This window comes from Sanguibacter biliveldensis (genome assembly GCF_033798665.1).
GTDB classification, from domain to species: domain Bacteria; phylum Actinomycetota; class Actinomycetes; order Actinomycetales; family Cellulomonadaceae; genus Sanguibacter; species Sanguibacter inulinus.
The window spans coordinates 4,072,973-4,302,614 of the sequence record NZ_CP138359.1 but is presented as its reverse complement, the minus strand read 5'-3'; the positions used below and the strand labels follow the sequence as shown (position 1 = coordinate 4,302,614).

General features: G+C 71.2%; 199 protein-coding genes and 3 rRNA genes (2 of these 202 cut by a window edge). 127 read left to right on the top strand and 75 right to left on the bottom strand.

Annotated elements, in window-relative coordinates; all coding sequences use genetic code 11:
- From SANBI_RS18715 to SANBI_RS18700, 4 genes are all read right to left on the bottom strand, one after another.
- Positions 1 to 1,041 carry the 5' portion of a protein kinase family protein gene (locus SANBI_RS18715; RefSeq protein WP_319157748.1) on the bottom strand. Its footprint begins 894 nt before the window's first position, so the window shows 1,041 of its 1,935 coding nt (coding positions 1-1,041); it begins with the start codon at positions 1,039 to 1,041; its stop codon lies beyond the left edge, outside the window.
- 71 nt (positions 1,042 to 1,112) lie between these two features.
- A complete protein-coding gene (gene murJ / locus SANBI_RS18710; RefSeq protein ID WP_319157746.1) occupies positions 1,113 to 2,807 on the bottom strand; it encodes a murein biosynthesis integral membrane protein MurJ in 1,695 nt (564 codons plus the stop codon).
- Complete coding sequence (locus tag SANBI_RS18705; protein WP_319157744.1) at positions 2,804 to 4,945, bottom strand: DUF6049 family protein; 2,142 nt, start codon at positions 4,943 to 4,945, stop codon at positions 2,804 to 2,806. Before SANBI_RS18705 ends, murJ begins: the two co-directional genes overlap by 4 nt.
- The gene (locus SANBI_RS18700; protein WP_319157742.1) at positions 4,933 to 5,553 is read right to left on the bottom strand and encodes an NUDIX hydrolase; all 621 of its coding nucleotides are present in this window, start codon (positions 5,551 to 5,553) and stop codon (positions 4,933 to 4,935) included. The genes SANBI_RS18705 and SANBI_RS18700 overlap by 13 nt, the downstream gene beginning before the upstream one ends.
- Before the next feature lie 170 nt (positions 5,554 to 5,723).
- Between SANBI_RS18700 and SANBI_RS18695 the strand changes: the two genes are divergently transcribed.
- The gene (locus tag SANBI_RS18695) at positions 5,724 to 7,139 is read left to right on the top strand and encodes a CCA tRNA nucleotidyltransferase (protein WP_319157740.1); all 1,416 of its coding nucleotides are present in this window, start codon (positions 5,724 to 5,726) and stop codon (positions 7,137 to 7,139) included.
- 64 nt (positions 7,140 to 7,203) lie between these two features.
- Here SANBI_RS18695 and SANBI_RS18690 read toward each other — a convergent pair whose 3' ends face one another.
- On the bottom strand, positions 7,204 to 8,229 hold the full coding sequence (locus tag SANBI_RS18690; RefSeq protein ID WP_319157738.1) for an alpha/beta fold hydrolase: 1,026 nt from the start codon (positions 8,227 to 8,229) through the stop codon (positions 7,204 to 7,206).
- Between the two features lie 166 nt (positions 8,230 to 8,395).
- Between SANBI_RS18690 and SANBI_RS18685 the strand changes: the two genes are divergently transcribed.
- Both SANBI_RS18685 and SANBI_RS18680 read left to right on the top strand, forming a co-directional pair.
- Positions 8,396 to 9,592: a sensor histidine kinase gene (locus SANBI_RS18685; RefSeq protein WP_319157736.1), complete on the top strand. Its 1,197-nt coding sequence runs from the start codon at positions 8,396 to 8,398 to the stop codon at positions 9,590 to 9,592.
- The gene (locus SANBI_RS18680; RefSeq protein ID WP_319157734.1) at positions 9,589 to 10,257 is read left to right on the top strand and encodes a response regulator transcription factor; all 669 of its coding nucleotides are present in this window, start codon (positions 9,589 to 9,591) and stop codon (positions 10,255 to 10,257) included. The genes SANBI_RS18685 and SANBI_RS18680 overlap by 4 nt, the downstream gene beginning before the upstream one ends.
- Before the next feature lie 225 nt (positions 10,258 to 10,482).
- Here the strand turns inward: SANBI_RS18680 and SANBI_RS18675 are convergent, their stop codons facing one another.
- From SANBI_RS18675 to SANBI_RS18665, 3 genes are all read right to left on the bottom strand, one after another.
- A complete protein-coding gene (locus SANBI_RS18675; RefSeq protein WP_319157732.1) occupies positions 10,483 to 11,784 on the bottom strand; it encodes an MFS transporter in 1,302 nt (433 codons plus the stop codon).
- A 217-nt stretch (positions 11,785 to 12,001) separates the two neighbouring features.
- Complete coding sequence (locus SANBI_RS18670; protein WP_056134570.1) at positions 12,002 to 13,093, bottom strand: inositol-3-phosphate synthase; 1,092 nt, start codon at positions 13,091 to 13,093, stop codon at positions 12,002 to 12,004.
- Positions 13,090 to 13,773: a PadR family transcriptional regulator gene (locus SANBI_RS18665; protein ID WP_056136301.1), complete on the bottom strand. Its 684-nt coding sequence runs from the start codon at positions 13,771 to 13,773 to the stop codon at positions 13,090 to 13,092. Before SANBI_RS18665 ends, SANBI_RS18670 begins: the two co-directional genes overlap by 4 nt.
- 418 nt (positions 13,774 to 14,191) lie before the next feature.
- On the opposite strand from SANBI_RS18665, the gene SANBI_RS18660 reads away from it, so the two are divergent.
- The 5 genes from SANBI_RS18660 to rplI all read left to right on the top strand — a co-directional run bounded on the left by SANBI_RS18660 (position 14,192) and on the right by rplI (position 18,790).
- Positions 14,192 to 16,879 (top strand): transglycosylase domain-containing protein, encoded by a 2,688-nt coding sequence (locus SANBI_RS18660; RefSeq protein WP_319157729.1) that lies wholly within the window; start codon positions 14,192 to 14,194, stop codon positions 16,877 to 16,879.
- Between the two features lie 273 nt (positions 16,880 to 17,152).
- Entirely contained in the window at positions 17,153 to 17,440 is a 288-nt protein-coding gene (rpsF, locus tag SANBI_RS18655; protein ID WP_056134550.1) for a 30S ribosomal protein S6, read from the top strand.
- 62 nt (positions 17,441 to 17,502) lie between these two features.
- A complete protein-coding gene (locus tag SANBI_RS18650) occupies positions 17,503 to 18,000 on the top strand; it encodes a single-stranded DNA-binding protein (protein ID WP_056134547.1) in 498 nt (165 codons plus the stop codon).
- 86 nt (positions 18,001 to 18,086) lie between these two features.
- On the top strand, positions 18,087 to 18,323 hold the full coding sequence (rpsR, locus tag SANBI_RS18645; protein WP_012868730.1) for a 30S ribosomal protein S18: 237 nt from the start codon (positions 18,087 to 18,089) through the stop codon (positions 18,321 to 18,323).
- Between the two features lie 17 nt (positions 18,324 to 18,340).
- Positions 18,341 to 18,790 (top strand): 50S ribosomal protein L9, encoded by a 450-nt coding sequence (gene rplI, locus SANBI_RS18640; RefSeq protein ID WP_056134544.1) that lies wholly within the window; start codon positions 18,341 to 18,343, stop codon positions 18,788 to 18,790.
- A gap of 109 nt (positions 18,791 to 18,899) precedes the next feature.
- Here rplI and SANBI_RS18635 read toward each other — a convergent pair whose 3' ends face one another.
- Together SANBI_RS18635 and SANBI_RS18630 are read right to left on the bottom strand one after the other, a co-directional pair.
- Positions 18,900 to 19,049 (bottom strand): hypothetical protein, encoded by a 150-nt coding sequence (locus SANBI_RS18635; protein WP_319157724.1) that lies wholly within the window; start codon positions 19,047 to 19,049, stop codon positions 18,900 to 18,902.
- A 150-nt stretch (positions 19,050 to 19,199) separates the two neighbouring features.
- Positions 19,200 to 20,537, bottom strand: a complete 1,338-nt coding sequence (locus SANBI_RS18630; protein WP_319157722.1) for an MATE family efflux transporter — start codon at positions 20,535 to 20,537, stop codon at positions 19,200 to 19,202.
- A 344-nt stretch (positions 20,538 to 20,881) separates the two neighbouring features.
- On the opposite strand from SANBI_RS18630, the gene dnaB reads away from it, so the two are divergent.
- From dnaB to glsA, 3 genes are read left to right on the top strand one after another with little or no spacing between them, the layout of a single operon-like run.
- On the top strand, positions 20,882 to 22,267 hold the full coding sequence (dnaB, locus tag SANBI_RS18625) for a replicative DNA helicase (RefSeq protein WP_319157720.1): 1,386 nt from the start codon (positions 20,882 to 20,884) through the stop codon (positions 22,265 to 22,267).
- A 30-nt stretch (positions 22,268 to 22,297) separates the two neighbouring features.
- The gene (locus tag SANBI_RS18620; RefSeq protein WP_319157718.1) at positions 22,298 to 22,966 is read left to right on the top strand and encodes a hypothetical protein; all 669 of its coding nucleotides are present in this window, start codon (positions 22,298 to 22,300) and stop codon (positions 22,964 to 22,966) included.
- A 52-nt stretch (positions 22,967 to 23,018) separates the two neighbouring features.
- Positions 23,019 to 24,020: a glutaminase A gene (glsA, locus tag SANBI_RS18615; protein WP_319157716.1), complete on the top strand. Its 1,002-nt coding sequence runs from the start codon at positions 23,019 to 23,021 to the stop codon at positions 24,018 to 24,020.
- 22 nt (positions 24,021 to 24,042) lie between these two features.
- On the opposite strand, the gene SANBI_RS18610 is transcribed toward glsA, so the two are convergent.
- From SANBI_RS18610 to SANBI_RS18585, 6 genes are read right to left on the bottom strand one after another with little or no spacing between them, the layout of a single operon-like run.
- Positions 24,043 to 24,594, bottom strand: a complete 552-nt coding sequence (locus tag SANBI_RS18610) for a hypothetical protein (protein WP_319157715.1) — start codon at positions 24,592 to 24,594, stop codon at positions 24,043 to 24,045.
- Positions 24,591 to 28,520 (bottom strand): type VII secretion protein EccCa, encoded by a 3,930-nt coding sequence (eccCa, locus tag SANBI_RS18605; protein ID WP_319157713.1) that lies wholly within the window; start codon positions 28,518 to 28,520, stop codon positions 24,591 to 24,593. The genes SANBI_RS18610 and eccCa overlap by 4 nt, the downstream gene beginning before the upstream one ends.
- Positions 28,517 to 29,413 carry a hypothetical protein gene (locus tag SANBI_RS18600; RefSeq protein WP_319157711.1) on the bottom strand — a complete coding sequence of 299 codons (897 nt, stop codon included), beginning with the start codon at positions 29,411 to 29,413 and terminating at the stop codon, positions 28,517 to 28,519. Before SANBI_RS18600 ends, eccCa begins: the two co-directional genes overlap by 4 nt.
- The gene (locus SANBI_RS18595; protein ID WP_319157709.1) at positions 29,413 to 30,726 is read right to left on the bottom strand and encodes an EsaB/YukD family protein; all 1,314 of its coding nucleotides are present in this window, start codon (positions 30,724 to 30,726) and stop codon (positions 29,413 to 29,415) included. Before SANBI_RS18595 ends, SANBI_RS18600 begins: the two co-directional genes overlap by 1 nt.
- Entirely contained in the window at positions 30,723 to 31,235 is a 513-nt protein-coding gene (locus tag SANBI_RS18590) for an OCRE domain-containing protein (RefSeq protein ID WP_319157707.1), read from the bottom strand. Before SANBI_RS18590 ends, SANBI_RS18595 begins: the two co-directional genes overlap by 4 nt.
- Entirely contained in the window at positions 31,232 to 32,047 is an 816-nt protein-coding gene (locus tag SANBI_RS18585; protein WP_319157705.1) for an FHA domain-containing protein, read from the bottom strand. Before SANBI_RS18585 ends, SANBI_RS18590 begins: the two co-directional genes overlap by 4 nt.
- Positions 32,048 to 32,294: 247 nt before the next feature.
- Here SANBI_RS18585 and SANBI_RS18580 point away from each other — a divergent pair, with 247 nt between their 5' ends.
- The 21 genes from SANBI_RS18580 to SANBI_RS18480 all read left to right on the top strand — a co-directional run bounded on the left by SANBI_RS18580 (position 32,295) and on the right by SANBI_RS18480 (position 52,596).
- Positions 32,295 to 32,639, top strand: a complete 345-nt coding sequence (locus tag SANBI_RS18580) for a hypothetical protein (protein ID WP_056134513.1) — start codon at positions 32,295 to 32,297, stop codon at positions 32,637 to 32,639.
- A 12-nt stretch (positions 32,640 to 32,651) separates the two neighbouring features.
- Positions 32,652 to 32,960: a hypothetical protein gene (locus SANBI_RS18575; RefSeq protein ID WP_319157692.1), complete on the top strand. Its 309-nt coding sequence runs from the start codon at positions 32,652 to 32,654 to the stop codon at positions 32,958 to 32,960.
- Positions 32,961 to 32,963: 3 nt separating this feature from the next.
- Positions 32,964 to 33,998 (top strand): DUF6177 family protein, encoded by a 1,035-nt coding sequence (locus SANBI_RS18570; RefSeq protein ID WP_319157703.1) that lies wholly within the window; start codon positions 32,964 to 32,966, stop codon positions 33,996 to 33,998.
- 1 nt (position 33,999) lies between these two features.
- Positions 34,000 to 34,335, top strand: coding sequence for a hypothetical protein (locus SANBI_RS18565; RefSeq protein ID WP_319157701.1), 336 nt, complete (start codon positions 34,000 to 34,002; stop codon positions 34,333 to 34,335).
- A 15-nt stretch (positions 34,336 to 34,350) separates the two neighbouring features.
- Positions 34,351 to 34,716, top strand: a complete 366-nt coding sequence (locus SANBI_RS18560; protein WP_056134501.1) for a DUF6507 family protein — start codon at positions 34,351 to 34,353, stop codon at positions 34,714 to 34,716.
- Between the two features lie 10 nt (positions 34,717 to 34,726).
- Positions 34,727 to 37,417 (top strand): GH-E family nuclease, encoded by a 2,691-nt coding sequence (locus tag SANBI_RS18555; RefSeq protein ID WP_319157698.1) that lies wholly within the window; start codon positions 34,727 to 34,729, stop codon positions 37,415 to 37,417.
- Between the two features lie 42 nt (positions 37,418 to 37,459).
- Positions 37,460 to 38,020, top strand: coding sequence for a hypothetical protein (locus tag SANBI_RS18550; RefSeq protein WP_319157696.1), 561 nt, complete (start codon positions 37,460 to 37,462; stop codon positions 38,018 to 38,020).
- A 2-nt stretch (positions 38,021 to 38,022) separates the two neighbouring features.
- Positions 38,023 to 38,385, top strand: a complete 363-nt coding sequence (locus tag SANBI_RS18545; RefSeq protein ID WP_319157694.1) for a DUF2185 domain-containing protein — start codon at positions 38,023 to 38,025, stop codon at positions 38,383 to 38,385.
- Between the two features lie 147 nt (positions 38,386 to 38,532).
- The gene (locus SANBI_RS18540) at positions 38,533 to 38,877 is read left to right on the top strand and encodes a hypothetical protein (protein WP_056134513.1); all 345 of its coding nucleotides are present in this window, start codon (positions 38,533 to 38,535) and stop codon (positions 38,875 to 38,877) included.
- Positions 38,878 to 38,889: 12 nt separating this feature from the next.
- On the top strand, positions 38,890 to 39,198 hold the full coding sequence (locus SANBI_RS18535) for a hypothetical protein (RefSeq protein ID WP_319157692.1): 309 nt from the start codon (positions 38,890 to 38,892) through the stop codon (positions 39,196 to 39,198).
- 34 nt (positions 39,199 to 39,232) lie between these two features.
- Positions 39,233 to 41,323 (top strand): GH-E family nuclease, encoded by a 2,091-nt coding sequence (locus tag SANBI_RS18530; protein ID WP_319157690.1) that lies wholly within the window; start codon positions 39,233 to 39,235, stop codon positions 41,321 to 41,323.
- Between the two features lie 39 nt (positions 41,324 to 41,362).
- On the top strand, positions 41,363 to 41,908 hold the full coding sequence (locus SANBI_RS18525; protein ID WP_319157688.1) for a hypothetical protein: 546 nt from the start codon (positions 41,363 to 41,365) through the stop codon (positions 41,906 to 41,908).
- Between the two features lie 3 nt (positions 41,909 to 41,911).
- Entirely contained in the window at positions 41,912 to 43,789 is a 1,878-nt protein-coding gene (locus SANBI_RS18520; protein ID WP_319157686.1) for a DUF2185 domain-containing protein, read from the top strand.
- 114 nt (positions 43,790 to 43,903) lie between these two features.
- Positions 43,904 to 46,114, top strand: coding sequence for an NADP-dependent isocitrate dehydrogenase (locus tag SANBI_RS18515; protein ID WP_319157684.1), 2,211 nt, complete (start codon positions 43,904 to 43,906; stop codon positions 46,112 to 46,114).
- A 226-nt stretch (positions 46,115 to 46,340) separates the two neighbouring features.
- A complete protein-coding gene (locus SANBI_RS18510) occupies positions 46,341 to 46,979 on the top strand; it encodes a Type 1 glutamine amidotransferase-like domain-containing protein (RefSeq protein ID WP_319157682.1) in 639 nt (212 codons plus the stop codon).
- Between the two features lie 487 nt (positions 46,980 to 47,466).
- On the top strand, positions 47,467 to 47,733 hold the full coding sequence (locus SANBI_RS18505) for a GlsB/YeaQ/YmgE family stress response membrane protein (RefSeq protein ID WP_056134489.1): 267 nt from the start codon (positions 47,467 to 47,469) through the stop codon (positions 47,731 to 47,733).
- 154 nt (positions 47,734 to 47,887) lie between these two features.
- Entirely contained in the window at positions 47,888 to 49,162 is a 1,275-nt protein-coding gene (locus SANBI_RS18500; protein WP_319157679.1) for a M18 family aminopeptidase, read from the top strand.
- Positions 49,163 to 49,260: 98 nt separating this feature from the next.
- A complete protein-coding gene (gene pdxY, locus SANBI_RS18495) occupies positions 49,261 to 50,103 on the top strand; it encodes a pyridoxal kinase (protein ID WP_319157677.1) in 843 nt (280 codons plus the stop codon).
- Between the two features lie 57 nt (positions 50,104 to 50,160).
- The gene (locus tag SANBI_RS18490) at positions 50,161 to 50,937 is read left to right on the top strand and encodes an alpha/beta hydrolase (protein WP_319157675.1); all 777 of its coding nucleotides are present in this window, start codon (positions 50,161 to 50,163) and stop codon (positions 50,935 to 50,937) included.
- A gap of 194 nt (positions 50,938 to 51,131) precedes the next feature.
- On the top strand, positions 51,132 to 52,007 hold the full coding sequence (locus tag SANBI_RS18485) for a tetratricopeptide repeat protein (RefSeq protein WP_319157673.1): 876 nt from the start codon (positions 51,132 to 51,134) through the stop codon (positions 52,005 to 52,007).
- Positions 52,008 to 52,011: 4 nt separating this feature from the next.
- Entirely contained in the window at positions 52,012 to 52,596 is a 585-nt protein-coding gene (locus SANBI_RS18480) for a 1-acyl-sn-glycerol-3-phosphate acyltransferase (protein WP_408669725.1), read from the top strand.
- A 97-nt stretch (positions 52,597 to 52,693) separates the two neighbouring features.
- Here the strand turns inward: SANBI_RS18480 and SANBI_RS18475 are convergent, their stop codons facing one another.
- Positions 52,694 to 53,758, bottom strand: a complete 1,065-nt coding sequence (locus SANBI_RS18475; RefSeq protein WP_319157671.1) for an ABC transporter ATP-binding protein — start codon at positions 53,756 to 53,758, stop codon at positions 52,694 to 52,696.
- 113 nt (positions 53,759 to 53,871) lie between these two features.
- Between SANBI_RS18475 and SANBI_RS18470 the strand changes: the two genes are divergently transcribed.
- The 3 genes from SANBI_RS18470 to SANBI_RS18460 all read left to right on the top strand — a co-directional run bounded on the left by SANBI_RS18470 (position 53,872) and on the right by SANBI_RS18460 (position 56,362).
- Entirely contained in the window at positions 53,872 to 54,546 is a 675-nt protein-coding gene (locus SANBI_RS18470; RefSeq protein WP_056136295.1) for an ABC transporter permease, read from the top strand.
- On the top strand, positions 54,543 to 55,229 hold the full coding sequence (locus tag SANBI_RS18465) for an ABC transporter permease (protein WP_319157667.1): 687 nt from the start codon (positions 54,543 to 54,545) through the stop codon (positions 55,227 to 55,229). Before SANBI_RS18470 ends, SANBI_RS18465 begins: the two co-directional genes overlap by 4 nt.
- A gap of 110 nt (positions 55,230 to 55,339) precedes the next feature.
- Entirely contained in the window at positions 55,340 to 56,362 is a 1,023-nt protein-coding gene (locus SANBI_RS18460) for a glycine betaine ABC transporter substrate-binding protein (protein WP_056134464.1), read from the top strand.
- A 328-nt stretch (positions 56,363 to 56,690) separates the two neighbouring features.
- Here SANBI_RS18460 and SANBI_RS18455 read toward each other — a convergent pair whose 3' ends face one another.
- From SANBI_RS18455 to SANBI_RS18420, 8 genes are all read right to left on the bottom strand, one after another.
- The gene (locus SANBI_RS18455) at positions 56,691 to 57,287 is read right to left on the bottom strand and encodes a hypothetical protein (protein ID WP_179913320.1); all 597 of its coding nucleotides are present in this window, start codon (positions 57,285 to 57,287) and stop codon (positions 56,691 to 56,693) included.
- Positions 57,284 to 57,856 carry a TerD family protein gene (locus SANBI_RS18450; RefSeq protein ID WP_056134457.1) on the bottom strand — a complete coding sequence of 191 codons (573 nt, stop codon included), beginning with the start codon at positions 57,854 to 57,856 and terminating at the stop codon, positions 57,284 to 57,286. The genes SANBI_RS18455 and SANBI_RS18450 overlap by 4 nt, the downstream gene beginning before the upstream one ends.
- Before the next feature lie 9 nt (positions 57,857 to 57,865).
- On the bottom strand, positions 57,866 to 58,324 hold the full coding sequence (locus SANBI_RS18445; RefSeq protein ID WP_056134454.1) for a hypothetical protein: 459 nt from the start codon (positions 58,322 to 58,324) through the stop codon (positions 57,866 to 57,868).
- A gap of 73 nt (positions 58,325 to 58,397) precedes the next feature.
- Positions 58,398 to 59,597 carry a toxic anion resistance protein gene (locus tag SANBI_RS18440; protein ID WP_319157660.1) on the bottom strand — a complete coding sequence of 400 codons (1,200 nt, stop codon included), beginning with the start codon at positions 59,595 to 59,597 and terminating at the stop codon, positions 58,398 to 58,400.
- Positions 59,598 to 59,733: 136 nt separating this feature from the next.
- Positions 59,734 to 61,209, bottom strand: a complete 1,476-nt coding sequence (locus SANBI_RS18435) for a dihydrolipoyl dehydrogenase family protein (protein WP_319157658.1) — start codon at positions 61,207 to 61,209, stop codon at positions 59,734 to 59,736.
- Positions 61,210 to 61,314: 105 nt separating this feature from the next.
- Positions 61,315 to 62,013, bottom strand: coding sequence for a response regulator transcription factor (locus tag SANBI_RS18430; protein ID WP_319157656.1), 699 nt, complete (start codon positions 62,011 to 62,013; stop codon positions 61,315 to 61,317).
- Positions 62,010 to 63,203, bottom strand: coding sequence for a sensor histidine kinase (locus tag SANBI_RS18425; protein ID WP_319157654.1), 1,194 nt, complete (start codon positions 63,201 to 63,203; stop codon positions 62,010 to 62,012). Before SANBI_RS18425 ends, SANBI_RS18430 begins: the two co-directional genes overlap by 4 nt.
- A 5-nt stretch (positions 63,204 to 63,208) precedes the next feature.
- On the bottom strand, positions 63,209 to 65,431 hold the full coding sequence (locus SANBI_RS18420; RefSeq protein WP_319157652.1) for an MMPL family transporter: 2,223 nt from the start codon (positions 65,429 to 65,431) through the stop codon (positions 63,209 to 63,211).
- A 251-nt stretch (positions 65,432 to 65,682) separates the two neighbouring features.
- Here SANBI_RS18420 and SANBI_RS18415 point away from each other — a divergent pair, with 251 nt between their 5' ends.
- The 4 genes from SANBI_RS18415 (at position 65,683) to SANBI_RS18400 (ending at position 69,071) form a co-directional block, all read left to right on the top strand.
- On the top strand, positions 65,683 to 66,354 hold the full coding sequence (locus SANBI_RS18415) for a response regulator transcription factor (protein WP_319157650.1): 672 nt from the start codon (positions 65,683 to 65,685) through the stop codon (positions 66,352 to 66,354).
- Positions 66,347 to 67,702 carry a sensor histidine kinase gene (locus SANBI_RS18410; RefSeq protein WP_319157649.1) on the top strand — a complete coding sequence of 452 codons (1,356 nt, stop codon included), beginning with the start codon at positions 66,347 to 66,349 and terminating at the stop codon, positions 67,700 to 67,702. Before SANBI_RS18415 ends, SANBI_RS18410 begins: the two co-directional genes overlap by 8 nt.
- A 9-nt stretch (positions 67,703 to 67,711) precedes the next feature.
- A complete protein-coding gene (locus SANBI_RS18405) occupies positions 67,712 to 68,251 on the top strand; it encodes a hypothetical protein (protein ID WP_319157647.1) in 540 nt (179 codons plus the stop codon).
- Positions 68,252 to 68,321: 70 nt separating this feature from the next.
- Positions 68,322 to 69,071 carry a hypothetical protein gene (locus SANBI_RS18400; protein WP_319157645.1) on the top strand — a complete coding sequence of 250 codons (750 nt, stop codon included), beginning with the start codon at positions 68,322 to 68,324 and terminating at the stop codon, positions 69,069 to 69,071.
- 39 nt (positions 69,072 to 69,110) lie between these two features.
- Here SANBI_RS18400 and SANBI_RS18395 read toward each other — a convergent pair whose 3' ends face one another.
- Together SANBI_RS18395 and SANBI_RS18390 are read right to left on the bottom strand one after the other, a co-directional pair.
- Positions 69,111 to 69,893 (bottom strand): VOC family protein, encoded by a 783-nt coding sequence (locus tag SANBI_RS18395; protein ID WP_319157644.1) that lies wholly within the window; start codon positions 69,891 to 69,893, stop codon positions 69,111 to 69,113.
- 268 nt (positions 69,894 to 70,161) lie between these two features.
- Positions 70,162 to 71,799 (bottom strand): MFS transporter, encoded by a 1,638-nt coding sequence (locus SANBI_RS18390; RefSeq protein WP_319157642.1) that lies wholly within the window; start codon positions 71,797 to 71,799, stop codon positions 70,162 to 70,164.
- A 74-nt stretch (positions 71,800 to 71,873) separates the two neighbouring features.
- Here SANBI_RS18390 and SANBI_RS18385 point away from each other — a divergent pair, with 74 nt between their 5' ends.
- Positions 71,874 to 72,428, top strand: a complete 555-nt coding sequence (locus SANBI_RS18385) for a TetR family transcriptional regulator (protein ID WP_319157640.1) — start codon at positions 71,874 to 71,876, stop codon at positions 72,426 to 72,428.
- Positions 72,429 to 72,501: 73 nt separating this feature from the next.
- On the opposite strand, the gene SANBI_RS18380 is transcribed toward SANBI_RS18385, so the two are convergent.
- On the bottom strand, positions 72,502 to 74,229 hold the full coding sequence (locus SANBI_RS18380) for a sensor histidine kinase (protein WP_319157638.1): 1,728 nt from the start codon (positions 74,227 to 74,229) through the stop codon (positions 72,502 to 72,504).
- 278 nt (positions 74,230 to 74,507) lie between these two features.
- On the opposite strand from SANBI_RS18380, the gene pcp reads away from it, so the two are divergent.
- Both pcp and SANBI_RS18370 read left to right on the top strand, forming a co-directional pair.
- Positions 74,508 to 75,161 carry a pyroglutamyl-peptidase I gene (pcp, locus tag SANBI_RS18375; protein WP_319157636.1) on the top strand — a complete coding sequence of 218 codons (654 nt, stop codon included), beginning with the start codon at positions 74,508 to 74,510 and terminating at the stop codon, positions 75,159 to 75,161.
- 168 nt (positions 75,162 to 75,329) lie between these two features.
- The gene (locus tag SANBI_RS18370) at positions 75,330 to 75,503 is read left to right on the top strand and encodes a CsbD family protein (RefSeq protein ID WP_012868691.1); all 174 of its coding nucleotides are present in this window, start codon (positions 75,330 to 75,332) and stop codon (positions 75,501 to 75,503) included.
- A gap of 68 nt (positions 75,504 to 75,571) precedes the next feature.
- On the opposite strand, the gene SANBI_RS18365 is transcribed toward SANBI_RS18370, so the two are convergent.
- From SANBI_RS18365 to SANBI_RS18350, 4 genes are all read right to left on the bottom strand, one after another.
- Positions 75,572 to 77,107, bottom strand: a complete 1,536-nt coding sequence (locus tag SANBI_RS18365; RefSeq protein ID WP_319157633.1) for a hypothetical protein — start codon at positions 77,105 to 77,107, stop codon at positions 75,572 to 75,574.
- Between the two features lie 170 nt (positions 77,108 to 77,277).
- Positions 77,278 to 77,790 carry a MarR family winged helix-turn-helix transcriptional regulator gene (locus SANBI_RS18360; protein WP_319157631.1) on the bottom strand — a complete coding sequence of 171 codons (513 nt, stop codon included), beginning with the start codon at positions 77,788 to 77,790 and terminating at the stop codon, positions 77,278 to 77,280.
- Positions 77,787 to 79,670 carry an ABC transporter ATP-binding protein gene (locus tag SANBI_RS18355; protein ID WP_319157629.1) on the bottom strand — a complete coding sequence of 628 codons (1,884 nt, stop codon included), beginning with the start codon at positions 79,668 to 79,670 and terminating at the stop codon, positions 77,787 to 77,789. The genes SANBI_RS18360 and SANBI_RS18355 overlap by 4 nt, the downstream gene beginning before the upstream one ends.
- Complete coding sequence (locus tag SANBI_RS18350; protein ID WP_319157627.1) at positions 79,667 to 81,442, bottom strand: ABC transporter ATP-binding protein; 1,776 nt, start codon at positions 81,440 to 81,442, stop codon at positions 79,667 to 79,669. Before SANBI_RS18350 ends, SANBI_RS18355 begins: the two co-directional genes overlap by 4 nt.
- A gap of 55 nt (positions 81,443 to 81,497) precedes the next feature.
- Between SANBI_RS18350 and SANBI_RS18345 the strand changes: the two genes are divergently transcribed.
- The 7 genes from SANBI_RS18345 (at position 81,498) to SANBI_RS18315 (ending at position 88,404) form a co-directional block, all read left to right on the top strand.
- On the top strand, positions 81,498 to 82,391 hold the full coding sequence (locus SANBI_RS18345) for a helix-turn-helix domain-containing protein (RefSeq protein WP_319157625.1): 894 nt from the start codon (positions 81,498 to 81,500) through the stop codon (positions 82,389 to 82,391).
- 129 nt (positions 82,392 to 82,520) lie between these two features.
- On the top strand, positions 82,521 to 83,498 hold the full coding sequence (locus SANBI_RS18340) for an ABC transporter substrate-binding protein (RefSeq protein ID WP_319157623.1): 978 nt from the start codon (positions 82,521 to 82,523) through the stop codon (positions 83,496 to 83,498).
- On the top strand, positions 83,495 to 84,370 hold the full coding sequence (locus tag SANBI_RS18335) for a siderophore-interacting protein (protein WP_319157621.1): 876 nt from the start codon (positions 83,495 to 83,497) through the stop codon (positions 84,368 to 84,370). Before SANBI_RS18340 ends, SANBI_RS18335 begins: the two co-directional genes overlap by 4 nt.
- Before the next feature lie 120 nt (positions 84,371 to 84,490).
- Positions 84,491 to 85,570: a Fe(3+)-siderophore ABC transporter permease gene (gene fepD / locus SANBI_RS18330; protein WP_408669768.1), complete on the top strand. Its 1,080-nt coding sequence runs from the start codon at positions 84,491 to 84,493 to the stop codon at positions 85,568 to 85,570.
- A gap of 113 nt (positions 85,571 to 85,683) precedes the next feature.
- Positions 85,684 to 86,727 (top strand): iron-enterobactin ABC transporter permease, encoded by a 1,044-nt coding sequence (fepG, locus tag SANBI_RS18325; RefSeq protein WP_319161365.1) that lies wholly within the window; start codon positions 85,684 to 85,686, stop codon positions 86,725 to 86,727.
- A gap of 68 nt (positions 86,728 to 86,795) precedes the next feature.
- Positions 86,796 to 87,665, top strand: a complete 870-nt coding sequence (locus SANBI_RS18320; protein ID WP_319157617.1) for an ABC transporter ATP-binding protein — start codon at positions 86,796 to 86,798, stop codon at positions 87,663 to 87,665.
- A gap of 94 nt (positions 87,666 to 87,759) precedes the next feature.
- On the top strand, positions 87,760 to 88,404 hold the full coding sequence (locus tag SANBI_RS18315) for a DUF998 domain-containing protein (protein ID WP_319157615.1): 645 nt from the start codon (positions 87,760 to 87,762) through the stop codon (positions 88,402 to 88,404).
- A 162-nt stretch (positions 88,405 to 88,566) separates the two neighbouring features.
- Here SANBI_RS18315 and SANBI_RS18310 read toward each other — a convergent pair whose 3' ends face one another.
- The gene (locus SANBI_RS18310) at positions 88,567 to 88,989 is read right to left on the bottom strand and encodes a GNAT family N-acetyltransferase (RefSeq protein ID WP_319157613.1); all 423 of its coding nucleotides are present in this window, start codon (positions 88,987 to 88,989) and stop codon (positions 88,567 to 88,569) included.
- 90 nt (positions 88,990 to 89,079) lie between these two features.
- A complete protein-coding gene (locus SANBI_RS18305; protein WP_319157612.1) occupies positions 89,080 to 89,310 on the bottom strand; it encodes a hypothetical protein in 231 nt (76 codons plus the stop codon).
- 174 nt (positions 89,311 to 89,484) lie between these two features.
- Between SANBI_RS18305 and SANBI_RS18300 the strand changes: the two genes are divergently transcribed.
- Entirely contained in the window at positions 89,485 to 89,865 is a 381-nt protein-coding gene (locus SANBI_RS18300) for a DUF3817 domain-containing protein (RefSeq protein WP_319157609.1), read from the top strand.
- A 257-nt stretch (positions 89,866 to 90,122) separates the two neighbouring features.
- Positions 90,123 to 91,979: a glycoside hydrolase family 15 protein gene (locus tag SANBI_RS18295; RefSeq protein WP_319157607.1), complete on the top strand. Its 1,857-nt coding sequence runs from the start codon at positions 90,123 to 90,125 to the stop codon at positions 91,977 to 91,979.
- A gap of 122 nt (positions 91,980 to 92,101) precedes the next feature.
- Here SANBI_RS18295 and SANBI_RS18290 read toward each other — a convergent pair whose 3' ends face one another.
- Positions 92,102 to 93,484: a GntP family permease gene (locus tag SANBI_RS18290; protein ID WP_319157605.1), complete on the bottom strand. Its 1,383-nt coding sequence runs from the start codon at positions 93,482 to 93,484 to the stop codon at positions 92,102 to 92,104.
- A 76-nt stretch (positions 93,485 to 93,560) separates the two neighbouring features.
- Positions 93,561 to 94,037 carry a gluconokinase gene (locus tag SANBI_RS18285; RefSeq protein WP_408669767.1) on the bottom strand — a complete coding sequence of 159 codons (477 nt, stop codon included), beginning with the start codon at positions 94,035 to 94,037 and terminating at the stop codon, positions 93,561 to 93,563.
- A 206-nt stretch (positions 94,038 to 94,243) separates the two neighbouring features.
- Between SANBI_RS18285 and SANBI_RS18280 the strand changes: the two genes are divergently transcribed.
- Positions 94,244 to 94,978 (top strand): FadR/GntR family transcriptional regulator, encoded by a 735-nt coding sequence (locus SANBI_RS18280; protein WP_319157602.1) that lies wholly within the window; start codon positions 94,244 to 94,246, stop codon positions 94,976 to 94,978.
- A 151-nt stretch (positions 94,979 to 95,129) separates the two neighbouring features.
- Here the strand turns inward: SANBI_RS18280 and SANBI_RS18275 are convergent, their stop codons facing one another.
- Positions 95,130 to 96,803 (bottom strand): AAA family ATPase, encoded by a 1,674-nt coding sequence (locus SANBI_RS18275; protein ID WP_319157600.1) that lies wholly within the window; start codon positions 96,801 to 96,803, stop codon positions 95,130 to 95,132.
- 410 nt (positions 96,804 to 97,213) lie between these two features.
- Here SANBI_RS18275 and SANBI_RS18270 point away from each other — a divergent pair, with 410 nt between their 5' ends.
- Positions 97,214 to 97,537: a carboxymuconolactone decarboxylase family protein gene (locus SANBI_RS18270; protein ID WP_319157598.1), complete on the top strand. Its 324-nt coding sequence runs from the start codon at positions 97,214 to 97,216 to the stop codon at positions 97,535 to 97,537.
- Between the two features lie 38 nt (positions 97,538 to 97,575).
- Positions 97,576 to 98,001 (top strand): (R)-mandelonitrile lyase, encoded by a 426-nt coding sequence (locus tag SANBI_RS18265; RefSeq protein ID WP_319157596.1) that lies wholly within the window; start codon positions 97,576 to 97,578, stop codon positions 97,999 to 98,001.
- A 134-nt stretch (positions 98,002 to 98,135) separates the two neighbouring features.
- Here SANBI_RS18265 and SANBI_RS18260 read toward each other — a convergent pair whose 3' ends face one another.
- Positions 98,136 to 99,362 (bottom strand): cobalamin-independent methionine synthase II family protein, encoded by a 1,227-nt coding sequence (locus tag SANBI_RS18260; protein WP_319157594.1) that lies wholly within the window; start codon positions 99,360 to 99,362, stop codon positions 98,136 to 98,138.
- 324 nt (positions 99,363 to 99,686) lie between these two features.
- Here SANBI_RS18260 and SANBI_RS18255 point away from each other — a divergent pair, with 324 nt between their 5' ends.
- The 4 genes from SANBI_RS18255 (at position 99,687) to SANBI_RS18240 (ending at position 107,265) form a co-directional block, all read left to right on the top strand.
- The gene (locus SANBI_RS18255; RefSeq protein ID WP_319157593.1) at positions 99,687 to 101,114 is read left to right on the top strand and encodes an MFS transporter; all 1,428 of its coding nucleotides are present in this window, start codon (positions 99,687 to 99,689) and stop codon (positions 101,112 to 101,114) included.
- 415 nt (positions 101,115 to 101,529) lie between these two features.
- On the top strand, positions 101,530 to 102,852 hold the full coding sequence (locus SANBI_RS18250) for a hypothetical protein (protein ID WP_319157591.1): 1,323 nt from the start codon (positions 101,530 to 101,532) through the stop codon (positions 102,850 to 102,852).
- Positions 102,853 to 103,170: 318 nt separating this feature from the next.
- Positions 103,171 to 106,203, top strand: a complete 3,033-nt coding sequence (locus SANBI_RS18245; RefSeq protein WP_319157589.1) for a hypothetical protein — start codon at positions 103,171 to 103,173, stop codon at positions 106,201 to 106,203.
- Between the two features lie 75 nt (positions 106,204 to 106,278).
- A complete protein-coding gene (locus tag SANBI_RS18240) occupies positions 106,279 to 107,265 on the top strand; it encodes an asparaginase (RefSeq protein WP_319157587.1) in 987 nt (328 codons plus the stop codon).
- Between the two features lie 120 nt (positions 107,266 to 107,385).
- Here SANBI_RS18240 and SANBI_RS18235 read toward each other — a convergent pair whose 3' ends face one another.
- Positions 107,386 to 108,309 carry a helix-turn-helix domain-containing protein gene (locus SANBI_RS18235; RefSeq protein ID WP_319157585.1) on the bottom strand — a complete coding sequence of 308 codons (924 nt, stop codon included), beginning with the start codon at positions 108,307 to 108,309 and terminating at the stop codon, positions 107,386 to 107,388.
- Positions 108,310 to 108,364: 55 nt separating this feature from the next.
- On the opposite strand from SANBI_RS18235, the gene SANBI_RS18230 reads away from it, so the two are divergent.
- From SANBI_RS18230 to SANBI_RS18205, 6 genes are all read left to right on the top strand, one after another.
- Positions 108,365 to 112,138: a DUF5107 domain-containing protein gene (locus SANBI_RS18230; protein ID WP_319157583.1), complete on the top strand. Its 3,774-nt coding sequence runs from the start codon at positions 108,365 to 108,367 to the stop codon at positions 112,136 to 112,138.
- On the top strand, positions 112,135 to 114,660 hold the full coding sequence (locus SANBI_RS18225; RefSeq protein WP_319157581.1) for a beta-galactosidase: 2,526 nt from the start codon (positions 112,135 to 112,137) through the stop codon (positions 114,658 to 114,660). Before SANBI_RS18230 ends, SANBI_RS18225 begins: the two co-directional genes overlap by 4 nt.
- A gap of 682 nt (positions 114,661 to 115,342) precedes the next feature.
- Positions 115,343 to 116,866, top strand: a 16S ribosomal RNA gene (locus tag SANBI_RS18220).
- Positions 116,867 to 117,321: 455 nt separating this feature from the next.
- Positions 117,322 to 120,433: ribosomal RNA gene (locus SANBI_RS18215) — 23S ribosomal RNA — on the top strand.
- Positions 120,434 to 120,512: 79 nt separating this feature from the next.
- Positions 120,513 to 120,629, top strand: a 5S ribosomal RNA gene (gene rrf, locus SANBI_RS18210).
- The 16S, 23S and 5S rRNA genes sit together here, the layout of an rRNA operon.
- Before the next feature lie 281 nt (positions 120,630 to 120,910).
- A complete protein-coding gene (locus tag SANBI_RS18205) occupies positions 120,911 to 121,732 on the top strand; it encodes an alpha/beta fold hydrolase (protein ID WP_319157579.1) in 822 nt (273 codons plus the stop codon).
- A gap of 173 nt (positions 121,733 to 121,905) precedes the next feature.
- On the opposite strand, the gene SANBI_RS18200 is transcribed toward SANBI_RS18205, so the two are convergent.
- Positions 121,906 to 122,259: a TraR/DksA family transcriptional regulator gene (locus SANBI_RS18200; protein ID WP_319157577.1), complete on the bottom strand. Its 354-nt coding sequence runs from the start codon at positions 122,257 to 122,259 to the stop codon at positions 121,906 to 121,908.
- A 291-nt stretch (positions 122,260 to 122,550) separates the two neighbouring features.
- Positions 122,551 to 122,841: a F0F1 ATP synthase subunit epsilon gene (locus tag SANBI_RS18195; protein WP_319157575.1), complete on the bottom strand. Its 291-nt coding sequence runs from the start codon at positions 122,839 to 122,841 to the stop codon at positions 122,551 to 122,553.
- A gap of 697 nt (positions 122,842 to 123,538) precedes the next feature.
- Here SANBI_RS18195 and SANBI_RS18840 point away from each other — a divergent pair.
- Genes SANBI_RS18840 through SANBI_RS18180 form a run of 3 tightly spaced genes read left to right on the top strand, consistent with a single transcriptional unit; the run spans position 123,539 to position 125,659 of the window.
- Positions 123,539 to 123,862 (top strand): alpha/beta fold hydrolase, encoded by a 324-nt coding sequence (locus SANBI_RS18840; RefSeq protein WP_408669724.1) that lies wholly within the window; start codon positions 123,539 to 123,541, stop codon positions 123,860 to 123,862.
- A complete protein-coding gene (locus SANBI_RS18185; protein WP_319157571.1) occupies positions 123,783 to 124,805 on the top strand; it encodes an NADP-dependent oxidoreductase in 1,023 nt (340 codons plus the stop codon). The genes SANBI_RS18840 and SANBI_RS18185 overlap by 80 nt, the downstream gene beginning before the upstream one ends.
- On the top strand, positions 124,802 to 125,659 hold the full coding sequence (locus tag SANBI_RS18180; RefSeq protein ID WP_319157569.1) for an alpha/beta fold hydrolase: 858 nt from the start codon (positions 124,802 to 124,804) through the stop codon (positions 125,657 to 125,659). The genes SANBI_RS18185 and SANBI_RS18180 overlap by 4 nt, the downstream gene beginning before the upstream one ends.
- A gap of 244 nt (positions 125,660 to 125,903) precedes the next feature.
- Here SANBI_RS18180 and SANBI_RS18175 read toward each other — a convergent pair whose 3' ends face one another.
- Positions 125,904 to 126,638: an SDR family oxidoreductase gene (locus tag SANBI_RS18175; RefSeq protein WP_319157567.1), complete on the bottom strand. Its 735-nt coding sequence runs from the start codon at positions 126,636 to 126,638 to the stop codon at positions 125,904 to 125,906.
- A 188-nt stretch (positions 126,639 to 126,826) separates the two neighbouring features.
- Here SANBI_RS18175 and SANBI_RS18170 point away from each other — a divergent pair, with 188 nt between their 5' ends.
- Positions 126,827 to 127,426, top strand: a complete 600-nt coding sequence (locus tag SANBI_RS18170; RefSeq protein ID WP_319157565.1) for a TetR/AcrR family transcriptional regulator — start codon at positions 126,827 to 126,829, stop codon at positions 127,424 to 127,426.
- 15 nt (positions 127,427 to 127,441) lie between these two features.
- On the opposite strand, the gene SANBI_RS18165 is transcribed toward SANBI_RS18170, so the two are convergent.
- Genes SANBI_RS18165 through SANBI_RS18155 form a run of 3 tightly spaced genes read right to left on the bottom strand, consistent with a single transcriptional unit; the run spans position 127,442 to position 129,684 of the window.
- On the bottom strand, positions 127,442 to 127,996 hold the full coding sequence (locus SANBI_RS18165; RefSeq protein WP_319157563.1) for a HEAT repeat domain-containing protein: 555 nt from the start codon (positions 127,994 to 127,996) through the stop codon (positions 127,442 to 127,444).
- 45 nt (positions 127,997 to 128,041) lie between these two features.
- Positions 128,042 to 129,001, bottom strand: coding sequence for a hypothetical protein (locus SANBI_RS18160; RefSeq protein ID WP_319157561.1), 960 nt, complete (start codon positions 128,999 to 129,001; stop codon positions 128,042 to 128,044).
- Positions 128,998 to 129,684 carry a DedA family protein gene (locus SANBI_RS18155; protein ID WP_319157559.1) on the bottom strand — a complete coding sequence of 229 codons (687 nt, stop codon included), beginning with the start codon at positions 129,682 to 129,684 and terminating at the stop codon, positions 128,998 to 129,000. Before SANBI_RS18155 ends, SANBI_RS18160 begins: the two co-directional genes overlap by 4 nt.
- Before the next feature lie 435 nt (positions 129,685 to 130,119).
- On the opposite strand from SANBI_RS18155, the gene SANBI_RS18150 reads away from it, so the two are divergent.
- The gene (locus SANBI_RS18150) at positions 130,120 to 131,463 is read left to right on the top strand and encodes a sensor histidine kinase (protein ID WP_319157558.1); all 1,344 of its coding nucleotides are present in this window, start codon (positions 130,120 to 130,122) and stop codon (positions 131,461 to 131,463) included.
- The gene (locus SANBI_RS18145) at positions 131,460 to 132,128 is read left to right on the top strand and encodes a response regulator transcription factor (protein ID WP_319157556.1); all 669 of its coding nucleotides are present in this window, start codon (positions 131,460 to 131,462) and stop codon (positions 132,126 to 132,128) included. The genes SANBI_RS18150 and SANBI_RS18145 overlap by 4 nt, the downstream gene beginning before the upstream one ends.
- Before the next feature lie 21 nt (positions 132,129 to 132,149).
- Here the strand turns inward: SANBI_RS18145 and SANBI_RS18140 are convergent, their stop codons facing one another.
- The 4 genes from SANBI_RS18140 to SANBI_RS18125 form a co-directional block, all read right to left on the bottom strand.
- Entirely contained in the window at positions 132,150 to 132,692 is a 543-nt protein-coding gene (locus tag SANBI_RS18140; protein WP_319157554.1) for an AMP-binding protein, read from the bottom strand.
- Between the two features lie 260 nt (positions 132,693 to 132,952).
- Positions 132,953 to 133,429 (bottom strand): pyridoxamine 5'-phosphate oxidase family protein, encoded by a 477-nt coding sequence (locus tag SANBI_RS18135; protein ID WP_056126934.1) that lies wholly within the window; start codon positions 133,427 to 133,429, stop codon positions 132,953 to 132,955.
- Between the two features lie 91 nt (positions 133,430 to 133,520).
- Positions 133,521 to 134,363, bottom strand: a complete 843-nt coding sequence (locus SANBI_RS18130) for an SMP-30/gluconolactonase/LRE family protein (protein ID WP_319157551.1) — start codon at positions 134,361 to 134,363, stop codon at positions 133,521 to 133,523.
- Positions 134,364 to 134,445: 82 nt separating this feature from the next.
- Positions 134,446 to 134,934 (bottom strand): hypothetical protein, encoded by a 489-nt coding sequence (locus SANBI_RS18125; protein ID WP_319157549.1) that lies wholly within the window; start codon positions 134,932 to 134,934, stop codon positions 134,446 to 134,448.
- Positions 134,935 to 135,204: 270 nt separating this feature from the next.
- On the opposite strand from SANBI_RS18125, the gene SANBI_RS18120 reads away from it, so the two are divergent.
- From SANBI_RS18120 to SANBI_RS18100, 5 genes are all read left to right on the top strand, one after another.
- Complete coding sequence (locus SANBI_RS18120; protein WP_319157547.1) at positions 135,205 to 136,086, top strand: NAD-dependent epimerase/dehydratase family protein; 882 nt, start codon at positions 135,205 to 135,207, stop codon at positions 136,084 to 136,086.
- 92 nt (positions 136,087 to 136,178) lie between these two features.
- Complete coding sequence (locus tag SANBI_RS18115) at positions 136,179 to 136,952, top strand: amino acid ABC transporter ATP-binding protein (protein ID WP_408669723.1); 774 nt, start codon at positions 136,179 to 136,181, stop codon at positions 136,950 to 136,952.
- Positions 136,953 to 137,089: 137 nt separating this feature from the next.
- Entirely contained in the window at positions 137,090 to 137,962 is an 873-nt protein-coding gene (locus tag SANBI_RS18110; RefSeq protein ID WP_319157545.1) for a glutamate ABC transporter substrate-binding protein, read from the top strand.
- Positions 137,963 to 138,119: 157 nt separating this feature from the next.
- Positions 138,120 to 138,770, top strand: a complete 651-nt coding sequence (locus SANBI_RS18105; protein WP_056126945.1) for an amino acid ABC transporter permease — start codon at positions 138,120 to 138,122, stop codon at positions 138,768 to 138,770.
- Positions 138,767 to 139,633: an amino acid ABC transporter permease gene (locus SANBI_RS18100; protein WP_319157543.1), complete on the top strand. Its 867-nt coding sequence runs from the start codon at positions 138,767 to 138,769 to the stop codon at positions 139,631 to 139,633. The genes SANBI_RS18105 and SANBI_RS18100 overlap by 4 nt, the downstream gene beginning before the upstream one ends.
- Before the next feature lie 228 nt (positions 139,634 to 139,861).
- On the opposite strand, the gene pip is transcribed toward SANBI_RS18100, so the two are convergent.
- The 3 genes from pip to SANBI_RS18085 are packed head-to-tail and all read right to left on the bottom strand — an operon-like array spanning position 139,862 to position 142,451.
- Positions 139,862 to 140,800: a prolyl aminopeptidase gene (gene pip, locus SANBI_RS18095; RefSeq protein WP_319157541.1), complete on the bottom strand. Its 939-nt coding sequence runs from the start codon at positions 140,798 to 140,800 to the stop codon at positions 139,862 to 139,864.
- Entirely contained in the window at positions 140,797 to 141,291 is a 495-nt protein-coding gene (locus SANBI_RS18090) for a DUF4411 family protein (protein WP_319157539.1), read from the bottom strand. Before SANBI_RS18090 ends, pip begins: the two co-directional genes overlap by 4 nt.
- On the bottom strand, positions 141,291 to 142,451 hold the full coding sequence (locus tag SANBI_RS18085; RefSeq protein ID WP_319157537.1) for an ImmA/IrrE family metallo-endopeptidase: 1,161 nt from the start codon (positions 142,449 to 142,451) through the stop codon (positions 141,291 to 141,293). The genes SANBI_RS18090 and SANBI_RS18085 overlap by 1 nt, the downstream gene beginning before the upstream one ends.
- 176 nt (positions 142,452 to 142,627) lie before the next feature.
- Here SANBI_RS18085 and SANBI_RS18080 point away from each other — a divergent pair, with 176 nt between their 5' ends.
- Complete coding sequence (locus SANBI_RS18080; protein ID WP_319157535.1) at positions 142,628 to 144,571, top strand: penicillin-binding transpeptidase domain-containing protein; 1,944 nt, start codon at positions 142,628 to 142,630, stop codon at positions 144,569 to 144,571.
- 135 nt (positions 144,572 to 144,706) lie between these two features.
- Entirely contained in the window at positions 144,707 to 145,348 is a 642-nt protein-coding gene (locus tag SANBI_RS18075; RefSeq protein WP_319157533.1) for a copper resistance CopC family protein, read from the top strand.
- Between the two features lie 255 nt (positions 145,349 to 145,603).
- On the opposite strand, the gene SANBI_RS18070 is transcribed toward SANBI_RS18075, so the two are convergent.
- Together SANBI_RS18070 and aztD are read right to left on the bottom strand one after the other, a co-directional pair.
- Entirely contained in the window at positions 145,604 to 146,482 is an 879-nt protein-coding gene (locus SANBI_RS18070; RefSeq protein ID WP_319157531.1) for a metal ABC transporter substrate-binding protein, read from the bottom strand.
- Between the two features lie 229 nt (positions 146,483 to 146,711).
- Positions 146,712 to 148,190 (bottom strand): zinc metallochaperone AztD, encoded by a 1,479-nt coding sequence (aztD, locus tag SANBI_RS18065; RefSeq protein ID WP_319157529.1) that lies wholly within the window; start codon positions 148,188 to 148,190, stop codon positions 146,712 to 146,714.
- Positions 148,191 to 148,393: 203 nt separating this feature from the next.
- Here aztD and SANBI_RS18060 point away from each other — a divergent pair, with 203 nt between their 5' ends.
- Positions 148,394 to 148,912 carry a hypothetical protein gene (locus SANBI_RS18060; protein ID WP_319157527.1) on the top strand — a complete coding sequence of 173 codons (519 nt, stop codon included), beginning with the start codon at positions 148,394 to 148,396 and terminating at the stop codon, positions 148,910 to 148,912.
- A 161-nt stretch (positions 148,913 to 149,073) separates the two neighbouring features.
- Here the strand turns inward: SANBI_RS18060 and soxR are convergent, their stop codons facing one another.
- A complete protein-coding gene (soxR, locus tag SANBI_RS18055; protein ID WP_319161361.1) occupies positions 149,074 to 149,568 on the bottom strand; it encodes a redox-sensitive transcriptional activator SoxR in 495 nt (164 codons plus the stop codon).
- 214 nt (positions 149,569 to 149,782) lie between these two features.
- Complete coding sequence (locus SANBI_RS18050) at positions 149,783 to 150,562, bottom strand: alpha/beta hydrolase (protein WP_319157525.1); 780 nt, start codon at positions 150,560 to 150,562, stop codon at positions 149,783 to 149,785.
- 63 nt (positions 150,563 to 150,625) lie between these two features.
- On the opposite strand from SANBI_RS18050, the gene SANBI_RS18045 reads away from it, so the two are divergent.
- From SANBI_RS18045 to SANBI_RS18025, 5 genes are all read left to right on the top strand, one after another.
- Positions 150,626 to 151,087: a MarR family winged helix-turn-helix transcriptional regulator gene (locus SANBI_RS18045; protein WP_319157522.1), complete on the top strand. Its 462-nt coding sequence runs from the start codon at positions 150,626 to 150,628 to the stop codon at positions 151,085 to 151,087.
- A 71-nt stretch (positions 151,088 to 151,158) separates the two neighbouring features.
- The gene (locus tag SANBI_RS18040) at positions 151,159 to 151,767 is read left to right on the top strand and encodes a winged helix-turn-helix domain-containing protein (RefSeq protein ID WP_319157520.1); all 609 of its coding nucleotides are present in this window, start codon (positions 151,159 to 151,161) and stop codon (positions 151,765 to 151,767) included.
- Positions 151,764 to 153,050, top strand: a complete 1,287-nt coding sequence (locus tag SANBI_RS18035; RefSeq protein WP_319157518.1) for an MFS transporter — start codon at positions 151,764 to 151,766, stop codon at positions 153,048 to 153,050. The genes SANBI_RS18040 and SANBI_RS18035 overlap by 4 nt, the downstream gene beginning before the upstream one ends.
- A gap of 42 nt (positions 153,051 to 153,092) precedes the next feature.
- Entirely contained in the window at positions 153,093 to 153,779 is a 687-nt protein-coding gene (locus SANBI_RS18835) for an ArsR/SmtB family transcription factor (protein WP_408669722.1), read from the top strand.
- Positions 153,776 to 154,714: a cation diffusion facilitator family transporter gene (locus tag SANBI_RS18025; RefSeq protein ID WP_179914084.1), complete on the top strand. Its 939-nt coding sequence runs from the start codon at positions 153,776 to 153,778 to the stop codon at positions 154,712 to 154,714. The genes SANBI_RS18835 and SANBI_RS18025 overlap by 4 nt, the downstream gene beginning before the upstream one ends.
- 64 nt (positions 154,715 to 154,778) lie before the next feature.
- Here SANBI_RS18025 and SANBI_RS18020 read toward each other — a convergent pair whose 3' ends face one another.
- The gene (locus SANBI_RS18020; RefSeq protein ID WP_319157516.1) at positions 154,779 to 157,694 is read right to left on the bottom strand and encodes a helix-turn-helix transcriptional regulator; all 2,916 of its coding nucleotides are present in this window, start codon (positions 157,692 to 157,694) and stop codon (positions 154,779 to 154,781) included.
- Positions 157,695 to 158,184: 490 nt separating this feature from the next.
- Here SANBI_RS18020 and rsgA point away from each other — a divergent pair, with 490 nt between their 5' ends.
- Complete coding sequence (rsgA, locus tag SANBI_RS18015) at positions 158,185 to 159,219, top strand: ribosome small subunit-dependent GTPase A (protein ID WP_319157513.1); 1,035 nt, start codon at positions 158,185 to 158,187, stop codon at positions 159,217 to 159,219.
- Positions 159,220 to 159,343: 124 nt separating this feature from the next.
- Here rsgA and SANBI_RS18010 read toward each other — a convergent pair whose 3' ends face one another.
- The 5 genes from SANBI_RS18010 to SANBI_RS17990 form a co-directional block, all read right to left on the bottom strand.
- Positions 159,344 to 159,832: a hypothetical protein gene (locus SANBI_RS18010; protein WP_319157511.1), complete on the bottom strand. Its 489-nt coding sequence runs from the start codon at positions 159,830 to 159,832 to the stop codon at positions 159,344 to 159,346.
- A 63-nt stretch (positions 159,833 to 159,895) separates the two neighbouring features.
- Positions 159,896 to 160,162 carry a helix-turn-helix transcriptional regulator gene (locus SANBI_RS18005; RefSeq protein WP_056126976.1) on the bottom strand — a complete coding sequence of 89 codons (267 nt, stop codon included), beginning with the start codon at positions 160,160 to 160,162 and terminating at the stop codon, positions 159,896 to 159,898.
- A 139-nt stretch (positions 160,163 to 160,301) separates the two neighbouring features.
- A complete protein-coding gene (locus SANBI_RS18000; protein ID WP_319157510.1) occupies positions 160,302 to 161,060 on the bottom strand; it encodes an SDR family NAD(P)-dependent oxidoreductase in 759 nt (252 codons plus the stop codon).
- Between the two features lie 116 nt (positions 161,061 to 161,176).
- On the bottom strand, positions 161,177 to 161,935 hold the full coding sequence (locus tag SANBI_RS17995) for a MarR family winged helix-turn-helix transcriptional regulator (RefSeq protein ID WP_319157509.1): 759 nt from the start codon (positions 161,933 to 161,935) through the stop codon (positions 161,177 to 161,179).
- Positions 161,936 to 162,068: 133 nt separating this feature from the next.
- Positions 162,069 to 163,709, bottom strand: a complete 1,641-nt coding sequence (locus SANBI_RS17990) for a methyl-accepting chemotaxis protein (protein WP_319157507.1) — start codon at positions 163,707 to 163,709, stop codon at positions 162,069 to 162,071.
- A gap of 467 nt (positions 163,710 to 164,176) precedes the next feature.
- On the opposite strand from SANBI_RS17990, the gene SANBI_RS17985 reads away from it, so the two are divergent.
- From SANBI_RS17985 to SANBI_RS17975, 3 genes are read left to right on the top strand one after another with little or no spacing between them, the layout of a single operon-like run.
- A complete protein-coding gene (locus SANBI_RS17985; RefSeq protein ID WP_056126981.1) occupies positions 164,177 to 165,199 on the top strand; it encodes a 3-oxoacyl-ACP synthase III in 1,023 nt (340 codons plus the stop codon).
- On the top strand, positions 165,196 to 167,928 hold the full coding sequence (locus SANBI_RS17980; protein ID WP_319157504.1) for an alpha/beta fold hydrolase: 2,733 nt from the start codon (positions 165,196 to 165,198) through the stop codon (positions 167,926 to 167,928). The genes SANBI_RS17985 and SANBI_RS17980 overlap by 4 nt, the downstream gene beginning before the upstream one ends.
- Positions 167,925 to 168,962: an NAD-dependent epimerase/dehydratase family protein gene (locus SANBI_RS17975; RefSeq protein WP_319157502.1), complete on the top strand. Its 1,038-nt coding sequence runs from the start codon at positions 167,925 to 167,927 to the stop codon at positions 168,960 to 168,962. The genes SANBI_RS17980 and SANBI_RS17975 overlap by 4 nt, the downstream gene beginning before the upstream one ends.
- Positions 168,963 to 169,097: 135 nt before the next feature.
- Here SANBI_RS17975 and SANBI_RS17970 read toward each other — a convergent pair whose 3' ends face one another.
- Both SANBI_RS17970 and SANBI_RS17965 read right to left on the bottom strand, forming a co-directional pair.
- Positions 169,098 to 169,940 carry an SDR family oxidoreductase gene (locus SANBI_RS17970; RefSeq protein ID WP_319157500.1) on the bottom strand — a complete coding sequence of 281 codons (843 nt, stop codon included), beginning with the start codon at positions 169,938 to 169,940 and terminating at the stop codon, positions 169,098 to 169,100.
- Between the two features lie 147 nt (positions 169,941 to 170,087).
- Complete coding sequence (locus SANBI_RS17965; RefSeq protein ID WP_319157498.1) at positions 170,088 to 175,937, bottom strand: DUF5979 domain-containing protein; 5,850 nt, start codon at positions 175,935 to 175,937, stop codon at positions 170,088 to 170,090.
- Positions 175,938 to 176,146: 209 nt separating this feature from the next.
- Here SANBI_RS17965 and SANBI_RS17960 point away from each other — a divergent pair, with 209 nt between their 5' ends.
- Complete coding sequence (locus SANBI_RS17960; RefSeq protein ID WP_319157496.1) at positions 176,147 to 177,145, top strand: squalene cyclase; 999 nt, start codon at positions 176,147 to 176,149, stop codon at positions 177,143 to 177,145.
- A 107-nt stretch (positions 177,146 to 177,252) separates the two neighbouring features.
- On the opposite strand, the gene SANBI_RS17955 is transcribed toward SANBI_RS17960, so the two are convergent.
- A complete protein-coding gene (locus tag SANBI_RS17955) occupies positions 177,253 to 179,901 on the bottom strand; it encodes a LuxR C-terminal-related transcriptional regulator (protein WP_319157494.1) in 2,649 nt (882 codons plus the stop codon).
- 244 nt (positions 179,902 to 180,145) lie between these two features.
- On the bottom strand, positions 180,146 to 181,120 hold the full coding sequence (locus SANBI_RS17950) for a glycoside hydrolase family 43 protein (protein WP_319157492.1): 975 nt from the start codon (positions 181,118 to 181,120) through the stop codon (positions 180,146 to 180,148).
- A 218-nt stretch (positions 181,121 to 181,338) separates the two neighbouring features.
- Between SANBI_RS17950 and SANBI_RS17945 the strand changes: the two genes are divergently transcribed.
- Complete coding sequence (locus tag SANBI_RS17945; protein ID WP_319157490.1) at positions 181,339 to 183,123, top strand: glycoside hydrolase family 9 protein; 1,785 nt, start codon at positions 181,339 to 181,341, stop codon at positions 183,121 to 183,123.
- Positions 183,124 to 183,149: 26 nt separating this feature from the next.
- Positions 183,150 to 183,746 carry a GNAT family N-acetyltransferase gene (locus SANBI_RS17940; protein WP_319157488.1) on the top strand — a complete coding sequence of 199 codons (597 nt, stop codon included), beginning with the start codon at positions 183,150 to 183,152 and terminating at the stop codon, positions 183,744 to 183,746.
- Positions 183,747 to 183,866: 120 nt separating this feature from the next.
- Here SANBI_RS17940 and SANBI_RS17935 read toward each other — a convergent pair whose 3' ends face one another.
- Positions 183,867 to 185,501, bottom strand: a complete 1,635-nt coding sequence (locus SANBI_RS17935; protein ID WP_319157486.1) for a beta-N-acetylhexosaminidase — start codon at positions 185,499 to 185,501, stop codon at positions 183,867 to 183,869.
- Positions 185,502 to 185,681: 180 nt separating this feature from the next.
- Between SANBI_RS17935 and SANBI_RS17930 the strand changes: the two genes are divergently transcribed.
- The 10 genes from SANBI_RS17930 to SANBI_RS17885 all read left to right on the top strand — a co-directional run bounded on the left by SANBI_RS17930 (position 185,682) and on the right by SANBI_RS17885 (position 195,820).
- Positions 185,682 to 186,677: an ABC transporter permease gene (locus SANBI_RS17930; RefSeq protein ID WP_319157484.1), complete on the top strand. Its 996-nt coding sequence runs from the start codon at positions 185,682 to 185,684 to the stop codon at positions 186,675 to 186,677.
- The gene (locus SANBI_RS17925) at positions 186,674 to 187,567 is read left to right on the top strand and encodes a carbohydrate ABC transporter permease (protein ID WP_319157482.1); all 894 of its coding nucleotides are present in this window, start codon (positions 186,674 to 186,676) and stop codon (positions 187,565 to 187,567) included. The genes SANBI_RS17930 and SANBI_RS17925 overlap by 4 nt, the downstream gene beginning before the upstream one ends.
- Before the next feature lie 23 nt (positions 187,568 to 187,590).
- Positions 187,591 to 189,243 (top strand): type 2 periplasmic-binding domain-containing protein, encoded by a 1,653-nt coding sequence (locus SANBI_RS17920; protein ID WP_319157480.1) that lies wholly within the window; start codon positions 187,591 to 187,593, stop codon positions 189,241 to 189,243.
- Between the two features lie 77 nt (positions 189,244 to 189,320).
- Positions 189,321 to 190,073: a ThuA domain-containing protein gene (locus SANBI_RS17915; protein WP_319157478.1), complete on the top strand. Its 753-nt coding sequence runs from the start codon at positions 189,321 to 189,323 to the stop codon at positions 190,071 to 190,073.
- On the top strand, positions 190,070 to 190,888 hold the full coding sequence (locus SANBI_RS17910) for a sugar phosphate isomerase/epimerase family protein (protein ID WP_319157477.1): 819 nt from the start codon (positions 190,070 to 190,072) through the stop codon (positions 190,886 to 190,888). The genes SANBI_RS17915 and SANBI_RS17910 overlap by 4 nt, the downstream gene beginning before the upstream one ends.
- The gene (locus SANBI_RS17905) at positions 190,885 to 191,880 is read left to right on the top strand and encodes an NAD-dependent epimerase/dehydratase family protein (protein WP_319157475.1); all 996 of its coding nucleotides are present in this window, start codon (positions 190,885 to 190,887) and stop codon (positions 191,878 to 191,880) included. The genes SANBI_RS17910 and SANBI_RS17905 overlap by 4 nt, the downstream gene beginning before the upstream one ends.
- A gap of 133 nt (positions 191,881 to 192,013) precedes the next feature.
- Complete coding sequence (locus tag SANBI_RS17900) at positions 192,014 to 192,772, top strand: GntR family transcriptional regulator (RefSeq protein ID WP_319157472.1); 759 nt, start codon at positions 192,014 to 192,016, stop codon at positions 192,770 to 192,772.
- 131 nt (positions 192,773 to 192,903) lie between these two features.
- Entirely contained in the window at positions 192,904 to 193,962 is a 1,059-nt protein-coding gene (locus SANBI_RS17895; RefSeq protein WP_319157470.1) for an SIS domain-containing protein, read from the top strand.
- Positions 193,959 to 194,894 (top strand): N-acetylglucosamine kinase, encoded by a 936-nt coding sequence (locus SANBI_RS17890; protein WP_319157468.1) that lies wholly within the window; start codon positions 193,959 to 193,961, stop codon positions 194,892 to 194,894. The genes SANBI_RS17895 and SANBI_RS17890 overlap by 4 nt, the downstream gene beginning before the upstream one ends.
- Positions 194,891 to 195,820 (top strand): zinc-dependent alcohol dehydrogenase, encoded by a 930-nt coding sequence (locus tag SANBI_RS17885; protein ID WP_319157466.1) that lies wholly within the window; start codon positions 194,891 to 194,893, stop codon positions 195,818 to 195,820. Before SANBI_RS17890 ends, SANBI_RS17885 begins: the two co-directional genes overlap by 4 nt.
- Before the next feature lie 56 nt (positions 195,821 to 195,876).
- Here the strand turns inward: SANBI_RS17885 and SANBI_RS17880 are convergent, their stop codons facing one another.
- The gene (locus tag SANBI_RS17880; protein ID WP_319157464.1) at positions 195,877 to 198,663 is read right to left on the bottom strand and encodes a DUF7927 domain-containing protein; all 2,787 of its coding nucleotides are present in this window, start codon (positions 198,661 to 198,663) and stop codon (positions 195,877 to 195,879) included.
- A gap of 217 nt (positions 198,664 to 198,880) precedes the next feature.
- The gene (locus SANBI_RS17875; protein ID WP_319157462.1) at positions 198,881 to 199,990 is read right to left on the bottom strand and encodes a CobW family GTP-binding protein; all 1,110 of its coding nucleotides are present in this window, start codon (positions 199,988 to 199,990) and stop codon (positions 198,881 to 198,883) included.
- A gap of 199 nt (positions 199,991 to 200,189) precedes the next feature.
- On the opposite strand from SANBI_RS17875, the gene rpmB reads away from it, so the two are divergent.
- From rpmB to rpmF, 6 genes are all read left to right on the top strand, one after another.
- Positions 200,190 to 200,426 (top strand): 50S ribosomal protein L28, encoded by a 237-nt coding sequence (gene rpmB, locus SANBI_RS17870; protein WP_056127005.1) that lies wholly within the window; start codon positions 200,190 to 200,192, stop codon positions 200,424 to 200,426.
- A gap of 10 nt (positions 200,427 to 200,436) precedes the next feature.
- The gene (gene rpmG / locus SANBI_RS17865; RefSeq protein ID WP_319157459.1) at positions 200,437 to 200,607 is read left to right on the top strand and encodes a 50S ribosomal protein L33; all 171 of its coding nucleotides are present in this window, start codon (positions 200,437 to 200,439) and stop codon (positions 200,605 to 200,607) included.
- Between the two features lies 1 nt (position 200,608).
- A complete protein-coding gene (gene rpsN / locus SANBI_RS17860) occupies positions 200,609 to 200,914 on the top strand; it encodes a 30S ribosomal protein S14 (protein WP_319157457.1) in 306 nt (101 codons plus the stop codon).
- Between the two features lie 127 nt (positions 200,915 to 201,041).
- Positions 201,042 to 201,353: a type B 50S ribosomal protein L31 gene (locus SANBI_RS17855; RefSeq protein ID WP_319157455.1), complete on the top strand. Its 312-nt coding sequence runs from the start codon at positions 201,042 to 201,044 to the stop codon at positions 201,351 to 201,353.
- Positions 201,350 to 201,472, top strand: coding sequence for a type B 50S ribosomal protein L36 (ykgO, locus tag SANBI_RS17850; RefSeq protein WP_012868600.1), 123 nt, complete (start codon positions 201,350 to 201,352; stop codon positions 201,470 to 201,472). The genes SANBI_RS17855 and ykgO overlap by 4 nt, the downstream gene beginning before the upstream one ends.
- Positions 201,472 to 201,657, top strand: coding sequence for a 50S ribosomal protein L32 (rpmF, locus tag SANBI_RS17845; RefSeq protein ID WP_319157453.1), 186 nt, complete (start codon positions 201,472 to 201,474; stop codon positions 201,655 to 201,657). The genes ykgO and rpmF overlap by 1 nt, the downstream gene beginning before the upstream one ends.
- Before the next feature lie 96 nt (positions 201,658 to 201,753).
- On the opposite strand, the gene SANBI_RS17840 is transcribed toward rpmF, so the two are convergent.
- Complete coding sequence (locus SANBI_RS17840) at positions 201,754 to 202,068, bottom strand: helix-turn-helix domain-containing protein (protein WP_319157451.1); 315 nt, start codon at positions 202,066 to 202,068, stop codon at positions 201,754 to 201,756.
- A 79-nt stretch (positions 202,069 to 202,147) separates the two neighbouring features.
- Between SANBI_RS17840 and map the strand changes: the two genes are divergently transcribed.
- The 3 genes from map (at position 202,148) to SANBI_RS17825 (ending at position 204,424) form a co-directional block, all read left to right on the top strand.
- Positions 202,148 to 202,918 (top strand): type I methionyl aminopeptidase, encoded by a 771-nt coding sequence (gene map / locus SANBI_RS17835; RefSeq protein WP_319157449.1) that lies wholly within the window; start codon positions 202,148 to 202,150, stop codon positions 202,916 to 202,918.
- Positions 202,919 to 203,066: 148 nt separating this feature from the next.
- The gene (locus tag SANBI_RS17830) at positions 203,067 to 203,564 is read left to right on the top strand and encodes a DoxX family protein (protein ID WP_319157447.1); all 498 of its coding nucleotides are present in this window, start codon (positions 203,067 to 203,069) and stop codon (positions 203,562 to 203,564) included.
- Between the two features lie 122 nt (positions 203,565 to 203,686).
- Positions 203,687 to 204,424 (top strand): hypothetical protein, encoded by a 738-nt coding sequence (locus SANBI_RS17825; protein ID WP_319157445.1) that lies wholly within the window; start codon positions 203,687 to 203,689, stop codon positions 204,422 to 204,424.
- Between the two features lie 107 nt (positions 204,425 to 204,531).
- Here SANBI_RS17825 and SANBI_RS17820 read toward each other — a convergent pair whose 3' ends face one another.
- A complete protein-coding gene (locus SANBI_RS17820) occupies positions 204,532 to 205,569 on the bottom strand; it encodes a LacI family DNA-binding transcriptional regulator (protein ID WP_319157443.1) in 1,038 nt (345 codons plus the stop codon).
- Positions 205,570 to 205,597: 28 nt separating this feature from the next.
- Here SANBI_RS17820 and SANBI_RS17815 point away from each other — a divergent pair, with 28 nt between their 5' ends.
- From SANBI_RS17815 to SANBI_RS17800, 4 genes are all read left to right on the top strand, one after another.
- Positions 205,598 to 205,867 carry a LacI family DNA-binding transcriptional regulator gene (locus tag SANBI_RS17815; protein WP_319157441.1) on the top strand — a complete coding sequence of 90 codons (270 nt, stop codon included), beginning with the start codon at positions 205,598 to 205,600 and terminating at the stop codon, positions 205,865 to 205,867.
- Positions 205,864 to 207,177 carry an MFS transporter gene (locus tag SANBI_RS17810; protein ID WP_319157439.1) on the top strand — a complete coding sequence of 438 codons (1,314 nt, stop codon included), beginning with the start codon at positions 205,864 to 205,866 and terminating at the stop codon, positions 207,175 to 207,177. Before SANBI_RS17815 ends, SANBI_RS17810 begins: the two co-directional genes overlap by 4 nt.
- A gap of 79 nt (positions 207,178 to 207,256) precedes the next feature.
- Positions 207,257 to 207,724, top strand: a complete 468-nt coding sequence (locus SANBI_RS17805) for an ATP-binding protein (protein ID WP_319157437.1) — start codon at positions 207,257 to 207,259, stop codon at positions 207,722 to 207,724.
- Positions 207,725 to 207,863: 139 nt separating this feature from the next.
- A complete protein-coding gene (locus tag SANBI_RS17800) occupies positions 207,864 to 208,706 on the top strand; it encodes an AraC family transcriptional regulator (protein WP_319157435.1) in 843 nt (280 codons plus the stop codon).
- Between the two features lie 42 nt (positions 208,707 to 208,748).
- Here SANBI_RS17800 and SANBI_RS17795 read toward each other — a convergent pair whose 3' ends face one another.
- Positions 208,749 to 208,988 carry a hypothetical protein gene (locus SANBI_RS17795; RefSeq protein ID WP_319157433.1) on the bottom strand — a complete coding sequence of 80 codons (240 nt, stop codon included), beginning with the start codon at positions 208,986 to 208,988 and terminating at the stop codon, positions 208,749 to 208,751.
- A 188-nt stretch (positions 208,989 to 209,176) separates the two neighbouring features.
- Between SANBI_RS17795 and SANBI_RS17790 the strand changes: the two genes are divergently transcribed.
- Genes SANBI_RS17790 through SANBI_RS17770 form a run of 5 tightly spaced genes read left to right on the top strand, consistent with a single transcriptional unit; the run spans position 209,177 to position 216,473 of the window.
- Positions 209,177 to 210,277: an ABC transporter substrate-binding protein gene (locus SANBI_RS17790; RefSeq protein ID WP_319157431.1), complete on the top strand. Its 1,101-nt coding sequence runs from the start codon at positions 209,177 to 209,179 to the stop codon at positions 210,275 to 210,277.
- Positions 210,274 to 211,491: a FecCD family ABC transporter permease gene (locus tag SANBI_RS17785; protein ID WP_319157429.1), complete on the top strand. Its 1,218-nt coding sequence runs from the start codon at positions 210,274 to 210,276 to the stop codon at positions 211,489 to 211,491. The genes SANBI_RS17790 and SANBI_RS17785 overlap by 4 nt, the downstream gene beginning before the upstream one ends.
- The gene (locus SANBI_RS17780; protein WP_319157427.1) at positions 211,488 to 212,636 is read left to right on the top strand and encodes a FecCD family ABC transporter permease; all 1,149 of its coding nucleotides are present in this window, start codon (positions 211,488 to 211,490) and stop codon (positions 212,634 to 212,636) included. Before SANBI_RS17785 ends, SANBI_RS17780 begins: the two co-directional genes overlap by 4 nt.
- The gene (locus tag SANBI_RS17775; RefSeq protein WP_319157425.1) at positions 212,633 to 214,552 is read left to right on the top strand and encodes an ABC transporter ATP-binding protein; all 1,920 of its coding nucleotides are present in this window, start codon (positions 212,633 to 212,635) and stop codon (positions 214,550 to 214,552) included. Before SANBI_RS17780 ends, SANBI_RS17775 begins: the two co-directional genes overlap by 4 nt.
- Positions 214,545 to 216,473 carry an ABC transporter ATP-binding protein gene (locus tag SANBI_RS17770; RefSeq protein WP_319157423.1) on the top strand — a complete coding sequence of 643 codons (1,929 nt, stop codon included), beginning with the start codon at positions 214,545 to 214,547 and terminating at the stop codon, positions 216,471 to 216,473. The genes SANBI_RS17775 and SANBI_RS17770 overlap by 8 nt, the downstream gene beginning before the upstream one ends.
- A gap of 118 nt (positions 216,474 to 216,591) precedes the next feature.
- Here SANBI_RS17770 and SANBI_RS17765 read toward each other — a convergent pair whose 3' ends face one another.
- Entirely contained in the window at positions 216,592 to 217,248 is a 657-nt protein-coding gene (locus SANBI_RS17765) for an NADPH-dependent F420 reductase (RefSeq protein WP_319157421.1), read from the bottom strand.
- 279 nt (positions 217,249 to 217,527) lie between these two features.
- Between SANBI_RS17765 and SANBI_RS17760 the strand changes: the two genes are divergently transcribed.
- Genes SANBI_RS17760 through SANBI_RS17750 form a run of 3 tightly spaced genes read left to right on the top strand, consistent with a single transcriptional unit; the run spans position 217,528 to position 219,965 of the window.
- Entirely contained in the window at positions 217,528 to 218,052 is a 525-nt protein-coding gene (locus SANBI_RS17760; protein WP_319157419.1) for a helix-turn-helix domain-containing protein, read from the top strand.
- A 21-nt stretch (positions 218,053 to 218,073) separates the two neighbouring features.
- A complete protein-coding gene (locus tag SANBI_RS17755; RefSeq protein ID WP_319157418.1) occupies positions 218,074 to 218,649 on the top strand; it encodes a PIN domain-containing protein in 576 nt (191 codons plus the stop codon).
- A complete protein-coding gene (locus SANBI_RS17750; RefSeq protein ID WP_319157416.1) occupies positions 218,649 to 219,965 on the top strand; it encodes a heparan-alpha-glucosaminide N-acetyltransferase domain-containing protein in 1,317 nt (438 codons plus the stop codon). The genes SANBI_RS17755 and SANBI_RS17750 overlap by 1 nt, the downstream gene beginning before the upstream one ends.
- A 16-nt stretch (positions 219,966 to 219,981) precedes the next feature.
- Here the strand turns inward: SANBI_RS17750 and SANBI_RS17745 are convergent, their stop codons facing one another.
- Positions 219,982 to 221,196 carry a class I SAM-dependent methyltransferase gene (locus tag SANBI_RS17745; RefSeq protein WP_319157414.1) on the bottom strand — a complete coding sequence of 405 codons (1,215 nt, stop codon included), beginning with the start codon at positions 221,194 to 221,196 and terminating at the stop codon, positions 219,982 to 219,984.
- A 259-nt stretch (positions 221,197 to 221,455) separates the two neighbouring features.
- On the opposite strand from SANBI_RS17745, the gene SANBI_RS17740 reads away from it, so the two are divergent.
- From SANBI_RS17740 to SANBI_RS17715, 6 genes are all read left to right on the top strand, one after another.
- Complete coding sequence (locus tag SANBI_RS17740) at positions 221,456 to 221,740, top strand: HU family DNA-binding protein (RefSeq protein WP_012868583.1); 285 nt, start codon at positions 221,456 to 221,458, stop codon at positions 221,738 to 221,740.
- A gap of 180 nt (positions 221,741 to 221,920) precedes the next feature.
- Positions 221,921 to 223,267, top strand: a complete 1,347-nt coding sequence (locus SANBI_RS17735; RefSeq protein WP_408669721.1) for an anhydro-N-acetylmuramic acid kinase — start codon at positions 221,921 to 221,923, stop codon at positions 223,265 to 223,267.
- Positions 223,264 to 224,721: a sugar porter family MFS transporter gene (locus SANBI_RS17730; protein ID WP_319157408.1), complete on the top strand. Its 1,458-nt coding sequence runs from the start codon at positions 223,264 to 223,266 to the stop codon at positions 224,719 to 224,721. Before SANBI_RS17735 ends, SANBI_RS17730 begins: the two co-directional genes overlap by 4 nt.
- A gap of 136 nt (positions 224,722 to 224,857) precedes the next feature.
- On the top strand, positions 224,858 to 226,369 hold the full coding sequence (locus tag SANBI_RS17725; protein ID WP_319157406.1) for a YibE/F family protein: 1,512 nt from the start codon (positions 224,858 to 224,860) through the stop codon (positions 226,367 to 226,369).
- Positions 226,370 to 226,378: 9 nt separating this feature from the next.
- On the top strand, positions 226,379 to 226,612 hold the full coding sequence (locus tag SANBI_RS17720; RefSeq protein WP_319157404.1) for a CopG family transcriptional regulator: 234 nt from the start codon (positions 226,379 to 226,381) through the stop codon (positions 226,610 to 226,612).
- A 65-nt stretch (positions 226,613 to 226,677) separates the two neighbouring features.
- The gene (locus SANBI_RS17715) at positions 226,678 to 227,028 is read left to right on the top strand and encodes a PIN domain-containing protein (RefSeq protein ID WP_408669720.1); all 351 of its coding nucleotides are present in this window, start codon (positions 226,678 to 226,680) and stop codon (positions 227,026 to 227,028) included.
- 33 nt (positions 227,029 to 227,061) lie between these two features.
- Here SANBI_RS17715 and SANBI_RS17710 read toward each other — a convergent pair whose 3' ends face one another.
- Positions 227,062 to 229,642, bottom strand: partial view of a lysylphosphatidylglycerol synthase transmembrane domain-containing protein gene (locus SANBI_RS17710; RefSeq protein ID WP_056127046.1) — the 3' portion only. It continues 32 nt past the right edge of the window; the window shows 2,581 of its 2,613 coding nt (coding positions 33-2,613); the start codon falls outside the window, past its right edge — the gene reads right to left on this strand; its stop codon occupies positions 227,062 to 227,064.

Sequence of the window (229,642 nt, the reverse complement as noted above, 5' to 3'; positions counted from 1 at the left end):
CGCGGCCGGAGCCGTCGGTGCCGCTGCGTGCCCGAGGGTCAGCGACGTCGCACCGGCAGCTGCCGCCGCAGGGGCGACCCTGGGGATGCGTCCGGTCGAGGGACGGCGGACCGGGCCCGCGGGCGGCGGGGTGCCAGGCCTGGCAGCCCCGCGAGAGGCCCCACCCGCCGCGAGGGTACGGACAGACTGCCGGGTGACCTCGCGGGTCGCCGGGGGTTCGATCGGTTGGATGGCGACGGGGACCTCGCCGGTCACCGGGACGTGCTCCGAGTCCCAGGGCGCGAGCTCGGAGACGAGCTGCCCAGGAGTCACCGGTCCGTCGTCGTGGTCGCCGAGCGTGACCGAGCAGAGGGTGTCGAGGTCGCGCGGGACAGCCTGGTCGACGTCGCGGGGCGGGACCAGAGGAGCCCCGGGGGCCTGCAGGCGGGCCGGACCGGCAACCCCGGGGTCGAGCGCCTCGACGTCGTGCGCGACGCGGGGGAGGTCACCTGTCAGGGCGTAGTGCAGGAGCGCGACGAGCGCCACGGTGTCGGCGCGCGAGGCAGTGTCACCGTCGAGCCGCGCCTCGCCGTGCACGAGGTCGCCGTCGATCCCGAGGCCGGTGACCCGGACCCTGCCCTGGTGCACGCGGATCGCCGAGGGACGCAGCGCTCCGTGGTGGACGCCTCGGCGGCGCGCAGCCTCGAGGGCTGTGGCAGCGGCGCCGATGACAGCGCGGGCTGCGTGCGGGGACAGCGGCTTGGCCTCGACGAGGTCGGCGAGGGTCGAGCCCACGTACGGCTCGGTGACGACGATGCTGCGGGTCGCGTCGTGGAGGACGTCGATCACGCGGGTGACGTGCTCGTCGGAGACGAGGGCTGCGCGGCGGGCCGCGTCGAGCGTGAGGGGAGCGTCGGGGGAGGTGATGATGCTCAGACGGACGGGACGGTCGAGGATCTGGTCCGTCGCGTCCCAGGCCTCGATGCCCACGAGGTCGCTCGGGGCGCGTGCGTCGAGCCGGTAGCGGGCGACGACGAGCTCGCCACCTTGCAGGTCAGCCACCCCACGGACTCCCGTCAGTCGTCATCTGCGCGCGCCGGGACCGACGCCTGCCGCGCACCATCGTACGTGGCTCATGTGGAGAATCGGCGGGGGACGAAGCGGCGGAACGGTGCAGCCAGGCTCTTCAGCTCCGAGACCCCCATGATGCGCAGGGCGAGGACGTACACCGACGTCATGGTGGTCAGGACGAGGACCGTCACGCCCACCGCGCGGAGCCACGAGTCGCCCGGTGCGAAGCCCCACACGTGCAGGACGAGCCAGCCGAGCAGAGCCGCGATCAGGGCAGACACGACGAGCTGCACGTGCAGGCGCACGATGCGTGCGAGGTCGAGCCCTTCGAGCCTGTCGCGCATGCCACGTACCCGCAGCAGCACGGCGCAGAGGTTGGACGCCGACATCGCGAGCGCGGCGCCGACGGCCCACCACTGCCCGGGCGCGAAGAGCCAGACGGCGCCAGCGCCGACGACCAGCACGATGGTCACCGGGATCTGGATGAGGAAGACCGTGCGTCCGTCCTCGAAGGCGAAGTAGACCCACTTCATGAGGACCATCGCCCCGAGGGGAGCGAGACCGAGGGACATCGCCGCGAGGACGTTGCCGACGGCGGACAGCGAGTCGGCGTTGAGGGTCGGCACGATGATCTTGACGATCGGCCGTGACAGCACGAGGAACACTGCCGTCGCGAAGACCGTGAACACGCCGATGACCCGCATGCCCCGAGAGACGATCTCGCGGACCTTCGCGACGTCGCCCCCGGCGGCCGCCGCGCTCATGCCCGTGAAGAGGGCCGTGGCGATCGACACGGTGATGAGGGAGTGCGGCAGCAGGTAGATCATCAGCGCCTGCGAGTACGCACCCGGGCCGGCCACCGCGGCGTCGGCGATGCCAGCAGACGCCGCCTGCGGCGCCCCCGAGGTGATGTTCGCGGTGACGAGCACGGCGACCTGGTCGAGCAGGACCGCCGCGAAGGTCCACAGGCCGACGCGGCCGACCGAGCCCAGCCCGGCGCCCCGGAACCCGAAGCGCGGGCGGTACCTGAAGCCGGACCGCCAGAGCGGCACGACGAGGATGAGCGCCTGTCCGACGACACCGAGGGTGGTGACAGCACCGAGGACGGTGACCTGCGCCGTGGACCACGACGCGACGACCACGTCGGTCGGCAGGTGGGTCCCGGTGCTGGGGTCCACGAGCAGCACCCGGCCGAAGACGAGCAGGAAGACCGACAGCCCGACGATCGAGATGATGTTGTTGACGACAGGCGCCCACATGAACGGGCCGAACTGCCCGCGCGCGTTGAGCACCTGGCCGAGCAGCGTGTACATGCCGTAGAAGAACAGCTGTGGGATGCACCAGAACGCGAAGGACACGGCCAGCGCCACCTGCGCGGGTGTCCAGCTGGAGTCCGTGTAGAGCGCGACCGCGACGCTCGCACCGAGCGTGCAGACGACCGTGATGACCAGCAGCACCGACCCGGCGAGGGTGAGCAGCTTGTCGAGGTACTCCTGGCCGTCGGGCGACCTGTAGGCCCGGACCACCTGCGGCACGATCACCGCGTTGAGCATGCCTCCGGCGATGACCGCGAAGAGGATGTTCGGGATCTTGTTGGCGATGTCGAAGGCGTCGGCGATCGGGCCTGTGGCACCGCCGACGACGGCCACCAGGAGGATGTTGCGGACGAGCCCGAGACCGCGCGAGACGGCCGTGCCCGACGCCATGACGATCGAGCTGCGGCCCACCGACGAGGTCGAGGTGGCAGGCAGGGTCATCGGTCGTGTCCTTCGGCGTGCTGTGCGTCGTCTGCGGGCTCGACGAGCCCGACGGCGTCCGCGGACACCCGGCGGTCCGAGCGTCCACGATGGACGGTACGCCAGATGCCACCGCCGAGCAGCAGCACCAGGAGACCGGCGACGACGGCTGTGCCCATGTTCTCCCAGTCGGCGCGGACCCTGACCTCGAAGGGCTCGGCGCTGCCGAGCACGGTCCCGTCGAGCGCGAGTACCTGGGCGGTCACGCGGACGTCGCCGCTGCCGACGGCACGCACCGGGACCTGCTCGCGGACCTCTTGGCCTGGTCCGATCGTCACAGGATCTGTCGTCTCGGCGACGAGCCGGGGGTCGTCTGGGTCGAGCGAGACCCGCAGCGTCACCGGCTGGTCGAGGTCGTTGACCACCTGCACGGGGATCTGGCTCCCTGTGCTGATGATGTTGAAGTTCTTGGCCGTCACGACGGAGACGGAGGCCTCGATCCTGTCGACCTCTGCCACCATCCCGGCGACCGCCGTGCTGCGACCGGCCGGGTCGGTCCGCCAGGAGACCGAGGTCACCGCTCGCGCGGCCTCGTCCACGGGGGCGACGAGGCTGGCCGGGTCGGGGACGACCTGGGCGAAGGACCGCAGGTCGGCGACTGCCCTGTCGACCGTCGAGAGCTGGTCTCGGGTGATCGCACCCTCGGGCACGGCGGACTCGGCAGGCGCCGTCCGCGCCACGTCGGAGTCCTCGGCGCCGATGAGCGTCGACACCGGTCGCAGCCGGGTCCAGGGTGTCGACCCGAGGGACTCGAGCTGGGCACGCGCGACAGACGGGTCGGGCGCCCAGTCACGAGGGGCTGTCAGCAGGAGGTGGCGGCCTTCGGCGGGCCGCTCTCGGGAGACGATCGCGAGCTCGGCGAGCATCCGTTGACGGGCTGAGACGGCGGTCCCGGTCTGGGCCGAGGTCAGCTGGGCGCTGAGCGGGCCGTCGGGCACGAGGGCGGTGATCTCGCCGGAGGACGTCGAGACCGAGGCGCGGCTGCTCGGTGTGTAGCTGAGCGTCGCCGACGGGGGCAACGAGCCCGGTGCAGCGACCACGGTGCTGGCCCCGGCGGCGGCGACGGCCGACAGCGTCCGTGCGTCAGGGGTGTCTTCTGCGGGCCACGACAGGTCCGTGCGCCAGGTGGCGGAGTCGCCCGAGAGGGTCGGTGACGACGGGACCGGGAGGCCGGCGGCGGCGAGGGCCACGACGTCCTGGTCGTCCGCAGGCAGAGCGAAGACCTCGCGGTCTGCAGCCCCGTCGACGATCCTGCCGGAGGGCCCCGGGGAGGAGGTGCCCGCTGTGGCGGAGGCGTCGCCCTCTTCTGCAGGAGTCTGCTCCCGGACCAGGGACGGGTCGACGGCCCAGCCGACGTCGGCGAGGTCCTCGGTGCTCTCGAGCACCTTGGACAGCCGACCGTCGGCCGAGGACACGGCCGCCAAGGAGGCTTCTGCCGCCGTAGGGTCGAGAGGGTCGACCGCAGGCCCGACCACGGGGACCAGGACGCTCACGTCGACGGGGGTCACCTCGGTGTCCTCGACCGGGAACCACAGGACGAAGGTGCGCAGCGCGCCGACGGGGTCGAGGGAGGCAGGGGTCGTCCCGTCGCCGGCGAGCGTCACGGCCATGCCACGCGGACCCCAGCCGTCGAGGCTGGTGAGCAGCCCCATCGAGTCGGCCTCGACCGAGAAGTCGACCATCGCCGAGTCTCCCGGAGCGAGGTCGGCCGGGACCTCGACCGACTCGAGGACCGTCCCGAAGGCGTCCGACAGCGTGAGGTCGGTCCAGGCGGTCAGGCGCTCGCGGGTGAGGAAGCGGTACTTCGACACGCTCAAGGTCGCCACGGGCTGGACGAGGGTCTCGGTCGTGGTGTTCGTGACCTCGGCGCGGACTGTGAGCGTGTCACCGGGACGGACGACCTCGGGGTTCATCGAGACGAGCCGGACCGAGGTGGGGGTGGACGTGTCTGGCGTCGCCACGGCAGCGAGAGCCGTAGCCGACGAGGGTGCGGCGAGTCCGGCGACCAGGCACACGAGCAGGAGCGCGGCGAGGAGGAGTCCGGCGGCTCGCGCCGCGCGCGTCTGCGTGCCCCGCGCCCTGACGTCTAGGGCTGCCATGACGGAGCGTCGGGCGGTGCGGTCCAGCGGCGCTGTGGGTCCTGCAGGATCTCGAAGGCTGCGGCGGCGAGCCGGCGCTCGTTGGGGTAGCTGAGGGTCGTCGGGAGGGCTGTGAAGGCCACCCAGGCGACGTCTTCTGCCTCGGAGTCCGGGTCGCCCTCGACCGTCAGGTACCCGCCGACGGCCTCGAGCAGGAAGTGGTGGACCACCTTGTGCACCCGGCGGTCGTCACCGGTGAACCAGTAGTCGATCACACCGAGCCGGCGGTGGATCGTCCCGACGATCCCTGTCTCCTCGGTGATCTCGCGGATCGCGGCCTCTTCGGCTGTCTCGACCCCTTCGAGGTGACCCTTGGGCAGGCACCACTCCAGGCGGCCGGCGCGGTTGCGGCGCGCGATGACCGCAGCGTGCAGGTGACCGTCGATCTCGGCGACCACGAGACCGCCCGCTGACGTCTCCTCGACGACCGGAAGGTCGGAGGAGCCGTAGGACGAGGGCGCGCCAGATGACCCCGCTCGCCTGGCTGCCTGCGGGTCGATCCGCAGAGGATGGCCTCCCGGCGGCGCGGGGACCGGAGAGCGGCCCTCGGAGTGCGCTGCGCTGGACATGTCGGCCACTTTATCTTTGTCTGGCAGGCTTTGATGTTGTGTCGAAGTCCACGAGGTCTGCCAGCGGGTCCACCAGCCCTGAGAATCCGGCCCTAGCGAGCGGTCGGGAGATCGACGTGCCCGCGAATGTCGCCCTGCTCAGACGGCGTCTGTCGACCGTTCTGTCCCAGATGGCCCCCGAGGCCGTCGAGCTCGGTGAGATCTTCGCCGCAGCAGGTCACGAGCTCGCGCTCGTCGGCGGGCCCGTCCGGGACGCCTTCCTCGGGCGGTCGAGCGCCGACCTCGACTTCGCGACCTCAGCCCGGCCCGACGACACCCAGCGCCTGCTCGCAGCCTGGGGAGACGCACACTGGGACATCGGCAAGGAGTTCGGCACGATCGGTGCCAAGAAGTTCTCCCGCGGGGGTGCGCCCGAGGTGGTCGTCGAGGTCACCACGTACCGCACCGACGAGTACGACCCTGCCTCGCGCAAGCCTCTCGTCGTGTTCGGCGACACCCTCGACGGTGACCTGTCCAGGCGTGACTTCACGGTCAACGCGATGGCGGTCCGGCTGCCGGACCTCACCTTCGTCGACCCGCACGACGGTCTGACCGACCTGGCCCGCGAGGTGCTGCGCACCCCGATCGAGGCCGTGCGGTCCTTCGACGACGACCCGCTGCGCATGATGCGCGCGGCGCGTTTCGCCGCGCAGCTGGGCTTCACGGTCGACCCCTCGGCCGACTCTGCCGTCCGTGACATGGCCGAGCGCATCACCATCGTCTCGGCCGAGCGGGTCCGCGACGAGCTGTCGAAGCTGCTCGTGTCGAGGTTCCCGCGGCAGGGGCTGCACGTGCTCGTCGAGTCGGGGCTTGCGGACCACGTGCTGCCCGAGCTCGTCGGCATGAAAGAGGCCGTCGACGAGCACAACCGGCACAAGGACGTGTACGAGCACTCGCTGACGGTCCTCGACCAGGCGATCGACCTCGAGACCGGTCCTGACGGCCCGGTGCCCGGCCCGGACCTCGTGCTGCGGCTCGCCGCCCTGCTCCACGACATCGGCAAGCCGGCGACCCGCAAGTTCGAGAGCAACGGGACGGTGAGCTTCCACCACCACGAGATCGTCGGTGCCAAGCTCACCGCCAAGCGGCTGCGCGCGCTGCGGTTCGACAAGGAGACCGTCAACCAGGTGTCCAGGCTCGTCGAGCTGCACCTGCGGTTCCACGGCTACGGTGACGGCGCGTGGACGGACTCCGCGGTCCGCCGGTACGTGACCGACGCGGGTCCGCTGCTCGAGCGCCTGCACAGGCTCACCCGGGCCGACTGCACCACGCGCAACAAGCGCAAGGCGCAGCGCCTCTCGAGCGCCTACGACGACCTCGAGGCGCGCATCGAGGTGCTGCGCGGCGAAGAAGAGCTCGCGTCGATCCGCCCGGACCTCGACGGCCAGCAGATCATGGAGGCCCTCTCGCTCAAGCCCGGGCCGGAGGTGGGACAGGCGTACAAGTTCCTCATGGAGCTGCGCCTGGACCGCGGCCCGCTCGGCCCGGAGGCCGCCCGCGAGGAGCTCGTCCGCTGGTGGGCCGGGCGGAGCACAGAGCAGGCCTGACCTCGCTGGGGCCACCTGTCCCATCTCCTGCTGCCCTATCGGGAGCTGGTGGGGCTGGCTGGGGTCAGTCGGCTGCCAGGTGGCTCGCCTCCCAGGTACGGAATGCCTCGGCGATCTCGGGGGCGTGGGTGTGGTGCAGGTAGTGCTCGCCGTCGAGGGGGACCACGGTCCCGTCGTCGGCCTCGGCCGCCTGCTGCTCGTGGAGCGGGAGCCAGTCCGGGTTCTTCTCGTTGTGCGCCACCACGAAGAGCAGCAGCGGCAGGTCGGCCGGGAAGGTCGAGCCGAGAGCCCGCTCGAAGTTCGCGGGGATGTGCGCCATCTCGTCGCGGTAGGTCGGGGAGAGGGAGTTCTTGTTGCTGAGCATGCGCATCTGCTCGCGCACGTGGTCGCTGTAGACAGGGCCGTCCGTCGCGTCTGAGCCGCGCGAGCCAGCTGAGGCCGTGGTGCCGTCGCCGTCGCCGCCGTCGGTGCCCTGAGCACCGTCGAGACCGTCCCCCGCGATCGCCGACAGCACCCGCACCAGGCCGAGGGACTTCGCAGCGCCCATCAGCCCTGTCGGGAACTGCGTGTCCATGCCGGGCTGGCCCGGCACGCTCGAGTCGATGCCGACGAAGGCCGTCACCTCGTCCGGGTACCGCGTCGCGTACTCGATGCCGTAGAGCCCGGCGATCGAGTGGCCCATGAGCACGTAGCGGTCGACGTCGAGGGCCTGCAGCGCCTCGTGCACCTCCGACACGATGTTCTCCGTGGTGCGCGGCACGTCGGTGCCGTCGCTCAGGCCGTAGCCGAAGGGCTCGACGACGACCACCCGGTGGTCTTCGGCGAGGTCCGTGACGAGCGGGCCGAAGTCGAGCACCGGGGAGGCCGTGCCGAAGCCCGGCAGCAGGACCACGTCGAGCGGGCCGTCTCCGGTCACCTGGACGTTCATCTGCCGACCGTCGACGGTCACCGTCTGGCCGTAGGACTCGATGCGGTCCTTCTCCCGTCCCGTCGCGACAGCATTCACGACCGTCGTCGTGGCCAGACCGACCGCGAGCACGGCGCCCACGGCCGTCACCGACAGCAGCAGTCTCTTCACTGGCTTCTTCACACGCACCTCTCCCGGGGCGCACCCTGCGCCCCACGGAACAGCATCGGCCGCAAGCCTCCCCCGGCGCGTCAGTCCCACGTGGACACCTGACGTACCGCGCTCGTCGTACGCCGACGTCACTCCCGCGGGCGATCCGGTCCGAGGTGGAGGACGGGATACTGGGTGGGTGACCCAGACCCGAGCGCCCCGACAGTCCGGCTCGGCCTCCCGGGCGCGAGACGTCGCTGCGGTCCTCGTGGTCGTCGTCTTCGGTGTCCTGCCTTTCCCCGACGAGGCCTTCCGGGCGGGCTGGCCCGTGCTGACCGTCGCCCTGCTGCCCGTCCTGGTGCTCCCGTCCCGGCGCAGCCGACCCCTGCTCGCGCTCGCGGTGTCTGTCGCATGCGTCGTCGTCGTGGCTCTTGCCGGCACCTTCGCCCCGAGCGCCCTGCTGGCCGTCGCGATCACCGCCTTCTCGGCGGCTGACCGCACCCGCAGGCCAGTCGCGGTCGTGAGCGTCCTCTCGGCAGCGCTCGCCGTCTTCCTGGTCGCGGCGGTGCCTCTCGACGGCGACCTGCTCGACCCCCGGGTCCTGCAGTTCGTGCTCTTCGTCGTCCTCGGCGGTGCGCTCGGCGACGCCAGCAGGTCGCGGCGCGAGGCCGAGACGTCGCGCCAGCAGGTGCTCGACGCCGTGACAGAGCGTGCCGAGCGAGCCGAGCGCGACCTCGACGACGAGGCCCGCCGACGGGTGACGGAAGAGCGTGTGCGGATCGCGCGGGACCTGCACGACGTCGTCGCCCACCAGATCGCCGTCATCAGTCTGAGCGCCGGGGTCGCGTCGTCGTCGATGGAGACCCGACCCGAGCGGGCACGTGAAGCCCTCACGACGATCCGGAGCGCCTCCCGGACCGTGCTGACCGACATCGGCGGGCTGATGGCCCTGCTGCGAGCCGACGACGCCGACGACCTCCGCGACCTGCACCCTCAGGCCGGGCTGGCCCAGGTCGACGAGCTCGTGGCGCGCTTCGAAGGTGTAGGGCTGCGGGTCGACCTGGACCGTGCACCGGGCGTCGTCGAGACCGCCGCGCTCTCGCCCGCGAGCGACCACGTCGCGTACCTCGTCCTCCAGGAGGGGCTCACCAACGCGCACAAGCACGGGACGGGCGACTCGGCGGCCGTCGTGCTGAGGAGCGGGGGAGGGACTCTCGACCTCTCCGTCACCAACCCTGTGCGCCCCGGAGCCGGCACCGAGTGCCTCGACGGTCATGGTCTGCGCGGGCTGCGCGAGCGCGTCGCCTCGGTCCGGGGCCGCGTCGAGACCTCCCAGGCCGACGGCCTGTTCAGGCTCGACATCTCCGTCCCCGTCGAGAGCAGGGTGGCGCTGTGATCACCGTCCTCGTCGTCGACGACCAGCCCCTGGTGCGTCAGGCCGTGCGCGACATCCTGACCGACAGCGGCGACATCGAGGTGGTCGGGGAGGCCTCCGACGGCCATGAGGCCGTGCGCGCCGTCGTCGCGACCTCGCCCGACGTCGTCGTGATGGACATCCGCATGCCCCACCTCGACGGGATCGCTGCGACAGCGCAGATCTGCGCGGGCCCGTCGGCCGGCACCACCCGGGTGCTCGTCCTGACCACCTTCGAGGACGACGAGTACGTGGTCGCTGCGCTGCGGGCCGGTGCCAGCGGGTTCGTCGGCAAGGGGGCGGAGCCTGACGACATCGTCCGGGCCGTCCGCACGGTCCACCTGGGGGAGGCCCTGCTGTCCTCCGCCGCCACCACGGCGCTCGTGCGCAGGTTCGTGCAGCAGCACGTCCCACGAGACGACGCGTGGCAGGACCACGGGCTCGACCGCCTGACCGGGCGTGAGCGCGAGGTGCTCCTGCTCGTCGCCGCGGGGCAGACCAACCAGGAGATCGCGACAGGCCTCGTCATCTCGACGCACACCGCCAAGACCCACGTGAACCGCATCATGACCAAGCTGGACGTCCGCGACAGGGCGCACCTGGTGATCCTCGCCTACGAGTCAGGCCTGGTGGCACCCCAGAGGTGAGCCGGTGACCCGGTGCGCCGGCGGTGAGCCCACGGTGCATCGGCGGCACGGCGGCACGGCGGCTCGCGAGGTCGTCCCGGAGATCTCGACGTCGTCCCGACACGCCAGATCTGTCTGCCGCGTCCAGTCCCCGGCGTGTCTGCACGACCTCGTGGCAGGAGGGACGACCTCGTGGGGCACGGCAGGGCAGGGCACAGCAGGGCAGGACGGGTGGGTTGGTGCGGGTCAGGCGCCTGCGGGTGACGTCGGCCGGGGGGACCGCAGCCCACGAGCCCCGAAGACCGCGGCCGTCGTGAGGTACCCGACCGCCAGCACGGCGAACACCGGGCGCGAGTACCCCGAGTCCGGCAGCGTCACCGCCGCGATCGCCGCAGCGGCGATGAAGGCCGAGTTGTAGACGACGTCGTAGAGCGCGAAGGCCCGCCCCCGGAACTCGTCCGGGGTGTCCCGCTGCACGATCGTGTCGACAGCGATCTTCGCGCCCTGCGCCGCCAGACCTAGCAGCGCGGCGCAGACGAGCAGCACGGGCAGCCGCACGGATGACAGCAGCACCAGCTGCGCGACCCCCGCCAGCAGCAGGCACAGCACGACCCACAGCTGCGAGCCTGTCCGCCGGGCCAGCACAGGGGTCGTCAGGACAGCAGCACCAAAGCCCACTGCCGAGGCCGCCAGGACCGACGCGAAGACCGCCAGCCCGGCATCAGGGTCACCCGGGTCGGCCAGCAGGTTCCGCGACAGCAAGATGCTCGCCACGAAGGTGACCCCGTAGAAGAGCCTGTGCACGCCCATCACCGCGAGGGCCTGCGCCGGTGTGCCGATCTGCCCGAGCGCCCGCCCGCCCTCGACCAGACCACGACCCAGACGGGCCAGGCGCTCGCGGACCACGTCGGCGTCCGCGAGCTCGCCCGGGCCGAGGCTGTCGGGGCCGAAGCGGGCCGCGACAGCCGCGGCGCACGCGAAGAAGACTGCCGCCGCGCCGAGCGAGGCCGCGTCCTTCGACGGTCCCGCTGTCATCACGAGGCCCAGCAGGAGCCCGACCAGACCGCCGACTGCGGCAGCGCCCGCACCGAAGGTCGGCACCACGGAGTTGGCCGTGAGCAGCTGTTCCCGCGGCACGACCCGCGGCAGCGACGCCGCGAGGGCCGCCAGCACGAATCTGTTGAGCGACAGGTTCGCCAGGGCCAGGACGTAGACGACGGGACCGATGCCCCACAGCAGGACCCACGCGCCGATAAGCAGCGTGACGCCGACCCGTGCGACGTTGACGCGGACGAGCACCTGCCGGCGGCGCCACCGGTCCAGCAGCACGCCGGCCCAGGGGCCCACGAGCGTGAAGGGGGCGAGCAGCACGGCGAAGGCTACGGCGATCGACCCGGCCGTGCCCTGGCTCTCGGGGGAGAAGAAGAAGAGGGTCGCCAGGCCCACCTGGAACATGCCGTCACCCGCCTGGCCCACGAGGCGCACGGCGAAGAGCCGTCGGAAGTCGCGGCCACGGAGGAGGCCTGCGAGATCCTGGGGGACTGACATGCCGGCAAGCCTAGGGGAGACGAGAGAAGACCCGGGGCCTGCGGGAGGCTCGGGTCTTCGGGGAGGGCGGGTGCGGGGTGACGGGCGCGACAGGGCTTGGCCTGTCGGGTGCGGTCTCGCGCTGTCTCTTCGGTCGCGACAGCCCTGCGCTCCGCTACGGCCGGAGGCCCAGAGCGAAAAGCGTGCTCTGAGCCTCCAACCTGCGCTGCGCTACGGGCTATCGCTCGTTGGTACCAGCGATGAAGGCCTCGAGCTCGACGCGGCCCTTGGTGTCTTCCATCTGGACCGGCGGCGACTTCATGAAGTACGTCGACGCGGAGAGGATCGGGCCACCGACGCCGCGGTCCTTGGCGATCTTCGCGGCGCGGACGGCGTCGATGATGATGCCGGCCGAGTTGGGCGAGTCCCAGACCTCGAGCTTGTACTCGAGGTTGAGGGGGACCTCACCGAAGGCGCGACCCTCGAGGCGGACGTAGGCCCACTTGCGGTCGTCGAGCCAGGCGACGTAGTCCGACGGGCCGATGTGGACGTTGCGGTCGGAGGTCTTGCCACCGAGAGGTCCGTCGAGGTTCGACGTCACGGCCTGGGTCTTGGAGACCTTCTTGGACTCCAGGCGCTCACGCTCGAGCATGTTCTTGAAGTCCATGTTGCCGCCGACGTTCAGCTGGTACGTGCGGTCCAGCACGACGCCGCGGTCTTCGAAGAGGCGGGCGAGCACGCGGTGCGTGATGGTCGCGCCGACCTGCGACTTGATGTCGTCGCCGACGATCGGGACACCGGCGTCCTCGAACTTCTTGGCCCAGACGGGGTCCGAGGCGATGAAGACGGGGAGGGCGTTGACGAAGGCGACGTTCGCGTCGATCGCAGCCTGCGCGTAGAACTTCGCAGCCTTCTCCGAGCCGACGGGGAGGTAGCAGACGAGGACGTCAGCCTTGACGTCCTTGAGGGTCTGGACGACGTCGACCGCGGCAGCGTCCGACTCCTCGATGGTCTCGCGGTAGTACTTGCCGAGGCCGTCGAGCGTCGGGCCGCGCAGCACGTTGATGCCTGTCGGCGGGACGTCGGCGATCTTGATCGTGTTGTTCTCCGACGCCTGCGTGGCGTCGGCGAGGTCGAAGCCGACCTTCTTCGCGTCGACGTCGAAGGCAGCCACGAACTCGAGGTCCGAGATGTGGTACGGGCCGAACTGGACGTGCATGAGACCGGGGACGGTCTCGTTCTTGTCGGCGTTCCTGTAGAACTCGACACCCTGGATCAGGGAGGTCGCGCAGTTTCCAACGCCAACGATGGCGACGCGGATGGCAGTCATCCTCGCTCCTTGCTGTCTGTGTCGCGACCGAGGTCGTCGACAACGTATGGATTGATCTGATCTGGTGCTGCAGGTTGTGCGTCCGCCGTCAGGCTGGCGCCCGGGGTGACCCCCGTGGTCCGGGCACGACGACGGTCGCGCTCGGTGTTGATGAGGCCGTCGAGCCATCGAACTTCACGTTCGACCTGCTCGAGGCCATGTCGTTGCAGCTCGAGGGTGTACTCGTCGAGCCTGTCCCGGGTCCGTGCGGACGAGTCACGCACGTTCTCCAGGCGCTCGTTGAGCCGGCTGCGCCGACCTTCGAGGATGCGGATCCTAGTCTCGGCGTCTGTCTGCCCGAAGAACGCGAACCTCACGTCGAAGCTCTCGTCCTCCCACGCGGCCGGACCTGACGACGCGAGCACAGACTGCAGGTGCTCCTTGCCGTCGGCCGTGAGCGTGTAGACGATGCGCGCCCGCTTGCCCGAGAGGGCGTGCGGGGGAGCCTCGTCCGACGCGGCACCGACGATGAGACCGCGCGTCACGAGAGACTTCAGGCACGGGTACAGCGACCCGTAGGACAGCGCCCGGAACGAACCGAGGACCAGGTTGAGGCGCTTGCGCAGCTCGTAGCCGTGCAGCGGGGAGTCGTTGAGGAGGCCGAGCACGGCGGTCTCCAAGACGGACGACTTGCTGCGCACAGACACCTCCTGGATACCCTCGTGAGCTCCCACGAGCACCCAAGACGGGACTCGATGTATCGGATCGATACATCGGAAGACTAGGCACATCGACACTGTCGCGCAAGGGTGGTTGGCCCCCGGTGCCTGCCGACCGGGTCGCTCGACGACGGGTGAACCTTGAGTCTTGGCGGTTCCCGGGTATGTGAAGGAGACGGGGAACTGGTGGGCGGGCGTGGCACAGAACTGCTGCGGCGGCGCTCCTGCACGTGAACTCGCCCGGCCCAGCCTCTACAGTTCACGGTGGGCTCGTGCGCTCCCGCCCCCACCGGTGAGGCCAGACGTCCCACCGGACGCGCCAGGTGCGCGGCCCCAGCAGACCTGGACCGGCCCTCCGCCGCGGTCTGCTCACATCGACAGCCGTAGGAAAGGTCCGCGCGTGGCAAGCTCGACTGGACGACCTCAGCAGGGTCCGTCAGGCACGACGCCTGTCCGGGTCTCCGCGACCTCCCGTGCGACCGGGACCCCGGGCGCAGCACGCCCCGCCGCGCCGGCTGGCACCGCGAAGGGCGCGACCACGCCTCAGCGCGCCGCAGCCGGCGCTCGCCCGGGCTCGATCCCACCGGCGGCGGCCGGGAAGACCTCTCCAGCCAGGACCGCCGCGTCGGCGAGAACCGGCACCGCGACGAAGACCGGCGCAGCAACCCAGGCCCGGACGTCCACGAAGACCGGCGCAGCCGCGGGTGGCAAGGGCGCTGCAGGTGCCGGCTCGGGCGGCAAGGGTGGTGGCGGCGGACGTCGCCGGTTCTTCAACTACCCGCGCTACGGCAAGGGCCCGATCCGCCGCTGGATCCCCTCGTGGCGCTTCGTGCTCGGAGCGATCCTCACGGGCATCGCCCTGGTCTGCGGCGTCGTCATCGCCGCCTATGTGAGCCTCGCCGTGCCGACGCCGGACTCGGTCACGCTCCCGGAGAAGTCGACCGTCTACTACGGCACGGGTCAGACGATGACGGTCTTCGCCGACCAGGACCGCGAGATCATCCCCGGGGACCAGATCCCGCAGCACGTGCGCGACGCCGCCGTGGCTGCCGAGGACCGCTCGTTCTACGACAACTCCGGGATCGACCCCAAGGGTCTCACCCGGGCCTTCATCGGCAACGTCAAGGCGGCCCTCGGTGACGGTCGGGTGACAGGTGGTTCGACCATCACGCAGCAGTACGTCGAGCGCTACTACACGGGCGAGACGACGACGAGCTACGCGGGCAAGTTCAAGGAGATGCTCCTCGCGGTCAAGATCGACCGGCAGGAGAAGAAGGAAGACATCCTCGCGAACTACCTCAACACCATCTACCTCGGGCGCGGTGCGTACGGCATCCAGGTCGCGGCGACCAAGTACTTCGGCATCCCGGCCTCGGAGCTGACGGTCTCGCAGGGTGCGCTCATCGCCGGGATCATCCCGTCCCCGTCGAACTGGGACCCGCAGTCCAACCCTGAGAAGGCTCAGGAACGGTGGAAGTACGTGCTCGACGGCATGCTCGCCGAGGGGTTCCTCACGCAGGCGGAGTACGACGAGGCCAGCGCGACCTTCCCCGAGACCATCCCCTACGAGCAGACCAACCGCAAGGAAGGGTCGCAGGGCTACCTCATCGACATGGTCGAGCGTGAGCTCGCGGCCCTGCCCGAGCCGATCACCCGGGAACAGCTCGACAGCGGTGGCCTCTCGGTCCACACCACGATCGACTACGGCGTCCAGCAGATGGCGCTCGATGCCGTCGCCGCGATGCCGCAGGACAGCGCTCCGAACCTCAAGAAGTCTGTGGTCACGATCGATGCCGCCACCGGTGGGTATCTCGCCCTCTACGGGGGGAGCGACTTCTTGGCCAGCCAGTTCAACAGCGCGACGATGGACGTCGCCCAGGCCGGGTCGACCTTCAAGCCCTTCACGCTCATGGCGGCCCTCGAGGCCGGCAAGACCCTCAAGGACACCTTCGACGGGAACAACAACAAGTACTTCCCGGCGTACGACTACACAGGGCGAAACTTCTCGAACCAGAACTTCGGCCGGGTCACCCTCGAGAAGGCGACGCAGGACTCGATCAACACGGCCTACCTCGAGCTGAACGACGAGCTCGGCCCGCAGGCGACCGTCGACACGGCGATCAAGGCCGGCATCCCGGCCGACTCGGTCGACCTGACGCCCGTCCTCACCAACGTCCTCGGCACGGCGTCGGTCCACCCTGTCGACATCGCCCGGGCCTACACGACCTTCGCAGCCAACGGTCAGGAGCGACCGACGCACATCGTCGCGTCGGTGACCAAGAAGGTCGACGGCGAGGACGCGACGGTCTACACCGCAGACACGTCGGTCGGCGACCCCGTGTTCACGCCCGAGAACACCGCCGAGCTCACCTACGCGTTGACACAGGTGGTCGAGAAGGGGTCGGGCGAGACCGCCTCCTCGCTCGGCGTCCCGATCGCCGGCAAGACCGGCTCGACCAACGAGAACAAGGCCGCGTGGTTCGCGGGGTACACGCCTGAGTTCGTCACGGTGGTCTCGATGTTCCAGTCGGGTCCGAACGGTGAGCAGGAGAGCATCACGCCCTTCGGCGGCTACAAGGAGATCACGGGAGCCACCGCGCCCGTCGACCTCTGGACCGACTACATGGGCCGGCTGCTCGCGGGACGCCCCGTGCTCGAGTTCCCCGAGCGACCGTCACCCCCGAAGCCGACCTTCACACCGACGCCCACCCCTGACCCGACGACGGAGCCGCCAGCACCCACGACGGGTCTCGTCCCGGACGGGCTCGTCGGGAGCTCGGCCGACGCGGCCTCGGGTGCGATCGCGGCGGCGGGGCTGACCCCCTCGGTGTCGGAGCAGTTCGACCCGAGCGCACCGGGCACCGTCATCAGCGTCAACCCGGGTCCTGGCAGCGAGGTCCCGCTCGGGTCGACCGTCGCGGTGGTCGTGTCGAAGGGGCCAGAGCCAGCACCTGAGCCGGACCCCACCACACCTGCCCCGGCGCCGGCGCCGGAGCCGTCGACGCCCGCGCCGGAGCCGACGACTGATCCAGCGCCGTCGGAGCCGCCTCCCGCCGATGCCGGTGCCGGGCAGCTGCCCGGCGGGTGACGACCTCGTGTGATGCGGCCCGCTCGACCTCGGTCGGGCGGGCCGTGCTCGTCTCACGGGACGTGCAGGTGCCTCGCTCCGAGGGTCCGGGCGGGGGTTCCCGGCGGGACCTCGGGCGGGTACCATTGGACACTGTTGTGTGCGTCCGGCTGCCCGCCATCGGGCAGGAGGCGCACACCGAGCGGCCGGGTCTCGACCCGGCCGTACGTACGCACTAACCCTCCTGTCACGGAAAGACCGTGGCCGCTGAGTCCGTAGGAGGTGGGTTCACACATGCGTCAGTACGAATTGATGATCATCCTCGATCCCGAGATCGAAGAGCGCACCGTCGCTCCGTCGCTCGACAAGTACCTCACGGTCATCTCGACCGAAGGTGGATCGGTCGACAAGGTCGACATCTGGGGCCGCCGCCGTCTGGCGTTCGAGATCCAGAAGAAGACAGAGGGCATCTACGCGGTGGTCGACTTCACCGCCACGCCTGCGACTGCCAAGGAGCTGGACCGTCAGCTCGGCCTCAACGAGGTCGTCCTGCGGACCAAGATCCTGCGCGCAGACGTCTGAGCACACGCTGAAGCACCTGCACGACCTCGCACGACCCGCACGGAATCGAATGGAGAGAAGCAATGGCTGGTGACACCGTCATCACGGTGGTCGGGAACCTCACGGGCGACCCGGAGCTCCGCTTCACCCCGTCCGGGGCTGCGGTCGCGAACTTCACGATCGCGAACACGCCTCGGACCTTCGACCGCCAGAGCAACGAGTGGAAGGACGGCGACACGCTGTTCATGCGCTGCTCGATCTGGCGTGAGGCTGCTGAGAACGTCGCGGAGTCCCTCACCAAGGGAACCCGCGTCATCGCTCAGGGCCGACTCGTGCAGCGCTCGTACGAGACCCGTGAGGGTGAGAAGCGCACCGTCGTCGAGCTTCAGGTGGAGGAGATCGGTCCTTCCCTGAAGTACGCGTCCGCGAAGGTCACCCGGGCCCAGCGCTCGGGCGGCGGTGGCGGAGGCGGCTTCGGCGCCAGTTCTGGTGGACAGGCACAGGCAGACGACCCGTGGGCGACCGCAGGTCCGGCGTCGTCGAACAGCGCAAGCTCGTTCGCCGACGAGCCGCCGTTCTAGTCCCCACCCCGTAGATCGCCTCCGGTCTCGTCCCCGCGCCACGCGCGCGGACGTCCGGAGCACCCTTGAGTGAAGGAGCAACCGCAATGGCAAAGCCCGTTGTGCGTAAGCCGAAGAAGAAGTCCAACCCCCTGAAGTCGGCGAAGATCGAGACCGTCGACTACAAGGACACCGCGCTGCTGCGTAAGTTCATCTCGGACCGCGGGAAGATCCGCGCCCGTCGTGTCACCGGTGTGTCCACCCAGGAGCAGCGTCAGATCGCGCGTGCAGTCAAGAACGCACGCGAGATGGCTCTTCTCCCCTACTCGTCATCTGCACGCTGAGAAGGGGCTGAAGACACATGGCAAAGCTGATTCTTACCCACGAGGTCACCGGCCTCGGTGAGCCTGGCGACGTCGTCGACGTCAAGGACGGGTTCGCCCGTAACTACCTCGTCCCGCGCAGCCTGGCCACCCCGTGGTCCAAGGGTGCCGAGTCGCAGGTGACCGCGATCCGCAAGGCCCGCAAGGCCCGCGAGATCGCCACCCTCGACGAGGCCAAGGCCACGCGTGACTCGCTGCAGTCGAAGCCTGTCGTCGTGAAGGCGAAGGCCGGCAACGGCGGTCGCCTCTTCGGCGCCGTCACCACGGCCGAGATCGCTGACGCGGTCGCTGCCCTCGGTGGCGTCACCGTCGACAAGCGCAAGATCGAGATCACCCAGCCGATCAAGTCGACCGGAGACTTCTCCGTGTCGGTCCGCCTGCACCCTGAGGTGTCGGCGAAGATCGCTGTGAAGGTCGTCGAGGCCTGAGCATCTGACGAGCGCCCCCTCGGGGCGTGAGCCTGCTGCTCGTGCACGACGCGAAGGGCCCGGACCTCCTCGGAGGACCGGGCCCTTCGTCGTGCACCGGGGCTGGCTGTCAGAGACCGACGACCCGTCGGAGCCCTGCGTCGACGGCGTCCACGAGATTGCGCGGGAGGACGGTGCCGGTCGGGTCGATGTCTGTCCGGTCGACGGTCAGCGGCTGCGACACGTCGACGACCGAGTCTGTGGGCAGACCGGACGCCATGCACGTGAGACGCCGAGGTCGCACGCAGCACCTCCAGGTCGCACGCATCGTCACGAGGTCGTGCAGACACGCCGGGTCAGGGTCTTCTGGGGCGGATCCTGGCGTGTTCGTGCGACCTCGTGGTCGTCGGTGCGACCTCGATCAGGGGAGTCAGGCGCCGGAGACCATCCAGCGGTCGGAGCGGGCGCGCAGGCCTGTCGTGACGGCGCGGGCGAGCATGAAGACGCCCGCGAAGGCGAGCCACAGCCACGCGAGACCGGCGGGTCCCTCGGGAGCCCACGCACGGACGGCGAGGGCGACCGGGGCGTAGACGACCACGGTGAGCATGCCGGCCCATGCGAGGTAGCGACCGTCGCCCGCGCCGATGAGCACGCCGTCGAGCACGAAGACCCAGCCGGCGAGCGGCATGAGCGCCCCGGCGACCACCATGCCGAGCGTGATGGCGACGCGGACCTCGTGGTCGGTCGTGAAGAGCAGCGCGAACCACCAGCCGCCTGTGGCGATGACCACGCCGATGACCGCTCCGGCGCCGACCCCCCACTGGAGGGTGCGGCGCAAGATCGCCCGGGTCTCGGAGACGTCGCCGGCACCGAGCCTGTGCCCGATGAGTGCCTGCGCGGCGATCGCGAGGGCGTCGAGCGCAAAAGCGGCCAGACCCCACACGCTGTTGAGCACCTGGTACCCGGCGAGGTTCACGGCCCCGAGGCCCGTCGCGACGAAGACCGTGAGCAGGATGGCGAGCCGCAGCGAGAGGGTCCGGACGAAGAGGGGGACCCCGGCGCGGGCGTTGGCGAGGATCCCGCCGGAGGCCGGGCGCAGCGAGGCGCCTGCCGCGCGTGCGCCGCGGACGACGACGACCGTGAGCACGGCGCCCATCGTCAGCTGGGTGGCAGCGGTCCCCGCAGCCGAGCCGGCGATGCCGAACCCGAGCCCGTAGACGAGCGCGACGTTGAGGACCGTGTTGGTCACGGCCCCGCCGACCGCCACGTACAGCGGGGTGCGGGTGTCCTGGAGGCCGCGCAGCACGCCTGTCGAGGCGAGCACCACGAGCATCCCCGGGAGGCCTGGGCTCGACCAGCGCAGGTAGGTCACGGCGTGCCCGGCGACGGCGCCCTCGGCGCCCATAGCGCTGATCGCCCAGGGGGCGGAGAGCCACAGCGCCGTCGCGAGCACGACACCGAGACCGGCGGCCAGCCACATGCCGTCTACACCGGACTGGAGTGCCTCCGCGCGGTGGCCGGCGCCGACCCTGCGGGCGACCGAGGCTGTCGTCGCGTAGGCGAGGAACACGCACAGCCCGACGAGAGTCAGCAGGATCGTCGACGCGACGGAGAGCCCCGCGAGGTGCTCCGTCCCCAGGTGGCCGACGACCGCGGAGTCGACGAGGACGAAGAGAGGCTCGGCGACGAGCGCCCCGAGAGCGGGCACGGCGAGCGCGAGGATCTGACGGTCGAGGGGACGACGGGCTCCGCGGTGCTCACGGGGCACAACACTGTCCGCCACGTGGTCCCTCCCAGGGTCGAGGCATGGATGTGTGGACAACGAATCTTCTCATCCACAGGCAGATCGGCGGAATTCCGGGGCTGAGGGCCTGATATTCGGCTGAGATCCGCGGTTGTCCCCAGTTATCCCCATGGTTATACACACTGTGGATGACCAGCAGCCAGCACCTGAGGAAGTTATCCCCAAGGGTGGGGACAACCCTGTGGACGACGTGGTTGATCGAGGGACTGGAGGCGCGTACGGTGCAGGCGGCAACCACCGACTGACACCCCGTGTCGGTGGCGAGGCGTAGACCTGAGACCTCGCCCGCACAGCAAGGACGGACCCCCATGTCGATCGACGAGCTTGACACCGGCTACAGCTCTTCCAGCCAGGGCTCGGGGTCGTCAGGTCCGGGGTTCGACCGCACCCCGCCCCAGGACATCGCCGCAGAGCAGAGCGTCCTCGGCGGCATGCTCATCTCGAAGGACGCCATCGCCGACGTCATCGAGCAGCTCAAGGGCACGGACTTCTACAGGCCCGCGCACGAGGCCATCTACGACACGATCCTCGACCTCTACGGCCGCGGCGAGCCTGCTGACGCGATCACCGTCGTCGCTGAGCTCACCAAGCACGGCGAGATGGGCCGTATCGGCGGAGCCCCGTACATCCACACCCTCATCTCGATGGTGCCGACGGCCGCCAACGCGGGCTACTACGCCCGCATCGTGCGCGAGCGGGCCGTGCTGCGCCGCCTCGTGCAGGCCGGGACGCGCATCGTCCAGCTCGGCTACGCGACCGACGGTGGTGACGTCGACGAGCTGGTCAACAACGCGCAGGCCGAGGTCTACGCCGTCACCGAGACCCGGTCCTCCGAGGACTACGCGGTGCTCGGCGACGTCATCGGCGGAGCCGTCGACGAGATCGAGGCCGCGGGCCACCGCGGGGAGGGCATGGTCGGCGTCCCGACGGGCTTCGCCGACCTCGACAGGTTGACGAACGGTCTGCACCCCGGCCAGATGATCGTGCTCGCGGCACGCCCGGCTATCGGAAAGTCGACGCTCGGGATCGACATCGCGCGGTCGGCGTCGATCAAGCACGGGTTGACGTCTGTCGTGTTCTCGCTCGAGATGAGCCGCAACGAGATCACCATGCGTCTGCTCTCGGCCGAGGCCCGCATCCACCTGCAGAAGATGCGCAACGGCTCCATGGGCGAAGAGGACTGGCAGAAGCTCGCCGGGACCATGGGCAAGATCTCCGAGGCGCCGCTGTTCATCGACGACTCGCCGAACATGTCGCTCATGGAGATCCGCGCCAAGTGCCGGCGCCTCAAGCAGAAGCACGACCTCAAGCTCGTGGTGATCGACTATCTCCAGCTGATGACCTCGGGAAAGCGCGTCGAGTCGCGTCAGCAGGAGGTCTCGGAGTTCTCCCGTGCGCTCAAGCTGCTCGCCAAGGAGCTCGAGGTGCCGCTCATCGCGATCTCACAGCTCAACCGTGGCGCCGAGCAGCGCACCGACAAGCGCCCCGCGATGTCCGACCTGCGTGAGTCCGGCTCGATCGAGCAGGACGCCGACATCGTCATCTTGCTGCACCGTGAAGACGCCTACGAGAAGGAGTCTCCGCGCGCCGGCGAGGCCGACCTCATCGTGGCCAAGCACCGTAACGGCCCGACCGACGTCATCACCGTGGCGTTCCAGGGTCACTACTCACGCTTCGTCGACATGCAGGCGTGAGACCGGGGGACACCGGAGAAGGGCACAGGGGTGAGAGCTGTCCATCCGGCCGCACGTCGACTGGCGGCGGTCCTCGCCGTCGTGCTGGTGGTGGCAGGCGTGGTGGCCACGGCAGTCGGTCTCGTGCGGTGGCTCGAGCCGCTGACAGACCTGGAGGGCGGGGTCTCGGTGCCGATCCAGGTGACAGCCTCTGACGGGGTGGGAGCCGACCTGCAGCTCCTCGTCGAGATGGAGCCCTACGACGACGTGCGGGTCGGCGGGATCCCGACAGGTGGTCTCCCGCACACCGACAGCCGTACGTACCCGCTCGGTGTCGTGACGGTCTACGCTCCCGACGCCTCGACGAGCGAGAAGCTCTTGTCCCGAGCAGACGCGATGCTGCGCGGGATCGCCCTGCTCGTCGCGGCCCTCGCGCTCCGGCCGGTGCTCCGTGCTGTCGCCGCTGACCGGCCGTTCCGACGCCACGACGGTCGTCGCGTGCAGGTCGCGGCCCTGTGCGTGGTCGTCGGCGGCTATGCCGCACCGCTCCTGCCGTGGCTGGCCAGCGCGTCGGTGCTCACCAGGCTGGACGACCCCCACGGCCTCAGCGCGACGGCTGTGCACCACCTCGAGGTGTTCGTGGTCGCGGCGCTGGTGGTGCTCGTCGGTGCTGTGGTGAGTGCTGGCACGCAGGAACCACGCAAGGTGTCGAGGGCCTGACCCGTCCGACGCTGTCAGGCCGGACTGCCCGCGGGTGTGTAGCGTCTGGCGGATGAGTCACGACGCGCAGGACCATGTCTCGACAGGTCGGCTCCCCGGGCGGGACGTGGTCGGCGAGGCCGTGCAGCGCGCCTACGAGGACTTCCGGTCGCTCGGCGAGGGCGAGGTCATCCAGGACGTCCCGGCGCTCGCGGACGCCGACCCGGACCTCTTCGGGGTCGCGCTGGTCCACGTCGACGGCACGGAGCACACAGCAGGCGACTCCGGGCACAGGTTCACCATCCAGTCGATCTCGAAGGCCTTCGTCTACGCGCTGGTCTGCCAGGAGATCGGCCACGATGCAGTGCTCGCCAGGGTCGGGGTCGACAACACGGGTGTGCCCTTCGACTCGGTCCTGGCGATCGAGCACAACGAGGGCCATCCGATGAACCCGATGGTCAACGCGGGTGCGATCGCGACGACAGGGCTCGTCCCCGGGGCGAGCCGTGACGACCGCTGGGGCTTCGTGCTCGAGGGGCTGTCGCGTTTCGCGGGTCGGGACCTCGAGGTCGACGAGGAGGTCTTCTCGTCGGAGTCGAAGGAGAACGAGCGCAACCTCGGTCTCGCCCACCTGCTCCAGGGCCACGACAGGCTCAGTGGTGACCCTGCGGAGGTCGTCGACACCTACACACGCCAGTGCGCGCTGCTCGTCGACGCTCGCGACCTCGCGGTCATGGGCGCGACGCTCGCCGGTGGCGGGGTGAACCCTGTGACAGGCGTCCAGGTCGTCGACCCGTCGATCTGCCGGGACACGCTGAGCGTCCTCGCGTCGACCGGGATGTACGAGCGGTCGGGGGAGTGGCTCTTCGAGGTCGGGGCACCTGCCAAGAGCGGCATCTCCGGGGGCATCGTCACCGTGTCACCCGGCAAGGGGGCGATCGGGACCTTCTCGGCACCGCTCGACGACGCCGGGAGCTCGGTCCGTGGTCGCCGTGCCACGTCCCAGCTGGCCCGTGAGCTCGGGCTCGACGTCTTCGCCTCCCGCGCTGCGCCCCGCCGTTCGTCGACCACCTGACCGGAGGGTCGGTGCGCTGCCCTCAGGACCGCAGCGCCCACCCGCAATAGCTGCGCCATGCGTGGACCGCCGTGCGGGTGCGCCGACGGAGCGTGCGGAGGTCCTCCGGGACGCTGCCCGGCCGGGCGAGGGCGCGGTCGAAGGGGAGCCTCAAGACCGCTCCTGCCGGGGCCTTCTCGAGCGTGGTGCCGCGCTGCCTGCCGTACACCTCGGTCTGGACGACGGCGACGCGGGCCAGGAGCGCACTGTCACCCTCGGCGATCGCCGCCGTCAGCCGCAGGGCGTCAGCCGTCCCGAGCGGGGTGGCGGGAGCCGCCACGGCGACGGCGACGTCGCCCGACCGCAGCAGGTCGAGGGCGTCGGAGGCCGCGCAGACACCGACGTCCCAGATCGCCGACTGCGGGTCGACGCGGCCCACCTCGTCGCCGCCGCACCGCTCGACGAGGCCTGTGCCGCCGGTGCCGAAGAGCCCTGGTGCACCGCGGGCGTCGTCACGGGTCGCCGCGAAGGCGAGCGCAGCGAGGGTGCTGGCCCCGGCGCCCGAGGTCACGGAGACGATCGCGAGGGTCCTCACGACTCGACCTCCGGGTCGCGGGCCACCTGGATGACGTGCGGACGCCCACCGCGGCGGATGAACCGACCACGTCCGGGCGGGAACCTCTCAGGGTAGATCCGGCTGACCAGCTGACCCTCGCTGCGCTCGCCCGACATGAGCAGGATCGAGCCGCCGGTGTCCCGGGTCACCTGGATCATCTGCGAGTACATGGCGCGGCTCGCCCCGGCGACGGGCCGGGTGAGCACGACGTGCAGACCGAGGTCGCGCGCGCTCGGCATGTACGGCATGAGCGGCGCGAAGGGGTCGGCGCCACCGGCCGAGACGATGTCGTAGTCGTCGATGAGCACGACGATGCGCGGCTCGCGCGCACGCTCCTCGGGCGAGCGGCCGGGCCGCTGCTCGAGCTCGCTCGCGATCGACTCGGCGAGCCCGCGCGCCTGGGTCGCGTTCTTGGCGTGCGCGGCGAGGTAGTCGTCCTCGACCACGTCGGGGACGTTGCCCCGCGGGTCGACGACGGCGATCGCGAGCTCGTCGCTGCTGAACCTCTCGATGAGACCCTTCGCGATGGTGCGCAGCAGCGTCGTCTTGCCGCACCGCGAGTCACCGAGGACCACGAGGTGCTGGTCGTCGCCGGTGAGCTCCCAGAGGGCGGCCTCCATGGTGTCCTGGCGCAGCCCGATCGGGACGACGTCGGGCTCGTCGAAGGCGTCGGGCAGCTCGGCGCGGTCCACGTCGAGCGGGAGCAGCCGGATCGGTGCGGCGGCCGGGCCGCTCCAGGACTCCGCGGTCCTCCGGGCGAGGGCCTCGAGCTCGTCTCCGACGGCGTCGTCGCCGACGACGTTGAGGACGGGCAGCGCGACCTGCGCGAGGTTCTTCGTGTCGAGGATCGCCCGACCCGGGGTGTCGGCCGAGAGCGTCGCGGACAGCTTGCGGTCGATGCTGGACTCGGCAGGGTCGTTGAGCCGCAGCTCGACGCGGGTGCCGAAGAGCGCCTGGTGGCCCATCCGCAGCTCGCTCCACCGGGTGAGCCCGACGACGAGGTGGATGCCGAAGCTTGCGGCCCGCGTCATGATGTCGGTGAAGGCTGTCTCGATCTCCTCGAAGTCCTGACGGATCTGCCCGTAGCCGTCGACGAGCAGCACCACGTCGGCCGCGTCGAGCTCGGGGATGCGGCCCGCGGCGTGCATCGAGCGCAGCTGCACCATCGAGTCGATCGAGTACTTCTTGAACACGGACTCGCGCAGGGCGAGCATGCCGCTGAGCTCTTCGACGAGCCTGAACAGCCTGTCCCGGTGCGAGCGCGTCGCGACACCGCCCACGTGCGGGAAGTGCTCGATGCGCTGGAGCCCACCTCCGGTCAGGTCCATGCCGTACACGGCCACGTCGCGGGGGGTGTACGTGAGCGACAGAGAGGCCGCGATGGTGCGCAGCAGCGTGCTGCGCCCGGTCTGCGGAGCCCCGATGACAGCCACGTGACCGCCCGCGCGGGCGAGGTCGAGACGCCACGGAGCCTGGGACTGCTGCGTCGGGTCGTCCTCGAGACCGATGACCACGCTCAGCCCGGGGGTGCGCTCGCCGGCCTTCTCGAGCACCAGCCCGAGGGCGAGGCGGTCGGGGAGCGGCGGGAGCCACACGGGGCTCACGGCACGGTCGTCGTCGCGCACCCTGTGCACGGACTCGTCGACGAAGGTCCGGCTCGTGTCCGGCCGCGTCAGCGACGGGGTGGCGGAGGCCTGCTCGGTGCTGCCGGGGGTCGAGATCCCGTTGAAGGTGGGCAGCAGGAGCGGGCGCGCCTCGGTCTCGTCGTCGCGCGAGGCACGCTGACCGTCGACCGGGCCCGAGACGAAACCGGACCTGAACCGTGTGTAGACGCTCGTGTCGACCTTGAGGTACCCGTAGCCGGGCAGCGCCGGCAGGTGGTAAGCGTCGGGCGTGCTGAGGACCACCTGCGACTCGGGCTCGCTGAAGGTGCGCAGACCGAGCCTGTACGAGAGGTACGTGTCGAGGCCGCGGAGCTTGCCACCCTCGATGCGCTGGCTCGACAGCAGCAGGTGCACACCGATCGACCGGCCGATGCGCCCGATCTGCAGGAACAGGTCGATGAAGTCGGGCTCGGCCGTGAGCAGCTCGCCGAACTCGTCGATGACGACGAACAGGTGCGGCATCGGGGCCATCTCGGGACGCTCGGCACGGAGCTGCCGGTAGTGCGAGATGGACGGCGACGACCCGGCCTCCTTGAGCATCCGCTGGCGCCGGACGACCTCGCCCTGGATCGACGCGCGGGCGCGCGTGGTGAGCTGCGGGTCGTCGGCGAGGTTGTCGATCAGCCCGGCGAGGTGCGGGAGCCCCGCGAAGGGTGCGAAGGCGGCTCCACCCTTGTAGTCGACGAGGATCATCGAGAGGTCTTCGGGCGGGTGCGTCAGCGCGAGGGACAAGATCAGCGTGCGGAGCATCTCGGACTTGCCCGAGCCTGTGGCGCCGATGCAGATGCCGTGCGGGCCCATGCCCAGCTGCGCGCTCTCCTTGAGGTCGAGCCGCACGGGGTAGCCCTGGTCGTCGGTCGCGAAGGGCACGTTGAGGAACTGCGCGGGCGACCGGGGACGCCAGAGCGTCTCGGGGTCGACGTCGTCGAGGCTGTCGATACCGAGCAGCTCGTAGATGTCGAGGGTCCTGTTGCCCTCCTCGTCCTGGGTGGCAGAGAGCGAGAGGCGCATGGCGGCCATCGCGCGGGCTGTCGACTCGAAGAGCGGCACACCGGTCTGGTCAGGCTCGAGGCTGACGTCGAGGGCGTCGGGGGTCCCCGGGGAGGTGGTGAGCGTCCCGGTCACGGTCCCGTCGAGCGTGATCCGTACGTCGAGCTCGCTCGGCTCGTCGAGCCGGTCCGAGAGCAGGTGCACGACCGTCACGCCGAGCTCCTGGAGCGTCGCGCCGGCGCCGACAGGAAGGGTCGAGGCGCGACGACCGTGGTCGTCGACGACCACGAGCAGACGCGACGGCTGGCTGCGCACGGACCCTGTCCGCTTCGATGAGTGGGCGTGCTGGAGCCTGTCGGTCAGCGTGCTGCCGAGCACGTGCGCCAGGCTTGAGAGGTCGGGCGCGACCCTGCGGGCAGGCACCGGACCGTCGAACAGCTCAGGGTCCTGGACGTGCGGGAGCAGGTCGAGACCCTGCCAGTCCGCGCTGCGGTCGGGGGCGTAGGCCGCGGCGATCGAGAGGTCGTCGGGTCCGTGCTGCGCGGCGAGCTGGAGCAGCATGCTGCGGACCGTCGCGACGGTGTGCGCGCGGTCGCCCACCACGGCCATCACAGCGACGTCCCGCAGGTCGACTGTCACCGGCATGGCCTCGACCCGCTCCACCTGGTCGGCGATCAGCCGAGCCTCGGACAGCAGGATCGGGTCGTGAGGCTCCATCGGCGACGAGGCCGGCGGGACCGTGAGGTCGAACCACGGCACGGCGCCCGTGCCGACGCGCACGGTGAGGAAGTCGGCGTCACGGCGCCGACGCTCCCACAGGCGCCGCGGGTCGCGGACGAGGGCCATGAGGGCCGAGGGCTCGGGGTGCATCACGGCGGCGTCGCGCCGGGCGTCGGCGGTGCGGGCGGCGAGGTCCCGGCGGAGCTTCTCGAGGTAGTCGAGGTAGAGCTCGCGCTTGGCGCGCTCCTGCTTGGCCGCACGGCCGCGCGAGGAGACCGCGAATCCGATGCCGCCGACGATCGCGACGACGAAGACGAGCGCTGCGACGACCATGAACAACGGCTGCCCGTTGCGCATGACGACCATCATGACGACCGAGGTCATGGCCCCGACGATCGGCAGGAGCATCTGGAGCGGCGTGCGGCCGCCCTGGTCGTCGCCGAGCGGGGGCGGAGGCGCGATCGACTCGGGCTCCGGCGCGGTGACCGGCACGGTGGTGCGGGTCGGGCGGTGGACGATCTTGAGACTCATGCGGCGCTCCCGCGGGTGTCGGCGCGTCGGCCGGCCACGTCGACGACAGCAGCCGCCAGACGGAGCGCAGCGAGCGTGGTGGAGGCGCGGAGCCTGTGGCTGCCGACGGGTCGGGCCGCACCGTGCGCGCGGTCGTAGGGGAGCGCCACGGCGGGCACAGGGAGGAGGCGGAGCATCTCGCCGAGGGCTGCCGTGCGCTCGCGGCGCACGTCGTCGACGGCCAGGAGCACCTGGACGCCGGCCTCCTCGACGGTGCGGGCGAGGTCGACCGCGCGCTGCAGCGAGGTCCTGTCGGCGGGGGTCGTCACGACCACGGCTGTGCTCGCCGAGAGCACCCGGCCGACTGTCGAGGCGTCGCGGACACCCCAGTCGGTGACGACGAAGTCGAAGAACCTGCCGGCCGGCGCGACGGCCTCCCACCATCGGGAGTCGTCGGCCGGACGCACACCAGCATCGGCCTCGCCCGCAGAGCCTTCGCCGTCGGATCCAGAGCCCGCGCCGTCGGCTGCGGGGACCGGCGCGGCCAGGTCGAGGCAGTAGAGCCCACCGAGGGTCTGCACCAGCCCGGCCGTCGCGGCGTCGGACCGGCGGGCTGCCCGGCGTGCCGTCTCGTCGGCCGGGGTGCTGGGCGCGGGCGTCGTGAGGCCCGCGTGCCACAGCGCCGAGCGTGCTGTGCGCGACGCGTTGACCAGGAGGATCCGCTGGTCGCGGCGGGAGGACAGGACAGAGGCCAGCAGACCACCGACGGTCGAGCAGCCCGAGCCACCAGCCACGCCCACGACCCCGACCCGGGTGCTGAGCGCGAGCGGCGCCCGCACGGCCTCGTCGAGCCTGCGCAGCTCTTCGGCGCGGGACGGCAGAGAGGCCACGAGGGTGGTCCAGGCGCGTCCCATCAGAAGGTCCCGACAAGGTCGGCGAACACGCCGAGGCGTGCAAGCACGAGGGGGACCAGCGCGAGGACGGCGATCAGCTCGACGATGTTCGCGAGACCGCGCAGACGCGCCTTGAGGTACTCGCTCGGGTGCGAGCCGACGAGCGCAGCGACCAGGACGGCGACGCCGAGCGCGACACCGACGGCCTGCTCGGGCTCGGTGCTGCCGAGGTCGACGAGGAGCGCGACCAGCGGCACCAGCCCGGCGAGCATCAGCACGAGACGCTGGGGCGCGAGGGGGAGGACCCGGGTGCGCAGCAGGAGCACCACGGCGAGGCAGGCCGTGAGGACCCGCGTCGCGGTGTCAGGAGCCCCGGCGAGGACCCAGGCGCACGAGCCGACGACGACAGCCGTCGCGACCGTCGCCCAGGTGAGCGCACGGTGGGTCGCGTCGACGGCGCGGCGTGCGGCTGCCCGTGGGATGCGGTTGCCCTCGACGACACGGTCGTCGAGCCCGCTCAGCCCGCTGACTGTCATCGCGATCCCGGGCAGCAGGCCGAGCAGCAGCGTGCCGACCACGGCGACGACAGCGGCCGAGTGCAGACGCTCCCAGCCGAGGGCGTGCATGGCGGCGAGCGCGCCGACCAGCACCGTGCCGACGACCCCGCCGAGCCCGAGACCGACGTCCCGGGAGCCCGCGGCCCCGACCAGCCCGACGAGGAGGCTCGTGAGCCCGAACCAGACGATCGCCGAGGTCCCGAGCGTCCCGTCGGCATGGTCGGCGCTCACCAGGAGCGCGGCGACCGCGGCACCGCCGACGGCACCTGCGGTGAGGACGACGGCTGGGCCGGCGAGGTGGCGGCGGCAGAGCACGGACGCGACGACAGCCACGCCGGCGCAGACCGCGAGCAGCGTGACCAGCGGGACGTCGAGCGACGAGACGGCCACCAGCGCCGCGTAGGCACCCAGGACAGCTGTGAGCACCGACGCGGCGACGACTCCCCACACGGGGCGCCACGCGTCGGCGCGGCTGTCGACGGCGTCCGCGACGACGTCGGTGACGTCGGCGACCTCGGGCGGCGGCGGAGCCTCGTCGACGCGCACGATGCGCAGCAGCGCACCGTGCTCGACCGACTGCTCGGCGAGGGTGAGCGAGGAGTCCAGCTGCTCGCCGACCCGCGTGACGAGGGCGACCGGGCGCGCCGAGCGCGCCTCGCCCTCGTCGAGCAGCACCAGCACGTCGGGCAGCATCGCGGCGACGGGCTCGTCGTCGGGGAGGACGAGGTCGGCCTTGCGGCCCTCGCCCTGGATCGTGACGCGGGTGTACTCGGTCACTTCTTCTCCTCCTCGACGACGCGCTGCGTCGCCGGGTCGATCGTCACGCCCGTGGACGGGTCCGTGTAGTAGCCGGTCTCGGTGTCGAGGTACCAGTCGATGCGGGGGTCGATGACGTTGCCGTCAGGGTCCTCGGCCAGGCCGGTCTCCCGGTCGACGAAGAACCCGGTCTGCGGGTCGATGAAGTTCCCGGACACCGGGTCCGCGAGGAACCCCGTCTCCGGGTCGAGCGGCATGTCAGGGGTCTCGGGGATCGGGTTCGCGGCGAGCGCGGCCCTGAAGGACGCCACGGCCTGGTCTTCCTTGCGGTTGTCGAGCAGGTTCACCACGAAGGAGAACCCGAGGCAGCCGACCCCGGCGACGGCGGCGATGACCACCGAGCCGATGAACCTGCGGACGTTCGTGTTGACCTTGCGGCGCTGCTCGAGCGCCCCGAAGGACAGCGCAGACGACAGCCGCTCGCGGTGCGTGCGGGTCGACTCGACGAGGATCCTGTCGCGGTCGGTCACTGGGGTGCCTCCGGTCGGGTGGGGTCGGCGACGTGCAGGGTGCGTGTGCCCAGCGCGATCCGCGAGCCGGCCGGGGCGGGTGTGCGCACGTGCGGGGTGAGCGGTGAGAACTGCTGGCCGGGCAGCGCCACGGCCGAGCCGTTCGCCGAGCCGAGGTCGGTGACCCACAGCAGCGGCCCGTCGAGCTCGAGGACGGCGTGGCTGCGCGAGATCGACCTGCCGATGTCCGGGATGCCCAGCAGGTAGTGCGTACCCGTCGGGTCGACGGGGCTGCGCCCGACGATCGTCGTGCCGAGGACCGTGACCGTCGCGCCCTCGTCGGTGACCACGACGACGCCGGGGGTGCGGGCCGTCTCCTGCGCCATCCACGGGTCGGCCGGAGCCGGGGCCTGCTCGGCCGGGACCGGCACCGAGGAGGCGGGGACGACGAGCAGCGGGTCGCGGCCGCGGGCGAGGTCTGCGGTCAGCCCGCGGCCCGGGACGAGTGCCCGCGCGGACGGCATCGCGCTCGCGCGGTCGACGGTCCGCAGACGCGTGAGGCGCAGCCCCAGGCTGCGACCGGTCCGGACGCGGTCTGCCACGACGACGAGAGCCACCACGGCCGCGAGGACGCCACCGACGACAGGGTGCAGCAAGAACCCCAGGCCGAAGGCGGCGGCGGCGACGAGCAGGTCGACGGCGGTGGCTGCCGCTCGACGAGCGCCCGCGGGCCTGACGTCGTGCAGGAGGATCGCGTGCGGGACGGCGCTGCGGTCGGCGACCGAGGTCCCGTCGTCGCGGTGCTGCTCGGCCACGGACGAGAAGGCGTGCATCGTCCACCCCCTTCGTCGGTCTGCTGCGTCTGCTGCTGTGGTCTGTCGTGCGGGCCGTGCCGTCCGTGAGGCTCGCACCCGCGGCCGCCTGAGCGTCCAGGCGCGGTCTGCCGGGCACGAACCTATCCTGCGCTCAGCCCTCTGTCCTCGTGTCCACAGGGGTGAGGTACCCAGTGAGAGGTACCCATCGCGGAACCTGGGCGCTGTGCTTACGGTGATGCCGACCGCTCGACGACGGGAGAGAACCATGAAGTTCGCGATGGAAGCCGATGCACTGCAGGTGCTCGGGCAGAAGACGGCGACGGAGTCTGATGACTTGGGTCAGCTGGTGCGGAACCTGAAGGAGGCTGCGGAGCCTCTGGAGTCCACGTTCAACGGTGTGGCCAAGGCGTCGTTCATCAGCTTCAAGGAGCGCACGGACGACATCTCTTCGATCCTCAACAATGCGTTGGTGGGGATCACGGAGTCGATCGGTGGTCAGAACCTGGCGTTCACGACTGCTGCTGACGAGGGTGCTGACCAGCACCGTTCTGCTGAGGGCTCCGCTGACTTCCAGGGTGCCGACACGTCCAAGTTCGCCCCCCGGGCCTAGAGGAGGATCGTCATGTCCAGCAACCAGATGGATCGTAACGACTACGACATCAGCTCGTCGCAGGCGGCTCAGTCGAACTTCGAGCGTGCTGCCGGTGCGCTCGAGGCGGCGCTGGCTCGTCGTGACATGGATGTCAAGAACGCGATGGCCGTGTACTCGGCCGACGGTGTGAGCGACAGGTATGCGGCGATGGAGGCCCAGTGGAACACCGCTGGTACCGAGGTCAAGGGCATCATCTCCGCGATCCGCACGTCTCTGTCGGAGAACGACGAGATCGCCCGCCGCGGGCTGCAGCAGGCAGCCTCCTACATCCCGGACTGAGCCATGAACATCGTCCACCCTGTCGCAGACGAGTGGGGCGAGGACTACGCAGTCTTCGCCGCCTCTGCCGAGCACGTCATCCTCAGCGAGCCGCTGGCCGCGTTCCTCGACTACGCCGTCACGGAGCGCCTGCGCCCCGTCCTGATGACGAGCACCGGGACGCGCCTGAGCCCCTTCGTGTCGCTCGCGATGCGCAGGGCCGGCGGGCTGTGGGCCGTGCAGAGCGCGGGCGGTGCGACGTACGACGGGCTCTCCGGCTACAGGATCGACACGCTCCGTGACCTCTGGGAGCGTCCCGGCCAGGGGACAGAGCGTCTGCCGTCCTACACGACCCTGGCCACCACGCACGAGCAGCAGTTCCCCGGCGTGCTGATGTTCGACGTCTTCGCGCACCAGCGTGCTGCCTCGGACACCACGGTCGGGACCCTGTCGGCGGCGATGATCTCTGCGCTCGGTGGGTCGCCCCTCGAGCTGTGGGGTCCCTTCGAGCCGCTCGTGGACCGCTGGGACACGCGGGTCCTCACCGAGGTCGCCCGCCGCGAGATGCCTGCGACGGACGCGCTGCACGGCCTGAGCCGTGACGGCTCCTTCGTGGACCTCTTCGTCGGTCGCACCCGGCGAGGGATCCTCGAGCAGATCAAGGGTGGGGTCGCCCTGCGTCGCTACCCCGACCACATCGGTGGTCTGGTGCAGACGGCGTCGCAGGCTCTCGCGACCATCGCCGACGAGTTCCAGCCGACGATCGGCTTCGTGTCGCTCGCCGAGACGGACATCGGGACGTGGGTCGAGCCGGCTGCCAAGCGGCCGGAGGTCCCGCTCGCGGTGATCATCGGGCCGCGTGGTGTGCACGACCTCGACATCGACGCCGCGGCCCTGGCCGAGAAGCACGACATCACGATGCTCGGGCGCAAGCGCACACCGAGCCTGCTCGTCAGGTTCAGCAACCCCGACCAGGGTCTCTGGGCCCAGCTCGTCGCCTTCGCCCACGACCTCGGTGCCGAGCGCATCGCGGCCGCAACAGGACTCGGGAGGGTCTGACATGCCAACGGAGATCGTGCTGCTGAGCGAGGTCGAGCCGACCTCGGCCGTCATGGTGCGGGCCGCCGCCGTCGACCACCCCGACGGGACGTTCCTGGAGTACCGCGACGGGCAGATCCGCCAGTTCGTCGACGCGCAGGGCCGTGCACTCCTGTCGATCTACAGGAGCCGACCCGTCCGGGAGCCCGCCCAGGCGGCCGACGCCCTGGTCCGGGCACCGACGGCCTTCGGTCTCTGGACCGACATGGCCGTCCCCTACGGGGACACAGGTGCCGGGCGGGCGCTCGCCGAGTCCATCGCCGCCGCCGTCGGCGGGACCATCGCCGACCGAGTCTGAGGGGAAGGCACGACCATGACGCAGTGGAAGATCGACCCCAGCGGGGTCCAGAGCATCCTCACGACGGTGAACACCGACGCGACCGAGCTGGGCACAGCCCTCTCCGAGGACAAGTTCCAGGCGGTCCTCGACGGGCTGACCTGGGGCGGGATGATCACGCAGGACGTCCCGACGGCCGTGAACGCGCTGTTCGCCGACCAGACCGCGAACCTCACGAACATCAACAACCGGATCAACGCCGGCACCGTGGGTGTGGCCAACGCGGTCATCGCCTACAACAACGGGCAGGAAGACATGTCCGCCACCTACCAGGCAGAGCTGCTCAGCTCCGCCGTAGACGGTGACTTCTCGTACTTCGTCGAGCACGGACACCAGGGCTGAGGACCACACCATGACGACGACACCCACGATGTGCGTGAACGACGGCGGGCTGATCAACCCCGACGCGTTCCCGGCACGCGCCAGCGACCTCGACACCGGGGCCATCACCGGCTCTGCGTCCAGCATCCGTGCGATGGCCACGACCGTCCACGACGAGACCAGCTCGATCGACACGACGTGGGCCGGGCTCAGCGGCAGCTACGAGGCCCCCGAGCAGGATCAGGTCTACGCGCTCATGACCCCGGCGGTCACCTCCGCCACCGAGCTCAAGACGGCCTTCGACGCGGCTGCCGGTCACCTGGACACCTACGCCGGGGTCCTCGACGGGATCAAGAGCCGTCTGTCGACCTTCGAGACGACCGCAGCGGACTTCCGAGCCGAGGTCATCAACGGTGTCGAGACGATCGCGGCCGAGAGCAACGAGGCGAACGTCGAGGACTACGCCGAGTGGGCCTTCCAGTGGGTGCCCGGCGTCGAGCAGCGCACGGTCACCGTGCCCTGGTACGAGGACAGCGCGACCGTCGAGCGCAACCAGAAGCTGCTCGAGGAGTACGCAGGGCTGCTGGAGGAGATCTCCACGGCGGCCACGCAGTGCGCCAACGACATCAACGCCCTGGTGCAGAACTCGTGCGTCGCACCCGTCGAGGCGATCCCCGCCGAGGCCTTCAACAACCCCGAGATGCCCATGCCGTGGGGCGAGTCCCGGGACGAGGACCGCAACTGCCCCGAGTCTGTCGGCCACGGCGCCGCGAACTTCGGCGTCGGCATCGCCGAGGGGGCCGGGATGCTCGTGCTCGGGTACAACCCCGAGAACGGCGAGTTCTTCCAGGGGGAGGCCTGGGGCCAGGCCTGGGGAGGGCTCGGCAACCTCGCCGGCTCCCTCGTGCTCGCCACGACCCCAGCCGCCACGATCGCCAACATCATGGCCGCGACGGGCAACGGCAACGCGTTCACAGACTTCATGTACGACCGCCAGAAGGTGGTCGCCGGGACCGTCGGCTCGATGATCGGCTTCGACATCGAGAATCCCGACGACCCGTGGCACAAGTGGAAGGAAGACGGAGTCGCGACGGGCACCGAGTCGATCCTCAACGTCGGCACCTTCTTCATCCCCGGTGCCGGGCAGGTCGGTGCGGGCCTCAAGGTCGGCAGCGCGAGCGCGAAGGTCGCGAAGATCGCGGCTGTCGGTGCCGACTTCCTCATCCCTGGAGGCTCGTGGGTCGTCAAGGGTGGCGTGCGCGTCGCGACAGGTCTGAGCGACCTCCTCAAGGTCGCCGACAACGGCGTCCCCGGTCTCGGTGCGACCACCCAGGTCGGTGTCAACGGCGTCAAGCTCTCGCCGACGGCCCTCATCAACGCGATCGACGACGTGCCGGTGTCCCAGGCGACCCCGCCGCCGAGCTCGTCGATCGTCCCGAGCGGCGGGGGACCCGGTACGACAGCCCCGCCGTCCGTCCTGCCCGACGTGAGCGGACCGGCGACCCGTCCCGGCCCGAGCATCGACGACGTCGCCCCCGACGGCCGCGGCCCCGAGCCGACGACGCCGGCCGACCCGGCACCTGCAGCTCCCGGACCCCAGGACGGCACGCAGCCACCGAGCGGACCACGGCCCGAGCCGACACCGGCCCCGGAGACGACCCCCGCGCCCGAGGCTGGTCCGCGACCGGAACCCGCACCCGAGACTGGGACACGGCCGGAGCCCGCTCCTGCCCCGGAGGCCGGACCGTCGCCTGCACCCGTCCCCGAGCCTGGACCTGCGCCCGACGGGACGCCTGCCCCCGAGACCGGCCCCGCACCCGAGGGCTCACCTGCCCCCGAGGCTGGGACGTCACCGTCGCCCGAGCACGGACCCGCGCCGGAGCCCGGCGTCGACCCGAGCCCGACACCCGAGACGAGCCCCGAGGCCGGTCCCGCTCCCGAGACGACCGAGCCCGGTGGTGCACCCGTGCAGCCCGCGCCGGACGCTGGAGCACCTGCCCCCGAGAGCCCGGCTCCTGAGGCCCCACGTCCGGAGCACACACCCGGTGGTCAGCCCTACGACCCCGAGGCCCCGGTCCGTGAGACCTCCGACCAGAGCCAGGCACCCGGTCGCCCGGACCAGGCCGACGTGGACGAGGCGCTGCGCAACGCTCCGGTCGACGAGAACGGCCGGCCTGTCGACCACCGCAACGGCGAGCCGCTGCGGGCGGACAACGCCGACGGGAGCCGCGGCTGGCACATGAAGTGGGACCCCGAGGCCCACCAGTGGGTCGCCGAGAACCCCGGCAACGCGCAGCCTGGCCCCGGCCAGCTGCCTGCGACGGGTGAGCCCAACAGCTTCGGCTACGACGCCAACGGCGACCGCCTGCCGTACGCGAACAACCGTCCCGAGTACGGCCCGGACCAGGTCCGTGAGGTCTGGGAGGCCGCGCAGGACCGCAACGGCCGGGTGTTCGTGACGAACGTCGAGGGCAAGCGCGTCGAGGTCTTCTGGGACCCGGGCGAGCCCGCGACCGCCACCTCTCCCGGCCGCCCGGCCGGCACGAGGGCCGGGGTCTGGGACATGGGCCACGCTCCTGGTTTCGAGTACCGCCGCCTGCGTGAGCGGTACCTGAGCGGGGAGATGACCCTCGACGAGTTCCTCGAGGAGTACCGCGACCCGAGCAGCTACAGGGTCGAGGACCCGTCGCGCAACAGGTCGCACGTCGACGAGATGTCCTAGGATCGCCCCACCCGCACGAACGCCCGAACCCAGGAGACCATCGTGACTGCTGCCTTCACCAAGGCGAAGACCGGGACGCTCGACGAGTTCCTCGGCGTCTACTCACCGAGCGGCGCGTCGGAGACCGGCATGGGTGGCATGACGCTGCTGTGCCGGGCGCTGGGCAACCGGCACCTCGACGCCCGCGTCGCCATCGCCAGCAGGCTGCTGGACGACGGGGCCGATCCCTCGACCGTGATCCCCCCGGACGGGTACAACGCGCTGCACATCCTCTTCGGGCAGGCCGTCCACGACCCGGAGGCCGAGGCGCCGCTCGTGCGGAGGCTGCTCGACGGTGGTGCCGACGTCAACGCCGTCGCCGTGCGCTGGGGGACGCCGCTGCAGACCCTGGCCGACAACCAGAAGTATGCGGACGACGAGCTCGCCCCGCTCTACGACGAGCTGTTCGCGCGGGACGACCTGGACCTGCTGGTACCCGGTGCGCAGGGGCGCTCGACGCTCGAGAGCGCACGCCTGCTGGGTGACGAGCGCGCCGACCTGGTGCGTCGCATGGAGCAGTACCTGACCGACCGCGGTGTCGCGGTCCCTGAGCGAGAGGTGTAGTCGTGGCTGTTCCGGAGTTCATCCCGAATTCGGGTGCCTGCCTGGTGTCGAAGAATGTCGTCAGCGGGGCTGGTCGGGTGCGGTGGATGGTGCGTGAGAACTCTCAGGCGCCTGCTGACAACGGGTGGCGGATCTTCTCGCACATCGACACCTCGGACTATCTGGCGGACGCGTCGAACCTGCAGATCTTGCCCTTCAACGACGTCTGCGCGATCGAGCCGGCGTTGATCGGGATCTACGACTTCCCTGTCGGGTCGGACCTGCAGCTGGTCGACGAGGGTGCCGGTATCAAGATCGTCGACACGGCGTCGGGCCGCGAGATCCCGCCGGAGAACTTCTACGTGCCGCCGTCGATGCGGGCGTGAGCAGGCTGCACGTCTGAGCGGGTTCTTCCCCCCCCCCCTTTCTCCCCGGGAGGGCACTTCTCCCCATCGTGATGGAGTGCGTCCTTTTCTAGGGTGAGCCTGGCTGCCCACGTGAGGTGGCTCTGGAATTCGCAGGGGGAGAGAACCATGAAGTTCGCGATGGAAGCCGATGCACTGCAGGTGCTCGGGCAGAAGACGGCGACGGAGTCTGATGACTTGGGTCAGCTGGTGCGGAACCTGAAGGAGGCTGCGGAGCCTCTGGAGTCCACGTTCAACGGTGTGGCCAAGGCGTCGTTCATCAGCTTCAAGGAGCGCACGGACGACATCTCTTCGATCCTCAACAATGCGTTGGTGGGGATCACGGAGTCGATCGGTGGTCAGAACCTGGCGTTCACGACTGCTGCTGACGAGGGTGCTGACCAGCACCGTTCTGCTGAGGGCTCCGCTGACTTCCAGGGTGCCGACACGTCCAAGTTCGCCCCCCGGGCCTAGAGGAGGATCGTCATGTCCAGCAACCAGATGGATCGTAACGACTACGACATCAGCTCGTCGCAGGCGGCTCAGTCGAACTTCGAGCGTGCTGCCGGTGCGCTCGAGGCGGCGCTGGCTCGTCGTGACATGGATGTCAAGAACGCGATGGCCGTGTACTCGGCCGACGGTGTGAGCGACAGGTATGCGGCGATGGAGGCCCAGTGGAACACCGCTGGTACCGAGGTCAAGGGCATCATCTCTGCGATCCGTACGTCTCTGTCGGAGAACGACGAGATCGCCCGCCGCGGGCTGCAGCAGGCAGCCTCCTACATCCCGGACTGAGCCTCCTGGACTGAGCCCCGGGCTCGGACGAGAAGTGACAGGTCTCGGTGACGCGCTGGTGTGCGTGGTCGCCGAGGCCTGCGCGCTGCGTGACGCAGCGTCGACGTATCTAGCAGGGGGACAGCTCAACCCCGACCTCTTCGACATCCGTGCTGCTGACATCGACACCTCGACGATCTACGGGTCGGCGACCGCCCTCAGGAGCATGGCCACGACCGTGCACGACGAGACGGCGTCGATGAGCTCGACGTGGTCCGGGCTGCCGGAGGGGTACGAGGCTCCCGAGCAGGAGCGGGTCTACGCCCTGATGAGCCCGGCGGAGCAGGCGGCCGACGACTTCAAGACCACGCTCGACGCGATGGCACGCCACCTCGAGACCTACGCCAGCGCCTTGGAAGGGATCAAGCCGAGGCTTGCGGCCCTCGAGGCGCGGGCGGCGACCTTCAGGGCTGAGGTGATCAACGGTGTGACGGTCCCCGTGCTCGAGGGTAAGGGTCCGGGCCTGGGCGACTACGCGATGGCGGGACTGCGGTGGGCTAGCCGTCTCGACCAGGACACGACTGTGGTGCCGTGGGTCGAGGACGGCGCGACGGTGGCTCGCAACGACGCCTTCATGGAGGAGTTCCAGGCGTTCCGGGTGGAGGTCTCCACCGCGGCCGCACAGTGCGCGAACGACGTCAACGCATTGCAGGAGTTCACGCCCCTTGCGCCGCTCACGCCCGGACCACCGGCGCAGGTCGTGCCGGTCGGGCCCGGCATCGACTCGGCGGTGTCGATGCCCTGGGGGCAGGCACGGTCGGAGGAGCGAAACTGCCACGAGACCGTCGGCCACACGACGTCTTCCTGGGGTTCTGACGTGCTTGCGGACGGTGCCATGCTCATCCTGGGTCGCAACCGCGAGACGGGAGGCTACTTCGAGGGGGAGGTCTACAGCCAGAGCTGGACGGGCATGGGGAGCCTGCTGTTCGCGACGTCGCTCTCGATGAACGTCAGCAACCGCGAGGCTGCGGCGCGGGCTGCGTCGGGGGAGAGCGACGACCCGGCTGACGCGTTCATGAACGAGCAGCTGAACCTCGCGAAGAGCGGGTGGGGCTCGGTCGTCGGCTACGACGGCAGCAGGCCGGACGACGTATGGCACCGGTGGACGGACGACGGGCTTGCCACGGGTGTCGAGACGCTCCTCAACGTGGGGACCTTCTTCATCCCGGCCGGTGCGGCAGTCAAGGTGACCGGCACCGGTGGCAAGGCGGCCCGCGTCGTCGCGGGTGCGGCTGACTTCGCTGTGCCGGGTGGGTCGTGGGTGGTCAGGACCGGTGTCAACGCGGTGACCACCGGTCCACGCGTGCTTCACCTCGGGTCGGGGGTGACGGTGCCGAGGACGGCCGGGCTGATCGCTGCCGTGGACGGATCTGTGCGGGTGGATGTCCCGATCCCCGGAGAGTCGGTCGTGCGACCCGGGTCCGAGACGTGGCTCGCTGATCGGGCGCAGCCGGGTAAGCCTTTCGATCCGGAGACCAGCCGCCGGGAGACCGTCAACCAGAACCAAGCCCCGGTGCGACCCACGGGTGATGACCCACGGGCGGCGTACGAGCGAGCACCGGTTGACGAGGCCGGGCGTCCTGTCGATCACAGGACCGGTGAGCCTCTGCGCCCTGACGGGCCGAACGGGGAGCGTAGGTGGCACCTGAAGTGGGACGAGGGCGAAGGGGAGTGGGTTGCGGAGAACCCAGGTTCAGGCCGAACAGCTCCCGGAGATCTGCCTGCCCGTGGCGAGCCGAACAGCTACGGTTACGACGGGAACGGCGACAGGCTGCCGTACGCGAACCATCGGCCTGCGTACGCGCCCGACCAGGTGATGAAGGTCTGGGAGCGCTCTAAGTCGCCGGACGGCGTCGTATACGCGATGAATGAGAAAGGCGACTTGGAGCCGGTTGTCTGGGATCCGTCGACATCGCGCGACAAGGTCTGGGACATGGGCCACGTGCCTGGTAAGAGCTACAGTGATCTGCTTGAGCGTTATCTCGGGCACGAGATCACGAAAGAGAGGTTCCTGCGCGAGTACCGAAACGTGAAGAACTACCGAGTCGAGTTCTGGGACGTCAACAGATCTCACCGCTTCGAATGACATCCGAGCGCGTTTGATGAGAGGAAGAGAGGAGCGGGGATGGCCGAGGTTGACGAAGCAGCGGAATATTGGGACGCGCGCAAGTTCTTCGAACAGTTCGGGCCGCGCATCATGGATCCGACGACTGCTCTGAGAGGGGCCGTGTCGAACGAAGATCTTCAGGCGCGAGTTGTCATCGCCGGACAGTGTCTTCTAGACGGCGCGGACGTGACGAGAGTCTTCGGTTCCGAGCGTGTCTCGGTGGTACACGTCCTGCTCGGACAGCTTTCCCATGACTTCGAGCGCGAGCCCGAACTGCTTCGCGAGATTCTCATCGCAGGGGCCGACGTCAATGGGGTGTCAACCCGCTGGGGCACGCCCCTGCAGACCCTCGCGGGAACCGCCAAGTTCACCGACGAGGAGCTAGCGCCCTTCTATGACGTGTTCTTCGCGCGCCCCGACCTGGATCTGCTGAAGCGCGGGTACCGCGGGTGGTCGACCCTGGAGATGGTGAGGCGGAACGGGCCGCGTCGTGCGGGGCTTCTCGCGAGGGTGGAGCAGTACTTGACGGAACGCGGCATCGTGCTCCCTGAGCGAGACGTGTGAGTCGTGGCTGTTCCGGAGCTCATCCCTGACTCGGGTGCGTGCTTGGTGTCGAAGAATGTGGTGAGTGGTGCTGGTCGGGTGCGGTGGATGGTGCGTGAGAACTCTCAGGCGCCCGCCGACAACGGGTGGCGGATCTTCTCGCACGTCGACACCTCGGACTATCTGGCGGACGCGTCGAACCTGCAGATCTTGCCGTTCAACGACATATGTGCGATCGAGCCTGCGTTGATCGGGATCTACGACTTCCCTGTGGGGTCGGACCTGCAGCTGGTCGACGAGGGTGCCGGTATCAAGATCGTCGACACGGCGTCGGGCCGCGAGATCCCGCCGGAGAGCTTCTACGTGCCCGATGTCCCGGCCCCGACGACGAGCTTCGGAGTGCCCCGGGACGCTGAGCGGGAGCCTGAGCGGGCGAACTCCCATGCTGGGCAGGCCGCGCCACCGAGGGATGCCACCGGCGCCCGACCGACCCCGCAGGCTCTCGTCGAGTGGGAGGAGCGCGTCCCGGAGCTCATCGCGGCGCTGTGGGCACGCGCCGGGAAGCACGCAGACCTCCTCGACCTGAGCGTGGGGTCGCTGGCGACCGTCGCCCACCTGGCTGTCGAAGACGCCGATCGGGGGTACATCCGCCCGGTGGACCACGGCACGGCCAAGGCCGCCTACGTGGCCTACGTCGGAGAGGTCGCGCTGCGGGCCGGTGGGGGAGACTGGGTGTTCATGTCGGTCGAAGACAGGCCTCTCGACCAGGGCAACAGTCTGGTCGGGCGTCCCTTCATCGAGCGTCGCGACGAGACGGGTGCGGCCCGCGTGATGCTGCCGGAACGTGCCGTCGACGCTCTCGTGGTGTCCAGGTCTGCCGACGAGCTCGTCGAGATCGTCCGCCGCTACGCCAGCGAGCGGGTGGACGCACCGACGCCTGTGGCCGACCCGCGCCTGACCGGCGCCGACAAAGCACACGTGACGCCGGAGCAGGCGGAGCAGTTCCAGGACTGGCTCGAGGCGATGCACCCGAGGCTCGCACGGTTCGAGGACTTCATCACCCCGAGGGAGTGGACCGGCGGGTACACCCGGGAGTCCCTGGCGGGGTTGGAGCAGTACGTCCTCGACATGTGGCCGGACCACCAGTCCTTCGTGGACGCGGCTGACCTCGACTTCACCGACGGCGCCGTGCGGTACATCGGCGAGACCTTTCTCCGGGTGGCCGGCGGAGGGTGGTCCGTCGACCACAACCCGACCTTCATCTACTCTGGCCGGCCCGTGGTGCGGTTCGACCGCGAGAACAGAACTCCTGTCTCGCCCTTCCACCTGCTGTCGACAGTCCTGAACCGCCGCAGCGGGAACGTCCTCACGAGCATCTGGGACGGTCAGTCACGCCAGGTCGCCGAACGCCGCGCGACCGAGGCGCCTGGCTGGCGTCCGCGTCGAGACCCCGTCCCGGGGCTGGTGACCGAGGCCCCGCCGATCTCCCCCGAGGCCGCCGCGTGGATCGCGCGCGTCCCGGGCCTGGTGAGGGACCTGCAGTCGTGGGCAGGTGACCGAGGCCCGATGCTCGACCTCAGCCGGGCGTCGCTGAGCACGTTGGCAGCGCTCGCGGTCGACGACATCGACGCCGGGCTGCTGCACTGGCAGGGCTCCGGGCCCCTCAAGGATGCCTATGTGGCGTACCTGGGCGAGGTGGCATTGAGGGCCTCCGAGGGGACCTGGGTGCTCCACCCGGGCGATGCCCACGGCAACAACCCCTACGTCGGCCGACCCTTCGTCGGTCGGTTCACCGAGGCTGGGGACTACTTCACGATCCTCCCGGCCTCGGCGATCTACCAGATCGAGACCCAGCGTTCACCGGGGCCGCTGTTCGACATGGTCGACGCCTTCGCCCGCTGACGCTCTCCTGTGTGGCCCCACCCAGGCCCACCGAGCCCCCCGCCGCGACCCCAACCCATGTATCTTGATATCAAGACAAGTTCGCCCAGAGCCACCTCAAGGAGCTGCCCGACGATGAGCAAGATCATCTACACGTACACCGACGAGGCGCCCATGCTGGCCACGCACTCGTTCCTCCCCGTCGTCAGCGCCTTCGCCGGGACCGCCGGTGTCGAGCTCGAGACGCGCGACATCTCCCTCGCCGGCCGCATCATCGCGGCCTTCCCCGAGCGCCTCACCGCAGAGCAGCGGATCGGCGACGCCCTCGCTGAGCTCGGCGCCCTCGCGACGACGCCCGAGGCCAACATCATCAAGCTACCCAACGTCTCGGCGTCGCTGCCGCAGCTCAAGGCCGCTATCGCAGAGCTCCAGGCTCAGGGCTACGACCTGCCCGACCACCCGGACGACCCCCAGACCGACGCCGACAAGGACGTCCGCGCGCGCTACGACAAGATCAAGGGTTCCGCCGTGAACCCTGTGCTCCGCGAGGGCAACTCGGACCGTCGCGCGCCGCTCTCCGTCAAGGAGTACGTGCGCAAGAACCCGCACCGCATGGGCGCCTGGACCCCCGAGTCCAAGACGAACGTCGCGACCATGGGCCACGACGACTTCTTCTCCAACGAGAAGTCTGTCGTCCTGGGTGCCGACGACGTCCTGCGCATCGAGCACGTCAACGCCGCTGGCGACGTCACCGTCCTGCACCCGGGCGTGAAGGTCCTCGCCGGAGAGGTCGTCGACGCGTCCTTCCTCGACGTCGCCGAGCTCCACACCTTCCTCGCCGAGGCGATCGCCCGCGCCAAGGCCGAGGACGTCCTGTTCTCGGTCCACCTCAAGGCCACGATGATGAAGGTCTCCGACCCGATCATCTTCGGCCACGTCGTCCGCGCGTTCTTCCCGGCCGTCTTCGAGCAGTACGGCGCGGACCTCGAGGCCGTAGGCCTCAGCCCGAACAACGGTCTCGGTGGCATCCTCGACGGCCTCGCCGCCCTGCCGAACGGCGACGAGATCCGCGCAGCCTTCGACAAGGGCCTGGCCGACGGACCGCGCCTCGCGATGGTGAACTCCGACAAGGGCATCACCAACCTGCACGTGCCGAGCGACGTCATCGTCGACGCGTCCATGCCTGCCATGATCCGCACCTCGGGCCACATGTGGGGCCCGGACGGCAGCGAGCAGGACACCATCGCGGTGATCCCCGACTCGAGCTACGCCGGCATCTACCAGGCTGTCATCGACGACTGCCGCGCCAACGGAGCCTACGACCCGACGACCATGGGCACTGTCCCCAACGTCGGGCTCATGGCGCAGAAGGCCGAGGAGTACGGCTCGCACGACAAGACCTTCGAGATCCCCGAGGCCGGCACGGTCCGCGTGGTCAACCAGGCGGGCGAGGCTCTGCTCGAGCACGAGGTGCGTGCCGGTGACATCTGGCGCGCTTGCCAGACCAAGGACGTGGCCATCCGTGACTGGGTCAAGCTGGCCGTCAACCGCGCCCGCGCGACCGGGACGCTGACGATCTTCTGGCTCGACGAGAAGCGTGCCCACGACGCCAACCTCATCAAGAAGGTCGAGGCCTACCTGCCTGAGCACGACACCGCCGGGCTCGACATCCGCGTGCTCGCACCCGCCGAGGCCACGACGCTCTCGGTCGAGCGCATCCGCCGTGGCGAGGACACCATCTCGGTGACCGGCAACGTGCTGCGCGACTACAACACGGACCTCTTCCCGATCCTCGAGCTCGGCACGAGCGCCAAGATGCTCTCGATCGTGCCGCTGCTGAACGGCGGTGGGCTCTTCGAGACCGGAGCCGGTGGTTCCGCCCCGAAGCACGTCCAGCAGCTCGTCGAGGAGAACTACCTCCGCTGGGACAGCCTCGGCGAGTTCCTCGCGCTCGCGGCCAGCCTCGAGCACTTCGCCGACGTGAACAGCAACGAGAAGGCCCGCGTCCTCGGCGCGACGCTCGACCGTGCCACCGGCACGTTCCTGCTCGAGAACAAGTCGCCGGGCCGCAAGCTCGGGACGATCGACAACCGTGGCTCGCACTTCTTCCTCGCGCTGTTCTGGGCCGAAGAGCTCGCGCAGCAGACCGACGACGCCGACCTCGCCGCAGCCTTCGGGCCGCTCGCGGCGTCGCTGCGCGCCGACGAGCAGACGATCGTCGACGAGCTCATCGCGGTCCAGGGCTCGCCGGCCGACATCGGCGGGTACTACAAGGTGGACGCTGCCAAGACAGACGCCGTGATGCGTCCGTCGGCCACCTTCACGAAGGCTCTCGCCTCGCTCTGACGCGGCTGATGCACCCGTGACGGGCCCGGTCTGGGCGAGCTCTTGACGAGCTCGCCCAGACCGGGCCCTGTGCGTTCGGCGCCGACGGTGTCTCGGTGCGGTGGGGGAGTCCGGCGTGGAGGGCGGCATCACGGGGCGTGATGGCGGTGCGCCAGAGAGCAGGCGGAGTGTCGCCCGTGCTCTGCGGTGACCGGCAGGCGTCGGTGGCGCGTGAGACGCTCGGAGCATGATCTCCGCTCTCCTCCTCTCAGCAGGCCTCGGCGCAGTCCCCGGATTCTTCGAGGCGAATGGCCGGCCCGCGTCGGGCGCGCCCCGCGTCGGCTTCGTCGCCGCGGCGACGAGCATCTACCCCTCGGCCCCGTGGGTCGACGCAGACCGCCAGGCCCTCACGGGCTTCGGGCTCGACCTTGTCGAGATCGATCTGACGGTCCTCGACGGGGACGCTCTCGCTGCAGCGGTCACGGGCCTCGACGCGATCTACCTGGCAGGTGGCAACACCTTCGTGCTGCTGCACCACCTGCGCCGGTCAGGGCTGGACGAGATCCTCCCGCAGCTGCTCGACGACGGGATGCTGTACCTCGGTGCGAGCGCTGGTGCCGCGGTCGCCGGCTCGGACATCGAGCCGCTGGGCCTCATGGACGACCCTTCGGAGGCCCCGCAGCTCGACTCCACGCGTGGGCTCGGGCTCGTCGACGCCGTCCTCCTGCCGCACGCCGACGGTCAGCTGCCGCCGTACCCGACGAGCCTCGTCGACAAGATCGTCTCCACCTATGGCCAGCGGTTCCCGATCCAGCGGATCGACGACGACCAGGCGCTGCTCGTCGTCGACGGCGTCGCGACGATCGTCCCGTCGCCGCTGGGCTGAGCGGCGCTGGGTTGATCGTCGCTGTGCTGCTATCCCTCGCCCGTGCGACAGCCAGGTGCGGGCTCGGGATGCAGACGACCGAGTAGGCGGGATGCGGGCTCGTGCCCGGGGAGCAGTGCTTCCACCTGCGGTGACATGAGGGGCGCGGGGTCGTCACGCGCTGCGTCCCCAGCGTCGGCGGGTGTCTCACCGGCACGAGGTGTGGCACCCGCCGAACCCCAGAGGGCTGCCTGACTCTCGTCAGGCTCGACGCTATTCACAGGGGAATGGCACGCTGCGTCTCCGCGGCGTTGATATAGGTATAGCAGTGCCCCGAGGGGTGCGCATCCTGAACGGGGCCTGGGAGTCGTCTCACCCGCACGAGCCGCAAGATCCCAACAGAAAATGGTCGTGTGACGGTCGTCATCGTCGTTCACCGGGCGAACCTGGGAGAACCCTGGAACACTGGTTCACGGTTCAACCGAACACATTCTTTCTGGAGGTTGTCATGGGCATTCTTGGTTACATCGTCGTCGGTCTCATCTGCGGAGCAATTGCCAAGGCGCTGCTCAAGGACCGCGCTGTCGGCGGCTGGCTCGCCACGCTGATCCTCGGCATCGTCGGCGCCATCGTCGGTGGATGGCTCGGCAGCTTCTTCCTCGACACCGACCTCGGCGGGTTCTTCGAGATCCGCACCTGGCTCCTCGCGATCCTCGGCTCGGTCGTCGTGCTCTTCATCTACACCTCGATCACGGGCAAGCGCACGCGCCGCTGACATCCAGCACAGCGTCACCCGCACCACACAGGAGGACCCCGCCGGACGGCGGGGTCCTCCTGTGCGTCCGGAGAGATCCGGCACCCCGGGCCGTCGCAGCGTCTGCACGCGGGCGTGGGCAGGGGGCACAGTGCGCGCGTGATTTGATGGATGGATGCAGACAGCAGCCGACTACGTCGCAGACCTCGCCGCCTTCATCGCGGCCAGCCCGTCCTCGTACCACGCCGCCGCCGAGGCGGCCCGCCGCCTGGACGAGGCCGGCTTCGTCCGTCTCGAGGAGACCGACGCCTGGTCCGCAGCCGAGCAGCGCGCCTACGTGGTCCGCGACGGCGCGATCATCGCGTGGGTCGCACCGGAGCAGGCCGGCCCCACGACGCCCTTCCGCATCCTCGGTGCCCACACCGACTCGCCCGGTTTCAAGCTCAAGCCGAAGCCGACCACCGGTTCGCACGGCTGGCTGCAGGCCGGGGTCGAGGTCTATGGCGGCCCTCTGCTCAACTCCTGGCTGGACCGCGAGCTCGAGCTCGCCGGTCGCCTCGTCACGGCCGACGGTCGCGAGGTCCTCGTGCGGACCGGGCCGTTCCTGCGGATCCCGCAGCTCGCGATCCACCTCGACCGCGACGCGAACAACGGTCTGACCCTCGACCGCCAGCGGCACACGCAGCCGGTCTACGGCGTCGGCGACAGGTCGCAGGCCGACCTCCTCGGTCTCCTCGCGGGCCTGGCCGGCCTGAGCGGCGACGAGATCGTCGGCTACGACATCCTCACGGCTGACACCGCCGCCCCCGCGCGCTTCGGGCTCGACGACGCCCTCTTCGCAGCGGGGCGCATGGACAACCTCACGTCGGTCTTCGCAGGCTTGCACGCCCTGCTCGGCGCAGCCCACGAGCCCAGCGCAGACCACGTCAGCGTGCTCGCGGCCTTCGACCACGAAGAGCTCGGCTCGGAGACCCGCTCGGGTGCGTCCGGACCTTTCCTCGACGACATCCTCACCCGCGTCGGAGCGACGCTCGGGGCGACCACGTCGCAGCGGCTCCAGGCTTACGCCGCGTCGTGGTGCCTCTCGGCAGACGCGGGCCACTCGGTCCACCCGAACTTCCCGGAGAAGCACGACCCCGCGAACCAGCCCGTCGCCGGGCGTGGGCCGCTGCTGAAGATCAACGCCAACCAGCGCTACGCGACCGACGCCCACGGCGCCGCGCTCTGGGCACGCAGCTGTGCGGCGGCCGGTGTGCCGTACCAGGAGTTCGTCTCCAACAACACGGTGCCCTGCGGCTCGACCATCGGACCCCTCACAGCCACCAGGCTGGGGATCCGGACCGTCGACGTCGGCGTCCCGCTCTTGTCGATGCACTCGGCCCGCGAGCTCGCGCACGTCGACGACCTGCACGGCCTCGCCGCCGCGGTCGGTGCCTTCTTCGCCGGCTGAGACCCGGACCGGGGGAGCGACCCGGACAGCACGGCAGACGACTGACGTCAGCCGCACACACGACCCTGCCGGAGGGCAGGACCACGAGGAGCCGCACGGTGAGCACGATCGTCTCGATCCAGAGCCAGGTGGTGGCCGGCCACGTCGGCAACGCCGCAGCCGTGCCGCAGATGCAGGACGCCGGCTTCACGGTCCTCGCGGTCCCGACGGTCCTGTTCTCCAACCACCCGGGCCACGGACGCTTCCGTGGTCGGGTCACCGACCCGGCCCTGGTCGCCGACCTGCTGCTCGGCCTCGAGGAGCACGGGGTGCTCGACGACACCGTGTGCGTGGTGAGCGGATATCTCGGCTCTCGCGAGACCGGTGAGGCTGTCGCGGCCTTCGTCGACAGGGCGCTCGTCGCCGGCCCCGGGATCGTCTACGTCTGCGACCCCGTCATGGGAGACACCGGGTCCGGGGTCTTCGTCGCACCGGGGGTGGTCGACGTCCTGCGCGACGAGCTGGCCCACCGGGCGCACGTCCTCACCCCGAACCAGTTCGAGCTCGGGCTGCTCGTCTCCGGGCTGGCCGTCGCAGCACCGGGGGAAGGTTCCGTCGACGACCTCGCCGCCGCTGCCCGGACCCTGATCGGGCCGGTCCAGCACGGTGTCGTGGTCACCGGGTGCTACCTCGTCGACACCGAGCCCGGCGTCATCGAGACCGTGGTGGTCGAGCGCGAGAGCGTGACTCGGGTGCCGTCGATCAAGGAGTCCGACGCCCCCAACGGCACAGGTGACCTCTTCAACGGTGCGCTGACCGCCGCGCTCGCCTCGGGCGCGACGCTGCCCGACGCGGCGCGCGACGCGGCAGACGCCGTCTCGCGCGCGCTGCGCTGGACGGCCGAGCAGGTGTCACGGCACCTGCTGCTGCCGCCGACCGGGTGGGAGCCGGCTGCGCGCTGAGACCGGGCCCTGTGGACGACAGGTCGTCGAGACCTCACCCGTCCTAGGCTGTCGTCCATGGCTCTCGTGACGTGCGACTTCTTCTCCGACGTGCTCGGTCTGAGCACCACCATGACGGTGGTGCTGCCGCAGCGCACCCACTCCCAGATCGGGATGGAGGGGACCGAGCGGGCAGGCGCGACGCCGACCCTCTACCTGCTGCACGGACTGAGCGACGACGCGACCACCTGGGCCCGCCGCACGTCGATCGAGCGCTATGCGACCGAGCTGGGCATCGCCGTGGTCATGCCGCAGGTGGCCAAGAGCTTCTACTCCGACGAGGTCTACGGCGACCCGTACTGGACCTTCCTCACCGAAGAGCTGCCCGTCCTCGCGCGGTCCTTCTTCCACCTCTCCGACCGCCGCGAGGACACCTTCGTCGCCGGGCTGTCGATGGGTGGCTACGGCGCGTTCCAGTGGGCGCTGCGCAAGCCGGAGCAGATCGCCGCAGCCGCCAGCCTGTCGGGCGCCCTCGACGTCGCGTCCCTCCACGAGGCCGTCCTCGAGCGGGGCGAGGGATTCGAGGTGCTCCGCAAGGTCTACGGCGACACCTCCGTGCGGGGCGCCGACTCCGACCTGCTGCACCTGCTGAGCACCGTCGACCCCGCGACTCTGCCCGCGCTCTACCAGATGTGCGGGACCGAGGACTTCCTGCTCCAGTCGAACCTCGACTTCCGTGATACCGCCGCGAGGCACGGCGTCCCGGTCACCGTCGACCTGCGCCCTGGCGACCACAGCTGGGGGCTGTGGGACACGACCATCCAGGACGTGCTCGCGTGGTTGCCGCTGCGCTAGATCGGCGCACCGCGCGTCCGACAGTGTCACCGTCCGGCGCTCCCAGGTGGTCACGGTCGAACCAGCCGTGGACGTGCTGGTGAGGGCCGTGCGGACCGGACCTCGACCGTCGCGCACCCTGTCCGGCTCTCGTCGTCCACAAATCACCCGCAGCGTGGTCATCGTCACATCTCCGGTCCCGTACAGTCGTCGCCATGGATCGCAGCCTCCCCCTCGACGCGCACCGCGGTGCCGCAGACGACGTGTCCCGTGACGCCGCCGAGGCGTACGGTGCCCAGGACTACCCGACGGCCGAGCGCGGCTGGACGCTAGCCCGCGACTACTTCGTCGCGAACGGCCACTCCCTCGAGGCTGCCGCCGCCGCCGTGGGCCTCGGAGATGTCTTCTGGGACACCGGACGAGGCGCCGAGGCGAGTGTCGCGTACGCCGAGGCGCTCGTGGTCTACAGGGCTGCCGGGCTGACCCGCCAGGTCGCCGGGTGCCTCATGAACCTCGGGCTCGCCCACGGCGCCGCTGAGCGCCTGGCCGAGGCCGAGACCGCCTACGTCGAGGCCCGCGAGACCTACACGGCCCTCGGTCTCGAGCGCGAGACCGCCAGTGCGCAGCTCAGCCTCGGCGGGATCTTCGCGGCCGCCACCCGGTTCGACGAGGCCGCCACCGCGTACACCGCGGCCCTCACGTTCTACGAGAAGCACCAGCTCCGCTCGCGCGTCGCCGACTGCGCGGCCGGACTGGCGCTCGTGCTCCGCGAGACCGGTCACCTGGCCGAGGCCGACACGAGCTACACCGCCGCCCTGGACATCTACACCGAGCTGGACCTGGCCCGTCAGCGCGCTGACGCCCTCGCCGGCCGCGGCGCGACCCGGCACGCCGCCGAGCGCCTCGACGACGCAGAGGCCGACTACACGGCAGCCCGCGAGGCCTACACCGACCTCGGGCTCCACCGCCCGGCCGGCGCGTGCCTCGTCGCGCTCGCCGAGATCTACACAGCCGCAGGGCGTACGGACCAGGCCGACGTCGCCTACGAGCTGGCTCGGGGCGAGTACTCCGGCAGCACCGGACCGCGGTGACCTGGTGATCCGCGAGCACGTCGCACGGGTCTACTGGTCGCTGAGCCGCTGGACGCTCAAGACCGAGCCGATCGACCGGGACGGGGCGGGCATCCTCGTCGGGGCCCCGCACACGTCCAACTGGGACTTCATCCACATGCTCGCCATCACGGCCCGCGCGGGTGTGCCTGTGCGGTACCTCGGCAAGCACACGCTGTTCAAGCCGCCCTTCGGCTGGCTGATGCGCGCCCTCGGCGGGATCCCGGTCGACCGTCGGGCACCGGCAGGGCTCGTCGACGAGCTCGTCTCCCGTGTCGCCGCGGGGGAGAAGTTCTACCTCGTCGTCACGCCCGAGGGCACGCGCAGCAAAGGCGAGTACTGGAAGTCAGGCTTCCTGCGGATCGCCCGTGAGGCAGGGCTGCCCGTCACGCTCGGCTACGTCGACCGGACGACCATGACCGCCGGTCTCGGGCCGACCTTCACCCCGAGCGGCGACATCCGTGCGGACATGGAGCTCGTCCGGGCCTTCTACGCGGACAAGGCCGGCCACACTCCCTCGCGCCGGACAGAACCTCGCCTGCGCGAAGAAGACCAGCCGACAGACGGCTGACGCCTCACGGCGGCGCGGTCCCGCGGCGGCGCATCGTCGTCGAGCACACGACCTCAGGGACTCTGAGCGCGACGACGGGTGCCGTCCCGACGAGCGGTCAGCCGGCTACGGCGTCGCGGTGGTCCTCGGCGACGAGGCGCCTGAGCGACGCGAGCAGGTCGTCTGCGGTGAGCAGTCCGACGGTCTCGCTGCCGTCGGTGACGAGCACGCCACCGGTCTCGGAGACGGCGAGCTCGGCGAAGGCCTCGTCGAGGGACGTGCCGAGCGGGATCGACGCGAGAGTCGCCCCGGGGTGCACGTGCTCGAGGGGACGCAGGTCGTCGCGAGACACGTGCCCGAGGCCGAGCATGCGCATCGACCGACCGGAACCGATGAAGTTCTCGACGAAGTCGTTCGCGGGCTGGGACAGCAGCCGCAGGGGGGTGTCGATCTGCTCGATCACGCCACCCTTGCTGAAGACCGCCACGCGGTCGCCGAGCTGGACGGCCTCGTCGATGTCGTGGGTGACGAGCATGACCGTCGTCCCGAGCTCGGACTGGATGCGGCGGAACTCGCTCTGCAGACGTCGGCGGCCCTCGGGGTCGACGGCACCGAAGGGCTCGTCCATGAGCAGGACGGGTGGGTCGACCGCGAGAGCCCGGGCCACACCCACGCGCTGGCGCTCGCCGCCAGAGAGCTCGTGCGGGAAGCGCTTGGAGTAGGTCTCAGGTGCCAGCCCGACGAGGGCGAGCAGCTCCTCGACGCGCGCCTTCGTCCGCTTGCGGTCCCACCCGACGAGCCCCGGGACCGTGGCGACGTTCTGCGCGACGGTGCGGTGCGGGAACAGCCCGACGTGCTGGATCACGTAGCCGACACGGCGACGGAGCGCGACGGCGTCGGTGCTCATGATGTCCTCGCCGTCGAGGGTGATCCGGCCACCCGTCGGCTCGACGAGGCGGTTGACCATGCGCAGGGTCGTCGACTTTCCGCAGCCCGACGGACCTACGAGGACCAGCAGCTCGCCCTTGCGGACCTCGAGGTCGAGGTCGGTGACCGCGACGGTCTGGTTGCGGAACTCCTTGCGGACGTCCTCGAAGCGGATGAGGACGTCGCCTGGCGCGACGCTCGACGCGCCGCCGCTCTTGGGGTCGGTGCCGTGGTGGGACGTCCGTGCGCTGCTCATGGCGACGACGCTACCGGGAAGTCCCGACACCGGCGCGGGCTGGAGCCCGGGGGCGACAGAGGTCACCCTCGTTGCCCGCGCCGGTGTCGGCGGCAGCCGGTACCGTCGGGCAGATGACTCCCGAGCAGCCAGCCAACCCGTGGCTGTCCTGGCAGTACGTGCAGGACAACTCGGACGAGATCCTCCGGTATCTCGGTGAGCACGTCACCCTCACGCTCCAGGCGATCGCCATCGCTCTCGTCGTCGCGATCCCGCTCGCCGCGCTCGCCCACGCCTGGCCCCGCCTCGCCGGGCCGCTCGTCGCGACGACAGGCGTGCTCTACACGATCCCCTCCCTCGCGCTCTTCGCGGTCGTCTACCCCTTCATCCGGGACCGTCGGACGACTGTGCTGCTGGGGCTCGTCCTCTACGCGCTGCTGCTGCTCGTGCGCAACACCCTCGTCGGGCTGCGCGGCGTCGACCCTGCGGTGACCGACGCGGCCCGCGGCCTGGGCTACGGGCGGTGGCGCATGCTCTTCACCGTCGAGCTCCCCAACGCACTCCCCGCGGTGATCACCGGTCTTCGGCTGGCGTCGGTGAGCACGGTCGCCCTCGTGACCGTCGGTGTCGTCATCGGCTACGGCGGGCTCGGGCAGCTCATGTTCCGCGGGTTCACGAGCGGCTACCACGCGCAGATCATGACGGCGACGCTGCTCTGTCTCGCCCTCGGCCTGACGATCGACCTCGTGCTCTACCTGGTCGGCAGGCTCGTCACACCCTGGTCACGAGCGGCGGTGAGCGCACGATGAACGAGATCGAAGCCGCGATCGCGTGGCTCAACGACCCCCTCAACTGGTCGGGAAAGGGCGGCATCCTCGCCCTGACCGGCGAGCACCTCGTCATGACGCTGCAGGCCGTCCTGCTCGCCTCGGTCGTCGCGCTGCCGCTCGGGGTCGTCCTCGGGCACAGCCGCCGCGCGGCGAGGCTCGGCACCTCGACGGTGGTCCTCACCAACGTCACGCGTGCGCTGCCGACCTTCGCGCTGCTGACCATCTTCGCGTCGACAGGCGTCGGCTTCGGCAACACCCCGACCGTCTACGCGGCGGCGATCTTCGCGCTGCCGGTGATCCTCGCGAACACCTACGAGGGAGTGCGCAGCGTCGACGCGGACATCCGCGACGCGGCCACAGGCATCGGCATGTCCGGCCCGCGGGTGCTGCTGCAGGTCGAGCTCCCGCTCGCCCTGCCGCTCATCACCTCAGGGCTGCGCACAGCCGTCGTCCAGGTGATCGCGACCATCCCGCTGGCCGCCCTGGTGGGCGGCGGCGGCCTCGGCATCATCATCACGCAGGGCTTCGGCACGCAGCGCTACGGCCAGGTGCTGGCCGGTGGCGTGATCGTCGCGCTGCTCTGCCTGGTGGTCGAGGGCCTGCTCGCCCTCGGGCAGCGACTGCTCACCCCCGCACCGGTCCGAGCCTTGCAAGGGTCCTGACCGGCCCACAGACCGTTATCAGAGCGATACCGAATCCGCGCCCCGCCCGGTTGCCCTGCACCTGGCGTCGCGGTCCACTAGACCTTCGACCTCTCTACCCTGGAGACACCATGCGCGCTCGTCGCACGACCATGACCACGACCGCGGCAGCGCTGGGGCTCGTCCTCGTCCTCGCTGCCTGCGGTGACCCTGGCTCCTCGAGCGGCTCGGGCACCTCGTCGGCCTCGACGCCGACAGCCGCCTCGAACCTCGAGGTCTGCGACCCCGTCCCCGGCGACACCTTCGTCGGGCTCGAGGACGACAAGACCCTCCAGAACCCCGACAACATCATCCCGGCCGTCAACGCGGCCGCAGCCGGTGAGAACGCCGACATCGTCGCGACCCTCGACACGGTCTCGGCCGTCCTGGACACCCCGGCGCTCGTCGACCTCAACAAGGCCGTCGACGTCGACCGTCAGACCTCGCAGCAGGCCGCTGCGGACTTCATCGCGGCCAACGACCTCGGCTCGCCGGAGTCCGTCGGTGACGGCGCAGAGGTCATCGTCGGTGCACCGAACTTCTCCGAGGGCCAGACCCTCGCGAACCTCTACGTCGAGGTGCTCAAGGCCGCAGGCTACGACGCCAAGACGCAGGACGTCGGCAACCGTGAGCTGTACCTGACGGACCTCGAGTCCGGTGCGATCACCGTGATCCCCGAGTACGTGAGCACCCTGACGGAGTTCCTCAACGCCAAGGTCAACGGCGAGAACCCCGAGCCCGTCGCCACGACGGACCTCGACGCGACCGTCGAGGGTCTGACGACCCTCGGTGAAGAGGTCGGGCTCGTCTTCGGCACGCCGGCCGACGCGCAGGACCAGAACGCCTTCGCGGTGACCGCGGCCTTCGCCGAGGAGTACGGCATCACGACGCTGACCGACCTCGCGACCACCTGCGGCGACGTCGTCCTCGGCGGACCGCCGGAGTGCCCCGAGCGTGCGTTCTGCCAGCTCGGTCTCGAGGAGACCTACGGCCTCGAGGTCGGCGAGTTCGTCTCGCTCGACGCCGGTGGCAACCTCACCAAGGACGCCCTGCGCCAGGGCAACATCACCGTCGGCCTGATCCTCTCGAGCGACCCGTCGCTCGCGACCAGCTGACGGCTCGAGTCACCACCGAGGGCCCGGCCCGCACGTCCTGAGAGGGACGGCGGACCGGGCCCTCGCGCGTGCAGGAGCCGCGCGCCCCGCTCCGGACCCACCACCTCACTCACGTTCCCCGACCGACCAGGTCGTCCACGCTGCGCCGAGGTCGTACAGACACGCCAGAAGTGCTCCGAGAGGCATGGATCTTGGCGTGTCCGTACGACCTCGGCGCTCCTGGTACGACCTTGGTGCACCAGGTGCGACTTCGCGGGGTGGGGAAGGGCTGGGGCGGGGTGGCGTTGGTTTCCAGTGCAGGGCAAGGGCAGGGCAGGGTGCCCACGGGTCAGGCGAAGCCGTAGGCCGCCTTGACGGTGCCGAGGGTGGGGTAGGGCTCGCCGTCGTAGCGCAGGTGCATGCGGCCGTCGTGCTGGTACACGGCCAGGACCGTGATGCTCGGGTCGCAGGCGATGGTCGTGCCGCCGTAGAGGTTGACGGTCACCGACGACGTGCTCGGCAGGTAGAACAGGACCCGTCGCAGGCCGCGCGAGTGCCGCAGACCGAGCACGAAGCCGGGCATGCGGTCGTAGGAGACCAGCGGGCGCCGTCCGGCGTCGAGCGGAGCGGTCTCGACGCTGCCCTGTCGCATGTCGTCGAGCTCCCACAGCACGTCCATCCCGGTCACGTCGCCGCCGACGACCACCTGGAGGGAGCCGATCGCGCTCTGGAACCTGCTGAGCGCGAGCATCGGCTGACGAGGCTCCAGCCGACCTGTCCCGGACACCCGGGGGATCGAGCGGGCCGGCGGCTCGGGCTCGTGGCTCGCCGCGGCCGGGGTGCCGATGCTCAGCCGGACGGCTGACGGCGCGGCGACCGCCGCCGAGGCGTCAGGGCGTCGCGGCGGGCGCCGACGCACGAAGGAGTCGAGAGGGGTGCCGCTCACAGGTCGAAGCCGAAGTTGTGCGCGACGTCGGCCACACCGCCTGCGAAGCCCTGGCCGATCGCCCGGAACTTCCACTCGTTCTGGCGGCGGTAGAGCTCGCCTGCGACGACGGCGCTCGTCGCGCCGAGGTCTGCGGCCTCGACCGGGTAGCGGATGACCTCGGACCCGGCCCTGTCGAGGATCCGCACCACGCAGCCGCGGACGCTGTCGAAGGTGCCGGGCTGACGCAGGTCAGGGTTGACGTAGAGGATCAGCGCGATGCTCATGACGTTCGACGGGACGCGCTGCAGGTCGACCTCGATCTGCTCGACGTCGCCGCCGGGCAGCGACCCGTCAGGCTCGTACGAGACGGCCTCGTCGGGGCTGAGCATCTGGTTGAAGAACACGACGTGCTGCGACGACACGGCGAGGCCGTCCTGGCCGCAGGCGATCGCGCAGGGCACGACCTCCGTGGCGGGGCCGTTGCTCTGCACGACGTCCCACGAGAACCCGACCGTGATGGTGGTCGCGGTCGGGATGTTGTGGGTGACGGAGGCGTTGGCGCCCTTGACGAGCGTGATGGCAGGCATGTGTGTGAGTCACCCAAACTTCTCGCGGAGGAACCGGCCGTTGATCTCGAGCTGCGCGTTGTCGTGCGCGTAGACCGCGGTGACCATCGAGTGCACCCGGCCGTCGAGGAGACGCAGCTGGCTGAGCAGCAGCTCTTCCCGGGTGGCGCGCTCGGCCCGCGACGCCAGGAACGCGTTGACGGTCGAGGGGATGTAGTCCTTGATCATGAACTCGATGGCGATCTGCTCGTCGAGGGTCGGCGGTGCGACGAGCGTGTGGTCGAGCAGCTCGTTGAGGTTGTCGAGCATCGAGAACAGCACGATCGACGCGGGGACGGGGAGCGCTGCGCCGCTCTGCTTCGCGGCGGCGAACAGCCCGCGCAGGTGCCCCTCCATGGTGTCGTGGAAGGGCACCTGCGGCTCCGGCTCGGCGGCCGGCGCCGGGGTGTCCGGGACGGGCTGCGACCGTCGTCCGAACAACCAGCTCATCGGTTCGTCCTCGTCGGTGCGTGCGTGGTGCCGACCCGCTGGGCGGGTGGCGGCTGGGTCAGGAGCGGATCGGTCAGGACGTGATCTCGGGCCGGCTCTGCGCCCGCTCGAGGTACGGCTGAGCCCGCTCGATCTGGCCCTCGAGGGAGGTGATCGTCACGGCCATGCTCGACGCGGCCTCGGCACGGAAGGTGTCGATCGCGTCCATGGTCGCGAAGACGTCCTGGAAGGCCTTCTCGAGCTTGTCGATCTCGATGGTCGAGGCTGCGGCCTGGCGGTGGATGTCCGCCGACGTGGTCTTGAGCATCTCGGCGTTCGAGGCGATGAGGTCGCTCGTCGTCCGGTTGAGCGCGGTGATCTGGTCGAGCACGAGACGCTGGTTGGTGAGCGCCTGGGCGACGATCACGGCTGTGCGCAGCGCGGAGAGCGTCGTGGTGCGGGCGCGGTCGACGCCCTTGATGAGCTCGACGTTGTTGGCACGCACCATGTCCATCGCGAGGTAGCCCTGCGCGGACACGGCGAGCTGGGTGAGGATGTCCTCGCGGCGCTGACGGACGGCGAACAGCACGTCGGAGCGCATGGCCTTGGCGGTGTCGGGCGCGGAGACCTCGACCTCGGCGATCTTCTTCTCGACCGCTGCGTCGAGGCCGCCGAGGAGCACGGCGTACTCGGAGAGCGTGCCCATGGTCGTCCAGAGGTTGACCTTCTCCTGCTCGATCGACGCGTTGTCCTTGCGGAGCTCGTCCTGGCCTGACTCGAGCGCGCGGGTGATCGAGTCGAGCTGCACCTGGGCCGACTTGTAGCGGTCGAAGTACCGGGCGATCTTCGACCCGCCGGGGATGAAGCCGAGGATCTTGCGTGCGCCCGTGAGGTCGGCGCGGTTGGGCGTGAGGTCTTCGACCTGGAAGCGCAGGTCGGTGAGCGTCTTGGCGACCCGGGCCTGGGCGTCTCCGGCGTCTCCGCTGCCCTTCGCGGCGGCGAGCGCCGACGCGGGCCGCTCGAGCATGCGGTTCGACGCGTTGGCGGCACCCTGGATCTCGTCCCGGCCCAGGGTCGTGATCTCGGTGATCTTCGCCTGGAGCTCGGGGCTGTTGGGCGTGAGCGTCGCGAGCTCTGCGGCGTAGGCGTCGGCCGTCGCGGCGAGCTCTGCCTTCTTGGCGTCCGGCACGGGCACCATGCCGCCGACCTGCTCCGGCTGGACCGCGGCGACGGGCGCCGGCGGCTGGAGCACCAGCGATGCTCCGGGAGGGGTCAGGGGGGTGCTCTCGCTCATGGGGACTCCGCTTCGTGGGCTCACTGGCTGAAGGCTGATCGACTCACGACTCTACCGCTTGGCGCCGCGCCCCGACGGGGAGCTGCATGGGTCCGTCTGCCCACGTCGGGGTGCGGGTGGCGGGCGTCCAGCAGGGTCAGAGACCCGCGGCCTCCAGCAGGCGGAGCCAGACCTCGGAGACCGTCGGGTAGGACGGGACGGCGTGCCACAGGCGGTCGAGGGGGACCTCGCCGACGACTGCGATGGTCGCGGCGTGCAGCAGCTCGGCGACCTCGGGCCCGACGAAGGTCGCCCCGACGATCACGCCGCGGTCCCTGTCGACGACGATCTGCGCCGTGCCTGTGAAGCCGTCGGCCGTGACGGCCGCGCCGGCGACCGACCCGAGGTCGTAGGAGAACACGTCGACCAGGTACCCGGCGTCCTTCGCGGCCTGCTCGGTGAGCCCGACGCTCGCGACCTCCGGGCGCGAGAACACGACCTGCGGAACGGCCTGGTGGTCGGCCGTCGCGCGGAAACGGCTCCAGTCGGGGGCGTCGAGCTCGCCCTCGGCGGAGCCGCCGAAGCGCGCGGCCACGACGTCGCCGGCGACCCGGGCGTCGTACTTGCCCTGGTGGGTGGTCGCGACACGACCGGTCACGTCGCCGACGGCGAAGAGCCAGCCGCCCTCGACACCCTCGACGAGCATCGCGTCGTCGACGGTGAGCGGGTCGCCGGCCGTGAGCCCCACGGCCTCCAGCCCGATGTCGGCCGTCGCAGGCTTGCGGCCCGTGGCGACGAGCAGCTTCTCGGCGACGACGGTCTCGGTCGAGCCGCCCGAGGACGTCACGAGGTGGGTGCCGTCGTCGTGGACCTCGACCGACGTGACGTCGGTGCTCAGCCGCACGTCGACGCCGAGGTCGCGCAGGGAGTCGGCCACGGCGTCCCCGGCGAAGGGCTCGTTCGCGGCGAGCAGCCGCTCGCCGCGCACCACGAGCGTGACCTTCGTGCCGAGGTCGGCGAAGGCCGTCGCCATCTCGACGCCGACCACACCGCCACCCATGATCGCGAGCGAGGCGGGGACGTCCTTGACCGAGCTGGCCTCGCGGCTGCCCCAGGGGTTCGACTCGGCGAGGCCGTCGACGGGCGGGACGACGGGGACGCTGCCTGTCGCGAGGATCACCGCGTGCCGGGCCGTGAGTGTCGTGACGGAGCCGTCCTCGGTCGTCACGTCGAGGGTCTTGGGGCCGGTCAGGCGCGCACGGCCGCGCACGAGCGCGATCCCGGCGCCGTCGAGCCACTCGACCTGGCTCGAGTCGTCCCAGCCCGAGGTGAAGGAGTCACGCCGCGCGAGGACCTTCGCGGGGTCGAGGGTGCCGGTGATCATCTCGGCTGCGCCCGGGACAGCGCGGGCCGCCTCGAGCACGGCACCTGGACGCAGAAGCGCCTTGGAGGGCATGCAGGCCCAGTAGGAGCACTCCCCGCCGACGAGCTCGGCCTCGACCACGGCGACGCTCAGGCCCGTGCGCCCGGCGCGGTCGGCGGCGTTCTCGCCCACGGCTCCGGCCCCGACGACGATCACGTCGAAGGTGGTCTCGGTGGTCTGGCCGTGCTGGTGCTCGGTGCTGGCGCTCATGCGGGTGCTCCTCGTGTCGGTGGGCTCTGCCCATCGTCGCCCCTCGGGGCGAGCGGCGCAGCCCGGAGGAGGCTGCCCGGCCCGCTCACCTCGGCCGCGCTCACCTCAGCCGCGGTCGGCGAGCCCCGCGCGGAAGGCGAGGACCACCATCTGCGTGCGGTCCCGCACGTCGAGCTTGGACATGGCGTGCCCGAGGTGCGTCTTGACGGTGTGCGGCGAGATGTGGAGCTCGCGGGCGATCTGCAGGTTGTCCAGGCCGGCGGCGGCCTGCTCGACGATCGTGCGCTCGCGGGGGGTGAGGCTCGCGACGCGTCGCTCGACGTCCGGGTCGACGGGCTGCGGGGCAGGGACCCGGGCGACGTGCTGGACGACGGCCCGGGCGGCGGTCTGCGAGAGCGAGACCCCGCCCGATGCCACGCGGCGCATCGCCTCGACGAGCTCTGAGGGCTCGGCCACCTTGCTGAGGAACCCGTCGGCCCCGGCCTGGACCGCGCCGAGGACGTCGGGGTCCTCGTCGAAGGTCGTCAGGACCAGCACCCGCGTACCGGCGAGATCGGGCCGGGCGCGGATCGCCCGGACCGCGGCGGTCCCGTCGAGGACGGGCATGCGCAGGTCCATGAGGACGACGTCGGGGCGCAGGGCCACGCACATCTGCACGCCGGCCTGGCCGTCGGCGGCCTCACCGACGACCTCGAGGTCGTCGACGGTCTGCAGGATCCCCCGGATCCCGGCCCGGATCATCGCCTGGTCGTCGACCACCAGCACCGTGGCGCGTCGGTGGGTGCCTGCTGCTGGTCCGGTCATGCGGTCTGCCTCGTGCTCTCGGTCGGGAGGTCGACGACGACCTCGAAGCTGTGCGGGGTGTCCTCGACGCGCAGGCGCCCTCCGGCGGCCGACACACGCTCCTGCATCCCCACGAGGCCGAAGCCTGTGCTGCCCGAGCCGGGGTCTGCCGCACCGGGCCCGGCGTGGCCCCGGCCGTTCGTCACGCGCACGGACAGCAGCGTCACGTCCTGGCTGACGCTCACGTCGACCGAGCCGTCTCCGTACCGGACCGCGTTGGTGAGAGCCTCCTGCAGCACCCTGTAGACGGTCACGTCGACGGCCTGCGGGAGGTCACCGGGACCGACCTGCTCCGCGTAGGAGACCCGGACGCCCGAGGCCCGGACCGACCTCACGAGGTCGGGGACCGCGGCCATGCCGGGCACTGTCGTGTCAGCACCTGTGCCGCCCTCCTCGCGCAGGACTGTGAGGACCTGCTGCATCTCGCCCACGACGGTCCGCGCGGCAGTCCGGATCGCACCGAGCGAGGCCGCCGCGTCGTCGGGGGAGGAGCGCAGGTTCCGCTCGGCCGCACCCGCGTGGATCGCGATCACCGCGACGGTGTGCGCGACGGCGTCGTGCAGGTCGCGGGCGATACGGAGCCGTTCTTGGGTCAGCCGTCGGCCGACCTCGCGCTCGCGGTCCCTCGCCTCGGCGCGCCGTGCCGCCTCGAGGGCAGCGACGTGGTCGCGCTGCGCCCGGACGGCGAGCCCGGCGCCGAGCACGGCGGCGGTCCAGGTGAGGAGCGCGAAGGTCAGCAGGTCGACGACCGAGTTCGACTGGGCGAGGACGCTCTGCCCGACGAGCGTGACGGCGAGCGCACAGGCCGCCCCCGCCGCGACCCGTCGGTCGCTGCGCAGCGCGACGCTGAAGAGGCAGGTCTGGGCCATCACCCACAGAGCCAGGGTCGCCCAGGTCGCCTCGGGCCAGCCGAAGCCGCCGACGGCGCTCGCGGCCGTGACGAGCACGAGGGCGAGGGCCGGCTGGCGGCGCCGGAGCACGAGCCCGACCGCCGCGACCCCGAGGGCGGCGAGCGCCCCGGGCGGGACGGGCTCGGCGCGCCCGACGGCGGACACCACGGCGATGACGCTCACGACGTCGAGGACGCCCTCCCAGAACCGGGTCGGGCGGATCTGGGGCAGGGCTGCTCCGCGGGGCGTCGATCTCGGCACGGGCACTACCCTCCCACCTCCTGCCACGACAGGCTGTCGGGTCGGGCTCGGCGAGCCCCCGTGGTGCCAGACGGGTCACCAGGCCCCTCGAGGGAGCGCCCCTCGGTGTCGAGGTCGGGCAGCACCCGTCCGAGCCAGCGGGGCAGCCACCACGCGGACTCGCCGAGCAGCGCGAGGACCGCCGGGACGACGATCATCCGGACGAGGAAGGCGTCGGCGAGCACCCCGACCGTGAGGGCGAGGGCGATCGAGCCGACGAGCGGGTCCAGCCCGAGCGCGAAGCCGCCGAAGACGGCGGTCATGATGGTCGCCGCCGCGGCGACGACCCCGGCGCTGCGCCGGAACCCGTCGACGACGGCGTCGGCCGGTGCCATGCCCTTGCGGTGCGCCTCGTGCATGCGGGACACGAGGAACACCTGGTAGTCCATCGCGAGGCCGAAGAGGATCCCCACCACGAGGATCGGCAGGAGCGACGGCACGGGGTCGCCCTGCGGTGCCTGGATCACCGCGTCGAACCAGCCCCACTGGAACACCGCGACCATCACGCCGAGACCGGCGCCGAAGGACAGCAAGAACCCCGCCGTCGCGATCACGGGGACCAGGACGGACCTGAAGAGCAGCACGAGCAGCACGAGGGAGAGGCCGACGATCACGAGGAGATAGGTCACCAGGGCCGTCGAGAGGAGCGCGTCGATGTCGAGGCCGAAGGCCGTCGTCCCGGTGACCGACAGCTGCACGCCGTCGACGCCTGTGGCGCGGATCGCGGCGACGAGGTCCTCGGTCGCCGGGTCGAGGGGACCCGTCGCGGGGACCACCGTGACGATCGCCGCGCTCCCGTCGGGGGCGGTCTGCGCGTCTGCGACCGAGGCTGCTCCGTCGAGCTCCGCCAGCATCGTCTCGACCTGGGGGAGTGCCGCCGCGAGGTCGGCACCGTCGGGCTCGACGAGCACCACGAGCGGGCTCTGCGCACCCGGCCCGAAGGCCTCGGCGACGAGGTCGTAGGCGGCCCGCTCGGTCGAGGCCGGGTCGCTGCCCCCGGGGGTCTTGAGGGCTGTCTGGAGGGAGAGCACGGGCATGGCGAGCACGACGAGCAGGATGACAGTCGGGACGAGCGCGAGGAGGGGACGCCTCACGACACCGTGACCCCACCGCTCGAGGAGCCCGCGCCGCGCAGGACGGCTGGTCGTGGTCGCGCCGGGCACCTGTGCGCTCCGCTCGGACCGCGGCAGGACCCGGCGGCCAGCCCACGACATGAGGCCGGGCAGCAGCGTGAGCGCCACGAGCACGGCGACCAGGACGGCGAAGGCCGCGGCGAGGCCCATCTCGGTGACCGTCGGGATGCCCACCACGGACAGCCCGACGAGCGCGATGACCACGGTCGACCCTGCGAAGACGACCGAGGTGCCGGCGGTCCCCACGGCGTGGCTCACGGCGTCGTCGACGGCCCGCCCCTCGCGCAGCTCGGACCTGAACCTGGCCAGGACGAAGAGCCCGTAGTCGATGCCCACGGCGAGCCCGAGCATGATCGCGAGGATCGGCGTGATCGACCCGATCGGCGCCGCCGCGGAGAAGGCGAAGACCCCGAGCGTCCCGACGAGCACACCGAGCAGCGCGACGAGCATGTTGGCCCCCGCGGCGACGAGCGAGCCGTAGGTGAGCAGCAGGACGAGGAAGGCGATCGCCGCGCCGACGGCCTCGGTCGGCCCGACCAGCTCGACGGGCTCGACGAAGACCGACCCGCCGACCTCGGCCGTCAGACCCGCAGACCTGGCCGAGGCTGCCAGCGCCTCGACGGCGTGCTGGGCCTCTTCGGCCTCCGCGTCCGACAGCCCTGAGAAGGCGATCGGCACGATCGCCGTCGTGAGGTCGGGGGAGACCGCCGGGGCGGAGGGGTCGAGGGGGTCGCCGACGGTCGCGACGGACGGCAGCGCGCGGGCCTGTGCGACGAGGGACTCGACGGCAGCCGCGGCATCGCCTGTCGTGATGTCGTCCGCGACGAGGACGAGCTGGAGCTCCGAGGTGTCGTCGGCCCCGGGGGCCGTGAACCGCTCGTCCACGATGTCGAGAGCCCGCCCGGACTCGGTCTCGGGCAGCCCCTCCTCGTCGGTCAGCTGGGCGCTGGTCGCAGCGACGGCTCCGAGGCCGACGAGGACGACCAGCCAGACGACCAGGAGCAGACGACGGTGCCGGGCGCTGAACGCTCCCAGCCTGAAGAGCAGGCGAGCCATGAGGGTCCTCTCAGACGACAGGCCCGAGCTCTGGTCGAGGCGGGCTCCCTCCAGCCTGTCTGCGAGGTGGCGACGGGGCGTCGCCCGTCTGGGGGTTCTCTTCTCACCTGTCTGGGGGAGACAGGACAGGCATCTCGCCCAGAGAGGGTGTGTCGCCCGAGGTCGCGGTCCTGGCTGGGGCTGTCGTCGTCACGCCTTCAGCCGACCTTCAGCCCGGACCCGGCAGACTGTGGACCGGAGGTGTGGCCCAGATGCGGATCTTGGTGGTGGACGACGAGGCTCGGCTGCTCGACGGCGTGCGCCGCGGGCTGGAGGCCGAGGGCTTCGCGGTCGACACGGCGGCGAACGGTGTCGACGGGTTGTGGATGGCCCAGGAGCACAGCTACGACGCGATCGTCCTCGACATCATGATGCCCGGCATGAACGGGTACACGGTGTGCGAGAGGCTGCGGGCCGAGGGGGACTGGACCCCGATCCTCATGCTCACCGCCAAGGACGGCGAGTGGGACGAGGTCGAGGCCCTGGACACCGGCGCCGACGACTTCCTCAGCAAGCCCTTCTCCTATGCGGTGCTCGTCGCCCGCCTGCGGTCCCTCGTCCGGCGCGGCGTCCGTGAGCGGCCCGTCGTGCTCGAGGCGGGCGACCTGCGGCTCGACCCGGCGACCAAGCGCGTCCAGCGCGGCGGCACCGAGATCGAGCTGACCTCGCGCGAGCTCGCCGTCCTGGACTACCTCATGCGGAACGTGGGCGACGTCGTCTCGAAGCGCCAGGTGCTCGAGAACGTGTGGGACGTGGACTTCGAGGGTGACCCCAACATCGTCGAGGTCTACGTGCGGCACCTGCGCAACAAGGTCGACAGGCCCTTCGGCCGTGCGTCGATCGAGACGCTGCGCGGCTCCGGGTACAGGCTCAGCCGTGGGTGAGCAGGTGGTGGGGCGCAGCCGACGACGCCCGTGGCGCGCGGTGCGCGCCCGCGCAGCGCTCGGGGCGGCGCTCGTCGTCGGCCTGTTCCTCGTCGTCGGGTCCTTCGTCTTCGTCGCGCTGCTCTCTGTCTCCCTGCACGGCGGCGTCGCGCAGAGCGCGTCCTCCGAGGCCGAGGTCGCCGCGGCGCGCGTCGAGCAGTCGGGGACGGCCCGCCTGCCCGAGTCTGACGACCAGCTCCTCGTGCTCGTCGACGCGGACGGGCAGGTGCTCGAGAGCAGCGACGACGAGATCGAGCTGCCCTCGCCGGTCCCGTCGGGCGACACCGTCGACGCGACGGTCGACGACGAGCACGTGCTCTTCGCCGCCGAGGACGTCGAGGTCGACAGTGACGAGCTCAGGGTCCTCGCCGGGAGGTCCCTCGACGACGTGGACGACGCCGTGAGCACAGTCGCGGCGCTGCTCGCCGTCGCCGTCGTGGTGCTCGTCGTGCTGGTCGCGGTCACCACCCGGGTGGTCGTCGGCAGGGCCCTGGCCCCCGTCGAGCAGATCCGCCGCGAGGTCGCCGGGCTCGAGGCCGACGAGCTGCACACGCGGGTCGAGGTGTCGCCGGCGGGCGACGAGGTGAGCCGTCTCGCCGAGACGATGAACGAGATGCTCGCCCGCCTCGACCGCGCCCAGGCCGCCCAGCGCAGGTTCGTCTCCGACGCGTCCCACGAGCTGCGCTCGCCGCTCGCCTCGATGCGCCAGTACGCCGAGGTGGCCGTCGCGCACCCCGACCGCGTCGAGGTGACCGAGCTCGCCGGGACCGTCCTCGCCGAGGGGGCGCGCGTCCAGGACCTCGTCGACTCGCTGCTGCTGCTGGCCAGGCTCGACGAGCGCTCGCGGCACGGGGTAGGCAGGGCGGTCGACCTCGACGACCTGCTGCTCGCCGAGGCCTCCAGGGTCCGGGCGCTCGGTGTGGTCCGGGTCGACGCCTCGGGGATCAGCGCCGCACAGGTGCAGGGGGACGAGACGATCCTCGCGCGGGTGGTCCGCAACCTCGTGGACAACGCCGTCAGGCACGCCCGGTCGACCTTGACGATCTCCTCGTCGGAGGCGCACGGCCGGGTCCGGCTGGTGGTCGAGGACGACGGTGCGGGCATCGCGCCGCAGGATCGTGGACGGGTCTTCGAGAGGTTCGTCAGGCTCGACGAGGCACGTGCCCGCGACGACGGCGGCTCAGGGCTCGGGCTCGCGATCGTCGCCGACGCCGTCAGGCTGCACGGCGGGAGCGTCGAGGTCGAGACCGGCGCGGCCGGTGGGGCACGCTTCGTGGTGACGCTGCCTGGCGTGGTGCCTCCCGCCTAGCATGTGGCCATGGGCCTCCACCTCGACGCGACCGCCATGCTTGTGACTGCGGGATGGGTCCGTGAGGAACCGCTGCGGTCCGGTGCCGCCGAGGTTCCCCCTTCGCTGGTCGGCGCGGACGACCAGCTCCTCGCGTGGGTGGGCTCGTTCTCCGTGCTCGCCAGCCCGGACGACACCGTGTGGTTCCTCTCGGCGCAGGACTACGCCGGTGGGGTCGGCATCAGCGACGAGGCCTTCCCGTGGGACGCCTTCAGGCACGAGAGCCTCGCGGCAGCGTCCGGACCAGCCGAGCGCGCTGCCGTCGACGCGTTCTGGGCCGGCCATCTCCCGATCCTGCTGTCGGTGCGCGACGGGCACGAGTACCTGGCGATCGCCCCGGACGGTCAGGTGGTCCGCGGGGGAGAACCCGAGCTCGAGGAGGTCACTGTCGTCGCGCCCGACCTCGAGACTCTGCTCCGGGACGTGGCGGCAGGGGTCAGCACCGCGGACCCGCTCACCGACGCGCTGCTCGGGATCGTGGGTAGTGCGCGGCCTGGCCGCGAGCCGTAGGTCGTCACTCGTCCTACCTGCTGCAGGTCGCTTCAGGCTGGGTTCAGCACCGCCTCGGCAGACTGCAGGCATGGACACGAACCGCACCCCCGAGAACCCCGAGACCCCCCAGAACCCCGGTCAGGACGACCGGACGGCCGCCTTCGAGACGACGCCACCCGCATCGCCGTCTGCTTCGGCTGCTCCCCAGCCGCACGCTGCGCAGCCTGGCGCGACGCCGGCACCGGCGGGTCCGGCCGCGACCGCTCAACCCGTGGCCAAGACCGCCGCGTGGCGCCGCAAGCCCGTGTGGGTCGCCGCGGCCGTGGTCGCCCTCGTGGCCGGCGGTGCCGGTGTGGCCTACGCGGTCGACGAGCTGGGCGACGACGACGACAGCTCGTGGAGCGCCTCCGACGAGCGTCGGGCGGACGACCTCGACAGGGACGACCGCGACGACGAGCGTCGGGCGGACGACTACCGCGGTGACGACTACCGCAGCGACGACGTCCGCGACTCCCGCGGCTCTGACCACCGCAGCGACGACCGCGACGACGACGGGCAGCCCTCGGTCGCGACCGGCGACGGCTCTCGCGACGACGACCAGCGCGAGCGCCGCGACGTCGACGACGTCCCGCTCACCGACGCCGAGGTCGCCTCCGCGACCGATGCGGCGCTCGCGGAGGCGGGCGGCGGCACGGTGACAGACGTCGACCGCTCCGACGACGCCGACCACGCCTTCGAGGTGGACGTGCTCCTCGAGGACGGAGACGAGCTCGAGGTCGAGCTCGCCGACGACTTCACGGTGGTATGGACTGAGGTCGACCCGGCAGACCGCGGCTGAGCACCCTGGCGCCCAGCCGCGTCGGCGCTGTCAGCCCTGTCAGCCCTGCTCGGGCCTGACGCCGAGCAGTTTGAAGGTCGCCCCCGTCGGGTCGGCGAGCGTCGCAAGGCGCCCGTAGGGGGTGTCCTCGGGCTCGTCCACGACGCTCCCGCCGTGCTCGAGCGCCAGCGCGACCGTCGCGTCGACGTCGTCGCTCCCGAAGTACACGGCCCACGAGGCGGGGACACCCTCGGGCAAGAATCTCGAGCCGTCCATCATCCCGGACTCCTCGTGACCGTCGACGACGTTCATGCTGTAGCGGAAGTCGTCGGTGTCGCCCTGGACCGCGACCTCCCAGCCGAAGACCGTCGTGTAGAAGCTGAGCGCCGCGGCGTAGTCGCGGGTGATGAGCTCGTGCCAGGCGGGGGCGCCGTGCTCGCGTGCGAGCTGGAACCCGCTGTTGTCCCCGGGCTGCCACGTCGAGAACATGGTGCCGGTGCTGTCGAGGAACACCGCCATGGTGCCCTGCACGTCGACGGTCATCGGCTCGACGATCACGCGTCCGCCGTTGTCCTCGACCGCCGCGACGGTCGCCCCGGTGTCGGAGACCGCGAAGAACGTGCCCCACCCGTCGGGGAACCCGGACCCCGCGGGGTTCTGCATCATCCCGGCGATCCGTGCCCCGTCCTTGGAGAACGTCACGTAGCCGCCGTACTCGGGCGGTCCGACGAAGGCCTCCCAGCCGAAGAGGGCGCCGTAGAACTCGATCGCCTTCGCGGTGTCGGCGCTGGACAGGTCGATCCAGATCGGTGCGCCGAGCGGCGCGCGGTCCCGTGCAGGCATGGTGTGCTCCTCGCTGAGGCCTCCCGAGGACGGCCGCCCCCGGGACCACCCGTGGGCCGAGCGGTGCGGGCGGTGTGCTCCCAGGCTAGGAGCGCCGGGGCGGGGCGTCTTCTCCGAACTTGCTCAGCACGTCAGGAGCCTGTCCGGCGGACGGCGGAGAGGCGGGCAGCAGAGAGGGCGACGGTAGAGAGGGCGACGGCAGAGAGGGCGACGGTCACCCGGTGCGGGTGTCCGTCGCCCTCGTGAGAGTGCCGTTCCTGGTCGTGCGTCAGGCGTCGACGAGCGCGCCCTGGTCCGCGGCCCGGCGGGTGGCTCGGTGCGCCGCTCGCAGCGCGACCCCGATGACCACAGCGGTGAGGAGGGCGAGCACGGCTCCGATCGCCGAGGTGAGGTCGACCCCGTGCGCGAAGGCCGCCTTCGCGGCCTCGAGCAGGGCGTCGGCCTGGCCGGCGGGCAGACCGTCGGCTGCGCTCACAGCGCCCCCGAGGGTCTCCCGCGCCTGGTCGGCGACAGCAGGGTCGAGACCCGCGGGCAGCTCGAGCCGTGTGCGGTAGACGGCGGCGAGGACGCTGCCGAGGATCGCGACGCCGAGCGAGGCGCCGAGCTCGTAGGCCGTCTCGGAGATGCCAGACGCAGCGCCAGCACGCTCGGGCGGGACCGAGGCGAGGATCGCGTCGTTCGTGAGCGTCTCCGCGAGACCCGCTCCACCGCCGACCAGCACGAAGATCACGACGATCACCCCGACCGAGGACGAGCCCGTCAGCGTGGTGCCGAGCAGGTAGCCGAGGGTCGCGAGCAGCAGACCCACCGGGATGAGCAACCAGATCGGCGCGATGCGGGCGAGGGCCACGGCCGCGAGCCCCATGGCCACGGTCGCGGCAGCACCGGGGAGCAGGTACAGACCGGCCTCCATCGGCGACAGCTCGAGGACGAGCTGGAGGTACTGCGACACGAAGAAGATCAGACCGGAGATCGAGAAGACCGCCATGAAGTTGGCGAGGACCGAGGCGGAGAACACGCGGTTCCTGAACAGCCCGACCTCGAGGAGCGGGGAGCTCGAGCGCGTCTGACGACGCACGAACAGCACACCCAGCGCGACACCGAGCAGCAGCGACGCGACCCCGAGCGGGCTGATGCCGTCCGAGGCGAGCTTCTTGATGCCGAAGACGAAGGGCAGCATCGAGACGACGGAGAGCACGACGCTGAGCGGGTCGAGGCGCGCGGAGCCCGGGTTGCGGGACTCGGGCAGCAAGAACGGCGCGACGACGAGCAGCACGACGAGCACGGGCACGTTGATGAGGAAGATGGACCCCCACCAGAAGTGCTCGAGCAGCCAGCCGCCGACGATCGGGCCGAGCGCAGACCCGGCCGAGAAGGCCGACGCCCAGATGGCGATCGCGAGGCGACGCTGGTTGTCGTCGAGGAAGAGGTTGCGCAGCAGCGCGAGGGTCGACGGCATGAGGGTCGCGCCGAAGAGCCCGAGCAGCGCGCGTGCCGCGATGAGGTGCGTCGCGTCCCCGGCGAAGGCTGCGTACACGCTGACGAGGCCGAAGCCCGTCGCGCCGACGAGCAGCAGCCGACGCCGCCCGACGCGGTCGCCGAGGGTCCCCATGGTGACGAGCAGCCCGGCGAGGATCAGCGGGTAGATGTCGACGATCCACAGCAGCTGGCTCGCCGAGGGTGAGAGCGCCTGGCTGAGCTGGGGGATCGCGAAGGACAGCACGGTGTTGTCGATGCTCACCAGGAGCACGGGCAGCATGAGGGCGGCGAGACCGAACCAGGCCCGTCGCCCGGCGCGGGGTGCGTCTGGTGCGGTCTTCTCCGCGGTGCTCGCGGTGCTCGCACCGGTGCGGGTGGTGCTGGGGTCGGTGGTGTCGTGACGGTGCAGCGACGGGGTGTCAGCCATGGTCTCGCCTCCTCGGTCGTAGGGCCGAGCGCTACTGTACCGGCTGGACGGTACACCGCGTCTAGACTGTGACCATGTCCACTCGGCCCGACCGCTCCAAGCCCACCCGCGAGGTCGTCCTCGACGCTCTCGAGACCCTCCTGCTCGCGGGAGGCTCCTCCGCAGCGACCCTCGAGGCCGTCGCGGCGGCGGCCGGTGTGTCCAAGGGTGGGCTGCTGTACCACTTCGGCTCCAAGGAGGCCCTGTACCAGGGTTTCCTCGACAGGCTGCTCGTCGAGTCCAAGGCCGAGGCCGACGGGACGCTGACCGCCCCCGAGGGGGTCGTCGCCGCGTACCTCGACGTGTCCTCCGTCGCGACCGACCCCTCGACCCGCTCGGTGCTCGCCGCGCTGCGCCTCGCCGGCGTCCAGGAGGTCGACGTCGAAGGAGCCCTCGTCGAGTCCTTCGAGTACTGGTACGAGGTCATCGCCCGGCGGATCGACGACCCGGTCCTCGCGCGCCTCGTCCAGCTGGTGGGCGACGGTCTCTACCTCCACGCGCTCATCGGCTCGGTCCAGCACGACGAGGACGAGCAGGTGGTCGCCCGCGTCGTCGCGCTGGTGGCCGAGCACGAGGCCGAGCGGGGCTGACCCAGGTCAGGGAGGCTGCGCGGGGCTGACCCGGGTCACGAGAAGCTGCCGGGAGGCCGTCCGCCTGTGCGGCTCAGGCGAGGTGCTCGGCGACGGTGCCGTGCGCGTGCTCGTCGGCGGCCTCTGCCCTGGGCAGCCAGACGGTGACGGTCGTCCCCTCCCCGAGGGTGCTCGTCATGGTGATGGTCCCGCCGTGGGCGTCGACGATCGACTTGGTGATCGCCAGCCCGAGCCCGATCCCGGGGATCTGCCGGGAGGTCGCGCTCTGAGCCCTGTGGAACTTCTCGAACACGTGGTCGAGGTCGGTCCCGCTCATGCCGATCCCCGAGTCGGAGACGACGATCGCGCACGCCCGTGCCTCGACGAGCGTGCTGACAGTCACCGTGCCCCCTCGCGGCGTGTACTTCAGGGCGTTGGACAGCAGGTTGTCGAGCACCTGCGAGATGCGGCGTGCGTCGACGTGGACCGCAGGGGAGGCCTGCGCCACGTGCTCCAGGCCGACCCCGGCGGCGGCGAACCGCGGCGTCGTGGACTCGACGGACCGAGCGACGAGACGTCCGAGGTCCACCTGGCTGGGGGAGATCTGCACGGCGCCGGCGGTCGTCTGGGCCGTGGTGAGCAGGTCGGAGACGAGAGCCAGCAGGTGCTCGGCGTTGCGGTCGACGACACCCAGGTAGAACAACGTCTCGTCAGGGAGGAGGCTGGTCTGGTCCTCGTGGTCGCCGCGGATCAGCTCGAGGTATCCCATGATCGAGGTCAGCGGGGTCCGGAGCTCGTGGGAGACCGTCGCGACGAACTCGTCCTTGACGCGCATCGCGCTCACCACGGCCGTCACGTCGTGGTAGACCACCATGACCCCGTGGCTGTGCTGCTCGGCGTCGAGCATCGGGCGCGAGGTGGCGAGCACGGCGCGCTGTCCTTCGCTGGGGCGGCCGAACCACATGAGGTGCTCGGAGACGACCTCCCCGCGCCGGGCGAGCTCCGAGGGGAACAGGGCGAAGGGCAGGGGGGTGACCCCGTCCTCCTCGAAGACCAGCCGATCGCCCTCGCCGACGTCCCCGGCCCAGGTGAGTGCGTAGAGGTCGTTCTCCGGGGTGTTGGACAGCAAGATCTCCCCGTCGGTGCCGAAGGCCACGACAGCCGAGTCGAGCGAGGCCAGCATCGCCTGCAGCAGGACTGTCGTCGTGGTGCGCTCGGTCAGCGACTCGTCCAGGCGGGTCTGCTCCTGGCGCAGCCTGTGCCGCTGGACCTCCCAGTGCTCGGTGATGATCGCGCAGGCCGACACCATCGCGGCGGCGACCAGCGGCAGCACGAGCGGGGAGGGCCAGTCCGTGAACCCCTGTGTCCGGGAGTCCATCCACGACGCCGTCGCGCTCAGCACGAAGGTCCCGACGACGGCCCACGCCGCACCCCGCCACAGGTAGGCCTGGGCCAGCCACAAGCACGGGAGCAGCGCCAGGGTCGTGAGCATGACCCCCTTGGCGTCGAGGGCGACGACCGCTGCGCCCAGACCGATCAGGTCGGCTGCGCACAGCGCGGCCGGGGCCCACGGCGGGGTGGGGCGGTCCTGGGCGGCCCATGCCGCGGCGCTCACCAGCACCACCAGCAGCACCCCGCCCCACCCGAGCACGGGCACGGCCACCGGGACCGTGAGCAGCAACCATGCCGTGAGCGGCAGGTAGATGAGGGCGAAGGGGATCTGCAGGGCTGTGCTGTGGTGGTGCCCGCGGATGCCGAGCGCGCGCATCAGGTGCGACGTCCACCCCGACAGGTGCGCCCGTTCTCGTGTGTGCAGGTCCATACCCGGACGGTAGGGCCACGCGTGCGTCCACGCCCGACGTGCCGGTCCCGCGGCGTGCCCGACGGTCCGTCGACGCGCGTCCTCTACTCTGGAGTCAACACCCCGGAGCCGTCCCTGTAACTCGCGTGCGAGTCGATCACACGACCGGGGTTTTGCATGTCCGGCACTGGGAAGCCTGTGCGTGTGGCTGCGCCGCGGTGCGCCGTACGGTGGTCCCAGGTGCGGTGCAGCCGCCCGGCGCCCAGAGGGGGCGCCTCCCGACACCCGAGGTGATCCACGTGCCAGTCGTCCTCCTGACCGGATTCGAGCCCTTCGGCGGGCAGACGGTCAACCCGTCCTGGCAGGCCGTGCAGCGCCTCGCCGCCGCGTGGGACGGTCCTGCCGAGCTCGTGACCCTCGAGCTCCCGGTCGACTTCCGCACGGCGGGCCCGGCGCTCGCGGAGGCGGTCGAGCGGAGCCGGCCCGACCTCGTCGTCGCGGTCGGCCAGGCAGGCGGGCGCCCGGACGTGACGGTCGAGCGGGTCGCGATCAACGTCGACGACGCCCGCATCCCCGACAACGGCGGGTTCTCGCCTGTCGACGAGCCCGTGGTGCCCGGCGGGCCCGCAGCCTACTTCGCGACCCTCCCGGTCAAGGCCTGCGTCGCCGCCATGACCGCGGCTGGCGTCCCGGCCTCGGTCTCGCAGACCGCGGGGACCTTCGTCTGCAACCACGTGTTCTACCAGGTGATGCACGAGCTCGCGGGCCGCTCGGCCGGCGGACCGCTCGCGCGCGGTGGCTTCGTGCACGTCCCCTTCACGCCGGAGCAGGCGGCGGGCACCCGGCACCCGAGCATGACCCTCGACGTCATCACCGCGGGTCTCGACACGATCGTGCGCACGAGCCTGACGACCGAGGCCGACCTGCGGGTGACGGGTGGGACGACGCACTGACCAGCCTCTCGGGTGGCGCCTCTCGACGTGCGAGAACGGCGGATCTGTGCGTCTGCCAGGCGTCCGTGCAGGATCTGTGGAGGCTCTGGACGTCACCCTCTCCTCGGGATGCGGGCGCGGTGGGACGCACGTACCGTCGAGTCATCGGACAACCTGAGGAGGCCCATCATGGGACTTGGTGACAAGATCAAGAACGCTGCAGAAGACGCCAAGGGCAAGGTCAAGGAAGCGACCGGCTCTGTCACGAACAACGAGAGCCTCGAGGCTGAGGGCAAGGCGGACCAGTCCGCTGCCTCGGCCAAGAAGGCCGGCGAGAACGTCAAGGACGTCTTCCGCGACTGATCGCCTCAGAGCTTCACGAGAGCCCGTCCCCATCTCTGGGGGCGGGCTCTCGTGCGTCGTCCCTCGGGTCAGCGGCAGGCACCTGCGGCAGCGATCTGCTCGTCGCTCGGCCGGCCGTAGGCCCACTCGCCCGAGCCGTTGCCGTCGTCGTATCCCATGCTGATCGCCCACGAGGTCGCGAACATCTCGTCGTCGCTGCTGAAGGGCGGCGCCGCATAGAGGTCGTTGCACTTGGACGTGATCGCGTGCCCGGTCTCGTGGACCACCAGGGCCTGCACGCCTTCCTCGGGCCACCGCTCGGCGACGTTGTCCGACAGCGTGATGGTCGAGTAGCCGTACTGCGCGGTGTTCCACGTGGCGTAGCCGCCCGACGAGCCGTCGAGCCCGTAGCCGTTGACCTCTGGTGCCCAGGCGAAGTCGACGGGCACCCCGCCGGCGAGCGAGCGGGCGAAGGCCTCGATGACGGGCCGGTTCGGGTGGACGGGGTTGGCCAGCAGCCATTCCTGGTCGGTCTGGGAGGTGACCACGGCGTTCGCAGCGGCCGCGAAGGTCGCCAGCTGGGTGCTGCTGTCGGCCGACCAGCTCGACGAGACGCCGGCGGCCGCGACCTGCATCTCCGACCGGCTGGCGTTCGTCGCGACCGTGTAGGTGTCGACGTAGCTCTGCGACGTGGCAGGCACCGTCGCGAGCAGCGCGTCGGCGGCGTCGGCGAGCGTGTCCTGCTGGGTGGTGAGGGTGTCGAGCCCGGTCTGGGTGTCCTCGAGCGTCGTGGTGAGGGTCTCGACGTCGGTTTCCACCTGCTCGGTCGCCTCGACGATCTCGTCGGTCGTCGTCGGACGGGCGTCGGGGGGTTCCGGTGCCTCCTGCGACGGGCCCCAGGAGTCGACTGCCGTCGAGAGGTCGGTCCGTGCTGTGTCGAGCGCCGTGCGCTCGGCCTCGGGGACGACGCCCACGGGTGCGGCGTCGAGCAGCAGGGTGGCGTCGTCGACGTCCGAGGTGGCGTCCGTGAGGGCCAGGTCGACGTCGGTCGCGAGCGTGGTGAGGGAGTCGACGACGCTGTCGAGGTCCTCGACGGCGTCGTCGTAGGCGGTCTCGGCGTCGGCCAGCTCCTGGGCCTCGCGCGCCAGACGGTCCGTGAGCTCTTGGGCTGCGCGCTGGTCGTCCGCCCGGTCGACCAGGACGGCTGTCGTCCCGCCGCCGAGGGCGAGCACGAGGAGGACGCCGAGCGCGACGGCCCAGCGTCGCGAGCGGCGTGGGCGGCGCGGAGCCGGCGCAGGTGCAGCCCACGGAGACCGACCGGGCCGCGAGGGCTGGCCGGGCTGCTGAGCCGCGTAGCCGGAGGGCTGCGGTGCGCCCGGGCGCCCACCGCCGTGCGGGTACCCGGTCGGCTGCGGCTGGTAGCCGCCCTGCGGCGGGTACGTGCTCGGGGATGGGGACCACCCTGCGGGCGCCGACCCAGGGGCCTGACCGTAGCCAGGCTGGACCGGCTGACGGGGAGCGGCCCACGGTCCGGGCTGCTGACCGGGTACGGCCGGCCCACCGCCGCGTCCGGGCTCGTCAGGCGTCGACGGGGGAGGCGGGGGCGGCGGAGGCGAGGCGCTCATCGTCACAGTGTGCAGCGAGACCGCGCCGGGCACGAGGGTTGCGGATGGGGTGGAGTCCCCGTGCCCGGGTGAGATCGGGCGGAGCAGATCTGGCGCACGGGTCGGGCGCAGCGCTGCCAGGCTCGTGCCGGGGTGCGGAGACCCTCGTCAGCGCGGCCGACCCGACGACCTCAGACCGTCGGGGAGTCCGGCGCGAGCTTCCACTCGTCGGAGGGGTCGATCTGGTGGCGGATCAGCGTGGCGGCCTCGCGCAGGCTGTCGGACTGGTCGGGCGACAGCGCGTCGAAGACGAGCTGGCGGACGGTCTCGACGTGGCCTGGCGCGGAGGCCACGATCTTGTCGAGGCCTGCGTCGGTGAGGATCGCGTTGGTGTGGCGGCGGTCGTGCTGGCTGGCCTCGCGGCGGACGTAGCCCTGCTTCTCGAGGCGCTTGACCACGTGGGACAGGCGCGAGAGCGATCCGCTCGTCAGCCGGGCGAGCTGTCCCATGCCGAGGGTGCGGTCGTCCTGCTCGGAGAGCATCGCGAGGACCATGTACTCGTAGAAGCTGATGCCGGCGTCGCGGGTCAGCTGGGCGTCGAGGGCGGCGGGGAGCCGGATCATCACCTCGGACAGGCGCAACCACGTGAGGTTCTCGGCGCTCGAGAGCCAGCGTGCGTCGTCAGGTCCGGGGGGCGTGGTCATGCGCCTAGCCTACCGCCTTTGCTTGACTCTTCAAATAATTCGACGGCTGCGCTCGTGACCTGCGACGTCCGCCCCGACGACCACGCCTCCCACAGCGTCGCGTAGGTCCCGCCGGCACGCACGAGGTCGTCGTGCGTGCCCTCCTCCACGACACGGCCGGCGTCGAGGACCACGACACGGTCGGCTGAGGCCGCCTGGCTGAGCCTGTGCGCGACGACGATCGCGCTACGACCTTCGAGCGCAGCCCGGGCGGCCTCGTCGAGGACCGACGCGCTCCCAGACCCGGCCTCGGCGGTGGCCTCGTCGAGGACCGCGAGGACAGGGTCGGCCAGCACGAGGCGGGCGAGGGCGAGCTGCTGGGCCTGGTCCGCCGTGAGCTCGCGGCCGCCGGCCCCGACGAGGGTCTCGAGCCCGAGGTCTGCCGCCCAGGTGGCCCCGACGGTGTCGAGCGCTGCGAGCAGCCGCGCGTCCTCTGCCGTGGGGTCTGCCAGCCGGAGGTCGTCGGCGAGGGTCCCGCTGAACACGTGGACCTGCTGGCTCACCAAGACTGTCGACCGGGGAGGCGGGGGCCAGGTGCCACCGACCGCGATCGTGCCGGAGCCGGGCGGGTGGATGCCGAGGACGAGGGCGGCGAGCGTCGTCTTTCCCGCGCCCGAGGCCCCGACGACGGCCACCTGCTCGCCTGCTCTCACGGTGAGGGAGACCTCGTCGAGCACCCGGCGCTCGCCGTAGGAGAAGCTCACGCGGTCGAGGACCACCACGTCGTCGCCGACCTCTGACGGGCCCGCGGTCGCCGGCTCTCGACAGGCTGCCTGCCCGGCGTCCGACCGTGCCCCTGTCAGCCCGACGAGCCGCGCGAGCCCGGCGCCGGCCTTCTGGAGCTCGTCGACCTGACCGAGGACCGTGCCGATCGGGTCGAACAACCTGTAGAAGAACAGCGCCGCGGCGGTCGCGGCCCCGATGCTCGCCACGCCGCTGCCCACCAGCCACCAGCCGACGCTCAGCACGCAGGACAAGCCGACGAGCTCGGCCATGTTGAGCTGGTTGTAGAAGCGCGCGAGCAGACCTGTCGCGTGCAGGGAGAGCCCGATCGCGTGCCGTGACCTGTCGGCGACGAGCTGCTCGTGCGCGGCACCCAGACCGAGGGAGACGACGGTCCGGCGTGCGGTCACGGTCTCGATGACCTGCTCGGTGCGCTCGGCCTCGGCCACCCGCACCGTCCTGTAGACGGGTCCGGAGCGACGCAGGAACCAGCGCAGCGCGAGCGCCTGGAGCGGTGCGGCGACCACGGCCGCGACGGCGAAGCGCCAGTCGAGGGCCCCGAGGCCGACGAGCGTGAGGGCGATGGTCAGGGCCGCCGAGGTGAAGGCCGGGAGCACCCCGGTGATCGCGTCGCTCACAGCCTCGACGTCTCCGGAGACCCTCGAGACCACGTCGCCGCTGCCAGCCGCCTCGACCCGGGCGACGGGCAGGGCGAGCGCCGCGTCGAGCACGTCTTCGCGCAGGTCGGCGAGCGCGCTCTCGCAGAGCTGCGCGAGCATCACCCGTCCGACCATGCCCAGGGCGGCCGTCGTGAGACCAGCCGCGAGGAGCCCGGCAGCGACGGCGACGAGGACCGACGTCTGCGCCCCGTCGACCACCTGGTCGACGAGCACACCGAGCAGCGCCGGGGTCGCCAGGCCGCAGACCGCGGCGAGCAGCAGCACGGCCGAGGTGGCCGCGAGACGCCCGCGGCGCTCCCGCAGCAGCTGCCACGTCGCCGCGCGGGTCTGACGGGTCGACGCGACGGGCAGCGGGACGCGGGTGGTCGGTGCGGGCGGTGAGGCGGGTGCGGTCGGGGCGGAGGGCTCGGTGGTCACGGCAGGTGACGGCTCGCTCATGCGGGCACCGCCACGGCGGGCGTCTCGGCCAGCCGCACCACGGTGCTGCAGGCCGCCAGCAGGGCCGGGCTCGTCGTCACGAGGACGACGGCCTTCTCGGGGAAGGCGCTGAGCCCGCCCGCGATCGCCGCCTCGGTGACCGAGTCGACCGCTGTCGTGGGCTCGTGCAGCACGAGGACAGGCTCTGGCCTGTGCAGCGCCCGGGCGAGGACCAGGCGCTGACGCTGACCACCCGAGAGGTTGTGGCCGCGGGCGCTCACGGGGCTGTCGAGCCCTGCGGGCAGATGGGTCAGCACCTCGGTGAGGCCGGAGGTGACGACGGCCCTGTCGTCGAGCGGACCCGGGCCCGGGCAGACGGCGTCGCGGACCGTCCCGGCGAGGACCGCGGCGTCGTGCTCGGCTGCGAACACCGTGGCCCGGACCGTCGAGGCGTCGGCGACCGCGAGGTCCTGGCCGCGGACCGAGACCAGACCGGCGCGAGGCGCAGCCCGGAGCCCGAGCGCGTCGACGAGGTGCTGGGCAGCCACGACGTCGTCGGCGACGACCCCGACGACGTCGCCCGGCCGCAGCGTGACGTCTGCGTGGTCGAGCCCGTCGGTCGACGTGACGCCGTGGAGCGTGAGCAGGGCGGGGCGGTCGGGCGCAGCGTCGCGGTCGCGGGCGTCGCCGCCGTCGGCCAGCAGGTGCGCGTCGGCGAGCAGCGTGGACAGCCGCCGCGCGGAGGCGCGTCGCTGCGCGAGGTCGACCCCGAGGAAGCCGAGCGAGGCCATCGGCCCCTGCACCAGCTGCGCGAGCCCCACCACGGTGACCAGCTGGCCTGTCGTGATCGACGCGCGCAGCGCCATCCAGCCGGCGCCGAGCGCGATCCCGGCGAGGAACACCGACGAGAGCGCCGTGCTGAGCGAGGTGTAGGCGGCCTTCGACCGTGCTGCGCGCAGGGCGGCGGCGAGCGAGCTCCGGCTCGCCGACCTGTAGCGGGCCGCCGCGGCGTCTTCCGCGCCGAGCCCCTTGAGCACCCGGAGCCCGGCCATCGCGTCTGTCGCGAGAGTTCCGGCCCGGGCCGCCGCCTCCTGCTCGCGGGCGCTGCGGCTCTCGAGCGGCACGGACAGCCTGTGCATGACGACGAGGACCACGGGTGTCGCGACCAGCACGGCCAGCCCGAGCGGCACAGACACCAGCAGCAGCGAGACGGCGACAGTCGTCACCGCGGCGAGGGCACCCAGCATCTCCGACACGAGCCAGGCCGTCCCGGCCACGCGTGAGGTGTCGGAGGTCGCGATGCTCAGCACCTCCCCGGGCGCCCGCGGGGCGGTCGAGCCGCGCGGGTCGAGCGTGCGGTGCACGACGAGGTCGCGCAGGTCGTGCTGCCCGACGGCGTAGACACGCATCGTGGCGAGCATCCCGGTGCGCCACGCGAGCGTCAGGGTCACGAAGACGGCGGCGAGCACGAGCAGCCACCGCACGAGCGCGGAGCCGTCGTGCGGCACGATCGCCTCGTCGACGACCACCCCCACGAGGACGGGGACGAGGGCCTCGCACACCTGGTGCAGCACGAAGCCGAGGCTCCCGACGACGAGCAGCCGACCTCGGCCGGACCCGAGCAGGGAGTACCTCACGAGGCGCGCGGGCGACCACCCTGAGGCGTCAGGTGCCGAGGGGGCGACGGGTGCGGTGCGGCTGCTGCCGTCACCCGCGGCCGGTCGACGGACCAGTCGTCGTGGCGTCGACGACGTCCTCGGTCTGCGGCTCGTCGGCACGCGGCGGGGTGGCATGGGTGTCACCGTAGGCGTATCGCGCAGTGGCCTCAATGGGATACCGTGCCGGACCATGTCGATCATCGGCCAGCAGGTCACGCAGGCATCCCAGGCCCGCCAGGCGTCTCAGGTCTCTCGGGCCGCCTCTCCGTCACGGGACGTCCCAGCAGTGCGGTCCGTGCGCTCGCGGCACTTCCCGCCGAGCGGCCCCGACAGGTGGGACTCCCACAGCCACGAGGTCCACGAGCTGCTGTGGGGTACGCAGGGTGTGCTGTCGGTCGAGACCGCAGACGGCTATTTCATGGTCCCTGCGGTCCTCGGGCTGTGGATCCCGGCCGGGGTCGCCCACGCCGTCCAGTGCGCGGGCGGTACGGGGTTCTGGTGCACCTACGTCGACGCGGACGTCCCCCCGGCGCTCGCAGCGCGCACGACCGCGGTGACCGTCACCCCGCTGCTGCGCGAGCTGCTCGTGCACATGGCGGCCGAGGCCATGCGCCCAGAGCTCCGCGCGGCCTCGGAAGGCCTTGCCGTCGGGCTGCTCGAGCCCGTGGACCTCTCGCCGATGGTCCTGCCCATGCCAGACGACCCGCGGCTCGCGAGGATCGCCCGGACGCTCCTCGACGACCCGGGGGACCACAGGTCGCTCGACGACTGGGGTGCCGAGGTGTCGGTGAGCGTCCGCAACCTCTCCAGGCTGTTCCACAGGGAGACGGGGATGACCTTCGCGCAGTGGCGGGTGCACGCCCGGGTGCGTCTCGCGGTGGGTCTGCTGGCCTCGGGGCTCTCTGTCGGGGCTGTGAGCCGGCGCGTGGGGTACTCGACCCCGAGCGCCTTCGTGCAGTCCTTCCGCAAGGTCCTCGGGCACACCCCGGGCTGGTACCTCTCGAGCGCGTCGCGTGGGGCCCCTGCCTCAGAGGGCGACGGTGCGCCCGGTGAGGGCCTGTCGGCGACAGCGTCTGGCCGGTGAGACGCACTGGACACCTTCACCCTGCACGAGGCTAAAGTTAGGGTAGGTAAGCCTAAGTAGCGCGAGACCGGGTCGGTGACCCGCCGTCCGCAGCACCCCGGGCCTGCCGCCTCGACCCAAGGACCTCCCATGACACGCACCACCACGCGCACCTCCGCCGCGCTCGCAGCAGCCGGCGTGGCCGCCCTGCTGCTCGGCGCCTGCTCGACCACGAGCGACGCCTCGACCGGCACAGACGCAGCGCCAGGCTCGAGCGCCGAGGCGACGACCCGCACCGTCGAGAGCGAGTTCGGCGAGGTCACCCTGCCGACAGAACCGCAGGCCGCCCTCGGCATGTACACGACCGACCTCGACATGCTCATCACCCTCGGTGTGCCGCTGGCTCAGAGCCAGCCGATCCGCGACGACGGCTACTCGACCTTCCCGTCCTTCTTCGACCAGGAGGCGCTCGAGGGCATCACGCCGTTCACGAACTTCCCGGAGTTCAGCTACGAGTCGATCCTCGCCGCGCAGCCCGACCTCATCGTCAACGGTCTCGGCTACGACGAGAGCATCGGCACGAAGCTCGCCGAGATCGCCCCGACGTACTCCTTCAACGGCTTCGACGGGAGCGACTGGCGCGTGAAGTTCGAGGCCCTCGCCGAGGCCCTCGGACGCACTGCCGAGCACGACGCCTGGACCGAGAGGTACCAGGCGAAGGTCGACGACATCCGGGCTCGTCTCGACGAGGCGGGGCTCGACCCCGTGGTCGGGTCGGTCGGCGTGGACGGCGACCAGGTCACCGTCTCCTGCTACGGCACCCCGTGCCTCGTCTTCGACGACCTCGGCCTCGACATCACCCCGCTGTCCGACGGCGAGGGTGCGACCCTCAGCTTCGAAGAGGTCGGCCAGCTCGACGGGATCGACGCCGTGTTCACCTCGATGGCACCCGAGGACGACGGCAGCTTCGGTGACGCCTTCGAGGCGCTCGCGGGCAACGCCGTGTGGCAGCAGCTGCCCTTCGTCACGCAGGGGCAGATCTTCACGAGCGACCTGGAGATGATCTACGGCTCGCCGTCGGGCCAGTACGCCTTCCTCGAAGAGGTCGAGAAGGCGCTGCTGCCGTGAAGATCTTCCGCGCCGAGGTCGTCTCGACCACCCGCCTCACCGCCGGCATGATCCGCATCGTCCTCGGGGGCGAGGGCGTCGCCGACTTCGTGTCGACCGGCGTGGGGGACGAGTACCTCCGGGTGTTCCTGCCGGCCCCGGGGGAGTCCGAGCCTGTGCTGCCCTTCGCGACGGAGAAGAGCTGGGACTACCCCGAGGGCGTCACACCGTCGCCGATGCGCACCTACACGGTGCGCGCCGTCGACCCGTCGGCGGGCACCCTGACCATCGACTTCGTGGTGCACGAGGGCGGGGTCGCGGCGACCTGGGCGCAGCACGCGACCGTCGGCGACGTCGTCGGGCTGAACTCTCCGTGCGGTCTCTACAGCCCGCCCGCCGACCTCGAGTGGCAGCTGCTGCTCGCCGACGCGACGGGGCTGCCGGCCGTCGGACGCCTGGTCGAGCAGGCTCCGGCCGGTGTGCGCACCCGCGTGATCGTCGAGGTCCCGGACGAGTCCCACCAGCAAGACTTCTCCAGTCCCGGCGTCGACGTCGTCTGGGTCTACGGCGGCAACGGCCACAGCCAGTCCCGCCTCGACGAGATCCTGCGGACCGTCGACCTGCCCGACGGCGTCGGCTACGTGTGGTTCGCCGGGGAGGCCAAGGTCATGCGCACGGTCCGCAAGCACCTGCGCCACGAGCGCGGGCTCCCCGGCACCGCCTACAAGGTGATCGGCTACTGGACCGACAAGGTCGAAGAGTGGACCGAGAGCTGGGACGCCGTCGACGCCGAGACCAAGCAGTGGCTCATGAGGCTCTGGGACGACGAGGGCCGCGCGGTCGAGGAGATCGAAGACGAGTACTTCGCGACGCTCGAGACCCTCGGGCTGTAGGGCAGGGACGAGACGATGACGACCTCGACGAGAGACACCGGCGCTCAGCCGCCCGGCAGGCACCTGCCCCCGGGCGGTCCGGAGACGGCTGAGAGCGCCACGCCAGGTGGGACGGCCGGCGTGGCGGGCGGACCGGTGGTCGCCGTGACCGCGGAGGGCGGCACGCTGCCCGAGGCGTCCGCAGCCCCCGCCGGCCTCGCGCACACCAACGCCACCCGCGCCTTCTGGCTGCTGGTCCTCGTCGCGGTGCTCGCCGTCGCGCTGCTGCTGAGCCTCGCCGTCGGCTCGAAAAACATCCCCTTCGCCACGGTGCTCAGCGGGCTCTTCTCGCCCGACGGGTCGAACGACCACATCATCGTCCGCGACATGCGCGCCCCCCGGACGGTCCTCGGGCTGCTCGTCGGCATCGCGCTCGGGCTGTCGGGCGCGATGATCCAGGCCTTGACCCGCAACCCGCTCGCCGACCCCGGGATCCTCGGGGTCAACGCGGGAGCGGGCTTCGCGGTGGTCGTCGGCGTCGCCGTCTTCGGGGTCGTGAACATCCAGCAGTACATCTGGTTCGCCTTCCTCGGCGCCGTCGTGACGACCGTCGTCGTCTACGTCATCGGGTCGATGGGCCGTGGCGGCACCACGCCGGTCCGGCTGACCCTCGCGGGGATCGCGATCGGCGCCGTCCTCGGCGGCATCTCGTCGGGGATCACGCTGCTCAACCCGCGGGTCTTCGACGCCATGCGGTTCTGGGGCGCGGGCACCCTGAGCAACCGCACCTGGGAGATGGTCGGGACCGTCACCCCGTTCATCGTCGCCGGGACCCTCGTCGCGCTGCTCGTCGCCCGCCCGCTCAACGCCGTCGCGCTCGGCGACGACCTCGCCAGCTCGCTCGGGGCGAACCTCACCCGGACCCGCATCTGGGTGGTCGTCGGCGTGACGCTCCTGTGCGGCGCGGCGACAGCCGCCGCCGGGCCGATCGGCTTCGTCGGCCTCATGGTCCCGCACGTCGCCCGGTGGTTCGTCGGCCCCGACCAGCGCTGGATCATGCCGTACACCCTCGTCATGGCACCCACGCTGCTGCTCGTCTCCGACGTCCTCGGGCGCGTCGTGCTGCGTCCCGGCGAGCTCCAGGTCGGGATCGTCACGGCCTTCGTCGGGGCACCCGTGCTCATCTGGCTCGTCCGACGACGGAAGGTGAGCGGGCTGTGAGCGCCGACCTCGAGACCCCGGGCGGGACGCCGCCGACCCCGCGGTCCCAGCAGACGCCGCCAGCCCCGCGTGCTGCGAAGTCTCCGACCAGCGCGTCGGGGAGCTCCCGGCGCGTGAGCACCGGGCGACCCACCTGGACCCTGCGGCTCGCCCGCGGGCGGTTCTCCGGCCGGGTGGACCTGCGCACCCTTGTGGTGCTCGTCGCCCTGACCGTCGTCGCCCTCGGCGTCGGCCTCGTCGCCCTCGGTGTCGGCGACTACCAGGTGTCCGTCCCCGACGTCCTGCAGGCGCTCTTCGGCGAGACGACGACGGTGGTCCGCATGGTCGTCGTCGACTGGCGGCTGCCCCGGGTGCTGCTCGCCCTGCTTCTCGGCGCGGCCCTCGGGGCGAGCGGGGCGATCTTCCAGTCCATGACGCGCAACCCGCTCGGCAGCCCCGACATCATCGGCTTCAACACCGGTGCCTACACCGGGGCGCTCGTCGTCATCCTGCTGCTCGGCGGCTCGTACTACGACATCGCCGCCGGCGCGATGGTCGGTGGTCTGGTGACGGCCGGCCTCGTCTACGCCCTCGCCTACCGCGGCGGTGCGCAGGGGTTCCGGCTCATCATCGTCGGGATCGCGATCAGCGCCGTGCTCGCCTCGGTCAACACGTGGCTGATCATCAAGGCGGACCTCGAGAAGGCCATGAGCGCCGCAGCGTGGGGAGCAGGCTCGCTCAACGGGCTGTCCTGGACGCAGGTCGCGCCGGTGACCATCATCCTCGTCGTGCTGCTGCCCGCCCTCGTGGTGCTCAGCCGACGGATGGGGATCCTCGAGATGGGCGACGACGCCGCGCAGGCCCTCGGCGTCCGCACGGAGCCGACGCGCCTCGTGATGCTCGTGCTCGGTGTCGCGCTCACAGCGCTCGTCACGGCGGCCGCCGGGCCGATCGCGTTCATCTCCCTCGCGGCACCCCAGCTCGCCCGGCGGCTCACCCGCAGCCCCTCGGTCGCGATGCTGCCCTCGGCCGTCCTCGGGGCGCTGCTGCTCGTGGTGAGCGATCTCGCCGCGCAGCGTGCCTTCGCCCCGACCCAGCTGCCGGTGGGTGTCGTCACGGTGAGCGTCGGCGGCTGCTACCTCGTGTGGCTGCTCGCCCGAGAGGCCAGGCGCCAGTGAGACGCGACCAGACCACCCAGACCGTGCCCGACCAGACCCCTCGCCCTCCTCGCAGAGAGACCACCCAGATGACGACCGACGTGCTCGGCTCCACCACCGCGACAGGCCCGGCTGCCCGCCGCACCGCAGACGAGGGTCCGCGCCTGCGCGCCGAGGGCGTGACCATCGGGTACTCCGAGCACCCGGTGTCGAAGGGCCTGACCGTCGAGATCCCCGACGACTCCTTCACCGTGATCGTGGGGCCGAACGCCTGCGGCAAGTCGACGCTGCTGCGCGCGCTGTCGCGGCTGCTCAAGCCCTCGGACGGGCAGGTCGTGCTCGACGGCGAGGCCATCACCTCGTACAAGGCGAAAGAGGTCGCGCGTCGTCTCGGTCTGCTGCCGCAGACGTCGATCGCCCCCGACGGCATCACCGTCGCCGACCTCGTCGCGCGCGGCCGCTACCCGCACCAGAAGCTGCTGCGTCAGTGGTCTGTCGAGGACGAGGCGGCGGTCGTCCGGGCGCTCGAGGCCACCCAGGTCACGGCGCTGTCCAGCCGCCTGGTCGACGAGCTGTCCGGCGGGCAGCGCCAGCGCGTGTGGGTGTCCATGGTCCTCGCGCAGGAGACCCCGCTGCTGCTGCTCGACGAGCCGACGACCTTCCTCGACATCGCCCACCAGATCGAGCTGCTCGAGCTCTTCGGCGACCTCAACCGCCACGGGCACACCCTCGTCGCCGTGCTGCACGACCTCAACCACGCCTGCCGCTACGCGACCCACCTCATCGCGATGAAAGACGGCGCCGTCGTCGCGCAGGGGCGCCCCGAGGAGATCATCACCGCCGAGCTCGTCGAAGAGGTCTTCGGCCTGCGCTGCATGATCATCGAGGACCCCGTGAGCAAGACCCCGCTCGTCATCCCGCTCGGCCGCCCGCACACCGCGGAGGAGCCCGAGGCCTGATCCGGCCCCGCGACGAGGTCGCCTCGACTGCGCGGGCAGGGTGAAGGTGCTGCCTGGGGTCGCGGGGTGGGGCGTGGGTGCTGATAGTGGTCGGATGACCTCCGGCTCCCCTCGCGCGACCTCGTCCCCCGTCCGTCACGCGCTGCCCGACGACCACCGGCCCCCGTGGTGGGCCCTCGTCTCGTCGGTGGTCGCCCCCGTCGCGATGATCGGCGGGTGGACGTTGTCGCAGGCGCTCCAGCCGTCCTTCGACCCGGTCCGCGACACCATCAGCGACCTCGCGACCGCGGGCATGGTCGCGCCCTGGGTCATGGGTGCTGGGCTCGCGGTGACCGGGATCGCGCACTGCGTCACGGCGTCTGGACTGCGGGAGGTCCCGGTGGCGGGCCGGGCGTTCCTCGTGCTCGGCGGTCTGGCGACCTTCGCCGTCGCGATGTTCCCCTCCGACACCCACCCCCAGCTGCACGGCATCTCGGCGGCCGTCGGCTTCGGGGCTCTCGGGCTGTGGCCGGCGCTCGCGGCCCGCCGCGGTGGGCAGGGGGTGCTGTCGGCGAAGGTCGCCGTCCCGGTCTCGGTCGTCCTGCTCGCCCTCGTCGGGGTCTTCGTCGCCGAGCTCCAGCAGGTGACACCCGACGACGGTGCGCTCACCGGGTTCACGGAACGCCTCGTCGCGGGGGCGCAGTCGTTGTGGCCGCTCGTCGTCACGGTCGCGCTCCGGAGGCGTCGCCGGGCCGTGTGACACCGGAGAGGTGACCGTCGTCCTGCCTGTCAGAGCCCGCGCCTCTGCGCCGTGGCGCGGACCGTGGGCCCGTCATCGCCCAGGTCGCGGTCCCGCGGTGGATGCTCGACCGTCGACCGACGGGCTCCCACGAGGCGCACCAGCCGGCTGACCGGCGCTGCCTCAGCGCCCGACGAGGTCGCCCGCCGGGCGCACCATCGCGGTCTCGTCGGGCGGCCCGAAACCATGCTTCGCATAGAGCCCGTGCGCGTCAGACGTGAACAGGGTCCACCGGAAGAGGGCACCCGGGCCCTCGTCGATCATCGTCCGGACCAGTCCTGTCCCGACACCGTGACCTCGGGCCTCGGCGACGACGAACACGTCGGCGAGGTAGGCGAAGCCGACCCCGTCGGACACCGCGCGTGCGCAGCCGACCAGCTCGCCCGTGTCGGTGCGGTACGCCCCGACGACGCGCCACGACCCGTCGAGGGACGCGTCGATGTCAGCGTCGCCGCGCCACCGGCCCCAGTAGGCCTCGGTCGACAGCCAGCGCCGCACGACGTCGCGCTGCACACGTCGAGGGTCGTCGTCGTACTCGATCTCCATGCCCCGAGTATCACCCGCACGCCAGGTCACGCGTCAACCTGTCGCAGGTGCCCCTCGGCGTGGTCGAGCAGTCGATCCGTACCTGGCCGTTCAGCTCCGGAGCTCGGTGGCGCGTTGGACGGCGGCCTCGTCGGCGGGACCGTTCGTCGCGTCCATCTCCGCGACGAGCACTGCGATGTCGCGACGCTCTCGCTCTTCCCTCTCCGCTTCGCAGTCCCTTGCTGAGCCACTCTCCTCCGGTGCGTCGGCGGTGGTTCGTGCCGGAGAGGTCGGGAGCGCCCTTGCGGAGGATCCTCTGTCGTCGTCCTGATCGGTCGCCATGAGTCGATCATCCCGTGTGACCTTGTCGGCGTGGAGTCGTTGCCTCGCAGCTCCCCGTGACCTCCCAGCCCTCGCCCGTAGGATGCGCACGCACCCCCGGGCCGACCCCTCACCGGACCTGCCCGCACCTGCCCGCCAGGTCGTCACCGACCCCCCACGAACAGGACTCCCTCCATGACCTCCCCCCGCCCGTCCACCGTCGGACGAGTCTTCTCCGTCGTCGCCCTCGTCGAGGCCTTCACCTGGGCCGGACTCCTGGTCGGCATGTTCCTCAAGTACGTCACGGAGACCACCGACCAGGGCGTCTGGTTGTTCGGCCGCCTGCACGGGGGAGTCTTCGTCCTCTATGTGATCGTGGCCCTCGTCGCCGCGGTGAAGCTCCGGTGGTCGTGGAAGGTCGCCCTCGTCGCGCTCGCGGCGAGCGTGCCCCCGCTCATGACCCTCGTCTTCGAGATGTGGGCCCGTCGCCACCACCTGCTGGTGGCCCCCGAGGCGCGCCCCGCGCGCACGGGCGCAGCAGGCCGCGACAGGGACGGCGACTCCGTCCTCGCCTGAGGTCTCGCACGCGCCGCCCTCGCACGCCCGGTCCTCGGACCACCCGCCCGGTGCCGACCAGGCCGGTCACGACCAACCCGGTCACGCGCGGCCTGCACCTGCACCTCACCCCGCCGGTTGCGGCCCGACCGCCCCGACCTGACGATGAGAGAGAGCCTCGCGCAGACGCGCGCAGGCTCTTTTCTCACTCTGGGACGGAGCCCCATGCTGCACGACGTCTCGCCCGCGACAGGCACCGGACACCTCGGAGGTGCGCGATGACCGAGCAGGGCAGCCTCGGCAACCTCGACGGCGACGCCGGCGACAACGTCGAGGGCTCCGGCCACCGGGACCGCGACGAGCCGCGTGACCCGTCGGCCCGCACCGACGGCTATGTCCCGCTGCGCTCGTACGCCGCGATCGGCGACGGCCGGACGGTCGCCCTCGTCGCGGACGACGGCCGCATCGACTGGTTCCCGGTGCCGAACCTCGACTCGCGTCCGGTCTTCGCGTCTCTGCTCGACGGGCAGGCCGGTGGCTGTCTCGAGCTCGCTCCCACGCAGCCGTTCCAGGTGCAGCGTCAGTACGTCATCGGGACCAACGTGCTCCAGACGACCTTCACCACGGCCACCGGGACGGTCCGGGTCACGGACTCGCTCAACACCGGTGTCGCCGGGCGGCTGCCGTGGACCGAGCTCGCCCGGCGCGTCGACGGTCTGAGCGGGACCGTACCGATGGAGTGGCGGGTGCTCCCCGGCACGGTGTTCGCGACGGCGTCGCCGTGGGTCCAGGAGACCGTGCACGGTCCGGTCTTGCGGGTCGACGGCGTCACCCTCGCCGTCCGGCTGCTCGGGGACACCACCTGCGTCGCGGCCGACCAGTCGATCTCCGGGGTCTTCAGCACCTCGCCAGGATCGAGGCACACGATCGGGCTCGTCGGCACGGGCCGCGAGCCCGTGTTCCTGCCGACGCCCGAGGCCCTCGACGAGGGAGTCGACCGCACCGTCGACAACTGGCGCGCCTGGACCGAGGCCTTCCACTACGACGGCCGCTGGGGCAAGGCCGTCCAGCGCAGCGCCCTCGCCCTCAAGCTGCTGATCTACGCTCCGTCGGGCTCGATCGCCGCGGCGGGCACCACGTCGCTGCCTGAGAGCCTCGCCGGCGGCAAGAACTGGGACTACCGCTATTCCTGGCTGCGTGACACGGCCTACGCCGTCGACGCCCTCATCGGCTTCGGCCTCACGGAGGAGACCCACGCGGCGATCAGCTGGACGCTCACCACGCTCCGCGAGTCCGACATGCGGGTGTTCTACTCGCTCGGGGGCGAGCTGCCGGGCGAGCACGCCTTCGCCCAGGTCCCCGGCTGGCGGGGCATCGGCCCCGTGGTCGACGGCAACCACGCCGCCGAGCAGCTCCAGCTCGGTGTGTACGGCGACCTGCTCGGGGTGGTCCGTGGCTACGTCGACGCGGGCAACCTGCTCGACGCCGAGACCGGCCGGTTGCTCGCGTCCATCGCCGACGAGGCCTGCGACGCGTGGCACCGCCTCGACGCCGGGATCTGGGAGCTCACCGAAGAGCGTCACTACACCACGTCGAAGCTCGGCTGCTGGCAGGCGCTCGTCTGTGCTGTGCACCTCGCCGAGGCCGGCCAGATCCCCGGCGTCCCCGACAGGTGGCGGGCCGAGGCTGAGCGCATCCGCACGTGGGTCGAGACGGAGTGCTGGTCTGAGGAGCTCGGGGCCTACGTCATGTACCCGGGGAGCACCGACCTCGACGCGTCGATCTTGCTGCACGCCATGAGCGGCTTCGACCGCGGCGAACGGATGAGCCGGACCATCGACGCCCTGCGCCGCGAGCTCGGCGCCGGGCCGCTGCTCTACAGGTACACGGGCATGCGCGAGGAAGAGGCGACCTTCGTCGCGTGCGCCTTCTGGGGTGTCGCCGCGATGGCCCACGTCGGGCGCCGCGAGGAGGCCGCCGCCTGGATGGACGAGCTGCTCGAGCAGGCGAACGACGTGGGGATCTGGTCCGAGATGATCGACGAGAGCACCGGGGAGTTCCTCGGCAACCTGCCGCAGGCCCTGAGCCACCTGGCGCTCGTCCAGGCCGCGCTCGCCGTCGGGGACGACGACTGAGGGGCGGGCACCTCCGACCGGAGATGCCCGCCCCTCGAGCCGTGCTGCAGGAACGCTGTGCGTCACGCGGCGCGTCGTCCGACGAGCGCCGTGCCAGACGACGGCGCGTCAGGCCGCATGCGTCAGACGACCGCGAAGATCGCCATCGCGATGGCGAAGCCCATGAGACCGATGAGGGTCTCCATGACGGTCCAGGTCTTGAACGTCGTCTTGACGTCCATGTCGAAGAACCGCCCGACGAGCCAGAAGCCGGAGTCGTTGACGTGGCTCAGCACCACGGACCCGGCGGCGACAGCCACCACCACGGTCGCGAGCTGGATCGAGCTGTAGCCGCCGGCGGCGACGGCCGGGGCGATGAGGCCCGCAGCCGTCGTGAGGGCGACGGTGGCCGAGCCCTGCGCCACGCGCAGGACCGCGGCGATGAGGAATCCCGCGACGATCACGGGGACCCCGAGGTCGCCGAGCACGTCGGCCAGCGCGTCGCCGATGCCGGAGGCACGGAGCACCCCGCCGAACATGCCGCCGGCGCCGGTGATGAGGATGACCGAGGCGACGGGGCCGAGCGCGGAGTCGACGATCTTCTCGATCGCCGAGCCCGACTGCCCGCGCCGGCGGCCCAGGACGTAGGTGGCGACGAGCAGCGTGACGAGGAGGGCGACGGGGGTCTCCCCGAGCGCACGGAAGGCCTGCACCCAGACGGCGTCGGCGTCGACCGTACCTGCGGTCGCGAGGGCGTTGAGCCCGGTGTTGGCGAAGATGAGGACGAGCGGCAGCAGCAGGATCGAGACGACGGTGCCGAAGGACGGCGGGTTGTCGATCGCGTCCTGGTCGGCCTCGCCGAGGATGCTCGGGACGGGCAGGTTGATCCGGTTGCCCATGAGCTTGCCGTAGAGGTAGGCGGTGACGTACCAGGTGGGGATGGCCACGACGAGGCCGACGGCCAGGACCGTGCCGATGCTCGCGCCGAGCAGCTCGGTCGCGGCCACGGGGCCGGGGTGCGGGGGCACGTAGATGTGCATGACCGAGAACGCACCGGCGACGGGGAGCCCGTACAGCAGCACGGACCCGCCGAGCCTGCGGGCGACGGCGAAGACGATCGGCAGCATGACCACGAGGCCCGCGTCGAAGAAGATCGGGAAGCCGAAGATCAGCGAGGCGAGCCCGAGCGCGAAGGGTGCACGCTTCTCACCGAACCTGTCGACGAGGGAGTCCGAGAGGACTTTCGCGCCTCCGCTCGTCTCGACGAGCCGTCCGAGCATCGCGCCGAGGGCCACGAGCAGCGCGACGCTGGCGAGCGTGGTGCCGAAGCCTCCTGTCATGACAGGCACGACGGAGCCGACCGGGATCCCGGTCGCGACGGCGGTGAGCAGGCTGACGAGGACGAGCGCCACGAAGGCGTGCATCTTCAGCCAGATGATGAGTACGAGCAGGACCGCGATCGATGCTGCGGCGATGCCGAGCAGCGGTCCTGCCGTGAGTGTCTGTGTCCAGTCCTCGGGCGTCATGGTGTCTCCGTCGACGTGTGGCGTGGGGGGATGGGACGACCGGGGCAGCTGTGCCGTCGGCCGGTGGTGCTGTGGGTCAGAGGTCGAGGTTCCGGATGATCGTGTCGACGATCGCGTCCGGTCGCGGGGCGATGTCGACCGTGAACCCGGCCTCGTCGTCGGCGAGGGGTTCGAGGGTGTTGAGCTGCGAGGTGAGCATCTCCGGCTTCATGAAGTGCCCTGCCCGGCCCTGGATCCTCTCGGACAGCAGCTCCCGTGAGCCCGTGAGGTGCACGAACTCGACGGGGCCGGCCTCGCGGAGGACGTCGCGGTAGCTGCGCTTGAGCGAGCTGCACGGCACGACGGCGCTGTGGCCGGCCTGGGCCTCGGCGGCCAACCAGTCGCGGATGCCGCGGAGCCAGGGCCAGCGGTCCTCGTCGGTCAGCGGGTGGCCGAGCGACATCTTGGTCACGTTGGCGGTGGAGTGGAACTCGTCTCCCTCAGCGAAGGTGGCGCCGAGGCGTCCGGCCAGCAGGGCGGCGGTTGTCGTCTTGCCGCACCCGGCCACGCCCATGACCACGAGCAGGCGGGGTGAGGAGGCGGCTGGTCCGTCGGCGACGACGCCGGGGCGGGCCGAGACGGCGGGGGATGGGGTGCTGTGCTCTGGGGCTGCGCTCTGCGCGCCGGCGACGTCGATGTCCACCGACCGAGCATCGCTCATTGATAACACCTTTGCAACCCCTCGTCTGTGGAGGAGTCTCCCGGACGTAGTCTTGGGCCGTGCCCGCCGACGTCCTCCACAGCCCTGTGCTCGAGACTCTCGGCCGCCGGATCACCGGCGGCGAGGTCCCCGCCGGGACCGTGCTGACCCTCCAAGGCCTCGGGGACGAGTTCGGGATCTCCCGGACCGTCGCGCGCGAGGTCATGCGCCTGCTCGAGGGCCTGGGTCTGGTGAGGTCGAGCCGCCGGGTGGGGCTCGTCGTCCTCGGGATCGACAGCTGGAACGTGCTCGACCCGCGCGTGATCCTCTGGCGTCTCGAAGGCCCCGGACGGGTCGCACAGCTGCGCAGCCTCACCGAGCTGCGCCACGCCGTCGAACCGCTCGCCGCAGCGGGGGCGGCACGGCACGCCTCGGCCGAGGTGCGGAGCGAGATCACCGACATCGCCGCACGCATGCGGCTCCTCGGCGAGGCCGGTGCGGGACGTGAGGCGGAGTTCCTCGCCCTCGACATCCGCATGCACGAGCTGCTGCTGCGCTCGAGCGGCAACGAGCTCTTCGGTGCCTTCTCCGAGGTGATCGCAGCCGTCCTGTCGGGTCGCACGGCCATCGGGCTCATGCCCGCCTCGCCCGTCCCGACAGCCCTCGCCGAGCACGAGGCCGTGGCCCGGGCAGTCGCTCTCGGTGACGCTGCCGCGGCTCAGCGCGCGATGTCCGCGATCGTCGACGAGGTCCAGGGCGCGCTCCCGGGCGTCCTGTCGCAGGGTGTCGAGGAGACGGCCGGCGCGCCGGGCTGACCGCCAGGCCCTGCTCGACCAGGCCTGCACGACCAGGCCTTGCACCATCAGGCGCGCTCCGGCCGCGCCCGGTCCAGGCTCCTCTGGCTCGGCCGCGCGTGGCTCGACCAGGACCGGCTAGACCAGGACCGGCTCGGCCGCGCCCCGCTCGTCAGAGCCCGCGCGCGACCGCCGCACCGGCGGCCAGCCACGCGCGCTGCGTCGCAGGACGCAGCGACCCGTGCCGCAGCACGCCGTCGACCATCGCCGGGTCGAAGGGCACCGTGACGGTCTCCCGCGCCAGGTCCCCGTACCCGGTCGCAACCCGCTGCACGTCTGCCGTCGTGGCCTTGGGGTCGGCCTGGCTGACGACCACCACGGCGTTGCGCGCGAGCTCGGCCGCCTTGGCGTCGACCGTCGCGAGCCCCTCGAGCAGCAGCGCACCGGCCTCGGCGTGGTCGTCGCGCGTGGTCGTGGCCACGACGATCTGGTCGGCGTGGTGGATCATCCGGCGCCACATGGGGTCGGACTCGTCGTTCCCCGAGTCGATGAAGATCAGCCTGTAGTACTTGGCCGCCACGGCGTGGATCGCGTCGACGTCCTCGGGCTCGATCCGCTGGTCCTGCGCGAGGGCCATCGGCTTGGAGCGCAGCACGTCGAAGCGGTCGCGCGTCTGGTGGTGAACGTAGTGCGCGAGGTCGGCCGACTGCGCGCCGGTGCTCAGCAGGCGGTCGACCTGAGGCAGCAGGTCGAGCAGCGTCGCCTCGTGCGGACCCTGCTCGGTGCGCCATCCCAGCGTGCCGCGGGTCTGGTTGTTGTCCCAGGTCAGCACCCCTGCACCGCCGTAGCGTGCGAAGACCGCGGCGAGCAGCACCGTGGTCGGCGTCTTGCCCGCACCACCCTTGCCGTTGACCACAGCGATGGTCCGCGGACCAGGCCAGTGCTGGCTGACAGCGAGCCTGTCGGCACGCTCCGCCCGCTCGGCGTCGCTCGGGCTCATCCGCACACCCGCGCGCGTCAGCAGACCCCGCACACCCTGGGTCGCGGGCTCTTCGCGCTGCTCCTCGGTGAGGAAGGAGCGGCGCTCGCGGCGCGTCTCGGGTGCTGCCTGGGTGCTCGGCTGGTGCTGTGTGCCGACCCCGCGCGGCGGGGTCGGGGCAGCGAGGGAGGAGAGCGTGCTGCTCAGCGGGAGCGGGCCAGGCGGCTGCGGGGCCGTTGGGCTCGTCAGGACCGGAGCGGCTGACTGGCCCGGGTACGCGGGAGCCGCGGTGCCGGGCGCCCAGGCGCCGGGGGCCGTCGGGGCGGGAGAAGGTGAGGGTGCGCCCGGGGCAGGGGCGGGCGGAGCGGCCGACGGCGAGGGTGCGGGGGGTGCCGAGGGGGCGACCTCGGGCTCGGGGGTCGGTGCCGGCTCAGGTGCCGGAGGAGCGGGTGTCGGCTGCGCAGACTCAGACGGTCCCGTCGGCAGACCGGGCGTGGTGCTCTGTGTCGGCTGCGGCACAGCGTCGCCCGCAGGAGCAGGGGGTGCGGGCGGAGCCGGGGGTGCTGACGGCACGGCGGCCGCACGACGGGGGGCGCGTGGGCTCGAGGCCGTGTCGTCGTCCAGCACGCTGCCGTCGGGGTGCACCACGAGCGGCCACCGGCCGTCGGGCCCGGTCGCGGTCATGCGGACCGGGCGGCCGAGCTCGACCGCGGTCTCGGTGACCGTCGCGACGATGGCAGCCCGTGCGTCCTCGAGCGAGGTGGTGTCGATGGGGTGGGAGGTCCCCGCGATGACGACCTCCGCAGAACCGTCGGGTCGGGTGGTGGCCTCGATCAGGGGCCAGTCCGGGACCGTCGAGCTGCTCATGTGTGACTCCTTCTCTCGCCGCGCGTGACGCGTGCACGGGCTGGGGAGGGCACGGTCCCGAGCCGCTCGCACGGCACGGGTGCACGCCCGGTCTGAGTCCGCCGGGTGGCGTCCGTGCCCCGGACCGCGCTCCGACGAGCGTAGGTCGGCAGCGGCGTCCCCGCACCGGGGAGTTCTCCCCGTCCGGCGTGCGGCGCATCGCTGGATGGAGCGTCTACGCGTGGGACGGGGGCCGTCCCACGACCGGCAGGGCGCGAGAGGGGTAGTGCCAGGGCCCTGGTTGTCGGCCGGGTCCGGGTGTGGACTCGGGAGAGCAGCCCAGCCCGCCTGGTGGAGCACCAGCGCCGGGCGGACCGCGCCCGCAGGCCCGACCTGCGGCACCACGACACCCCAGCAGAGAGAAGGTCACCATGACCGGCACCACCGACGAGTCCCCGATGCAGCGCATGCTCGGCGACCTCGCCCCGAAGTTCGCGTCCCTCACCGACGACGTCCTGTTCGGCGACGTGTGGGCGCGACCCGAGCTGTCGCCGCGCGACCGGAGCCTCGTGACCATCACGTCGCTCGTGTCGGCGGGGAACATCGAGCAGCTCGAGGCGCACATCCCGATGGGCCTGGACAACGGCCTCACCCAGGAGGAGATCGTCGAGGCGATCGTCCACGTGGCGTTCTACGCGGGATGGCCGCGCGCCGTCTCCGCACTCACGCTCATGAAGCGTCTGCTCTCCGCCTGACCCGCCCCCGCACCGCCACGTCACGAGAGGACCCCACGATGAACATCGAACCCCAGACGCCGACCACCAAGAACCCGCCGGAGCAGTTCGCGGGAGACGTGTGGCTCGACGTGATCGCCGTCCCGCACGGCCCGGAGCAGCGTGCTGTCGTCGCGAAGGTGCGCTTCGCACCCGGCGCCCGGACGGCGTGGCACTCTCACGCCCGCGGACAGTACCTGCACGTCACGCAGGGGCGTGCGCTGTTCGGCGGGCGCGACGGCACCGTGATCGAGGTGCTGCCAGGCCAGACCCTGTACACGCCGCCCGGCGAGGAGCACTGGCACGCTGCCGCCCCCGACACCTTCATGGAGCACGTCGCGATCCTCGAGAACGCCGACGACCCGGCGATGACGACCGTGTGGCTCGAGCACGTCAGCGACGCGGAGTACTCGAGCGCGAGCGACGCAGGAGGGTCGACCGACTGACGGTCGACGGGTTCGGACGAGACGCTCTCGTGGGCCCGCCCGGCCTCAGAGCCGGGCGGGCCGTGCTCCCAGCACGGCGAAGGACGCGCCCCCGCTGCGGGTGGCGCGTCCTTCGTCAGGGTCCTCGAGGCTCGTCAGCCCCAGAGGCGCCGGGTCGCGATCTCTGCGCCAGCGCTGAGCGCCTCGAGCTTGGCCCAGGCGATCTGCGGGTGGATGCGTCCGCCGAGCCCGCAGTCGGTCGAGGCGATGACGTTCTCCTTGCCGACCACCGAGGCGAAGCGCTCGATGCGGTCGGCGACGAGCTCGGGGTGCTCGACGACGTTCGTCGCGTGCCCGACGATCCCGGGGAGGATGAGCTTGCCCTCGGGCAGCGTGACGTCCTGCCACACCTTCCACTCGTGCTCGTGGCGGGCGTTCGCGGCCTCGAAGGAGTACGCGCCGGCGTCGATCTCGAGCATGAGGTCGACGATGTTCTTCAGCTCGAGGTCTGTGGTGTGCGGGCCGTGCCAGCTGCCCCAGCACAGGTGGAAGCGGATCTGCTCCTGCGGCAGGTCGCGCAGCGCGTAGTTGAGCGCCTCGACCCGGATCCGCGTGAAGGCCTGGTAGTCCTCGATGCTCGGCTCGGGGTTGATCTGGTCCCAGTTCTCGGCGATCGACGGGTCGTCGATCTGCAGGATCAGCCCGGCGTCGACGATGGCCTTGTACTCCTCGCGCAGGACGTCGGCCCAGGCCCAGATGTGCTCTTCCTCGGTGGCGTAGTACGCGTTGGGGATCCGGGACCCGCTGCCGGGCGACAGGCTCGTGACGAATCCCTCCGTGAGCCCGTTCGCCGCGAGACCGGCTTTGAGGTTGGCGATGTCGGAGGCGATCGCGTCGTGGCCCACGTAGGCGAGCTTGCCCGTCGTCGCGGGGAAGGCTGTGGCGCCCTTGCCCGTCGAGATGCCGCTCGTCGGGTCGGTGTACGCCTCGCGGAAGATCGTCCAGTCGCGGCGGTCTGGGAAGGTCGTCAGCCGGACGTCGCCGGGGCCCGAGCGGACGGGCTCGGCCGAGAAGATGTCTTCCCCGGTGACCTCGAGGCCGCTCACACGCTGGAAGGAGTAGGACCACCAGGCGCCGTAGTCGACGGCGCTCGTCATGGCCTTGCCGAACTCGCCGTCGCCCGGGACGGTGATGCCCGCGGCCTTCTGGCGGGCGACGAGGTCGTCGACGGCCGAGGTGAGGAGGCCGTCGAACTCGGGGGTGCGGTCGAGGGTGAAGCCGTCCTCGGCGAGCTGGCGCGCGTCGTTCGCGGCGATGAGCTCGGGGGTGCGCGGCAGGCTGCCGGCGTGGGTGGTCTGGATGCGGTCGCGGCTGTCCAGCATGTGGGCCTCGTCTCGTGATGTCGGGCGCACCGGTGGCGTGGGCCGGACCGGTGCTCGGATGTCTCAGCGGTGCCCTGACAGGCGCGAGGCTTCGCATTCCCGCTGTTCTCACACCCTCCCATGCTCGGGGGTCGCAGAGCGACTGAGCGTCGAGGTCCGAGGTAGACGTCTCGCTGGGCGAGACGAACCGCCTCAGGGGTGTGGTGCGAGAGGTGTGTGCGGGTGGCGGGGTGAGTGGTGCGGCTGGCGAGTGCGCAGGCGCTCTGGACCCTGCTCAGGCAAGCGCTTGACCTCAACCGGAGTTGAGGTCCTAGCCTCGCGCTCGTGAACACGACACCCCCCACCCCGTCCGTCGCCGGTACCTGGCGCGAGCTCCTCGGCCCCAGGTCAGGGCCCGTCGCGCTCGTCCTCGCCGGCGGCGTCCTCCTCGAGGCCAGCACCGTCTACCTGACCACGAGCCTGCTCCCGACGATCGTCGCGGACATCGGCGGCGAGCAGTTCTACGCCTGGACCATGACGACCTTCCTGGTGGCCTCGGTCGTCACGTCGATGCTCGTCAGCCGCACTCTCGCGACCCGTGGCTCGGTCGCCGCGTACCTCACGGCCTTCGGCCTCTTCGGGCTCGGCTCGGTCGTCTGCGCCCTCGCCCCCTCGATGACCGTGCTGCTCCTCGGCCGCACGGTCCAGGGGCTCGGCGGCGGGCTGCTCGCAGGTCTGGGGTATGCGCTCATCCAGCGCGCCCTGCCCGAGCGGCTGTGGGCCAAGGGGGTCGCGCTGGTCTCAGCCATGTGGGGCGTCGGGAACATCGTCGGACCGGCGGTCGGCGGGCTCTTCGCCCAGCTCGACGCGTGGCGCCTGGCCTTCGGTGCCCTCGCGCTCGTCGCGGCCCTCGACATGGTGCTCGTCGTCCGCGTGATCCCGCGCCTCGAGCGCTCGACCCAGCGGCAGCCGCTGCCCGTGCGGTCGCTCGTGCTGCTCGGTGCCGCCGTCGCCTCGGTGAGCGTCGCGGGGATCTTCGACGTCGGTGGGCTCGTGGTGGCGGCCCTCGTGCTCGGCGCGGTCCTCGTCGTGGGCTTCGTCAGGCACGAGAGACTCTCCTCGACGTCGGTCCTGCCGGCCGCGACCTTCGCCCCCGGCAGCAGGCTGGTCTGGGTGTACCTCGCCGTCGCCGTGCTCGCCCTCGGAGTCGGCACCGAGGCGTTCATCCCGCTCGTCGGTCAGGAGACCGGCTCGATGACCCCGTTCCTGGCCGGGTTCCTGGGGGCGGCGCTGTCCCTCGGGTGGTCCGTCGTCCAGGTGGTCAGCGCCGGAGCGACCCGACCGCCGCTCGTCCGCGCCGCGACCGTCGCCGGGCCGGCGGTCCTCGCGACGGGGCTGCTCGCCTTCGCGGCGCTCCAGGTCGAGGGGCCGTCGGGTCTCGTGGTCACCGGCTGGTTCGTCGTCCTCTTCGTCGCCGGGAGCGGCATCGGTCTCGCCTTCCCGCACCTGTCCGTCGCGGCCTTCTCGAGCACCGCAGACAGCGACGAAGGATCCAAGGCTGCCGCTGGCATCAACACCGTGCTCCTCATCGCGAGCGCCTTCAGCGCCGCGCTCGCGGGGGTGCTCGTCACCCTCGGCGGGGACTCGCTCGTGACGTCCGCGCGGCTGCTGTTCGGGGGCTTCGGGGTGGTCGCGCTCGTCGGGACGCTCGCGTCGGTACGCGCGGCCAGGGTGTCTGGGGTTCGGGAGGGTGCTGCAGCCGAGCGGTCGTAGCGAGAGGGGGGAGCTGCGGGGTCGCGGCGAGCGGGGGAGGCCTGTGGGTCTGGTTGGGCCTGGGCTCGCCGACCTGCGTGGGTGATCCGTGCCGTGCCGTGCCGTGCCGTGCCGTGCCGTGGCGGTCGCGGGGGTGGTCCCCAGGCGGGTGGACGGGCTGGTTGTCCACACCGGGGACGTTGGGCCTGGGGTTGTTGTTCGCAACCGTGTCAATCTGCTCACTCGTCGCACAACGGGCCGACAGGGCTGCGAGGTGGTGCGGCGGTCTCACGTCCGAGCAGACGGGTCTGACGGCTCAGCGCCCTCAGTGCGCGTGCTCTTGTGTCGTGGGCCGCCGCTGCGCGCTCTGCTGCTGATCGCTCACCCGGTGTGGACGAGCGAGCACGGTCGACTGCGCAACCGCCGAGGAGAACCCATGACACCCCGATCACCCGTCAGCACCACGGGGCCAGACGTGAGCGGGGTGACGCCCGCGCCCGACGAGGCTGCGGGGCCGGACCTACCTGCTGCGCCCCACCTGCCCGACGAGGCCGACGGCTCTGCCCTGCGCGACATGGGCGATCTGCTCGACGGTGGTGGCACTCTCGACCCTCCTGCCTCACGCAGCCTGCCCGTCGAACCTGAGCCCGAGCCCGAGCCCGAGCCCGAGCCCGATGCCGCTGCTGGGCCCGGGGCGCCTGGAGAGACGGACGGGCCCGGTCAGGCGCCAGAGGGTGGACCTTCTCCCGTGCGCCGACGGCGACGGGCGGTCGTCGCGGCTGCCGGAGCGGCCGTCGTGATGGTCCTCGTCGGCATCTTCGTCTACAGGGCGTGGGATGCGGGCGTCGAGTCCGATATGGCCGAGGCTACCGAGGCTCTGCACGCGGTCGTCCTCGAGCTCCACGCAGCTGTCGACACCAGCGAGACCGTCCTCGCCAGCTCTGACGGACGGGTCGCCGACGACCAGGTCCGTGTCGACCTCGCGGCCGTGACCTCCGGGGTCGACGAGCTCTCGTGGTCTCTGCCGCGCGGTTCCCGGCAGGCACGGACCGTCGCTGCGACGGGCCTCGCAGAACAGGCCCGGACGCACGTCAGTGCTGTCGAGTCGGCGACAGGGCTCGTGCTCGTCGCCGTCGACGCCTTCGAGCTCGAGCAGGCCATCCACCTCGAAGGCGAGGCGACCGCACGGCTCACGGCGTCGGTCACCGACGGCCGGGCTGTCCTCGATGCGACGGCGGGCCAGGTGCTCGACGACGCGGTCCGCGTCACGCTCTCCGACGCCCTCGCCGCGGCTGACGCCCTCGAGCCCGCCCTGGTCGGCGAGACGCTCTCCGTCGTCGAGCAGACGCAGATCCGTGCTGCTGCCGCAGCCGACCTGACCCAGCACGCCGATGCTCTCGACGCCGCGCGACAAGGTGTCGTCGACGCCCAGGTCGCGTGGCAGGCGGAGCAGGACCGGGTGGCTGCTGAGCAGGTGGCCCAAGCAGCTCAGGCCGCCGAGGAGGCCCGCCGAGCGCAGGAGCAGGCAACTGCTCGACCCGAGACCTCCGGGCGGTCGTCGAACACAGGCGGCCCGGCACAGGTGCGGCCGAAGGGCAGCGGGGTGCCCTCGGCGCCAGCAACAGGCGAGAGCCCACCAGCCCCGGTGCCACTCACCGGGCCTGCTCCGGAGAGCGGGTACACAACCGAGACCCAGACCGGCACCTGGTGCGGATCATTCGATACCTCTGGTGCAGAAGGGACGGGTGGCTGGTGCTGACGACGACGCCGCGGCGAAGCGCGGGGGAGGCCTCATGACGTAGGCGAGACGGTCTCTCGCATAAGTGAGAGGCCCTGGGTTGCACCCCAGGACCTCTCTGCTTCCAACGCACTTCATTCGACTGGAGAAAACGTGAAAGCACGACTGAATGTACACGCTCGCGTTCGCGCACGCATGGGTAGAAAGGCGGCTCTGACCAGGAGATATGCATCTGGCGAGTCGTCTCGCAGTGCTGCCAAGAAGCGACGGAGAACTGCAGCGTCGAAGGTCGCCGCGGCGACTATCGGAGTCCTAGCCCTCTCGGGCGTTACGGCTGCTGTGGCGGCCGTCCCCGCCGAGATCGGACCCGGCGTGGGCATCACCGGGGTCATGGACCGCGGGACCACGTGGCTGGGTGCTGTCGGCGGCACTGCCGAGGCTGAGGCCACGGGATGGCTCTCGTGGTGCATCAGCGCCGGGCTCGTCTCGCCCCAGGGCGCTGCAGCAACGTCCGTCAGTTACGTCGACGATCCCCAGCTGGCCTGGGTCGTCCAGGCCTACGAGCACGTGGGGACCGACGTCTCCCGGGCCGCTATCGCCTACCTGACTCACACCCGCCACGAGACCGGGTCGAATGGTGTTCCTGCCGCGACGCGCACAGCGCGCATCATCGCCAACACTCCTCAGTCCGTGAAGGACGTCGCCGGTCAATACCTCGCCGAAGCTGCCTCCAAGTCCGGCCCCTACACAGCAGCACTCGGAGGGGTGGACGGCGGAGGAACACGGACCGGATCGATCTGGGCGAGCCCCGTTACCAGCAACACTGGCACCGCCCTTGTCGGCCTCCCGATGACGGTCACGCTGAATGGACCGGCTGTCTTCGATATGAACGGCAACGCAATTGCTGATCCTGCTGAGACAAAAGTATGGACAGGACAGACACCCTCCGATCGCATCTCGCTCAAGTGGGTCGCTACCGGCAATGGCGAAGTGACTGGGACCTACTCCTACGCAGCGCTGCCACGCACGACCTTGACCCGGTTCAAAGCCACTGGAGAGGTACAAGACACCCTGACCTATGGTGCTCGCGCACCCAGCGACCCCGAGGAGCTGATCGTCCCCGGCCCTCCCTTCCAGGTCGTCGCGGACTTCCAACCGGAGATCCGCACCCAGGTCGCCACGACATTCGTCGACAAGGGCGCTGCCCTGGTCGACCAGGTGACCGTCGCCCCAGCAGCCGGTGACACCTGGGCCCAGACCAACGGCACCCACGTGCCCGTGACCGCTCACGGCACTCTCTACGGCCCCTACCCAGCGCCGCCTGCCCGGTCTGCGACCGTGCCGGCCGGTGCACCCGTCGCCGGGACCGCCGAGCTCACCTTCGCCGGCCCCTCGACCCTGGACGCCGCTGCCTCGACCGTGGCGAGAGGCTCTGGGTACTACACCTGGGTCTGGACCATCGACAAGGAGGCCCAGGGACCGAACGCCGTCTACGTGCGTGCCGACGCGACCCACGACTTCGGTCTGGTCGCCGAGACGCACGTCGTGCCGTTCCAGCCCGAGGTGACCACAGTCGTCGACGAGCGGTTCGTCGAGAAGGGCAAGGCCTTCGTCGACGAGGTGACCTTCGCCCCTGCGGCCGGTGACCTGTGGCTGGCCCGCCAGGACGGCACCCCGGTCGAGACCGTCTGGGACGGGACTCTCTACGGACCATTCCTGGTCCCCACCGAGCAGGTCGACACCACGCCAGGGGCGTCGCCCGTGCAGGCCACCACGACCCTGATCGCCTCGGAGGCCGGTGTGCAGTCGACCGATGCTTCCGCGACGGCCTCAGCTCCGGGTTTCTACACCTGGGTCTGGGAGATGGACAAGGCCACCCAGCCTGTCGCCTCCCAGCCCTACGTCGCCGGGTCGGTGCGCACCTCGTTCATGGTCGAGGACGAGACCTCCTCTGTGCGCCACAACGCCGCGATCTCCACGATGGTCCGTGACTTCAACGTCGTCCAGGGCGGGCAGATCCACGACCTGGTCACCGTCTCCGGTCTGCCCGAGGACCACAGCGACTTCGAGGGCCTGGGTGGATGGACCGGGGACGTCGACGAGATCACCCACACCGCCTACGGGCCCCTCGCAGTCCAACCCACCGACGACCTCGACCTGAGCACCGCACCCGTCCTGGGTTTGGCGACGTCCCCGGCCAAGAACGGCTCCCACGTCGTCGGCACGGGAGGGGAGTTCCAGGTCGCGGCCGACAACACCGCCGCCGGCTGGTACGTGGTCGTCTCCAGCTTCCCTGGTGACGACCGTCTCGACGCCTTCACCACCTCACCGGGTGACCGCATGGAGATGGCCTTCGTCCCGACCGACCGGGCCACCGACGTCGAGTCGTGGTTGGTCACCGACGCAGACGCCCAGGTCCCAGCCGGACAACCCTTCAAGGACACTGCTCACCTCACCGGCACGACGGTCGAGGGCGGCTACCTCGAGTTCGAGGCCTACGGGCCCTTCGTCCAGGGGCAGGAACCCGCAGAGTCACCCGAGACGCTGCTGTGGACCTCCGAGCAGATCCCGGCCTCGAGGGCCGGGACGTACAGGTCCGGCGTCGTCACCGCGGAGCTGCCCGACGGTGCTCCGTGGGGAGACGTCTACTGGGTAGCCACCTACTACGGGCCTGACAGCAAGCAGATCGTCCGGGGTGAGCTCGGCGACCCGTCGGAGATCACCCGTGTGGTCGAGCAGCCTGAACCGCTCGTCACGACACTGGCGGTCCCGGAGAGCGTCCTCGGATCCTCGAGCCACGACGTCGCCTACGTCTCAGGGCCTGTCGTCGACGCGTCGACCCTGACCTTCGCCGCGTACAGGCAGCACGCCGGTGACGACGTCGCCCTCGACGAGCTCGTCGTCGACACCTCGAAGACACCCACGACCATCTACCACGGTGGCACCTACGAGTCGCCCGAGGTCACCTTCGACGCACCAGGCACCTACTACTGGGTCGAGACCCTCACCGGGCCAGACGGCGAGGTCCTGCACGTCGGCGAACCCAGGCTCCCGGGGGAGACGACCACAGTCGTCGACGTGCCTGTCCCACCCTCCGCCCCACCCCACGAGGCCGCTCCAGGAGCACTGGCTTCCACAGGGGCCCAGGCATCCACCGCCGCAGGCGCGGCTCTCCTGATGCTCGTGACTGGCCTGCTGCTCGCGAGCATCGCCCAGCACCGAGCGGCTGCACGTCGACTCGTCGGAGCAGCCGGGGCCGGAGACGCACCAGCGGATGCGGGACCGCTACCCCGTGGATCTCTGGGCGGCTCAGCATCTCGCACCGCCGGCGTTCCCGACGCTCCAGACCCGTCACCCGGCAGGCAGCCATGACGCTCGCGTGACACGCGGGCCCAGGGGTCGGGCTTCGCTCGGCCCCTGGGCCCGCACGGCTGGGAGACTAGGGCGGTGAACCAGCGACGCATCAGCCTCATCACCCTCGGCGGCACCATCAGCTCGGAGGCGACCCGCGCGACCTCCGGCGTCGTGCCTGTGAGCGGCGCCGACCTCTTCCGGCAGGAGGTCGAGCACTGGGTGCCGGGTATCGAGCTCCTCCCGCACGAGCTGCGCCTCGTCCCGTCGCCGTCCCTGCACCTCGACGACCTCCTCGCCCTGCACAGGTACGTCGTCGCGCTCCCGGACGACGTCGACGGCGTGGTGGTCTCCCAGGGGACCGACACCATCGAAGAGACAGCCTTCGCCCTCGACCTCCTCGGCACGGCCGCCGACCTGCCCGTCGTCGTCACCGGCGCGATGCGCAGCCGCGCCGCCGCAGGCGAAGACGGCCCAGCCAACCTCGTCTCGTCGGCTCTCGTCGCAGCCAGCGAGCAGGCCCGCGACGCCGGGGTGCTCGTGCAGTTCGCCGACCTCGTGCACTCGGCCCGGTGGGTCAGCAAGCGCAGCACCTTCCACGTCGACGCCTTCTCCTCCGATCCCCTCGGCCCGATCGGCTACGTCGCCGAGGGCCAGGCGCACCTGGAGCACCTGCCCCGTCGGCGCCTCGCGCTCGCGGCCCCGGAGTGCGCGACCGCGCGGGTCGCACTCGTCTCGACGGGCTCGGGGGACGACCTCGCGATGCTGCCCGGCCTCGCGGACGCGGGCTACGACGGGGTGGTGCTCTCCGGGGTGGGTGCGGGCCACGTCGCCGCGTCAGCCGTCGAGAACGTCTCCGCCGCGGCGTCACGCATCCCGGTGCTCCTCGCCAGCCGCACCGGAACCGGCCCCGTCGCCGAGCGAACCTACGGCTACCCGGGCGGAGAGATCGACCTCGTGGCCCGGGGCGTGCTCACGGCGGGCCGGCTCTCACCCGTGAAGGCTCGCGTGCTCCTCGCGCTCCTGCTCTCCGCAGGGCTCACGGGCGACACCCTGCGCGCCGCCGTGGCGTCCCACACCTGACCACACCGACGCCTGCGGCCAGCCGCAGACCTGGCCCGGCCCGGCTCGGGAGGCCCGACCAGGCCCAGCCAGCCTGGTCACGTCAACCCAGCCCAGCCCCTGCCCCCGGCCCAAGCTCTCTCAGGTCTGCCGTGCCCTGTACGCGCTCGGTGCCACCCCGTGGGTCCGGGAGAACTGCCGCGAGAAGTACAGGGGGTCGTCGTAGCCGCTCGCAGCACCGACCGACGCGACCGGGAGGTCGGTGCTGTCGAGCATCTCGCGGGCCCGGGCCATCCGCAGCTGCGACTGGTACGTCATCGGCGACACCCCGACGTGCTCGCGGAACAGCGCCCCGAGGCGCGAGGTGCTCAGCCCGACCATCGCCGCGAGCGAGGCGACCGAGGTCCGCCGCGGGCTCGTCGTCCGCAGATGAGCGAGCGCCCGTTCGACGGGGCTGGGAGCCGGGCCGGGTGCCCGTCGCCCTGTCGCGACGACGTGGGTGAGCACGTGGAAGGCCGCGCCGCTGGCCAGCAGGTCCCCGGCCCGGGTCCCGCTGTCGAGGCTGTCGATGACCTGGGAGACGAGGCTCGCGACAGGCGCGGCGTCGCGCAGGTGGATCACCGGCCCGCCGGCCGTCGTGAGCCCTGCCTTCACGAGCTCGGCGGCGTCGGTCCCGAGCACGTGGAACCACCACAGTGTCCAGGGGTCGGCGGCGTCGGCCCCGTACTCGTGCGGTGCGCCCGCGAGCAGCAGCACGGCGTCGCCACGCCTGACAGGCTCCGCCCCGGCCCCGGCCCCGGCCCCGGCCCCGGCCCCGGCGCCGGTCCGGCACCAGCCGGCTCCGTCGGTGCACACGAGGAGGATGTGCTGCTCCGCCCCGCCGGGCCGCGAGCGCCCGTGCCGGGACGCGTGCGGGAACACCCCGGCCTCGGTGACGAGGAGCCGGCATGTGACCGGCAGGCTCAGCGACGCCCGCACCGCAGACCGCGGGGTCACCAGCATCCGTTGCCCGGCAAAGCCGTCGCGCCTGGGTGCGAGCCGGTCGTCGGCAGTCGATCCGTCCATATGGTGCAGTGAAACGTCTATCGTCGGGCCGGTCAACCAGCCGTACGGTCGGTGGATGCTCACCGAAGAGTCGCGGATCGTCCTCCCACCAGCTCCCGCCGCCCTCGCAGGGCTCCAGGTCCGCGCCTGGCGTGAGCCCGTGGTGATCGACACCTACGAGCCAGACGACCCGAGCCCGTATCCCGCGTACCTCGACCGGCGGGTCTACCAGGGCTCGTCCGGGGCTGTGTACCCGATGCCCTTCGTCGAGGGGGTCTCGCTCGAGAAGGTCCCGCGCTCGTGGGACGCGATCCACCTCGAGAACGACTACGTGCGCCTCATGCTGCTGCCCGAGCTCGGCGGACGGATCCACGTCGGCCACGACAAGACGCGCGGCTACGACTTCTTCTACCGCAACGACGTCATCAAGCCTGCGCTCGTGGGGCTCCTCGGCCCCTGGGTGTCCGGCGGAGTCGAGCTCAACTGGCCCCAGCACCACAGGCCCGCGACCTACCTGCCGACCGAGTCGACCATCGAGCACGAGGACGACGGCTCTGTCGTCGTCTGGTGCTCGGACCACGACCCCTTCGCGCGGATGCAGGGCATGCACGGCGTGCGGCTGGCGCCCGGCAGCGCGCTGGTCGAGCTGCGGGCGCAGCTCGTCAACCGCACGGACGACGTGCAGACCTTCCACTGGTGGGCGAACGTCGCTGCGGCCGTGAACGAGGACTACCAGGCGTTCTTCCCGACCGACGTGCACGTCGTCGCGGACCACGCCAAGCGCGCGGTCACGTCGTTCCCCGTGGCCGAGGGTCGCTACTACGGCGTCGACTACCCGTCCCGGCGCACCCCGGAGCGCCCTGACGGCGACCGCCTCGACTGGTACCGGAACATCCCGGTGCCGACGTCGTACATGTGCCTGGGGTCCCAGGACGACTTCTTCGGCGGCTACGACCACGGCGTCGGCGCGGGGTTCGTGCACTGGGCGGACCACAGGGTGTCTCCGGGCAAGAAGATGTGGACGTGGGGGGACGCCGCGTTCGGGCACGCCTGGACTGCTCACCTCACGGACTCGAACGGGCCGTACGTCGAGCTCATGGCCGGGGTGTTCACGGACAACCAGCCCGACTTCGCGTTCCTGCGCCCCGGCGAGACCAAGGTCTTCTCCCAGTACTGGTACCCCATCCAGGACACCGGCCCTGTGCACCAGGCGACCCTGGACGCCGCGGTCCGGCTCGACGTCGAGACCACCGGTCCCGCGGCCCGTGTGCGCGTCGCGGCTGCGGTGACAGCGGTCCGGTCCGGTGCACGTGTCGTCCTGCGCCTGGGGGCGGAGGTCGTCCACGACGTCCTGGTCGACCTCGCCCCCGGCGCGCCCTACGTCGCGACGATCGTGCTCGACGGCACCGGCACGCTCGACCGCACCGGCACGCTCGACCCCGGAGCCCCCGGAGCCCCCGGAGCCCCCGGAGCCCCCGGAGCCCCCGGAGCCCCCGGAGCCCCCGGAGACCCCGGACGCAGCGACCCCGGCGACCTCGACCCCAGCGACCTCGAGCTCACGGTCGAGCACGAGGGTGTGCCTCTCGTGTCGTGGCGCCCACGCCCGACCCCCACGAGCCTCGAGCGGGCGACCCCCGCAGACCTGCACCCGTCGAACCTGCCCAGGGGTGCTCACCCCGCCGCCGAGCCGCCTCGACCCGCGCCCTGCGCACCCGTGCCCTGCCCACCTGCGCCACCCAGACCACCCCGACCTGAGCCGGCGACCGAGCCTGCGCCCCCGGAGCAGATCGGCTCCGTCGACGAGCTCTACGTCACCGGTCTGCACCTCGACCAGTACAGGCACGCGACCCGTTCCCCGGAGCCGTACTGGCTCGAGGCGCTCCGCCGCGACCCTGGCGACGCACGCACCCACGTGGCGCTCGCGGCCCGACGCATGCGTGACGGGCGCCTCGACGACGCCGAGCAGCACCTGCGCGCTGCCGTCGGACGGCTCACGCTCCGCAACCCCAACCCCCGCGACGGCGAGGCCCACTACAGGCTGGGTCTCGTGCTCGTTCGCCTGGGCCGCCCTGACGAGGCGCGCGCTGCGCTCGGGACCGCGTCGTGGGACAGGGCCTGGCTCGACCCGGCCGTCGTGGCGACAGCCCGGCTCGACCTCGCCGACGGCCGTCCGGCGCGCCTTGCCGCGGCGGTCGAGGACCTGCAGGCTCTGGTCGCCCGTTCCCCGGCGCACGTGCAAGGCCGGAACCTGCTCGCCGTCGCCCTGCGACGCCACAGCGGCACGGCCGGTCCCTCCGCCTGCACGCCTGGCCCCTCCACCGTTTCGGCCGGTCCGTCCACCGGTTCGACCGCACCGTCCGCAGGCTCGACCGGCCCCTCCGCCCGGGGGACCAGTCCCTCCGGCGGACCCCGGTCCGCCCACGGCGACGACCTCGCGGCCCTCGCCCTCGTACGCGGGACCCTCGCTCTCGACCCTGTCGACGCCTGGGCCCGGGACCTCGCCGACAGGTGGGGCGAGCCCGCGCAGGTGACGACCGACCCGACCGTCCTCGTCGACGTCGCCCTCGAGCACGCCTCGGTGGGTGAGGTCGACGCAGCCCTCGGGCTGCTCGCCCGCGCGGCCTCTCTCCCGACGGTCAGCGGTCAGCGCAACGTCGCCCCTGTCGCGTGGCTGCACGCGGCCGACCTCGAGCTGGCGCGCGGTGACCAGGATTCCGTAGACCGAGCCCTCGCCGCAGCCCGCTCCGCACCACGTGACTGGTGCTTCCCGTCGGCCGCCGAGGACGACGCGCTGGCCCGGTTGCGCCATGCCCGCCCTGGCGACCCGCTCGTGCTGGGGCTCGCCGGTCACCGCCTCTACGCGGCAGGTCGACGCGGCGAGGCCGTCGAGGCGTGGCAGGCCTCGGTCGACGCTGACGAGACCGATCCCGTGGTGCTCCGCTCCCTGGGCCTCGCCGCCTACGACCTGCTCGGCGACGGAGACCGTGCGGCACGCTGCTACGCCCAGGCCCGTGCGCTGCGTCCCGACGACGCACGTCTGCTCTACGAGGCGGACCAGCTCGCCGCGCGTCGAGGGGCGGCGGCCGCCGACCGGGTCGAGACGCTGACCTCTCGGGCTGACCTCGTCGCCACCCGCGACGACCTCACGGTCCAGCTGGCCGGTCTCCTGACGACCCTCGACCGAGCCGACGAGGCGCTCGACCTGCTCGCCGGTCGCTCGTTCCAGCCGTGGGAAGGTGGTGAGGGGACCGTCCTGGCGGCGTGGGACGACGCGCACCGCACGCTGGCGCTCGCGGCCCTCGACGCGGGCGACCCGGACCGAGCCGTCGCGCACGCGCGGGCCGCGCTCGCGCCCGTCGCCTCGCTCGGCGAGGCCCGGCACCCGCTCGACAGCACGGCAGACCTGCACCTCCTCCTCGGCGACGCGCTGGTCGCGGCGGGGCGCGACCACGAGGCCCGAGAGGCGTGGCAGATCGCCGCCGGGCAGCAGGGCGACGTCGAGGGGATGACCCCCGAGATGTGCTCGGAGCAGACCGCAGCGTCCGCGACGGCTCTGCACAGGCTCGGTCGCCGCGACGAGGCTACCCGGCTGCGCGACGTGCTCGCCATGCATGTCTCCGAGCAGGCGTCGGTCGTCGCCGTGGTCGACTACTTCGCGACGTCCTTGCCGAGCCTGCTGCTCTTCGCCGAGGACGTGCAGGCCACTCACGACTCCAGGGTCCGGACGCTCCAGACCCTGCTCGCCGGGCTGGACGAGCAGCTGGACCAGCACGACCAGCACGAGCAGCTGGACCAGCACGACCAGCTGGACCCGACGTCGAACCAGAGCTCACGGAGGAGAGACCGATGACCCCAGAGCACGGGCCGAAGGCCCCACAGTCACTGCCGTCACTGCCGTCACTGCCGTCTCCGGCCACGACGCCCGCACAGACCACGACGCCCGCACAGACCACGACGTCCTCGCAGACCGCTGCACGGTCGGCTCTGCCACGGCCCAACAGGTCGGTCCGCGTCCCGCCCACCGACCCCGCGACCCGCCTGACCTTCCTCGGCGACGGCGACGGCCACGACCGGTCCGACCGCATCGAGGTGACGACCCGGTTCCTCGAGCGCGGAGGTCGCCCCTGGTTCCCGGTCACCGGGGAGGTGCACTACTCACGCATCCCGAGGGACCGGTGGTCGGAGGTCCTGGGGCACGCCCGCGCAGGTGGCCTCGACACCGTCGCGACCTACGTCTTCTGGCAGGCCCACGAGCCGACCCCCGGCGATTACCGCTGGGACGGGGACCTGGACCTGCGAGCCTTCGTCGAGCTGGCAGCGCACCACGGCCTCGACGTGGTGGTGCGCATCGGCCCGTGGGCGCACGGGGAGGCCCGCCACGGAGGTTTCCCGGACTGGCTGGTGGACCGCGGGCTCCGGACCCGGACAGACGACCCGGAGTACCTCGACCTGGTGCAAGCCTTCTACAGCCAGACGATCAGGCAGCTCGACGGGCTGACGCACGCCGACGGCGGCCCCGTGGTCGGGGCGCAGATCGAGAACGAGCTCTACGACCAGCCTGCGCACCTGGCGACCTTGCGACGCACCGCCGAAGACCTCGGGCTGCATCTCCCGGTCTGGACGGCGACAGGGTGGGGTGGCGCCCAGCTGCCCGGCACCCTGCTGCCGGTCTACAGCGCCTACGCGGACGGGTTCTGGGAGGAGTCGAGCACTGGCTGGCCGGAGTTCGCGGCCATCCACTTCCGCTACAGCGAGGTCCGCGACGACCTCACGGTCGGCGCAGACCTGCGCGAGGCCCTCGACCAGATCACCGTCGGCGGGGAGGTACCCGCGTCCGACCGCGGGATGCTGCCCTTCGTCACCTGCGAGCTCGGGGGAGGCATGCACGTGGCCTACCACCGCCGCCCGCTCGTCGGTGCGCAGGACGTCGCGGCGCTCGCCCTCGCCAAGATCGGCAGCGGCTCCGTGTGGCAGGGGTACTACATGTACGCAGGCGGCACGCAACGGGTCGGTCCGCACGGGACAGAGCAGGAGTCGCAGGCGACCGGCTACCCCAACGACGTCCCCACACGCTCCTACGACTTCTACGCACCCGTCGGCGAGCACGGGCAGATCAGGCTGCACCACCACCTGCTGCGCCGCCAGCACCTCTGGCTGGCCGACGAAGGGGTACGCCTCGCCGCGATGGCGACGACAGTCGGCGGGGGGAGCGAGGATCCGGCCGAGCTGCGCTGGTCGGTCCGCTCCGACGGTCGCAGCGGTTATCTCTTCCTCACCACCTATCAACCGCCGGCGCACCCGGTCGAGGCGCAGCCCGGTGTCCAGGTGACCGTGGACCTCGACGGCACGGAGGTCACGGTCCCCGCTCGCCCGGTCGACCTGCCGGCCGGTCTCTCGCTGGTGTGGCCCCTGCGCTACGCCTTGACGCCCGACCTCGAGCTGCGCAGCGCGACGGCGCAGGTGCTCGCCCGGCTCGACGACGTGGTCGTCCTCGCGGCGACCGACGGCGTCGACGTCGAGCTGGTCCTCGACGGCGCGGTCGAGGTCGGTGGCGCCGCCGTGGGTCAGCGCACCGGGGGAGGGCTGGGAGCCGACAGCACGGTCGTGACGCTGACCGAGCCCCCAGGGCCCAGGTGCGTCGTCGACCTGCCCGGCGTGCGCGTCCTGGTCCTCGACGACGCATCGGCCAGCAGGCTCTACAGGCTCGGCGTCGCGGGGAGGGACAGGCTCGTCCTCTCTGACGCACCCGTGTACGCAGAGGACGGCGCACTGGTGGTCCACACGACCGGGTCCGAGACCACGGTCTCGCTGCTCCCAGCCCCGGGCGCGCTCGCGGTTGCCGGGGGAGAGGGAGCGCTGTCCCGCGCGGCCTCCGCCGATGGGCGTGGAGCAGACGACCCCTGGGAGACGTGGATCCTCTCCGTCCTGGGGGCTGGACCGCACAGGCTCCTGACCGACCTCTGCCCTGAGGCTGTCGCCTCGCCCCCAGAGCGCGGAGGGCCGATGGGGCGGCTCAGCGCTCCGACCGACTGGGCAGGAGCGGCCAGGGTCCGGGTCGACGTCCCCGTTGAGCTGGTCGAGGGGACCGACCGCGCGCTGCTGCGAGTCGACTGGACCGGTGACGTGGGGCGCGCGTGGGTCGGTGACCACCTCGTGAGCGACCACTTCTGGCACGGGCGGGTGTGGGACGTCGATCTCACTCCGTGGCGGGAGGAGATCGTGGTGCACGGGGTGGTGCTCGAGCTGCTGCCGTGGGTCGCGGAGACAGGGGTCCGGGTCGACCCGTCGGTGGTGCCCGGGGGAGACGGGCTCGAGATCCGTTCGGTCGACGTCGTGCGGGTGGCGCGGACCGTCCTGGCGCCGAGACCCTGAGGTGCCTTCGATGCCGGTCTGGGGCGCGGGGCCGGGAGCCCTGACCGGCCTGTCGCCCCTGATCGAGGCCGGTTTGGAGATGCGGCGATCTCTGACGTAGTGTTCTCGACGTCAGCCCGACTGGGAGGCACAGACACCACTGCGAAGCTCTTCGGAGCCGGCGCGAAGTGGCTGGTCCCGGGGTTCGGCATCCTCTGCATGAAGGCTTCGCAGGTTCGCCTGCGCCTGGTAGTGTGGAGGGCCTGGTTCGGACGGTGGTGACACTGTCTGGCAAGCGGTTCGGACAGCTCGGAAGAGTGGTTCGAGGGGCCGCGAAGATCAGGTAGTCTTCACCGGGCCCGCTTGACCGGGTTAACGCGCTGGCAACGGCGGGTTGACGCAGGGAAGCGAGTCGGGTAAGTTTGAACGGTTGCCTCACGCCAGACGCTCAGAAATGAGTGAACGGGTGATGCGCGTCCGCTCCTTGAGAACTCAACAGTGTGCTTAATAGTCAATGCCAAGACCCCTTGTCTTGGATTGGTGCTCGGCCTTTCGGTCGGGGCTGGTCTGGTGGCAAGGTTTATTTGGTATGAATTGAAAACGCAAGTTTTCGGTTTGTAGCCTTGATTAATCAAGTTCTCTCTTTGCAGGGAGGCTTGCTTCGTATGGTTGTTAACTGGTTTCGGCTGGTTGATAGCAAACATTTACGGAGAGTTTGATCCTGGCTCAGGACGAACGCTGGCGGCGTGCTTAACACATGCAAGTCGAACGGTGACATCAGAGCTTGCTCTGGTTGATCAGTGGCGAACGGGTGAGTAACACGTGAGTAACCTGCCCTTGACTCTGGGATAACTCCGGGAAACCGGGGCTAATACCGGATACGAGACGCGACCGCATGGTCGGCGTCTGGAAAGTTTTTCGGTCAAGGATGGACTCGCGGCCTATCAGCTTGTTGGTGAGGTAATGGCTCACCAAGGCGTCGACGGGTAGCCGGCCTGAGAGGGCGACCGGCCACACTGGGACTGAGACACGGCCCAGACTCCTACGGGAGGCAGCAGTGGGGAATATTGCACAATGGGCGAAAGCCTGATGCAGCGACGCCGCGTGAGGGATGAAGGCCTTCGGGTTGTAAACCTCTTTCAGTAGGGAAGAAGCGAAAGTGACGGTACCTGCAGAAGAAGCGCCGGCTAACTACGTGCCAGCAGCCGCGGTAATACGTAGGGCGCAAGCGTTGTCCGGAATTATTGGGCGTAAAGAGCTCGTAGGCGGTTTGTCGCGTCTGGTGTGAAAACTCAAGGCTCAACCTTGAGCTTGCATCGGGTACGGGCAGACTAGAGTGTGGTAGGGGTGACTGGAATTCCTGGTGTAGCGGTGGAATGCGCAGATATCAGGAGGAACACCGATGGCGAAGGCAGGTCACTGGGCCACTACTGACGCTGAGGAGCGAAAGCATGGGGAGCGAACAGGATTAGATACCCTGGTAGTCCATGCCGTAAACGTTGGGCACTAGGTGTGGGGCTCATTCCACGAGTTCCGCGCCGCAGCTAACGCATTAAGTGCCCCGCCTGGGGAGTACGGCCGCAAGGCTAAAACTCAAAGGAATTGACGGGGGCCCGCACAAGCGGCGGAGCATGCGGATTAATTCGATGCAACGCGAAGAACCTTACCAAGGCTTGACATACACCGGAATCATGCAGAGATGTGTGCGTCTTCGGACTGGTGTACAGGTGGTGCATGGTTGTCGTCAGCTCGTGTCGTGAGATGTTGGGTTAAGTCCCGCAACGAGCGCAACCCTCGTCCTATGTTGCCAGCACGTTATGGTGGGGACTCATAGGAGACTGCCGGGGTCAACTCGGAGGAAGGTGGGGATGACGTCAAATCATCATGCCCCTTATGTCTTGGGCTTCACGCATGCTACAATGGCCGGTACAAAGGGCTGCGATACCGCGAGGTGGAGCGAATCCCAAAAAGCCGGTCTCAGTTCGGATTGGGGTCTGCAACTCGACCCCATGAAGTCGGAGTCGCTAGTAATCGCAGATCAGCAACGCTGCGGTGAATACGTTCCCGGGCCTTGTACACACCGCCCGTCAAGTCACGAAAGTCGGTAACACCCGAAGCCGGTGGCCTAACCCCTTGTGGGATGGAGCCGTCGAAGGTGGGATTGGCGATTGGGACTAAGTCGTAACAAGGTAGCCGTACCGGAAGGTGCGGCTGGATCACCTCCTTTCTAAGGAGCTACACACTGGCTTGTTCCGGGGACTACCCCGGTCGGGTTCAGGTGGCCACTTCCACACTCCGAATGAGGGTGTGGGTGGTTGCTCACGGGTGGAACATTGACTAGGACTCGCTTCGAGCGGTCGCTTCAGTACACCAGCTTCGTCTGGTTGGAACGGGTGGCTTGTGAGGGTGGGGACATGAGCACACTGTTGGGTCCTGAAGGCACGGGCGTCTTGTACGCAAGTGAACTTCAGGCGCCAAGCCGGCTAGCACCTTCGGGTGGTGGCGGATCGGGTTGGTTGCTTTCGACACGGGTCACCCTGAACCAGTTGAACCGCTCTTGAGCTTTGCTCGGGGGTAGGCGGTGGTGTTGGGTGGGATCGTCCGTAGCTTGAGAACTGCACAGTGGACGCGAGCATCTTTGTAAGATCAAAGATTTATCTTTGGTTCTTTGCAATTTTTTGTTGTCAAGTTTTTAAGGGCACAGGGTGGATGCCTTGGCACTAGGAGCCGATGAAGGACGTAGTAGCCTGCGATAAGCCTCGGGGAGTTGGCAAACGAACTGTGATCCGAGGATTTCCGAATGGGGAAACCCAGCACGAGTTATGTCGTGTTACCTGCACCTGAATATATAGGGTGTGTGGAGGGAACGTCGGGAAGTGAAACATCTCAGTACCGACAGGAAGAGATATTCCGTGAGTAGTGGCGAGCGAAAGCGGATGAGGCCAAACCGTTCATGTGTGATACCCGGCAGGGGTTGCATGGGCGGGGTTGTGGGACCTTTCAGATGAGTCTGCCGGCTTGTCAGGGAGTCAGAAAGTCTCGTTATAGTCGAAGGGCATTGAAAGGCCCGGCGTAGAGGGTGTGACCCCCGTAGACGAAATGACGTGACCTCCCGAAGGGGATCCCAAGTAGCACGGGGCCCGAGAAATCCCGTGTGAATCCGTGAAGACCACTTCATAAGCCTAAATACTACCTAGTGACCGATAGCGGACAAGTACCGTGAGGGAAAGGTGAAAAGTACCCCGGGAGGGGAGTGAAATAGTACCTGAAACCGTGTGCCTACAATCCGTTGGAGCCTCCTTAGCAGGGGTGACAGCGTGCCTTTTGAAGAATGAGCCTGCGAGTTAGTGCTCAGTGGCGAGGTTAACCCGTGTGGGGAAGCCGTAGCGAAAGCGAGTCTTAATAGGGCGAATGAGTCGCTGGGTCTAGACCCGAAGCGAAGTGATCTACCCATGGGCAGGTTGAAGCGCGGGTAAGACCGCGTGGAGGACCGAACCCACCTAGGTTGAAAACTGGGGGGATGACCTGTGGGTAGGGGTGAAAGGCCAATCAAACTTCGTGATAGCTGGTTCTCCCCGAAATGCATTTAGGTGCAGCCTCGCGTGTTTCTTGCCGGAGGTAGAGCTACTGGATAGCCGATGGGCCCTACAAGGTTACTGACGTTAGCCAAACTCCGAATGCCGGTAAGTGAGAGCGCGGGAGTGAGACTGTGGGGGATAAGCTCCATAGTCGAGAGGGAAACAGCCCAGACCACCAGCTAAGGCCCCTAAGCGTGTGCTAAGTGGGAAAGGATGTGGAGTTGCACAGACAACCAGGAGGTTGGCTTAGAAGCAGCCACCCTTGAAAGAGTGCGTAATAGCTCACTGGTCAAGTGATTCCGCGCCGACAATGTAGCGGGGCTCAAGTACACCGCCGAAGCTGTGGCATTCACATAATAACCAGGCCTTCGTGGTCCAGGTGTGTGGATGGGTAGGGGAGCGTCGTGTGGGCAGTGAAGCTGCGGGGTAACCCAGTGGTGGAGCCTACACGAGTGAGAATGCAGGCATGAGTAGCGAAAGACGGGTGAGAAACCCGTCCGCCGAATGATCAAGGGTTCCAGGGCCAGGCTAATCCGCCCTGGGTAAGTCGGGACCTAAGGCGAGGCCGACAGGCGTAGTCGATGGACAAGGAGTTGATATTCTCCTACCGGCGAAGAACCGCCCATACCGAGCCAGGTGATGCTAACCGCCCAAGCCTGGTCCACAGGCCCTTCGGGGCTGAGGACTCAGGGGAGCGCGGGACCCGAACTTGTAGTAGGTAAGCGTATTAACAGGAGTGACGCAGGAAGGTAGCCAAGCCGAGCGACGGTTGTCTCGGTCTAAGGACGTAGGGCGAACAGTAGGCAAATCCGCTGTTCATATAGCCTGAGATCTGACGGGACCCACCCTAGGTGGGGATTTGGTGATCCTATGCTGCCGAGAAAAGCTTCGACGCGAGGTTCAAGCCGCCCGTACCCTAAACCGACTCAGGTGATCAGGTAGAGAATACTAAGGCGATCGAGAGAATCATGGTTAAGGAACTCGGCAAAATGCCCCCGTAACTTCGGGAGAAGGGGGGCCCGGAGCGTGAAGCCACTAGCTGGCCGAGCGTGCAAGGGCCGCAGAGACCAGGGAGAAGCGACTGTTTACTAAAAACACAGGTCCGTGCGAAGTCGCAAGACGATGTATACGGACTGACGCCTGCCCGGTGCTGGAAGGTTAAGAGGACGGGTTAGCCGCAAGGCGAAGCTCAGAATTTAAGCCCCAGTAAACGGCGGTGGTAACTATAACCATCCTAAGGTAGCGAAATTCCTTGTCGGGTAAGTTCCGACCTGCACGAATGGCGTAACGACTTCTCCGCTGTCTCAACCGTGAACTCGGCGAAATTGCACTACGAGTAAAGATGCTCGTTACGCGCAGCAGGACGGAAAGACCCCGGGACCTTTACTATAGTTTGGTATTGGTGTTCGGTGCGGCTTGTGTAGGATAGGTGGGAGACTGTGAAGCGGGCACGCCAGTGTTCGTGGAGTCAACGTTGAAATACCACTCTGGTCGCTCTGGACATCTAACCTCGGTCCGTAATCCGGATCAGGGACAGTGCCTGATGGGTAGTTTAACTGGGGCGGTTGCCTCCTAAAATGTAACGGAGGCGCTCAAAGGTTCCCTCAGCCTGGTTGGCAATCAGGTGTCGAGTGCAAGTGCACAAGGGAGCTTGACTGTGAGACTGACAGGTCGAGCAGGGACGAAAGTCGGAACTAGTGATCCGGCGGTGGCTTGTGGAAGCGCCGTCGCTCAACGGATAAAAGGTACCCCGGGGATAACAGGCTGATCTTGCCCAAGAGTCCATATCGACGGCATGGTTTGGCACCTCGATGTCGGCTCGTCGCATCCTGGGGCTGGAGTAGGTCCCAAGGGTTGGGCTGTTCGCCCATTAAAGCGGTACGCGAGCTGGGTTTAGAACGTCGTGAGACAGTTCGGTCCCTATCCGCTGCGCGCGCAGGAAACTTGAGAAGGGCTGTCCCTAGTACGAGAGGACCGGGACGGACGAACCTCTGGTGTGCCAGTTGTTCCGCCAGGAGCACGGCTGGTTGGCTACGTTCGGAAGGGATAACCGCTGAAAGCATCTAAGCGGGAAGCCTGCTTCAAGATGAGGTTTCCATGAGGGCTTGACCCTCGAGAGGCTCCCAGCAGACCACTGGGTAGATAGGCCGGATGTGGAAGAGAGGACTAACGACTCTCGGAGCTGACCGGTACTAATAAGCCGACAACTTGATAACACTCAAAATTTTGTGTGCTACGCGTCCACTGTGCGGTTCTCGGGTAACGGCCGAGAACCGGTTGACAACCCAATAGAGTTACGGCGGTCATAGCGAGGGGGAAACGCCCGGTCCCATTCCGAACCCGGAAGCTAAGCCCCTCTGCGCCGATGGTACTGCACGGGAGACTGTGTGGGAGAGTAGGTCGCCGCCGGACAACCATTCAACAAGAGCCCATCCCTTTCGAGGGGTGGGCTCTTGTCGTACCCGCATACTTTGACGTCGCACGTCGCACGTCGCACGTTGCACATGGCACATCGCACGTCGCACGTCGCACGTCTGCAGTCGCAACCGAGCAGATCCCTCGCTCTTCGTCACTCGAACTGGCCCCGGGCCAGCGTCCGAGAGTGACGAAGAGAACGCCAGATAGACCCCTGAGTGATGAAGGGAACGCCCTAGAGCGGCATGTCGGTGTGCGTGCGGGTCTACGGTCGTGGGATGACTCTGACCACGCTGACCGTCTTCGCACGTGACGGTTTTGAGCTCCGCGCGCAGCGGGGCGGCCCCAAGGGCGCCCCTACTCTTGTCCTCCTGCAGGGCCAGGCAAACTCCCACAGGTGGTGGACGGGACTGCGCGAGCGCTTCGAGGACAGCCTGAGCACACTGACGATCGATTACCGCGGGACTGGCGGCAGCCGTGGGCCTGTCGAAGAGTGGACGACCGACACCTTTGCCGACGACGTCGCAGACGTCCTGGGATACCTCAACATCTCCAGCGCGGCTGTCTACGGGACGTCCATGGGCGGACGCATCGCGCAGAAGCTGGCGATCAGCAGGCCCGGCCTCGTGTCAGCGCTCATCCTCGCCTGCACGTCCCCCGGCGGAGAGCTGGCTGTCGAGCGCAGCACCGAGACCCGTCTCTCGATCGCCCGCGCGGAACCGGGCGAGGGGCGCCGGGTCCTCCACGACCTCTTCTACACACCGCAGTGGCCGGGGACCCCCGAGCGGAGCCACCTGCTCGGTGATCCCACGATGAGTCGCGCGGAGGCCCGCGCCCACCTCAGGGTGAGCGGACGTCACGACGCCTCGGCTGAGCTCGGTCAGATCACCGCACCGACGCTCGTGCTGCACGGCGACGACGACCTCATGACACCCGCCGTGAATGCAGAGCGGCTCGCCGAGCACATCCCCGGCGCTGACCTCACGACCTACCCCGGGTACAGGCACGGATTCTTCGAGGAGCTGGCGGACGAGGTGACCGCCGAGATCCGCAACCATCTCGTCGTGCACGGGATCCTTCCGGAGCCCGCGCTCGTCTGAAGGGGCAGCGCTCGTCTGAAGGGGCAGCGCTCGTCTGACGGGACGGCGCTCGTCTGACGGGGATCGCGCTCGTCCGTGGACGCCGCGCTCGTCCGTGGACGCCGCGTTCGTCCGGAGACGCCGCGCTGGTCTGACGAGACCGCGGTCCTGCGGCCACCGTGGCGCGGCCTGTCTCAGGTCGAGAGCTCTCGCGCACAGCTGATGCAGAGAGCAGCCGCCGGCCTCGCCTCGAGGCGCCCGTCGGTGATGGCACGGCTGCACCGGATGCACGTCCCGTAGTTGCCTTGTCGCACCCGGGCGAGCGCGAGGTCGACCTCGTCGATCTGCGACAGGACCGACCGCCACATGCCCGTGGCATGGGACCACTGCGCTGACGTGGTCGCCCCTTCGGGGTCGTGCTCGTCGTCGTCCGTGCCGTCGGTCTTGGCCGAGCGAGCGGATTCGAGGTCGGAGTCGACACGCTCGAGCTCGAGGACAAGCTCGGCTCGACGCGCCGTCAGGAGCTCGTTCGCTGTGGTGTGGTCCATCGCCCCCACCATGCCGCGCCCTGAGGCACGCCGCATCCTGCACCGAGCCGAGCCGAGCCGAGCCGAGCCGAGCCGAGCCGAGCCGAGCCGAGCCGAGCCGAGCCGAGCCGAGCCGAGCCGAGCCGAGCCGAGCCGAGCCGAGCCGAGCCGAGCCGAGCCGAGCCGAGCCGAGCCGAGCCGAGCCGAGCCGAGCCGAGCCGAGCCGAGCGTCGGTTCGCCCCGCCCCGCCCCGCCCCGCCCCGCCGGTCCGCTCCTAGCCTCGGTCGCAGCTCGGGCATCGCGAGGACTGGGTCAACGCACGGCGGGCGTCTCGGCCCCGTCGGCGATCACGGTGACCTCGTCCTGGTCGACGACCACGAACCCGCCGGTCACCGTGCAGCTCACAGAGTCGCCCGAGGGTGTGTGGATCGTGACGGTGCCGTTCCTGAGTTCGGTCGCGAGCGGCTGCCGGCGAGGGAGGATGCCGAGGGACCCCGTCGCAGCCGGGACCGTCACTGCCGTCGCCCTACCGGACCAGAGCTCGCCCTCAGCGGTGACGACGGTGACCTGCAGGTCGGTCGTACCTGCGGCTTCGGCGCTCATGATCGAGCCTGCGGGGTCCGGGCTGCGGCCGTCGGTGGGAGCGCGGGTAGGGAGAGCGGTGCGTGCATGGTCGTTCCTCTCGTGGAGCGGTGCCCCCGCTCTGAGCCGTCGTCGGGCGCGGCTTCGGTCCGACCACGCCCAGGAGGGTGCGGAGCGGCCTGGTGGTGGGGGTCGTCCCCCACCATGCCAAGCCAGACCTGGGACCTCGTGAGCCCTTCGGCTCGGTCCCTGCACGTCAGCGGGTGTAGGGGGCCTCGGCAGTGCGCGGTCCGACCGTCGCCGTCATGGAGAGGTACAGGATCGCGGAGACGACGTGAGTCAGAGTGGTGGCATCCCCGGTCGAGATCCCACGCGCCCACCCTTAACAGATGTTCTGAGTGCGCTCAGTATTGAGTAGACTCGGATCAATCGATGACCAGAAGAGCCCAGGAGGGCGACGTGCGAGAGCAGCGGACAGCCCAGAGATGGGTAGACGCCCCGATGTCGACAGTCTCGGCAGCAGGTGCAGACATCGTCTACCGCGAGCTGGGACCACGGACCGGCGTCCCCCTCGTCGCGCTGACGCACGTCGGTGCGAACCTCGACGACTGGGACCCGCGCATCGTGGACGGGCTCGCCGAGGAGCGGCACGTCGTCGCCGTCGGCTACCGCGGCGTCGGCGCGTCGACGGGGCGAGGTGCAGGGCAGCATCGAGGCGATGGCTGCCGACGTCGTCGCCGTCGTGGAGGCCCTCGGCTGCGAGCGCGTCGACCTCTTCGGGCAGTCGATGGGTGGGATGGTCGCCCAGGCCGTGGCCGTCCGGGCGCCCCCTCGACGGACGTGCAGATCCTTCCCGACGCCGGCCACGGCGCCGTCGCACAGCACGGACGGCAGGTGGTCGCCACGATGCTCGACCACCTCCGTCGCCCCATCACCACGCACCACGACCAGGAGAAGGCACCATGAGAGCGTTCGTCGTCACGTCGTACAAGGGCCCGCTGCACGAGGCGGACGTCCCCGAGCCCACCGTCGGGGACCGTGACGTCCTCGTCCAGGTGCGGGCGGCCGGGCTGAACCAGCTCGACGAGAAGATCCGCGAGGGCGAGTTCAAGCAGATCCTCCCGTACAGGCTCCCGCTGCCCCTGGGGCACGACGTCGCGGGAACCGTCGTCCGCGTCGGCTCGAAGGTCCGGGGCTTCGCAGTGGGTGACGAGGTCTACGCCCGCCCCGGCAAGGACCAGATCGGCACCTTCGCCGAGCGTGTCGCCGTCGCCGAGCAGGACCTCGCGCTCGCGCCGACCTCGATCTCCGTCGAGGAGGCCGGGTCGTTGCCGCTCGTCGCGCTCACCGCCTGGCAGGCGCTCGTGGTCAAGGGCGCGGTCCGTCCTGGTCAGAAGGTGCTGATCCACGCCGGTGCCGGTGGTGTCGGTTCCGTCGCGATCCAGCTGGCCAAGCACCTCGGCGCGACGGTCGCGACCACGGCCAGCGCCTCGAACGCGGACTTCGTGCGGGAGCTCGGCGCCGACGTCGTCATCGACTACCGCTCTCAGGACTTCGAGGCCCAGCTGAGCGGCTACGACCTGGTGCTCGACAGCCTCGGCGGGGAGAACCTCGAGAAGTCGCTGCGCATCCTCCGGCCCGGTGGGAAGGCGATCGGCATCTCGGGCCCTCCCGACCCGACCTTCGCGCGCGAGGCAGGGCTCAACCCCGTGCTGCGCCTGGCGATCACAGCGCTCAGCCGGAAGGTCCGCAAGCAGGCCAAGAACCTCGGCGTCACCTACGAGTTCCTCTTCATGGGCCCGAGCGGCGAGCAGCTCCGCCAGATCGCCGCCCTCGTCGACTCGGGCGTCCTGCGCCCCGTGGTCGGTAAGGTCTCGACCTTCGACGAGACACCGCAGGCGCTCGCCGCGCTGGCGAAGGGCGGCATCCGGGGCAAGGCTGTCGTCACGGTCCCGTCGTCGCACCCCGCAGGAGACCCGTCATGAGCACTCACGACGAGTCCGTCATCACCTCGTACGCCCAGGCGCCCTCCCGCACCGTCACCGCGGGCGGCGTCACCTACGCCTACCGCGAGCTCGGGCCGAAGGGCGGCATCCCCGTCGTGTTCTTCGTCCACCTCGCCGCGACGCTCGACAACTGGGGCCCGCGCATCGTGGACCCGATCGCGCAGGGGCGTCACGTCATCACCTTCGACCAACGTGGGGTCGGGGCGTCCACGGGCAGCGTCCCGAAGACGATCGAGGAGGCGGCGGACGACGCCTACACCTTCATCAGGGCCCTCGGTCACGAGACGATCGACATCTTCTCCTTCTCTATGGGCGGGATGATCGCGCAGGACCTCGTGGTCAAGCACCCCGAGCTCGTGCGCAGGCTCGTGCTCACCGGGACCGGTCCCCGGGGCGGCAAGGACATGGACAAGGTCGTGCGGACCACCTACTACGACGTCCTGCGCGCCACGCTGACCCGCTCCGACCCCAAGGAGTTCCTCTTCTTCAACCGCAACGCGACGGGCAAGCGTGCTGCGAAGGCGTTCCTGCAGCGGCTGCAGGAGCGCACCGTCGACCGCGACGCGAAGATCTCGACCAGGGCGTTCCAGACGCAGCTCAGCGCGATCCAGAAGTTCGGCCGATCGGCCCCCTCGGACCTGTCGGTCATCACCCAGCCGACGCTCATCGCCAACGGTGACGACGACCGCATGGTCCCCTCGGTGCTCTCCGAAGACCTGCACCGCCGGATCGCCGGGTCCGAGCTGATCATCTATCCGGACTCCGGTCACGGCGGCATCTTCCAGCACCACGAAGAGTTCGCCCCCGTCGCGGTGAGGTTCCTCGCGCCCTGAGCGCGACTAGCGTGCACGAGGCCCGATCTGTCCTGCGGCAGACCGGGCCTCGTGCTGTGCTCTCGACCGGCCGCGCCTCGTGCTGTGCTCTCCTCGGCGAGCCGCGCGCAGCGCTCTCCCGGGGGTGCCCGATGCCGCCCATGAGGGCGAGCAGCGTCGACACCTCCTGCCGGCGGCACCGTCTGGGCACGACGATGCCGTCGGCAGGAGATGTCGTCTCCGTGCCGGCGGCATCCTCGAGCGGTCAGGCCTCGGCGTGCTCGGTGCCTGCGGTCGTCTTCGCGAGCTCGGGGTACAGCGCCTCGAGCGGTGCGCTGAGGGCAGCCTTGAGCTGGACCGAGGTCTGGTCGGCGAGGACCTCGTACTCGTCGGCCTCGACGGCGTCGAGGACCTGGCGGACCAGGTCGGCCGGGTCGAGCTTGGGGTCGGTCGAGTGCGCGGCCATCGCGGTGTCGACGTAGCCGACGTGGACCCCGACGACGTGGACGCCCTGCGGGGCGAGCTCGATGCGCAGCGAGTTGGTGGCCGACCACAGGGCAGCCTTGGTGGCGCTGTAGATCCCTGAGACCGCGTACCAGGCGAGAGCCGAGTGGATGTCGACGATCACGGAAGACCCGTTCGCGACGAGGACGGGCGCGAAGGCGCGGGCGAGGAAGAGCGGGCCGAGGAAGTTGGTCTCGACGTTCGACCGGATCTCCTCGTCGGTGTGGCTGAGGATCCTGGGGGAGGACACCGACGCGCCGGCGTTGTTGACCAGGACCGTGACGTCAGGGGCGGCTGCGACGGCCGCGGCGATCGACGCACCGTCGGTCACGTCGAGGGTGAGGGGCACGACGCGCTCGTCGTCCCACTCGCGCGGGTTCCGGGCGCTCGCGTAGACCTTGCTGGCGCCACGGGCGAGGGCGTCGTGGACGAAGTGTGTCCCGATGCCTCCGTTCGCTCCGGTGACGAGGACGACTGCTCCGTGGAGTGCAGGCATGGTGGGCTCTCTTTCGGGTGGCCCCGGCGCGCTTCGGCGCTGCGGGGTGGGGGTGTCATGAGGGGTGTGCGGCCGAGCGAGGATCTTCGTGGTGTCGTGGGAAGATGGCGGTCGCGTCCGAGCAGATCCGGTAGCGACTATGCTCATAACTGAGCGCAATCATCATCTATTCCCGGAGGACGGCAGCCATGTCACCCGACCCCCAGCAGCCCGGTCGGCGCGAGCGCAACAAGCAGGAGAAGCTGCGCCGCATCACCGAGGCCGCGAGCCGGCTCTTCGCCGAGCGCGGGGTCGACGAGGTCACCACCCAGGAGATCGCCGACGCCGCCGACATCGGCACCGGGACACTGTTCCTCTACGCCAAGAACAAGGGCGAGCTGCTGCTCCTGGTCCAGAACTCGACCTACACGGACGCCCTCGTCCGCGGGACCGAGTCCGCCGCCGGGCTCGACGACCCTCTCGAGGCTGTCATGGCGATCGTCCGGCCCGTGGTGGAGTGCAACCGCAAGCAGGTCGACAACGGGCGCACCTACCTGCGCGAGATGGTCTTCGGCGACCCTGACGAGCCGCACCACCGCGAGGCGCTCGAGCTCAACGCCCGTACCGAGGCGGCGATCGCCGAGGTGCTCGGCCGTGAGGGCAGGACAGCGCCCGACGACGCCCGGGCCCGGGCCGCCGTCGTCTCAGGGATCATGTTCTTGGCGATGGCCCCCACCATCACCGCAGACCGCTCCGTCGAGGAGATCCTCGACGGGGTAGCGCAGCACGTGCGCCTGCTGCTGCCCTGAGGGCGCGGCCGAGCCTTACTCGGAGGCTGCAGCCAGACGTGCGGCGAGGGTGTCGCGGGCCTGCTGGGCGACGGGGCGCACGGACTTGTCCGGGTCGCTGAAACGCCGGGCGATGACGGCCTGGTGCTCGGCGGAGCCCTGGGCGGCGAGCGCACGCAGCGCCGCGGCGCGAACGCGTGCGTTCTGGTCGGTCGTCAGGCGGACCAGCTCAGGGACCGCCGGGAGGTCGCGCAGCAGCACGACCCGCGCGCACATCTCGCGCACGCGCCACGCCTGGTCCCCCAGGCCGGTGATGACGGCCGGGGCTGCCGAGTCGTCCCAGACGTGCAGGAGCGCGCGAGCGCCCCAGAGCGCAGGCCAGTACAGCGTGGGCGCGCCGTCGAGGATGCCGAGCCCGTGGCGACCGCCCGCGTAGAGCAGGAAGTCCTTGCCCGCGTTCTCCCCGCGCAGGAGCGTCACGGCGTTGAGAGCGACGTCCTGCTCGCCGTAGTGCTCGACGGCGGCAGCGATGCGCTCGCCGGTCGGGAGGTCGAGGGGGATGGCTGGGTTCGGGCTGAATTTGTTGTCCATGGCACCGACCACTCTAGCGGGCGCCGGTCTGGGGGCCGTCGGGGCTCAGCGCCCGAGCAGGTCGTCGAGCCCCGGGAGGCCGAAGCCCGAGCCCAGGTCCTTGATCTGCTCGCCGAAGCCCGAGACTGCCTCACCCGCACCGTTCGTGAGCTCTTCGACGCCGCCTGCCACGTCCAGCCCGCCGAGACCTTCGAGACCGTTCGCGATCCCGTCGAGGTCGACCACGCTGCCGAGGGCGTCGAAGTCGATCCCGTTCCCGACGGCCTGCTCGAGGAGCGGACCGGCTACGGAGCTGAGGACCGCGCCCCCGGCCACGGCCGTGAGGAGCCCGCTGGCCGCGAGCCCGGCAGCACCGGCTGCGGCGCCACCGACGAGCGCGCCCTTGCCGAATCCTCCCTGTGACCCACCCGCCGACCCGCTCGCGGAGCCGCTGCCGCGTCCACCGGCGCGGGCCAGCAGACCCTTGAGCGTCCCGGGCTGGCGGGCCTCGGTGCGTGCGGCGGCCCGGGCGAGGTCGTCGGTCCCGGCAGACCGCGGCTGCTCGCCGGCCGGGAGCTCGGCCTGCATCCGTGCCTCGATCTGCGACCGCTGGGTGGGCGTCAGGCGCTCGAAGGCCTCGCGGTGCACCTGCTCGACCTGGTGAGGGTCGGCCGTCTGGAGCAGGTAGTCGTACCGCGCGACGGCGGCCTTGTCGGCGTCGCTGACATCGGTCGTGGCCCGCCCTGCGCCCGCGGGAGTCGACGGTCGACCGGTCGTGGGGGTTGTGCGGTGCTGTCCAGCAGGAGCACCTGCAGCGGGCCGTGAGCCAGACTCCGCGCCCGGGCGCGGCTGGGCGTCGCGACCGGACGACGAGTCACCGGTCAGTGCGTCGGCCGCGGTCCGGACGAGGTCCTGCCAGCCACCCTTACCTGCGCCAGGAGCCGCGCCGGACCCGCGCGAGGCGGACCCCTGCTGGGCGGCGAGGCCCTTCTGAGCCAGACGGGTCAGCTTGGAGAACATGCTCATGACGGTCCTTCCGGGGAGGTGGAGACCGACGGCTGCGCCGTCGACCGTGCGCTGCGGGCCTCGCGGACCCGCCGCCAGACGAGGACGCCGACGGCTGCCGCCAGCGCCGCGTAGACGACGAGGTCTACGTGCCCGAGGTACTTCTCGAGGCGTTCGTGCTCGGAGCCGAGGGCTGCGCCGACGCCGATGAGCATCCCGTTCCACAGCCCGCTGCCGAGCATGGTGAGGACGCTGAAGGTCACGAGGTTCATGCGGGCGGCGCCTGCGGGGATGGAGATGACCGACCTGACGCCCGGGATCATGCGCCCGAAGAACACCGACGGTCGGCCGTGCCGCTCGAACCACCTGACACCGCGGTCGAGGTCGTCGCGGGTGATGAGGCGGGTCGCGGCCACGAGCCGCACGGCACGCTCCATGCCCAGGGCGCGGCCGACGCCGTAATAGACGAGCCCTCCGAGCCACGCACCGATCGTGCTGTAGACGATGAGCCCGACGAGGCTCAACGACCCCGACTGCGTGAGGTACCCGGCGAAGGGGAGGATCGCCTCGCTCGGGATCGGCGGGACGACCACCTCGACGAGCACGAGGAGACCGATGCCGATGTCCCCGACGGACAGCAAGAGGTCTGCGGCCCACCCTGTGAGGCCTGTGAAGCCGTGGTCTGACGCTGCGGCGGTGATCATCGATGGTTCTCCTGCAGATCGGCCCGTGCCGCCGGTGAGGAGGCAGGGGGTCGAGGTGGGGGAGCGCGTCCAGGGACGGTCTCGGGCGGTCGGGCGACCCGTACCTGCACCATGATGACGGGACTTGCTGAACCTCGCCTGAAGACGGGGGATCACGCGGGCTGCGGGCTGGAGCGGTCGAGCTCTTGAGGTGGGAGATCGGCGACGCCCCGGAACTGCTCGCTGGCAGCCTGTGTACCGCGCCTGTTGTACACAGACCACCACCCACGGACGATGACGGCCCGGGGTCCGCCTGGCACAGTGGAGCACGACCGGACAGACGACCGCCAGCGGCTCGCCCGTCAGCAGCACGTCGACCCGCTCGGTCGTCCTCCTGCTCTGCCTGCTCTTCCGTCCGCACCACCGCCGCCAGCCCCCGACCCGAGAGGTGCCCGCATGCCTCAGCCCGGACTGCCGGTGCGTCGGAGCCGGCCGACCGCGGTCACCTGGTGCGTGACAGTCGCCGCGCTCGCGGCCATGCTCACCACGGCGATCGTCCGGACGGGCAGCCCCACCATGCCCGGCCCAGCGCTCGTGGTGCTCGTCCTGCTCTCGACGGCTGTGCTGTCCCTCCGGACGCTGCGCCCGGTGCTCGTGCTGGGCTGCGTCGTGACGATCGAGGTCTGCATCCTTGTCTTCCTCGCCGTGCCCGACGGCATCGCGCAGCGGACCGAGGGGATGGGGGCCTTCCAGCCGGTCCCGCTCGGGACGATGCTCGCCGCGTACACCGTCGCCGCCAGGTCGCCGCGGCGCCTGGGGTGGGGCGCGGGTGTCGCGGCAGGCGGCATCCTCATGGTCGCCGGCCTGCTCGCCCACGGGAGCGTCACCGCGCTGACGGACCTCGTCGTCTTCTACCTCGTCGTGACCGCGGCAGCGCTCGGAGCCTGGCGGGCCGGTCGTCGTGATGCGCGTGAGCGCGAGCTCCGACGTCGCGAGCGCGAGACCGGGGAGGCCGTCATGGAAGAGCGCCTCCGGATCGCCCGCGAGCTGCACGACGTGCTCGCCCACAACCTCACGCTCGTCAACGCGCAGGCGGGCGTGGCCGAGTACCTCCTCGAGACCCAGCCGCAGGCGGCGGCCCACGCCCTGCGCGACATCACCCGGCACACGAGCCGCGCGATCGACGAGCTCCGCGCGACGATCGGCCTGCTCCGGTACGACGGGGCCGGCCCCGCGAGGGACTCTGACGGCGCGACGGAACCCGGCGGCCCGATGCGCCCGGTCCCCGGCATCGACGCCCTCGACGAGCTCGTCGAGTCCCACAGGTCGACAGGGACACCCGTCACCGTCCACGAGTCCGGACGCCCCGGGACGCTCGGGCAGCACGCCGACCTCGCGGCCTACAGGATCGTCCAGGAGGCCCTGACCAACGCGGCCAAGCACGCACCCGGCATGCCCGTCGAGGTGTCCCTCGCGTGGAGCGAGGCGGGTGTGCGGCTGCGCATCGTCAACGCGGCGCTCGCGGCCGGTGAACGGCGGACCGCTGCCCCGGGGACCGGGCACGGGCTCATCGGAATGCGTGAACGGGCCCTCGCGGCCGGGGGCGGTCTGCGGGTCGGGGAGATCGCGGACGACAGGTTCGAGGTCGTCGCCACGCTCCCGGCGGGGAGGCCGGAGGACGCGACCGACCACGCGACCACCAGCGAGGACCCCGGGAGCACCGCACCGTCCTCAGGGACCGACGTCACCAGCACGACCCCTGTCACGCCCCTGCCTGCCGACGAAGGAGACCGTCCATGACCATCCGGGTGCTGCTCGCCGACGACCAGGCGCTCCTGCGCGGGACCTTCCGGCTGCTGCTCGACTCCGTGCCGGGCATCGAGGTGGTCGGCGAGGCCTCCGACGGGGCCGAGGCCGTCGTGCTCGCCCGCTCGGCCCAGGCCGACGTGGTCGTCATGGACATCCGCATGCCCGGGACCGACGGCATCGAGGCGACCCGGCGCATCTGCGCCGACGACGCCCTCGCCGGGGTCAAGGTGCTCATCCTCACGACCTTCGAGACCGACGAGCTCGTCGTCTCCGCCCTGCGCGCCGGGGCCAGCGGGTTCCTCGGCAAGGGGGTCGAGCCGGCAGCGCTGATCGACGCGATCCGGACTGTCGCCGAGGGGGAGCAGCTGCTCTCCCCGGCGGCGACGCGAGCGCTCATCGAGCGCGTCGTGCAGGAGCCCGACCCTGAACCCGCCGTGACGGTCCACGGCATGGCAGACCTGACCGAGCGCGAGCGCCAGATCACGTCCCTCGTCGCGGGCGGGCTGTCGAACGCGGAGATCGGGCAGCACCTGTTCATCAGCCCCGCGACGGTCAAGACCCACGTCAACCGGGCGATGATGAAGACGTCCGCCCGTGACCGTGCGCAGCTGGTGGTCTTCGCCTTCGACGCCGGTCTGCCGCGCCTGCGCCCCTGAACCAGGGCCCGAGCGGCTCGCTCAGACCGCGGCGAGGGTGACCAGCTCGGACTGGCTGTACGACGTGGAGCTCGGCTGACCGTCCGCGTCCTGCCCGACCACCACGGCGGCCTCGGCAGGGACGTCCCGCGGCGTCGAGCCGTCCGTGAGCCGGCCACGGGAGAGCTCGCGCTCGTCCCAGCCGGAGTGCAGGACCGCCCGGGCGACGACGGTCAGCGGCTCGGCGGCCACCCGGACGCGGACCGACGAGATCGACCGAGAGGCACGCAGACCGGGCGAGGTCGAGACGAGTGCCGTGGGCTCGGCGCGGGAGAAGGCGTCGATCCGTTGTCCGGTCGTGAGGGAGGGGTCGGAGACGACGACGGTCATGCCCGACTGCCAGCAGGCGTAGGTGAGGGCCGTGAGCGCTGGGCCGGCCGGCATGTCGATCGCGACGCGGTCACCCGGGCGCACGCCTGAACGGTCGAGGTACGAGGCGAGGAGCCGCGCCCGGTGGACCAGCAACGTCCAGCTGACGGGCAGAGGCACGCGACGCTGGTCGCGTCGTGCGGGGTGTGCGGTCACGGGGGGCTCCTCAGAGCTGGGCGGGCTGTCTGTCCTGGTTCCCAGCCTGCCGTCCGCGCCGTCGTGTGTCGTCAGCCGGACGGACGGTCTTGGGGTGGACCGACTAGTCCCTCCGGTGTAGGCGCCGGTCGACCAGACAGGTCTCCTGGCCGGGCCGCTCGGTGTGCTCTACCCGTCGTGACGAGACGTCCCGCCCCACGCAGACGGCGCCCACCCCCGGGGCGGGGGTGGACGCCGTCAGCGAAGGGGGAGGGTGGGCGTCAGAGGTCGACCTTGCCCGTGTCGCCCTCGATCGGCTCGCCGGTCACCTTCGCCTTGACGAAGGCGATCGCCGTCGCGACGCGGCTGCCCGGGGTGTCCCAGTACTCGCCGCCGTCGGCCGAGAACTTCAGGACGGTGACCGACGGGTCGTCTTTGCCGTCCGGGAACCAGGCCTCGACCACCGGGCTCCAGTACCTGTCGACGCGCTCCTGCGAGTCGACCACCTGCGCGGTCCCGGTGAGGGACACCCAGCTGTCGTTCGAGCTGAGCGCGACACCGGCGCGCGGGTCTGCGGCGAGCTGCTGGACGGCCGACGACTGCTTGGACACGAGGAACCACAGGTCACCGCCGTCCTCGACCTCCTGGATCGTGAAGGGCCGGGCGACGGGCTTGCCGCCGTCGATCGTCGTGAACATGCCGAAGCGGAAGTCCTCGAGCAGCGACGTGATCTTCTGGGCGTCTGGGGTCTCGGTCATGGGGTCTCCTCGTCGAGAGCGGGCCGCCGGGCGGCGTGTCCAGCCGACGCTACGACCGGACGGGGCCGTCGGCATCTGGGGCGTGCGCGGGTCAGCCCCGGTACGGCAGGACGGGCTTGCCCGGGACGTCGACGCGGGCGTGGAACAGCGCGCCTGCCTCGGGCTCGGGGTCGTCGAGGTTCTCCTTCGACGTGGTGATGTAGAGGTCGCAGAGGTCGTCACCGCCGAGGGTCACGGCCGTCACGAGGCGCACGGGGACCTCGATCTCCTCGAGGAACGTGCCGCGCGGCGAGTAGCAGCGGACGCGTCCGGCGCCGTTGAGCGCGACCCAGACGTTGCCGACCGAGTCGACGGTCAGGCCGTCGGGGTGGGTCCCGTCTGAGCTGACGAAGACCCGGCGGTTCGTGAGCTCGCCGTCGACCACGTCGAAGACGTCGGTCGTGCCTGTCGCGGTGTCGTTGTAGTACGCGAGGTCGCCCTCGGGGGAGAAGTCGAGTCCGTTCGAGACCGTCACCTGCGCGAGCGTCACGGAGACGTCACCCTCCGGCGTGATCTTGTACAGACCCGCGCCGCCAGGCTTCTGGTCGTAGGCCATGCCACCGGCGTAGAGGTTGCCGTGCGGGTCGCAGCCGCCCTCGTTCATGCGGACGTTCGGGTCGTCCCAGAGCGGCTCGAGGGGCGTCGGGACGTCGTCCGGGCCGTCGGCGAGGGCGATGCCGCGCTCGACCGCGACGACGTACCCGCCGTTCGAGCGCGGACGGACGAAGGCGGCGACGTCGCCGACGTGGAGGCGGTCGACCGAGCCGTCCGACCGGAGGGTCAGCAGGTCCCCGGCGAGCATGTCGACCCACCGCAGCCCTCCCCACGACGGAGACCAGACCGGGCCCTCCCCGTGGTAGGTGATCGGGTCGGTGATCTGCTCTGCACGGCGCACGTGGGGTCCTTCCGTCGGGGGACGAGGTGGAGGTCTCATCGTGGCACCGTGACGTCGCGGGCGCTCATCGACCGACCTGACCTCACAGACCGTGGAAGGCTGCCGCGATCGCGCCCTCGCGGCCCGGCTGGACCGCGAACCAGCAGAGCGCCATGGCGAGCCTGTCGGTCTCGTCGCGGGTGGCGTCGGTGCGGACCGTGAACCTCCGGCTCGTCCGGCGGTGCAGCAGAGCCACCCGGACCCCGTCGCAGCGGACCTCGGTGTTCCAGCCCCAGGTGTGGTGGAACACGTAGCGGCGCCCGTGCAGGTCCAGGTGGCCGTCGTGGTCGCGGCGTCGGGCGGCTCTCGTGGCTCCGTTGTGCAGCGCGACGTCCCCGTCGGGCAGACGGACTGTGTGCGTCCCACCGCGGGGCAGGGCCGCGGTCGGCGAGCTGCTCGCCGTGCCCTGGTAGGTGGCGCGAGGCTGACCCGCAGGGTCGCGCAGGGTCACCACCCCGGCGACGTCGACGCTCGCGGACCACCCGAAGGGGGAGGTCAGCTCGATGGCTCGTGGTGCGGCTGGGGACATCACCCGGCGACCTTACGTGATGGGCGTCGGTGGTCGGCGAGGTCTCAGGGCGTCTCGCGCGTCGACTCGTGCGTCCTCTCGATGGCCCGAGCCCGAGCCCGAGCCCGAGCCCGAGCCCGAGCCCGAGCCCGAGCCCGAGCCCGAAGGTCGGGCGGGGCGAGCCTCAGCCTCGCAGCGCCTGTCCACAGGCCCCGGGTGCACAGAGCCCTGGGCCGGGAAAGACTGGTCGGCACAGCCAGACGCACCCCGATCCCGACCCGTGGAGGACCCACCATGGCCGACCAGGACCGCACCGAGCAGCCCGACGCGACCGGCGGCACCGGCAGCACCGGCAGCCCTGTCAGCACCGAGGGCGCCGACCGCCCCGTCGTCCTCTCGGGTGCCTCCGGGCTCATCGGGACCTATCTGCGCCAGACCGACGGTGGCCTGCCCGCCCGGGGCTGGTCGTTGCGCCTGGTCGGGCACTCGCCCGTCGAGCCGCTCGACGGCGAGCCCGACCTCCCGTCCTTCGTGGCCGACGTCGGCGAGGAAGACTCCCGCGACACCCTCGACGAGGCCTTCGCGGGAGCCGACGCCGTGGTGCACATGGCAGGCATCCCTGGCGAGGACTCGTGGACCTCGATCCGCCGGACCAACATCGACGGCACCTACCGCGTGCTCGAGGCGGCCCGCCGTGCCGGGGTCCGGCGCGTGGTGCTCGCCAGCTCGAACCACGCCGTCGGGTTCTTGCCGACGGGTGAGACCGCCCGGACCGACGTCTCGCCCAGGCCCGACACGTACTACGGGGTCTCGAAGGCCGCGATGGAGGCTCTCGGCAGCCTGTACGCGGACAAGTACGGGGTAGAGGTCGTGTCGTTGCGCATCGGCATGTGCAACGACAAGCCCGCGAGCACCTTCGACCTCGGCATCTGGTTGAGCCCGGCGGACACGGTCCGGCTCGTCGACGCCGCGCTGCGCGGCCCCGTCGACGGTCCGGTGATCGCGTACGGGGTCTCGGCCAACACCCGGGGCTGGTGGGACCTGTCGAGCGCGCGGGCCCTCGGCTACGACCCGCAGGACGACGCCGAGGTCTACGCCGACGAGGTCGAGCCCTATGACGGCCCGGAAGGGGTCCTCGGGCACGGCTTCGTCGCGCTCGACCCGCACGACGACTGAGGTGGCCGACAGGGGCCGGTCGTGACGGACTCGTTGCGAAAGCGTTAACGATCTCGGTGGCGGGCGAAACAAACGTCACCTACCGTCGTGGGATGGATCACACAACTCAGCAGGCGGAGGGCGGGTCGGCGACGGCGCTGGTCAGGCTCGCCGGCGTCAACAAGCACTTCGGCGACCTCCACGTGCTCCAGGACATCAACCTCTCCGTCGCGCGCGGCGAGGTGGTCGTCGTCATCGGTCCCTCGGGCTCCGGCAAGTCCACGCTCTGCCGGGCGATCAACCGCCTCGAGACCATCGACGACGGTGTCATCGAGCTCGACGGTCACAGGCTCCCCGAAGAGGGCAAGGCCCTCGCGCAGCTGCGCGCCGACGTCGGGATGGTCTTCCAGTCCTTCAACCTCTTCGCGCACAAGACGATCCTCGAGAACGTCACCCTCGGCCCGATCAAGGTCCGCGGGATGAAGAGCAGCGAGGCCAAAGAGCTCGCGATGGGTCTGCTGGAGCGGGTGGGCGTCGAGTCCCAGGCGCACAAGATGCCGGCCCAGCTCTCGGGCGGGCAGCAGCAGCGTGTGGCCATCGCGCGCGCCCTCGCCATGCAGCCCAAGGTCATGCTCTTCGACGAGCCCACCTCGGCCCTCGACCCCGAGATGATCAATGAGGTCCTCGACGTCATGGTCGGCCTCGCCAAGGACGGCATGACGATGATCGTCGTCACCCACGAGATGGGCTTCGCCCGCAAGGCCGCGGACAGGGTCGTCTTCATGGCTGACGGGCAGATCGTCGAAGAGGCTGAGCCCGAGGTGTTCTTCACCAACCCCCGCTCCGAGCGTGCCCAGGAGTTCCTGTCGAAGATCCTCACCCACTGACGCCCCCCGCACCGACCCTGCACTGACGACAGCCGTACCGACCACCCCGTCCCGGGTACCCCTGGGACGGGCGGCCGTACGGTCCGGACGCACAGCAGTCCCGGACCGACGTCGCGACCCGCCACGAAGGAGAACCCATGCGCAACCGTCCGACCGCGTTCCTCGCGATCGCCGCTGCCTCTGCCCTGCTGCTCTCAGCCTGCGGCGGAGACGACAGCTCTGAAGACCCGCCCGTCGCCGAGGTCGACGCCGCGGAGTTCCCCGAGGGCAGCACGATGGCCCGCCTCGCCGAGGCCGGCACCATGACCGTCGGCACGAAGTTCGACCAGCCGCTCTTCGGCCTCGTCGGCCCCGACGGGACGCCCGTGGGCTTCGACGTCGAGATCGCGAAGATCATCGCGGGCGAGCTCGGCATCGCGCCCGACGACATCGAGTGGACCGAGACCGTGTCGGCCAACCGCGAGACCTTCATCGAGGAAGACCGCGTCGACATCGTCGTGGCGACCTACACGATCAACGACGACCGCAAGCAGGTCATCGACTTCGCCGGGCCGTACTACCTCGCCGGGCAGTCGCTCATGGTGCGCGCCGACGACGACTCGATCAAGAGCGAGGCCGACCTCTCCGGCAAGATCGTCTGCTCCGCCGAGGGCTCGACCCCCGCCAAGAACATCGAGGAGAACTTCCCCGACGCCGAGCTCCGCACCTTCTCGCAGTACACCGACTGCCTCGACCCGCTCCGCAACGGACAGGTCGACGTGCTGACGACCGACAACGTGATCCTCGCCGGCTACGTCGCGGAGAGCCCGGACGACTTCAAGCTCGCCGGTGAGCAGTTCACCGAGGAGCCCTACGGCATCGGCCTGAAGAAGGACGACACCGACTTCCGCAACTTCATCAACGACACCCTCGAGGCCGCCTACGAAGACGGCCGCTGGGACGCTGCGTGGGAGGCGACCGCCGGAGAGGTGCTCGACACCCCGACGCCCCCGGCTGTCGACCGGTACTGAGCACCACCGGTCGGACCCGCGTCTGACCGTCGACCCTCGGCCCGGGCCGGTCGCCTGACACCTCAGGTGGCCGGCCCGGCTCGCGGGACCACCGCACCACCCGACTGCGGGCGCTGGGCCGACGGCCCACGACCCGCGTGAACCAAGGAGGACGACCGTGCAAGCACTGGTCGACGAGCTGCCGAGGATCTGGCAGGGCTTCCAGCTCACCCTGTTCCTCGCCGTCGTGTCGGGAGCCCTCTCCCTCGTCTTCGGGACGATCCTGGCCGCGTTCCGGGTCGCACCGCTGCGCTCGCTGCGCACCTTCGCGGGGGCCTACGTCGAGATCGCGCGGAACACCCCGCTGACTCTCGTGTTCATCTTCTTCGTGTTCGTGCTGCCGAGCCTCGGCTTCATCCTGCCGCTCGGCCGGGTGCCCGCGATCATCGCGCTCACCGCATACACCTCGGCCTTCGTGTGCGAGGCCGTGCGCTCGGGCATCAACTCCGTCGCCGTCGGGCAGGCCGAGGCCGCCCGCGCGATCGGCCTCGGGACCGTCCAGACGCTCCGCCTCGTGGTCCTGCCGCAGGCGCTGCGCACAGTCGTGCCGCCGCTGATCAACGTGCTCATCGCACTGACAAAGAACACGTCGGTGGCTGCAGGCTTCGCCGTCGTCGAGCTCACGTCCACGAGCCGTGCGCTCGCCCGTGACAACCCGGCCGACGTGGTCATGCTGCTCACGGGGATCGCGGTCTGCTACCTCATCATCACGATCCCTGCGGGGATCGCGGCCAACGCCATCGAACGAAAGGTGGTGTTCAGCCGATGAGCGGCAACGTCCTCTACGACGCACCCGGACCCAAGACCCGTCGCCTCGAGCGCATCGGCTCGATCGTCTTCGCGGTGATCCTGCTCGGCCTGCTCGCCTGGATGATCAAGGGCATGGCCGACCGCGGCATCTTCGACGACCGCTGGGCCGTCCTCACCGACCCGCCGAAGGGCCAGGACGCCGAGGACGTGTGGAAGTCGCTCGTCGTGACGGGTCTCGGTGCGACGCTCAAGGCGGCCGTCGTCGCGGCTCCGCTCGCGCTGGTCCTCGCCTTCGTCCTGGCGATCTTGCGGACCTCCGGGATCCGGGTGGTGCGCGGCGTGGCGATCTCCGTCATCGAGGTCCTGCGCGGACTGCCCGTGCTCCTCATGATGCTGTTCGCGCTGCTGGCCTTCGGTCTCTCGTCCTTCCAGGCCGTGGTCATCGGTCTCACGCTGTACAACGCGGCGATCGTCGCCGAGATCCTCCGCGCCGGGCTCGCCGCGCTGCCCAAGGGCCAGGCCGAGGCGGGGACGGCCATCGGGCTCACCCGTGGGCAGACGCTGCGGCTCGTCCAGCTGCCGCAGGTGGTCCGGCTCATGCTGCCGAGCCTCATCAGCCAGTTCGTGGTGCTGCTCAAGGACAGCTCGCTCGGCTTCATCGTCGGGTACCCCGAGCTGCTCAACGCGATGAAGACGAACTACAACTTCTTCGGGAGCGACTCGCGCCTGCCGCTGTTCCTCGTGGTGGCGGTCGTCTACCTCACGGTGAACATCACGCTGTCCCGGCTGGCCGTGTACATCGAGAAGCGTCTGTCCTCGCGCGGGCAGAAGCCCGTCGCGACAGGGTTGGCGACACCGAACCTGGGCAAGACCAAGGTCTGACCGAGCAGCGGGTGCCGCACCCGGTGCGGCGTGCTCGCAGCGGGTGTCGCACCCGGTGCGGCGTCCTCGAAGCGGTCTGCGCATGCGGGTACCTCGCCTGAGGCCGGGCACCATGGCCGGGTTCGTCACGACGGTGACGGGCCCGTCCTCGTGGTGTCGTGGGTCGCCGGCGCGGCGTTCGTGGGGCTGGCTGCCGAGGCTCCTCCCGCCCCGTGGGCCGCAGCGTCCTCAGGCTCGAGCCACGCAGAGCCTCGCGACGGCGCGCGTGATCTCGTCGCCCATCGAGGCTCCGCCGTGCCCGTCGGACCTCACGACCACGAGCTCGCTCCCGGGCCAGGCCTTGTGCAGGTCGTAGGCGGTCGCGAGCGGCGAGCTGATGTCGAGGGCGCCGTGGATCAGGGTGCCGGGCAGGTGCGCGATGCGGTCCATGGACCCGAGGATGCCTGCTGGCCCTGCGAAGCCCGACGCCGACCAGTAGTGGACCACCAGCGTCGCGAAGAGCAGCCTGAAGTCGGCGTCCTCGTAGCGCGGCGACGTCCCTCCACCGCTCGCGAGCGAGACGTGGACGTCTTCCCAGGTGCACCACGCTCGTGCCGCCGCCGCACGGACCGCAGGGTCGGGGTCGGCGAGGCGCTCGCTGTACGCGTCGACGACCCGCTGGCCGTCGCGCCTGCCGGAGGCTGCGGCGAAGTCCTCCCACTCGGCCGGGAACACCGCGCGCATCGACTCGGTGATCCATTCGACCTCGGCGGCCGTGGTCGTCGTGACGGCCGCGAGCACGAGCCCTGTCAACCGGTCCGGGTGGGCCTGCGCGTACGCGAGCCCGAGCGTCGTGCCCCACGAGATGCCGACGACCATCCACGCCTCGATGCCCAGGTGCTCGCGGAGGGCCTCGATGTCGGCGATCAGGTGCGCCGTGGTGTTCAGCGCGAGGTCGGCCCCGGGGTCGGTCGCGAGCGGGCGGCTGCGCCCGCAACCACGCTGGTCGAGGGCGACGACCCTGTGGGTGCTCGCGTCGAAGTGCTGCCGGTGCCCGGCCGTGAAGCCCGAGCCTGGGCCACCGTGCAAGAACAGCGCGGGGATCCCGTCGGTCGCGCCCCACGACTCCCAGTAGACGGACTGCCCGTCGTCGGTCTCGAGGGTGCCGGAGGTCAGGTTCTCGCTCATGCCGCGGGCCTCACCAGACGTGCTCCCTCGCTCCGGAGCACCTGCCAGGGCGTGCAGCACGGCACACCGACCGCGGCGCAGGCCTCGGGGATCTTGATCCGTCTCCTCGAGTCCGGCGACGGGGTCTCGTGCGTCACGACCGTGTACCCGAGGTCGCAGGCCTGGGCGACCAGCGTGTAGTCGGCGGACGCGAGGAACTCTCGTTCGGCGCTCGCGGTGTACCGGTCGTGCCGGTTGGCCCAGCGGGCCAGCGCTGTCAGTGGGCCGGCGACAGTCGACCGAGGACTCAGGTAGAGGTCGCGGCCTGCGGACCTGGACCACTCGGACAGCTCGTCACCGCGGCCTTCCACCTCGTCTCGGACGGCTGTCACGCTGAAGACCCGCCCAGCGTGCCTGGCCTCCACGAGCCACTCCCAGAATCCGGGCGCGAAGTCGAGGCCGTAGTAGCGGTCCTTCGCCTCGATGAGGATGTTCGAGTCGACGATGTACATCAGTGCGCCTCCAGATGGGCGGCAAAGCCGTCGAAGGCTCTGGTCGTCCGCGTGCTGAGCAACCTGTAGGCGTCTCGGTACAAGGTCCCGCCCTCACGGGCGTCGGCGATGACTGCGCGTGCGAACCGGCGTCCGACCCTGTAGGGCCAGACGTAGTACGGGTTGCCGCCCGAGCTCTTGTCCTCGTCCAGACGCCGGACCGCGATCGCCCGGAGCCGGGCCTCCTCGGCGAGATAGATCTCGCGGAACCTGTCCCACGTGAGCCGGCCCTCGTCGTGGAGCCGTCGCAGGACCACGAGAGTCGAGACGTGGAAGCGACGTCCCAGTGCCTCGAGCGTCGGCTCCGGGTTCGAGAGGTCGACCCGTGCCGGGATCATGGCTGCCGGGACGAGCACGCGACCCGCGACGGCGTTGCACCAGCGCTCGACCTCGGCGAGATCGTGGTCGTGGTCCGGTGAGCCTGCTGACGAGGACACTCCTGGAATCCCGAGGGCCACGTGTGCCACCTCGTGGAAGAGCGTGAAGGCCTGGGCGTTCTTGGTGTCAGAGCCGTTGACGAAGACCAGGGGAGCGAGGGAGTCCACGAGAGTGAAGCCCTGGAACTCGTCAGAGTCGAGTCTGCGGTGCGTGTTGTTCCCGACCAGGCTGTTGACCATGACCATGATCCCGCTGGACTCGACGGCCTCGACCATGTGCCGCAGGGCGTCCTGCTGCGTGGCGGACGGTGCTCCGGCCGCGTAGCCGACGGCGTCGCTGATCGCTCCTGCCGCGGTCTCCGGGGCGGTGCTGATGGTCACCGACCCGACAAGAGGCGAAGGATCTGCACCCAGACGAGCGAGATAGGCGGAGAACCAGTCCTGACGCTCGGAGCACGTCGCGATCGTGTCCAGCAGCGCGCTGCTGGGTGCCGATCCCCGGACTTCTCTGCGACGGAAGTCGGTCACGGGGAGATGTTCTTCGGGGACGTGGTCCAGGAAGAAGTAGCCCAGCGGGACGTGGGTGGTGGAGGCGAAGTCCTGGAGCTGGCCGAAGGTGGGGTCGAGAAGTCCGTCGATCCAGTCCTCGAGCTTCGCGAACCTGTCGAGATGGATGTCCGCAGCGGATGCTGCATCCGCCGCCCAGGCGACGACCTCAGGGTTCACAGCCACACGCTCGACCATCTGGCACCCCTCCTGATCGAATCTCGAAGTTCGATCGTAGCGGCGGACCGAGGACGAGAGGCGTTGTCCACAGCCCTTGCCTGGACTGCCGACCTCGTGTCACAGATCGGGTGGGTTCTGCACAGGTCTGCGGGTCGTGCTGGACATCGCCGCGCGATCCGCGTTGGGTAAGCACCATGCCTGCCGCTGACGTCACGTCTTCCTCGCGCGCCCACCGTCGACCGCGCCCCCGGACCCTGGGGGCCGCGGCCCTGTCTCTCGCGCTCGTGGTAGGCGGCCTCACCGCCTGCGGCGCCGAGGACACGGCGCAGGACGACGCGGAGGCGCTCGCGACGAAGATCGCCGAAGGCCTGGTCGACGGCGACTTCACAGGGGTCGCCTTCAGCGACGCCTCCCCCGCGGAGGCCGCCGAGGCTCACGCCGCGATCGTCGCCGCCGTCGCCGACGCCCCGCACACCGTCGAGGTCACGGACGTGGTCCTCGACGAGGAGAAGACCAGCGGGACCGCGTCTTTCGCCCACACCTGGGACGTCTCGGGGATCCCCTGGACGTACTCGACCGAGGCGCCCCTGGCGGTCTTCGAGGAGTCGTGGGAGTCGCAGTGGGACCCGGCGCTGGTGGTCGAGGGGCTCGTCTCGGACGAGACGCTCCAGCTGAGCCGCACGATGGCGCCGCGCGCCGACATCCTCGGTGCGGGCGACACCCCGATCGTCACCGAGCGGCCCGTGCGCAGGGTCGGCGTCGACAAGACGCGGGTCGAGGCGACCGAGCTCGACGCGACAGCCCGGACCTTGGCCGGTCTCGCGCAGATCGACGCCGACGCCTACGCCGCCAAGGTTGCCGCAGCCGGCGAGAAGGCCTTCGTCGACGCCGTGACGCTGCGGACCGAAGACCCCAGCTACGACTTCGACGCGATGGCCGCGATCCCGGGCGTGCTGCTCGTGGACGCCACGCTGCCGCTCGCGCCGACCCGAGACTTCGCAGCACCGGTCCTCGGCCGTGCAGGTGAGGCGACCGCGGAGATCGTCGAGGAGTCCGAGGGCACGATCGCCGCGGGTGACGTGACCGGTCTGTCAGGTCTGCAGAGGCAGTACGACGAGCAGCTGCGCGGCACGCCCGGCATCGCGCTCGAGGCTGTCAGCGAGGCCCGTGGCGCGCGGGTCCTGCTCGACCAGGCCGCTGTGCCCGGCGAGCCCTTGCGGACCACCCTCGACGTGGGGGTCCAGCAGCTGGCGGAGGACACCCTCGTCGGGCAGACGGTCCCCTCGGCGATCGTCGCGATCCGTCCATCGACGGGCGAGGTGCTCGCCTCGGCGAGCGGGACCGCCGGTGGGGGCGTGTCGACGGCGACCACGGGCATGTACGCGCCGGGGTCGACCTTCAAGATCGTCACCTCGCTCGCGCTGCTGCGCAGCGGCCTGACCGCCGACTCACCGCTCGACTGCTCGGCCGAGGCCGTGGTCGACGGTCGCGCCTTCGTCAACTACCCGGACTACCCGGCGGGCAAGATCGGTCAGATCCCCTTGACCGACGTGATCGCGAACTCCTGCAACACGGCCCTCATCAACGCCTCCGGGCAGGTCACGCAGGCCGACCTGGCCTCGGCGGGCGAGGCGCTCGGCCTCGGGCTCGCGCAGCAGGCCGGTCCGGGTGTGTTCACGGGTTCGGTCCCCGCCGATGCCGAGGGGACCGAGCACGCTGCGTCGATGATCGGTCAGGGGCAGGTCCAGGCCTCGCCGATGGCGATGGCCACCGTCGCGGCCTCCGTCGCCGCCGGGACGACGGTGCGGCCGACCCTGCTCGCGCAGGAGGTCGACCCCGTCGAGTCTGACCTCCCCGAGGCGCCGGCCGCGCCGCTGACCGCAGACGAGGCAGCGCAGCTGAGCGCCTTCATGCGGGCCGTGGTCACCGACGGCGGCGGGTCGTTCCTGCAGGACGTGCCCGGCGAACCCGTCGGCGCCAAGACCGGGACCGCGCAGTACGGCGACGGCAGCACCAACCACGCGTGGATGATCGCGGTCCAGGGCGACCTCGCGGTCGCCGTCTTCGTCGAGACCGGGGACTACGGCTCGACGACGGCCGGACCGCTGCTCGAGGCCTTCCTCGACGGTCTCGCCTGAGACGACCGGTGTGCCCGTGGTGTGACTGAGCCGACGCCGCGCAGCGCGCCCGGGCCGTGGGCCCGGCGTTAGGGTCGGACGAGAGCCGTCCGTGACCCCCCGGACCCGATCCGCGCCTGCGGCGCAAGGAGAACCATGACCACCACCCCCGTCCGTCACCGCAGGTCTGCCGCGCCCCGCGCGATCCTCGTCGGTCTGGTCACAGCCGTCGCGCTGCTGCTGGGTGCCTCGACAGCGTCGGCCCACGACACCGTCATCGGGACCGCGCCCGGCGACGGCGAGACGCTCACGACCGCCCCGACCCAGGTGACCGTCGAGACGAGCGCCGTGCCGCAGAGCATCGGGTCCCGCATGGTCATCACGGCCTCGGACGGCACGGTCTTGTTCGACGGAGAGCCGACGATCTCCGACCGTGTCGCGAGCGTGGAGCTGCCCGCGGTCGCGAACGACAGCTACCAGGTGGCCTGGCGCCTCGTGTCCTCCGACGGTCACCCGATCGACGGGACCTTCGGCTTCGTCGTCGACGACCCCGCCGCGGTGACCCCGACCGAGGACCCGACGTCCGACGCCGCCACCCCCACGGCCGACGAGACGACGGTCGCCGCGACGACCGACGCTGCTCCCTCGGAGGACTCGACGACCGCGACCGCGGCTGACACGTCCGACGACGGCTCGAGCACGTCCTGGATCCCGGTCGCGCTGATCGTCGTGGTCATCGTCGGCCTCGTGCTCCTCGTCCTCTTCCGCCGTCGCTCGGCCCTGCAGGACAACTCCTGACCTGACCGCACGAGGCGCCCCGCGCCCCGGCACCCACGAGGTCGCCCGATGGGGAACGAGGTCGCACCACCTGCCACGAGGTCGCACAGACACGCCATATCAGTCCCGAGAGGAGCAGATCCGGCGTGTCCGTGCGACCTCGTTCTTGATGCTGCGACCTGGGTGCGGGGGAGGCGACCTCGGTCTGCCGACCGAGAGGGCGGCGCACCTGCAGGCTGCTCGAGCGCCGGGGTGCCAGGGTCGTGCCCGACGACCTCAGCCGCAGGTGAGGCCTGTCGTGAGGGACTCGAGGTTGGCGCGCATGATGTCGAGGTAGTCGGACGACTCGTCTGCGCGGCTCTCGATCGGGTCGAGCAGCGCGGTCCCGACACCGAGGTCGTCGGCGAGGGTCTGGGTGACCTTCGGGCCGACGGCCCGCTCGAAGAAGAGGGTCGAGACGTCGTCGCGCTCGACGATCGTCCGGACCTCGCGCAGACGTTTGGGGGAGGGCTCGGTGTCAGGGTTGATACCCGTGATGCCCTCCTGCACCAGCCCGTACCTGTCGGCGAGGTACCCGAAGGCCTCGTGCGACGTGACGAGGGTGGCGCCCTGGCACTGGGCGAGCCCGTCGGCGAGCTCCTGGTCGAGCTCGTCGAGCGACGCCGTGAGCGCCTCCGCGCCGGCCGTGTAGTCCGCGGCGTTGTCGGGGTCGATCGCGATGAGCTCTGCGGCGACGGCGTCTCCGACGAGGGAGAGGCGGGTGGGCTCCAGCCAGAAGTGCGGGTCGGCGGCGTCGGCCTCTGCTGCCTCGGCGGAGTCGACCACGTGCTCGGGGGACTGCGCAGCGACGGCCTGGTCGGTCGCGCTCTGGAGCCCGGACAGGTAGACGACGAGGTCGGCCTGCCCGATCCCGCGGACCTGGGCGGGGGAGAGCTCGAGGTCGTGCGGCTCGGCTGCGGCAGGGGTGAGGTTGGAGACGCTCACGTGCTCCCCGCCGACCTGCTCGACGACGAACTGGAGCGGGTAGAACGACGCGAGAACCTCGACGGTGCCCTCGGTGCCGGCGTCGTCGGCGGACCCGTCGGAGGAGCAGGCGGTGAGCAGGGTGAGGGCGGCGATCGTGGTCGCGGCGAGGGCGGCGTGGGTGCGTCGCATGGTGGTCTCGTCTCAGGTCGTGGGGGAGTGCGGCGGGTCGGCGGGTGACGGTGAGCGCGTGGCCTCCGGAGAGGCACCGTCGCCGAGGGGCTGGGCCTCGCTGTGCGCCGACCGCCAGACGCGGGGGCGCCCGCCGGTGGTGATCACCGGCGGGCGGACCCGGTCTGCAGGAGGTGCGGGGAGCTGTGGACGGTCACCCGTGCGGGGCTCACGGCCAGCCGAGAGTGGCTCAGCTCGTCGCGGTCTCGGTCGGCTCGTCGCTGTGCTCGTCTGAGTGCTCGTCTGAGTGCTCGTCCGAGTGCTCGTGGTCGTGCTCGTCGGTGGCCTCGTCCGCGTGATCGCCGTCGGCGTGCTCACCCTCCGCGTGCTCGCCGTCCGTGTGCTCGCCGTCGGTGTGCTCGTGCTCGGCCTCGGCGCCGTGCTCCACGTCGCCCGAGGCGCCGGTGAGCTCATTGGGGACGACGGTCAGCTCGACGCTGTTCCAGATCTCACCGGTCTCGATGTCGACGGCGTGGATCATCGAGGTGGCCGGGTCGGTGATGTACGCGCTGCCGTCCTGGACGTAGAGGGTCGGGCGCGGGTCCTGCCAGGTCTCGGACTCTTCCCACGCGTCGATCACGGGGATCGATCGCGTCACGGTGCCGGACTCGGGGTCGATGACGTGCAGCGCACCGTCGGTGCCGAGCACCAGGGCCTCGCCGGCGTCACCGCGGCCGAGGGAGCGGAAGGTGTAGGACGCGGGCAGGTCGACCAGCTTCATGGACGCGTCGCGGGTGTCGATGATCGAGACGCGGGTGGGGCGCTCGAGGTCGGCCTCGGGGTCGGACTTGTAGTCGCCGAGCACGAAGGGCGACTCCTCGCTGCCGGCCTGGTTGCCGATGCGGCCGTAGGCGTCGGGGCTGGTGACCTTGCTGATGACGCCGTCCTTCGTGACGAGCGCGCCGTCCTCGCAGCCGATGACCACGGCCTCGTCGGCCGCCACGGCCTCTCCGTGAACGCCAGGGCACTGGTCGTTCGCGGCGATCTCGGTGCCCTCGGCGTCGAGGACGCGGATGCCTGTGCGGGCGTCTTCGGTGCCCTCGGAGACGACGAGCGTCCCGTCGCTGAGCTCGACCGCCACGCCGTGGTGCGCGCTCGGGGTGGTGAGCTCGCGCAGCTCGCGGGCCTCGTCGGCCACGGCGGCGGAGTCGAAGACCGTCACGGCACCGGTGCCGTCGTCGAAGAGCGCCGTGCGGCCCTCGTGGACGACCGCGTGACCGGGCTTCTCGGCCGCGAAGGACACGTCGGTCAGTGCCGGGGCGCTCGTGTAGTAGTGCGCGTGGTCGCCGTGCGGCTCGGCCCAGGTGCCCGCGTCGAGGACCTGGAACTTCCCGGCTGTCGAGACGAGGACGTGGCGTCCGTCGCCCGCCGGGTTGATCCGGTTGAAGCCCTCGAGCTCGAAGTCGTCGATGGTCTCGAGCGAGGTCGAGTCGAGGACCTGGATGCCGCCGTCGTAGGTGACCACGAGGCGGGGGGTGAGGCCGGCGGCCTCGACGGCGGGGGCGCTCGTCGTGGTCTCGGTCGGCTCGGAGCCGCTGCCCGTCGAGGCGTCGGCGGAGTCGTCGGAGGACGAGCAGCCGGCCAGCAGGACGAGGGGCAGCGCAGCGCCGAGCGCGACGGCCCGGGGGAGGCGTCGGGGCGTGCGGGTGGGGGTGAGGGTGGGGCGCATGGGGTCGACGGGCACAGGGCTCGGGGCCTGAGGTGCCCACTCCTTTCGGTGATGCGGGAGGGGTTCGGGGAGAGCGTAGCAGAGAATGAGAACGGTTATCGTTACGTTCTGATCACGTGGTGTGCACGTCCCCGGGTGGCCCGACGGGTGGTCCTCGGGCAGGCTGGGAGGCCCTGCCCCACCGACGGACGAGAGGTCTCACCATGAGCGACTCCCACTACGACACGCAGTTCTTCGTGGTCGACGACGCCGCCGGCACGGTCGACGAGCTCAAGGACGCCCTCCGCAGCTGGGCCCAGGGCCGCGACGGCGGGACCCTCCAGGAGCACGCCCGCGACGAAGGCCTCGAGTTCTTCGCGTGGGAGATCGACGGCTGCATCTTCTCCATCTCCTTCGACGACGTCGCCGACGAAGACCGCTGGTTCTACGCCGGCCCCATCGCCGACTCGCACGCCGCGCTCGCGGTCTACCGCGCGCCCTTCTTCGTGTCGGTCACGGGCAACGCCCCCGAGGACGAGGAGGGCAACCCCGACCTGGAGCGCCTGCTGACCGAAGGTCTCGAGCTCGCGCGCGTCTTCGAGCGTCCCGGCATCGTGGCTGTCGGCATGGGGCCGAGCGGCAAGCGCGACGCCGCGGAGCCCGTCCCCGGCACCGAGCTGGCGGACCCCGACGAAGAGTTCGTGGTCGAGCTCCGTAAGCGCCAGATCAGCAACGGTCTCTGAGGTCGCTCTCCTGGCCGAGGTCGCCCGGGACGCGGTGTCAGAGTGTCGACCCGGCTCTCCGCCTGGGCGGCGCCAGGCTTCTGGGGAGGTCGATCGGGCCTCGCGCCTGGACGGTGCTCGGCCTCGAGGGAGGCGGGCTCGGCCTGTGCCTCGGCCCGGCCCTACGCCTCGACGGTGCTCGGCCCTGGGGGCAGGTCGAGCCGTCGCGCCCCGGCACCCTCGTCGCCGAGGGCGTCTTCGGGGTTGAGCAGCCAGCAGGCCTTCATCGACAGGCAGCCGCAGCCGATGCAGCCGGTGAGCTCGTGCTCGAGCTGCTCGATCGCGCGGCGGCGCTCTTCGAGGCCCTTCTTCCACTCCCGCGAGGCCCGCTGCCAGTCGGCGTGGCTCGGTGTGGAGTCGAGCGGGACGGTCCTCAACGAGGCCTGGACGTCCGAGAGCGGCACGCCGAGGCGTTTGCCGACGCTGATGAGCGTGATGCGCCGGAGCATGTGCCGCCTGTAGCGACGCTGGTTGCCCGACGTCCGCGTCGAGGCGATGAGGCCCAGCCGCTCGTAGTAGTGCAGGGCGGAGACGGCGACCCCGGTCCGGCGGCTCACCTCGCCGATCGAGAGCAGCTGCTCGGGCGCGCGCTCGTCAAGATGGGCGTCGGTCGAGATGCGCTCACCAGCACGGGGCTCACCAGCACGGGGCTCGACAGTGCTGGGCTCGACAGTGCTGGGCTCGTCGCTGCTGCGCTCAGCAGCAGCGCGCTCGTCGCCCGCGCTGCTGCCGGGTCCGTCGGTCATCTTCCCTCCCAGGTCGACCTCAACCCTAGATGAGGTCGCGCGAGGACCCTGGCCTGGGCAGCCTGGGCAGCAACGTCCCTCATCCTCAGCTCGGGTCGAGGAACGGCACGAGCGCCTCGCTGATGCTCTCGCGAGCCTCCTCGTCCGAGATCGTCGGCGTGCCGTCACCGGGCTGGACCCCGTAGTCGCCGAACTGTGCGTGCGACGCGCCGTCGATCCGCACGACCGTGGTGCTGGCGGGCAGGTCGGCGAGCGAGTCGTCGATCTTCGCGGGTGTCGCGAGGCCGTCCTGGGTGCCCGAGACGGAGATGACGTCGAGGTCGGTGCTGCTGGCGAGCGCGTCGCCCGAGCAGTAGGAGGCGAGCAGCACGAGGGCGTCGACCTCTCCGGGCTCGGCGTAGCTGCAGGCCTTGACCCCGCCCATGCTGTGACCGCCGACTGCCCACGAGCCGACCTCGGGGACGAGGTCGGTGAAGGCGTCGAGCGGGCGTCGCTCGAGGATCGCCAGGTTGAGGAAGGGCTTGACGATCACGACGGTGGTGCCCTCGGCGGCGACCTCCTGGAAGGTCGCCGCGTAGGCCTGCGGGTCGACCTTGGCGCCCGAGAGGAACACCAGCCCGCGACCGTCGTCCTCGCCGGTGGGTCGCAGGATCACGACGTCGCCCCGGTCGTCGAGGTCGACGCGCGGGTCCTCCTGGACGGCCGCGAGACCTGCCGGCTCGGCCGGGTAGGTGTCGTTCGCCCACCAGAGGAAGGCCGAGACGGCGATCGCGAGGAGAGCCACGACGCTGATCCCGATGATGGTGAGGACCCGCCGATGGCGGCGGACCCACCCTGGGGCGGACTGTTCGGGTGATGTCGTCATGGCGGGTCTCCTCAACGGATAGTACGGCTACCGTACCATCCGGCAGGGCGTTAGGGTGAGCCGGTGACCCGACCTCCGGCAGAGCCCCCTGAGCTCTCGGCCGCCCTGCTCCGCGACCTCCAGGACGCGATCGGCGAGGCAGGCTCAGCCCTGGCGCGCCGCATGGCGATGAGTGCGACCGACGCCTCGGCCATCGAGCACATCTCGCTGTCGAGGCCGCACCTGAGCCCTGGTGAGCTGGGGGAGCGGCTCGCCGTCACGCGCTCGTCGGCGACCGAGATCGTCGACAGGCTCGTGCGTGCCGGTCACGTCGAGCGCGTCCGGGACGAGGCCGACAGGCGTCGCTTCAGGCTGGTCCCGACCGAGAGTGCGCAGGAGCGGGTGCGGGACGAGCTGAGCCCTCTTGTCGGAGCGCTCGACGCCGCGGCAGACGGTCTCTCGGCTGCCGAACGGAGGGTCGTCGCGCTGTACCTCGGGCGCGTGGTCGAGGCCTACAGGGAGTTTGCGGCCGAGGGCGACCGCTAGCGGCCGAGCTCCAGCGGCCCAACCCACAAGAACGGTTGTACAACACTTCTTGTAGATGTAGCGTCGTCGTCATGACGACATCGCCGACGCCCCAGGACCGCACCGCCGTCCCGCTCCGGATCCAGGACGTGGGTGCCCTCCGGGCGCTCGCGAACCCCTTGCGCATGCGGATCCTCGGACGGCTCCGGCAGGACGGCCCGTCGACTGTCGGTGCCCTGGCGAGCGCCACGGGGGCCGCCGCCGGCTCGGTGAGCTTCCACGTGCGGACCCTCGTCGAGCACGGTTTTGTCGTGGAGGTCCCCGAGCTCGCGCGGGACCGACGCGAGCGCTGGTGGGCTGCCACGGCGAGCACCACGAGCTGGGAACCCGCGGACTTCCAGGGCAGCGCCGACGGTCGTGACGCGACGGGTGAGCTCGAGCGCGCGATCTTGCGCAGCCAGCTCGCCTCCGCAGAAGAGGCCCTCGACAGGCGCGACGCGACGCCGCCCGAGTGGGTCGCTGCCGGGGCGTACGGCGACGACAGGCTCCTGCTGACCCTCGACGAGGCCCGCGAGCTCCGCGCCGACCTCGAGGGGGTGCTCGCCCGCTGGCGTGACAGGGCCGACACGGCACAGCGGAGCCCGGACGACGAGACGGCCCCGGTGACGGTGGTCGTGCACAGCTACCGGGCGGCACCGTGACCTCACCCCGGCGGCGTGGTCCGCTGGTCGCCCTGCTCGGTGCGCAGGTGCTCGCGACGGGCGGCAACGTCGTCACGCTCGTCGCCCTCCCGCTCTACGTCCTCGCGGAGACGGGCAGCCCGTCGATGGCGGGCGTCCTGGCTGTCGTCACCACGGTTCCCGTCGTGATCGGCGGGGCCTTCGGAGGGGTCCTCGTCGACAGGGTCGGCTACAGGCGCAGCTCGATCGTCTCGGACGTGGTCGGCGGGCTGACGATCGGGCTGGTCCCGCTCCTCCATGCGACCGTCGGTCTGCCGCTCTGGGGGCTCCTCGTCCTGGTCTTCGCGACAGGGCTGCTCGACACCCCCGGGCAGGGCGCCCGGACAGCGCTGGTCCCCGAGGCCGCAACGCTCGCCGGGGTCCCGCTCGAGCGGGCGATGGGCTGGTGGGGTGCTGGCGGCCGCAGCGCGACCCTGCTCGGCGGGCCCCTCGCCGGTCTCCTCGTCGCGACGCTCGGCGCCCTCCCGGCCCTCGTCGTGAACGCCGCGACCTTCGGGCTGTCTGCGCTCGTGGTCGTCGTCGGGGTGCCGCGCTCGCTGCGCGCCGCAGCGGGTGCGCCGGGAACCGTGGGCGTGGGCGGGGCCGTCGCCGACGAGGGCTACTGGTCGGCCCTGCGGGCGGGGCTGGCCGTCGTCTGGCGGGTGCCGCTGCTGCGCGCTGTCGTGCTCATGGTCATGGTGACCAACGCGCTCGACGTCGCCCGGTCCAACGTCCTCCTGCCCGTCTACGCCGAGAGCGTCCTCGGCGGGGCGCAGGCCCTCGGTCTGCTCGTCGGCGCGATGGGTCTCGGGGCCTTCGTCGGTGCGCTGCTGTTCTCGGCTGTCGGGCACAGGCTCCCGCGCCGGGCCACCTTCGCGTGGGGGTTCCTCCTGGCCGGCGGACCGTCGATGCTCGTCTTCGCGCTCGAGCCGTCGCTCGTATGGTGCCTGGTCGTCACGGCGCTCGCGGGCCTGGCCGCCGGGGCGCTCAACCCGATCATCGGCACGGTCCTGCTCGAAGAGGTCCCACCGGCCATGCGCGCCAGGGTGTCGGGGGCTGTCAGCGCGGGTGCGTGGGCCGTGATGCCCGTCGGTGCGCTCGCAGCGGGGCTGCTGGTCGAGCAGGTCGGGCTGGTGGCGTGCTTCGCGCTCTTCGGCGCGGTCTACGTGCTCGTCACGCTCGCCCCGTTCTTCCCGTCGCCGTGGCGGTCGATGGACCGGGCTCCCGTCGTGCGCGACGAGGGGGCCGCGCAGGCTGCCTGCTAGCACGGTCTGGACGGCGGCCACGCACTGTGCAAGTATCTGCGTATGCACGCAGATAAGCAGACGAGCGGACATGGCCTGGGTGACGCTGCCGTGGCGAACGCCCAGATACCGGAGACCGAGGGCGAGCCGGGAGAGTACGGAGCGCAGGCTGGGCGCCGGCGCACCGAGGCCGACGACCCCGGCGGCCAGACCGGCGTCCACCACGCCGAGCCCGACGACCATCACGCCGAACCCGACGACCACCGCGTCCAGACCGAAGACCACCTGGTCGAGCTCGCTGTCGAGGTCTTCGCGATGTTCGCCGACGCGACCCGCCTGCGCATCGTCCTCGCGCTGCGGGGTGGCGAGCTGCCGGTCAACGACATCGCCCAGGCTGTCGGGAAGTCGCCGTCGGCGGTGTCCCAGCACCTCGCGAAGCTGCGGATGGCCCGCCTGGTCTCGACGCGCCAGGACGGGACGCGGGTGTTCTACAGGTTGACGAACGAGCACGTCCGCGAGCTCGTGACCGACGCGATCTACCAGGCGGAGCACGTCGCCGAGGGCTTCCCGCGGCTGCACCACCACGCTGCAGAGTCGCCCCAGACCGTCCCGACCGCGTCCGGTACCAGGACCACGCCAGGGTCCCGGCCCACGCCAAGCACCAGGAGCGCACCGGGCCACAGGAGCACCGCGGAACCCGCGAGCACCCCGGAGACCACCACCACGCCGGACGCCAGGAGGACCCCGTGAGCGGCCACTCGCACTCTCACGACCACGCCCCGACCACGGTCGAGGAGGCGCGCGGCCACAGGCGTCGCCTCGCGGTGGCCTTCGGGATCACCACGACGGTCCTGCTCGTCGAGGTGGTCGGTGCGATCTGGACCGGAAGCCTCGCTCTGCTCGTCGACGCCGCCCACATGCTCACCGACGCCGGCGGGCTGCTGCTCGCCCTCGTGGCGAGCGTCCTGACGATGCGTGCGCCGACGGCCCGGCGCACCTGGGGCTTCCGGCGCGCCGAGGTCCTCGCGGCGCTCGGCCAGGCTGCCGTGCTGCTGGCCGTCGGCGTCTACGTGATCGTCGAGGCCGTCCAGCGGCTGCTCGATCCTCCCGAGATCCCCTCGACCGAGCTGCTCGTCTTCGGCGTGATCGGTCTCGTGGCGAACATCGCGTCGATCGCGGTGCTGCTCTCGGCGCGCTCGGACAACCTCAACCTCCGGGCGGCCTTCCTCGAGGTCGTCAACGACGCCCTCGGGTCTGTCGCCGTGATCGTCGCGGCTGTCGTCATCGCGACCACGGGCTGGGGCGGTGCGGACGCTGTCGCCGCGCTGTTCGTCGGGGCGCTCATCATCCCGCGGACGGTCAGGCTGCTGCGTGAGGCTCTCGACGTGCTGCTCGAGTCGACGCCGCGAGGCCTCGACCTCGACGCCGTGCGCGACCACCTGCTCGGCGTCGAGCTGGTGCGGGGTGTCCACGACCTGCACGCCTCGCAGATCGCGACGGGTCTGCCGGTCCTCACCGCGCACGTGGTGGTCGACGACGAGTGCTTCCACGACGGTCACGTGCCGCGGATCCTCGACGCGCTCCAGGAGTGCGTCGCCGGGCACTTCGACGTGAACATCGAGCACTCGACCTTCCAGCTCGAACCCCCGAGCCACGCCGAGCACGAGGCCGGCGTGCACGCCTGAGGAGTGCGACGTCGGCGCCCTCCTCCCTCGTCCGACCTGCCTGCCTGCCTGCCTGCGCCGAGGGTCAGCCGCCCCCGTCGTCCCCTCCGAGCAGCCCGCGCCTGTGCGCGACCGACACGGCCTCGGCCCGGCCGGACACGCCGAGCTTGGCCAGGACGTTCGACACGTGCACGCTCACGGTCTTGGTCGAGATGAACAGCCGCTCGCCGATCTGGCGGTTGGACAGGCCCTCGGCGACGAGGAGCAGCACGGCGGTCTCCCGCTCGGTGAGCACGGAGCCGGTCCCGGTGCGCTCGCCGTGCAGGCCTAGACGGGCCCGTCGGCTCAGGCTGTGGAGCGCCTCGACGAGCGGGAGCGCGCCTGTGGCTGACGCCTCGTCGAGGGCCTCGGCGGCGACGGCCCGCGCCTTCTCGCGGTCGTCGTGGTCCAGGAGCGCCTCGGCCCACCGCCACCGGGTGCGGGCCGACTCGTACCTGTAGCCGAAGTCGAAGGCACGAGCGGCGGCCTCCCACAGAGCCGGGTCGTTCTCGCCGGTGAGCCTGGAGTGCTCGGCGTGCACCCGCGCCAACCAGGCGAGACCCTCGGGGCCGAGCCTGCCGCCGCGGGGACGGCCCCGCTCGGCTGCGGTGACGGCTGCGTCGCGCAGCTGGTCTCCTCGCTCGACCAGCGCTGTGGTGCTCCGGCCCGCGGTCCGGGCTGCTGCCGCCTGGTCGGAGAGGGCCGCGAGGGCCAGGGCCGCGAGCCAGATGCTGCCGAGGAAGTGCGTGCTCCACGTCCGGCTGAGGTGGGCGACGAGCTCGGACGCGAGGTCGACAGCCTCCTCGGACCGACCGCCCTGCGTGAGCGCGTCGACCGTGCACCCGCCGGCGACCAGTGCGACCTGCTGGTCCCTGTCCCACTCCGGGCGCAGGCTGAGCCCGAGGTCGACGACCCCGACGTCGCCCCGGGCCAGCGCGGCGTAGAGCCGGACCGCGACGTGGGTGGGGGAGGCCCCGGCAGGGATGGGTGCGCCCGCCGCGCTCGGGGGTGTGAGATCACCTCGCAGGTAGCGCACGAGCTCGCCGAAGTAGCGGAGGTCGGCCCCGTAGACGCTCCAGGTGGCCCCGGTGGCTGCGGCGCGGGCCGTCCCGTCGGTCACGATCGCCTGCGCCTGGTCGAGGTGCCCGGCGTAGAAGCGGTTCGAGGCGAGGTTGAACCAGCAGCGCAGCTCGGAGACGAGGTCGTCGGCGGCGACGGCTCTCTCGCGCGCGGCGAGGAGCAGCTCTTCGGACCTCTCGACGTCGGCGACCTCCAGGACTGCGAGGGTGGTCAGGGCGTCGGCCTCGACGTCCGGGGTGCCGAGCTCGCGGGCGAGGGTGACGGCGCGGCCCGCGGACTCCCGCGCGAGGTCGTCGAGGTCGTCGTTGAGGGCCGAGCGCGCGTGGGCGGCCAGGGTCCAGGCGAGGTCGTGCGTGGCGGGACCTTCGCCGAGCACGTCGAGGGCCTGGCCGGTCTGGTCGAGCGCGGCCGGGACGTCGTCGACCGCGAGCAGGTACCGCGCGAGACGGTGCCGCAGGCCCGCCTGCCGGACCGGGGCGTCGGCTGCTCGCTCGACGCTGTCGGTCGCCAGCTGGAGAGCGCGTGCGGGGGCGCCGGCGAGGCTGGCCGCCGACGCCGTCTCGAGCAGGACGTCGATGACGTCCAGCCCGACGAGCGCGTGCGGGTCGTCGACGGCGTCCCAGAGGGCGAGGACCTGCTCGAGATGACGCTGCTCCTCGGCGTGCGCGTAGACGCGTCCGGCGGCGCGGGAGGCCTGGTGCGAGAGGGCGAGCGCCTGGGGGAGCTCGTGGGCGACCAGCGCGTGGTGCGCGGCCTGCGCAGCCGGCCCGAGGTCGGGCCGGGCGAGGAAGGCCGTCAGGTATGCCTTGTGCAGCGAGATGCGCTCGCCGGGCAGGAGGTCGCCGTAGACAGCCTCGGCGAGGAGCGCGTGCCGGAAGGCGAGGGTGTCGCCCTCGACCTCGAGCACGTGGTGCGCGACGGCCTCCCGCAGGCTCGCCGTGAGGTCGGCCGTCTGCTGTCCGTCTGTCGCGGCGACGACCTGGCTCACGAGCTCGTGCGAGACGGTGCGCCCAGACACCGACGCGACCTGCACGAGGCGCTGGGTGGCGGGTGCCAGCTGTTCGATGCGCGCGTGCAGCACGTCAGCCAGCGACCAGGGCATCGAACCGCCGAGCGCCCCCGCCTCGACGAGCTCTTCGGCGTAGTAGGCGTTGCCCTCGGAGCGCCGCAAGACCTCGGCGAGGTCGGCGTCGCTCATCGGGTGCCCGAGCACGGCTGTCGTGAAGTCCCGGAGCTCGTCGGGGGAGAAGGGGCGCAGGTCGGCCTGCTCGACCCGGGCGTTCCTGTGCAGCTCGGCGATGAGCGCGCGGACCGGGTGGCGCCTGTGCATGTCGTCGGTGCGGTAGGACATCACGAGGAGCAGGTGCTCCGACCGCAGGCGCGCGACGAGGAACCTCACGAGGTCCCGGCTGGACGGGTCGGCCCAGTGGAGGTCCTCCACGACGACCACGAGCGGCGCCTCGGCCGAGCTGCCGGCAGCCAGGGCGGCCGCGAACCCCTCGAGCACCTGACCGCGCTCGCCTGCGTCACCGGTCGAGGTCGTCGGCGGTGTGCCGCCGAGCGCACGGGCCAGTGCCGGGCGGTCGGAGACCACAGCCCTCACGGCGTCCGACGACCTGGCGAGCTGGTCGACGGCCTCGGCGAAGGGCAGGTACGGGATGCCGACCTCGCCGAGGTCGACGCAGTGCGCGACCACGACGCGAGCCCCGGCGCTCTCGGCAGCGCGGGCAGCCTGGCTGAGCATCCTCGTCTTGCCGACGCCGGCGTCCCCGCCCACGAGCAGGATCCCCGGTTCCCCCTCGCGCGCACGCTCGACAGCCGCCGCGAACCTGTCGAGCTGGTCCTGGCGGGCGACGAAGGGCACGGGGTCTGAGGGCGGCACGCCGCCGATCATGTCACCGCTCACCGACGGCCGACCACCCCGTCGCCCTCGGCCTGTGGACAGCGGACCAGAGGCGGCTCCGCAGTGCCCGGTGGCGACTGCGTCCGCGATCGGTCTCGTGGCGCGCTCGCCGCTCGTCTCGGCGTGCGTGAGCCCTCGCGAGGTCGGCCACCAGCCTCTCGCGGCGGTACGCGAGCTCCGCCTCGATCGTCGGGTCTGTCGTCTGCCAGCTCATGGCGGTCCTCCCTCGTCCTGCGGTCTGCGGCTCTGGCGCCGCTCCCTGTGTGCTCTCCACACTCGTGCTGAGGGGGGTGCTGGCGGATCGGTCGAGCGGTCCTTGTCTCGGGGTGCTGCGGCGCACGGGCGCGTCTGAGGTACCTCAGGTGGGTCACCCACCCGGTCGCCGCGCGGGACCACGCAGGCACGCCGACGGCACCGCCCGCGGAAAACACCTCGCCCCGCGCCTGTGCCGCGCGTCACGATGGGGCGCATGACAGACGACATGCTCGAGACCCTCGGCTGGGACGCCCGGCGCGCCTCCGAGGCTGCTGCCCACCCCGCCGCCGGGCCTGGGGTCTCACCGGGGCGCGTGGTCCGCGTCGAGCGCGACCTCGTGAGGGTCGCGACCCAGGACGGCATGCTGACCGTCCCGTCGGTCGGGCTCGCCGTCGGCGACTGGGTGCTGACCGACGGCCAGTCCTGGGCGAGCGCCCTCGACCGTCGCACGGAGCTGCGCCGCAAGGACTCCGGGCCGACCTCGGACGAGCAGCTGCTCGCGACCAACGTCGACGTCGTGGTCGTCGTCGAGCCGATGGATCCCCGGCCCAGCGTCCGCAGGGTCGAGCGGATGACCACCCTCGCCTGGGCCTCGGGCGCCGTCCCGCTCGTCGTGCTCACCAAGGCGGACCTCGCCCTCGGCAGGGAGGTCGCGGACGTGGCCTCGGTCGTCCCCGGCGCCGAGGTGCTCGCCGTGAGCGCCGCGACCGGTGCCGGACTCGACGCCCTGCGTGCCCACCTGCCTGCGGGGCGCACCTTCGTGCTGCTCGGTCCGTCCGGGGCCGGGAAGTCGACGCTCGTCAACGCGCTCGCCGGGCACGAGGTGCTCGCGACGGGCGACGTCCGCGGCGACGGTCGCGGCAAGCACACGACCACCCACCGCGAGCTCGTCCAGGTCCCCGGGCTCGGGTGCCTCGTCGACACCCCCGGCATCCGCGGGGTCGGTCTGGTCGCCGACGAGGGCGGGCTCGAGCAGGCCTTCGCCGATGTCGTCGAGCTCGCGGCGGCCTGCCGCTTCGCCGACTGCGAGCACAGGACCGAGCCGGGCTGCGCGGTCCTCGAGGCCGTCGCGCAGGGCGCGCTCCCGCAGGCACGGCTCGCGTCCTACCGCCACCTGCTGCGGGAGATCGCGCACCAGAGCGCCCGCAAGGCCTCGCAGGACCGCAGCGCGCTGCGCTCGCGGGGGCGGCAGTCGAACCGGACGATGCGCGAGGCGATGACGGCCAAGGGCCGCGGACCGGCCGTCTGAGACGGTCGGACCGCGGCCCTCGCGCACCCGGGGTGCGGCGCTGTGCATCTGAGGTACGGGTCGGCCCTGTGTGCCTGAGCCCCGGCTCGGCCGTGCGGAGGAGAGGCCCGGTACAGCCCTGTCCTCAGTCGGCCTTCGGGTGCAGGGCCGTGACGAGGGTCGGGATGGTGATGACCAGCTGGAAGGCGATGACCACGACCGCGGCGAGAGCCTCGGGCGAGGCGTCCCACCATCCTGCGCCTGCCGCGAGCAGGACGAGGAGCGCGACGAGCGACGTCACGGAGAGCACCTGGTAGGACCGGGCGAAGACGAGGCCCCGGATCTCGTTCTGGCGTTCGTCGAGGACCTCGGGCGAGAGCTCTTCGATCCCTCGGGTCGAAGCCTTGAGCGCCCCGAGGGCCATGACGAGGGCGAAGACCAGGATCACCATGACAGGGATCCACACGATCATCGGGACGATCTCGGCGGCGAGCAGCATCGCGGCCTCGAGGGCGAGCACGGCGACGAGCGCCGCGGCGAGCAGGCGACGTGCCCTAGGGGTGCGGAGGCCTTCGAAGCTGGGGTCGTCCAGGGTGGCTGCGCGGCGCTCCTGGCGGGCGGTCGAGCGTGTCATGTCGTCTCCAGGGTCGGTCGGGTCTGCGGGAGGCTGTCGGTGCCGAGGGTCGGGCCAGCGGGGTCAGCGACCCTCGTTGTAGATCTGGTCGGCCATGCTCGGGAACGGTGTCAGCGAGAACGCTGCACCGAGAGGGACGCCGAGGGCCTCGGCGATCTTGAGTGCGAGCACGAGGCTGGGGCTGTACTCGCCCCGCTCGAGGTAGCCGATGGTCTGGTAGTGCACACCGACGGCCTCGGCGAGCTCTCTGCGGCTCATGCCCCGCTCGGTGCGCAGGACGGGCAGACGCGTGTAGAACTGCGGCGGCTCGTCGTTCTTCTGCTTCGGCATGTAGTAAAAGTACTACGGGTCGGAGTGGGTGCGCAACAGGGGTGGCGTCCGGGCACGACGAAGGCCGCCGGTCGACGTCGTGGGACGTCGGCCGGCGGCCCGTCAGGTGGTGCGTGCGTGCCGGTCGCCCGGCAGCGGGTCAGGCTGCCGAGTAGCCGCCGTCGACCAGGTGGTAGCTGCCCGAGATGAACGACGCCTCGTCGCTCAGCAGGAACAGGACGAGCGAGGCGACCTCGTCGTCGGTCCCGAGGCGCTTCGACGCGTGCTTCTCCTCGAGGTCGGTCAGGGCCTCGGGGGAGAGCGAGGAGCGGACGAGCGGGGTGTCGATGAAGCCGGGGCCGACGGCGTTGGTCCGCACGCCCTGGGCCGTGTACTCGAGGGCGGCGACCTTGGTCAGGCCGATGAGCGCGTGCTTGCTCGTCACGTACGCGGCGTTCTGCGCGATGCCGACGGAGCCGAGCACAGAGCCCATGTTGACGATCGCGCCGCCGCCGGCGGACACCATCGCGGGGATCTGGTAGCGCAGGCCGTAGAACACGCCGTCGAGGTCTACCGCGCGGACGCGGTCCCAGGCCTCGATGTCGTACTCGCCGATGTTCTGCGGGGCTGCGCCGATGCCGGCGTTGTTGACCGCGAGGTGGAGGGCGCCGTAGGTCTCGACGGCGAAGCGCACAGCCGCGTCGGAGTCTTCGTGCTTGGCGGTGTTCTGCGCGAAGGCCGAGGCCGTCCCGCCCGCGGCGACGATCTCGTCGACGATCCCCTGCGCGGCGTCCAGACGGATGTCGGTGACGACCACGGAGGCGCCCTCGGCAGCCAGCCTGCGGGAGACCGAGGCGCCGATGCCGCTGCCTCCACCCGTCACGATCGCTACCTTGCCGTCGAACCTCTGTCCGGACATCTGCGCCCATCTCCCTCAGTCGTGTGCGGGGCGTTCTCGCCCTCTCCCGCGTCAACCCCGACAGGGTGGTAAGGATTCCCGGTGTGACGGACGAGACGAGATCTCACCGGGCCGCGTCAGCAGACGGTCGGCCCGTGCCCCGGCAGAGGTGATCCCGTGGCACCGGTCCGCGCCGCGAGGTCTTCGTCCGCGTCGCGCAGACCGATGATCGCGTGGACGCTCTCGACAGCGCGGTCGAGCAGGTCGAGGACCTCGGCCACCTCGGAGGGCTCGGCACGCTGCAGGAGCGCGTCGGTCGCCCGGATCTGCATGGCCTCGGCCTGCGTGAGGATCGCGCGTCCGGTGTCGGTGAGCGCCGCCGCGACGACGTGACCGCGGTCAGAGCGGGTCGTCACGAGGCCCTTCTCGCGCAGGGACACGAGGGTGAGCTCGACAGCCCCGGTCTCCATGCCGACCTTGCGCCCGATGTGCCGCGGGTGGTCGACCTCGCACTCGATGGCCTTGAGGATCATGAACTGGCTCGACCGGAGCGAGGTCATCGCCTCCATGCCGCGCTGCAAGAAGGTCCCGAGGACCTGGAGCTTGTTGAGGCGCTCGAGGACCTCGACCGCTGTGTCCAGGTCACCGACGGGCGTGGACACGAGCTCGCGCCGGGCGATCACCGCGAGCTCGGCCCCGGTCACGGCCGGGCTGGTAGAGCCACCGCCGGCAGGGCTGCTGCTGCCAGGTCGGCGGCCGGAACCGCCGTCGCCGGAGCTGCTGCCGTCGGGCCTGCGACCGGAGCCGTCGCCGGGTCCGTGACCACCCGGTCCGCCGCCTGGTCCGACGGGCCCCGTCGAGGGCTCGGAGGGGCGGATGACGGTCGGCGTGCTCATGGGTGGTCCTTCGGTCGGCGGGCAGGTCTACCAGGGACAACGCCTGAGCGGCGAGATCCGTCCCCGAGTCTGCCCTGGACCACCGTCACACGGCTCACAGCCGGGAGGCCACGCCCCCCGGCTGCGTCCTGCGTCAGTACGTGAAGGTCGAGACCGAGGCGCGCATCTCGGCGGCCATCCGGGCGAGCTCGTTGACCGCGGCGGTCGTCTGCGCGAGCGCCTGGGTGGTCGAGTCGGCCGCGTCCGAGACCCCGGTGATGTTCGAGGCGATCTCGCCCGCCCCTGTCGCGGCGTCGGCCACGTTGCGGCTCATCTCCGTCGTCGTCGCCGTCTGCTCCTCGACGGCCGAGGCGATCGTCAGCTGGTAGTCGTTGATCGAGCTGATGACCCCCGAGATGTGCTCGATCGACGAGACCGCACCGGCGGTGTCGGTCTGGATGGTCTCGACCAGGCGTCCGATCGACTCGGTGGCCCGGGCGGTCTCCTGCGCGAGGTCCTTGACCTCCGAGGCGACGACGGCGAAGCCCTTGCCAGCCTCGCCGGCACGTGCGGCCTCGATGGTCGCGTTGAGCGCGAGCAGGTTCGTCTGCTCGGCGATGGTCGTGATGACGCGCACGACGTCCCCGATCTCCTGGCTGGACGTGCCGAGCTTGGCCACAGACCCTGTCGCGCTCTGGGCCGCGGTGACGGCCTCGGCGGCCACCCGGGCGGCGTCGTTGGCCGACTGCGAGATCTCGCGGATCGACGCACCCATCTCCTCGGCGCCGGCCGCGACGGTCTGGACGTTCCCGGACACCTGGAGCGCCGCTGCCGAGACGACCCCGGCCTGGGCGGAGGTCTCCTCGGCACCGGCCGAGATCTGGTGGGAGCTGGCGGAGAGCTGCTCGGAGGCCGCAGCGACCGAGTCGGAGGACCGCACGACGGTGCTCATCACCGACCGCAGGTTCACCAGCGCGCCGTCGAGCGCCGCACCCATGCGACCCAGCTCGTCGCGGGAGGTCATCCCCGTCGTCCCCGTGAGGTCGCCCGCGGCGACCTTCTCGACGACGTCCTGCACCCGGCGGGCGCTGCTGGCGACCTGACGGGCGACCAGCCAGCCGAGCCCGAGGGCGAGGAGCGCACCGAGCACGAGCACGAGGACCGACACCACGCGCTGCTGCTCGTAGGCAGACCGCGCGCTCGCGACGGCCTCGACCGACCGCTCCGTCTCCGCCGTGATGAGGGCGTCGACCTGGGCCGTCATCATCGAGCTGAGCGGGCCGACGATGTCCTCGTTCGTCTGGACCCACAGGGCGGTGTTGCCCGAGAGTGCGATCGGCGCCATGACCGTCCGCTGGTCGTTGAGGTACTTGCGGAGCACGGTGTCGAGCGTGTCGAGCACCAGCTCGCGGTTCGCGTCGAGCTGTGTTGCGCCGTACGCCGCGCGCGCCTCGTCGAAGCGCGCCTCTGCCTCGTCGAGCTCGACGAGCTTGGCGCGCTTGGACTCTTCGTCGACCGCGAGCATCACGTCGCGCACCTTGAGGCGCATGTCGCTCATCGCGGTCTCCATGTCCGCGGAGAAGTGGACGCCGAGGATGTTCTCCTCGTAGAGCATCTCGGTCGTCGCGGCCGAGCTGCTCAGCGCCGCCAGACCCAGCACGCCGACGAGCACGGCGACGGCTGTCGAGACACCGACGGCCGCGAGGACCTTGGTGCGCACGCCCAGGTCGCGGAACCTGGCAGAGAGGCCGCCCCGCGCGGACGAGGTGCTGGGGCGTCGTGAAGCGGCGTTCATGGGGTGCTCCGTGGATATGGCCGGCGGCGGGGGTCGACCTGGACGGTCGAGGCCGGATACGCCTCTCATCGGCCGGTCGAGGGGCAGCGTGAGCCGCCGAGAGGGTGTTCCCGACCGCCTGGGAGGTGGCGTGCGCCACACCCGCAGCGGCCTACGACCGGTCCGCCGACGTGTTTCTCTCACAGCACATCCGGGCGGATCTGGTGCGCAGAGGGTGAAGAACCGGCTCGAACCAGGGCATCGTGACGGTCGACACCTGGGCTCGCGGAGCCTGCGCCGCGCGGCTGGTGGATCATAGAGGGTGGACCCGTCGACCCCGCCAGGGGCTCGGGGCCTTCAGGACACGACCGTGCGCGGTGCTCGCGCGCCCGCGGCCGGTCCACCCCGAACATGCGGAGCGCGGCCGACGGACGCACGATGAGCATCCCGGCCCGTGGCCCGCCCACACGAACGACAGGAACGCGAACGTGAACGGCAACGCAACATCGAAGCACCAGAACGTGGCGCTCCTGTCGGTCGCGACGGTCGTGCCGGACGTCGTGACGACCTCGGAGGAGATGGACAACCGTCTCGCCGAGACGCTCAAGCGCCTGCGCATGCCGCGGGGCCTGCTGCAGCGCGTCGCGGGGGTCCACGAGCGCCGCCGCTGGGCCGCCGACCAGAGCTTCGAGTCTGCCGCGATCGCCGCCGGCGAGAAGGCCCTCGCCGAGGCGGGCATCTCGGCCTCGGACATCGGGCTGATCATCAACACCTCGGTGACCCGTCCCCACCTCGAGCCCTCGGTCGCCGTACGCATGCACAACGGTCTGGGTCTGCCGTCGTCGGCCATGAACTTCGACATCGCGAACGCATGCCTGGGCTTCATCAACGGCATGACCGTCGCCGCGCACATGATCGACTCGGGCCAGATCCGCTACGCGATGATCATCGACGGCGAAGACGCCGACGAGGTCAACGACAACACCATCGAGCGGCTCAACCGCCCGGAGACCAAGCGCTCGGACTTCATGAACGAGTTCGCGAGCCTCACGCTCGGCTCCGGCGCTGCTGCGGCGATCCTCGGCCCGGCCGACTCCCACCCGTCGGGGCACCGCATCCTCGGCGGCGTGACGCGTGCCGCGACCCAGTTCCACGACGTGTGCGTCGGCTCGGTCAACGGCATGTACACCGACACCAAGGCGCTGCTCAAGGGCGGCATGGAGCTGGTCGTCGCGGCGTGGCAGGAGGCCAAGGACACGTGGAGCTGGTCCGCGATGGACCGCTACGTGCTGCACCAGGTGTCCGACGTCCACACGAGCGCGATCGTCAAGGCTGCCAAGCTCGACCGCTCGAAGGTCCCGACCACCTACCCGCGGTACGGGAACGTCGGCCCGGCGTCCATCCCGATCACCCTCGCCGAGCAGTCCTCGACCCTCGCCCCCGGCGACAGGGTCCTGCTCATGGGCGTCGGCTCGGGCCTCAACACCTCGATGATGGAGATCACCTGGTGAACCCTTCGCTCCCAGCCGCCGCGTCCACCACGTCGGCGGCCGTGCTGCCCCCTGCGCTCGACGGGCTCGACCCGGCGTGGTCGCGCCTCGTCGAGGCACCGGACAGCGAGGGAGCGCGGCGCACCTGGCACGTCCTGGACAACCTCTCGCGCCTCGAGCAGTCCGGGTCCGAGCCGATCGGCACCATCCTCTGCGTGCACGGGAACCCCACGTGGTCCTACCTGTGGCGCGGCCTGCTCTCCGCAGCGACCGAGCAGGCTCAGGCCGGCGGCGACGTGTGGCGCGTCGTGGCCGTCGACCAGCTCGACATGGGGTTCTCCGAGCGCACGGGCAGCCCCCGCGGCCTGCCGCAGCGCGTCCGTGACCTCGACGCCCTGACGACGGCCCTCGGCCTCGAAGGACCTGTCGTCACCCTCGGTCACGACTGGGGCGGCGTCGTCTCGCTCGGCTGGGCAGTCGACCACCCGGAGCACCTGCTCGCCGCGACGGTCCTCAACACCGCCGTGCACCAGCCGGAGTCCGACCCGATCCCCGCGCTGCTGCGCCTCACCCTCCAGGGTCCCGTGCTCGGCCGCGCGACGGTGAGCACCCCCGGCTTCCTCGCGACCACCCTGGCCCTCGCCCGGCCCGCGCTGAGCCGCGAGGTCCGCGACGGCTTCATGGCTCCCTACCTGCGCGCCGACCGCCGCGGCGGCATCGGTGCCTTCGTGGCGGACATCCCCGTCGACGAGACGCACCCCAGCCACGCCGAGCTCGAGCGGATCGCCGAGGGGCTGCGCAGCCTCACGGTCCCCGCCCTCGCCCTGTGGGGCCCGCGCGACCCGATCTTCAGCGACCGCTACCTCGACGACCTCATGGACCGGCTGCCGCAGCTCGACGTCCACCGCTTCGAGGGTGCCGGCCACATGATCGCCGAAGAGGTCGACTACGCGGGCGCCGTGCTCACGTGGCTCGCAGACCTCACCGCGGCGCGTGCGGCCGAGCCCGTGGACGGCGCTGCTGCGGGCGTCCCTGCTCCTGGCGCCGCGGCTCCCACCGAGACCGCAGCCTGGACCACCGCGCCCCTGTGGCAGAACCTCGAGGACCTGCGCGACAGCGACGACACCGTCCTCGTCGAGATGGCCCCGTCCTCGGGTGCCGGCCCGCGCACCGTGAGCTGGCGTCTGCTCTCGCGCCGGGTCGACGAGATCGCCGCCGGTCTGCTGAGCCTCGGCGTCCGCCCGGGGGACCGTGTCTCCCTCCTCGTGCCGCCGGGCGCCGACCTCACAGCCGTCCTCTACGCCTGCGTGCGCATCGGCGCCGTCGTGGTGGTCGCCGACGCTGGCCTCGGCCTGCGTGGTCTGACGCGTGCGGTCCGCGGCGCCCGCCCGTCCTACGTGATCGGCGCGCTCCCGGGGCTCTCGGCCGCCCGCGCCCTCGGCTGGCCCGGCGTGAAGATCTCGACCACCGTGCTCCCCTCACCGACAGCACGGGCCCTCGGCGTCACGCGCAGCCTGCTCGACGTCGCGGCGCTCGGCGCACGCGCCCTCGAGGGGACGACCCTCGCCGCGCTCGCCCCGGTGCCCTCGCCCGACGACACCGCAGCGGTCCTCTTCACCTCGGGGTCGACCGGACCCGCCAAGGGCGTCGTCTACGCGCACGGCCAGCTCTCGGCGGTCCGTGACGCCCTCGCCGAGCGCTACGGCATCGGCCCCGGCTCGGGCCTCGTCGCAGGTTTTGCGCCCTTCGCGCTGCTCGGTCCGGCCCTCGGAGCCCGTTCGGTGACCCCGGACATGGACGTCACCTCGCCCAGCACGCTCACGGCGCAGGCGACGGCCGCGGCAGTCGCAGCAGCCGACGCGACCACGCTGTTCTTGTCGCCCGCCGCGATCGCGAACGTCGTCGCGACCTCGGGCGACCTCACGGACGACGACCGTGCGGCGCTCGCCCGGGTGCAGACCTTCCTCTCGGCCGGGGCGCCCGTCTCGGGCAGCCTGCTGGCTGCCGCCGAGAGCCTCATGCCCGCCGCGACCGCCCACACGCCCTACGGCATGACCGAGGGCCTGCTGCTCACCGACGTGACCGCGGACGAGATCCGCGCCGCCGAGGCGAGCGGCGGGCGCGGCGTGTGCGTCGGACGCCCCGTCGCGACGGCGACGGTGCGGGTCGTGGCGCTCGACGAGCAGGGCCGGGCGACCGGCGAGCTCGGCGACACCCCTGACGTCACCGGCGAGATCGTCGTGGCGGCCCCGCACGTCAAGGACCGCTACGACAGGCTGTGGTTGACCGAGCGCGCGAGCCGACGCGTCGACGGGCCAGCGGCACCCGAGGGTCAGCGCTGGCACCGGACCGGTGACGTCGGGCACCTCGACGCCGACGGCCGCCTGTGGGTCGAGGGTCGCCTCGCCCACGTGGTCGTCACGGCCGGCGGTGTGGTGACCCCCGTGGCGCCCGAGCAGGCCGCAGAGTCGTCGAGCCTCGTCGCGCGCGCCGGTGTGGTGGGTGTCGGGCCCGGCGGGACCCAGCAGCTCGTCGCCGTCGTCGAGACCGCCGAGCGCAGCCGCCGCCCTGGCCTCGCGCCGCACGACGTCGCCGAAGACGTCAGGGCGCGGGTCTCTGAGCCTCTCGCCGCCGTGCTCGTGGTGCCCGACCTGCCGACGGACGTGCGCCACAACTCGAAGATCGACCGGAGCCGTCTGGCCGCCTGGGCCGAGGACGTGCTCTCCGGAGGACGGATGACCACCCCATGACCGAGCCCGCGACACCAGCCGACCAGACGGTCCTCGTCACAGGGGCGAGCGGGTTCCTCGGCCGTGCCGTGGTCCGCGAGCTGCTCGCGGGCGGCTACGCCGTGCGGACCCTCCAGCGGACGCCGAGCCGCACGCCAGGGGCGACCGACGTGCTGGGCTCGGTCACCGACCCGGAGGTCGTCGCTCGTGCCGTAGCCGGTGCCGACGCCGTGGTGCACCTCGCTGCGAAGGTCTCGCTCGCCGGTGATCCTGCCGACTTCGAGAGGGTCAACGTCGGCGGCATCCGGACGCTGCTCGACGCCGCGCAGGCCGCCGGGGTGCCGCGCGTCGTGCACGTGTCGTCGCCGTCGGTGGCCCACCACGGCGACTCGATCGTCGGCGACGACGCCGGGCCTGCGGACCCTGCGCTCGCCCGCGGCGACTACGCCCGCACGAAGGCCGCAGCCGAGCTGCTGGCCCTCGCCCGCGACGGGGCTGCTCTCGGTGACGGGTCCACGCCAGAGAGTGCCAGCGCCGGCTCCGTCATGCGCGTCGTCGCCGTGCGCCCGCACCTCGTCTGGGGCCCCGGGGACACCCAGCTCGTCGCCCGCGTCGTCGAGCGGGCCCGCGCGGGACGTCTCCCCCTGCTCGGGCACGGCGCCGCGCTCATCGACTCGACCTACGTCGACAACGCGGCGAGCGCGATCGTCGCGGCCCTGCGCGCCGTCGACGACGTGCACGGCCAGGCCTACGTCATCACCAACGGTGAGCCGCGGCCCGTCGCAGAGCTCCTCGCGGGGATCTGCCGTGCTGCCGGCGTCGAGCCGCCGCGCTGGAGCGTGCCGGCGTCGGTCGCCCGTGCGGCTGGCTCGGCCGTCGAGGCCGGCTGGAAGATCCGCCCGGGGGCCGACGAGCCGCCGATGACGAGGTTCCTCGCCGAGCAGCTGTCGACGGCGCACTGGTTCGACCAGCGCCGCACCCGCCGCGACCTGCGCTGGGAGCCGGCCGTCTCGGTCGACGAGGGTCTGCGCCGCCTGGCCGCGTCGTACAGCTGAGAGGCGCTCGCCCGCGCGAGCCCTCCGCAGCTGTACGGCCGGTCCGCCCCCGCGCACCTAGCCGGTCAGTCCGGCGCCGGACCTGACCGGCCAGTACGCCGCCACACCTCACCGGCCAGTCCGCCGCCGTGCTGCTCAGCCGGTCTGCTGGCTGAGCAGCTCGCGCAGCGTCAGCGGCGGCCGGCCGGTGAGCCGTTCGACGGTGCCCGTGACCGTCGCGAGCTCGCCCTGGGCGATCGCCGTGTACGTGGACACCCAGGCGTGGACCTCCCAGTCGGGGGCGTCGTAGACGCGCCGCGACTCGTAGGCCTCGGGGACGGTCTCGTCGACGTAGGCGAGGTCGCGGCCTGTCACCTCGCGGATCACCTCGATGGCCTCGGGGATGCTCAGGGCCTCGCGCCCGGTGAGCTCGTAGGTCTGGCCGGCGTGCGACGCCGGGTCCTGCAGCACGACCGCGGCGACCCGGGCGACGTCTTCGCGGGCGACCGCACCGAGACGTCCCTGCCCGGCAGGCCCGCGGATCACGCCGTCCTCGCCGGCGAGCATGGGCAGGAAGTCGAGGTAGAACGAGTCCCGCAGGAACGTGTACGCCATCCCGGAGGCCCGGATGTGCTCTTCGGTGTACCAGTGGTCGCGGGCGAGCGTGAAGACGGCTGTCGGCGACGCCCCGAGGAAGGACGTGTACACGACGTGCTGGACACCGGCGCGGGCGGCGGCGTCCACGAAGGCCCTGTGCTGGTCGAGGCGCTCGGCGCTCTCGGCCCCAGAGACCATGAAGAGCACGTCGACGCCGGCGAGGGCCGCGTCGGAGGCCTCGGTGTCCCCGTAGGACGCCTGGACGACGTGGGCGCCGGGGATCTGGGGAGCGCGGTCGGGTGAGCGGACGACAAGACGCTGCTCGAGCCCGGCCTCGCTGAGCAGGTGGGCGACGGCCCCGCCTACCGAGCCTGTCGCGCCGGTGACGGCGATGGTGGTCATGGGGCTCCTCCTCGTGGTCTGGTGGCTTCTCCGTCGAGTCTGCCTCCTCGTGGGCGCCGCGTCGCGGCGGGGAGCCCGGACGCCCGCGAAGGCCCGGAGCCCGACGTCTGTCGGTCTCCGGGCCTCCGCGGGCCGTCCGAGGGTGTGTCAGCCCTGCGTCTCACCTCTCGCGTCGGCCGTGCGGCGGCGACGGACCACGAGCACGGCGCCCGCAGAGACGAGCAGCAGCGCGACGACGCTGATCCACGCCACGTCGGCACCCGTCACGGGCAGGCCGCCTGCGGCAGCCGGGACGCCTCCGTCACCCGGGGTCGAACCAGGTCCGGTCGGGGTCGACGGGTCGACCGACGGGTCTGTCGGGCCCGTCGGCTCGACGGGCTCGGGCGGCGTCGTGAAGGTGTTGACGACAGTCAAGCCGATCTCCTGCACCTCGTCGCTCGTGCCGACGACCACGGCTGTCTCGTAGGAGTCGGCGTCGATGGTGACCGTCGTCGCGCCACCGGTCTCGGTCTCCGCGGCGAAGCAGTGCGCCCCGTTCGGCAGCAGCAGGTCGGCGCCGTCGGCGTCGACGAGCCGCAGCGTCTCGCCACCACGGATCTGCGTCGAGGCCGACCCGAGCGTGAGGATCGTCCCGTCAGAGGCCTCGACCTGGCAGGTGACCAGGACCGTGAACTCTGCGTCGCGCACGGCCTCGGTGTCGGCGGCGTCGCCGTCGACGATCTTGGTGAGGTCGAGCGTCGCGGCCGAGAACACGTTGGTGAAGCCGGCGACGACAGTCTGCTCGAGGCCCTCGACAGCGTCGGGGATCGTCACCGTGACGGGAGCCGGGGTGGTGTCGGCCCCGCCGGTCCCCGTCTCGGTGACCACGCACTCGGCACCCACGGGGAGCCCGTCGAGAGGCTCGGAGTAGAGCGTCTCCCCGCTGCCGTCACCCTGGACGACCACCTCGGTGCTCACCGCGTCGGCGCGCCCGTCGAGCGAGCACACCACGGAGAAGGTGAAGGGTCCGGCGGTCAGGCCGACCGCACCCGGGCCGCTGAAGTCCTTCGCGACGACGAGCGAGCCGGCGCGGAACTCGTTGACGATCTCGAGGGTCGTGACCATCCCGGCGGCCATGAGCGCCGGGGTCGGCTCCGCGCTGGCGGCACCGACGGCAGGTGCGCCGTCAGCGCTGTCAGCACCAGCAGCACGCTCGGGACGGGCGACGCCGGCCCCGTAGGTGACTTGTGTCGCGCCACCGGCACCGGTCTCGAGGACCGAGCACTCAGCGCCCGAGGGCACGTCGACGACAGTCGTCTCGAGGGAGCTCACGGTGACCTGGAGCGGGTCGAAGCCTGCGACAGGCGCACCACCGTAGGTGCAGGTGACCGCCGCGGGGTAGGTCGTCTGCGCGTACGGCGCGGCCTTGCCGGCGACCTCTTTGACGAGCGCGAGGCGCGTCGTGGAGAAGTCGTTGACGATCCGGACCTGCTGCACCGAGGTCGTCCCGGTCGCGTCGGCCGGGATGGTGACCAGGACCGGGTCTGTTTCGGTCGCGTCCCCGGCGCCGCCCCGGGGGTCGGTCTCCCACACGGCGCACTCGGCTCCCGACGGGATCCCGCCGACCGTGACAGGGCTGTCGACGGAGACCGAGAGCGTCTCGTCGCGGACCGTGGTCACGTCGCCGCCGACGGGGTCGACCGTGCACACGACGCGCACGCCGAAGTCGACGTCGTCGAGGGCGAGACCGTAGGGGTTCTCACCGATCTCCTTGGAGATCTCGAGGCTGCCGAACATCAGGCCGACACCCACCTGGATGGGCTCGGTCGAGGGCAGCACGTACGAGCCCCCACCGCGCTGCGTGGTCTCGGCGTGCGCGAAGGAGTTCCACGCGACCGAGGGGTTGGCCACCTCGGTCGCGTCGACCGGGGAGGTCATCGCGAAGGTGATGTCGACGGAGCCACCCGGGACGAGCGGCGTCGCGAAGGTGAGGTCCATCGACGCCGCGGTGACGTCGGGGGAGAAGGGCGCGGCCCACTCGGAGCCGGCGCACTGCGGCTTGGACGAACCCGCCCCACCCATGTCGAGGTCGGAGGTGCAGATGGTCCCGCTGGTCGTGTAGCGGGTGGTCATCGCCCCAGGGCCGGCGAGCTGCGGCTCGGAGGCGAGGGTCGGGCGCGTGGTCCACTGCGTCCCGCGGGACTGGTCGAGGATCACGCCGGTGTCGCCCTGGACGGGGAACCTGTCGACGATCCGCATGTTCGTCGCGGACTCGGTCCCCGCGTTGACCAGGCGCAGCAGGTACTGGAACTGGTCGCCCGGGTTGACGAGCGCGATGCACGGGAAGGCCGTGTAGACGACGCCGTCGGGGCCGACGCGCGACGGGCACTGCGGTCCGCCGACCGCGACGGTGGTCTTCGTCCGGGTGTTGTACCAGCCGAGGTCGACGGTCCCGGCGACCCACTTGCGGGCGCTGAACGCGGCTCCGCCCTTGACGGTCACACCGGCGCTCGCCGTGCAGTACGTGCCGGGGCCGAAGGCGCCGTCGGTCTGGGACGCGGCGTCGCAGGTGAAGGACGGGCCCGTCCCGGTCGCGCCCATGGTGTTGGTGATGACCTGGTTGGTCGTCACACCGGGCTCGAGGCGCACCTGGATCTCGATGGTGAGGCGGGCGCTCGGGGCGAGCAGCCAGGGCTGCCCGTCGGCGCTGGTCGAGAAGTCCCAGGTGAGACCCGCCGTGCGCTCGCCGTCAGGTGTCGCGGTGAAGACCGGTGCGGGCACGGGCGGCGTCCCTGCGGGCACCGTCACGTCGACGACCTTGAAGGGCTGGCCGCCGTCGCCGGCGAAGCTCTCGTCGAGCTCGAGACCGACGGGCAGGAGGTCCTTGACCACGAGGTCGCTGATGTTCGAGGTGCCGGTGTTGCGCACGGTGAGCCTGAAGGGGGCCACCTCACCCGGTTCGATCGACGAGTTCGGCGTCTTGGAGACCGCCATGCTCGACGTCCCCTCGACGAGCGCGAGGGTCGCGTCGACGGGGTCGATCTCGCGGGGGTCGCCCGAGACCGGGTTGAGGAAGGTGTGGTACCTGGCGCTGACGGTGTTGGTCAGCGTCGCGGGGACCTCAGCCGTGGCGTCGCTGCGCGGGTGCTGGCGCGGGCTGACCGTGAAGAGCAGCCGGCCCGAGCACATGGTGTCCGCGCACGGCGTGAGCATGTAGCCGTCGTTGACGGTGCTCGTCGACGTGAAGGTGGCCCGCAGCCCGGTGACCGACGCGGCGCTGACGCCGTTCGGCAGGACCGCCGTGGTCCGCGGCGTGCCTGTCACCCAGGCGCCGCCGGAGTAGGCGTCGACCTGGACGCGGTCCGCGCCGGCCGGCATGCGCAGCCCTGTGAAGGTGCGGAAGTCGACGGCGTCGAAGAAGTCGGGGTCCTGGTCGGTCATCTGGAGCGACTTCATGCTCATGTTGCCGGTGTTGCGGGCCGTGAGCGTGACCGTCGCGGTCTGCTGGGAGAGCCCGGGGACCCACTCGGGGAGCGTCGCCGGGGCGATCGACTTGTTGAGCGACCCGGCGTCGTTGGCCGGGCCGGTCTCGATCTGCGGGGAGCACGCCTCGGTGCCGACGTAGCCGCCTGCGGTCGGGGTGTAGCAGTTGGTGATGACGACTCCGTCAGGGACACCGGGGCGGCGCTCGGTGCGCAGGTTGAGCGTGAAGCCCTTCGTGGGCGTGAGCTCTCCGTCCATCCGGGCGCGGACGCCTGTCGCGCGCTCGAGGACGTCGGCTGCGGCGCCCGTGTACGCGACCCAGGCCGCGGCGACGGGGTCGTAGACCTCGATGGTCACTCCCGGGGTGCTGGCGGACTTGTCGACCGAGGCGCTCGTGAGCCGGAGCGAGTCGAAGGGGTTGCCTGCCGCGACGGGGGTGCCGTCAGGCTCGGTGCGGGGGTCGGAGACGACCGGGGAGACGAGGGCGATGTTGCCGTTGTTGACCACGCGCAGCGTGAAGGGGATCGGCTGGTCCTCGGGGACCGAGGTCTGCCCGACGGTCTTGGTGCCGCCGAGGCTCGGGTTCGCGGTCTCGACCTCGAGGTGCCCCGAGACCGTCCCGGAGGTGGTGCCTGTGCTGTCGGTGCGGCCGGCTGAGCCCGTGTACCCGGCGACGTTGAGCACGAAGGGGCTGGTGCCGTCGGCCAGGTCGTCGTCGGTCACCAGGTCGTTGAGCGTGCCGTGGATGCCGAGCCGGGCTGTCGCGCCCTCGGCGATGCTGGGGTTGCCGTCGGCGTCGCGGCCCGAGTAGGTGATGGTCACGCCGGTGACGCGCTTGCCTGCCTCGGTCGGGGCGGTGCCGTCTGCCGTGTAGGTCTGCTCGGTCATGGTGCCGTCGGCGTAGGTGACGAGCACCTGGGCGCTCGTGCCACCCTGCGGCAGCACCCAGCGCACCTGCGCGACGTCGAGCTTCTCGAGCTCGCTCGCGCTCGGGTCTCCGACCGGGGCGCTGTGCGGCTCGCGGACGACGATCTCCGCGATCTTGAAGGGGGACCGGTTGGTGATCGAGACGATCGCGGTCACCGGGGAGGCGTGGCCGATCACGGCGTGCTCGCCGGAGTCTTCGGAGTAGCTGCCGTCGGTGTCAGGGAAGTAGTCCTTGGTCGCGCCGAGGACGAGGGTGTCGGGGAGGATCTGCGTGCTCGCGCAGACCTGCGTCCCTGTCGACGGACCGGCGACGGCGTCGACGGCGCCGGGGACTGCGCAGTTGTCCACGACGATCCGGCTGCTGGGGCGCAGCGGCTCGCCTGTCGAGCGGAGCGTGTCGCGCAGGACCATGTCGAGGGAGACAGACCCGCCGGTCGCGTCGTAGGGGAGCGCGGTCCCGCCTGCGGTGAAGGCGATGCGCGCCCCGGTGACGGTGGTCGCGTCCACGCCCGCGGGCAGGTCGAAGGCACCGGGGGCCGTGAGCTGGCCGGCCGGCACCTCGGCGCCGTCGACGACCACGAAGAGCTGGGCCGTGGTCGCGCCGGCCGGGAGGGTCAGGAGCGTGGCGTCGGTGAGGTCGAAGTGCTCGAAGGTCGCGGGGGTGCTGTCGCTGACGGACAGCTCGGTCACCTCGGCCGAGGTCGACGAGGTGTTGCGGACCCCGAGCACGATCGTGCTCGTGGACCCTGTGCCAGCGACGTTGGCGGGGCTGTCCCAGCGCTTCGTCGCGACGGGTGTCACGACGCGCGGGACTGAGACCACGAGGTCGGAGGTCGAGGAGTGCGGCTCGGCGTTCTCGGCGACGACCGTCGCGGTGTTCGAGACCGTGCTGCCGTCGAGCAGCGTGGTGTCGGCCGGCAGGCGCATGCCGATCGTGAGGTTGACGGCCGAGCCTGCGGTCAGGCCCTTCTCGCCGACGGGCTCCTGCAGCGCGTCGATGAACTGGACGGTGAGCTCACGGGTCGTCTCGTCGTAGGTGACGGTGCGCGAGGGGGTCGACGGCGGCAGGCTCGTGACGTCGAGGCCTGCCGGCAGCACGTCGGTGACGGTCTCGTCGACGCAGTCGACGGTGAGGCCGGAGCACTTGACGGTGATCTGGTAGGTGAACTCCTTGCCGGGGGTCAGTGCGCCCACGACGTCGTTCGTCTTGGTGACGTTCACCTGGCTCGTCGGGAGGTCCGCGGCGGCGACCGCGCCCTGGCGCTGGGCCGGGGCGTCGTTGGGGTCTGTGCCCTCGGTGGCTCCCGGGGCCTCGGGGGCGGTCGCGGCAGGCGCAGGCTCGTCGGCGGGCTGCGTGTCCACGGCCCCTTCCGGCGCAAGTCCCGTCTCGTCGGCGGTCGCCGAGGGAGCCGGGGCCGGTGCGGGGCTCGGTGCGAGCGTCTGGCTCACGGCCGGCTCGTCGGCCGAGACGGCCGCCACGGGTGGCAGCGTCAGGCCGACGAGCGCGAGCATGATCGACACGGCGACGGTCCGGGCGCGGCGTCGCCCCCTCCCGTCCTGCGTCGGGCGGACGGAGAGTCCGGGCAGGGGCGTGGAAGGGTGCGGCATGAGGTGCTCCGGGGGCTTTCGCCGGTCGAGCCGACCGGCTGAGGCAAGGCGTGCCGCTCAGGACGGGGCACCGCTCCATGGCACCAGCGCCACCTTGAGATGCGCTCAGGTCCAGGGTGAATCCCGGGGTGAGACCCCTGTCATCCCCCTGACCAGCGGCTCCACCCGCCCCCTCGTCGGGGCGACGGCCGAGGGGTAGCGTCGCCCGCATGGCGATCGACGACGACCTCCTGCCGTGGCTGCTCGACTCCGACCCCGCCCTGCGCTGGCAGGTCGAGCGCGACCTCGCCGGTGCGCCTCCGGCCGTGTGGGAACCCACGCGGGCGCGCGTCGCGACCGAGGGCTTCGGCGCGCGGCTGCTCGCGGTCCAGGACGACGACGGACGCTGGGCCGGGGGTGCGTTCTTCCCGGCGGGCTTCGACGTCCAGGGACCTGAGACGGCCCCGGGCGCCGGGCAGCCGTGGACCGCGACCACCTGGTCCCTCGTGTCGCTGCGCGAGTGGGGCCTCGACCCCGACGTCCTCGCCGGGACGGCTGAGCGTCTCGACGCCGTGTGCCGTTGGGAGTACGACGACCTGCCGTACTGGGGCGGCGAGGTCGACGTGTGCATCAACGCCTTCACCCTCGAGAACGGCGCGTGGCTCGGGGCCGACGTCTCGGGGATCGCCCGGTGGTTCGTCGAGCACCAGCTGGCCGACGGCGGCTGGAACTGCGAGTGGGTCGACGGGGCCACGCGGTCCTCCGTGCACTCGACGCTCAACGCCGTCAAGGGTCTGCTGGGCTACGAGAAGGCAGCCGTCCCAGGGACGCCCCCGGAGCTCATGGCCTCGCTGCGGGCGGTCCGGCACGCCGGGGAGGAGTACCTGCTCGAGCGGCACCTGCTGCGCAGGCTCTCGACTGGGGAGCCGATCGCTCCGTGGGTGACCCGCTTCGCGTACCCGTTCAGGTCCTTCTACAGCGTGCTCAACGCCCTCGACCACGTCCGCTCGGCGTCGCTGCACGATGCCGTGCCGCCCGACCCGCGCCTCGCCGAGGCCGTCGAGGTGGTCCGGGCCGCGCGCCAGCCCGACGGGACGTGGACCCAGGAGCGCCGTCACCCCGGACGGGTGTGGTTCGAGGTCGACGTGCCGGCCGGGGAGCCGTCGAGGTGGCTCACGCTCCACGGCATCCGGGTCCTCGACTGGTGGGACGCGCACCGCGACGGCTGAGGCGTCACCCGAGGACTGCGACGTCGCCCGAGGACCTAGCCCTCTGCCCGAGGAGAGGGCCCGCACCGAGACCCGCCGGTCGCCCGCGGCTCCGCGCGGTCCTCGTCCTACGCGTCCCCAGCCCGGTCCTGACCGAGGAACCCCAGCCTGGCGCCCTCGGCGAGGGCCGCGCCGCGGCTCGTCACGCCGAGCTTGCGGTAGAGCGAGCGCAGCTGGCTCTTCACGGTGTTGACCGACACGAAGAGCTGCTGGGCGACCAGGTCGACAGGTGCACCCGTCGCGAGCTCGTGGAGCACGGCGACCTCACGCTCGGAGAGCTCGACGACGGGCACGCGCTGCGCGACACGCGCCGGGACGGCCGCCGCCCGCAGCCGCTCCATGACCTCCGCGGCCTCGGGCACCTGCGCGGCGACCCTCTCGAGCAGCGCGCGGTCGGTCAGTGCATAGGGGTGGAGCATCTCTGGTCCGGAGGTCTGGACGGCGCGGCGCAGCGCCGAGCGCGCACCGTCTGCGTCGCCGAGGACGTCGCGGGCCTCCATGTCGACGAGCAGCACGGTGACGCGTTCGCGGGGGCTCGGTGCCTCGCGCCAGAGCGCGGTGGTGCAGATCTCGACGGCTCCGACGGCGTCCCCCGCGTCGAGGACGAGCCTGGACCGCAGGGCGGCGTCCCCGCGCAGCCCAGGGTGCTCGACGGTGAGGTTGGTCGCCCGGGTCGGGTTGCCGCTGCACGCGAGCACCCGGGCGAGGGTCGAGGTGAGGACCGTGTGGGCCAAGGACGGGACCACGAGGCGGTGGCCCGCCGCAGACATGGCGTTCTCGAGGGTGGTGAGCGCGCCGTCGGGGTCCCCGCGGAGCGCGCAGACCATCGCGCGCGCCAGGTCGACGAGGTACCAGGCGGCGTGGCGCTGGTGCTCGACCGTGCCCTGGGCCGGCAGGTCTGCGAGGTGCCGCTCGGCCGCGTCGAGGTCGAGGGTGTCGATCGCGAGGAAGGCCCGGGCGGCCGGGGCGGCGAGGTCCATCGTGAGCGCGAGGTGCTCGGGAGCCTCGGCGAGGGTCGCCCCGACAGCCAGGTGCTCGTGGGCGCGCTGGTTCGAGCCACGGACGGCGTCGATCAGCGCCACGGTCTCGATCGCGGTGCGGGCCACCAGCTCGAGGTCCCCGCCCGTCCCGGCCCAGGTGCAGGCGAGCAGGTCGTCGGTCGCGGCGTCGAGCCTGCCGGCGGCGAGCTGGGCGATGCCCGCGTGCAGCAGCAGGAAGGGCAGGACGTCGTCCGTCCCAGGCCTGTACCGGCCCTGGTCGTCGCGCAGCGCGTCGACCATCCGGGTGGCCGTCTCCGCAGCGGCCTCGAAGCGCTGGGCACGCCGGTCCGCGATGATCTGCCCGACGGCGACCCCGACCACGTCGCGCAGCGCCGACTCGTCGAGATCCTCGTGGGGCTCGGGCCAGGGGACGGTCAGCGCGGTGATCGTGTCGTTGCGTGACCCGAGCAGCACGTCGCGGACCATGAGGAGGCGCGGCATCGCCCGGAAGCGTTCCGCGGGCAGCTGCTCGAGGGCCTCGCCGAGGGCTGTCGGCGCGTCCGTCACGAGCCGCACCCAGCCGGAGTCGACGACCTCCACGACCCGGTCCCAGTCCTGCGCGGCGACGGCGTGGTGCAGGGCGCGGGCCGGGTCGTCGGCGAGGACGCGCGAGGCCTGCCTGTGCGCGTCGGTCACGAGCGAGCTGATCTTCGGCCACCCGGAGGTCGACAGCGAGCGCAGCAACGGCATGTACGTCCAGACGCGCCCCTGGGGACCTGGCCTGGACCGTGCGAGACCGCTGGCCTCGAGGGTCTCGAGGATCGCCTCGGCCGACTCGTTCCCGGTGAGCGACCGGGCGAGGTCGACCGTGAGCTCGTCGACGACGGTCGTGGCCACGACGAAGAGCGAGCCCGGAGACCCGTCGATCGACCGGTTGCCGAACAACGGCCCGAGGGTCTCCCAGCCGGCCCGGGGCACCTCGCCCGTGCCGATCGACGCCGTGAGCAGACCACGCACCAGACCGGGCCACCCCCAGAGGTCGTCGTGCAGCCCCTGGACGACCCCGTCGGCGAGCACGGCGTCGAGGGAGACGGCGAGCCGTGCGATCTCCCGCGGGGTGAGGGCGAGGGAGTGGCCCTCGACGAAGGCCGTGTCCATGCCCAGGCGCGCCAGGTGCTCGGGGTCGCTCGACAGGTGGCTGCAGAGGACCAGCCGCACGGCCGGCGAGGCGCGCACCATCCGGGCGAGGTCGGCGTCCACGCGGGCTGCGCGGACCTTCTCGACGTGGTCGACGACCAGCACGAAGGGCGTGGTCCACCGCGCGAGCGCGTCGCGCACCGCGGCGGCGGGGGACACGGGCGCAGGCGCAGCCTCGGGGGTCGCGTCGACGGCTGAGCGACCCTCAGCCCTGGTGCCACCCGCAGCCCCGGTGCCCTCCTGGGCCACGGCGCCGCTGCCAGTCCTGGGCGCGACCCCCGCGTGGACCAAGAGCTCGAGCAGCGAACCCCAGAAGTCGTCGGCCACCTCGGTGCGGCGCGCCGTCATCCACACGGCCGGGTGCCCCGTGCGGTCGAGCCACTCGCTCACGTGCGCGGACTTGCCGTACCCCTGCGGGGCGCGCAGGACGGTGACGGCGTTCCCGGCGTCGAGGACGCCGTACACGTCAGGCTTGGGGATGAGGTGGCTCGGCACCCGCGGCGGTCTGCTCCACCGCGGACGCTCGCTGCTCGTGGGCACGGCGGGTCCTTCGAGGTCTGAGATCAGGGAGGCTGCCGATCCTACGAAGCCTGACCTGCGCCGACACGAAGTATGACGAGGGCTACCCTGCTTTCACCCGACAGACCGGACGTCCCAGGCCAACCCGCCCGGCGGGCGTCCCACACCTCGGCCAGGACGCTGCGCACCCGCGATCCGCGGTCCCTCGCTCCCCGCCGTCCGCGAGGCACCCGAGACCCCGCCGTATCTCACCCACCGCCGACCCTCACACCGCGTAGGCCTCCACGAGCCGCGCCCGCTCGGCCGCGGTGATCGGCACGATCGAGCCGTGCCGCGGGTCGACGGGCAGCTCCGCGCCGGGGCTCTTGGTCCACGTCCCGGTGTCGAGGTCGTCGGTCTCGAAGGGGATGTAGCCGCGCATGCCGTACTCGTCGATGAACAGGTACCAGCGCTCGCGGTCGAGCGCCTTGGTCACGGTGGGCCCCTCGCCCTGGCGGATGCCGAGCTCGGGGTCGGTCGACATGCCGATCGCGCCCGTGACGTACTCCCAGCCGGTGCTCAGCAGGTCGTCGGAGCGCTCGAGCAGCACAGACTTGCCGTCGAGCCCGGGGGTGGGTGCCTCGCGCTCGTCCTTGCTGAACCTGTAGTAGGTGCCGTCGTGCTCGATCACCGTCGAGTCGATGACCGAGTGCCCGGGGTCGACCCACACCTGCGCGGGCGTGAACTCGCGGAAGTCCGTGGTCCGGGCGATGAGCATGCGGTTGTAGCTGACGCCCTCGTGCTCCGGGTCGTCGGCCGGGTAGAGCATCGACGCCCAGTACACCGCGTAGCTCGACGTCTCCTCGTGCCAGGTGACCTCGGGGGCCCAGACGTTCCCGGCCGTCGGCGGGGCGACCTCGGCGAGCCAGGGCTCGCTCCAGGTGACCAGGTCGGGGGACTCCCACACCACGAGGGACCGGCTGCCCGTGCGCTGGCAGGCCATCCAGTCCTGGCTGCGGTGGATGTGCAGGTCTGTGGCGACGAGGTAGAACCCGTCGCCCGACGGCCTGCGCACGAGGAAGGGGTCGCGGGCACCGCCCGTGCCCAGCTCCGAGGTGAGGACGGCGTCACCGCCGGCCAGGGTGTCCCAGCGGAGCGGGTCGCCGCCCCGGCTCACGGCGAACCTCACCTGCTCACCCCCGGCGTGGTCCTCGCCGGTGAAGTAGGTGAGGAGATAGTCGGCGTAGGGCTCGTCGGGCATGCGTGATCCTTCTCTGGACGTCGTCGTGCAGCGGATCGGACGACTGTACAAGCGCGGGGAGGCGGACGTCGGTCGGTCGTGGGCTGCGCGGTGGCGTGGCGGCCGGGCTCGACCGAGCCAGGCTCGCCAGGTGCCGACGTCGAGATGTCTCTGAGGTATTCTCTGGTATGCAGTGGTAGAGGTGTCAGAGGCTGCGAACTACGGCGAAGGTGATGACGATGAGCGACATCCACGACAGGCTCCGTCGGGAGCACGAGCCGACAGGGCCGGCCGGCTCGGTCACCGTCCTGACGAACCATCTGGGCTACGGGCTCGCGGGAGCCAAGGCGGTGGTGGTGGCGACTGTCGGCGAGGTGAGCGTCGGGCCGGCCATGGTGGTCCGGGTCGACGGCGTGGACGACGTCGCGGTCGGGACGCTGGACCTCGGCCCGGCGCAGGTCGTCGACGGCTGGACGACAGGGAGCTACAGGCGACTCGAGCTCGACGTGATCACCGAGCCTGGGACCTATCGTGTCGACGTGGCGGGGGAGCGCGGGCTGGTGCGTTCTCGACCCTTCGTCGTCGGTGAGCACAGGCTGCAGCTCCAGACTGTCGCCGACCTGCTCGCCTACTTCCGTGCTGTCCGGTCGTCGGGCGAGATCGACCGGAAAGACCGGCACGCGCGCTTCTACGGCGACACCTCAGGAGCAGAGGTGGACGCACGTGGAGGGTGGCTCGACGCCTCGGGCGACTTCAGCAAGTTCCTCAGCCACCTCACCTACACCCGGATGATGAGCCCTCAGCAGATGCCGCTGTGCGCCTGGGCGATGATGGCGGCTCGTGACGAGCTCGCTGACCGCCACCCCGCCGTCGCGGCGGCCCAGGGCAACCGGCTGCGCGACGAGGCGCTCTTCGGCGCCGACTTCCTCGTGCGGTTCCAGTCCGAGGAGGGCTACTTCTACACGGCGATCTTCGACGCCCTGACCAAGGACCTCGACGAGCGTGTCATCACCGCACCGCTGCAGGACAGCGTCCGGACCCAGCGGTGGCAGGCGGCGTACAGGCACGGAGGCGGGCTCGCGATCGCGGCCCTGGCGAGGGCGTCGACCCTCGACGCCGACGGCGACCACACCCGCGAGGAGTACCTCAGGGCCGCGCAGCGCGGGTTCGACCACCTCGAGGAGCGCAACCTCGACTACCTCTTCGACGGCACGGAGTCGATCATCGACGACTACTGCGCGCTCCTGGCAGCAGTCGAGCTCACCGCCGCCGCGGAGCACCACGGCCTCCCGGCCGGACCCTCCAGGGCTGCGGCTTGCCGTCGTGCCGCCTCCCTCGGAGGCCGTCGTCGCGGTGGTCCCGACGGCGTCGGGTACCTGGTCGGGGACGCCGGAGGGCGCCCGTTCTTCCACGCGGCCGAGTCTGGTCTCCCGATCGTCTCGCTGCTGCGCTTCGCAGAGGTGCTCGGCGGCGACCCAGAGGTCGTCGACGCCGCACGCCGCACGGCCCTCGACCTCGCGCAGGACCTCGTGACCCGCGTCGACGAGGTCGACAACCCCTTCGGCTACTTCCGGCAGTACGTCCAGCCCACGGGCGCCGAGCCCCGGACAGCGTTCTTCTACCCGCACGACAACGAGACGGGCTACTGGTGGCAGGGGGAGAACGCGAACATCTCGTCGATCGCCTACGCGGCCACGCTGGCCGCCGAGGCGCCCGGGTGCGACCCGGTGCTCGCCCGGCGCCTGCAGCGCCTGGCGGACGACCAGCTCGCCTGGGTCACCGGGCTCAACCCTTTCGACTCGTCGATGCTCCAGGGCCGCGGACTCAACAACGTCGAGTACTCGACGGCCTTCCAGAACGTCCCCGGGGGCATCCTCAACGGCATCACCAGCGGGTTCACCGACGAGCGGGACATCGCGTTCATGCCGCAGGGCCCGGCGCAGAGCGGCGAGTCCTGGCGGTGGGCCGAGCAGTGGATCCCGCACTCCGGCTGGTTCCTGCTCGCCGTGTCGGCCGCCCGATGAGCGGCGGCACGCAGCTGCGTCCGTTCGTGACGTCAGACCTCCCAGGGATGTACGACGTCTGCCTGCGGACCGGCGACTCCGGAGCCGACGCGACGGGGCTCTACAGCGACCCGTTCCTGCTCGCGCACGTCTACGCGGGGCCCTACCCGGTCGCGGACCCGGGCCTCACCTTCGTCCTGACCGGCAGGGGCCGGGTGCTGGGGTACGTCGTCGGCACGGCAGACACCGTCGGTTTCGAAGAGTGGCAGGAACGTTCCTGGTGGCCGACCCTGCGCGAGCAGCTCGCCGACCACCCCGCAGCAGATCCCGGCGACGGGTCGCAGGACTGGGAACGCGTCCAGCACATCCGCCGGGCACGGCCTCAGCACGACCCGCTCTACGAGCGCTTCCCGGCCCACCTGCACATCGACCTGCTGCCCGAGGCCCAGGGGGGCGGCAACGGTCGACGTCTCATGACGAGGTTCCTCGACGCGCTGCGGACGCGCGGGGTGCCCGGTGTCCACCTGGGGGTCGGCAGCGGCAACCCCGGGGCCCGGGCCTTCTACCTCGCGACGGGGTTCACCGAGGCGCGGGTCCAGGACTGGGGCTCGACCATGGTCATGGACCTCGTCGACCGCTCCTGAGGCGACCGTTGCGCCGTTGCGCCGTGGCGCCCTGCAGCCCGACAGCCCTGCCGCCCGGTCGAGCGGCAGGGCTGTCGGTCCGCCGGGTGGCACCGCCGGGCGGTCACCCGCAGGGGTGCCTCACGGCTCCTCGGAGATCGACTCGACCCACGAGCGTGTGGCCTCGATGGTCCCGGACGAGGTGCGTCGCCAGACCCCGGTGCCCCCCTGCTGCCACGGGTGCGGCCCGGCGAGCGGTCGGAAGCTCACACCGAGCGCCTCGAGGCGCCCGGTGTGCAGCTCAAGGCGTCTGAGCAGGTCGCGCGGGTCGTCGGGGGTGCCCGACCACAGGACCTCGGCGAGCACGGCCGCCCTCGGGAACACGAGGTAGTCGAGGCGTTCTTCGGTCGGCACCCACTCGGTCCAGACCTGGAACTGCCCGCCGAGCACGTGCGAGCGCTGCTCGGCGGTCCACCCGGTCGGTGCTGGGGCGAAGGCGGCGACGTCGTCGACGGTGATCGGGCCGCCCTCGGAGCGCGGCTCGGCAGGGTCGTCGGACTGGTCGAAGTTGAAGTAGGTCGGGAAGAGCGGGGAGCGGACGACGTCGTGCGTCGTGGCTGCGCGGCTCGCGGCGGCGTCCCCGCGCCAGGCCATGACGATCGTGTCGTCGAGGACCCCGCCGGTCACGTAGCCCTCGTCCCAGACGAGCGCGCGCACACCGCGGCCGCGCAGGTGCTCGGCGAGCGAGCGCAGCATGTGGCCGTGCATCTGACGGGCCTGGGTGTACCCGTGCTCAGCCATCTCTGCGGCGACCGCCGGGTCCTGCTCCCACCAGGACATGTCGCACTCGTCGCCGCCGAGGTGGACGTAGGGCGGGTCCATCGCCTCGCACAGCTCGTCGAGGACCTGGGACAGGAACGCGACGACCGGCGCGGTCGGGCTCAGCGAGGATCCGCCAGCCCACACGGTGTCCTGGACGGTGTGGTCGACGCCCGCCTGGCCGAGCTCGGGGTAGGCGGCCCGCAGCGCGCTCGTGTGCCCGGGGACGTCGATCTCGGGGACGACGACGACCCCGCGGGACCTGCCGTGCTCGGCGATCTCGGTGAGGTCGGCGAGCGTGTAGCAGCCGCCGTGCGGGGTGTCGTCGTGCGCTCCCTCGGGGCCCAGCCGTGTCGAGGCCCGCCAGGAGGCGCCTGACGCGAGCCGGGGGAAGCGCTCGCTCGCGATCCTCCACCCCTGGTCGTCGGTGAGGTGCAGGTGCAGCCTGTTGAAGCGGTGCTCCGCGAGCAGGTCGATGTACCTCAGCACGGTGCGCTTGGGGAAGAAGTGCCGTGCGACGTCGAGCATCCCTCCGCGCCACTCGTGGACCGGGGCGTCCTCGACGCTCCCGCACGGGACCGACCACGCGCCACGGTCACGGCTCGCCACGCGCAGCGCGTCGGTCGGCAGCAGCTGGGCGAAGGTCGTGAGCGCGTGCCCGACGCCCTGCTCGTCGGAGGCCTCGACGGTGATCCCCGCTGCCGAGACCGTGAGCCTGTACCACTCGCGAGGGGTGCCCTCGACGACGCTGACGGTGACCGCCGTCCCGGGTGGCGCTGCGGGACCGTCGGGCAGCACGAGGATCCCGAGGTCAGACAACCGACGCGCGACGCGGGGCACCAGGCGAGGGTCGTGCGGTCCGGCAGCGCGGACGACCACCCCTCCCGTGAGGTCGAGGTGCCCGTCGTGCGTGTCGCTGTGCGCGGGGCGGGGCAGAAGGGTGCTGTACAGGTCCATGAGTCTCCATGACGCTCGTCGGGTGCGGGGCGCGACCGGCCTGCCGCGGGAGGCCGTAGATGCGCGATCCACGTGATCGTTGTCACTCGTTTGGTTCTAGTGGTACGTTACCCGGCAGTTAGTGGTCTTGTCTGGTCCGCAGCGTGGTGGGTCAGACGAGCAGACGAGAAAGTGGGCAGCGTGGCACTCGATCAAGCTCCCGCGACGACACGCACAGGTCGTCGCACAGCACGGCGCTCCCCAGGGGCGCCCCAGCAGCAGAAGCGGCACGTCGCCTTCCTGACGCGCCTGCGTCGTGACTACCCGCTCCTGGTCATGGTGGCGCCGGCCGTCGTCGTGCTGCTGCTGTTCACCTACATCCCCCTCCTGGGCAACGTGATCGCGTTCATGGACTACGTCCCGTTCCTGGGATTCCGTGACTCGGAGTGGGTCGGCCTCGACAACTTCAGCACCCTCTTCAGCGACGGGGCCTTCTGGAACGCCCTGTGGAACACCCTGCAGATCACGGCGCTCCAGCTCCTGCTGTTCTTCCCCGTGCCGATCGCCCTCGCCGTGTTCTTGCACTCGGTCCTGCGCTCGTCCGTGAAGCGGTTCGTGCAGTCGGTCGTCTACCTGCCGCACTTCCTCTCCTGGGTGATCATCGTCGCGCTGTTCCAGCAGATGTTCGGCGGTGCGGGCGTCCTCAACAGGTTCCTCATCACGCACGGGGTGACGCCGCTCGACATCATGTCGAACCCTGACACCTTCAAGCTGCTGCTGACCTTCCAGGGGGTCTGGAAGGACGCCGGCTGGGGGACGATCATCTTCCTCGCGGCCATCGCGGCGATCGACATCCACCAGTACGAGGCCGCGACGATCGACGGTGCGGGCGCGACCCGCAGGTTCTGGCACGTCACGCTGCCGGGCATGCGGCCGATCATCGTGCTCATGCTCATCCTGCGGCTCGGCGACTCGCTCACGGTCGGCTTCGAGCAGGTCCTGCTCCAGCGCGACGCCGTCGGCCCGGGTGCCGCCGAGGTCCTCGACACCTACGTCTACTTCAACGGCGTCGTCGACGGCAGCTGGGGGACAGCCACAGCAGCAGGCCTGCTCAAGGGGATCGTCAGCCTCGTCCTCGTCCTCGTCGCGAACAGCCTCGCCCACAAGCTCGGAGAAGAAGGGGTGTACCAACGATGACCGCGGTCGACCGTCCAGCCTGGCTCGGCAAGCCGAACCCGGGAGCGACCGCCCTGCGGGGCGTCGCGCTCGTGCTCATCTGCCTCGTGGTGATCTTCCCGTTCGTCGTCGTGGTCTCGACCTCGTTGGCCACCCAGGCCGACATCGACGCCAACGGTGGCTACGTGGTGTGGCCCGCGAGCCTCTCCTTCGACGCCTACCAGCAGATCTTCAACGGCACGCAGGTCACGCGCTCGATCCTCATCAGCCTCGGCATCACGACCGTCGGCACGGCGTTCAGCCTCGTGTGCACGGTCCTCGCGGCCTACGGGCTGTCCCGCAAGGGATCACTGTTCCAGCGCGGCCTGCTCACCTTCGTGCTCGTCACGCTGCTCTTCGGACCGGGCATGATCCCCGTCTACCTGATGGTGAAGAACCTCGGCATGCTCAACACGTACTGGGCGCTCATCATCCCGGGGGCGGTCAGCGCCTTCAACGTCGTCATCATCCGTGGCTTCATCCAGGGGATCCCGGGTGAGCTCTTCGACGCCGCCCGGATCGACGGTGCCAGCGAGTGGCGGGTGCTCGGGGCGATCGTGCTGCCTCTGTCCCGTGCGGCGATCGCCGTCGTCGGGCTCTTCCTCGCGGTCGGGTACTGGAACAACTACTTCGGCCCGCTGCTGTACCTCAACGACTCGAGCATGTGGCCGCTCCAGCTGCTCATGCGGTCCTTCGTGCTGCAGGGCAACGTCTCGTCGACGGCCCAGCACATCCCCGGCACGGTCCCCCCGCCCCAGCAGGCGATCCAGATGGCCTTGGTCGTCATCGCGACGCTCCCGATCCTCTGCGCCTACCCCTTCCTCACCAAGCACATGTCCAAGGGCATGCTCACCGGCGCCGTCAAGGGCTGACCCAACCTCACAGGAGAGATTCGATGACGCAACACCGTGGTTCCGCATTCGGGCTCGACACGCACGGCGTGTCACGCCGCTCGGTACTCAGAGGAGGTCTGCTCGGCGCCGCCGCGCTCGCCTTCGGCGGTTCGGTCCTGTCAGCCTGCTCGGGCGGCGGGGGCGCGGCGGGTGGCTCTGGGCTCCCGCTCGCGGCGATGCCCACCTACGTCGAGCCGCCCAAGCCGACTCCCTTCCTGCCCGGCAGCGCCGACGGGGTGATGGACGTCTACAAGGCGTTCCCGCTCGACGGTGCGCGGACGGTCGAGGGGACGGTCGGGGACGGGGGTGACTTCCAGTTCTTGGTCATGACCTACGGGCAGCCCGCACCGCCCCTCGCCGAGAACGCGTACTGGCAGACGCTCAACGCAGAGCTCAACCTCAACCTCAAGCCCGTCATGGTGCCCTACGCGGACTTCCCCACGAAGTTCCCGGCACTCGTCGCCGGCGACGACCTCCCAGAGGTCGTGTCCCTGCCCATGTACATGAACACGCCCCGTCTGCCTCAGCTCGCCGAGGCGAAGTTCACCGACCTGTCCGACCACCTCGCCGGCGACGCTGTCAAGAAGTACCCGAACCTCGCGGGCGTGCAGGAGTCGGCCTGGCGCAACGCCTTCCTCGGCGGGCGCATCTACGGGGTCCCCAAGTCGGACCCGATCTTCGGCGGGCAGCTGTACACCAAGACGGACCTCTTCGAGAAGGCGGGCGTCAGCGAGCACCCGCAGTCGCTCGAGGAGCTCCAGGAGACCGCCGCGGCGCTGACCGACTCGGGGTCCGGGGTGTACGCGTTCGGCGGCCCGATCACCGAGCTCGTGCTGCAGGTGTTCGGGGTGCCCAACAAGTGGACCCGCACGTCGGACGGCACCTTCGTGCCGCACTACGAGCACGAGGGCTTCGTCCCCGCGATCGAGGCCATGGCCTCGATGTACAAGGCTGGCTCCTTCCACCCGGACACCGCGACGATGGACAAGACGCAGCGCGACTCGCTGTTCCGGACCTCGCGCCTGGCGATGACCTACGACGGGAACCGCGCCTTCGGCATCATCGCCGACGACCGCGAGCTCGAGTTCGGCATGGCCCGCAGCTTCGAGAAGGACGGCGGCACCCCCGTCTACTGGACGGGCGGCGGAGCCTACGCCGTGACGATGCTGCGCAAGACCGACGACGCGGCCACGATCGACCGGTTCCTGCGGGTGATGGACTGGCTCTCGGCGCCGTTCGGGTCGAAGGAGTCCTTCGTCCAGTCCTACGGGGCAGAGGGAGACAACTACTCGATCATCGACGGTGTCCCCGTGCTCAACGAGCGGGGCCAGCGCGAGCAGGACCTCGGGTTCGCCTACATCGCCGGCGCCCCTCAGATCCTGTGCAACCCGCAGGGCGCTCCCGGGGTCGACGAGGCGATCCACACGTGGCAGACCTCCGTCGTGCCGTTCTTGACGGACAACCCGGCCCAGCACCTGTACTCAGAGACCGCCAACGCCAAGAGCGGGTCTCTCGAGCAGGGGGTCACCGACGCGATCACGTCGGTGTTCCTCGGCCGCGACTCGGCGACAGCCCTCGAGCGGGCGATCGCGACCTGGAAGTCGAACGGCGGGGACAAGATCGCGGCGGAGTACGCCGAGGCGTACGTCGGCTGATGCCGGCTGCGGTGCCGGGGCCCCGCGGCCCCGGCACCACCCCCCGAGAAGAAGCACCGAGCACCAGGAGGAGAGCTGTGAAGATCACCAGACCGTTGCGCGCCCTCGTCGTCGTCGACGGGACCGACGTGCACCACGACCTGCTCGGGGCGGCCACCGCCCTGCGCGACACCGTCCTCGAGGCAGGGGTCGTCGCGGAGGCCGCCGTAGGCCTGGACAGGTTCGTCGACGCGACCCCGCCGACCTCGGAGGCCGACGTGCTCGTGCTCTACCGCTCTGGTGTCGTCTTCGATCCCGCCCAGCAGCAGGCGCTCTCGGACAGGGTCGCCGCAGGTGCAGGCCTGGTGGTGCTCCACGCGAGCAACCTCTTCGGCTACGGGCCAGGAGGGCTCGAGGCCGACGCCGTCGCGCACGAGCTCTTCGGGTCGCGGTACGTCTCGCACGGTGACCACGGCTCCGAGGGCACGTACACCGTCGAGCTCACGGGCGAGCACCCGGTGACCGCGTTCCTCGACGACTTCGTGGTGGAGGACGAGTTCTACGTCATCGAGACGCGCGAGGACGTGCGGGTCCTCGCCGAGCGCGTCGACCCCGACGGGGTCCGCCACACCGTCGCCTACGTCCGGGACCACGGGCGTGGACGCGTCTGCTACGTCGCGCTGGGCCACGACATGCGTGCGTGGGGCAGCCCGTACGTCCGTCAGGTCGTCCGGCAGGCGGTCTTGTGGGCCGGGGGCGTGGACCTCGCCGACGTCGAGACGTGGTCGACGCGGTTCCCCCTCGGCAACGGGCGCAGCCTCGGGCCCGCCGCTGGGGGAGGGGCCCGATGACGGACCAGCCCTCCGCGGCGAGCTCCTGGTCTCCAGCCCCGGCGGTCGCGCAGCTGTGGTCCGTGCACACCCTCGCCGGCCGCGACCTCCGCGGGACGCTCGCACGCATCGCCGACATCGGGTTCGAGGGGGTCGAGCCGATCTCCCTCTACGGCCACCCCGCCGCGTCGGTCGCCGGCATGCTCGACGACCTCGGCCTGTCGATGAGGAGCGCGCACGTCGACTTCCCCGTGGGCGACGCGGGCGAACGGACCCTCGACGTCTACGCCGAGCTCGGGACGAGCACGCTCGTGTGGAGCCTGGAACCTGAAGAGCTCACCACCCAGGACGACATCAGGCGCGGCGCAGAGCGGGTCAACGAGGCTGCCCGGCGCGCGGGTGAACGGGGGCTCTCCATCGGCTACCACAACCACTTCGCCGAGTTCACGAACGCCTGGGACGGCCGCACAGCCTACGACGTGCTGCTCGACTGCCTCGACCCGCGCGTGGTCCTCGAGGTCGACCTTTACTGGGTGGCCGTCGCCGGGGCTGACGCGACCGCGCTCGTGCGCAGGCTCGGCGACCGCGTGCGGCTGCTGCACGTCAAGGACGGCCCCGCGCAGGGGATGGACGACCAGATGACGGTGCTCGGCGAGGGCACCGTGCACGTCGACAGCACGATCGCCGCCTGCACCGCGCTCGAGAGCTGCATCGTCGAGCTCGACCGCACCGCAGGAGACATGGTCAGTGCTCTCGCCCGCTCGTACGACTACCTGGTCGGCAGGTCGCTGGCCACAGGTCGGCGCTCCTCACTCACGGAAGGGCTCCTCTCGTGAGCCGTCTCATGGTCCTGTTCCTCGGTGGCACCGGCGTCATCAGCTCCGCCTGCGCGCGGGTCGCGCTCGCGGCCGGTCACGACCTGACGATCGTCACCCGGGGGAGCGACCGCCCGCGGCCGGCCCCGGAGGGCGCCACGACCGTGGTCGCCGACGTCCGAGACGCCGCGTCCCTCGAGGCTGCGCTCGCCGGACGGTCCTTCGACGTCGTGGTCGACTTCATCGCCTACTCGCCGCAGGACGTCGCCCAGGACATCAGGATGTTCTCGGGGCGGGTCAGCCAGTACGTGCTCGTCTCGACCTGCTCGGTGTACTCCCACCCGGCAGCCGTGCTGCCCATCACGGAGGGCGCCCAGCGCCGCGCGCCGCGCTTCGAGTACCCGGCGCAGAAGATCCGGTGCGAGCTGGCCGTCGAGGACGCCCAGCGCGAGGAGGGCTTCCCGGCGACGATCGTGCGCCCCTCGCACGTGTACGACCGCACGACGCTGCCGCTGCTCGCGGGATGGACCGCGGTCGAGCGCATGCGTGACGGACGCCCCGTGGTGGTGCACGGCGACGGAACCTCGCTGTGGAACCTCATGCACGCCGACGACTTCGCCCGTGCCTTCGTCCCGCTGCTGGGGAACCCGCACGCGGTCGGCGAGGCTGTGCACATCACCTCCTCCGAGCTCGTCACCTGGGACCAGGTCCACGAGACGGTCGCGCGCGCCGCGGGTGCCTCTCCGGTCCTCGTGCACAGGTCGAGCGAGGACATCGGTCGTGTGGTCGACTGGATGGACGTGGTCCTGGGTGAGGACTTCAGGCACACGGTCCTGTACGACCGCTCCAAGCTCGCCCGGCTCGTGCCTGGCTTCGCCGAGGAGTACACGCTCGCCCGGGGGATGCGCGAGACCCTGACGTGGTTCGACGAGGACCCGGCCCGCCGGAGTGTGGACGCCGGGCTCGACGCGGCGTTCGATACGCTCGCGTCGGGCGGGGTGGCAGACGGCTAGGCCGGTGGGGACCGCGTCGACGCCCAGGGTGTCGACGTGGGGCTGCTCCGCAGGACGCGTCACCGACGCGTGGGTGTGACGAGGACGGACCAGGGGCCATCGGAGGCTGCCTGCCAGAGAGGTTGTTGGAGACATGGCACAGGCGACACTTTCGGCGACGGACGACCCGAACCCTCTGTGGGTGCAGGCCGCAGCTGTGATCCGTCAGCGGATCAGTGACCAGACGCTCCCCGCTGGGCGCCGTCTGCCGGCCGAGCGCGACCTCTGCCAGCAGCTCGGCGTCTCGCGCGTCACGCTGCGCAAGGCGCTCCAGCAGCTCGTCGAGGAGGGCGTCCTCAGCTCGTCGCACGGGCGGGGCTGGTACGTCTCGAAGGCACCGTCAGGGCCGGAGTGGCCCAACACCCTCGAGTCCTTCACCGAGACGGCCAGGCGCAAGGGGCTCGAGCCGTCGTCGACGGTGCTCACGGCCGAGGTGGTCCCGGCGTCCTTCGACGAGGCCGAGGAGTTCGGCATCGTCGCGGGCACGGACATCTTCCGGCTCGTCCGCGTCCGGCACCTGGACGGGGTCGCGATCGGGATCGACGACTCCCGGGTCCCGCTGGCTCTCGCAGAGGGGATCGAGGACGTCGACTTCGTCGGCGCCTCGTTGCTGAGCGAGCTGGCCGCGCACGGGGTCGAGCCTGTCCATGCCGACTCGATCATCGAGGCACGTGGCTGCACGGCGGAGCTGGCTGCCCCGCTCGACCTCGCGCCGGGCGACCCCGTGCTGGCGATGCGGCAGGTGCTCGAAGACCAGTCGGGACGGACGGTGCTCGTCACGTCGATCACGTACCGCGGTGACAGGTACCGCCTGCACACGAGCTTCGCGAGGGTCGCCGGACCGCGGTCTTAGAGATCCATCCCCCCGGTCTGCGCGCGGTACCGCTCTGTCGTCTTATTGTCTACACTGGTATCAGTGAATGTCTTTTGTGGTTCGACTGATCGTCATCAGGGGGACCGCGCGACCTGAGAGGACCACCGCCCGTGGCGAGCCAGCGAATCGACTACAGGACAGCCCAGCGGGGGCAGGCTGCCGCTCTCGAGCGGATCGTCGACCACCTCCGACGTGATGCAGAGGCGCTCCCCGCGGCCGACCTGCTCAGCGGTGAGGCCTCAGTGGTCTTTGCTGGTATGGGTGCGAGCTATGCCGCCAGCGCCCTGCCCGTCTCGCTGCTGTCGCGGGCGGGTGTGCGCGCGACGCGAGAGATCGCGAGCGAGATGCGTGGCGCTGCGAGCCCTGAGCACACCGTCGTCGTCGGCGTCTCCCAGTCCGGGCGCAGCCCCGAGACCGTCGAGTTCGTCGAGCGCTTCCCGGTGCACGCGCGTCTCGTGCTCACGAACGTCGCCGGGGCCGCGCTCTCCGAGGTGGTCGACCGTCCGCTCGACCTCGGGTCCGAGCAGGACAGCTACGCCTCGACGATCGGGTACACCGGGACGCTCGTCGGCCTGACCGTGCTCGCCCAGCGGCTGCTCGGGGCGTCACCCGAGCAGGCCGTGGCCGTCTGGGACGGTATCGGCACGGTCGTCTCCCGCTTCGAGGAGGTGTCGGCGCCCGTCGTCGCCGCCGTCGCCGAGTCGGCCCGGACCGTCGTCGCGGCCGACGTCGTCGCCTCCGGCGCCTCCCGCGCCGCGTCCGAGGCAGGTGCGCTCCTCCTCCGCGAGGTCTGCCGCGTCCCCTCCTCTGCTCTCGTGACGCGCAACTACCTGCACGGTGAGATGGAGTCGGCCGGGGCGACGTTGCACGTCGTGGTCGGCGACGGCCGCGAGCGGCGCCTCGCGCGGACGCTGGCCGACGCGGGCCACCTCACGCTGCTCGTGACCACCGAGGAGACGCAGGCGGTCGACGACGTCTACCCGACGCCGCTGGCGGGCGGTCCGCTCCACGTGCTCGCCCTCCCGCAGGTCTCCGCGCCGGTCCGGGTGCTGCTCGAGACCGTCGTGCTGCAGCAGCTCGCGGGGGCGCTCGCCGAGGTGCGCGACGTCGAGATCGAAGACTTCGTCTTCGAGCACGACGACACGAAGATCGGAGGTGTGGTCCAGTGAGCCTCCTCGTCGGGGTCGACGTCGGTGGGACGAAGACGCACATCAAGGTCGTCATGGGAGGTCGCGTCCTGGCCGACCATGTCGGACCGAGCACCGGCTGGTCGGCCGTGCCGGTCGACCGCGCGGCCAACTGGCTCGCCGAGAGGGTCCGCCGGGTCGTGATGCTCGCGGTCGGCGACATCGCCATGTCACCCGACACGATCGTCGTGGGGGCCCACGGCTGCGAGGACCAGCCCCACTGCGACGAGCTCGCCGGTGCGCTCGCCGCTCGCCTCGAGACAGACTGCGTGGTCGTCAACGATGCGCAGCTGCTCGTGCCGGCGGCCGGTCTCGACGACGGCATCGGTCTCGTCGCCGGGACGGGCGCGGTGGCTGTCGGCCGGCGGGCGAGCGACGGCACCTGGATGACTGCTGGCGGCTGGGGGTGGGTCCTCGGCGACGACGGGTCGGCCTCCTCCCTCGTCCGCGAGGCCGCGCGAGCGGCCGTCCGGCTCGCCGACGTCGGCAGGCCCGACGGCCCGCTCGAGGCCCACCTGCTCGCCTCCTTCGAGGTCCCTGACCTCGTGAGGCTCGCGCACCGCATGAGCTGGGACGGCGGCGTGGAGACGTGGGGGGAGCACGCGCACGCCGTGTTCGCCGCCGCCGACGACGGGTCAGCCGCAGCGCTGACGGTCCTGGGCGCCGGGGCGGCCGGCCTCGCTCGCGTCGTCAGGGCGCTCGTGGAGCGCGGGGCTGCCGGGTCTTCCGTCGTGGCGGCGGGGGGCGTCGTCACCTCTCAGCCGCGCTACCACGCCGCCCTCGAGGCCGCCCTCGCAGAGCAGGTCCCGGGCCTGCGTCTCGTGCTTCTCGGCTGCCCTCCTGTCGACGGCGCTGTCGAGCTCGCACGTGAGCACGAGAGCAGCCCCAGCCAGGGTCGGAGCGTGCCCGCATGAGTCGCACACGAGTCAGCGAGATCGTCGGGCCGGGGCGTTCGCGGACGGTCGAGGAGCCGGTCCCGGAGCCGGGGCCGGGGGAGGTGCTGGTCCGGACGGTCGCATCGGGCGTGTGCGCCTCCGACCGCGGTGCGTGGGCCGAGCACCAGGGGCCGGAGCCTCGACGGCTCGGGCACGAGATCGCCGGGGTCGTCGAGGCGGCCGGGGCAGGCGTCTACGGCTGGTCTCAGGGGACGCGGGTCACCGGGTTCGCCTCTCCGGCTCTTGCCGAGCACGTCCTGGTCCCGGCCGACGACCTCTTCGAGCTGCCGGCCAACGTGCCGACCTGGGCCGGGCTCGGAGAGCCGCTGGCCTGCGTGACAGAGGCTGTGCTGCGGACCGGCATCGAGCCAGGCATGCGCGTGGCGATGGTGGGGCTCGGGTTCATGGGCCTCGGTGCGCTCCAGGTGGTGCGGGCGTGCGGGGCCGACGTCACGGCCTTCGACGTGAGGGCGTCGTCCCTCGAGCTGGCCTCGTCGCTCGGCGCCGGTGAGGTGCACGACGCCACGGCCTACCCACCCGCCCTGCGCGGGTCCTTCGACGCCGTCGTCGAGTTCAGCGGTACCGCACCGGCGCTCCGCACGGCAGGGGACCTCGTGGCCCAGCACGGGACGCTGTGCATCGGGGGGTACCACCACGACGGGCGTCGTGACCTCGATGTCGAGCTCTGGTACCGGTCGGTGACGATCGTCAGCGGCTTCACGTCGCAGCGGTGGCGCACCCGCGCGGCTCTCGAGCACGGCCTCGACCTCATGGCTCGCCGCCAGGTGACCTTCGAGCCGCTGGTGACCCACCGGGTCGGGATCGACGAGATCGACGCGGCCTACAGACTCTTCGAGACTCGCCCCCAGGGGTTCGTCAAGGCCGTCGTCGAGATGGGCGGCTGAGCCAGCCTGCTGCTCCGCCTGTGGGGAGCTCCGGGAGTCGGTGGTCTCTGGGCGCTTCAGCGTCGGCCGGTGCGCGCCCGTCCGCTCGACGTCGTCGGGGACAGGATCGTGGACCGGCGCAGGACCACGAGGCACGCGGCGGCCGTGAGGAGCAGGCCGCCGGAGATCCAGATGGCGGCGCTACCGCGGCCCCCGACCAGGGGCATCACGAAGGCGCGCCGGTCGGTCACGGAGATCGTGCTGACGCCGTCTGTCGTGGACACGGCGATGCTCCGCACGTCTGCGGGCGGTTCGACCAGCGTGACCGCCCCGCCTGCGCCGATCTCGAACCGGACGGCGTTCGCGAGGAGCTGGTACCCGTCTGGTGCGTGCGTCTCCTCGAGCCAGTAGGTGCCCGCCTCGATCCCGCCGGTGACGAACAGGCCGGTCTCGCCAGCGACTGTGGTGAGAGCCGGGGTGGTGAGCGCGGCTCCAGGTGCACCGTCGTCGTCTGCCCGCAGCACGAACTCCGCTCCGCCGAGCCGCACGCTCCCGTCGGCGCTGAGCTTCTCGACGTGGAGGTAGCGCACGGGGTGCTCGGTGCACAGGCCGGGCACGCACGGGTCGTCCGGGCCGGGGGGCTGAGGCCCTGCGACGACCACGTTGCGCAGCAGGTTGTCGCCACGCTCCACGGTCTTCACCACGACTGTGTACACCACCTGGGTGTCGGCCGAGATCGTGCCGGTGATCCTCAGGAGGTCGTCGCGCGGACCTGTGACGGTCAGCCCGCCCGCGTCGAGCAGGGTGCCGAAGCGTGCGTCGTCGAGCACCCCTCGCAGGTCGTCCGTGGAGTCCACCGTGACAGGGGCGGTCCCGGAGTGGTCGAAGGTGAGGGTGTACGTCACGACGTCGCCCCGACCCAGCGCCCGCCCGGGCTCCGGGTCGGCGGACTTGAGGACGGTGAGCTCGGCGCGGGGTGTCGTGACGCTGGCCTCGCACCCTTGGCCGGGAGGACAACCGGGGTCGACGACCTGGAACGGGATCGCTGGTGCGGGAGAGCCGGGGTTCGGAGGAAGGAGCAACTCCGCGGGTGGGGTCGCTCGTGCGACGTTGGTGATGTCCTCCACGTCGAGGTCGTCCGCGGCGACCCGCCCGGTCACGACGTAGACCACCGATCCTCCGGGTGGGATGGTGACGGTGTCGGCGACGTCGCCCGTGCCGCCGGCCACGCCGCAGGTCGCTCCTCCTGTCGAGGCGCAGGTCCAGGTCGGCTCTGTGACGCGTGCCGGGACCGGGTCGGTGATCGTGACGTCCTGGGCCGTCGTGACAGGCTTCGCCGCTGTCGAGGCTGCGTTCGACACCGTGACGGTGTAGACGACCTGCTCACCCGCTGCGTAGCTCGCCACGTCAGCCTCTTTGGTGATCGAGAGGTCGACGACGGGCAGGACGGTCAGTGTCGCCTCGCCAGGGGCCTCCAGACCGCACAGGCCGTGCGCGATGCCGTCCCAGCACGCAGGGGTGCTGGTGCCGGGCGTGAAGCTGTCCGGACCGTTCGTGTAGACGCCGACGCCGGTCCCCAGGGTGTCGTCCCACGCCTTGACCTGGACGTCGATGGTGCACGAGGCCTGAGCCTTGGCGAGGGAGCCCCGGACCACGACCTCCTCGGCCCCCGCCGCAGCGGTCACCGCCGCGCTGGATCCCGCGGCGCCCGAGGCTGCGAGGCAGGTCGTGCTGTTCACACCGGTGGCACGGAGACCACCGGGGAGACGGTCGGTGAGGTTCCAGTCCGTCTTCGCGTTCAGCTCGTCGGTGTTGGTGACGGTGAGCCGGAGCGTGGAGGTCTCGCCGTCCGAGACCACGGAGGGAGCGAACGCCTTGTCGAGCCGGGGTGTCACGTCCAGCGCCCGGACGTTGTCGAAGGCGCCGTCGTTGCCCATCGTGGCTGTCGTGGCGTTGTACATCTTGACCTCGAGCCAGCCCCCGGCGAGCTTGACCACCTCGTCGGGAGACAGACGGTTGAGGGCGACGGTGCGGGACTGGCCCTCGAACGCCGCCCACGTGGTCCCGTTCGTCGTGGCGGACGTGAGCGGGTACGTGCGCTCGTGGTGCTCCGTGCTCGAGCTCTGGGCTGTGCTGCAGGCTTCGACAGGCTGGCCGAGCGAGGCCCAGGTCGGGGCGCCCGGCACTCGGTAGGCGAACTGGTACCTGGGGTTCTGGGACGCAGCCCCGCAGAGAGCCGCTGTGTCGACACCGAAGGCCATGTACCGGTTCGGCCCCGGCAGCGGGATCGGGGTGGTGGTCTGCCACAGCACGCCGTCCCTCTCACCGGCAGGGACCGCGGGGCAGGTGCCACCGTCGGTCGTGGTGTGGTTGCACTCGCTGAAGGACGTGTAGACGAAGTTGCCTGTCGAGCCGCCGAACTGCTGTCCCATCGCGAGGGCCAGGAGTCGGCCGAACGACCAGCTCTGGACACCGTCGTCGAGCCCGCACGAGTACTGCGGGGCGTTCGCGTTGCCCGTCGTCGCCCACGCCGGGGTCGTGACCGAGGCCTGCGACAGGATGACGCCGTTGCACCGGACACCGTTGACCCAGCCGGCCGAGCCCGTATAGGTGTAGCCGCTGTAGCCCGGGTAGGCGGAGACGTAGGCTGCACGGCCGCCGGCTCCGCTCTGGTAGGCCCGGGCCTGCCCTGCGGGGACGTTCTGGAAGTCTTCGAGGAAGACGACCTCGCCGGGCTCGGGAGCACCTGCCGCAGCCGGGAGACCGCCCGAGCGCTCAGCGACCGCCTGCGAGGGCGTCGAGGCCAGGAGGGCGGAGCCGAGGAGGAGCGCGAGCACCGCAGCACCCGCGAGGAACCGGCTCACCCGCGAACGGCTCGGGCGTACGGCTCCGCCTGGGGCGATCACCGCATCGCGGGTGGTCGACGTCCGACTCCGAACAAACTTCGCCATGCTGTGGTCTCCCGACGGTATGGCCAGCCTGACGCCTCGACGCCTCTGGCAGATGACTCCTCTGGAGAACACACGCACTGGACGTCGATCATGTGACGCGGTCCAGCTCTTCTCACCCGCTCGGTCCGTCTCACCCCATCTCGGTCCGTTCCCCCAACCACGGTGCGAGCACGTCCTCGCGCCCGAGCCACGCGGCGCCACCGTCTGCCAGCTCCGCATCCGTGAGCAGCACGTCGTCGAAGACCTCGCGCAGCCGCGCGCGCTCGCCGCGGGCGACGCCTGTGAACACGAGCCGGGTGTGCGGCTCCTGCCGCTCCCAGGTGCCGAGCTGGCCGAGGTACAGCTGGCCGCCGGCACCGTCCCACTGGCAGATCGAGTCGGGGCGGTTCGGCAGCCAGAAGACCCCACGGCTGCGCACCCGCCCGGTGCCGAGCTCTTCGATGCGGTCGAGCAGACGCTCGGGGTGCATCGGCCGGTCGGAGCGCAGCTCGAGGCTCCAGGCGTGCGCGGTCTCCCACGAGTGGGCGTGCGCGTGCAGGGGGTTGCAGCGGCGCTGGGCGGCGAGGGCGTCGTGCTCGGCGCAGGTGAGGCGGTGCGCGCTGAGCTCGTGCAGGCCGTCGATCCGCCGGGAGTCGGGGGAGCGCAGGTGGTCGACGAGCTCGTCGCCGCAGCGGGCCGAGAGCCCCCGGTGGGTGCTGCCCGAGCTCGCGGTGACCACGAGGTCGGCGTGGGCGAGGTGCCCGGCGAGGACCTCGCCGACGGCGCGCTCGTCGTCCTCGGTGAGCCCGATGCCGCGCTCGGCGACCGAGTCGATGCCGAGCAGGTCTTCTTCGGCCTCGTCGACGTCGACCGCCGTGGCGACGGTCGCGAGCCGGACCATGTCGAGCTCGGCCCCCGGGTGGGTCGCCGCGTCGAGGGCGATGGTCACGGGGAGGGAGTCGGCCGAGACGGGCAGGGCGAGCACGATGTCGTCCCAGCGGCCGTCGGTCGCGAGCCTGCGCAGGGTCGGGAGAGCGTCCTCGCGGACGGCGCAGCTGAGGCAGGCGTGCTCGAGGTCGTGGCGCTCGTCCTCGACCGTGCCGCCCTGGGTGATGACCGCGCGACGCAGGTGGCCTTCGGCGGCGTGGATGTCGTGGCGCAGCACGACGGTCCGCGGGGAGTCGACGAGCAGCGCGAAGATCGCGGTCTCGCGGACCACGGGGTCGATGGTGGTGAGCAGGGACAGGGGGATCTGTGCCATGGGGTGTCTCCGGTCGGTGTGCGTGCCAGGCATGGAGGCCGGCTGGTTCGTCGTGCCCGAGGGCCGCGACCCGCCTGTGTGCTGGCGAGGGTCTCGGGCCGGTCAGGGCTTCTGATCTGCCGTGAGCGTACCTCTTGACGATAATGATAATCAATACGTATAGTCACCGGGTTGCTCCACCCCCGTCGGAAGAAGACCCATGTCAGCCGTCTGCCAGGTCCTTGGCACCCAGCCCGGATTCGGGCACTCGATCTCCCACTCGCACGTGCGCACCAAGCGTCGGTTCAACCCGAACATCCAGAAGAAGAGGTTCTGGGTCCCGTCGCTCGGACGCACCGTCACCCTGCGGGTCAGCACCCGCGGGCTCAAGACCATCGACAAGCTCGGCATCGACGTCGTCGCTGCCCGCATCCTCGCCCGCGGCGAGAAGATCTAGGAGGCCCCCCATGGCAACCAGGCGTGCAGACCTCAGGCCCGTCATCAAGCTCCGCTCGACGGCAGGCACAGGCTTCACCTACGTGACGAAGAAGAACCGTCGCAACAGCCCGGACCGCCTCGTGCTGGCCAAGTACGACCCTGTCGTCCGCCGGCACGTCGACTTCCGCGAGGAGCGCTGACATGGCCAAGACCTCCAAGGTCGCCAAGGACGACCAGCGGCGCGTGGTCGTCGAGCGCTACGCCGAGCGTCGGGCCGAGCTCAAGAGGCTCATCGCCGCTCCAGGCACGGCCCCCGCCGAGCGGGCGGCCGCGGTCGACGAGCTCGCCCGCCAGCCCCGCGATGCGAGCGCCACCCGGCTGCGCAACCGCGACGTCGTCGACGGGCGGCCCCGCGGCTACAACCGCATCTTCGGCCTCTCGCGCATCAGGCTGCGCGAGATGGCGCACCGCGGCGAGCTCCCCGGAGTCACCAAGTCCAGCTGGTAGACGCCCCCGCCCGCCCTTGCTGGCACTTGCCGGTCTCCGCCGAGACCGCACCACCGCCGAGCCCCACCCGGAGGCTCGGCACCCACCTCGCTCAGGTCTGACCTCAGACCACCACAGGAGAACCACCATGAAGACCGGGATCCACCCCGACTACCACCCCGTGGTCTACCGAGACGCCTCGGCCGACTTCGCCTTCCTCACCCGCTCGACCGCGACCCCCGCGGCGACGGTCGTGTGGGAGGACGGGAACACCTACCCCGTCATCGACGTCGAGGTCTCGAGCGCGAGCCACCCCTTCTACACGGGCAACGCCCGCGTGGTCGACACAGCAGGTCGCGTCGAGAAGTTCCGCCGTCGCTACGGCCAGACGGCCCCGCAGGCTGAGCCCGTGCAGGCCGAGCCCGCGAAGACCGTCGCGCCCGGCGAGGCTGCCCGATGAAGGTCCGCGCGTCGCTGCGCTCGCTGAAGAACAAGGACGGCTCGATCGTCGTCAGGCGCCGCGGCAAGACCTACGTCATCAACAAGAAGAACCCGCGCTGGAAAGGCAGGCAGGGCTGATGGCCGTCCCGAAGCGGAAGATGTCACGCTCGAACACCCGCGCACGGCGCTCGCAGTGGAAGGCCACGCCCGTCGCGCTCGTGCCGATCCAGGTCGACGGGACGACCGTCGAGGTCCCGCGGGTCCTGGTCAAGGCCGTGCACCGCGGCCTCGTCGACCCGGAGACGCTCGCGCGCAGGTCCTGACGGGCGCGGGCGTCCGGCCCGCAGGTTGGTCAGGCCGCCCCGCCCGGCCCGGCGGCGCCGGCCGTCAGGAGGAGGGGCGTCGGGCCCAGCCATCCGTCAGGAGGCGACCCTGTCGTGGGGTCGGCGGAGGGCCCCGACGAGCTCATCCTCGCTGTCGTCTCTCGAGGGCACCGGCCTGATCTGGGCCCACACCTCGTCGAGAGACAGCCCGAGCACGTCGGCGATCGCGGCGATGGTCGGGAAGGCCGGGGTGGCGACCCGGCCGGACTCGATCTTGCGGAGGGTCTCGGGCGAGACGCGCGCGTCTAGTGCAGTCTGGAGCATCGAGCGCTCACCTCGTGCGCGGCGCAGCAGAGCGCCCAGGCGCTGCCCGCGCTCGATCTCGTCGGGGGTGAGCGGGAGTCTGACCATGGTCCCGATAGTAATACCGGGATGACATGGCCGGTATAGTTATTGGCGAACGCCGCTCACGACGCACGAAGGACACCCCATGATCGAGATCCTCACCCCCTCCGAGGTCGCCAAGGGGCGGGAGACCGGCGCCCTCGTCGGGCACATCCTGCACACCCTCAAGGGGCGCGCCGTGGTGGGCACCAACCTGCTGGACATCGACCGCTGGGCCAAGGAGATGATCCTCGGTGCGGGCGCCGTGTCCTGCTACGTCGACTACGCGCCGTCCTTCGGCCGTGGGCCCTTCGGCCACTACATCTGCACGGCGGTCAACGACGCCGTGCTGCACGGTCTGCCGCACGACTACACCCTCGCCGACGGCGACCTGCTCACCCTCGACCTCGCGGTGCTGCTCGACGGCATCGCCGCCGACGCCGCCATCAGCTTCGTCGTCGGCACGACCCAGCCTGCCGAGAGCCTCGCGCTCATCGACGCGACCGAGCGGGCCCTCGCCGCAGGCATCGCCGCCGCGAACCCCGGCGCACGCATCGGCGACATCTCCCACGCGATCGGCACGGTCCTCGAGGCGGCCGGCTACCCGGTCAACACAGAGTTCGGCGGGCACGGCATCGGCTCGACCATGCACCAGGACCCGCACGTGGTGAACTCCGGCCGCCCCGGCCGCGGCTTCACGCTGCGCCCTGGCCTGCTGCTCGCCCTCGAGCCGTGGGTGATGGCCGACACCGACGTGCTGGTCACGGACCCCGACGGCTGGACCCTGCGCAGCGCGACAGGTGCTCGCACGGCCCACACCGAGCACACCGTCGCGATCACCGAGGACGGCGCCGAGATCCTCACGCTGCCGCGGTAGGGCGTCAGGCTGGTCGGGGCAGGCACGAGCCCGTCCTGGCAGGTGCGGGTGGTCGGGGCAGCGTGCGGCGGTGCTGCGGCTGCCTCGGCCCGCGGCGGCGTCCGCCCACGAGCGGCGGGCTGCCCCGACCCGACCTAGTGTGAAGAGCATGCCCAAGCCGTTGCAGCTCGTCATCGCCGCCCGCGTCGTCCGCCGGCTCCGCCGCAGCCGCACAGCCGCGGCCGGGCAGGCTTCCGCGCCGCGCGGTCCCAGCCACCTCCCCGCGCTGTCCCTCGCGGCGACGCTCGCCGCGACAGGCGCGCTGCACCTGGCGAAGCCGGGTCCCTACGACCGGCTGATCCCCAAGGCCCTCGGCAAGCCCCGCCCGTGGACCATCGGCAGCGGCGTCGCCGAGCTCGTCTGCGCGGCCTCGCTCGTGCACCCCGCGACCCGCCGCATCGGGTCGCTCGCGACGGCCGGGCTCGTCGTCACGGTGTTCCCCGGGAACATCACCGCGGCGCTGAAGGCCCGCCGATCCCGCATCCGCTCGGGCGCCGAGCGTCCGGGTGCCCGCGAGATCGTCGCCTGGGCTCGTCTGCCCTTCCAGCTCCCGCTGCTCGCGTGGGCGCTGGCGGCCGGACGGTCGGCGGGACCTCGCGAGAGCTGAGCGTCCCCCCCCCGGGTGATAGACGACCGCACGCCGGTCGGCGTGGGCACGTCGGGCAGCCGTCCACAGGATCGTCGCACCGTGCCCGCCGGAACTCCGGCTCGGGTCGATATCTTCTGACCGTGACGACACCAGGGGGCGCAGCGCACGAGACCGACGACCGGCCGCCGAGACGACGGTGGGTCACCGGACCGCGGATCACCGCCGTCGTGCTCCTGCTGGTCGTCGTGACGATCATCGTGAGCGAGCGCCCACGGCCCGGGGTCTTCTACGACGTCGTCTGGGCCCGGGTCCAGGGCATAGGCGACCTGGTCGACTGGGGTAAGACCTTCGAGAACCGGCAGCTCGCGGCCGACCTGGCACGCGAGGCGGCCGGGTGGTCTGGTGTGAGACGGGTGGGGTGGCCGGACGTCCAGGGGGTCGACGGAGACATGGCTAGGTTGGACACCCAGGTGGCGACGTTCACCGTGGTCGTCGACCCCGAGGACGGATCGGTCGAGCAGCTGGCCCGGAAGGCCTTCGACCAGTCGCTGGCCGCCGCCGAGGCTGGTGTCCGCCTCGACGTGACGCTGCAGGTCGACGACGTCACTCTCGTCGTCTCGGACACGGCAGGCCGGGACCTCGACGAGGCGGTCGACATCGTCCAGGAGATCCGCGAGGACCCCAGGTTCGGGCAGGCGAGGGTCTCCCTGGCCTCCTTCCCGTCGGCCTTCGAGGACCCTGAGGCGTTCTTCTCCGTGACTGCTCGCACTGTCGAGGTGGACGACGTCGAGCACGCCGGAGCTGAGCTCTGCGACCACGTGGAGGCGGTGAGACCGGCGGCCCAGCGCTGCTTCGTCGGCGGACCGGGCAAGGGCTGACCTGCCCGGAGACTCGTCCGAGCCGTCCCCTCCCAGACCTGTCTATCCGACGTGCCTGACCGGCTGCTGGTCGCCCGCTCTCTGCAGGGTCCCGCTCTCTGCAGCCTCTACGCCGAACCTCGCGCCACGAGGTAGGGCTCGACGGTCCGCCTGGGTCGGCCTCCAGCCTCGGCTCCCGGCGCTGCTGCACCGTGCGGACCTCCGGTGTCCCGCTCGCGCGACGCCCGTGGCCTGTCACCTGTCAGCAGCGCATCCACGAGGTCCAAGGCCGCAGCGGCGATCACCCCGCGGTCTGTCGCGGCAGTCGTGAGCTCAGGCGTGACGAGGGCGCCGACGTCGAGGCCGTCCATCCCGACGACGGCGACGTCCTCGGGGACGCGCTTCCCGGCACGCGCCATCTCCTTCATCGCGCCGATGGCGAGCACGTCGTTGAAGGCGAGCACGGCGTCCAGGGCGATGCCGCGCCCGAGCAGCTGGGCCGCAGCGGCGATCCCGCCGTCGTGCGACTCCTCCACGCGGACCTCGGACTGCTCGGACCAGGGGAGGCCGGCCTCCGCGAGGAAGGCCCTGTAGGCGAGGCAGCGGGTCGAGGGCTCCGGACCGGAGTCGATCATCGCGATCGACCTCCGCCCTGTCGCGACGAGGTGGGCGAGCGCAGCGCGGACACCGGCCTCGTGGTCGATCCAGACCGTGGCGTCGCCGACGGTCTCGTCGGGGTTGTCGATCGAGACGAAGGGCACGCCGACGTCGGCCGTCGCACCCGCAGGCAGGCAGCCGACGAGCGCGTCGACACGGCGCAGGAGCGGTGAGAGCCGGGCGTCCCGGTCGGTCCCGTACCCCACGTCGCACAGGATGAGCCCCCACCCGCGGGCCGCGGCTGCGCGGCTCAGCTCGGAGGCGAGCTCGGCGTAGTAGGGGTTGCGCAGGCTCTCGACGAGCAGCCCGATCGTGGTCCCCGACCCCTTGACGAGGCTCTGTGCGGCACGGTTCGGCCTGTAGCCGAGGAGCTGCGCGGCTGCGACGACGCGTTCCCGCGTCGCCGGGGCGATGTCGGCCATGTCGTTGAGCGCCCGGGTGACGGTCTGGCGGGACACCCCGGCCTCGCGCGCGACGTCGAGGATGGTCGGCGTGCGGGGTGTGGTCACGTCCCCAGGGTAGTGCTAGCGTCGTCCCGTGAACGTTCACGGTGCGATGAAGCACGACGACGAGGAGACGATGATGGCCGACGAGACGGCACGGAAGGCGACGATCCGCGACGTCGCGGCCGCCGCCGGGGTCTCGGCCCAGACGGTGTCGAGGGTCATCAACTCCTCGACGCACGTGAACCCGGGGACACGAGCCCAGGTAGCGCGCGCCATCGCCGAGCTCGGTTTCACCCCTGACGTGGGTGCCCAGAACCTCGCCCGGCTCAAGCGCTCTGCCTCTGTAGGGTCGACCCCGTGAGCTCACGCACCGCCGCAGGGACCCGCCCCGCCCGTCCCCCCGTGCCCGAGACGGCCCGACGCGCACGTGTCGCCGTCGCCGTCCTCTTCTTCACCAACGGTGCGCTCTTCGCCAACCTGCTGCCCAGGTACCCCGAGATCAAGGCCGGCCTCGACCTCTCCAACGGGGGCTTCGGCGCGGCCGTCGCGGCCTTCCCGCTCGGGGCTCTCGTCGCAGGGCTCTCGGCAGGTGCGCTCATCCGGCGGTTCGGCTCGGCCCGCGTCGCCGTCGGGGCGACCCTCGTGGCGACCGTCGGGTTCGTGGGGGCCGGTGCCGCGTCGGTCTGGGCCGTGCTCGCCGCCGCGCTCTTCGTCGCGGGTGCGATGGACGCGATCACCGACGTCGCCCAGAACTCCCACGGGCTCAGGGTCCAGCGGCTGTACGGCCGGTCGATCCTCAACTCCTTCCACGCCGTGTGGAGCATGGGGGCCGTGATCGGCGGCATCATGGGCGCAGCCCTCGCCGAGGCAGGTCTGTCGACGACGGCCCACATGGTCGTGTCCTCGGTGGTCTTCGGCATCGCCGCGCTGCTGGCCTACAGGTGGCTGCTGCGCGGCCCGGAGCCCGGTCCCGAGCCTGACGAGGAGGTCGCCGCCGATGCAGCCGCCGTAGGTGCACTCGAGCCTGCGACCGACCAGCAGCCCCGCACCACCTCACGTGTCTCGCCGTCCTTCGTGCTCCGCTGGGGCACGCTCCTGGCCCTCACGGTCATCGCCGCATCGGGCGGCATCGTCGAGGACGCGGGCTCGTCGTGGGCCGCGATCTACCTCTCGGGGACCTTCGAGTCGACGGCCTTCGTCGCGAGCCTCGGGTTCATCGCGCTGCAGGGCATGCAGTTCGTCGGTCGGCTGCTGGGCGACGGGCTCGTCGACAGGTTTGGCCAGCGTGCCGTCGCCCGGTCGGGCGGGGCGATCGTCCTGGTCGGGACTGGCGCCGCGCTCGCCTGGCCCACCACGGTCGGCACGATCGTCGGCTTCGGGCTGGCGGGCTTCGGGGTCGCGACGCTCATCCCCGCGGCGATGGACGCCGCCGACAGGCTGCCAGGCTTCGCGCCGGGCACCGGGCTGACGATCGTCACGTGGCTGCTGCGCCTCGGCTTCCTCGCCTCGCCGCCGGTCGTCGGGGCTGTCGCCGATGCGAGCTCCCTGCGCGTCGGGCTCCTCGTGCTGCCCCTCTCCGGCCTCTTCGTGGTGGTCTTCGCCCAGGTGCTCTCGACACGGCGCCGCACGACCGAGGGCGCTTCCGCCACGGACGACACACCCCGGGACTGAGCGCGGCGAGGTGTGCTGGGCGCCACACCGTGGGATTATCGTGGGGCCCAGCCGAACTGTGTCCCGGAGGTCTCGCCCGATGGTCTTCGTCCCAGCAGCGCGCCCGCCACAGCACTACGAGCTCGTCCACGAGTGGACCCTCGAGTCCCCCTCGGACGTCAGCAGGCTGCGCTCGGAGATCGCCGAGCGCGCGATCGCGACGGGCGACTGGGACCCCGACGCACCCGAGGTCCTCGACAGGCTGGTCCTGGTCTGCAGCGAGCTGTCGTCCAACGCGCTGATCCACGCGCGCCCACCGGTGTGCGCGAGCCTGCAGGCGTCTCCGTCGAGGTTCCTCGTGGACGTCTCCGACGACGTCCTGGCGACCTCGCCCGTCCTGGCCCAGCAGCCTGAGGAGGGTGGCCTCGGGCTCGCGCTCACGTCAGCCCTCGCCTCGTCGTCGGGCTGGTACGTCGAGGGTGGCCGCAAGCACGTGTGGGCGACCTTCATCAAGCGGGCCGGTGCCGCTCGCGCTCCGGTCGGGAAGGTCGACGTCAGCCGGCTCTGACCGCGCCCGATCTCGTCCGGCGCCCCCCGACCCCTGCACACCGTCGGCGCCGCGCTCTCCGCCTGCGGACTGTGCTCCGGGTGAGCGTGCGCCGGCGCTAGGTTGGTCTGATGGCACCCCAGGACAGTCTGCGACGCGCATGAGCTCGTACCGTCAGGCCGACTGGGACGCGGCGGTCGTGCACCCGTCGACCGTCAGGCCGCCGTACCTCATGAGCACGGGCGTCGTGGTCGCCGACCAGGGTGCCTCGCGGCCGCTCGCCTCGCCGCACAGCCACCCCGAGGCGATGCTCGCGTGGTGCTACCGCGGGACGGTGTGGGTGTACCTGCAGGACGCGGCCTGGCGCCTCGCCCCGGGGCAGGGCATCTGGGTCCCGCCGAGCACCCCGCACACCTCGCGCCACGAGCGCGGGTCGACAGGGTGCTACACCTACCTGCCCGACCAGGCGCTGGCCGCGCCCGTCACCGAGATCAGCCGGGTCCTGGTCCCGCGCGCCGTCCAGGAGATGCTGCTGCACCTGGGGTCCGACGACATGGACGACGGCCTGCGGGTCCGCATCCAGTCGGTCCTCGTCGAGATGCTCCAGCAGCCGTCGCAGACCGCCGCCGACGGGTGGGGTGAGGTCCCGCTCCCGACGGACGACCGCGTGGCGGTCCTCGTCCAGGCGGTGCTCGCCGACCCCGGGGACACGCGCAGCGCCCGCGAGCTCTTCGACGCGCACGGCCTGCACGAGCGGACCGTCCTGCGGGTGTTCCAGCGCGACATCGGCACGAGCTTCGCCCGGTGGCGCACCGGGGTGCGCCTGACCCAGGCGGCGCGGCTGATCGTCGACGGCACCCCCGTCGGGGTCGCCGCGCACAGGTCCGGCTACGCCACGACGAGCGCCTTCTCGGCGGCGTTCAAGGAGCGCTTCGGCCTGACCCCGCGCCAGCACGTCGCCCGCGTGCAGGCAGACCCGGCGCACCACCTGTACTGGCGCTGAGCGAGGGAGCGGGCTGAGGTCCACGTCGCAGGTGAGGCGGGCTCACGCCGCGGTCAGGGTCCGGACCAGGAGCGGGACGAAGAAGGCCGCGAAGAGTGCGACGAAGGCCCAGTCGGTGAACCCGAGGTCCTTGACGACCATCCGGAGCCTCCCGCTCCACGTCGCGGGCTCCGCGCCGTCGGCTCGTGCTCGCGCGAGCGTCTGCCGCCAGGAGCCTGCGGCGACAGCCCAGGCGAGCACGACGAGCACTGCCCACTGTGCTGGCAGCGGCCAAGAACCCATCGTCTGTCCTCTTCCGGTTCCGGGGGCGTGCCTCTGTGTCGGAGACGCGACACAAGTCGTCGGCCTGGCGACACTTGGCGCACCAAGACCGCCCTAGCATCATCCTTGTTAGGTGAGGGTTACCTAACCACGGCGGCGACGTCGCCTCTCGACGTCGCGCCACCCTCCCACTCTTTGCAAGGAGAACCATGCTGCACGCTCTCGCGCGCCCGAAGACCACCCAGGGGCGCCACGCGTCACGGGCGTCTGGGCTCGTCGCCCTGGCCCTCGCCGCCGCCGTCACGCTGGCGGGCTGCGGCACCGCCGGTGCCGACGCCGCGTCGTCCGACGCACCGGCGACCACGGCCGCCGCCACGACCGACGGGGTCGTCGTCGAGCATGCCCACGGGTCGACGACCATCGCCGAGAAGCCCGAGCGGATCGTCGCGCTCGGCTGGATGACCCCGGACATCGTGGCGGCCCTCGGGGTCAACCCGGTCGGGATCGAGAAGGTCTGGGGTGCCGGCGAGAGCGGCTTCCAGCCGTGGTTCGAGGAGTTCGTGACCGCTGAGTTCGGCGAGATGCCCGAGATCATCCCCTACACGGACGACGGCCCGAACTACGAGGCCATCAAGGCCCTCGAGCCCGACCTCATCCTCGGCCTGTACACGGGCATCTCGGACGTCGAGTACGAGCGGCTGACCGAGATCGCCCCGACGGTGCCGTACATCGAGCGCGCCTGGGACCCGAGCACCTGGCAGGACATGACCCGCACCGTCGGCAAGGCGATGTGGGCCGACGAGAAGGCTGAAGAGCTCGTCGCCGAGACGGAGGGCGACATCGCCGCACTCGCCGACGAGCACCCCGAGTTCGACGGCAAGACCTTCGTCTGGGGCCTCACCCTCAACGAGGGCGGGACCGACCTCGGCGTCTACCTGGAGTACGACCCCCGCGTGCGCATCACCGAGGCGCTCGGCTTCACCTCGACCTCCGCGATGGACGACTTCCTCTCGACCGCCGAGGGCGACAACTGGTACACCGGCGTGAGCCTCGAGAACCTCTACGACGTCCAGGCCGACCTCTTCGTGGCCTGGGGGGCCAACGCCGCCGAGGGGACGTACACCGTCGAGAACCCGATCGTCTCCCGCTGGGAGCCGATCGCGGCCGACTCGTACGTGATCTACGGCGACGAGGCGAACGCCTCGGCGATCAGCGCACCGACGGTCCTCTCGCTCGACTACGTGCTGCCCACCTACGTCGACGACCTCGCAGCCGCCCTGCAGGGTGAGCCGACAGTCTCGGGCAAGTGACACCTGGTCTGCACGCACCGTCCCCGTCCTCGGCCCAGCCGGGGGCGGGCGGCGGTGCCGCTGTCTCGACCAGCCTGACGGGCACTGCGACGGCCGGCGCTGGGTCGACCGGCGACGCGCGCGTCCTGGTGACGCCCGACCCCGTGACCCCCGACCCCGTGACCCCTGGCCCGGTGACCACCGACCCCGCAGCCCGCCGCAGCCACGTCCAGCGCCGCACCGCCGTGCTCGGCGTCGGGCTGCTCGTCACCGCCGTGGTGCTGGTCCTCGCCGTGATCACGTCGCTCGCCGTCGGTGCGCGCGCGATCGACCCCACGACAGTCGTGCGCGCCCTCGTCTCCTACGACGACACCGACGCTCTGCACCTCATGGTCCGTGAGCTCCGCGTCCCCCGGACCGTGCTCGCGGTCGTCGTGGGCGCGGCCCTCGCCGTCTGCGGGGCGCTCATCCAGGCCTTCACGCGCAACCCTCTCGCCGACCCGGGCATCCTCGGGGTCAACGCGGGCGCCTCTCTCGCGGTGACCTTCGCCGTGGCTGTCCTCGGGCTCACGACGCCCGGCGCCTACGTGCCCTTCGCGTTGCTCGGGGCGCTCACGCTCACGGTCCTCGTCTACGTCCTCGGGTCCTTCGGGCTCTCCGGTGCGACACCCATGAAGCTCACGCTCGCGGGGGTCGCCCTCGGCGCGACGTGCACAGGCTTCACCACGGCGCTCGTGCTGCACGACCGCTCGACATTGCAGGTCATGAGGTTCTGGAGCGTCGGGTCCGTCGGCGGACACACCCTCGACCAGCTCGCCTGGGCGATCCCCCTGATCGCCGCGGGACTCGTCCTCGCGCTCGTGTCCGCCCGCTCCCTCAACGCCCTCGCCCTCGGTGACGACCTCGCCCAGTCGCTCGGCACCCGGGTCGCCACGACCCGGGTGGTCGTCATCGTCGCGGTGACCCTCCTCGCGGGGACCAGCGTCGCGGCGGCCGGCCCGATCGCCTTCGTCGGCATCATGATCCCGCACACGGTGCGCTGGTTCACAGGCCCTGACCAGCGCTGGGTCCTGCTCTACTCCATGCTCGTCGGCCCGACCTTCCTGCTGCTCGCCGACGTCCTCGGACGTGTCGTGCTGCCGACCGGCGAGCTCCGCGTCGGCATCGTCACCGGGCTCCTCGGCGCGCCGGTCCTCGTCGCGCTCGTACGCCGCAGGCAGGTGAGCGGGCTGTGAGCGCACCGCACGAGACCGCTGGGCGCACGGCCGCCGATCACACGACCGCTGACCGCGCGGCCGCCGGCCGCAAGCCTTCCGCCCGTCCGGCCACCGACTTCCCGACCGTCGACTTCGGTCGCCGTCTGCTGCGCCTCGACACCCGGCGCCTCGGGCTCCTCGTCCCGGTCCGCACCCTCGTCGTCTGCGCCGTGCTGGTCGTCGTGATCCTCGTCGTCGGGGTCGCCTCCATGACCATCGGTGCCTACGACCTCGGCCTCGGTGCCGTGCTCCGCGCCGTCGTCGACCCCGCCTCTGACCCCGACGCCCGGCAGGTGGTCGTCGAGTGGCGCCTCCCGCGGGTGCTCTTCGCGGTGCTCTGCGGCGCGGCTCTCGCGCTCTCGGGCGGGATCTTCCAGTCGCTGACCCGCAACCCGCTCGGGTCGCCGGACATCATCGGCTTCGGTGTCGGGGCCCAGTTCGGCGTGACCCTCGTGATGATCGTCCTGGGGCACAACACCTACGGCTACAAGGCTGCCGGTGCGATCGTCGGTGGGCTCGTCACGGCGCTGCTCGTCTACGCCCTCGCGACCAAGGGGACGCTGTCCTCGTTCAGGCTCATCATCGTCGGGATCGGCGTCTCGGCGGGGCTCGGCTCCCTCACGTCGTGGATCCTCGTGTCGGTCAGCGTCGAGCAGGCCATGATGGCCGCCACCTGGGGGGCCGGCTCCCTCGCCTCCCTCGGCTTCGACCAGCTGGTCCCGGCCGCCGTGGTGCTCGGCGTGACGGTGCTCGTCGCTGTGCCGCTCCACCGCACGCTGCCCGTCCTCGAGATGGGCGACGACGCCGCGACGGCCCTCGGCATCTCCCCGGGACGGACCCGCTTCGCGGCGATGATCGTCGGGGTCATGCTCGTCGCCCTGGTCACCGCTGCGGCCGGGCCGATCTCCTTCATCGCGCTCGCCGCCCCGCAGATCTGCCAGCGCCTGACCCGGTCGAGCACCCCGATGGCGACGACCTCGGTCATGCTCACCGGGGCCGCGCTCGTGGTGGTCTCCGACGCGACGGCCCAGCTGCTGTCGGTCCAGGTCGGCGTGGTCACGGTCTCCGTCGGCGGTCTCTACCTCGCCTGGCTGCTCGCCCGGCAGTACAGGAACCGCACATGAGCCCGGCACCCGACTCTGCCCCCGGCCTCGACCCCCGCGGCACGCGCGGCTCCGTGCCCAGCCAGGCGCCGGGCTCCGCGCCGCGAACCGCGCCCCGACCCACCAGCCCGCGCCGGCTCTTCGGTCTCGCCCTCGTCGCCGACGGGCGCGGCGGTGCGCTCGCCGCGGCGACAGCTCTGCTCGTCGTGCACGCCCTCGCCGAGGCTGCCGTCCCCGTGATGATCGGGGCGACCGTCGACCGCGCCGTCCTGCCCGGTGACCCGGCCGCTCTGGCCACCTGGCTCGGTGCGCTCGTCGGAGTGTTCGTGGTCCTGACGGTCAGCTATCAGTCGGCCTCCCGACTCATGGTCTCCGTCTACGGCTACGGGGAGCAGTCGCTGCGCCACCTCGCGCTCAGCAGGATCCTGCGCCCGCGGCTCTCGGCCCACAGGCTGACCCCCGGAGAGACCCTCACCTACGTCACCTCCGACACCTACCGTGTAGCGGGGGTGGCCTGGTCGGTCGCCCAGCAGTGCGCGACCCTCGCGTCGATCGTCGGTGCGAGCCTGGTCATGCTCGCCTTCTCGCCTGTCGCCACGGCTGTCGTCCTGGTGTCGACTCTTCTCACGCTGGTCGTCATGCGCGTGGTCTCCCGACCGATCGAGCGCCGCGGGTACGCCGAGCAGCGCGCTGCGACCGAGGCCGGGGCCGTCGCCGCGGACTTCATGAGCGGGTTCCGGGTGCTCGTGGGCATCGGGGCGCGCGACGAGGCCGTGCGCCGGTACGTCGCCGCGAGCGGTGCCTCCAGGGTCGCCGCGACGGCGGCTGGCCGCTCGCTCGCCGGGTACGAGGCCGTGAGCGCCACCATCGCCGCCGGGACGACCACGGTCCTCGCAGGCGCGGCGGCGTGGCTCGCCGCCGACGGGCAGATCTCGGTCGGTGAGCTCGTGACGGTCCTCGGGCTCGCGCAGCTGGTCGGCGGCGACCTGGCGTACGCCGGTTCCTTCCCGGCGAGCTGGGTCCACAAGATCGCCTCGGCCCGCCGTCTCGCGCGGCTGGTCGACGCCGCCGACCTGGTCGACGCCTCGGGCCCTGTGGTGTCAGGGGACGTGACGGGACGCTCGGACGCGCAGGGTCTGGTGGGCGACGACAGTCCTGACGTCGACAGCCGTGACATCGCCCGCCTGGACGGCGACGGCTGCGCTGACGACGACAGTCCTGACGACGACGTGGTGCTCACCTTCCGCACGGGTGCGGGTACCGGCCTGGGCAACAGTGCCAGCACCAGCGCAGTGCACCTGCGCCGAGGCGAGATGCTCGGTGTCAGGCCCCCGGACAGCGGCTCGGCCCGCGAGCTCTCCAGGGTCCTCGGTCTCCGCTCCCCGGTCGCGCGCGGCGACGTGACGGTCCGCGTCGACGGCACGCAGGTCGACGCGCTCGACCTCGACCCGCTCGACTACCGCCGACGGGTGGTGTCCTTCCCGCACCGCCACACCATCGCGAGCGGCACGCTCCGCGAGGCCGTGAGCGGCCAGGGGTCTGGTGTCCTCCCGGACCTCGACCTCGTCGACGCCGCCGCCCTCCACGACACCGTCCTCGAGGCCGGGGGCTGGGAAGCCCAGGTCGGCGAGGGGGGCAGGCGGCTCTCGGGAGGGCAGCGCCAGCGGATCGGCGTGGCCCGCGCCCTCCACACAGCCGCGGACGTCCTGGTCCTCGACGAGCCGACCTCTGCCGTCGACACGGTCACCGAGGCACGCGTCGCCCAGGCCCTCGTCCGCCAGGGACGGACTCTCGTGGTGGTCAGCACCTCTCCGGTGCTCCTCGGCGCCTGCGACAGGGTCGTAGACCTCGAGCCGAGCTCGGAGCAGACCACTCACCGCGACCCGGCCGCCGCCCCCGCCCCCCTGACCCGAGAGACGAGCGTCGAGCATGGCTGACCGTCCCGCCGCACCCCTGCCCGCAGCATCTCAGCCCGCAGCGACTCGACCCACCGAGACCGCGCCCTCCGGAGCCCGGGCGAGCGCGACGACCCTCCCCGTCGCCGCACCCGCCCAGGTCCGCGCCGTGGTGCTCGACGCGGTCCGGCTCCGTCGCGGGCGGGCCGCAGCTGTCGCGGTGCTGTTCCTCCTCGCCTCGGCGGCCGGGCTCGTGGTCCCCGCCTGCCTCGGCGCGATCGTCGACGGCGTCACGGACGGCGCCGGCGTCCCGGTGCTCCTGCGCTGGGTGGCCGGAGCGGCGCTCGGCTCTCTCGGTGCCGCAGGGGCAGCCCTCGCGGGCGCGCGGGTGCTGACGGGCCTCGTCCAGGACGTCCTCGCGAGCCTGCGGGAGGACGTCTTCGCCTCGGCCATGCGCCTGCCCGTGGGGGTGGTCGACGACGGCGAGACCTCCGACCTGCTGTCCAGGGTCACCGGCGACGTCGACGCCGTGGCCGAGGCGGGCGGGGACGTCGCACCGACCCTGCTGTCGGCGGGCTTCGCCGTGGTGGTCTCGGTCGGTGCGCTCACGGCGATCGACCCGTGGCTGGCGCTCGCGGGCCTGTCGTGCGCCCCCTGCTACGTGGTCGGGGCGCGGGCGTTCCTGCGGCGGTCGAGGATCGTCTTCGGCGAGGTCAGGGTCCGCGAGGCGGCCCGCAGCCAAGCAGTCCTGGAGGCTGTCGAGGGCATGGAGACCGTGACGGCTCTCGGGGAGCAGGAGCAGGCGCTCGCCCGGGTGCGCCGCCGTGCCGAGGACTCGATCCGTGGGCAGGTCGAGGGGGTGCGGCTGCGGAACAGGCTGTTCCGGTGGATCAACGGGGGCGAGGCGCTCGGTCTCGTGGCGATCCTCGCGACAGGCTTCGTGCTGTCCTCGGCAGGCTCCGTGAGCGTGGGGATGGTGACCACCGCGGCGCTCGTGTTCCACAGGTTGTTCGGACCTGTCGGGCAGCTGATCTTCGGTCTCGACGACATCCAGCGGGCGGCGATCGGCCTGGCACGCCTCGTCGGCGTGATCGAGGCGGCCGCAGACGTCCCCGCGGCCCGGCAGGTCTCAGCAGATGCCGAGACCTCGCGTCAGCGTCCCCCGGGCGAGCGCCGACCGACAGGGGTCGAGCTGCGCGACGTGACCTTCCGCTACCCGACGAGCGGACGCGGCGTCAGCGGCGTGACCCTGCTCGTGCACCCGGGGACGGCTGTCGCCCTGGTGGGCACCTCGGGGTCGGGCAAGAGCACGATCGCCCGCGTGGTCGCCGGCCACCACGAGCCGAGCTCGGGGACCGTCGCCTTCGACCACCCGACGACGCCGTACTACGTCTCGCAAGAGCTCCACGCCTTCCGCGGCAGCATCGGTGACTCGCTCCGGCTGGCTGCCCCCGAGGCCGGTGACGACGAGGTCGTCGCCGCGCTCCTCGCCGCCGGTGCGGACTGGGCGGTGCCGACGGTCGTCGCAGAGAGCGAGAGCGAGCGCGCCGACGAGAACGCCAGTGCGGACGACGCGGGCGGGCTCAGCGCCCCAGGGGCCGGTGCAGCCCCACAGGGGACAGCGCCCCTCGACGAAGGGCGCATCCAGCAGCTGGCGATCGCCCGGGCGATCCTCGCGGACCCTGAGGTGGTGATCCTCGACGAGGCGACGGCCGACGTCGGCCTGCAGCACCGCGCAGCCGTCGAGGCGGCAGTCACGGCGCTGCGGCGCGACAGGACGGTGATCTTCGTGGCGCACAGGCTGCAGCAGGTCGTGACCGCGGACCTCGTCGTGGTGGTCGCCGACGGGAGGGTGGTCCAGCAGGGCACGCACGACGAGCTCCTGCGGTCCGAGGGCGCCTACAGCGACTTCTGGCAGGCGTCTGCGGAGCCGCTCGTCGCGGAGACGTCCGCGCCCCGCTGATGAGGCGCGGACGTCCCGCTGACAGTGCCGGCGACGTCCTGCTGAGGAAGCAGCGGCATCCTGCTGACGCGGAGACGGCCAGACCCGCTCACGCGAAGCCAGCCGGCACCGCGTCAGGTCAGACCGTGCGCTGCGCCTCGGCGAGGCGTGCCGGCACGTCGGCGGCCGTCATGCGCACCCCGTAGGCGGGTGTGTCGCGCTCGAAGCGCCAGCTCTCCGCGAGCGACCCGGCGTCGACGGCGTCGAAGCCGAGCTCGTCGAGCAGCGTGCTGACGAGGGTCTTGGCTGCGTCGTCGTCACCGGCGATCGGCAGCGCGCGCCGGTCGGGCGTCCCGGAGACCGAGGCGTCGTCGGTGAGGTCTGCCGCGGTGATGTTGTTGAAGGCCTTGACGACCTTCGACCCCGGCAGGTGCGCCTGGAGCATCGCGGAGACCGTCGTGGTGCCCTCGTCGAGGGCGGGGATGCGGCCGTCGCGCTCGAAGTAGTAGTTGTTGGTGTCGATGACGACCTTGCCGTCGAGGGGCTCGACGGGGACGTCGCGGTAGGCCTTGAGCGGGACGGTGACAACCACGAGGTCGCCTGCCTCCGCAGCCTCGGCTGCTGTCGCGGCACGGGCGCGCGGCCCGAGCTCGGCAACGAGGTCGGCGAGGGTCTCCGGTCCGCGGGAGTTGCTCACGACGACGTCGTAGCCGTGCGCGACGGCGAGGCGGGCGAGCTGGCTGCCGATGTGGCCCGAGCCGACGAGCCCGATGGTGGTGAGTCCGGTGGCTGTCATGGTGCGGCTCCTTCTCGAGACGGCCGCGGCGAGGTGCCGCGGCGGTGCTGTGTCGTGCTGATCGGGCAGTGGTCGGTCTGGCCCTGCTCTGGGGCGGTGACCTCACGGTCACCTCTCTGCGCCAACACCGCGCGCCACCCAGAGCATCCCGGAGGAGCGGTCCCTCGCATCACGTCGTCCTCCTGACGGCTGGCACCGACCCGTGTGCAGCGTCTTCTCGAACGTTGCGAACGCGCGTACGCTGTGTTCGACGGCGAGAGCGAGAGCGAGGACGAGGCCATGGCTGCAGAGCTCGTAGAGCACACCTATCTTCCTGGGCACGAGGGCGACCTCGCTGAGGTGCACAGCTTTCTCGAGGCGCACGCGCGATCACGCGGTGCGGCAGTCGCTCCGCGGTACCTGCTCGTAGACGAGCGTGAAGGCGACCAGGTGGAGCTGCCGGAGCCCATGTACAGGCTTCTCGTCCAGGTCGCGGAGGCGCTGAGCGTCGGCCGCGCGGTCACCGTGGCACCGAGATCGACGGTCCTGACGACCCAGCAGGCGGCTGAGGTCCTCGGGGTCTCGCGCCCTACGGTGGTGCGACTCATCGATGCTGGGGAGATCCCGTCAGAGCGGCCGGGGACACGGCGTCAGGTCCTGCTGAGCGACGTGCTGGCGTACAGGGAGAAGCGTCGCCGGATGCAGTACGACATGCTCGAGGCGACAGCCGTCGACCTGGCTGACGAGGGCGACCCTGAGGAGGTTGCTGCGCAGATGCGAGAAGTGCGCAAGGTGGTGGCTGAGCGGCGTCGGAGCGCCCGGTAGAAGCCTGCGATGATCTGACACATGTTCTCGGCCGTCCTCGACACCTGCGTGCTCTGGCCGAGCCTTCAGCGTGACTTCCTGCTGAGTCTTGCCGTCGAGAACCTCTACCGACCCTTGTGGTCGTCGGCGATCCTCAAGGAGCTGGAGATGCACGAGGCCCGGAAGCTCGTCGGTCGAGGGGTTTCGATGCCAGACGCCGATCGGAGCGCCCGGCGTCTGGTCGAACAGATGACCGCGGCCTTCGACGACGCGTGCGTCTCTGGGTGGGAGCCTCTGGACGGCACCTACGGCCTCCCAGATCGCGATGACGAGCACCTCGTCGCCGCTGCGGTCGTCGGCGGGGCCGGCACGATCGTGACGATGAACGTCCGTGACCTCCCCGCCGACAGGCTACCGGCCCATGTCCAGGTCACGTCCCCAGCCGACTTCGCTCTCGAGACCGTCGAGATCGACCCGGAGAGAGCCTTCGAGGCGGTGGTGAAGATGGCTGAGCGCCGATGGCGGGACCCGGTCCAGAGCGTCGACCAAGTGCTCATGATCCTGGGCGACCGCTACGGCATGGTTGCTGCAGCTGCCGTGCTGAAGGGGGCACGGTGATGTCGCTGCACCCGATTCCCGAGGACCGGGCGCCCGGAGCGCGGCCCAGGTCAGCCGGTGCCGGGCGCGACGCTGTCCCGACGGGTGTCGGCTCCCGCCCCACCCGCCTCGTCGGCATCGACCTCGCGCGGTTCCTCGCCGTGCTCGGCATGATGGCCGCGCACCTCATGCCACCCTCTGGGTACCCGGGGCACGTGCCGTGGGTGTCGCGGGTGGTCGACGGGAACGCGTCGACCCTCTTCGCGGTGCTCGGGGGTGTGAGCGTGGTGCTGGCCTCCAGGTCGGCCCTCGCGCGCGGCGAGGTCGCCGCCGCACGGTGGACGACAGCCACGCGCGGGCTGCTGGTCGTGCTGCTGGGCGCAACCCTCGCGCTCGGGCCGGCGAACGTCGTCGTGGTGCTCGTGTACTTCGGGGTGACACTCGTGTGCGCCGTGCCGTTCCTGCGGGTGCGGCCGGGCTGGTTGCTCGCCTGGGCCGGGCTGCTCGCCGTCGTCGGGCCCGTCGCCAACGCCTCGGTCCGGGCGGCTCTCGACGTCGAGGGCGAGGGCGGGAGCCTCGGCTGGGGCGAGCTCGTCGACTCTCTGGTCGCGCTGCGTGCCGTCGTCCTCACCGGGACGTACCCCGTCGTCACGTGGTTGGTCTACGTGCTCGTCGGCATGGCCCTCGCGAAGGTGCTGCTCGCCGCCCGCGAGGCCGGGACCGACCGCCGGCTGCTTGTGCGGCTGCTCGCCTGGGGCGTTGTGCTGGTCGCCGGGAGCCTCACGCTGAGCACGCTCGTCTACGAGGTCGCGGGCCGCGCGGCGGCCCTCGCCGCCTATCCGTCCTTCACCGGCCCGCAGGTCGACCTCCTCGTGGGGGAGTCGGGCTGGGGTGCCCCGCTCGACACGGGCTGGTGGGCGCTCGCCCTCCAGACCCCGCACACGGGCGCGCCGCTCGACGTGCTGCGCGGCGTCGGTGTCGCGCTCGTGGTGGTCTCGGCGATGCTGCTGCTCGCCGCGGCCCTGCCCGGCTGGGCGCTGCGGCTCGTCGAGCCCCTGCGCGCCGCCGGGGCTGCGCTGTTGACCGTCTACACGCTCCACGTCCTCGGTGTCGGGGTGACGGGACTGATGATCGAGGCTCTCGCCCGCGCCGGAGGCTTCACCGAGGTCCCCTGGTGGTACCTGGGACCGTGGATCTTCGCCGTGCACGCGGCCGGGGCTGTCCTGGTCGGCGTGGTCCTCGCGACCCTCGGCCGCAAGGGCCCGCTCGAGACCGCGGTCAGCGCAGCCGCACGCCGCACAGGCATGTGGGCTGCCGGGCTCGGCCGGAGTCGCTGAGGCCGGCGCTCAGCACCTACAGCTCCTGCCGCACCGACCTCGTCACCGTGAACTTCGGGTCCTGGCGCACCATGGTCGTCGGTCCGACGGTCCTGGCCAGCGCGCTCTTGTGGCGCAGGTGCGAGTTGTAGACAGTCCACAGCTCGCCGCCGGGCCGCAGCACGCGGGCGGCCGCCGCGAACATGCGGTGCGCGGCGTCCGTCTCGAGGGTCGTACCGGCGTGGAACGGCGGGTTGCAGACGACGAGGTCGGCCGACCCGTCTGGGAGCGTCGAGAGCGCGTCGTCCCGCAGCCCGCTCACGCGGTCGCCGACGCCGTTCGCCGCGGCGGTCGCGAGGGCCGACGCGACGGCGGCTGCCGACTGGTCGGAGGCGACGACCCGGATCCCGGGCCTGGAGCGGGCGAGGACCGTGGCGAGCACGCCGGTCCCGCACCCGAGGTCGACGGCGTCGCGTGCCTCGGGGTGGGCCTCGTCGAGCACGGCGAGCAGGGCGCGCGTCCCGATGTCCAGACGGGCACCCGCGAAGACCCCGCCGTGCGCGACGACAGTCAGGTCGAGCTCGGCCAGGTGCGCGCTGCGGGGGAAGACCGGCGCCGCCGTCCGGGCTGCGTCGAGAGGTCGACGGGCGACGAGCGCCCGGGCCTTGAAGCGCCCGAGCGTCGCGTGCACCTCGCCGAAGGACCGCCCGAGCACCTCGTTCATCGACCGGGTCATGTGCTTGACCGGCCCGCCCGCGTAGACGACCACGTCGTCGGGTGCCCAGCGGGCGATCGCCTGGGACGTCTCCTCGAGAGCGTCGAGACTCTTCGGCAGGCGCAGCAGCACGACGCCGGCCGCGCGCAGGAGCGAGGCGTCGAGACTCGGGTGGACCACGACGTGGTGCGAGGAGGGGGCGTCCGCGAGCAGCTCGAGGAGGGCCCGCTCGGCCGAGACGGAGTCCTGGTAGGACCTGATGGTCCCGGGTGCAGCGGCAGGCGCGGCCTCAGCCCCGGTCTCCGCAGCCCCAGCCCCAGCAGCCCCACCCACGACCCCAGCCCCGGCCGCCTGCGACGCACCGAGGACGAGGTGCCCAGTCGTGTCGTCGAGGACGACCACGTCCCGACCTGCCCCCAGGGCCGCGCGCACGGCGTCGCCTGCCTCGTCCAGCAGCAACCGCCCGGTGCCGTCACGGCCAGCACCTGCCGCCACAGGGTCGCCGGCGGGTGGGGTGTGCTCGGAGATCACTGGCATCCCACCAGTGTCCCTGAGCGGAGCCCTGCGACGAGAGTCGCACCATTCAGGCATTTCGGCTCTCGGGAGCGCCCCGGGGCCCGTCGACGGCCGGAAACTTCACCGATTTCAGCGTTGAGAGGAACCTGGAGCCCTGAAATGGCGTCACGGGGCCGGAAGATTCCCTAGTGTTGTCCACGAAGACCTGCCGCAAGGCTGGCACAGTACGTCTCGTGCCGTGCAGCGACCGCTGCACGGGCAGACTGACGAAGGGATCCGCATGTCGCTCAACCGCACCGACCTCGTCTCGGCGATCGCTGGCAAGTCTGGTCTGACCAAGACCGACGCCGACGCTGCTCTCTCGGCTCTCCAGGAGGTTCTCGTCGAGTCCCTCTCCGCCGGCGAGGCAGTCAAGGTCACCGGCCTGCTCTCCGTCGAGCGCGTCGAGCGTGCCGCTCGCACGGGCCGCAACCCCCGCACCGGCGAGGAGATCTCGATCCCCGCTGGCTTCGGCGTGAAGATCTCGGCTGGCAGCCTCCTCAAGAAGGCCGTCTCCACCAAGTGATCTCCCTGACGGCCAGGCTCTGCCCGGCCGTCAGCACGAGGCCCGGAGCCGAGGACACGTCCTCGGCACCGGGCCTCTGCCGTGCCCGGGGCGACCACGGGTGAGCGGTGTATATCCTGTCTTGTCTGGCTTGCACCATCGAGCTCGCCCAGCCCTGACGTCCTCGAGAGGCAGCACCCTGTGATCGTCGTCGGTCTGATGTCCGGTACCTCGCACGACTCGATCGACGCCGCGGCCGCGAGGGTGACGATGGCCGACGCCACCGTGCACCTCGAGCCGCTCGGCACCGTCGAGAGCGCCTACCCACCTGTGCTGAGGGCCGACCTCGTGGCCGCCCTGCCGCCGTCGCCGACGACCGTCGAGGCGCTCTGCCGCCTCGACACGCAGATCGGCCAGGCCTTCGCCGAGGTCGCGGCCCGTGCTGCCGACGAGCTCTGCGGCGGCAGCGCGGACCTGGTCGTCTCGCACGGTCAGACGCTCTTCCACTGGGTCGACGGCGGCGCCGTGGCCGGCACCCTCCAGGTCGGACAGCCCGCATGGGTCGCCGAGCGCACGGGCACCACGGTCGTCTCCGACCTGCGGGCGCGCGACGTCGCCGCCGGTGGTCAGGGTGCGCCGCTCGTGAGCGCCTTCGACGTGCTGTGGCTGCACGGCAGGCCTGGGGTGACCGTCGCCCTCAACCTAGGCGGCATCGCGAACGTCACGGTCGTCGCTGCGGGGCGCGACCCCGTCGCCTTCGACACCGGACCGGCCAACGCCCTCGTGGATGCCGCCGTCGTGCGGCTCACCGGCGGAGCCGAGGCCTTCGACCGCGACGGCGCCCTCGCCGCCGCAGGGACCGTCGACGAAGACCTGCTCGAGCGTCTGCTCGACGAGCCGTACTACGCGCGCCCGGCACCCAAGACCACGGGCAAAGAGCTGTTCCACCCCGGCTACCTGGACGAGATCTTCGCCGCCGCGGCTGCCACGACCGCCGCCGATCACGGAGCCGGTGGGGCTGCCGCAGACGGCGCCTCCGCCTCGAGCGCTGCCCAGCCGTCTCCGGGCGCGGACCTTGTCGCGACCCTCACCGAGCTCACAGCCCGCACCGTCGCCGACGCGGTCCTCGCGCACGGGGCCACGAGCGTCGTCGCCTCGGGAGGCGGCACGCGCAACCCCGTCCTCATGGCCCGTCTCGCCGCACACCTGCCGGGGGTCGAGGTGCTCACCTCCGACGACCTCGGGATCCCGTCCCAGGCCAAAGAGGCGCTGGCCTTCGCCGTCCTCGGCTTCCTCACCGTGCACGGCGTGCCGGCCTCGGTCGCCTCGTGCACAGGTGCGCGCGGAGCCCGGGTGCTGGGGTCGATCACTCCTGGTGACGTCTGGCCGCCTGCGCAGGCAGCCGTGGCCCCACCCGTGCGCCTCGTCGTGGGCGCCCCTGCGCAGCAAGCTGCACCCGGTACCGTCGCGTCACCAGCCCTCGCGTCACCCGCCGCCGCCTCCACCTCCGTCTCCGTGCCGAGCGCCCTCGCCGAGGACCAGCGATGACCGCACAGTCGTCGGGCCGCACGCCGTCGTCCCAGACCCCGCAGCCTCGCGCTGCGTCGTCACAGAAGCGCCCTCCCGAGAAGTACGTGACGGTCGTCGCGACGATCGCGACCCTCGGCGGTCTGCTCTTCGGCTACGACACCGGCGTGATCTCGGGTGCGCTGCTCTTCATGTCCGACGACCTCGGCCTCACGCCCTTCACCGAGGGGCTCGTGACGAGCTCGCTGCTGGTCGGCGCTGCGCTCGGGGCCCTGCTGGGCGGCCGGCTGGCCGACGCCTACGGTCGCCGCCGGACCCTGCTCGGCCTCGCGGTCGTCTTCGCGATCGGGTCGCTCGGGACGGCCCTCGCCCCCGACGTCTCGACGATGGTCGTGTTCCGCGTGGTCCTCGGTCTCGCGGTCGGCGGGGCCTCGTCGACAGTCCCGGTCTACATCGCGGAGATGTCGCCCGCCAGGCGCCGCGGGCGTCTCGTGACGCAGAACGACCTGATGATCGTCACCGGTCAGCTGCTCGCCTACGTGTCGAACGCCGGGATCGACGCGGTGTGGGGCGGGCACGGCACGTGGCGCTGGATGCTCGCGATCGCCACGGTCCCGGCCGTCGCGCTGTGGGTCGGCATGCTGCTGGTCCCCGAGAGCCCGCGCTGGTACGCCTCGAAGGGCCGCTTCGGCGAGGCCCTCGACGTGCTGCGGCGGGTCCGTGCCGCGGGCGACGTCGACGCGGAGATGGAGCAGATCCGCCAGACCGCGACGGCCGACACGAGCGCCGGGTCCCTGCGCGACCTCGCCGTGCCGTGGGTGCGCAGGCTCGTGCTGCTCGGGATGCTGCTCGCGGTGATCCAGCAGATCACCGGCGTCAACACGATCATGTACTACGCCCCGACCATCTTGCGGACCACGGGTCTGGGCGACAGCGCGGCCCTGACGGCGACCATCGCGAACGGCGTGGTGTCGGTCCTGGCGACGATCGTCGGCATGATCTTGCTCGGGCGCGCGCGACGGCGGCGGATGCTGCTCGTGGGGCAGGCGGGCATCACCGCCTCGCTCGCCCTCGTCGGGTTGTCCTTCGCGCTGTTCTTCCACGAGGTCGACGGTGCGCTCGTCGGCAACGTGCCGGGTGCGAGCTACGTGGTGCTCTTCTTCATGCTGACCTTCTTGTGCTTCCAGCAGGGGTCGATCTCACCGGTCACCTGGCTCATGCTGTCCGAGATCTTCCCGATGAAGCTGCGGGGCATCGGCCTGGGGCTCGCGGCCTTCGCCAACTGGACCATCAACTTCGGTGTGACCCTGGCCTTCCCGGTCCTGCTGTCGGCGATCGGCGGCACGTGGACCTTCGCCCTCTTCGCCTGCGTCAACCTCGCGATGATCGTCCCCGCCCTGCGCTTCGTGCCCGAGACCAAGGGGAGGACCCTCGAACAGCTCGAGGCCGGCTTCCGCGGTGGGCAGTCGGCCTGAGCCGCTCGGCCGAGCGCCCCGGCGGCTCCTCAGACCTGGGCTCTCTGAGCCTCTGCGCCCGTTCCCCGTGTGCTGGTCCTGTGCGGACTGCCGTGGCGGTCTTCGGCTCGGTGCTCGCGTCTGACAAGATCGACCCGTGAGTCAACCTGAGAATGATTCCCGGACGCACCGGGCTCGGCCTGAGCGCCCCCAGCCGCGCGGCACCCGGAGCCGCCGCAGCGGACGCGACCTCGCGCGGACGTCGAAGAACGCCGACGGCGGCACCCACGCCGCAGCCGACCACACCCCTGACCTCCACGTCCACGCGCACGGCCACGGCCCCGCGCCGCGCTCCTCGCGACGCGTCCGGGTGATCCTCGCGTCGTTCTTGATCCCCGCGCTGCTGCTCACCGTGGTCGGCATGGTGCTGCTCTGGCCGCACGGTGCCCCCGAGCGCGGGACGATCGACACGACGGCCGACACGGCCGGCAAGCTCTACGGCGTCGTGACGGGGGAGCCCGAGGGCAACCTCGTCCCCGTGACGCTCGACGACACCGGCGAGCAGGTCCAGGTGATGTTCCCGCCGGACTACCTGGCCCTCGGCGTCGACGTCGGCTCGACCCTGAAGATCCTGCACATCCCGCAGGCCGCGGCCTCGGGCAGCGAGTACGTGTTCATGGACTACACGCGCGACCTGCCGATCGGGCTGCTCGCGGCCGCCTACCTCGTCGTGGTGATCGCCGTCGCGGGGTGGCGCGGTCTCGCGTCGATCGCCGGCCTGCTCATCTCCTTCGGCGTGGTGGTCTTCTTCACGCTCCCGGCCCTGCTCGTGGGGACCAACCCGATCGGCGTGGCCCTCGTGACCTCGTCGGTCGTGATGTTCATCGTGCTCTACCTCGCCCACGGCTTCACGGCTCGCACGTCGGCCGCGATGCTCGGCACGATGATCGGGCTCGTCATCACGGCGGCGCTCGCGGGGTGGGCGGTCGACGCCGCGAACATCTTCGGTCTCTCCGACGAGTACGCCCTCGCGCTGCCCGCCTACGCCCCCGACGTCGACATCCGGGGGATCGCGGTCTGCGGGATCGTCCTGGCCGGGCTCGGCGTGCTCAACGACGTGACCATCACGCAGGCCTCGTCGGTGTGGGAGCTGCGGGCCGCGAGCCCCACGATGAACCGCCGCGAGCTCTTCGTCCGCGGCATGCGGATCGGCCGCGACCACATCGCCTCGACCGTCTACACGATCGCCTTCGCCTACCTCGGCGCGGCCCTGCCGATGCTGCTCATGGTCTCCCTCATCGACATGAGCCTCGGCGAGACGCTGACGTCAGGCGAGATCGCCCACGAGGTGGTCCGCACCCTCGTCGGCTCGATCGGCCTCGTCCTCGCGATCCCGATCACTACGGCCATCGCCGCTCTCGCCGTCGGCAGCCACGCATCCCTCGGCCCGCTCCCAGGCACGACACCCGCAGGGGAGGGGCCGGGCGACAGTGCACCCGACGCTGCGCCCCCCGTGGTCGTGAGCTCGTCCACCATGACAGCTCCGAAGCACGCGACCCGTGCAGCCCTTCGTGCTGCTGCGCAGACCGGCGCGGACGACGGCACTCGGGCTGATGCGGGGACCACTCACCGATCTCTGCGCGATGACACTCAATCCCACCAGGAGTAGGATCGCAGCATGAGAACGGACACCGCGCACCGAAAGCACTCCGTCACGCTGCCGACCGAGACCTCCGACGCCGTGACAGCCCTGGTCGGCAAGGGAGAGTTCTCGGCCTACGTCGCGAAGGCTACAGCTCGTCAGCTCGAGCGAGACGCTCTGGCAGAGGCGCTGGCGCGTATGGAGGCTCAGCACGGCCCGGTCGACCAGAGCGAGGTCGACGCGATCGCCGCGCGACTGGCTGACGGGTGATCGTCAGCGCGTACTCGCTCCTTCTCGACTCAGAGGCGCTGTCTGCCGCCGCTCAGGACCAGCGTGTGATGCAGCCCTGGCTGGAGCTTGCCCGCCAGAGCGACTTCGTCTTGTACGTGAGCGCAGCCACCCTGGCCGAGGTCACCGACGGTAGTGCACGGGACGCTCTCGTGCGGCGCATCGTCAAGGCGATGCGCGTCGTGCCGGTCACCGCAGAGATCGGGTACTCGGCTGGTGGTCTCCGCCATGTCGCGGCCATGACCCGGCGCAAGGCTCGTGACCTGACCGTCGATGCCGTCGTCGCGGCCACGGCGGTCACGCTGCCGCCGCCGACGATCGTGCTGACCAGCGACCCCGACGATCTCCGTCTGCTCTTGCAGGACACCCAGGTCCGGGTCGAGGGCCTGAATCCGTGAGACGTGTGCGCTCACGCCCCGGCCGCCCCGCTCCTACAGATCGCCCTTGCGCTGCAGGAACCGCATCGCGACCCAGCCGATGGGGATGCGCGCCCAGTACGTGACCACGCGGAACAGCGCGACGGCCGGTGTCGCGATGGACGCCGGGACCCCCGCTGTCGCTGTGAGGCCGGTGATGAGCGCGAACTCGATCGCGCCGAGCCCGCCCGGGGTCGGCACGAGCGCACCGGCGGTGTTGCCCACGAGGTAGACGACAGCGACGTCGACGAGCGCGACGTCCTGCCCGAAGGCGGCGAGCGCCGCGTCGAAGGCCAGCACGTAGCCCATCGTCATGACGATGTTCCCGGCGAAGCCTGCGGCGATGCGCCACGGCTGCCCGAGCATCTCCGACAGACGGGGCCACACCTGGCGGTACATCGGCTCGAGCTTCGCGACGATCCAGCGCCGCACCCACGGGACGAGGAAGGCAGCCGCGACGACGGCCGCGGCGATCGCGACGGCCGCGAGCATGGTGGTCGACGGGAGGCTGCGGAGCACGCCGCCGTCGCCCGTCGCGACGGATAGCCCGACGAGCAGCAGCACGGTGACGACGAACTGCGAGACCTGCACGAGCGCGACTGTCGCGAGCGCGAGGGACGTCGAGACGCCGCGCTTGGTGAGCATGCGCAGGTTGAGGGCTGCGGGCCCGAGCCCGGCCGGGGCGGCGAGCGCCACGAAGGATGCAGCCGCCTGCACGGCGGTCGCCCGGAACACCGAGAGCTTGACCGGCGAGAAGGCGACGAAGGTCCCGGCGCTGCCGACCCAGGTGACCACGCCGAGGGCGAAGGCCACGAGGGCCCACCACGGCTGGGCGTCGAGGAGCGCCTCTTTGATCTCCTCGAAGTTGATGGTCGTCAGCACCACGAACACCGCGACGACCGTGAGCACGAGCGTGATGATCGTCCGCGCCCCGAAGCGGACCAGGCTCACGGGCTCGACGTCAGCCTCGGGCAGCCTGTCGACGAAGGCCTGGCGCAGCTCGGTGATGACCTCTTTGTGCTTGCGGAGGTCTTCGCGCGTGCTCGTAGGCAGCGCGACGACCTGCAGCAGCGGACCGAGGGCCTCGATGTCGGACTCCGAGAGCACCTCGGCGGCCGAGGCCATGGCGCGCTCGGCGCCGACCCGCAGCGCGAGCAGGGCGATGAGCTGGGTGAGGTCCATGCGTCGGGCGAGGGTCGAGGACGCGACGTCGCCGGCCTCCCACCCGGTCAACCAGACCTCGGGGTCGCCGTCGTCGGTCGTGCCGAGCAGCAGGACGTCGGCTGTCACCTGGCGGTGGGCGAGCCCGGCGGCGTGCGCGATCTCGAGCTGGCGCCAGGCCTCGCGCAGGACGGGGTCGGTGAGCTTCTCGGTCGGGACGTCGCGCAGCGGCATGGTGCCGACAGGGTGCTCCTGGATGAGCAGCATCGAGTCGTCGGCCTCGGCGAGCCCGAGCAGGCGCGGGGAGCGGACCCCGGCGGCCTGGGCCGCGTAGGCGAGGAGCGCCGCGCGCTCGGCGACGGCGCGCAGCGAGATGGCCGACCGGCCGTCGATGCCCCGGAGCCTCAGCGAGCGCCAGAGTCGGGTGAGGACGCCGATCACCTGGCGGTCGCCGTCGAGCACGACGACGTCGAGGCGCGGGCCGTCGGCCTGGCTCAGGGCGTAGACGCGGTTGTCGGAGTACCGGGCGATCGCCACGGAGGACGGTGCCGGGTCGAGCTCGGTGCCCTCGGCCGCGGCGCGGGCCGCGATCTCGGCGGCCGAGGCCCGCTCGACCGGGTCGAGGCTCTCGTCGTCGTCGGCCACGTCACGGACCCGCACGAGGGCTGTCGGCTCGAAGCCTGCGCGACGGACCCCGTCGAGCAGGTCGGTGCCGTAGGCGCGCTCGCTGCGGACCCCGGAGACGTAGCGGACGAGCATGCCGGAGAGCCGCCCGAGCAGGAGTGCGAAGAGCACGCCGGAGAGGGACACCTGGCCGGTGACGAGCACGACGGTCAGCGAGACCCACAGCAGGTTCCACGACAGGCGCACCGTGCGGCGGCGGGTCCGTGGGCCCGAGGCGGTGAGCAGACCGCCGACACCCGCGACAAAACCGGGGATCGTGAGGGTGTACACACCGCGGATCGGCACGGACATGCCGATCTGCAGGTCGTCCGAGCCCCAGGTCGTGATGGCCCAGGTCGCGATCCCGGCGAGCATGAGGCCGGTGACGAGCGCGGCGATGCACTCGACGACCTGGCGTCCTTGCTTGCGGATCGCGATCTCGGTGAGGACAGCGACGGGCACCCCGAGCATGATGAGCGCCTCGAGCAGCGCGACGGGCACGAAGAGCACCCGGGCGAGCACAGAGCCGAAGTTCTGGACGTCGGCCTGGACGCCCTCGGTCGTCGCGTGCGCGTAGACCGCGAGGACCAGCACGAGGACCGCGCCGACGGCGGCGAGCGCCACGCCCACGAGGTCGCGCGGCTGGCGCACGCGGGCGAGCGGGGTGTCGACGACGAGGACCGACGCGTAGGCGTCGTCGGTGTCGCTCCCAGACGTCCCGGGGGGCGTCGGGGTGGCGCCGGGCTCGGTAGAGAAGGAGCCGACCTCGTGC

Coding starts and splice junctions, on each gene's coding strand:
- murJ (WP_319157746.1), bottom strand. CDS start 2,807: ATGACCCTGCCTGCCACCTCGACCTCGTCGGTGGGCCGCAGCTCGATC.
- SANBI_RS18705 (WP_319157744.1), bottom strand. CDS start 4,945: ATGGCAGCCCTAGACGTCAGGGCGCGGGGCACGCAGACGCGCGCGGCG.
- SANBI_RS18700 (WP_319157742.1), bottom strand. CDS start 5,553: ATGTCCAGCGCAGCGCACTCCGAGGGCCGCTCTCCGGTCCCCGCGCCG.
- SANBI_RS18695 (WP_319157740.1), top strand. CDS start 5,724: ATGGCCCCCGAGGCCGTCGAGCTCGGTGAGATCTTCGCCGCAGCAGGT.
- SANBI_RS18675 (WP_319157732.1), bottom strand. CDS start 11,784: ATGTCAGTCCCCCAGGATCTCGCAGGCCTCCTCCGTGGCCGCGACTTC.
- SANBI_RS18670 (WP_056134570.1), bottom strand. CDS start 13,093: ATGACTGCCATCCGCGTCGCCATCGTTGGCGTTGGAAACTGCGCGACC.
- rpsF (WP_056134550.1), top strand. CDS start 17,153: ATGCGTCAGTACGAATTGATGATCATCCTCGATCCCGAGATCGAAGAG.
- SANBI_RS18650 (WP_056134547.1), top strand. CDS start 17,503: ATGGCTGGTGACACCGTCATCACGGTGGTCGGGAACCTCACGGGCGAC.
- rpsR (WP_012868730.1), top strand. CDS start 18,087: ATGGCAAAGCCCGTTGTGCGTAAGCCGAAGAAGAAGTCCAACCCCCTG.
- rplI (WP_056134544.1), top strand. CDS start 18,341: ATGGCAAAGCTGATTCTTACCCACGAGGTCACCGGCCTCGGTGAGCCT.
- SANBI_RS18635 (WP_319157724.1), bottom strand. CDS start 19,049: ATGGCGTCCGGTCTGCCCACAGACTCGGTCGTCGACGTGTCGCAGCCG.
- dnaB (WP_319157720.1), top strand. CDS start 20,882: ATGTCGATCGACGAGCTTGACACCGGCTACAGCTCTTCCAGCCAGGGC.
- glsA (WP_319157716.1), top strand. CDS start 23,019: ATGAGTCACGACGCGCAGGACCATGTCTCGACAGGTCGGCTCCCCGGG.
- eccCa (WP_319157713.1), bottom strand. CDS start 28,520: ATGAGTCTCAAGATCGTCCACCGCCCGACCCGCACCACCGTGCCGGTC.
- SANBI_RS18600 (WP_319157711.1), bottom strand. CDS start 29,413: ATGGGACGCGCCTGGACCACCCTCGTGGCCTCTCTGCCGTCCCGCGCC.
- SANBI_RS18585 (WP_319157705.1), bottom strand. CDS start 32,047: ATGCACGCCTTCTCGTCCGTGGCCGAGCAGCACCGCGACGACGGGACC.
- SANBI_RS18580 (WP_056134513.1), top strand. CDS start 32,295: ATGAAGTTCGCGATGGAAGCCGATGCACTGCAGGTGCTCGGGCAGAAG.
- SANBI_RS18575 (WP_319157692.1), top strand. CDS start 32,652: ATGTCCAGCAACCAGATGGATCGTAACGACTACGACATCAGCTCGTCG.
- SANBI_RS18570 (WP_319157703.1), top strand. CDS start 32,964: ATGAACATCGTCCACCCTGTCGCAGACGAGTGGGGCGAGGACTACGCA.
- SANBI_RS18565 (WP_319157701.1), top strand. CDS start 34,000: ATGCCAACGGAGATCGTGCTGCTGAGCGAGGTCGAGCCGACCTCGGCC.
- SANBI_RS18560 (WP_056134501.1), top strand. CDS start 34,351: ATGACGCAGTGGAAGATCGACCCCAGCGGGGTCCAGAGCATCCTCACG.
- SANBI_RS18555 (WP_319157698.1), top strand. CDS start 34,727: ATGACGACGACACCCACGATGTGCGTGAACGACGGCGGGCTGATCAAC.
- SANBI_RS18540 (WP_056134513.1), top strand. CDS start 38,533: ATGAAGTTCGCGATGGAAGCCGATGCACTGCAGGTGCTCGGGCAGAAG.
- SANBI_RS18535 (WP_319157692.1), top strand. CDS start 38,890: ATGTCCAGCAACCAGATGGATCGTAACGACTACGACATCAGCTCGTCG.
- SANBI_RS18525 (WP_319157688.1), top strand. CDS start 41,363: ATGGCCGAGGTTGACGAAGCAGCGGAATATTGGGACGCGCGCAAGTTC.
- SANBI_RS18515 (WP_319157684.1), top strand. CDS start 43,904: ATGAGCAAGATCATCTACACGTACACCGACGAGGCGCCCATGCTGGCC.
- SANBI_RS18510 (WP_319157682.1), top strand. CDS start 46,341: ATGATCTCCGCTCTCCTCCTCTCAGCAGGCCTCGGCGCAGTCCCCGGA.
- SANBI_RS18505 (WP_056134489.1), top strand. CDS start 47,467: ATGGGCATTCTTGGTTACATCGTCGTCGGTCTCATCTGCGGAGCAATT.
- SANBI_RS18500 (WP_319157679.1), top strand. CDS start 47,888: ATGCAGACAGCAGCCGACTACGTCGCAGACCTCGCCGCCTTCATCGCG.
- SANBI_RS18490 (WP_319157675.1), top strand. CDS start 50,161: ATGGCTCTCGTGACGTGCGACTTCTTCTCCGACGTGCTCGGTCTGAGC.
- SANBI_RS18485 (WP_319157673.1), top strand. CDS start 51,132: ATGGATCGCAGCCTCCCCCTCGACGCGCACCGCGGTGCCGCAGACGAC.
- SANBI_RS18475 (WP_319157671.1), bottom strand. CDS start 53,758: ATGAGCAGCGCACGGACGTCCCACCACGGCACCGACCCCAAGAGCGGC.
- SANBI_RS18470 (WP_056136295.1), top strand. CDS start 53,872: ATGACTCCCGAGCAGCCAGCCAACCCGTGGCTGTCCTGGCAGTACGTG.
- SANBI_RS18465 (WP_319157667.1), top strand. CDS start 54,543: ATGAACGAGATCGAAGCCGCGATCGCGTGGCTCAACGACCCCCTCAAC.
- SANBI_RS18460 (WP_056134464.1), top strand. CDS start 55,340: ATGCGCGCTCGTCGCACGACCATGACCACGACCGCGGCAGCGCTGGGG.
- SANBI_RS18450 (WP_056134457.1), bottom strand. CDS start 57,856: ATGCCTGCCATCACGCTCGTCAAGGGCGCCAACGCCTCCGTCACCCAC.
- SANBI_RS18445 (WP_056134454.1), bottom strand. CDS start 58,324: ATGAGCTGGTTGTTCGGACGACGGTCGCAGCCCGTCCCGGACACCCCG.
- SANBI_RS18440 (WP_319157660.1), bottom strand. CDS start 59,597: ATGAGCGAGAGCACCCCCCTGACCCCTCCCGGAGCATCGCTGGTGCTC.
- SANBI_RS18435 (WP_319157658.1), bottom strand. CDS start 61,209: ATGAGCGCCAGCACCGAGCACCAGCACGGCCAGACCACCGAGACCACC.
- SANBI_RS18430 (WP_319157656.1), bottom strand. CDS start 62,013: ATGACCGGACCAGCAGCAGGCACCCACCGACGCGCCACGGTGCTGGTG.
- SANBI_RS18420 (WP_319157652.1), bottom strand. CDS start 65,431: ATGGCTCGCCTGCTCTTCAGGCTGGGAGCGTTCAGCGCCCGGCACCGT.
- SANBI_RS18415 (WP_319157650.1), top strand. CDS start 65,683: ATGCGGATCTTGGTGGTGGACGACGAGGCTCGGCTGCTCGACGGCGTG.
- SANBI_RS18405 (WP_319157647.1), top strand. CDS start 67,712: ATGGGCCTCCACCTCGACGCGACCGCCATGCTTGTGACTGCGGGATGG.
- SANBI_RS18400 (WP_319157645.1), top strand. CDS start 68,322: ATGGACACGAACCGCACCCCCGAGAACCCCGAGACCCCCCAGAACCCC.
- SANBI_RS18395 (WP_319157644.1), bottom strand. CDS start 69,893: ATGCCTGCACGGGACCGCGCGCCGCTCGGCGCACCGATCTGGATCGAC.
- SANBI_RS18390 (WP_319157642.1), bottom strand. CDS start 71,799: ATGGCTGACACCCCGTCGCTGCACCGTCACGACACCACCGACCCCAGC.
- SANBI_RS18385 (WP_319157640.1), top strand. CDS start 71,874: ATGTCCACTCGGCCCGACCGCTCCAAGCCCACCCGCGAGGTCGTCCTC.
- SANBI_RS18380 (WP_319157638.1), bottom strand. CDS start 74,229: ATGGACCTGCACACACGAGAACGGGCGCACCTGTCGGGGTGGACGTCG.
- SANBI_RS18370 (WP_012868691.1), top strand. CDS start 75,330: ATGGGACTTGGTGACAAGATCAAGAACGCTGCAGAAGACGCCAAGGGC.
- SANBI_RS18365 (WP_319157633.1), bottom strand. CDS start 77,107: ATGAGCGCCTCGCCTCCGCCGCCCCCGCCTCCCCCGTCGACGCCTGAC.
- SANBI_RS18360 (WP_319157631.1), bottom strand. CDS start 77,790: ATGACCACGCCCCCCGGACCTGACGACGCACGCTGGCTCTCGAGCGCC.
- SANBI_RS18355 (WP_319157629.1), bottom strand. CDS start 79,670: ATGAGCGAGCCGTCACCTGCCGTGACCACCGAGCCCTCCGCCCCGACC.
- SANBI_RS18350 (WP_319157627.1), bottom strand. CDS start 81,442: ATGCCACCCCGCCGCGTGCCGACGAGCCGCAGACCGAGGACGTCGTCG.
- SANBI_RS18345 (WP_319157625.1), top strand. CDS start 81,498: ATGTCGATCATCGGCCAGCAGGTCACGCAGGCATCCCAGGCCCGCCAG.
- SANBI_RS18340 (WP_319157623.1), top strand. CDS start 82,521: ATGACACGCACCACCACGCGCACCTCCGCCGCGCTCGCAGCAGCCGGC.
- SANBI_RS18320 (WP_319157617.1), top strand. CDS start 86,796: ATGACGACCGACGTGCTCGGCTCCACCACCGCGACAGGCCCGGCTGCC.
- SANBI_RS18315 (WP_319157615.1), top strand. CDS start 87,760: ATGACCTCCGGCTCCCCTCGCGCGACCTCGTCCCCCGTCCGTCACGCG.
- SANBI_RS18310 (WP_319157613.1), bottom strand. CDS start 88,989: ATGGAGATCGAGTACGACGACGACCCTCGACGTGTGCAGCGCGACGTC.
- SANBI_RS18305 (WP_319157612.1), bottom strand. CDS start 89,310: ATGGCGACCGATCAGGACGACGACAGAGGATCCTCCGCAAGGGCGCTC.
- SANBI_RS18300 (WP_319157609.1), top strand. CDS start 89,485: ATGACCTCCCCCCGCCCGTCCACCGTCGGACGAGTCTTCTCCGTCGTC.
- SANBI_RS18295 (WP_319157607.1), top strand. CDS start 90,123: ATGACCGAGCAGGGCAGCCTCGGCAACCTCGACGGCGACGCCGGCGAC.
- SANBI_RS18290 (WP_319157605.1), bottom strand. CDS start 93,484: ATGACGCCCGAGGACTGGACACAGACACTCACGGCAGGACCGCTGCTC.
- SANBI_RS18285 (WP_408669767.1), bottom strand. CDS start 94,037: ATGGGCGTGGCCGGGTGCGGCAAGACGACAACCGCCGCCCTGCTGGCC.
- SANBI_RS18275 (WP_319157600.1), bottom strand. CDS start 96,803: ATGAGCAGCTCGACGGTCCCGGACTGGCCCCTGATCGAGGCCACCACC.
- SANBI_RS18270 (WP_319157598.1), top strand. CDS start 97,214: ATGACCGGCACCACCGACGAGTCCCCGATGCAGCGCATGCTCGGCGAC.
- SANBI_RS18265 (WP_319157596.1), top strand. CDS start 97,576: ATGAACATCGAACCCCAGACGCCGACCACCAAGAACCCGCCGGAGCAG.
- SANBI_RS18260 (WP_319157594.1), bottom strand. CDS start 99,362: ATGCTGGACAGCCGCGACCGCATCCAGACCACCCACGCCGGCAGCCTG.
- SANBI_RS18250 (WP_319157591.1), top strand. CDS start 101,530: ATGACACCCCGATCACCCGTCAGCACCACGGGGCCAGACGTGAGCGGG.
- SANBI_RS18235 (WP_319157585.1), bottom strand. CDS start 108,309: ATGGACGGATCGACTGCCGACGACCGGCTCGCACCCAGGCGCGACGGC.
- SANBI_RS18230 (WP_319157583.1), top strand. CDS start 108,365: ATGCTCACCGAAGAGTCGCGGATCGTCCTCCCACCAGCTCCCGCCGCC.
- SANBI_RS18225 (WP_319157581.1), top strand. CDS start 112,135: ATGACCCCAGAGCACGGGCCGAAGGCCCCACAGTCACTGCCGTCACTG.
- SANBI_RS18205 (WP_319157579.1), top strand. CDS start 120,911: ATGACTCTGACCACGCTGACCGTCTTCGCACGTGACGGTTTTGAGCTC.
- SANBI_RS18200 (WP_319157577.1), bottom strand. CDS start 122,259: ATGGACCACACCACAGCGAACGAGCTCCTGACGGCGCGTCGAGCCGAG.
- SANBI_RS18195 (WP_319157575.1), bottom strand. CDS start 122,841: ATGAGCGCCGAAGCCGCAGGTACGACCGACCTGCAGGTCACCGTCGTC.
- SANBI_RS18840 (WP_408669724.1), top strand. CDS start 123,539: ATGGCTGCCGACGTCGTCGCCGTCGTGGAGGCCCTCGGCTGCGAGCGC.
- SANBI_RS18185 (WP_319157571.1), top strand. CDS start 123,783: ATGAGAGCGTTCGTCGTCACGTCGTACAAGGGCCCGCTGCACGAGGCG.
- SANBI_RS18180 (WP_319157569.1), top strand. CDS start 124,802: ATGAGCACTCACGACGAGTCCGTCATCACCTCGTACGCCCAGGCGCCC.
- SANBI_RS18175 (WP_319157567.1), bottom strand. CDS start 126,638: ATGCCTGCACTCCACGGAGCAGTCGTCCTCGTCACCGGAGCGAACGGA.
- SANBI_RS18170 (WP_319157565.1), top strand. CDS start 126,827: ATGTCACCCGACCCCCAGCAGCCCGGTCGGCGCGAGCGCAACAAGCAG.
- SANBI_RS18165 (WP_319157563.1), bottom strand. CDS start 127,996: ATGGACAACAAATTCAGCCCGAACCCAGCCATCCCCCTCGACCTCCCG.
- SANBI_RS18160 (WP_319157561.1), bottom strand. CDS start 129,001: ATGAGCATGTTCTCCAAGCTGACCCGTCTGGCTCAGAAGGGCCTCGCC.
- SANBI_RS18155 (WP_319157559.1), bottom strand. CDS start 129,684: ATGATCACCGCCGCAGCGTCAGACCACGGCTTCACAGGCCTCACAGGG.
- SANBI_RS18150 (WP_319157558.1), top strand. CDS start 130,120: ATGCCTCAGCCCGGACTGCCGGTGCGTCGGAGCCGGCCGACCGCGGTC.
- SANBI_RS18145 (WP_319157556.1), top strand. CDS start 131,460: ATGACCATCCGGGTGCTGCTCGCCGACGACCAGGCGCTCCTGCGCGGG.
- SANBI_RS18135 (WP_056126934.1), bottom strand. CDS start 133,429: ATGACCGAGACCCCAGACGCCCAGAAGATCACGTCGCTGCTCGAGGAC.
- SANBI_RS18120 (WP_319157547.1), top strand. CDS start 135,205: ATGGCCGACCAGGACCGCACCGAGCAGCCCGACGCGACCGGCGGCACC.
- SANBI_RS18115 (WP_408669723.1), top strand. CDS start 136,179: ATGGATCACACAACTCAGCAGGCGGAGGGCGGGTCGGCGACGGCGCTG.
- SANBI_RS18110 (WP_319157545.1), top strand. CDS start 137,090: ATGCGCAACCGTCCGACCGCGTTCCTCGCGATCGCCGCTGCCTCTGCC.
- SANBI_RS18100 (WP_319157543.1), top strand. CDS start 138,767: ATGAGCGGCAACGTCCTCTACGACGCACCCGGACCCAAGACCCGTCGC.
- pip (WP_319157541.1), bottom strand. CDS start 140,800: ATGAGCGAGAACCTGACCTCCGGCACCCTCGAGACCGACGACGGGCAG.
- SANBI_RS18090 (WP_319157539.1), bottom strand. CDS start 141,291: ATGTACATCGTCGACTCGAACATCCTCATCGAGGCGAAGGACCGCTAC.
- SANBI_RS18085 (WP_319157537.1), bottom strand. CDS start 142,451: ATGGTCGAGCGTGTGGCTGTGAACCCTGAGGTCGTCGCCTGGGCGGCG.
- SANBI_RS18080 (WP_319157535.1), top strand. CDS start 142,628: ATGCCTGCCGCTGACGTCACGTCTTCCTCGCGCGCCCACCGTCGACCG.
- SANBI_RS18075 (WP_319157533.1), top strand. CDS start 144,707: ATGACCACCACCCCCGTCCGTCACCGCAGGTCTGCCGCGCCCCGCGCG.
- SANBI_RS18070 (WP_319157531.1), bottom strand. CDS start 146,482: ATGCGACGCACCCACGCCGCCCTCGCCGCGACCACGATCGCCGCCCTC.
- aztD (WP_319157529.1), bottom strand. CDS start 148,190: ATGCGCCCCACCCTCACCCCCACCCGCACGCCCCGACGCCTCCCCCGG.
- SANBI_RS18060 (WP_319157527.1), top strand. CDS start 148,394: ATGAGCGACTCCCACTACGACACGCAGTTCTTCGTGGTCGACGACGCC.
- SANBI_RS18050 (WP_319157525.1), bottom strand. CDS start 150,562: ATGACGACATCACCCGAACAGTCCGCCCCAGGGTGGGTCCGCCGCCAT.
- SANBI_RS18040 (WP_319157520.1), top strand. CDS start 151,159: ATGACGACATCGCCGACGCCCCAGGACCGCACCGCCGTCCCGCTCCGG.
- SANBI_RS18835 (WP_408669722.1), top strand. CDS start 153,093: ATGCACGCAGATAAGCAGACGAGCGGACATGGCCTGGGTGACGCTGCC.
- rsgA (WP_319157513.1), top strand. CDS start 158,185: ATGACAGACGACATGCTCGAGACCCTCGGCTGGGACGCCCGGCGCGCC.
- SANBI_RS18010 (WP_319157511.1), bottom strand. CDS start 159,832: ATGACACGCTCGACCGCCCGCCAGGAGCGCCGCGCAGCCACCCTGGAC.
- SANBI_RS18005 (WP_056126976.1), bottom strand. CDS start 160,162: ATGCCGAAGCAGAAGAACGACGAGCCGCCGCAGTTCTACACGCGTCTG.
- SANBI_RS18000 (WP_319157510.1), bottom strand. CDS start 161,060: ATGTCCGGACAGAGGTTCGACGGCAAGGTAGCGATCGTGACGGGTGGA.
- SANBI_RS17995 (WP_319157509.1), bottom strand. CDS start 161,935: ATGAGCACGCCGACCGTCATCCGCCCCTCCGAGCCCTCGACGGGGCCC.
- SANBI_RS17990 (WP_319157507.1), bottom strand. CDS start 163,709: ATGAACGCCGCTTCACGACGCCCCAGCACCTCGTCCGCGCGGGGCGGC.
- SANBI_RS17975 (WP_319157502.1), top strand. CDS start 167,925: ATGACCGAGCCCGCGACACCAGCCGACCAGACGGTCCTCGTCACAGGG.
- SANBI_RS17970 (WP_319157500.1), bottom strand. CDS start 169,940: ATGACCACCATCGCCGTCACCGGCGCGACAGGCTCGGTAGGCGGGGCC.
- SANBI_RS17965 (WP_319157498.1), bottom strand. CDS start 175,937: ATGCCGCACCCTTCCACGCCCCTGCCCGGACTCTCCGTCCGCCCGACG.
- SANBI_RS17960 (WP_319157496.1), top strand. CDS start 176,147: ATGGCGATCGACGACGACCTCCTGCCGTGGCTGCTCGACTCCGACCCC.
- SANBI_RS17950 (WP_319157492.1), bottom strand. CDS start 181,120: ATGCCCGACGAGCCCTACGCCGACTATCTCCTCACCTACTTCACCGGC.
- SANBI_RS17945 (WP_319157490.1), top strand. CDS start 181,339: ATGAGCGACATCCACGACAGGCTCCGTCGGGAGCACGAGCCGACAGGG.
- SANBI_RS17935 (WP_319157486.1), bottom strand. CDS start 185,501: ATGGACCTGTACAGCACCCTTCTGCCCCGCCCCGCGCACAGCGACACG.
- SANBI_RS17925 (WP_319157482.1), top strand. CDS start 186,674: ATGACCGCGGTCGACCGTCCAGCCTGGCTCGGCAAGCCGAACCCGGGA.
- SANBI_RS17920 (WP_319157480.1), top strand. CDS start 187,591: ATGACGCAACACCGTGGTTCCGCATTCGGGCTCGACACGCACGGCGTG.
- SANBI_RS17910 (WP_319157477.1), top strand. CDS start 190,070: ATGACGGACCAGCCCTCCGCGGCGAGCTCCTGGTCTCCAGCCCCGGCG.
- SANBI_RS17900 (WP_319157472.1), top strand. CDS start 192,014: ATGGCACAGGCGACACTTTCGGCGACGGACGACCCGAACCCTCTGTGG.
- SANBI_RS17885 (WP_319157466.1), top strand. CDS start 194,891: ATGAGTCGCACACGAGTCAGCGAGATCGTCGGGCCGGGGCGTTCGCGG.
- SANBI_RS17875 (WP_319157462.1), bottom strand. CDS start 199,990: ATGGCACAGATCCCCCTGTCCCTGCTCACCACCATCGACCCCGTGGTC.
- rpmB (WP_056127005.1), top strand. CDS start 200,190: ATGTCAGCCGTCTGCCAGGTCCTTGGCACCCAGCCCGGATTCGGGCAC.
- rpmG (WP_319157459.1), top strand. CDS start 200,437: ATGGCAACCAGGCGTGCAGACCTCAGGCCCGTCATCAAGCTCCGCTCG.
- rpsN (WP_319157457.1), top strand. CDS start 200,609: ATGGCCAAGACCTCCAAGGTCGCCAAGGACGACCAGCGGCGCGTGGTC.
- SANBI_RS17855 (WP_319157455.1), top strand. CDS start 201,042: ATGAAGACCGGGATCCACCCCGACTACCACCCCGTGGTCTACCGAGAC.
- ykgO (WP_012868600.1), top strand. CDS start 201,350: ATGAAGGTCCGCGCGTCGCTGCGCTCGCTGAAGAACAAGGACGGCTCG.
- rpmF (WP_319157453.1), top strand. CDS start 201,472: ATGGCCGTCCCGAAGCGGAAGATGTCACGCTCGAACACCCGCGCACGG.
- SANBI_RS17840 (WP_319157451.1), bottom strand. CDS start 202,068: ATGGTCAGACTCCCGCTCACCCCCGACGAGATCGAGCGCGGGCAGCGC.
- map (WP_319157449.1), top strand. CDS start 202,148: ATGATCGAGATCCTCACCCCCTCCGAGGTCGCCAAGGGGCGGGAGACC.
- SANBI_RS17830 (WP_319157447.1), top strand. CDS start 203,067: ATGCCCAAGCCGTTGCAGCTCGTCATCGCCGCCCGCGTCGTCCGCCGG.
- SANBI_RS17805 (WP_319157437.1), top strand. CDS start 207,257: ATGGTCTTCGTCCCAGCAGCGCGCCCGCCACAGCACTACGAGCTCGTC.
- SANBI_RS17800 (WP_319157435.1), top strand. CDS start 207,864: ATGAGCTCGTACCGTCAGGCCGACTGGGACGCGGCGGTCGTGCACCCG.
- SANBI_RS17795 (WP_319157433.1), bottom strand. CDS start 208,988: ATGGGTTCTTGGCCGCTGCCAGCACAGTGGGCAGTGCTCGTCGTGCTC.
- SANBI_RS17790 (WP_319157431.1), top strand. CDS start 209,177: ATGCTGCACGCTCTCGCGCGCCCGAAGACCACCCAGGGGCGCCACGCG.
- SANBI_RS17775 (WP_319157425.1), top strand. CDS start 212,633: ATGAGCCCGGCACCCGACTCTGCCCCCGGCCTCGACCCCCGCGGCACG.
- SANBI_RS17770 (WP_319157423.1), top strand. CDS start 214,545: ATGGCTGACCGTCCCGCCGCACCCCTGCCCGCAGCATCTCAGCCCGCA.
- SANBI_RS17765 (WP_319157421.1), bottom strand. CDS start 217,248: ATGACAGCCACCGGACTCACCACCATCGGGCTCGTCGGCTCGGGCCAC.
- SANBI_RS17760 (WP_319157419.1), top strand. CDS start 217,528: ATGGCTGCAGAGCTCGTAGAGCACACCTATCTTCCTGGGCACGAGGGC.
- SANBI_RS17755 (WP_319157418.1), top strand. CDS start 218,074: ATGTTCTCGGCCGTCCTCGACACCTGCGTGCTCTGGCCGAGCCTTCAG.
- SANBI_RS17750 (WP_319157416.1), top strand. CDS start 218,649: ATGTCGCTGCACCCGATTCCCGAGGACCGGGCGCCCGGAGCGCGGCCC.
- SANBI_RS17745 (WP_319157414.1), bottom strand. CDS start 221,196: ATGCCAGTGATCTCCGAGCACACCCCACCCGCCGGCGACCCTGTGGCG.
- SANBI_RS17740 (WP_012868583.1), top strand. CDS start 221,456: ATGTCGCTCAACCGCACCGACCTCGTCTCGGCGATCGCTGGCAAGTCT.
- SANBI_RS17730 (WP_319157408.1), top strand. CDS start 223,264: ATGACCGCACAGTCGTCGGGCCGCACGCCGTCGTCCCAGACCCCGCAG.
- SANBI_RS17720 (WP_319157404.1), top strand. CDS start 226,379: ATGAGAACGGACACCGCGCACCGAAAGCACTCCGTCACGCTGCCGACC.